211 protein-coding genes, 8 tRNA genes, 3 pseudogenes and 1 riboswitch (1 of these 223 cut by a window edge) are annotated in these 230686 nt (G+C 43.6%); of the genes and pseudogenes, 55 read left to right on the plus strand and 167 right to left on the minus strand.

Translation table 11 applies throughout. The features are described from left to right. The first annotated feature begins 396 nt into the window (after positions 1–396). Positions 397–981: a tyrosine-type recombinase/integrase gene (locus RXV91_RS00005; RefSeq protein WP_316438161.1), complete on the plus strand. Its 585-nt coding sequence runs from the start codon at positions 397–399 to the stop codon at positions 979–981. A 73-nt stretch (positions 982–1054) separates the two neighbouring features. Here RXV91_RS00005 and rfbB read toward each other — a convergent pair whose 3' ends face one another. Further along, entirely contained in the window at positions 1055–2059 is a 1005-nt protein-coding gene (gene rfbB, locus RXV91_RS00010; protein WP_316438163.1) for a dTDP-glucose 4,6-dehydratase, read from the minus strand. A 182-nt stretch (positions 2060–2241) separates the two neighbouring features. On the opposite strand from rfbB, the pseudogene RXV91_RS00015 reads away from it, so the two are divergent. Continuing rightward, positions 2242–3497 (plus strand): annotated as a pseudogene (locus RXV91_RS00015) (ISL3 family transposase). Positions 3498–3544: 47 nt separating this feature from the next. On the opposite strand, the pseudogene RXV91_RS00020 reads toward RXV91_RS00015, so the two are convergent. From RXV91_RS00020 to RXV91_RS00040, 5 genes and pseudogenes are all read right to left on the minus strand, one after another. Then, positions 3545–3970: pseudogene (locus RXV91_RS00020) on the minus strand (GDP-mannose 4,6-dehydratase); the annotation flags it as partial. Positions 3971–4121: 151 nt separating this feature from the next. Further along, positions 4122–4514: a glycerol-3-phosphate cytidylyltransferase gene (tagD, locus tag RXV91_RS00025; RefSeq protein ID WP_316438165.1), complete on the minus strand. Its 393-nt coding sequence runs from the start codon at positions 4512–4514 to the stop codon at positions 4122–4124. Positions 4515–4895: 381 nt separating this feature from the next. Continuing rightward, entirely contained in the window at positions 4896–5921 is a 1026-nt protein-coding gene (locus RXV91_RS00030) for an acyltransferase family protein (RefSeq protein WP_316438166.1), read from the minus strand. A 113-nt stretch (positions 5922–6034) separates the two neighbouring features. Beyond that, positions 6035–7234: a glycosyl hydrolase family 28-related protein gene (locus RXV91_RS00035; RefSeq protein WP_316438167.1), complete on the minus strand. Its 1200-nt coding sequence runs from the start codon at positions 7232–7234 to the stop codon at positions 6035–6037. Positions 7235–7559: 325 nt separating this feature from the next. After that, positions 7560–8972: a polysaccharide biosynthesis C-terminal domain-containing protein gene (locus RXV91_RS00040; protein ID WP_316438168.1), complete on the minus strand. Its 1413-nt coding sequence runs from the start codon at positions 8970–8972 to the stop codon at positions 7560–7562. Positions 8973–9703: 731 nt separating this feature from the next. On the opposite strand from RXV91_RS00040, the gene RXV91_RS00045 reads away from it, so the two are divergent. Next, a complete protein-coding gene (locus RXV91_RS00045) occupies positions 9704–10717 on the plus strand; it encodes a glycosyltransferase (protein WP_316438169.1) in 1014 nt (337 codons plus the stop codon). A gap of 348 nt (positions 10718–11065) precedes the next feature. Here the strand turns inward: RXV91_RS00045 and tnpC are convergent. The 16 genes and pseudogenes from tnpC to RXV91_RS00130 all read right to left on the minus strand — a co-directional run bounded on the left by tnpC (position 11066) and on the right by RXV91_RS00130 (position 26296). Next, positions 11066–12601: pseudogene (gene tnpC, locus RXV91_RS00055) on the minus strand (IS66 family transposase). A gap of 71 nt (positions 12602–12672) precedes the next feature. Further along, positions 12673–13020, minus strand: a complete 348-nt coding sequence (gene tnpB, locus RXV91_RS00060; RefSeq protein WP_316438170.1) for an IS66 family insertion sequence element accessory protein TnpB — start codon at positions 13018–13020, stop codon at positions 12673–12675. Further along, the gene (locus tag RXV91_RS00065) at positions 13017–13184 is read right to left on the minus strand and encodes a hypothetical protein (RefSeq protein WP_316438171.1); all 168 of its coding nucleotides are present in this window, start codon (positions 13182–13184) and stop codon (positions 13017–13019) included. The genes tnpB and RXV91_RS00065 overlap by 4 nt, the downstream gene beginning before the upstream one ends. Before the next feature lie 327 nt (positions 13185–13511). After that, positions 13512–14603: a glycosyltransferase gene (locus tag RXV91_RS00070; RefSeq protein ID WP_316438172.1), complete on the minus strand. Its 1092-nt coding sequence runs from the start codon at positions 14601–14603 to the stop codon at positions 13512–13514. Beyond that, the gene (locus tag RXV91_RS00075; protein ID WP_316438173.1) at positions 14530–15666 is read right to left on the minus strand and encodes a CDP-glycerol glycerophosphotransferase family protein; all 1137 of its coding nucleotides are present in this window, start codon (positions 15664–15666) and stop codon (positions 14530–14532) included. The genes RXV91_RS00070 and RXV91_RS00075 overlap by 74 nt, the downstream gene beginning before the upstream one ends. Next, complete coding sequence (locus RXV91_RS00080) at positions 15656–16168, minus strand: glycosyltransferase (protein ID WP_316438174.1); 513 nt, start codon at positions 16166–16168, stop codon at positions 15656–15658. The genes RXV91_RS00075 and RXV91_RS00080 overlap by 11 nt, the downstream gene beginning before the upstream one ends. Continuing rightward, positions 16168–16626 (minus strand): PssD/Cps14F family polysaccharide biosynthesis glycosyltransferase, encoded by a 459-nt coding sequence (pssD, locus tag RXV91_RS00085; protein WP_316438176.1) that lies wholly within the window; start codon positions 16624–16626, stop codon positions 16168–16170. Before pssD ends, RXV91_RS00080 begins: the two co-directional genes overlap by 1 nt. Before the next feature lie 4 nt (positions 16627–16630). Then, positions 16631–17821: a hypothetical protein gene (locus tag RXV91_RS00090; protein WP_316438177.1), complete on the minus strand. Its 1191-nt coding sequence runs from the start codon at positions 17819–17821 to the stop codon at positions 16631–16633. A 3-nt stretch (positions 17822–17824) separates the two neighbouring features. Beyond that, positions 17825–18916, minus strand: a complete 1092-nt coding sequence (locus RXV91_RS00095) for a serine hydrolase domain-containing protein (RefSeq protein WP_316438178.1) — start codon at positions 18914–18916, stop codon at positions 17825–17827. Positions 18917–18952: 36 nt separating this feature from the next. Further along, positions 18953–19486 carry a hypothetical protein gene (locus RXV91_RS00100; protein ID WP_316438179.1) on the minus strand — a complete coding sequence of 178 codons (534 nt, stop codon included), beginning with the start codon at positions 19484–19486 and terminating at the stop codon, positions 18953–18955. Positions 19487–19499: 13 nt separating this feature from the next. Then, positions 19500–20144, minus strand: coding sequence for a hypothetical protein (locus RXV91_RS00105; RefSeq protein ID WP_316438180.1), 645 nt, complete (start codon positions 20142–20144; stop codon positions 19500–19502). Beyond that, positions 20144–21277, minus strand: coding sequence for a UDP-galactopyranose mutase (gene glf, locus RXV91_RS00110; RefSeq protein ID WP_316438182.1), 1134 nt, complete (start codon positions 21275–21277; stop codon positions 20144–20146). The genes RXV91_RS00105 and glf overlap by 1 nt, the downstream gene beginning before the upstream one ends. A 148-nt stretch (positions 21278–21425) precedes the next feature. Continuing rightward, positions 21426–22142, minus strand: a complete 717-nt coding sequence (gene larD / locus RXV91_RS00115; RefSeq protein ID WP_021730627.1) for a D/L-lactic acid transporter LarD — start codon at positions 22140–22142, stop codon at positions 21426–21428. Between the two features lie 209 nt (positions 22143–22351). After that, positions 22352–23281, minus strand: coding sequence for a YihY/virulence factor BrkB family protein (locus RXV91_RS00120; RefSeq protein WP_316438184.1), 930 nt, complete (start codon positions 23279–23281; stop codon positions 22352–22354). 402 nt (positions 23282–23683) lie between these two features. Continuing rightward, complete coding sequence (gene wecB, locus RXV91_RS00125) at positions 23684–24802, minus strand: non-hydrolyzing UDP-N-acetylglucosamine 2-epimerase (RefSeq protein WP_316438185.1); 1119 nt, start codon at positions 24800–24802, stop codon at positions 23684–23686. 315 nt (positions 24803–25117) lie between these two features. Continuing rightward, on the minus strand, positions 25118–26296 hold the full coding sequence (locus RXV91_RS00130) for a serine hydrolase domain-containing protein (RefSeq protein WP_316438186.1): 1179 nt from the start codon (positions 26294–26296) through the stop codon (positions 25118–25120). A gap of 263 nt (positions 26297–26559) precedes the next feature. Here RXV91_RS00130 and gdhA point away from each other — a divergent pair, with 263 nt between their 5' ends. After that, the gene (gdhA, locus tag RXV91_RS00135) at positions 26560–27915 is read left to right on the plus strand and encodes an NADP-specific glutamate dehydrogenase (protein WP_316438187.1); all 1356 of its coding nucleotides are present in this window, start codon (positions 26560–26562) and stop codon (positions 27913–27915) included. Positions 27916–28032: 117 nt separating this feature from the next. Here gdhA and RXV91_RS00140 read toward each other — a convergent pair whose 3' ends face one another. Beyond that, entirely contained in the window at positions 28033–28596 is a 564-nt protein-coding gene (locus tag RXV91_RS00140) for a hypothetical protein (protein WP_053267088.1), read from the minus strand. 431 nt (positions 28597–29027) lie between these two features. Continuing rightward, a complete protein-coding gene (locus RXV91_RS00145) occupies positions 29028–29468 on the minus strand; it encodes a hypothetical protein (protein ID WP_033611449.1) in 441 nt (146 codons plus the stop codon). Positions 29469–29657: 189 nt separating this feature from the next. On the opposite strand from RXV91_RS00145, the gene RXV91_RS00150 reads away from it, so the two are divergent. Then, positions 29658–29858, plus strand: coding sequence for a hypothetical protein (locus RXV91_RS00150; protein WP_316438188.1), 201 nt, complete (start codon positions 29658–29660; stop codon positions 29856–29858). Positions 29859–30189: 331 nt separating this feature from the next. Here RXV91_RS00150 and RXV91_RS00155 read toward each other — a convergent pair whose 3' ends face one another. After that, the gene (locus RXV91_RS00155; RefSeq protein WP_021730634.1) at positions 30190–31056 is read right to left on the minus strand and encodes an alpha/beta hydrolase; all 867 of its coding nucleotides are present in this window, start codon (positions 31054–31056) and stop codon (positions 30190–30192) included. Then, positions 31049–32356: a PTS transporter subunit EIIC gene (locus RXV91_RS00160; protein ID WP_316438189.1), complete on the minus strand. Its 1308-nt coding sequence runs from the start codon at positions 32354–32356 to the stop codon at positions 31049–31051. The genes RXV91_RS00155 and RXV91_RS00160 overlap by 8 nt, the downstream gene beginning before the upstream one ends. A gap of 132 nt (positions 32357–32488) precedes the next feature. Here RXV91_RS00160 and RXV91_RS00165 point away from each other — a divergent pair, with 132 nt between their 5' ends. Continuing rightward, on the plus strand, positions 32489–32929 hold the full coding sequence (locus tag RXV91_RS00165; protein ID WP_003643301.1) for a universal stress protein: 441 nt from the start codon (positions 32489–32491) through the stop codon (positions 32927–32929). 156 nt (positions 32930–33085) lie between these two features. On the opposite strand, the gene RXV91_RS00170 is transcribed toward RXV91_RS00165, so the two are convergent. From RXV91_RS00170 to RXV91_RS00185, 4 genes are all read right to left on the minus strand, one after another. Further along, positions 33086–33158: transfer RNA gene (locus RXV91_RS00170), tRNA-Arg, on the minus strand. A gap of 47 nt (positions 33159–33205) precedes the next feature. Further along, entirely contained in the window at positions 33206–34540 is a 1335-nt protein-coding gene (locus tag RXV91_RS00175) for a DEAD/DEAH box helicase (protein WP_316438190.1), read from the minus strand. A gap of 12 nt (positions 34541–34552) precedes the next feature. Beyond that, positions 34553–35560 (minus strand): Gfo/Idh/MocA family oxidoreductase, encoded by a 1008-nt coding sequence (locus RXV91_RS00180; protein ID WP_316438191.1) that lies wholly within the window; start codon positions 35558–35560, stop codon positions 34553–34555. Between the two features lie 188 nt (positions 35561–35748). Then, a complete protein-coding gene (locus RXV91_RS00185; protein ID WP_003638174.1) occupies positions 35749–35949 on the minus strand; it encodes a cold-shock protein in 201 nt (66 codons plus the stop codon). A gap of 345 nt (positions 35950–36294) precedes the next feature. Between RXV91_RS00185 and RXV91_RS00190 the strand changes: the two genes are divergently transcribed. Next, the gene (locus tag RXV91_RS00190) at positions 36295–36663 is read left to right on the plus strand and encodes a DUF4828 domain-containing protein (protein WP_316438192.1); all 369 of its coding nucleotides are present in this window, start codon (positions 36295–36297) and stop codon (positions 36661–36663) included. A 228-nt stretch (positions 36664–36891) separates the two neighbouring features. On the opposite strand, the gene RXV91_RS00195 is transcribed toward RXV91_RS00190, so the two are convergent. From RXV91_RS00195 to RXV91_RS00230, 8 genes are all read right to left on the minus strand, one after another. Next, the gene (locus RXV91_RS00195) at positions 36892–37668 is read right to left on the minus strand and encodes a GH25 family lysozyme (protein ID WP_316438193.1); all 777 of its coding nucleotides are present in this window, start codon (positions 37666–37668) and stop codon (positions 36892–36894) included. Between the two features lie 24 nt (positions 37669–37692). Continuing rightward, on the minus strand, positions 37693–38571 hold the full coding sequence (locus RXV91_RS00200) for a MurR/RpiR family transcriptional regulator (protein ID WP_021730644.1): 879 nt from the start codon (positions 38569–38571) through the stop codon (positions 37693–37695). A 124-nt stretch (positions 38572–38695) separates the two neighbouring features. Then, a complete protein-coding gene (locus tag RXV91_RS00205; RefSeq protein WP_316438194.1) occupies positions 38696–39580 on the minus strand; it encodes an alpha/beta hydrolase in 885 nt (294 codons plus the stop codon). Beyond that, complete coding sequence (locus tag RXV91_RS00210; RefSeq protein ID WP_316438195.1) at positions 39573–40889, minus strand: PTS transporter subunit EIIC; 1317 nt, start codon at positions 40887–40889, stop codon at positions 39573–39575. Before RXV91_RS00210 ends, RXV91_RS00205 begins: the two co-directional genes overlap by 8 nt. Before the next feature lie 333 nt (positions 40890–41222). Beyond that, the gene (locus RXV91_RS00215; protein ID WP_316438196.1) at positions 41223–42536 is read right to left on the minus strand and encodes a DUF4097 family beta strand repeat-containing protein; all 1314 of its coding nucleotides are present in this window, start codon (positions 42534–42536) and stop codon (positions 41223–41225) included. After that, the gene (locus RXV91_RS00220; protein WP_021730648.1) at positions 42520–42879 is read right to left on the minus strand and encodes a PadR family transcriptional regulator; all 360 of its coding nucleotides are present in this window, start codon (positions 42877–42879) and stop codon (positions 42520–42522) included. The genes RXV91_RS00215 and RXV91_RS00220 overlap by 17 nt, the downstream gene beginning before the upstream one ends. 371 nt (positions 42880–43250) lie before the next feature. Continuing rightward, on the minus strand, positions 43251–45590 hold the full coding sequence (locus RXV91_RS00225; protein ID WP_316438197.1) for a cation-translocating P-type ATPase: 2340 nt from the start codon (positions 45588–45590) through the stop codon (positions 43251–43253). Positions 45591–45917: 327 nt separating this feature from the next. Next, positions 45918–46493 (minus strand): TetR/AcrR family transcriptional regulator, encoded by a 576-nt coding sequence (locus RXV91_RS00230; protein ID WP_316438198.1) that lies wholly within the window; start codon positions 46491–46493, stop codon positions 45918–45920. A 582-nt stretch (positions 46494–47075) separates the two neighbouring features. Between RXV91_RS00230 and RXV91_RS00235 the strand changes: the two genes are divergently transcribed. Next, positions 47076–47906 carry an N-acyl homoserine lactonase family protein gene (locus RXV91_RS00235; protein ID WP_316438199.1) on the plus strand — a complete coding sequence of 277 codons (831 nt, stop codon included), beginning with the start codon at positions 47076–47078 and terminating at the stop codon, positions 47904–47906. Here RXV91_RS00235 and RXV91_RS00240 read toward each other — a convergent pair. The 13 genes from RXV91_RS00240 to RXV91_RS00300 form a co-directional block, all read right to left on the minus strand. Beyond that, on the minus strand, positions 47895–48245 hold the full coding sequence (locus RXV91_RS00240) for a hypothetical protein (RefSeq protein WP_316438200.1): 351 nt from the start codon (positions 48243–48245) through the stop codon (positions 47895–47897). The genes RXV91_RS00235 and RXV91_RS00240 overlap by 12 nt on opposite strands. An 814-nt stretch (positions 48246–49059) precedes the next feature. Then, positions 49060–50433 carry a 23S rRNA (uracil(1939)-C(5))-methyltransferase RlmD gene (rlmD, locus tag RXV91_RS00245; protein ID WP_316438201.1) on the minus strand — a complete coding sequence of 458 codons (1374 nt, stop codon included), beginning with the start codon at positions 50431–50433 and terminating at the stop codon, positions 49060–49062. A 341-nt stretch (positions 50434–50774) separates the two neighbouring features. After that, on the minus strand, positions 50775–51785 hold the full coding sequence (locus RXV91_RS00250) for a diacylglycerol kinase (protein ID WP_316438202.1): 1011 nt from the start codon (positions 51783–51785) through the stop codon (positions 50775–50777). Between the two features lie 108 nt (positions 51786–51893). After that, positions 51894–53318, minus strand: coding sequence for an Asp-tRNA(Asn)/Glu-tRNA(Gln) amidotransferase subunit GatB (gene gatB, locus RXV91_RS00255; protein WP_316438203.1), 1425 nt, complete (start codon positions 53316–53318; stop codon positions 51894–51896). Then, on the minus strand, positions 53318–54781 hold the full coding sequence (gatA, locus tag RXV91_RS00260) for an Asp-tRNA(Asn)/Glu-tRNA(Gln) amidotransferase subunit GatA (protein WP_316438204.1): 1464 nt from the start codon (positions 54779–54781) through the stop codon (positions 53318–53320). The genes gatB and gatA overlap by 1 nt, the downstream gene beginning before the upstream one ends. Further along, positions 54781–55101 carry an Asp-tRNA(Asn)/Glu-tRNA(Gln) amidotransferase subunit GatC gene (gene gatC, locus RXV91_RS00265; protein ID WP_003641341.1) on the minus strand — a complete coding sequence of 107 codons (321 nt, stop codon included), beginning with the start codon at positions 55099–55101 and terminating at the stop codon, positions 54781–54783. The genes gatA and gatC overlap by 1 nt, the downstream gene beginning before the upstream one ends. Positions 55102–55142: 41 nt before the next feature. Then, on the minus strand, positions 55143–56318 hold the full coding sequence (locus RXV91_RS00270) for a CamS family sex pheromone protein (protein WP_316438205.1): 1176 nt from the start codon (positions 56316–56318) through the stop codon (positions 55143–55145). After that, positions 56315–58354, minus strand: a complete 2040-nt coding sequence (gene ligA / locus RXV91_RS00275) for an NAD-dependent DNA ligase LigA (RefSeq protein ID WP_316438206.1) — start codon at positions 58352–58354, stop codon at positions 56315–56317. The genes RXV91_RS00270 and ligA overlap by 4 nt, the downstream gene beginning before the upstream one ends. Positions 58355–58370: 16 nt before the next feature. Continuing rightward, a complete protein-coding gene (pcrA, locus tag RXV91_RS00280; protein ID WP_316438207.1) occupies positions 58371–60638 on the minus strand; it encodes a DNA helicase PcrA in 2268 nt (755 codons plus the stop codon). Between the two features lie 440 nt (positions 60639–61078). Next, on the minus strand, positions 61079–62248 hold the full coding sequence (locus tag RXV91_RS00285) for an ATP-grasp domain-containing protein (protein WP_316438208.1): 1170 nt from the start codon (positions 62246–62248) through the stop codon (positions 61079–61081). A 113-nt stretch (positions 62249–62361) separates the two neighbouring features. Beyond that, positions 62362–62910 (minus strand): DUF2179 domain-containing protein, encoded by a 549-nt coding sequence (locus RXV91_RS00290; protein ID WP_316438209.1) that lies wholly within the window; start codon positions 62908–62910, stop codon positions 62362–62364. 27 nt (positions 62911–62937) lie between these two features. Next, positions 62938–63516 carry a xanthine phosphoribosyltransferase gene (locus RXV91_RS00295; RefSeq protein WP_316438210.1) on the minus strand — a complete coding sequence of 193 codons (579 nt, stop codon included), beginning with the start codon at positions 63514–63516 and terminating at the stop codon, positions 62938–62940. 50 nt (positions 63517–63566) lie between these two features. Beyond that, complete coding sequence (locus RXV91_RS00300) at positions 63567–64196, minus strand: glycoside hydrolase family 73 protein (protein WP_316438211.1); 630 nt, start codon at positions 64194–64196, stop codon at positions 63567–63569. A 211-nt stretch (positions 64197–64407) separates the two neighbouring features. Here RXV91_RS00300 and RXV91_RS00305 point away from each other — a divergent pair, with 211 nt between their 5' ends. Further along, positions 64408–65382, plus strand: a complete 975-nt coding sequence (locus RXV91_RS00305; RefSeq protein ID WP_316438212.1) for a Gfo/Idh/MocA family oxidoreductase — start codon at positions 64408–64410, stop codon at positions 65380–65382. A 147-nt stretch (positions 65383–65529) separates the two neighbouring features. Here the strand turns inward: RXV91_RS00305 and RXV91_RS00310 are convergent, their stop codons facing one another. Further along, on the minus strand, positions 65530–66444 hold the full coding sequence (locus tag RXV91_RS00310; RefSeq protein WP_316438213.1) for a prenyltransferase: 915 nt from the start codon (positions 66442–66444) through the stop codon (positions 65530–65532). Positions 66445–66584: 140 nt separating this feature from the next. On the opposite strand from RXV91_RS00310, the gene RXV91_RS00315 reads away from it, so the two are divergent. After that, positions 66585–67562: a polyprenyl synthetase family protein gene (locus tag RXV91_RS00315; protein ID WP_316438214.1), complete on the plus strand. Its 978-nt coding sequence runs from the start codon at positions 66585–66587 to the stop codon at positions 67560–67562. Between the two features lie 175 nt (positions 67563–67737). Then, positions 67738–68712: a L,D-transpeptidase family protein gene (locus RXV91_RS00320; protein WP_316438215.1), complete on the plus strand. Its 975-nt coding sequence runs from the start codon at positions 67738–67740 to the stop codon at positions 68710–68712. Between the two features lie 246 nt (positions 68713–68958). On the opposite strand, the gene cydC is transcribed toward RXV91_RS00320, so the two are convergent. The 4 genes from cydC to RXV91_RS00340 all read right to left on the minus strand — a co-directional run bounded on the left by cydC (position 68959) and on the right by RXV91_RS00340 (position 74999). Beyond that, positions 68959–70710, minus strand: a complete 1752-nt coding sequence (cydC, locus tag RXV91_RS00325; protein ID WP_316438216.1) for a thiol reductant ABC exporter subunit CydC — start codon at positions 70708–70710, stop codon at positions 68959–68961. Then, entirely contained in the window at positions 70710–72443 is a 1734-nt protein-coding gene (cydD, locus tag RXV91_RS00330) for a thiol reductant ABC exporter subunit CydD (protein WP_316438217.1), read from the minus strand. Before cydD ends, cydC begins: the two co-directional genes overlap by 1 nt. Positions 72444–72571: 128 nt before the next feature. Continuing rightward, positions 72572–73567, minus strand: coding sequence for a cytochrome d ubiquinol oxidase subunit II (cydB, locus tag RXV91_RS00335; protein ID WP_316438218.1), 996 nt, complete (start codon positions 73565–73567; stop codon positions 72572–72574). Continuing rightward, positions 73560–74999 carry a cytochrome ubiquinol oxidase subunit I gene (locus RXV91_RS00340; protein WP_316438219.1) on the minus strand — a complete coding sequence of 480 codons (1440 nt, stop codon included), beginning with the start codon at positions 74997–74999 and terminating at the stop codon, positions 73560–73562. The genes cydB and RXV91_RS00340 overlap by 8 nt, the downstream gene beginning before the upstream one ends. A 423-nt stretch (positions 75000–75422) precedes the next feature. Between RXV91_RS00340 and RXV91_RS00345 the strand changes: the two genes are divergently transcribed. Together RXV91_RS00345 and RXV91_RS00350 are read left to right on the plus strand one after the other, a co-directional pair. Further along, entirely contained in the window at positions 75423–78140 is a 2718-nt protein-coding gene (locus tag RXV91_RS00345; protein WP_316438220.1) for a serine aminopeptidase domain-containing protein, read from the plus strand. A gap of 71 nt (positions 78141–78211) precedes the next feature. Further along, positions 78212–78388, plus strand: coding sequence for a hypothetical protein (locus tag RXV91_RS00350; RefSeq protein ID WP_316438221.1), 177 nt, complete (start codon positions 78212–78214; stop codon positions 78386–78388). A gap of 107 nt (positions 78389–78495) precedes the next feature. Here RXV91_RS00350 and RXV91_RS00355 read toward each other — a convergent pair whose 3' ends face one another. The 4 genes from RXV91_RS00355 to RXV91_RS00370 form a co-directional block, all read right to left on the minus strand. After that, positions 78496–79077 (minus strand): ECF transporter S component, encoded by a 582-nt coding sequence (locus tag RXV91_RS00355; RefSeq protein ID WP_316438524.1) that lies wholly within the window; start codon positions 79075–79077, stop codon positions 78496–78498. A gap of 209 nt (positions 79078–79286) precedes the next feature. Next, positions 79287–80714: an amino acid permease gene (locus RXV91_RS00360; RefSeq protein WP_316438222.1), complete on the minus strand. Its 1428-nt coding sequence runs from the start codon at positions 80712–80714 to the stop codon at positions 79287–79289. A gap of 506 nt (positions 80715–81220) precedes the next feature. Further along, a complete protein-coding gene (locus RXV91_RS00365; protein WP_021730680.1) occupies positions 81221–82192 on the minus strand; it encodes an AEC family transporter in 972 nt (323 codons plus the stop codon). Between the two features lie 41 nt (positions 82193–82233). Beyond that, the gene (locus RXV91_RS00370) at positions 82234–83877 is read right to left on the minus strand and encodes a malolactic enzyme (protein WP_316438223.1); all 1644 of its coding nucleotides are present in this window, start codon (positions 83875–83877) and stop codon (positions 82234–82236) included. A gap of 173 nt (positions 83878–84050) precedes the next feature. Between RXV91_RS00370 and RXV91_RS00375 the strand changes: the two genes are divergently transcribed. Beyond that, positions 84051–84953 carry a LysR family transcriptional regulator gene (locus RXV91_RS00375; protein WP_316438224.1) on the plus strand — a complete coding sequence of 301 codons (903 nt, stop codon included), beginning with the start codon at positions 84051–84053 and terminating at the stop codon, positions 84951–84953. A 1141-nt stretch (positions 84954–86094) separates the two neighbouring features. On the opposite strand, the gene RXV91_RS00380 is transcribed toward RXV91_RS00375, so the two are convergent. The 9 genes from RXV91_RS00380 to RXV91_RS00420 form a co-directional block, all read right to left on the minus strand. After that, a complete protein-coding gene (locus RXV91_RS00380) occupies positions 86095–86976 on the minus strand; it encodes a LysR family transcriptional regulator (protein WP_316438225.1) in 882 nt (293 codons plus the stop codon). After that, positions 86973–87509 (minus strand): citrate lyase holo-[acyl-carrier protein] synthase, encoded by a 537-nt coding sequence (gene citX / locus RXV91_RS00385; RefSeq protein WP_316438226.1) that lies wholly within the window; start codon positions 87507–87509, stop codon positions 86973–86975. The genes RXV91_RS00380 and citX overlap by 4 nt, the downstream gene beginning before the upstream one ends. Before the next feature lie 165 nt (positions 87510–87674). Continuing rightward, positions 87675–89063 carry a flavocytochrome c gene (locus RXV91_RS00390; protein ID WP_316438227.1) on the minus strand — a complete coding sequence of 463 codons (1389 nt, stop codon included), beginning with the start codon at positions 89061–89063 and terminating at the stop codon, positions 87675–87677. 199 nt (positions 89064–89262) lie between these two features. After that, the gene (locus RXV91_RS00395; RefSeq protein ID WP_316438228.1) at positions 89263–90645 is read right to left on the minus strand and encodes a class II fumarate hydratase; all 1383 of its coding nucleotides are present in this window, start codon (positions 90643–90645) and stop codon (positions 89263–89265) included. 1311 nt (positions 90646–91956) lie between these two features. Beyond that, positions 91957–93495: a citrate lyase subunit alpha gene (citF, locus tag RXV91_RS00400; protein ID WP_316438229.1), complete on the minus strand. Its 1539-nt coding sequence runs from the start codon at positions 93493–93495 to the stop codon at positions 91957–91959. Further along, the gene (citE, locus tag RXV91_RS00405) at positions 93485–94399 is read right to left on the minus strand and encodes a citrate (pro-3S)-lyase subunit beta (protein WP_316438230.1); all 915 of its coding nucleotides are present in this window, start codon (positions 94397–94399) and stop codon (positions 93485–93487) included. Before citE ends, citF (RXV91_RS00400) begins: the two co-directional genes overlap by 11 nt. Continuing rightward, entirely contained in the window at positions 94399–94689 is a 291-nt protein-coding gene (gene citD, locus RXV91_RS00410) for a citrate lyase acyl carrier protein (protein WP_316438231.1), read from the minus strand. The genes citE and citD (RXV91_RS00410) overlap by 1 nt, the downstream gene beginning before the upstream one ends. After that, complete coding sequence (gene citC, locus RXV91_RS00415) at positions 94679–95734, minus strand: [citrate (pro-3S)-lyase] ligase (RefSeq protein WP_316438232.1); 1056 nt, start codon at positions 95732–95734, stop codon at positions 94679–94681. Before citC ends, citD (RXV91_RS00410) begins: the two co-directional genes overlap by 11 nt. A 17-nt stretch (positions 95735–95751) precedes the next feature. Next, positions 95752–96912: a malic enzyme-like NAD(P)-binding protein gene (locus tag RXV91_RS00420; RefSeq protein WP_316438233.1), complete on the minus strand. Its 1161-nt coding sequence runs from the start codon at positions 96910–96912 to the stop codon at positions 95752–95754. Positions 96913–97105: 193 nt separating this feature from the next. On the opposite strand from RXV91_RS00420, the gene RXV91_RS00425 reads away from it, so the two are divergent. Beyond that, positions 97106–98068 carry a sugar-binding domain-containing protein gene (locus RXV91_RS00425; protein ID WP_316438234.1) on the plus strand — a complete coding sequence of 321 codons (963 nt, stop codon included), beginning with the start codon at positions 97106–97108 and terminating at the stop codon, positions 98066–98068. Between the two features lie 76 nt (positions 98069–98144). On the opposite strand, the gene RXV91_RS00430 is transcribed toward RXV91_RS00425, so the two are convergent. After that, positions 98145–99563 carry an anion permease gene (locus RXV91_RS00430; RefSeq protein WP_316438235.1) on the minus strand — a complete coding sequence of 473 codons (1419 nt, stop codon included), beginning with the start codon at positions 99561–99563 and terminating at the stop codon, positions 98145–98147. A gap of 30 nt (positions 99564–99593) precedes the next feature. Next, positions 99594–100523, minus strand: a complete 930-nt coding sequence (locus RXV91_RS00435) for an L-lactate dehydrogenase (protein WP_316438236.1) — start codon at positions 100521–100523, stop codon at positions 99594–99596. Between the two features lie 290 nt (positions 100524–100813). Here RXV91_RS00435 and RXV91_RS00440 point away from each other — a divergent pair, with 290 nt between their 5' ends. Beyond that, positions 100814–101233 carry a hypothetical protein gene (locus RXV91_RS00440; RefSeq protein WP_316438237.1) on the plus strand — a complete coding sequence of 140 codons (420 nt, stop codon included), beginning with the start codon at positions 100814–100816 and terminating at the stop codon, positions 101231–101233. 131 nt (positions 101234–101364) lie between these two features. Here the strand turns inward: RXV91_RS00440 and RXV91_RS00445 are convergent, their stop codons facing one another. From RXV91_RS00445 to citD (RXV91_RS00475), 7 genes are all read right to left on the minus strand, one after another. Further along, positions 101365–102306: a metal ABC transporter solute-binding protein, Zn/Mn family gene (locus tag RXV91_RS00445; RefSeq protein ID WP_316438238.1), complete on the minus strand. Its 942-nt coding sequence runs from the start codon at positions 102304–102306 to the stop codon at positions 101365–101367. Beyond that, a complete protein-coding gene (locus tag RXV91_RS00450) occupies positions 102303–103175 on the minus strand; it encodes a metal ABC transporter permease (RefSeq protein ID WP_316438525.1) in 873 nt (290 codons plus the stop codon). The genes RXV91_RS00445 and RXV91_RS00450 overlap by 4 nt, the downstream gene beginning before the upstream one ends. Beyond that, on the minus strand, positions 103175–103912 hold the full coding sequence (locus RXV91_RS00455) for a metal ABC transporter ATP-binding protein (RefSeq protein WP_316438239.1): 738 nt from the start codon (positions 103910–103912) through the stop codon (positions 103175–103177). The genes RXV91_RS00450 and RXV91_RS00455 overlap by 1 nt, the downstream gene beginning before the upstream one ends. A 304-nt stretch (positions 103913–104216) precedes the next feature. Then, positions 104217–105059, minus strand: a complete 843-nt coding sequence (locus RXV91_RS00460) for a triphosphoribosyl-dephospho-CoA synthase (protein ID WP_316438526.1) — start codon at positions 105057–105059, stop codon at positions 104217–104219. Between the two features lie 116 nt (positions 105060–105175). Continuing rightward, positions 105176–106723 (minus strand): citrate lyase subunit alpha, encoded by a 1548-nt coding sequence (gene citF, locus RXV91_RS00465; protein WP_316438240.1) that lies wholly within the window; start codon positions 106721–106723, stop codon positions 105176–105178. Continuing rightward, positions 106720–107619, minus strand: a complete 900-nt coding sequence (locus tag RXV91_RS00470; RefSeq protein WP_316438241.1) for an aldolase/citrate lyase family protein — start codon at positions 107617–107619, stop codon at positions 106720–106722. Before RXV91_RS00470 ends, citF (RXV91_RS00465) begins: the two co-directional genes overlap by 4 nt. Further along, a complete protein-coding gene (gene citD / locus RXV91_RS00475) occupies positions 107620–107913 on the minus strand; it encodes a citrate lyase acyl carrier protein (RefSeq protein ID WP_316438242.1) in 294 nt (97 codons plus the stop codon). A gap of 216 nt (positions 107914–108129) precedes the next feature. On the opposite strand from citD (RXV91_RS00475), the gene RXV91_RS00480 reads away from it, so the two are divergent. The 6 genes from RXV91_RS00480 (at position 108130) to RXV91_RS00505 (ending at position 113905) form a co-directional block, all read left to right on the plus strand. Beyond that, positions 108130–108978, plus strand: a complete 849-nt coding sequence (locus RXV91_RS00480) for a LysR family transcriptional regulator (protein ID WP_316438243.1) — start codon at positions 108130–108132, stop codon at positions 108976–108978. Between the two features lie 157 nt (positions 108979–109135). Further along, positions 109136–110161, plus strand: a complete 1026-nt coding sequence (locus tag RXV91_RS00485) for an AraC family transcriptional regulator (protein WP_316438244.1) — start codon at positions 109136–109138, stop codon at positions 110159–110161. Positions 110162–110417: 256 nt separating this feature from the next. Beyond that, the gene (ttdA, locus tag RXV91_RS00490; RefSeq protein ID WP_316438245.1) at positions 110418–111350 is read left to right on the plus strand and encodes a L(+)-tartrate dehydratase subunit alpha; all 933 of its coding nucleotides are present in this window, start codon (positions 110418–110420) and stop codon (positions 111348–111350) included. Then, complete coding sequence (gene ttdB, locus RXV91_RS00495; RefSeq protein WP_316438246.1) at positions 111347–111958, plus strand: L(+)-tartrate dehydratase subunit beta; 612 nt, start codon at positions 111347–111349, stop codon at positions 111956–111958. The genes ttdA and ttdB overlap by 4 nt, the downstream gene beginning before the upstream one ends. A 66-nt stretch (positions 111959–112024) precedes the next feature. After that, positions 112025–112351 (plus strand): metal-sulfur cluster assembly factor, encoded by a 327-nt coding sequence (locus RXV91_RS00500; RefSeq protein ID WP_316438247.1) that lies wholly within the window; start codon positions 112025–112027, stop codon positions 112349–112351. Between the two features lie 132 nt (positions 112352–112483). After that, positions 112484–113905: a DASS family sodium-coupled anion symporter gene (locus RXV91_RS00505; protein ID WP_316438248.1), complete on the plus strand. Its 1422-nt coding sequence runs from the start codon at positions 112484–112486 to the stop codon at positions 113903–113905. Between the two features lie 226 nt (positions 113906–114131). Here the strand turns inward: RXV91_RS00505 and aroB are convergent, their stop codons facing one another. The 5 genes from aroB to RXV91_RS00530 all read right to left on the minus strand — a co-directional run bounded on the left by aroB (position 114132) and on the right by RXV91_RS00530 (position 121170). Further along, the gene (aroB, locus tag RXV91_RS00510; protein WP_316438249.1) at positions 114132–115211 is read right to left on the minus strand and encodes a 3-dehydroquinate synthase; all 1080 of its coding nucleotides are present in this window, start codon (positions 115209–115211) and stop codon (positions 114132–114134) included. 6 nt (positions 115212–115217) lie between these two features. After that, a complete protein-coding gene (gene aroF / locus RXV91_RS00515; protein ID WP_316438250.1) occupies positions 115218–116213 on the minus strand; it encodes a 3-deoxy-7-phosphoheptulonate synthase in 996 nt (331 codons plus the stop codon). Between the two features lie 45 nt (positions 116214–116258). Beyond that, a complete protein-coding gene (gene aroE / locus RXV91_RS00520) occupies positions 116259–117152 on the minus strand; it encodes a shikimate dehydrogenase (RefSeq protein WP_316438251.1) in 894 nt (297 codons plus the stop codon). 19 nt (positions 117153–117171) lie between these two features. Next, a complete protein-coding gene (tkt, locus tag RXV91_RS00525) occupies positions 117172–119184 on the minus strand; it encodes a transketolase (RefSeq protein WP_316438252.1) in 2013 nt (670 codons plus the stop codon). A gap of 897 nt (positions 119185–120081) precedes the next feature. Further along, on the minus strand, positions 120082–121170 hold the full coding sequence (locus RXV91_RS00530; protein WP_316438253.1) for an Ldh family oxidoreductase: 1089 nt from the start codon (positions 121168–121170) through the stop codon (positions 120082–120084). Positions 121171–121772: 602 nt separating this feature from the next. On the opposite strand from RXV91_RS00530, the gene RXV91_RS00535 reads away from it, so the two are divergent. Next, entirely contained in the window at positions 121773–122642 is an 870-nt protein-coding gene (locus RXV91_RS00535; RefSeq protein ID WP_316438254.1) for a DegV family protein, read from the plus strand. 296 nt (positions 122643–122938) lie between these two features. Here the strand turns inward: RXV91_RS00535 and rpsI are convergent, their stop codons facing one another. The 8 genes from rpsI to pplA all read right to left on the minus strand — a co-directional run bounded on the left by rpsI (position 122939) and on the right by pplA (position 129605). After that, positions 122939–123331, minus strand: coding sequence for a 30S ribosomal protein S9 (gene rpsI / locus RXV91_RS00540; protein ID WP_003638099.1), 393 nt, complete (start codon positions 123329–123331; stop codon positions 122939–122941). A 13-nt stretch (positions 123332–123344) separates the two neighbouring features. Further along, positions 123345–123788 (minus strand): 50S ribosomal protein L13, encoded by a 444-nt coding sequence (gene rplM / locus RXV91_RS00545; RefSeq protein ID WP_003638098.1) that lies wholly within the window; start codon positions 123786–123788, stop codon positions 123345–123347. Positions 123789–123896: 108 nt separating this feature from the next. Continuing rightward, on the minus strand, positions 123897–124685 hold the full coding sequence (gene truA / locus RXV91_RS00550; RefSeq protein WP_316438255.1) for a tRNA pseudouridine(38-40) synthase TruA: 789 nt from the start codon (positions 124683–124685) through the stop codon (positions 123897–123899). A 65-nt stretch (positions 124686–124750) separates the two neighbouring features. Continuing rightward, complete coding sequence (locus RXV91_RS00555) at positions 124751–125551, minus strand: energy-coupling factor transporter transmembrane protein EcfT (protein ID WP_316438256.1); 801 nt, start codon at positions 125549–125551, stop codon at positions 124751–124753. Beyond that, positions 125541–126428 carry an energy-coupling factor ABC transporter ATP-binding protein gene (locus RXV91_RS00560; RefSeq protein WP_316438257.1) on the minus strand — a complete coding sequence of 296 codons (888 nt, stop codon included), beginning with the start codon at positions 126426–126428 and terminating at the stop codon, positions 125541–125543. The genes RXV91_RS00555 and RXV91_RS00560 overlap by 11 nt, the downstream gene beginning before the upstream one ends. Then, positions 126404–127246: an energy-coupling factor ABC transporter ATP-binding protein gene (locus tag RXV91_RS00565; protein WP_396426710.1), complete on the minus strand. Its 843-nt coding sequence runs from the start codon at positions 127244–127246 to the stop codon at positions 126404–126406. The genes RXV91_RS00560 and RXV91_RS00565 overlap by 25 nt, the downstream gene beginning before the upstream one ends. A gap of 85 nt (positions 127247–127331) precedes the next feature. Next, positions 127332–128444 carry an FAD:protein FMN transferase gene (locus tag RXV91_RS00570; protein ID WP_316438259.1) on the minus strand — a complete coding sequence of 371 codons (1113 nt, stop codon included), beginning with the start codon at positions 128442–128444 and terminating at the stop codon, positions 127332–127334. 246 nt (positions 128445–128690) lie between these two features. Then, the gene (gene pplA, locus RXV91_RS00575; protein ID WP_316438260.1) at positions 128691–129605 is read right to left on the minus strand and encodes an extracellular electron transfer flavoprotein PplA; all 915 of its coding nucleotides are present in this window, start codon (positions 129603–129605) and stop codon (positions 128691–128693) included. 282 nt (positions 129606–129887) lie between these two features. On the opposite strand from pplA, the gene RXV91_RS00580 reads away from it, so the two are divergent. The 4 genes from RXV91_RS00580 to RXV91_RS00595 all read left to right on the plus strand — a co-directional run bounded on the left by RXV91_RS00580 (position 129888) and on the right by RXV91_RS00595 (position 133958). Then, on the plus strand, positions 129888–131798 hold the full coding sequence (locus RXV91_RS00580) for an FAD-dependent oxidoreductase (RefSeq protein ID WP_316438261.1): 1911 nt from the start codon (positions 129888–129890) through the stop codon (positions 131796–131798). Between the two features lie 97 nt (positions 131799–131895). Further along, positions 131896–132387 carry a NusG domain II-containing protein gene (locus RXV91_RS00585; protein ID WP_316438262.1) on the plus strand — a complete coding sequence of 164 codons (492 nt, stop codon included), beginning with the start codon at positions 131896–131898 and terminating at the stop codon, positions 132385–132387. Positions 132388–132390: 3 nt separating this feature from the next. Then, on the plus strand, positions 132391–132960 hold the full coding sequence (locus RXV91_RS00590) for a Gx transporter family protein (protein WP_316438263.1): 570 nt from the start codon (positions 132391–132393) through the stop codon (positions 132958–132960). A gap of 5 nt (positions 132961–132965) precedes the next feature. Further along, positions 132966–133958 carry a polyprenyl synthetase family protein gene (locus RXV91_RS00595; RefSeq protein WP_316438264.1) on the plus strand — a complete coding sequence of 331 codons (993 nt, stop codon included), beginning with the start codon at positions 132966–132968 and terminating at the stop codon, positions 133956–133958. Between the two features lie 354 nt (positions 133959–134312). Here RXV91_RS00595 and rplQ read toward each other — a convergent pair whose 3' ends face one another. The 32 genes from rplQ to rpsL all read right to left on the minus strand — a co-directional run bounded on the left by rplQ (position 134313) and on the right by rpsL (position 152353). Continuing rightward, the gene (gene rplQ, locus RXV91_RS00600) at positions 134313–134696 is read right to left on the minus strand and encodes a 50S ribosomal protein L17 (RefSeq protein WP_316438265.1); all 384 of its coding nucleotides are present in this window, start codon (positions 134694–134696) and stop codon (positions 134313–134315) included. 21 nt (positions 134697–134717) lie between these two features. Continuing rightward, the gene (locus tag RXV91_RS00605) at positions 134718–135662 is read right to left on the minus strand and encodes a DNA-directed RNA polymerase subunit alpha (protein WP_003641267.1); all 945 of its coding nucleotides are present in this window, start codon (positions 135660–135662) and stop codon (positions 134718–134720) included. An 86-nt stretch (positions 135663–135748) separates the two neighbouring features. Beyond that, complete coding sequence (rpsK, locus tag RXV91_RS00610) at positions 135749–136138, minus strand: 30S ribosomal protein S11 (protein ID WP_003641266.1); 390 nt, start codon at positions 136136–136138, stop codon at positions 135749–135751. Between the two features lie 24 nt (positions 136139–136162). Then, positions 136163–136528, minus strand: coding sequence for a 30S ribosomal protein S13 (gene rpsM / locus RXV91_RS00615; protein WP_003641265.1), 366 nt, complete (start codon positions 136526–136528; stop codon positions 136163–136165). Between the two features lie 27 nt (positions 136529–136555). Beyond that, a complete protein-coding gene (gene rpmJ, locus RXV91_RS00620) occupies positions 136556–136675 on the minus strand; it encodes a 50S ribosomal protein L36 (RefSeq protein ID WP_003638083.1) in 120 nt (39 codons plus the stop codon). 36 nt (positions 136676–136711) lie between these two features. After that, the gene (infA, locus tag RXV91_RS00625; RefSeq protein ID WP_003638082.1) at positions 136712–136930 is read right to left on the minus strand and encodes a translation initiation factor IF-1; all 219 of its coding nucleotides are present in this window, start codon (positions 136928–136930) and stop codon (positions 136712–136714) included. A 174-nt stretch (positions 136931–137104) separates the two neighbouring features. Further along, positions 137105–137755 (minus strand): adenylate kinase, encoded by a 651-nt coding sequence (locus tag RXV91_RS00630; protein WP_316438527.1) that lies wholly within the window; start codon positions 137753–137755, stop codon positions 137105–137107. Positions 137756–137818: 63 nt separating this feature from the next. Next, on the minus strand, positions 137819–139114 hold the full coding sequence (secY, locus tag RXV91_RS00635) for a preprotein translocase subunit SecY (RefSeq protein ID WP_003644092.1): 1296 nt from the start codon (positions 139112–139114) through the stop codon (positions 137819–137821). 1 nt (position 139115) lies between these two features. Next, positions 139116–139547: a 50S ribosomal protein L15 gene (gene rplO, locus RXV91_RS00640; RefSeq protein ID WP_003638079.1), complete on the minus strand. Its 432-nt coding sequence runs from the start codon at positions 139545–139547 to the stop codon at positions 139116–139118. A gap of 31 nt (positions 139548–139578) precedes the next feature. Next, a complete protein-coding gene (gene rpmD / locus RXV91_RS00645; RefSeq protein WP_003641261.1) occupies positions 139579–139761 on the minus strand; it encodes a 50S ribosomal protein L30 in 183 nt (60 codons plus the stop codon). A 14-nt stretch (positions 139762–139775) separates the two neighbouring features. Next, positions 139776–140276 carry a 30S ribosomal protein S5 gene (gene rpsE / locus RXV91_RS00650; protein WP_003638077.1) on the minus strand — a complete coding sequence of 167 codons (501 nt, stop codon included), beginning with the start codon at positions 140274–140276 and terminating at the stop codon, positions 139776–139778. A gap of 20 nt (positions 140277–140296) precedes the next feature. Next, positions 140297–140662: a 50S ribosomal protein L18 gene (gene rplR / locus RXV91_RS00655; protein ID WP_003641260.1), complete on the minus strand. Its 366-nt coding sequence runs from the start codon at positions 140660–140662 to the stop codon at positions 140297–140299. 34 nt (positions 140663–140696) lie between these two features. Continuing rightward, positions 140697–141233 (minus strand): 50S ribosomal protein L6, encoded by a 537-nt coding sequence (gene rplF, locus RXV91_RS00660; protein ID WP_003641259.1) that lies wholly within the window; start codon positions 141231–141233, stop codon positions 140697–140699. Between the two features lie 29 nt (positions 141234–141262). Next, a complete protein-coding gene (gene rpsH, locus RXV91_RS00665) occupies positions 141263–141658 on the minus strand; it encodes a 30S ribosomal protein S8 (protein ID WP_003638074.1) in 396 nt (131 codons plus the stop codon). A 33-nt stretch (positions 141659–141691) separates the two neighbouring features. After that, positions 141692–141877 carry a type Z 30S ribosomal protein S14 gene (locus RXV91_RS00670; protein WP_003638073.1) on the minus strand — a complete coding sequence of 62 codons (186 nt, stop codon included), beginning with the start codon at positions 141875–141877 and terminating at the stop codon, positions 141692–141694. A 20-nt stretch (positions 141878–141897) separates the two neighbouring features. Further along, positions 141898–142440, minus strand: coding sequence for a 50S ribosomal protein L5 (gene rplE, locus RXV91_RS00675; RefSeq protein WP_003638072.1), 543 nt, complete (start codon positions 142438–142440; stop codon positions 141898–141900). A gap of 28 nt (positions 142441–142468) precedes the next feature. Further along, positions 142469–142780 carry a 50S ribosomal protein L24 gene (rplX, locus tag RXV91_RS00680; protein WP_003641258.1) on the minus strand — a complete coding sequence of 104 codons (312 nt, stop codon included), beginning with the start codon at positions 142778–142780 and terminating at the stop codon, positions 142469–142471. Positions 142781–142813: 33 nt separating this feature from the next. Then, positions 142814–143182: a 50S ribosomal protein L14 gene (rplN, locus tag RXV91_RS00685; RefSeq protein WP_003641257.1), complete on the minus strand. Its 369-nt coding sequence runs from the start codon at positions 143180–143182 to the stop codon at positions 142814–142816. 42 nt (positions 143183–143224) lie between these two features. Then, on the minus strand, positions 143225–143494 hold the full coding sequence (gene rpsQ, locus RXV91_RS00690; protein WP_003638069.1) for a 30S ribosomal protein S17: 270 nt from the start codon (positions 143492–143494) through the stop codon (positions 143225–143227). A gap of 22 nt (positions 143495–143516) precedes the next feature. Continuing rightward, a complete protein-coding gene (gene rpmC, locus RXV91_RS00695; RefSeq protein ID WP_003638068.1) occupies positions 143517–143711 on the minus strand; it encodes a 50S ribosomal protein L29 in 195 nt (64 codons plus the stop codon). Further along, on the minus strand, positions 143701–144135 hold the full coding sequence (gene rplP, locus RXV91_RS00700) for a 50S ribosomal protein L16 (RefSeq protein ID WP_003641256.1): 435 nt from the start codon (positions 144133–144135) through the stop codon (positions 143701–143703). The genes rpmC and rplP overlap by 11 nt, the downstream gene beginning before the upstream one ends. Positions 144136–144137: 2 nt before the next feature. After that, positions 144138–144791, minus strand: coding sequence for a 30S ribosomal protein S3 (rpsC, locus tag RXV91_RS00705; RefSeq protein WP_003638066.1), 654 nt, complete (start codon positions 144789–144791; stop codon positions 144138–144140). A gap of 12 nt (positions 144792–144803) precedes the next feature. Continuing rightward, a complete protein-coding gene (gene rplV / locus RXV91_RS00710) occupies positions 144804–145151 on the minus strand; it encodes a 50S ribosomal protein L22 (RefSeq protein ID WP_003638065.1) in 348 nt (115 codons plus the stop codon). A 20-nt stretch (positions 145152–145171) separates the two neighbouring features. Beyond that, complete coding sequence (gene rpsS / locus RXV91_RS00715) at positions 145172–145447, minus strand: 30S ribosomal protein S19 (RefSeq protein WP_003638064.1); 276 nt, start codon at positions 145445–145447, stop codon at positions 145172–145174. 42 nt (positions 145448–145489) lie between these two features. Continuing rightward, the gene (rplB, locus tag RXV91_RS00720; RefSeq protein ID WP_021732437.1) at positions 145490–146329 is read right to left on the minus strand and encodes a 50S ribosomal protein L2; all 840 of its coding nucleotides are present in this window, start codon (positions 146327–146329) and stop codon (positions 145490–145492) included. 23 nt (positions 146330–146352) lie between these two features. Further along, a complete protein-coding gene (gene rplW, locus RXV91_RS00725) occupies positions 146353–146646 on the minus strand; it encodes a 50S ribosomal protein L23 (RefSeq protein ID WP_064619160.1) in 294 nt (97 codons plus the stop codon). Beyond that, on the minus strand, positions 146646–147269 hold the full coding sequence (gene rplD, locus RXV91_RS00730; RefSeq protein ID WP_021732436.1) for a 50S ribosomal protein L4: 624 nt from the start codon (positions 147267–147269) through the stop codon (positions 146646–146648). Before rplD ends, rplW begins: the two co-directional genes overlap by 1 nt. 18 nt (positions 147270–147287) lie before the next feature. Continuing rightward, positions 147288–147917, minus strand: coding sequence for a 50S ribosomal protein L3 (gene rplC / locus RXV91_RS00735; protein ID WP_021732435.1), 630 nt, complete (start codon positions 147915–147917; stop codon positions 147288–147290). 37 nt (positions 147918–147954) lie between these two features. Further along, complete coding sequence (rpsJ, locus tag RXV91_RS00740) at positions 147955–148263, minus strand: 30S ribosomal protein S10 (protein ID WP_003638059.1); 309 nt, start codon at positions 148261–148263, stop codon at positions 147955–147957. Positions 148264–149214: 951 nt separating this feature from the next. After that, positions 149215–151311 (minus strand): elongation factor G, encoded by a 2097-nt coding sequence (gene fusA, locus RXV91_RS00745; RefSeq protein ID WP_316438266.1) that lies wholly within the window; start codon positions 151309–151311, stop codon positions 149215–149217. Positions 151312–151452: 141 nt separating this feature from the next. Further along, complete coding sequence (gene rpsG, locus RXV91_RS00750; RefSeq protein WP_021732432.1) at positions 151453–151923, minus strand: 30S ribosomal protein S7; 471 nt, start codon at positions 151921–151923, stop codon at positions 151453–151455. A gap of 16 nt (positions 151924–151939) precedes the next feature. Beyond that, complete coding sequence (gene rpsL, locus RXV91_RS00755) at positions 151940–152353, minus strand: 30S ribosomal protein S12 (protein ID WP_003641249.1); 414 nt, start codon at positions 152351–152353, stop codon at positions 151940–151942. 264 nt (positions 152354–152617) lie between these two features. Here rpsL and RXV91_RS00760 point away from each other — a divergent pair, with 264 nt between their 5' ends. Continuing rightward, complete coding sequence (locus RXV91_RS00760; protein WP_316438267.1) at positions 152618–153298, plus strand: prepilin peptidase; 681 nt, start codon at positions 152618–152620, stop codon at positions 153296–153298. A 278-nt stretch (positions 153299–153576) separates the two neighbouring features. Here RXV91_RS00760 and rpoC read toward each other — a convergent pair whose 3' ends face one another. The 19 genes from rpoC to RXV91_RS00855 all read right to left on the minus strand — a co-directional run bounded on the left by rpoC (position 153577) and on the right by RXV91_RS00855 (position 174825). Beyond that, positions 153577–157218, minus strand: coding sequence for a DNA-directed RNA polymerase subunit beta' (rpoC, locus tag RXV91_RS00765; RefSeq protein ID WP_316438268.1), 3642 nt, complete (start codon positions 157216–157218; stop codon positions 153577–153579). A 17-nt stretch (positions 157219–157235) separates the two neighbouring features. Next, positions 157236–160850, minus strand: coding sequence for a DNA-directed RNA polymerase subunit beta (locus RXV91_RS00770; RefSeq protein WP_316438269.1), 3615 nt, complete (start codon positions 160848–160850; stop codon positions 157236–157238). A gap of 246 nt (positions 160851–161096) precedes the next feature. Next, positions 161097–161699, minus strand: a complete 603-nt coding sequence (locus tag RXV91_RS00775; RefSeq protein ID WP_316438270.1) for a TetR/AcrR family transcriptional regulator — start codon at positions 161697–161699, stop codon at positions 161097–161099. A gap of 161 nt (positions 161700–161860) precedes the next feature. After that, a complete protein-coding gene (locus RXV91_RS00780) occupies positions 161861–164359 on the minus strand; it encodes an ATP-dependent Clp protease ATP-binding subunit (RefSeq protein WP_316438271.1) in 2499 nt (832 codons plus the stop codon). An 18-nt stretch (positions 164360–164377) separates the two neighbouring features. Then, positions 164378–164845, minus strand: coding sequence for a CtsR family transcriptional regulator (locus tag RXV91_RS00785; protein ID WP_003644086.1), 468 nt, complete (start codon positions 164843–164845; stop codon positions 164378–164380). Positions 164846–165353: 508 nt separating this feature from the next. Continuing rightward, a tRNA-Pro gene (locus tag RXV91_RS00790) sits at positions 165354–165427 on the minus strand. A 50-nt stretch (positions 165428–165477) separates the two neighbouring features. Continuing rightward, positions 165478–165551: transfer RNA gene (locus RXV91_RS00795), tRNA-Pro, on the minus strand. 7 nt (positions 165552–165558) lie between these two features. Next, positions 165559–165632, minus strand: a tRNA-Arg gene (locus tag RXV91_RS00800). A gap of 10 nt (positions 165633–165642) precedes the next feature. Then, positions 165643–165728, minus strand: a tRNA-Leu gene (locus RXV91_RS00805). Positions 165729–165736: 8 nt separating this feature from the next. Beyond that, a tRNA-Gly gene (locus RXV91_RS00810) sits at positions 165737–165808 on the minus strand. A gap of 23 nt (positions 165809–165831) precedes the next feature. Further along, positions 165832–165904: transfer RNA gene (locus RXV91_RS00815), tRNA-Thr, on the minus strand. A gap of 3 nt (positions 165905–165907) precedes the next feature. Continuing rightward, positions 165908–165989, minus strand: a tRNA-Leu gene (locus RXV91_RS00820). 424 nt (positions 165990–166413) lie between these two features. Further along, positions 166414–167691, minus strand: a complete 1278-nt coding sequence (serS, locus tag RXV91_RS00825; protein WP_316438272.1) for a serine--tRNA ligase — start codon at positions 167689–167691, stop codon at positions 166414–166416. Positions 167692–167973: 282 nt separating this feature from the next. Then, on the minus strand, positions 167974–168609 hold the full coding sequence (locus RXV91_RS00830; protein ID WP_316438273.1) for a deoxynucleoside kinase: 636 nt from the start codon (positions 168607–168609) through the stop codon (positions 167974–167976). 281 nt (positions 168610–168890) lie between these two features. Continuing rightward, positions 168891–169664 carry a D-alanyl-D-alanine carboxypeptidase family protein gene (locus RXV91_RS00835; protein WP_316438274.1) on the minus strand — a complete coding sequence of 258 codons (774 nt, stop codon included), beginning with the start codon at positions 169662–169664 and terminating at the stop codon, positions 168891–168893. Between the two features lie 376 nt (positions 169665–170040). Continuing rightward, on the minus strand, positions 170041–171492 hold the full coding sequence (locus RXV91_RS00840) for an amino acid permease (protein ID WP_316438275.1): 1452 nt from the start codon (positions 171490–171492) through the stop codon (positions 170041–170043). A gap of 143 nt (positions 171493–171635) precedes the next feature. After that, positions 171636–171817: riboswitch (Lysine riboswitch) on the minus strand. 58 nt (positions 171818–171875) lie between these two features. Further along, positions 171876–173558 (minus strand): acetolactate synthase AlsS, encoded by a 1683-nt coding sequence (alsS, locus tag RXV91_RS00845; protein ID WP_316438276.1) that lies wholly within the window; start codon positions 173556–173558, stop codon positions 171876–171878. Between the two features lie 185 nt (positions 173559–173743). Next, positions 173744–174268: an Rrf2 family transcriptional regulator gene (locus tag RXV91_RS00850; protein WP_316438277.1), complete on the minus strand. Its 525-nt coding sequence runs from the start codon at positions 174266–174268 to the stop codon at positions 173744–173746. 11 nt (positions 174269–174279) lie between these two features. After that, the gene (locus RXV91_RS00855) at positions 174280–174825 is read right to left on the minus strand and encodes a GNAT family N-acetyltransferase (RefSeq protein ID WP_316438278.1); all 546 of its coding nucleotides are present in this window, start codon (positions 174823–174825) and stop codon (positions 174280–174282) included. Positions 174826–174887: 62 nt separating this feature from the next. On the opposite strand from RXV91_RS00855, the gene RXV91_RS00860 reads away from it, so the two are divergent. Beyond that, positions 174888–175682: an alpha/beta hydrolase gene (locus RXV91_RS00860; protein ID WP_316438279.1), complete on the plus strand. Its 795-nt coding sequence runs from the start codon at positions 174888–174890 to the stop codon at positions 175680–175682. Positions 175683–176089: 407 nt separating this feature from the next. Here the strand turns inward: RXV91_RS00860 and RXV91_RS00865 are convergent, their stop codons facing one another. Further along, entirely contained in the window at positions 176090–176752 is a 663-nt protein-coding gene (locus RXV91_RS00865) for a phosphatase PAP2 family protein (protein WP_316438528.1), read from the minus strand. Positions 176753–177013: 261 nt separating this feature from the next. Between RXV91_RS00865 and RXV91_RS00870 the strand changes: the two genes are divergently transcribed. Next, on the plus strand, positions 177014–178051 hold the full coding sequence (locus RXV91_RS00870; protein WP_316438280.1) for an LCP family protein: 1038 nt from the start codon (positions 177014–177016) through the stop codon (positions 178049–178051). 323 nt (positions 178052–178374) lie between these two features. Here the strand turns inward: RXV91_RS00870 and RXV91_RS00875 are convergent, their stop codons facing one another. From RXV91_RS00875 to RXV91_RS00890, 4 genes are all read right to left on the minus strand, one after another. After that, positions 178375–178836 (minus strand): threonine/serine exporter family protein, encoded by a 462-nt coding sequence (locus tag RXV91_RS00875; protein ID WP_316438281.1) that lies wholly within the window; start codon positions 178834–178836, stop codon positions 178375–178377. Between the two features lie 33 nt (positions 178837–178869). Next, the gene (locus RXV91_RS00880) at positions 178870–179619 is read right to left on the minus strand and encodes a threonine/serine exporter family protein (protein ID WP_316438282.1); all 750 of its coding nucleotides are present in this window, start codon (positions 179617–179619) and stop codon (positions 178870–178872) included. Positions 179620–179779: 160 nt separating this feature from the next. Then, on the minus strand, positions 179780–179980 hold the full coding sequence (locus tag RXV91_RS00885; RefSeq protein WP_003641227.1) for a cold-shock protein: 201 nt from the start codon (positions 179978–179980) through the stop codon (positions 179780–179782). A 251-nt stretch (positions 179981–180231) separates the two neighbouring features. Then, complete coding sequence (locus RXV91_RS00890) at positions 180232–180879, minus strand: metal-dependent transcriptional regulator (protein WP_316438283.1); 648 nt, start codon at positions 180877–180879, stop codon at positions 180232–180234. 212 nt (positions 180880–181091) lie between these two features. Between RXV91_RS00890 and RXV91_RS00895 the strand changes: the two genes are divergently transcribed. Continuing rightward, on the plus strand, positions 181092–181436 hold the full coding sequence (locus RXV91_RS00895; protein WP_316438284.1) for a hypothetical protein: 345 nt from the start codon (positions 181092–181094) through the stop codon (positions 181434–181436). Between the two features lie 424 nt (positions 181437–181860). On the opposite strand, the gene RXV91_RS00900 is transcribed toward RXV91_RS00895, so the two are convergent. Beyond that, a complete protein-coding gene (locus RXV91_RS00900; RefSeq protein ID WP_316438285.1) occupies positions 181861–182325 on the minus strand; it encodes a MerR family transcriptional regulator in 465 nt (154 codons plus the stop codon). A 129-nt stretch (positions 182326–182454) separates the two neighbouring features. Between RXV91_RS00900 and RXV91_RS00905 the strand changes: the two genes are divergently transcribed. Next, the gene (locus RXV91_RS00905) at positions 182455–183933 is read left to right on the plus strand and encodes an MDR family MFS transporter (RefSeq protein WP_316438286.1); all 1479 of its coding nucleotides are present in this window, start codon (positions 182455–182457) and stop codon (positions 183931–183933) included. Continuing rightward, the gene (locus RXV91_RS00910) at positions 183933–184655 is read left to right on the plus strand and encodes a DUF4811 domain-containing protein (protein ID WP_316438287.1); all 723 of its coding nucleotides are present in this window, start codon (positions 183933–183935) and stop codon (positions 184653–184655) included. The genes RXV91_RS00905 and RXV91_RS00910 overlap by 1 nt, the downstream gene beginning before the upstream one ends. Positions 184656–184978: 323 nt before the next feature. Here the strand turns inward: RXV91_RS00910 and RXV91_RS00915 are convergent, their stop codons facing one another. Then, on the minus strand, positions 184979–185875 hold the full coding sequence (locus RXV91_RS00915; protein WP_316438288.1) for a hypothetical protein: 897 nt from the start codon (positions 185873–185875) through the stop codon (positions 184979–184981). A gap of 770 nt (positions 185876–186645) precedes the next feature. Next, on the minus strand, positions 186646–186864 hold the full coding sequence (locus tag RXV91_RS00920; RefSeq protein WP_021730237.1) for a MerR family transcriptional regulator: 219 nt from the start codon (positions 186862–186864) through the stop codon (positions 186646–186648). Positions 186865–187187: 323 nt separating this feature from the next. On the opposite strand from RXV91_RS00920, the gene RXV91_RS00925 reads away from it, so the two are divergent. The 10 genes from RXV91_RS00925 (at position 187188) to RXV91_RS00970 (ending at position 198769) form a co-directional block, all read left to right on the plus strand. Next, positions 187188–187889 (plus strand): AzlC family ABC transporter permease, encoded by a 702-nt coding sequence (locus RXV91_RS00925; protein ID WP_316438289.1) that lies wholly within the window; start codon positions 187188–187190, stop codon positions 187887–187889. Next, the gene (locus RXV91_RS00930; RefSeq protein ID WP_316438290.1) at positions 187886–188212 is read left to right on the plus strand and encodes an AzlD domain-containing protein; all 327 of its coding nucleotides are present in this window, start codon (positions 187886–187888) and stop codon (positions 188210–188212) included. Before RXV91_RS00925 ends, RXV91_RS00930 begins: the two co-directional genes overlap by 4 nt. Positions 188213–188457: 245 nt before the next feature. Next, complete coding sequence (locus RXV91_RS00935; RefSeq protein ID WP_316438291.1) at positions 188458–189810, plus strand: MFS transporter; 1353 nt, start codon at positions 188458–188460, stop codon at positions 189808–189810. Positions 189811–189848: 38 nt separating this feature from the next. Continuing rightward, entirely contained in the window at positions 189849–190268 is a 420-nt protein-coding gene (locus tag RXV91_RS00940) for a MarR family transcriptional regulator (RefSeq protein ID WP_316438292.1), read from the plus strand. A gap of 474 nt (positions 190269–190742) precedes the next feature. After that, the gene (gene asnB / locus RXV91_RS00945) at positions 190743–192644 is read left to right on the plus strand and encodes an asparagine synthase (glutamine-hydrolyzing) (RefSeq protein ID WP_316438293.1); all 1902 of its coding nucleotides are present in this window, start codon (positions 190743–190745) and stop codon (positions 192642–192644) included. A gap of 4 nt (positions 192645–192648) precedes the next feature. Beyond that, entirely contained in the window at positions 192649–193851 is a 1203-nt protein-coding gene (gene dapG / locus RXV91_RS00950) for an aspartate kinase (RefSeq protein WP_033611340.1), read from the plus strand. Between the two features lie 203 nt (positions 193852–194054). Further along, positions 194055–195536, plus strand: coding sequence for a UDP-N-acetylmuramoyl-L-alanyl-D-glutamate--2,6-diaminopimelate ligase (locus RXV91_RS00955; RefSeq protein ID WP_316438294.1), 1482 nt, complete (start codon positions 194055–194057; stop codon positions 195534–195536). 355 nt (positions 195537–195891) lie between these two features. Further along, positions 195892–197292 carry an MFS transporter gene (locus RXV91_RS00960; protein WP_316438529.1) on the plus strand — a complete coding sequence of 467 codons (1401 nt, stop codon included), beginning with the start codon at positions 195892–195894 and terminating at the stop codon, positions 197290–197292. After that, positions 197276–198292 (plus strand): alpha/beta hydrolase, encoded by a 1017-nt coding sequence (locus RXV91_RS00965; protein ID WP_316438295.1) that lies wholly within the window; start codon positions 197276–197278, stop codon positions 198290–198292. The genes RXV91_RS00960 and RXV91_RS00965 overlap by 17 nt, the downstream gene beginning before the upstream one ends. Positions 198293–198469: 177 nt before the next feature. After that, a complete protein-coding gene (locus RXV91_RS00970) occupies positions 198470–198769 on the plus strand; it encodes a bacteriocin immunity protein (RefSeq protein ID WP_316438296.1) in 300 nt (99 codons plus the stop codon). A gap of 208 nt (positions 198770–198977) precedes the next feature. On the opposite strand, the gene RXV91_RS00975 is transcribed toward RXV91_RS00970, so the two are convergent. From RXV91_RS00975 to RXV91_RS01000, 6 genes are all read right to left on the minus strand, one after another. Continuing rightward, positions 198978–199646, minus strand: a complete 669-nt coding sequence (locus tag RXV91_RS00975; RefSeq protein WP_316438297.1) for a histidine phosphatase family protein — start codon at positions 199644–199646, stop codon at positions 198978–198980. 131 nt (positions 199647–199777) lie between these two features. Continuing rightward, complete coding sequence (locus RXV91_RS00980) at positions 199778–200347, minus strand: GNAT family N-acetyltransferase (protein ID WP_316438298.1); 570 nt, start codon at positions 200345–200347, stop codon at positions 199778–199780. Between the two features lie 50 nt (positions 200348–200397). Then, positions 200398–201162, minus strand: a complete 765-nt coding sequence (locus RXV91_RS00985) for a YibE/F family protein (RefSeq protein ID WP_316438299.1) — start codon at positions 201160–201162, stop codon at positions 200398–200400. After that, positions 201159–202292 carry a YibE/F family protein gene (locus tag RXV91_RS00990; protein ID WP_316438530.1) on the minus strand — a complete coding sequence of 378 codons (1134 nt, stop codon included), beginning with the start codon at positions 202290–202292 and terminating at the stop codon, positions 201159–201161. Before RXV91_RS00990 ends, RXV91_RS00985 begins: the two co-directional genes overlap by 4 nt. Positions 202293–202372: 80 nt before the next feature. Beyond that, positions 202373–203374 carry a hypothetical protein gene (locus tag RXV91_RS00995; RefSeq protein WP_316438300.1) on the minus strand — a complete coding sequence of 334 codons (1002 nt, stop codon included), beginning with the start codon at positions 203372–203374 and terminating at the stop codon, positions 202373–202375. 291 nt (positions 203375–203665) lie between these two features. Further along, positions 203666–204448, minus strand: coding sequence for a flavodoxin family protein (locus RXV91_RS01000; RefSeq protein ID WP_316438301.1), 783 nt, complete (start codon positions 204446–204448; stop codon positions 203666–203668). Between the two features lie 332 nt (positions 204449–204780). Between RXV91_RS01000 and RXV91_RS01005 the strand changes: the two genes are divergently transcribed. Next, positions 204781–205107, plus strand: coding sequence for a metalloregulator ArsR/SmtB family transcription factor (locus RXV91_RS01005; protein ID WP_316438302.1), 327 nt, complete (start codon positions 204781–204783; stop codon positions 205105–205107). A gap of 160 nt (positions 205108–205267) precedes the next feature. Here RXV91_RS01005 and RXV91_RS01010 read toward each other — a convergent pair whose 3' ends face one another. The 3 genes from RXV91_RS01010 to RXV91_RS01020 form a co-directional block, all read right to left on the minus strand. Further along, positions 205268–206149, minus strand: a complete 882-nt coding sequence (locus RXV91_RS01010; RefSeq protein ID WP_316438303.1) for an RluA family pseudouridine synthase — start codon at positions 206147–206149, stop codon at positions 205268–205270. Between the two features lie 45 nt (positions 206150–206194). Beyond that, entirely contained in the window at positions 206195–208003 is a 1809-nt protein-coding gene (gene recQ / locus RXV91_RS01015; RefSeq protein ID WP_316438304.1) for a DNA helicase RecQ, read from the minus strand. Positions 208004–209075: 1072 nt separating this feature from the next. After that, positions 209076–209273 carry a helix-turn-helix domain-containing protein gene (locus RXV91_RS01020; protein WP_021730218.1) on the minus strand — a complete coding sequence of 66 codons (198 nt, stop codon included), beginning with the start codon at positions 209271–209273 and terminating at the stop codon, positions 209076–209078. Between the two features lie 219 nt (positions 209274–209492). Here RXV91_RS01020 and RXV91_RS01025 point away from each other — a divergent pair, with 219 nt between their 5' ends. From RXV91_RS01025 to RXV91_RS01055, 7 genes are all read left to right on the plus strand, one after another. Next, positions 209493–209759: a hypothetical protein gene (locus tag RXV91_RS01025; RefSeq protein ID WP_021730217.1), complete on the plus strand. Its 267-nt coding sequence runs from the start codon at positions 209493–209495 to the stop codon at positions 209757–209759. Positions 209760–209809: 50 nt separating this feature from the next. Continuing rightward, the gene (locus RXV91_RS01030) at positions 209810–211060 is read left to right on the plus strand and encodes a hypothetical protein (RefSeq protein ID WP_316438305.1); all 1251 of its coding nucleotides are present in this window, start codon (positions 209810–209812) and stop codon (positions 211058–211060) included. Between the two features lie 35 nt (positions 211061–211095). After that, positions 211096–212502 (plus strand): C69 family dipeptidase, encoded by a 1407-nt coding sequence (locus tag RXV91_RS01035; RefSeq protein WP_316438306.1) that lies wholly within the window; start codon positions 211096–211098, stop codon positions 212500–212502. Positions 212503–212953: 451 nt separating this feature from the next. Beyond that, the gene (gene asnA, locus RXV91_RS01040) at positions 212954–213961 is read left to right on the plus strand and encodes an aspartate--ammonia ligase (protein ID WP_316438307.1); all 1008 of its coding nucleotides are present in this window, start codon (positions 212954–212956) and stop codon (positions 213959–213961) included. A gap of 39 nt (positions 213962–214000) precedes the next feature. Further along, positions 214001–215296 carry an asparagine--tRNA ligase gene (asnS, locus tag RXV91_RS01045; RefSeq protein WP_316438308.1) on the plus strand — a complete coding sequence of 432 codons (1296 nt, stop codon included), beginning with the start codon at positions 214001–214003 and terminating at the stop codon, positions 215294–215296. A gap of 172 nt (positions 215297–215468) precedes the next feature. Beyond that, the gene (locus RXV91_RS01050; protein ID WP_316438309.1) at positions 215469–216098 is read left to right on the plus strand and encodes an FMN-dependent NADH-azoreductase; all 630 of its coding nucleotides are present in this window, start codon (positions 215469–215471) and stop codon (positions 216096–216098) included. Positions 216099–216206: 108 nt separating this feature from the next. After that, the gene (locus tag RXV91_RS01055; RefSeq protein ID WP_003641193.1) at positions 216207–216680 is read left to right on the plus strand and encodes a MarR family winged helix-turn-helix transcriptional regulator; all 474 of its coding nucleotides are present in this window, start codon (positions 216207–216209) and stop codon (positions 216678–216680) included. Positions 216681–216960: 280 nt separating this feature from the next. Here the strand turns inward: RXV91_RS01055 and RXV91_RS01060 are convergent, their stop codons facing one another. Continuing rightward, positions 216961–218835, minus strand: coding sequence for an FAD-binding protein (locus RXV91_RS01060; RefSeq protein WP_396426700.1), 1875 nt, complete (start codon positions 218833–218835; stop codon positions 216961–216963). 201 nt (positions 218836–219036) lie between these two features. Between RXV91_RS01060 and RXV91_RS01065 the strand changes: the two genes are divergently transcribed. After that, positions 219037–219963 (plus strand): LysR family transcriptional regulator, encoded by a 927-nt coding sequence (locus tag RXV91_RS01065; protein ID WP_316438311.1) that lies wholly within the window; start codon positions 219037–219039, stop codon positions 219961–219963. A gap of 70 nt (positions 219964–220033) precedes the next feature. On the opposite strand, the gene RXV91_RS01070 is transcribed toward RXV91_RS01065, so the two are convergent. The 5 genes from RXV91_RS01070 to RXV91_RS01090 form a co-directional block, all read right to left on the minus strand. Continuing rightward, positions 220034–220255, minus strand: coding sequence for a bacteriocin immunity protein (locus RXV91_RS01070; protein ID WP_316438531.1), 222 nt, complete (start codon positions 220253–220255; stop codon positions 220034–220036). After that, positions 220248–220520 carry a helix-turn-helix transcriptional regulator gene (locus RXV91_RS01075; RefSeq protein WP_316438312.1) on the minus strand — a complete coding sequence of 91 codons (273 nt, stop codon included), beginning with the start codon at positions 220518–220520 and terminating at the stop codon, positions 220248–220250. The genes RXV91_RS01070 and RXV91_RS01075 overlap by 8 nt, the downstream gene beginning before the upstream one ends. A gap of 165 nt (positions 220521–220685) precedes the next feature. Further along, positions 220686–221438 carry a helix-turn-helix transcriptional regulator gene (locus RXV91_RS01080; RefSeq protein WP_316438313.1) on the minus strand — a complete coding sequence of 251 codons (753 nt, stop codon included), beginning with the start codon at positions 221436–221438 and terminating at the stop codon, positions 220686–220688. Positions 221439–221505: 67 nt separating this feature from the next. Continuing rightward, positions 221506–222000 carry a kinase gene (locus RXV91_RS01085; protein WP_316438314.1) on the minus strand — a complete coding sequence of 165 codons (495 nt, stop codon included), beginning with the start codon at positions 221998–222000 and terminating at the stop codon, positions 221506–221508. Positions 222001–222088: 88 nt separating this feature from the next. Further along, the gene (locus RXV91_RS01090) at positions 222089–222208 is read right to left on the minus strand and encodes a putative metal homeostasis protein (RefSeq protein ID WP_003645748.1); all 120 of its coding nucleotides are present in this window, start codon (positions 222206–222208) and stop codon (positions 222089–222091) included. Between the two features lie 137 nt (positions 222209–222345). Here RXV91_RS01090 and RXV91_RS01095 point away from each other — a divergent pair, with 137 nt between their 5' ends. Together RXV91_RS01095 and RXV91_RS01100 are read left to right on the plus strand one after the other, a co-directional pair. Continuing rightward, complete coding sequence (locus RXV91_RS01095) at positions 222346–222876, plus strand: histidine phosphatase family protein (RefSeq protein WP_316438315.1); 531 nt, start codon at positions 222346–222348, stop codon at positions 222874–222876. 13 nt (positions 222877–222889) lie between these two features. Then, complete coding sequence (locus tag RXV91_RS01100; protein ID WP_316438316.1) at positions 222890–223414, plus strand: histidine phosphatase family protein; 525 nt, start codon at positions 222890–222892, stop codon at positions 223412–223414. Positions 223415–223487: 73 nt separating this feature from the next. Here RXV91_RS01100 and RXV91_RS01105 read toward each other — a convergent pair whose 3' ends face one another. After that, entirely contained in the window at positions 223488–226022 is a 2535-nt protein-coding gene (locus tag RXV91_RS01105; RefSeq protein WP_316438317.1) for a M1 family metallopeptidase, read from the minus strand. Positions 226023–226145: 123 nt separating this feature from the next. After that, positions 226146–228662, minus strand: coding sequence for a BREX-1 system phosphatase PglZ type A (pglZ, locus tag RXV91_RS01110; protein WP_316438318.1), 2517 nt, complete (start codon positions 228660–228662; stop codon positions 226146–226148). 112 nt (positions 228663–228774) lie between these two features. On the opposite strand from pglZ, the gene pglX reads away from it, so the two are divergent. Further along, positions 228775–230686 carry the 5' portion of a BREX-1 system adenine-specific DNA-methyltransferase PglX gene (gene pglX, locus RXV91_RS01115; protein WP_316438532.1) on the plus strand. Its footprint extends 212 nt past the window's final position, so 1912 of the gene's 2124 nt are visible here — the first part of the coding sequence; the start codon lies at positions 228775–228777; its stop codon lies beyond the right edge, outside the window.

Genomic DNA, 230686 nt, shown 5'->3' on the forward strand with positions numbered 1-230686 from the left:
ACTGCTTGATCCATCATTCACTCTCCAAAATTAACTAGACTAAAATAACATTTTATGTAACGTCACTAAAATAAAAAGAATGATTCCTATTACACCAGTAGTTTGAAGTTAATTTCATAAAATTGACGTAAGCTTATATAAAAGACATGAAAAACAATTATTTTGACCAATAAAACCAGCATATTACATTGACAAATATTAACGAGATGTTATATTTGATTACAGATTGTGTATAAACGGCATTATTTTTTTTAAAATAATGCCGTTTACCTATGCATAGCTGCTTTGTACTAGACGCTCTATTATATTTATCAATTAATATAGTCTATGATTGACATTTAATATAGTCTATAATTGACGCTTAATAACTATAATTAGTACGTTCCGCGAAAGAGTGTGATAACAATTTACTACAATGTTGAACCGCTACGCTCCGATGAAGAAATTACTGACTTTGTTGATAAAGCCCGTAATGGTACTCATGGCGAGCGTAACGCGTTATTAATTTTGATTGGCCTGAATACTGGCCTTCGAATGAGTGATATTCTTAATTTAAAGGTTGAACAAATTCGCCACCATGACGTGGTCCACGTTATTGAGAAAAAGACAAAAAAACGGCGTGTGATTTTACTCACACGCCTACGTCCACAAATTGATCACTATATTAAAGATTTACCAGATAATGAATATCTTTTTACTAACCGACAACATCAGCCACTAAGCGTTAACGCTGTCTATAAACTGTTTCAAACGATTGCTCGTAAAATGCACCGAACCGATATCGGTACCCATACACTCCGTAAAACTTTTGGCTACCATTATTATCAGCAAACTCATGATATTGGGACTTTAATGATGATTTTCAATCATTCCAGCGAAGCTATTACGAAACGATATATTGGGCTTAATCAGGATGTCATTTTGAAGCAGATGGCTGGATTTTCATTAGGTTTAGATTCTCATGCAAACATACCCCTCTAGTCAAAAGACTAGTTAAACTATTACCACAGTTTAATCAGTCTTTTTGCACGATATCGTAACGCAAGCACGTTATTTATTGACTTTTGCGAGCATAGCTCGCTTCGACTTTGTTTTTATCTGCTTGCCACCAATCTTGATGATCTGAATACCAATTAATGGTAGCCTGTAACCCTGATTGAAAATCAGTGTACCGTGGTTGCCATCCCAAGTCATCACGTAATTTTGTTGCATCAATCGCATATCGTAAGTCGTGACCAGGGCGATCCTTAACAATATCATAGGCATCTGGTGACTTCCCCATTAACTGTAAAATCATCTCTAGAACAGCCTTATTACTCATTTCACCATCGGCACCAATTAAATACGTTTCGCCAATTCGACCTTTAGTTAAAATATCCCAAATAGCTGCAGCATGATCATTCACATGAATCCAATCGCGGACATTGTTACCACTACCATATAACTTAGGACGCCGCCCACTTAAGATATTAGTAATCTGACGCGGAATGAATTTTTCAATATGCTGATAAGGACCATAGTTATTTGAACAGTTTGAAATTGTCGCCTGCAAGCCAAACGAACGGACCCACGCTTTAACCAACATATCACTACTGGCTTTAGACGCTGAATATGGACTAGAGGGTTGATAAGGACTGGTTGTAGTGAATTTTACATCATTTCCCGGCAAAGGTAGATCACCATAAACCTCATCCGTTGAAATATGATGGAATCGTTTATGATACTTAGTTGCTGCCTGGATCAATGTATAAGTTCCAACAATATTGTTCTGAATAAATGGCCAAGGATTGCTCAAAGAGTTATCATTATGACTCTCAGCAGCAAAATGCACGATCATATCTGTCTGACACACCAATTTGGCAACCAATGGGCCATCACAAATATCTCCCACGACCAATTTAACACGATTTCCCAGCAGGCTAGCAATATTCGCTTGATTACCAGCATAAGTTAGCTTGTCTAGAATAGTAACTTCTACTTCTGAATGATGTTGCAACACATATGTGACAAAGTTGGTTCCAATAAAGCCTACGCCTCCAGTAACAAGCAGTCGTATCATAGTTATAGCACCTCTTTACTATTATTTTTTCTATTATAACAAAGGCCATATCCATCATAAATCCTATAACATTTGATGTCGATGAATAAAATCCACCAACACTATTTTATGTACAACAAAAGGACATATCGTCCTGTGCTACAATCAAGTCGACCAAAACCAATTGAAAGCGAGTGTCAGATATGTCCCAAGACCATTCTACTAAAGTACTGCTCCAAATTAAAGACCCAAACATTACTGATTTAGTTGTTCAAGAAGCTACTAACGGAAGCTTACAAGTGCTTGCGAAGCTAACATATCCGGTTACTGTTTGCGCACGTTGTGGCCCATGGTTAAGAATGGCTTTAAGACCGTTCATATCAGAATTCCTAGAATTAGCGAACGGGTCACCATCCTTAACTTAAAGAAGCAACGATTTATCTGTAAAAATTGTGGTAAAAGTAGTTTAACAACGACTACGCTGGTTAAAAAACATCATCAAATATCTGAAAACAGTCTGCATGCCATTGATCTATCATTAACTGAAGACCAGACGATGGCAAGTATTGCGGCTCAATACAATGTCTCGACCAATACGATTAGTCGCCGAATAAAGTTACTCGGACAAGGTACCCAACCAGCTTTTAACGGACTACCAACGATGCTTTGTATCGACGAGTTTCGTTCAACTGGTAAACAAATGAGTTTTATTGCGGTGGATGCCCAAACCCATGATATCATTACAATTTTACCAGGACGTAGGAATGCCGATATTAAGGACTTCTTTCTCAATCATTATTCTAAACGTCAGCGTGACCGCGTGACTCGGGTTGTAATGGACTTTAATTCTCAATATCAACCCGCTATTCGAACACGCTTTCCACACGCCAAACTGGTCGCGGATAATTTTCATCTTGTTCAAATGGCCTTACGATCTTTGAATCAAACTCGGGTCCAACTCATGAAACGCTTTAACCCTAAGAGTCGTGAATACCGAGTGCTTAAATATTATTGTCGGTTATATTTAAAAAATTATGACAGCCTTGAAAAGCGCAAAACCCAGTGGTTTGCGCATCTTAAAGATCGCATGACACAAGAGCAATTAGTCGTCACCGGTTTAAATCTAAACCAACAGTTTCGACAAACCTATCAAGCCGCACATGCCTTAGTTAAGGCTTTTCAAAAGCGTGATTATCGATCCTTCAAAGCAGCTCTAGGTCATATCAAAAATGTGAGTCCTCAGCTAATGACCAATATTAAAAGCTTTATCAAGAACCAGCAACTCATCAAAAATATGACTACTGGCCGATTATCAAATGGTCCCGTAGAAGGTGTGAACCGCAAAATCAAGCAAATCAAAAGAACCGCATATGGTTACAAGAACTGGCAAAACTTTATTTATCGAATTCAAATTGAATTCAAAATCAAAATCGAAAAAAAGAATCCAATTCGTAAATGAATTGGATTCTAAATATAACTTCATCAACACCGGTTGACAGAGACCCTAAATTTATCTTCAGTGCCATTACCATATTCAGACAAAGGCAAGTCACCGTAGAATTCATCGGTGGACACATGATGGAATCGCTTGTGATATTTGGTTGCTGTTTGTATTAGCGTGTACGTGCCGACAATATTGGTCTGAATAAACGGCCATGGATTGATTAGCGCGTTATCATTATGAATTTCTGCAACAAAATGCACGATTACATCGGCATTAGAGACCAGCCGGTCCACTAGAGGCGCATCGCAGATATCGCCACCTACTAATTCAACCCGGTTACCAAGAATGTCAGTTAAGTTTGCACGATTGCCAGCGTAAGTTGTTTTGTCCAGTACGACTACCCGTATCTTTGAATGCAACTCATAAACATATCTAGCAAAACTGGCACCAATGAATCCGGCGCCACCTGTTACTAATAGATGGTTCATATTTATAACACCCTTCTTAACCGCATTATGAGAACATAAATAAGTTTTTTATTGTCCACTATTATTAAGTTAAGGCCGATTTAAAATTAGTAATTAGAATGCTAATTATGTGTTTCATCAATTCACGATACTTTGAAAGTGTTCTCAAATATTAGTGGTTCATACCCAAATCTCGCTTAATCTTTGTGGAAGAAATTCCTTCCGTACGTGGCAAATATACCACTTGACAATAGTCCATCAAGAAATCGAATTTTCCTTGCCAATCATCTCCCATTACAAAAACATCGATATCATTCTCAACAACATCACTAATTTTTTGATCCCAACTAGTTTCTGGAATTACTTCGTCAACGTAACGAATTGATTCTAAGATATACTTTCTATCCTCAAATGAGGTATATGCTTTTTTACCCTTCAAGGCATTAAACTCATCGGTCGATACACATACTGTCAGATAGTCCCCAAATGTCTTCGCACGCTTTAGTAAACGAATATGCCCCTTATGCAATAAATCGAACGTACCGTACGTAATTACTTTTTTCAAATGATAATTCCTCCTAAATTGTGATTCATCAATTTATAAATGTTTCAGTTCGCTATTTTAAACAGTAAATCATGATTCCTATCTTAAATATATTTGGGACACTGAAGTATTGATAACAAAATAGTGTAGCGAGTAAATAACATAGCCAATCAGCTTCCATGTACTATCCCAAAATGCAATTTAAGTCAGGCATATTACGCGCCCCAGCCTATGTATTTTAGTGTTTACATTAACATGTATTGAGACAAAACCCTTATACCTGTATTGGCACTCTGTTGAAGATAAATACCTACACTAATTCTTACTATAATCTAAACTTGTAAGTCATAGTAATTCACTCTAATTCAAAAGACCCAATTAATATCCACTTATTCGTATATCTTACAACTTTTTCATCAAAATCTTCTTAAAATGTGAATAAAACCAGTAAAATCCCCAGGCCAAAATAAGTGTGACTATTAAACAGGCATATAAAGAGAGAGAATTAGAACTTACAATATCCCTTGAAAAATATTGAATCAGATATATTTCATAAGAAACGATGCCCATGAATTTAAAACCAGCGTTATTAAATAGCGGATAAAAAACACAAGAGAATCGGATCACAACAATTGCTAAAGGTAAAATGGTAAACAACGATAATATATTATTTAGCAGATTTGGCAATGAACTAATAAAATCCAACTTATTTATTAGAACATTCATTCCAATCCCCAAAATCATGATGATCAAAAATAATATAGTCATAATCAGTGAACGACTTGTAAAGAATAAACGTATTTTATCATAATGATCGTAGAATAAAATGCCGAGTGGAAAAGCAAGCATTTGACGTGCAAGTAATGAAGGAGCACTTTCAATGATAAAATAGTATGACACTATTACAAACCAAAGCGAAAAGCAAGCAAATAACAATCCATAAAACACGCCTTGGCTTAATTTGAACTTGAGTACTATCACTTTTAAGAACCAATAAATAACATAGATTATCAAGATATATGGAATATACCAATTTGCTTTAACAAATAATAAAACATTCATTATATTTCTTAGATGGTAATCAGATTTGATTAACACTACTGCAATCAAATATATAATCCAATACGGAACAATGACTGCAATAACCCTCTTTTTCCAATAGTTAGTCAAACCATTTTTGTTAAAGGACGCCTCCAACCCATATCCTGAAGAAATTAAAAAAAGTGTAACCCCAATTCCTGCAATCCACTGGATACTATATATATGGTACGCTAGACCAATATGCCCCCAAAGTACTGTTGAAATTGCAAACCCTTTTAATAAAGTGGTATGTTCCCTAGAGAAAAAGACTAAACGTCCATGCTCAAAAAGAGCACTTACCAATAGTGTAAATATTACAACTAGTGTAAAACACAAAAAAAATCGCACAAAATAATCCTCCACATTATCTTTACCCCATATTGAAGTAATCTAATAATAAATAAAACTAACTAGCTTATTATGAGGCCAATTGCAAATTGGCACCCAATAACCCTACGTTGTTATCTTGCGAGAATATCTAGCACATGGTTCTCTTTTTGGATAACCATCTCATCATTTTTGGTGATGAATTTTGTCATATCGTTTGTCACAACTTCATTATTTTCAATAAACACATTTTTAAAATAGTTGTTTTTCCAAAAAGCCTGCACTAATATATATTGTTTTGTAGGATTCACATCAAAAAAAATATTTTTTTCGATATACACTCCTGACATTTGATTCCTTGGTAAAGGATTATGAATTCGTACGTATGTAGCAGGGCCTGCCACATATTCATTTCTAAAATAGTTATTAAAAATGAAAATATTTGATACTCCTTCAAAGTTAACTATTCCTGTTTGAGCCTGTTGCCTTGGCTTGGGATCGCTGACCAAATTGTTTACAAAGTAAATGTCGTGTATAATGCCATTTTTGCCATTATTATATATCATATGTTGCCCAATTGGATTTGGAGCATAATACTTGATTTTACCTTGTCTTACGATTGGAAGGAAACGGTTGTTACTGACATATATATCGTAAGAAGGTAAATTATCGTACTTGTCATCCTGCAAAATATACGACATGGCCCTTTTATTGGAATAATCAATTTGAATAGCCTCTTTATAATCAGAGGAAGGATTGGCATTGAACCCAAAAAAACTAGAATTTGTTATTCTAATATTATGGCTGCCATCGATATCTAAATCGTGACCATCTGAATATTCTGAATTGTAAAAAACACATCTATCAAATGAGATATTCTGTGCATGATTCATGCTTTGAACAAAACCACTTTGTCCATTAACATCCGTCCCTCGAAATGTTGCATTTACCCATGATATATTACCAATCCCCCCGTCATATCCGGCCTTCACACTTGGATATGAGAAACTTACGAGCTGACCATTATTAATCGTAAATACCGCTCCTGATGCAAACTTGAATGTTATATTTGAATGAAGTACAATGACACCTTTACTAAATGCATAATCACCTTTTGGTACATAGATGATTACTGGCTCACGGCGATGCGTATCAATAATTTTCTGCAAAGCGTTATTATTAGTTACATTCGGGTTGGCTGACATCCCCTCATTTTTCACATTAATAGTAGTATAGGCTGCCCCCACTATATAAAACATAAATAAATAATTAACACAGACCAATAAGCTTATAGCAATAAAACGATAAATTAACCGTCTGCTCATTTTGTCCATTTTAATCCTCCTAATATTTTATACAGACAATACTTTAAATCTTTATCAAGTGTCAACACTTCATACAAATATTAGCCATTCAAAAGAATTTTTTTTACTTGTGGTTTGAAAAGAAACCTATGAGTCATTCACATTTTATTCAGAACCACACATTTAAATGCGTTCTATTTTTATTCAACAAATGCGCCTAAATCTAGTTCACTTCACACTGACCTTGCTAGATAGATTTGTCCAAAATACACTGGCATAGCAGTAATGTAACAATTTGTTTTCGAATGTATCAAATCATATTTGTAAGAGCAAGGTGCTTTTCGATATCTTACTTTTATCGCCGTAACTTTTTAATTCTCTGCAAAATACTTGGTTGCAAAATGCAGATCATGCCAATGTAAATAAGTAAGCCTATTATGATTTGAAAAAACAAACTAATTGCAGATATTTTCATACATATATTTAAAACGTAAACCTGCATAAACATGATAACAGCAGCGAACATATATTTACCTAAATTGGCAAATAATTTACTTAACTTTAACGCGGTTCGTACTTTAATTAATTGGTATGATGTGACAGTTAATTCAGATAATAAAGTAGCAATCATCGCTCCATATACACCATATTTCAATATTAATGGAATATTAATCACAATATTAGTTACTGCACCCAGTACTACTGAAACAGTATAAGTTCTTGTTTGTTTTGTTGGTAATAAATACTGCTGTCCAATTACATTACTCAATCCAATTAAAATAATGACGGGAGCTTCTATCATCAGCAGTTTATTTACCATTGTAAATTCAGATCCAAAAAACCATGGTGCTAATGAAGTTGCAAGTGCAGCGATACCAAAACACATTGGTATTGCAATAAATAATACAAAATCGAAAGAAATATATAAATATTCTTTAACTTGTTTCATTTTTTTTCTGGCATATAAATTTGCAATGTGGGGTAACATAACTGTTCCTGTAGACGTTACAATGGCCAGTACTAATTTGATCAACTTGTCAGAGTAATCATAATATCCCGAAGCCGTAACATTATCTAATTGCCACAACATTGTCTTATTTACGGCAAGGTAAATGGTAATAGCCACTTGTGGAATAAATAGTGATAAAGAGGGCTTCAAATGTTTAAAAATATGCAACGTAGCAATTTTGGGAACTCTTACTATTTTATTAAGGTACGGCCAAAGCGTAACATTGCCGAGTAGCTGGGAAAGTGACAATATTAGAATATATATTCCGACATCATTCTTTGTTTTAACCAATGCAAAAATCGCAAATAGCGAAAGAATTTTTACCAACATGTTTCTTAAAACCGTTTTTTTGAAATCTTCAAGTCCCATAAAGAACCACGAAATATCAAATGCTCCCGCAATAATCAAGAATGACTGATAAAAGAAATACATTTTCAATTGGCTTTGAAAAAACAAAAAAATACAGAATGACAAATATGCTAAACCAATCGTGGTAATTTGCAAAAGCTCTATTTCCCAGAAAACCTGTGACCTTTTTTCAAAATCTTCACGAATAAATGCAATTTCCCTATTTCCATATATAGTTATTCCAACAGTTCCTGCAAGCAAAAAATATGTAATAACAGAGTTGGTAGTTGCATTTATTCCAACTCCTGTTGGTCCTAAAACACGGGAGATGTATGGAACTGTTAACAGTGGTGTTAACAATATCAATATATTATACCCGACATTATATAAATAATTCTTAACAATTTTCATTACTCTCTCCGTTTATAGTTAAAATAAAAAATAACATATGAATAATATTTTATCATACTCTTAAGAAAAAATATATTAAGCCTTTATAACTTCTCAATCACTCGAGTTATTTGGAAATTAATACTAGATTCTCTCACTTTTTTGGTATTCAACTCAATTACAGCGCATTACAAAGTACCTTAAATCCCTATTACAGATAATCATTGGATAATGCTTTGTTAAAAGTTCCTGAATCGCATACAATACTCTTACATTAACAATGCTCTACCACAGTTCCCATTATATATCTTGCTCAATACTGTCATTAAAAATCGTTCCACATGACGATTCTTGATCTATTTATTTTCGATAATTTGTTTTAAAACATTCATGGTTTTTCTTTAGATTTGCAGGAATAAGTTAAGCAATATTGAAATACCAGTTTATAATTGATGGATTTAACCTTCAACTACACTCCCGCATCAATTTTAAAATATACTATATAGCTAATATTTCGCCCTAAAGGAATTCCTGTTAAACTTAACTGTTTTACGACGAATGTCGGTTCTACCAATATACAGAACAAAAAGCATCAGTTTCAAATAACGATACCTGGCCGAGTCATTATTTGAAAATCAGTTATCAAAGTCACGTCATAAAAATAATTACGAATTAACTAAAATATATTAGTCTGCTAGGTCAATTACTCTGCTATAATAATACCAGTAAAAAAAGAGGAGTTTTAATACCATATGACTAAGTATGTTTTGAATATTATTCGAGAAGAAACGTCTAATAACGGATTGAGCAAACCCAAAAGTGACATCAACAAAACCCTTACCAGCATGAATTATAAATTAATTAATGTACCCTTACTAATAGGAAAAAAGCAAAAATTGGTTGGCTCCTTATTATCCGTTAGAAAAATAGTCGCCCAATTGAAACGAGAAGACACACTCGTCATTCAATACCCCACATATATGGGTGCCCTCTTCGATATTAAATTACTAAATGTTCTGCACACTAGGCATATAAAATCAGTTGTATTAATACACGATATCGATGCACTAAGGTTTCAGCAGCCCTTCGGAAAAGGCTTACACTATGAAATATTTTTACTTAACAAAGTAAACCTAATTATTTCACCTAATTCTAAAATGACTAAATTTCTTAAAAAAAACGGTCTCAAATCGAAATGTAGGGAATTGAAAGTATTCGATTACCTTACTAAAGTGGACGTCTCTAACAAAAATATCTTCTACTCCTGTAATGTTTATTTCACCGGCAATTTAAACAAATCCAAATTCATATTTCGTTTACGTAATTCTGAAAATGTACATTACCAGCTATATGGTCCACTTGACCAACATCAAAACAAAGTCGCAGCAATGTATAATGGAAGTTTATCGTCCGATAGTCTTCTATCTGCTGTTGACAACGGATTTGGCCTGATTTGGGATGGAGATAGTGAGCAGATTTCTAACCTTAACAACAGCTCATTTGGAAACTACCTATTGTATAATAACCCATATAAGTTGTCGTTTTACTTAGCTGCTGGAATCCCTGTAATTATTTGGGCAAAGGCAGCTGAAGCGGAATTTGTTCTCTCCAATCATCTAGGTTACACGATTAATTCTATAGATGATATTAATAATTTAATTTCAACAATTACGCCCAATTCCTATCAGGAAATCATTCAAAACGTTCACAGGATACAGTTAAAATTAATACACGGAGATTATACGCGAAATGTTTTTGATGATTAATTAATCCTTATCATCTGCAGGCTACCCCTAATACAAAAAGAGTATTCGCTTCATTTTTGTTTTCCCTGTCAACAGTTGTTGGTAATTTTTTTGAACTAGCCCTTATCAAGTTGACATACGAAATAATATAATTTTATATTTCGCTAAACGGCCTTATTCCGGCATTCTACTGGGGTAAGGTCGTTTCTTGGTAAAAAGTAAATAACTGACCGGATTGCTTCTAACCGATTAAGTGGCAAGCAGTAAATAACTGGCCGGATTGCTTTATATTTTAAGCGTTACCTTTAACGCCAAAAGAGCGTTCCGTTGCTTCTCGATTTTTGAGAAGTACTAGCACGCTCTTTTTGTTTAGGCGGCGAACGTCGTCTGTGACTTATTAACGTCTGTCCGTTGGTCTTTATTTTGATAATTCCATGGCAAATAAGCCGCCAACTCTTCCGGTTTTGGAAATGCTGGTAGGATTGTTGAAGCTTTTAAAAGCGCCGTCAAATATTGTCGCGGATCGATATGATTGGCCTTGGCGCTTTCAATAAACGTCATCCAAATAGCGGTTGACTTGGCACCTTGCGTACTGGTACTAAACAACCAGTTTTTACGCCCAATCACCAGACTCTTCATATTACGCTCAGAAGCATTATTACTCCAATCAATGACGCCATCATTAATAATCCGGTCGAGATAGGGCCGCTGACTTTGAACATAAGTAATCGCCTTTCCGATCCGAGACTGTGGTAATATCTCGGTGCGATCCGCAAGGCGCTAAAAACGCTTGAGAATTTCTCTCAAGCGACTACGACGTCGCCGACGACGTACGCGTGGTGAATAGGCCTGCCATTCCCGTTCTAGAGTGAACATCTCGTCAATCAAACGAAGTGGTGCTTGTGCTTCCTTGATATGCGATTGCGTCGCGTCATAGAACTTACGCCGAACATGGGCCCAACAGCCCATTCGGTGCACACTCGTACCTAGTAGATTGTACCCACTATAGCCGTCACATTGTAGAACGCCCTGATAATCGTCATACACGGATTGGGCAAAGGCGCCCGAACGTGTGGCGCCATAAGCATAATAGACAATCGGATTTGGTTGTTTGATTGGCGTTCGTGCCACCCACATATAAGACTTTGATGTCGCAGTCTTTCCGGGTTCTCTCAGAACTTCAATCGGGGTTTCATCACCTTGCAGGTGATGCACCAAGCACAATTGCTGATGAAGTGCTGCGTAGAGTGGTGATAGCTCTTGCGCGGCTTTGATAACCCAATTAGTTAAGGTTGCTTCCGATGTATGGTAGCCTAAACGGCTAATCTCAGATAACTGCCGATATAGCGGCACACCTAAGACAAACTTATTGTGTATAATTTCCGCTACTAAGGAGACTGAAGCCAAACTATGCGGGAACAAGGCCGGTGGCACTAGTGGCTTGAATAAACCAGACGTCGCCGTATCACGAACACATTGTTCACACTTATAAGTTTGTTCATAGATTTTCTCCAGATATGCACGTGCAGGAATGAAATGTAATTCTTCTCGCACATATCTTTTTCCAATCAGCGTGATGTCTGAATGTCCTGCTGGACATTTACCATCAGTTGGTTCAATGATAGTTACGCGTACTGGTACTTTTGAATCTATTTTTTCTTGGCGCGTCTTTTTCTTCGATTTCGTTGGCTGTACTTGATTTGATGTGGCACTGCTTTGGTCTCCAGTTTGCTCTGGTTCCGGAAAAACACGATCTTCCTCATCAAATAGTGACGTTTGATTGGGATCTACTGTTTCGGACTTACTCGCATATATTTTTCGAGTGAGGTAAGCGAGCTGTTCCTTGAGAGTCGCAATTTCTGCTTCAAGTTCACGGATTCTTTGATCTTTTTCTGTTTCTGCCATCGGTGTCACCTCCTTGATGCGTGATTATTATCATTGAGTTTACCACTCATCGGCCGAACTAGAAAGCACTTTCAATGTCCTGGCGGGCATGCTTTATGAACAGTCGCATCTAACGCCCAACCACTCAACAAGCGAACAAGTTGACGTGGATCCAATCTACGAATGGCTAGTTGATTGGTTGGCCATTGTAAACGGCCATTTTCTAACCGCTTGTACAATAGTAAGAAGCCATCGCCATCCCAATATAGGGCTTTGAATCGGTCTTTGCGTGTACCACAAAAAAGACATAGTGCTTGCGAGTATGGGTCTAAGTCATATTGATCCTGAACAATACCTGCGAGTCCATCGATACCTTTGCACAAATCAGTTTGGCCACAAACCAAGTAGATTTGGTTGAGCTGGCTGGTATCAATGATCATGTGGAAACACCGCCTTCATTAAAACATCGACAAATATAACCGTTGACGGCAATAACTGATTTATTGCCGTCAACTTTGATTTGTAGCGCTTTAACTGCGCCAGAAGCTGGGGTTTCTGGCGTCCGACCAACTTTTACTCGAACGATATCTGGTTGTTTATCCATCAAAAACACCTCACCAATTTATTTGATGAGGTAATCATAATCCATATGATGGCCGCAGGAAATACGGTCGATTATTTACTGCTTACCAACAGATATTATAGAACCAAAAGAATCCAATTCGTAAATGAATTGGATTCTAAATATAACTTCATCAACACCGGTTGACAGAGACCTGAAACAATATAATTTCATCCGATAGCCATGAGGGATCATAACAGAGTATCAGGACAACCATGCTCTTCTTTATTTTTATATTATCATAACAAAGATCAGTCTGAAAAACGATTTCTTCAGATTAAACCTGAATTTCATATTTCAAAACGAGTACTAGCGAATCTTGTATAATATACTTAAGATTAAGAAGCTTAGTATATTGTGTCTTACAACCAAAAACATCTTAACTCGCTTTACGCCCTGATACTTCTTAACGATTTTAGGGGTTGATGTATTAAATTCATTATTTGCATTAGACAACTCAGTATATTGGTCGATTAACGATTTATCACTCTGCTTTCTAAAGATGTTAGTAACAATTCGATCAAGTGTATCAATATTCAAGTCCGAGAGAATTTCAAGCTCTTCAGCCTTAGAATTCGATACATCACTTATAATCCGTTTCATCTGTGCTTTTTGGTTCACAAAGTTAGTCAATCGATCAGGATTATACTTTTGCATTATTGATCCAACAGATTCCAACTCATAAGTGTATAACGATTTATTAATAAAAGATGTCATTGGATTTTTTTCAAGAATATCTAATACAAATTGGAAATCTTCACCCACTGATAATTTTTGAAACAAATTATCACCAATCAATGTGCGTTTGACCACTTTATTATACATAGTTGCCAACAAATTATTATCCAAAAGTAATGTAAACATACTTGCAGTTAATTTTTGAGATTCCATCTCTGGTATCTTATTAACACTAACAACTTTGCCGTTTGAATCAATGTTTTCTTTACCAAAAATAATTAGTTCATCTTGAAAATTCCCATGTTTTGCTTTTTGATAAACAACAGACAATAATTGAGTGCTCACACTATCATCCGCATCCAAAAACAATACATATTGTCCTCGAGCACTTTTCAACCCTGTATTCCTAGCACTACTAACACCCATGTTAACTTGAGAAATACTAGTAATGTTGTCATATTTTTTTGAAAGCCTCGAAATAACCTCTTGAGTATGGTCAGTTGAACCATCATTTATTACTATAATTTCAAAGCTAGAAAACCTTTGCATCTCCAAATTCACAATAAGCGTTCCAATAGTACTCTCCACATTGTAAGCAGGAATTATAACAGAAATAAACAGGCTCTCTCTCATATAATCACAGTTCCTTTCAAATCCCGACAAGCCCCAACATTTCTTTAATTCCAGCAGAACTACCACTATAAAAGGTACTGATTTTTTCACGTCTTAGTTTAGCAAACCCATCTTGATTTTTTGAAAAGTTCGATAACACATATCTAAATTGATCCATATTTTGTACTACCTGTCCTGCAATAAACTGATCTAACGTGTAATTAAAACCACGAGTATTAGCATAAGCTTGCTGATCATTCATCACATAAAAAATAGGTCTGTTCAAAAGCAAGTAATCAATCGACACTGAAGAATAGTCTGTAATCAAGGCATCGGTTTCAGCTAAAAAAGTATATAAATCAGTGTGTTGCTCGAATAACCAAGAATCATCAATAAAAATCATATTCGTTAAATTTTTAGGAATGTTTATCCTATCCTGTAAAGGATGCAGCTTAACAAACATTCTAATGCCGACACTTTTCAGAAACTGATCAAACTTTCTAAAATCATCCAAATTATTGAACAATGGAATAATTTCATCCGATGCTCCATTTTGAGAATCTAGCTTAGACGATTTCCGGTATGTTGGTAACCAAGCAATCACTTTATCTTTTTTACTTACACTACCCGATTGACTGATAAACACTTCATTACGAGGTGCATTGGCAATTATAATTTTATCTTGATTTACGTCAAATGACTCTTTCAGAACTGGTGAAAAAAAATCAGAATAAGAAATTAAATAGTCAAAGTAATTAATATCTCTCAACATACCTGACTCTAACCGTCCAATCTTTTTCATCGGCATTCCATGCCATAAATTGACGACAGTTTGATTTTTAACAGACTTAATTGGAATTCCGCCAAAACAATAAAAAAAATAGTTAGAGGTCAAAAAATACCTTAGCGTATCAATTTTACTTCTCGTGAATACAACATTTCTAGGCACAGTCCTATCTAAATCGTAGAAATCATTAGAGGCACAAACAATTTGATACTTTTCATTGTACGAATTATCGATTAAATAATCATAAAGATATCTGACATTATCTCTGAAACCCCAGTTTGAATATAATACGATTCGTTGCTTTTTAGGTAGTAGATGGTTAACAACTCCTCCTAGCCACTGAAATAATTTAATGAAATATTCATTATGCTTGATCTTACTTAACATTGACTGACCTCATCATTCTAGCCACTATATCTCCTAATTCATTATTAAAAGTAGCGTTGTGCCACTTGACAGAATTGACTAAAGTATGTTTACTAAGCACTCGTTTGACGGTTGTACCTAACGTATCAATGTCATAAACTGGGAATAGTATTCCTGCATACTGGGGTGCCAGACGCTTTAAAAACTCGACTTGATGGTTATTAACATGTTCTTCATACTTAAGCATTCTAGGAACAACAACTACTGGTTTATTCTGCTTTAAAGCTGCCAAAAAACTCGAAGGGCCTCCATGAGTGATAATTAGCTCTGAATCCTGCATGTATTTATCCATTTTCTTTGGGCTAATAAAATCATATTGCTCCGCATATTTGCACTTGTATGTAGAATACCCAGATTGAATAATAACTCGTTCTACAATGTTGTCTCTCTTGTAATTATCCATATACTTCACTAAACGATTAAACTGCTGTTCATGAGTCCCAACTGTTACAAAAATCATCATTAATAAATACTCCCTAAATTTTTTGCTTTAGGATAAACTTTTTTCATTTCATCCCACTGTACAATAAATTCATCGGCAATTGGATAAACTAATTTACCTGTAACCGTCGGCCTATCGATTCTATCAAAAACCTCAATGTATATAATTTTTGCTCCCATCAACTTTCCAATGTAACAGAATGGAACCGCGACTGCGGCACCGGAAGAAATAATCACCCTAGGTTTCTCTTTTAAAAGGAGCTTGAATGCTAATAATGTATTTCTTATTAAATTCCAAACATTCCTATTCGTTGGAAAATAGCAATGATACACTTTTTCATTTATCAACAGATCATTTGCATCTTCCTTATTGAAGGTCACCCAGAAACGATCATATTTTTCCCAAGTTGGCTTCAACTTATACAAGTGTGTAAGGTGTCCACCACTTGAACCAACTAAACAAATTTTATTCTTAAGCATGCTCTTACTCCTCCATAAACCTGACAAATCTTTTACTAGCCAAATTCACTTCACCCATCAAACTGGAATAATCCGTTCCACTCATAATTAAATAAAATACCAAGACATTTGGCGCACATAAAAAAGATTGTTCCCACATAACTTGCGCTGACATAATGACCAAAATAGCCATAACCACATACTTCTTTTTGGTCATTAAAATCACCATCGTTAAAACATACAAAATCATTATTATCAAAAAAAGTAAAAAGCCATATCTAATCAACAGTCGCAAATATGAAGAATCAATATAGAAATAATTAGCAGTCGCAACTTGCGTACCAGCACCATTACCGTTCTCAATAGTTTGTTGTCCAAACCAATTAATCGGATATCTAGAAATTGCCACATTGGATATTCTTAATCTATCAGACAAAATATTATTTATGCTGCTTAAGAATCTGTTAGATGTTGTATAGTTTCTTCCGAGAAGAAAGACAACTAAGCTAAGTAGTGGCATACTAAGTATGCTGAGGTATCTAAAAAATTTTAATTTGCCGTTGGTTTTCCATCGCAATTTATGCACAACCAGAACTAGCACTATTAATAAAATAAACATAGTATCATTTCGAGCATTCAGAAATCTAAAACACACAACAGCAAGCAAAATTAAAATTCCTATCTTAGGACAGGTTATATGTTTATATCGCAAACACGCAATTGCAGCACTGAGTGAAAATAATTGTGCAGATAATACAGTTGGTTGAATCGTGCCAAAAGCATGCCGAGTAATTCCATTTCGAACGAATAACAGATCTTGAATAATACCCAATTGACTTAACATAAACACAATTATAATCATGCTACTCGCGATGATAATGTACTCTTTTAATATTTTCTCCTTATTTACACTTTGAGAAATGAATAATAAGACCCCAACCTCCACAATCACCACATCACGAGATGTATAGTAACTAATCAAAACAGAGACTAGTAATACAACTCCGATCCAGAAAATCTTTTCATCAATATTGAACCCTCTCGCGACATAGATAAACAAAGCCAATATATTGAAAACCGCAATATATTTTGGTAATGCCGGCACTACCTTTGTCAACATTGAATAACTAACAAACCATGCAATCAAGTCAATACCGTAAATCACTTCAAAAAAAAGGGTCTGTTCTGCTCTACTTTTTACGAGTCCTGTATCCATATTTTAATCCTCTGTAATACTGTGATAGAATTCTGCAGTTGCATGCTCTGAATTGTATTTTGCGGGCCTTGAAGTAACATTGTAAACTATACCCATTTTTTTCATATAGTTAAAAATTAAATTTAATTCATATCCATCACTTTTTATGCTCATCGAGTATACACTATTTTCAATCGAGGTATTTCCAAAAACTGCTCTATATGATTTCTTGAAGATATCTGACTGCGAACCTCTTGCAAATTTAGTAATTGAATTATCTATTAACATATACATGTCAGATGAGCTCATACATAGATCATTTATACCAAACAAATAGTTTCCAGTTGGGTATGGTTTAGAATAATCTACCGCATTATCACTACGATGATAAGGGATCGCTAATTGTTTATTGATCTCTCCATCTGAGACAAAGCTTGCATGATTTATGCCACTATTCGTCAAAAAACTATTTTGTGCGTATTCTGTATAATCCTCCTTGCTCATCGATTGAACAATCATTGCAAGCAACACAAAATTACAATTCATATTCTCACTATCAGATACACTTGTAGTGATATTTTTTTTAAAAGTTACAAGTAAATCATAATAGCCTTTATCATGAATATCTTCCGATTTAACATGTATTTTTTTGTTATCCGTTAGAAGATCTTTGACAGTCACATTCTTAAGATTCGTATTTTCCAATTGAGGAATCAAGGTAGCCAATGTATCTTTTAATTTTACTTTATTGTTACGAATCAGCTGTAAAACTAAATCGATAGTTAGCAACTTTTGAAAATCAGCTACTCTAAACTGTGAATATCCAGACCAACTGGCATTTGCCTTGGCACGTCCGTTACCAGTCTGCAACACGACCCTACCGTTCTTAGCCATTAACAAGTATGCATTGATGCGTTTCTTTTTCGCTGACTTCAAAAAATCGGTTTCATCACTTGTGTACTTACCGGTAGCCCCATATAAGTTTGCATTTCTTAGTGTAGTTCTCATAACTACACTCTTGCTAGATGTGCTCTTTTCGACTTGCAGTTCGCCTCGTTTTTTATCGATTGCTACTGCAGAGTAACAAAAAACAATCGTAGCTAGGAGAATACTCAATATATAATACAACCTCTTTTTGATTTAAAATCACTCCTATCTTATCGTAACGTACCCAATTATTTTTCTACAGTCACCAATTATCTTGAGTAAAGCTCTCATTTTTCTTTTATTTCCACCTTGCTTAGCGACTAACAATATATTAGTCGCCTTGGCAATTAGCACCTCAAGATTATAAGCATCTAAATCACTAGAAATATCCACGATGACTTTATCAAAATCTTCGTTGGAGTTTAATATATCTTCAACACTTCTTTCAAAGTTAACTTTATCTACCTTAGCCATGAACAATCGATTCGTTTTCGATCGATACAACAAACTATTTGACTCTTTTACAAATCCAAATGTTTCTGTATAAGTATGATTATCGTTTGTTTCTATCAGTAACACTTTTTCTTGTTTTGTTACCCAATAAGAAATCAGGTTTGCAGTTAAAAGGACACGAATCTTTTCGGACTCAGGAGAACAAACAAATAATTGTTTTGCATTGGCTTGTACTAACTTCAAATTTACTTTTTTAGATACTTTAGTTATATCAGATTTAAAATCACTATTTTTTTTATTCATCATCTCAACCTCATGTTTATCGTGGATCTTTAAGTAGTTTTATACTACCCAAGTTTTCAATGCCAAAAATATCATTCAAATACTGACTTGCCATTTTCTTTCCATAAAGTTCCTTCATAAAAACAATACATAGTGACAATACAAGACCACCCGCACCAAATATAATAACTATCTTACTAATACTTTGTTGCACCATAGTTGGTGTAGATGCAGCCTTTGATATAATTGCCAGATTAGCGGCTCCTTGATACTTTCCCACGAAACTAATCAAATTTTGAGCAACAATAGTCGCCGCATACTTTGAGAATTTAGGATTTCTAGTTGTAACACTCACACTAAATATTGGTGAGTTAACGGATGATGACACTGACATACTTTCAATTGTTGTATCACTAAATACCGAAGAGATTTTTCTTTGTTTCAACTCCGAATTCACTTGTGTTTTAAAACTTTTGAGACTCAAAATTTGATCATAAACAGTAATTTGTGAAGTATCATTATTAGTTTGTAAAAATTGTATTTGCGACTGATATTCAGGTTTTTTAATCAAATAGTTCCAACTAACACCAGCTGCAATTGACAAGCTAATGATACCTATTAACAAAACAATATGTCTTCCAATGATTCTAAGCACATTTTTTAATTTAATTCGTAATTCCATTATTTATCCTCTACATTACTTAACTCTTGCTTCACCGTCACTAATGCCGCATGAATCACCTGATGCATATCATAATAACGATATTGCCCTAAGCGCCCACCAAAAATCACATTGCCTTCTTGCTTTGCAAGTTCAGCATATTGCTTGTACAACGTGTTGTTACGAGTATTGTTTACAGGGTAGTATGGCTCATCCCCACGTTTCCAATTAGCTGGATACTCGCGAGTAATAATCGTCTTGTTTTTATCGCCCTTACCGAATTCAAAGTGTTTGTGTTCAATGATTCGTGTATATGGTATTTCCGCATCCGTATAATTAATAACGGCATTCCCCTGATAGTTGTCAACATCTCGTTCTTCGGTTTCAAATCGTAACGAACGGTATTCCAATTCTCCCAATTGATAATTGAAGTATTGATCAATCATCCCAGTAAATATGATCTTCGGAAAGTTGGCTAAATACTGATTTTTATTGGCAAAGAAATCCACACCGGTCTCAACATCGATTTCAGGATGATCTAACATTTTTTCGATGATTTGAGTGTAACCACCAATTGGAATCCCTTGATAAGTATCATTGAAGTAGTTGTTATCGTATGTGTAGCGTACTGGCAGTCGGCGAATAATAAATGCTGGCAGATCAGTCGCTTTTTGTCCCCATTGCTTTTCGGTATAGCCTTTAATTAGCTTTTCATAAATATCGGTACCAATCAGTGAAATGGCTTGTTCTTCAAGATTCTTAGGTTCACCGCTTAATTGTGCAGCATCTTTTTGTTCCTGAATCTTTGCTTGCGCTTCTGCAGGTGTGCGAACTCCCCAGAGCTCACTAAAAGTATTCATATTGAAAGGTAAGTTATACATATGACCTTTATAGTTTGCAACCGGACTATTCGTGTAACGATTAAATTCAGCAAATTGATTAACATACGCCCAGATTTGCTTATCTGAAGTATGGAAAATATGCGCACCATATTGGTGTACTTGAATTCCATCGACTTCTTTCGTATAAATGTTGCCAGCGATATGGTTCCGTTTTTCAATCACCTTAACACGCTTACCACGCAAAGCTGCCTCATGGGCAAAAACAGCACCAAATAGTCCGGCACCAACAATTAGATAATCATACTTACTCAATTTATTTTCCTCCAAGAATACAAAGTCTCATCATGCCATTATATCAAAAAAATATTAATGTAAAAGGATAATATCAATATTATTGTATAAACAACGTTAAAAAGACGACTATTTTTACAATAGTCGTCTAAAAGCATTATAATATTATCTACCCAATCCCAAAGAACCCATGCATAAACAACGCCGCACAAGCAGCCCCAACGAAAGGTGCAATCCCAGGAACAATGATCCCATATTGCCAGTCGCTGTCAGCCTTATTCTTAATTGGTAAGATGGCGTGGGCGATCCGTGGACCCATGTCCCGTGCAAGGTTCATGGCGAATCCGGTTGGGCCACCTAGCCCCATCCCAATGGCCCAGACTAAGAGCCCAACACCAATCGGCACGATCCCCGGCGTCTTCACTTCAGAAATAGCTAAAATCCCAGAAATAAAAATAAATGTATCGAAGAATTCGACGAAGAAGTTCCGTGGTAAGTTCCGCACAGCGGGTGCGGTTGAGAATAAGTTCCGAATCGTAATTGGGGAAATCTCATCAGCAGAAGCGGCAAAGTGGTCCGCGTACATGATCCAGACGATCACAGCACCAACAACCCCACCCAAAACTTCTGCAACTGAATACGGAATAAACAATGACCACGAGATGTTCCCTAACATACATTGGGCTAACACCATGGCCGGGTTAATGCAGACATTGCCGAAAATGAAGAGGGCAATTGTAATCCCAAAACCCCATGTTGTAATTGCGAAGATATGGCCAGAACCGCGATACTTGGTCCCCTTTAAAACCTCACTACAATGTACACCGACACCAAAAATAATCATCAAGGCGGTTCCCATGAACTCTGCCAAAAGCTGATGAATCACTATCTTTCTCCTCCTGTGGCGTTGTTACGCCTGTTTATTTTGAAATAGACGCCACTTACTTTCAGAAAGCACCGGCACTTTTTTCACACGAACACCATTATACACAAAATCCGAATCGTTTAATATGTAAATCACAAAAAGTTTTGATTTTACAGGATTAAACGTCCGGATTCAATTAAAAAGTTCTGATTATGTTTTTAAAATTCTGATCACTTTTCGTTACTAGGCTTTTTACGTTTGAAAAATTGTCGGCGAATGCGGCGAATCATCCGTGGTGACTTCGGCTCAATCGTGTGCTCAAACCATTCTTGTACCGAGGCGTTGACAACCCCACCAAACATCAACAAGATTCCTGAAAAATTCAGCCAGAACATCAGCACGATCAAACTTCCAATCGTTTGGTAAGTCGTAATCCGTTTAGCAAATAACTCGATGTACACCCGGAACCCTTGCGAGATCACGATCCAACCGACCGTTGTAACTAACGCCCCCGTCCAAATGTAACGTAATTTCACCTTGGCATTCGGTACAAAGTAATACAGCAACATGGCGACAACAAACATTCCAACAAACGTAATCAAGTTTTTATTTTCCAATAATTGGTTGATCCAATTAGGGATGATTGCTCGGGTAAGATTCGTCAAGTTCAAGATGACATCCAGAATCAACTGACTCAGGGTGAAGAAAATCGCCAGCCCCACAATTAAGAGTAATAGCCCCAAGGTCAAGAAGAAGGCGATAACTCGCGTCAGGATAGCATTCTGCGCATCCGTCACACCGTAAGCCTCATTCAGACTCCGACGAATCGCAGCAATAATCTTAGACGCCGACCAGACCGTCACCAAAATCCCAATCGACAAACTGCTGCTGCTACCACTAGATAAGAACGAGACTAAAATCGGCTTGAACGTCTGATAAACATTACTAGGGATGACTTCTTGCGCGTACGCTAAAATCTGCCCCGTCTTCAAATTAAACCGGGCAATGATGTTCCCAGCAATCAAAATAATCGGTGCAATTGACATCAACGCGTAATAAGCCAACACAATCGCATTATTGCTGACGTTCGCCTGACCATATCGCCGAATAATGATCTCCAGGCTTTTCGTAATTTTAGGGTAACGGGCTTTTAAATTCATTCACTTATCCTCAACGCTCACTTATAGTATCTACAATTATACAATGGAATTCAGCAGGAAACACCTTTTACACTAGGATTACTGTTTTCTAACGCGCTAGCGCCCAGCAATCAGGCCATCAAGTGGTGATTGCTACTGACAATTGATTTGCAACAGCGCAGCAACTATACCTCCACCTTTACGCTACCAATCAAGTAGTGGGTACTCAGTGGTATGTAGTGCTAATATCGTCCCATCAGCCGTCCAGATTTCAGCACAAAAAAATAAAATAACCGGCAACGATACCCCCGCGGCATCTATCTCCGGCTACTTCGCTAATTTCACATCTTTACAGGAGAAGTGAAAATTATTATCACTATGTCAGTCAACATATTACACTGTTTATACAAAAATGTAAATGATTTAATGTGTACCAATTTTTTTCATAATCGCTTGCAAGATATACTCCGCAGCATGACCGTCTCCGTATGGGTTCTCAGCATCCGCCATCCGCTGATATGCCGTGGCATCATCTAATAACGTTATCATGGCGGCCGTAATTCGATCACCATTCGTCCCTACTAGTTTCAAAGTCCCGGCCGTAACTCCTTCAGGCCGTTCGGTAGTATCACGCAGAACCAACACTGGTTTATTCAATGACGGGGCTTCTTCCTGCACACCACCAGAATCCGTCATAATAAAGTAACTCCGGGCTGCCATGTTGTGAAAATCAAGCACATCCAGTGGTTCAATCAAGTGAATCCTGTCGGTATTACCTAAAATCCGCTTCGCGACCGTCTGCACTGCCGGACTCAAGTGCACTGGGTAAACCACTTCGACATCAGGATGCTGGGCCACGACTCGTTTGATAGCCATAAAGACAGCTTCCATTGGGGCCCCCTGATTCTCACGCCGATGCATCGTCAGTAAGATCATCCGGTGACCGGGCTGAATCAAATCCAGTGCAGCATGTTGATAATCCGTTGAAACGGTCTGCTGCAAGGCATCAATAGCCGTATTCCCGGTCACAGTGATGGCCGCATCGGGGTGGTTTTCTTTCAACAAGTTCTGGCGACTCAGCTCGGTCGGTGCAAAGTACATATCAGCGAGCACGTCCGTCAACTGCCGATTCATCTCTTCTGGATACGGCGAATACTTTTGCCACGTCCGTAAGCCCGCCTCCACGTGACCAACTGGAATCTGATGATAGAAAGCACTGACACTAGCCGCAAACGTGGTTGTCGTATCGCCATGAACTAATACGATATCTGGCTGTTCAGCAGCCATAATCGCATCCAACTTAGTGAGCACCCGACTTGTGATCCCCGCTAACGTCTGATTGGGCTTCATAATATTCAAATCATAGTCCGGTGTGATGTGGAAAATGGCTAGAACCTGATCCAACATTTCACGATGTTGGGCCGTCACCACCGTTACGGGTTCAAACTGTGCTTGCTGCTGTAATTGCAAGACGATCGGTGCCATCTTGATTGCTTCTGGTCGCGTGCCGAAAATCGTCATTACCTTAATTGGTTTTGTCATTAACTTTCACCTGCATCATTTAGTTTCTAACCTCATCATAGCGTTACTTCAACTTATTCGCCATCTTTTCAGATGAATATTTACTTATTTTAAGAGTTTTCGTCATCTCTCTGAACCGGCACTAGTCATTAGTAGCACCCCTACTGGCGACTTAATCGTCATCGACTAGGGGCAATATGCTAATCACAGCGTTGTCGTAACCCGAAAGGTCCAACCACTTAATTACGTCCATGGTGACCATCAGACTGACCACAAAAACACACCAACCCAATCGCAGCGCAAGTTACCTACAATCTGATTAGTGTGAAAATAAGTCTAAAACGGTGCTGTCTTCAGAAGAATATTACGAATCTTGTAAGCAACCTGATTGTCACCGCCGAAGACCCCCTGATTCTCAAATAAGACCAAGGCGACCTTCGCATTCCGTGACCCCATATAATAAGTGTGAAAATTATTATCATTACCACCAACCCGGATTAATTGACCGGCTTGGTAATAAACACCGGCAGAATATTTGAGCTGAAAATTATCGGCGAGCGACCGCAAACCCGCTGGCCCCAATAACTGACCACTCTGAAGTGCGTACATGAATTTGTAATAATCACCCACATTCATGTACAAACTGCCACAACCAAGTTCACTTGACTGCAATGGCTTAGAAATAATGCCGCCTTGCCCTAGACCATTCGTTAACCGATACGAGGACGGATTCAACACGTTACCCGGAATATCATTATATTCATAAGTATGCTTCAGTCCTAGTGGCCGAATAATATCATCATTGAGCGCCGTTTGATAAGACTTGTGCGTTACTTTACGAATAATTCCCGCGAGAACCGTAAAGTTAGCATTGGAATAAGCATACACATGGTTACCCGTTGACTGCAAATGCCGTAAAGTAAAATTCAACCGCGCCGTTTCGGTTGGCAAGATCGACTTCGGCGTCATCTCGGCCATTCGAATCCCAGAACGGTGATCTAAGAGTTGCCAAACAGTAATCTGATTAGCGTATGGTATTCCCGGATAGAAGTGACTGAGCTTAGTTGTCATGCTTAACTTACCCTGATTGATCAACTTCTGAATAATGGCCCCCGTGACTGCCTTTTGCAGTGACGCCAACGGATAAGCTTCCGCCTTAGTATTGCGTATCCGACCGGCATCATCCGCATAACCGTACGTCCGAATTCGCACCCCCGCTGGCCCATTGGTCGTTAATAGTAACGTCCCCATAATATGATGACTTTCAATTAACTGATCAATCTGCTTAATAGCCTGTGCTTCACTGAGCTGTCCGGACTGTGACTGCCGTTTCCGTGGCACCACCTGTTTCTTAGTAGCCGGTTTAATTTTTGAAGCCGCCTGCTGAACTTTAAGCGTCTTCGGCGTGACTTGCCGTGCTCCTTGACCTAACTGCTGCGATCCCCAAATACCAATACCAATCACCCCCAATAAGATTGGTATTAATCCTAACAACCAACGACGTTTGCGCATCACAATCCCCCCTGTCCCTGGTGAGTGGGCAATTCAATGATTGAACATGACCACTACTTTTTGATGCTTTCAGCATACGCTCCCTCGACCCGTTTTGCATTAAAACGCGAATTATTGTTAGTCCGCCGAACCAAATCAATCCCGTTGATTAGCATTCGCTTTAACCAAAGTCACTAAAATTTTATCCAGATTTAGTTGATTTAACTCGTGCAATTTCCGAACATGACCATTAGAATTAAGATTATAGTTAACTTATTCAAGGAAGGATGATCATATTGAGTCAAGCAACCGAATATGTCCAACACGTCTATCACATCATTGAACACCGTGATCCGAATCAAACTGAATTCTTAGAGGCAATCAACGACGTCTTTAAAACCATCACACCAGTCTTGGAACAGCATCCCGAATACATTGAAGCTAACATCTTAGAACGACTAACCGAACCCGAGCGCGTCATTCAGTTCCGAGTTCCGTGGCTCGACGATGCCGGTCATGCCCAAGTTAATCGTGGTTTTCGGGTCCAATTCAACTCCGCCATCGGCCCTTACAAGGGTGGCTTGCGCTTACACCCATCGGTTAACCTCAGTATCGTTAAGTTCTTAGGCTTTGAGCAGATCTTCAAAAATGCCTTAACCGGTCTCCCCATCGGTGGTGGTAAGGGTGGTTCTGATTTTGATCCGAAAGGCAAGTCTGATAACGAAATCATGCGGTTCTGTCAAAGCTTTATGACTGAACTGAGCAAGTATATCGGCCTCGATACCGACGTTCCAGCTGGTGATATTGGCGTTGGTGGCCGTGAGATTGGCTTCTTATATGGTCAATACAAACGTTTACGTGGTGCTGACCGCGGCGTCTTGACCGGTAAAGGCCTTGATTACGGTGGTTCACTTGCGCGGACCGAAGCCACTGGCTATGGTTTAGCTTATTACACTAACGAGATGTTAAAAGCGAACCAGCTCTCCTTCCCCGGACAACGGGTCGCCATCTCTGGTGCAGGTAACGTTGCTATCTATGCCATTCAAAAAGTCGAAGAACTCGGTGGTAAAGTCATCACTTGCTCAGATTCTAACGGCTATGTGATCGACGAACATGGTATCGACTTCAAGATCGTTAAGCAAATCAAAGAAGTCGAACGTGGTCGTATTAAAGAATACGCGGACCGCGTTGCCAGTGCGACTTACCATGAAGGCAGCGTTTGGGATGCCCAAGTTGCTTATGACATCGCCTTACCATGCGCAACGCAAAATGAAATCAGTGGCGACCAAGCCAAGAACCTGATTGCCAATGGCACTAAAGTTGTTGCTGAGGGTGCTAACATGCCAAGCAGTCCCGAAGCAATTGCAGCTTACCAAGCGGCTGACTTATTATATGGTCCAGCCAAAGCAGCCAATGCTGGTGGGGTCGCCGTTTCCGCACTGGAAATGAGTCAAAATAGCATGCGGTTAAGTTGGACTTTTGAAGAAGTCGACAACCGCCTCAAGCAAATCATGCAAGCTATCTTTGCACATTCAGTTGCTGCCGCCGATGAATATCACGTTAGCGGTGATTATCTCAGTGGTGCCAACATCGCTGGTTTTACTAAAGTGGCCGATGCGATGCTTGCTCAGGGCTTAGTTTAAAGAATTAATTGCACATAAAAACCGGATTGTCCGCAGACAGTCCGGTTTTTTGTATGATTAATAGCCATGATGTGCTGATGACGTTCGATCAACACCCCCCCAACTCCAATCATTAGGCTACACCTTATCCGCCGGGTAGCCCGTGTGCGCGACGAGTTGTGCATACGTCTCATGTAACGTGATCGCCGCAACCCGCCAGCCGACTTTTAATAACGGGATTAATCGTAACGGATCCTCAACTGGAATTTGGTGTTCATAGGCGAATTTAAAAATAGCTGGTAAGACTTCCATATCAGAATTAGCAAAATAATAGTTGCCCGTGTCGGTTAGCACAAATATTGTGGCTCGAAATGCATGCCGGGGATCAAGACCAGCCGTAACGTGACAGCGAATCGCCCCGATTTGAATACGCCGAACATTGCTGAGCGGCATTTCCCCTAGATTGCGGCCTTCTGGCGACCAGAGTACAACTTTAGTCGGTGTCAATTCGACCATTGCGTACTTTTCACTCGACGTCCCTGATAGTCGTCGCAGCCAGTTCCGCTCCGGCTTAGGTTGCGGATATTCCCGTCCCTGAATTTCAAAATGAAACGGGACGACACACTTTTGCGCCCGCTCAATCGCTCGGTAATGTCCGGCAATTTGATGGTTAGTAAAAATAGATGCCATTGGTTTAAACATGACGCTCACCCCTCTCACCGTCAGTATACGCTCTCATGCTGTAAATGACAGTAATTTCACCACGACAGTTTTCATTTTTTGTCGCGGGGACCTGATCAAGCACAACCCAAAATGGTGGCTAGATTACCAAGGTAATTTAGCCACTAGTCGCGCTTACTGGTCAATCCCAAACTATGTGTGTTATCACCATAGACCCCTATGTGTGTTGACCGTTACTGACCAGTCACCCCCGCTTTGAGCTTCCCAGTAAGCTAATCAAAGCAATAATTGCTGAAGTCACCATAAATACCTTTTGACCTCATAATGACAACATCCGTTGCTTGGTCAATCCTGACCAACCTAATTATAGCATCTTTGTTAGCGCTTACACAATGATAATCACTAAACATCATGATACAAAAAAAGCTTGTCAATTGACAAGCTCACTTGCTTTATTCAGCATCATTCGGCTGACTATCATCAAAATCAGCCGGCATGATTGCAAAATTGCTAGCTTCCGTTGATAGTAGTGCTGCATAGGCCCGAACCTTCGCAGACAAGGCAGGAATGATGGCCCCGTTTAAGTTGTTCAACATTGCTTGTTCGTCATCTTCAATCGACTTATTATCAGATTGACGTTCAATAATGCCGACCATCTCACCACTTAAGCGAACAATCGCAAAAACCGTGGCGGAAAGATCAAACATTTCTTCTTTGTAAGTCACTTGTAATTGTGCTTGCACAACGTCATCGCCAAACGTCTTCTTAACATCTGGGTTGGCCGTCGTATAACTGAATTGGCCTTGACCAGGATTCTCATCATCTTCGGAACGATCGTAAACGATTTGGAAATGTAAGTCTTGAATTGCTGAGTTTAAGATTTCAATATTCATTTAGCCAAACTCCCTTTTTTATATTACTCTCACCATAAAGGAAAATGATTCAAAATACAATCAAATTAACGGGCTTTTTGTGAATTATTCGTTAATGTTTCGTAAAGCCAACCACCCCGCCAAGGTTGACGCTGACTGGAATTACTTATAAACTGAATAAGGATTTTTTAGTTAAGGGGGCGATTTATTATGAAAATGCATCACGGGATCTCAGCGTTACTTATATTAGGTATCTGCGGTGGCTTGCTAGCTGCACCAGCAACAAATGCCCAAGCACTCCGAGTTCGGGGAACTCGCGTAACGCTACACGTTAAACACCGAACGAAAACTTCGCACCATCACCGCATTCAGCGATCAGCTCGCACTCACCATATCAAACATCGTCGCTAAGATTAATTAGCACAAATAAACCGAATCGTTAATATTAAGTACCAGCGTTACCTTAAAAACATACTAAGATTAGCTCTGTAAAACCGAATCAGTTTTACAGAGCTTTTCTGTCAATATTGTCGAAACGTGCGCCAAAAGGTTGTTCCTAAAACGGCTGGAACGTGGTAGACACGACTTTAGATCGCCCTCATAGACTGAATTAGTCAGCTACGATGATGGCAATTACCTTCAACTAGCGTTCACGCTCCTTTCATTCGAACAACCGGACCACTCACTGTCTCGCCGAGTTGAACACTGTTAACTAAGTGCCGGCATGAACGACCAGTAACCGCTAATTTTGTACCCGTTGGGCGTTTTGTTGTCGTTCCTTGTTCGGTAACGTTTCAGCCAACAAGTACTGCCGGATCAGGCTAACAATCTGCTTATTTTGCGGGAGGTCCGAGTGCGCCGTATTGGCTCCAGTTACGGTAATTTCCGTAAAATGTTTGACCTGATCTTGGAAGATGTACTTGCCATAATTGACACTATTGTACGGCACGGTCCCATCACTCGTATAATTTTCAGTCCCCGCGATCGAGTAAACCGTCAGCGAGCGTGGCAACCCCGTCCGATAACGATATAACTCCTTAAACATGCTCGTCTTGGCCGTAGTGCTCGTCGATTCCATGTTATATGGCGAAGCAATCGTCATCAACCGGTCAATGTGCACCTTGGGACTTTCTTTTAAGTAGCGTTCTAGGAAAAGGGTCCAGATCAGGCCACCGTTGGAATGCCCCAATGCGTAGAAGTGATTAAAATGATAAGTCTTAACTAGTGCTTTAAATGCTGTATTTAACCAAACTGCCTGCTTATCGATATTGGCCTTACCGTCATGATTATTGGCAAAGCCAATCACGATAAACGGTTCATTGTCATTAGCTGCAATCGAACCACTGTACTTGATTGAACCATCCGTTTGGACCGTTAGTTTCAACACACTGTGCTTTTGCGGTGTTTCCTTCCCCAACTCAGTAATCAAGCTATCAAACCGATTTTGCGATGCGCTTGACCCGGGCACCATAATGACCGGGGCCATCCGGGTGCGACCAGTGTTTTTTAACGTTTTAATATTAGCTTGACTCCAAGTATAAGCTGGCCAGCAGACGGCAATCAACAAGCCTAGCCCGAGTAACCACCGCCACCAATCTCGTTTAAGCATCCGTCTGCGCCCCCTCATCGACTTGATTTGCTAACAACACAAATGGTAAGTAAATCGCAGTTGCGACCGCGATATTGATTAGACTGACTAACAACGCTCGCCAGTCCCCACCAGTTCCTAGCCACCCTGTTAAAAAGCCTGGCATGGTTTTACTAACCGGATAAACAACCGGCGGCATCCATTGTAACTTCAAAGCACACCAAGTAATCACCATGCTGGCAAGCGGTGCTAATAAGAACGGAATGGCTAAGAGTGGACTGTACGCAATTGGTAGCCCAACAAGTAACGGCTGGTTGAGATTAAACAGCACTGGTAACGCGCTAGTTTTCGCGACTAGCCGGTAATTGTGGTTACGTGAACGCCACAAGATTGCAATCAATAGTGCGAGGGTCATCCCCGGACCACCGACATTCGCAAAGGCGTCAAACAACGTATGCAAGGTCACCGGATTAGGCGCGCCCCACGCGGAACCGTGTTGTAACGCATACTCCAAATTTTGAACCGTACTCGTTGCACTATTGCCACTAAAATCAACTGGTCCCATGATACCAATCAACCAATATAAGTTACTGAGTGAAGCGACCCCAATAATTGCCAGTAACGCAGCACCAGGATTACTGAATGGTAAGGTGAAGACTGCGTAAAATAACCCGTTCAACCCACCTTTGCTAACAAAGCTAAGTCCATATCCTAGCAGACTGAAAACAAGTAATGCAACGACCATCGGCACCCAATTATTGCGTGCCCGTGCGAGTAAATGAGACTGTGTCTCTAATTCCTGATGGCTATGCGCGCGCCGGGCTAAGTGGCTAAAAAACCAGCCCGTCAATAAACCAACTAATAATGCTAAAAAAATACCCTGCGTGCCTAAATTATTCTCTAAAAAGCGGCTACCACTAGCCTGCCCATGCGCACTAAAAAAATTATAATTAATATTAAGCATCATGAAACTAATTGCTGCTGTCAAGCCTGCCAGTAAATTATCACGGTGTGCCGATCGAGCCACAAAATTAGCCGCAGCAAAGGCGGCAATTACGGCAATAATGCCGTTAATACTCAGATTGAGCATCGTCGTGTACGTGGTCAACCGCTTAAAACCTGGAAACCAACGACTGATGCCATAAATATGATTCAAAAAACCGTTACGCTGAAAAATTGCTTGATTCAAAAAACTAACGTACGCCCCAATTAAGACAAACGGGAAAAGTAACGTTAACGTATCGCGCAATGCGCGCCAATACCGTTGACGTTCAACAACCCGTTCAAATTTTAATAACGTCTTTTGTACTTGCCTAATCATGCCTGACCCCCAAAGAAATTTACTGTCTATAATATACGCTAGTTCATGAAACTTGCCCACTAGGTGCGTTTAATTTTATTGCCAGCTATTAATCCATTATAATTATAATAAAGATAACTGGAGGTGGTTAAGATGCCAAGCCGTTATACTAATATTCTAGTTCCTGTTGACAGTTCCGACGCTGCCCAAGCTGCCTTTACCGAGGCCGTCAACATTGCACAACGTCACCAAGCAAACCTCACGGCACTGTATGTCGTCGATGACAGTGCTTACCACACCCCTGCGCTTGACCCAGTGCTATCCGAACTATTGGATGCAGAAGCCGCGCACGCAAAGGACGCCATGCGGCAGCGACAACAATTTGTCGCCACCACGTCCGCGCCTAACTTAAAGACTGAAATCAGTTATGGGATTCCAAAACATACCATTGAGGACTACGCCAAGCAGCACCCTGAAATTGACCTGATTGTGCTTGGCGCCACCGGAACCAATTCACCACACCGCGTGGCCGTTGGTTCAACCACGAGTTACGTGGTTGACCACGCACCTTGTAACGTGATTGTGATCCGCTAATACTAATTATAACGCCCGCTGACTAGTCATTTGTGACTGGTGGCGGGCGTTATGCGTGCTGATTTTTTGATTTTATATCATTTATCTATTTCTTAAAAACCGTCCTATATCAACATTCTACGTTGATATAGGACGGTTTTTGAAGAAATATTTAACTGACCCCACCCGGACTCGAACCGGGATCAACCGCTTAGGAGGCGGGTGCCCTATCCAGTTGTGCTATGAGGCCATTAACAATCCGTAAAATATCATCTCACGGATTGTGCATTTTGGCAATTACTGATTGCTAAAGCGGTCACGATTTTTTTTACGCATGCCTTTTTTCTTAGAATGCTTATTATGACCTTTTTTCTTGTTAGGTGTCGTCTTAACAGGCCGCTCGCGGCTCGTCTCAACGTGTTTAACCTTATCCGGGTGTCCAGCAGGCGTAACCCGGTGGCGACTGCTAGCCGCGTTGCCAGCCTTCTCTGGATGGTCAAACGTCAATGGTGGAATCACTTTGTCCGGCTTGGTGTCAACAATATGATAATCAACTAAATATCCTGGCTTGATCTCATAGTTCGTATTAGCCATCATTTTCTTAAAGTCCCGCACATCATGGTCATCCCCAAAAGTCAGGACTAACCCGTCAGCACCCATTCGACCTGTCCGGCCACTCCGGTGAATGTAGGTCGTGACGTCTTTAGGCAATTGATAATTAATTACCGCTGGCAACTCAGGCACATCTAAGCCCCGAGCTGCCAAATCTGTCGTTAACAATAAACCGACCTTGCCTTGCCGGAACAATCGTAGCGCCTTTTCCCGTTCAACTTGCCGCTGATTACTCGTCAAAGCAACGTAGCTCACGTGCTGGTGACGTAATTCCAAGGCTACATGCTGGAGTTCTTGCATCTTATTGAAAAATACTAGTGCCCGCATGTGATCGACACGACTGATACGCTTTAATAGATCGACCCGGTGACGATTACCCACTTGCATCGTCCGGTGACGAACTACCCCCTGTGTCTGATCAATGGCACGCACATCGATCTTTTCAACCTGCTGCCCAAACCACCGAGGAAGCTCGTCTAAGATTTTCGTTTCCGTTGCCGAGAAGAAGCCTAACTGTAACGTTTCAGCAAACGTTGCATCAAGAATCTCGCGAATCTGATCCAAGGTCTCATCCGTCAACAGTTCATCCGCCTCGTCAACGATCAGCATCTTCAAATGCCCCAGCTTGATTTTACCATCCGCAATCAAGTTAGTAATTCGTCCCGGCGTACCGACGATCACTTCAGGATGCTTCTTGAGCTTCTCCATCTGCCGTTTTACGTTCGCCCCACCAGTAATCGCAAGGACTTTGGCATCAATCAGTTGCCCCCATTCACGCACCACGTTGGTTGTTTGCATCGCCAGCTCTTGGGATGGCGCTAAGATGAGTGCCTGAGTCCCTTCGCCTACCCGGAGTGCTTCAAGCATCGGCCACGTAAACGCCAGGGTCTTACCAGAACCTGTGGGCGCAAGTCCTAATACCGATTGACCAGCCGCGAGTGGCTCGGCTACCGCCGTCTGAATCGGTGATAATTCCGTAAAGCCCGCCGCTGAAAATTTAGTTTTAAATACGTCTAACATAGTGCCTCATTTCTATTTATCGGTCTCAGGCGCTTCACCCGTAAAATAAAGGTGCCCTGACTGCCGCAAATTAAATAATAGTTTATTAACATTTCGACTAAGTTGTCGCCAAGCTAAGTATTCCGCCTGATGACTAGTCGGATCATTGATGACAGCCGCAAAATCGCGTGCTTCAGCCAGCATTGGATTGGCATCCGGTTGCACACCTAAGTCATGTGCCTGCCCCGCCTTATCTTGATAAGTGACTTTGCCTAGTTCGGCTGGGTTGTCCATCACGATAGCGTCACGCAGACCGTTAATTTCTGATGGCAAGAACGAGTTACTCGTCTTACCAACGTTCAATGTCACTGTAAAATCCGCATAACGCAAGATTGCAACCCCTTTACCGTCTACACCCGTTCGAGTCAGTGTTGGGTAGTAAGCTACTTCTTCCGGCATCCCGAACCAGCCAACCGCGTCATAGGCTAAGTAGACACCTAAATCTTGAAGCGCTCCACCCGCAAAGTTCAATGAGAAAATATTGGGTTCTTCACCGGCCAGTACAGCATCATAACGTGACGAGTACTTCATGTAAGTTAACGTTGCACCTTGAACTAGAGATAACTTCTTAATCTGATCCTTGACACGCTGGAAATTAACTTCATGTATCTGCCGAGCCGCTTCAAACAGCAACACATCTGGGTGGGCCTTCAAAACAGCATCTAACTGTTCAAATTCTTGCTGATTCGCCACGGCCGGCTTTTCAACAATAACATGTTTCCCGTACGCAATGGCCTGCTTAGCCTGAGCAAAGTGCAGACTATTCGGTGACGCAATGTAGACCGTGTCAAAACTTCCCTGACTGAAAAATGCATCCAAGTCGGTAAAAATTTCATCAGCATGATTCTTGTCAGCAAAGGCCCGCGCAGTTTCCGCGTGCCGGGAATAAACACTCGTCAGCTGCCATTCAGCTGATTCAACCGCGGCATCAATAAACTGTTGCGTAATCCAGTTCGTTCCAATAATTCCTAATTTTAACATTGATTTGACCCCTCTCAACGGCGCTAGTCAACCAGTCGTGATTGGTGGCGCTTACTTATACTGTGATCTTATCTTCTATTTTACCAGTTTTCACCGCTGAGTTGGGCTAGAAGGATTAAAAGTCCGTGGTGCTTTTTAAAGCCATAAAAAAAGAGCCGCCACGCGGGCAGCCCTTTTAAAAGCTAAGCTTATTGAGGAACAACGTTAGCAGCTTGTGGGCCACGATCGCTTGATTCTTCATCAAAGGTAACTTTTTGGCCTTCTTCTAAGGTCTTGAAACCGTCAGTTTGGATAGCTGAGAAGTGAACGAATACATCGTTGCCATCTTCACCAGTAATAAAGCCATAACCCTTATCAGCATTGAACCATTTTACAGTACCATTTTTCATGAACTAAATCCTCCTAGGATATAAAAAAATAAAAGTAACAAAACAACTGTTATTAACACCTATAAAGAATTTACGGTAACACAATTAAATGATACTTTAAAACTTCACATAAATGCCAATCACATTATATAGATTAACACACTCACCCAGTAATTTCCAATCAGAACACCAATTAATTCAAAAAAATAGTTACCGCCCTCACCAAATTTAGAGAAATATTACGTTCATTACTTGCAAGTGACAGCCATATAAAGGCTTTAATAAGAATCCACTTATTACGTGACGTTGACGGCATTTTAGTGGTATATTTTAATTATAGATTTATTCAGAAAGAAGGTTGATCCAGTGAAGCGACGTGGCGCAATTTTATTTGGTTTATCATTACTTGCAGGACTCTCCAGTACATTAGTCCATAAACGACACCCTAGCACAGTCGCTGACGGTGACTTAGCAGTTTTCTACGCGGGAACCTGGACCTATCGTGATGAGGCGCATCACCGGGATCATACCTTAGAGATTGACCCCAATATGATGATTCGCATCGATGGGCGCTCCATGCCAGCAACTGTTGAATCAATCTCACCCAGCGCGCTTGTCTTGCTTGATCAATATGGCTTTCATCTTGAGGTGCGTGCTAACGAGCAACGTCCTGTGACCCTCTTCGATGAAGCTGATGATCGTAGTTACGTTATCCTATCACCGAATGCTTCATAAAATAAGTCGCAAGTTAGGCTATTTGCCTGCACTTGCGACTTATTTTTAACTATTTAAAGTAACCACATGCTGTCAATTTACCGATCATGATTAAAGCGGACTTGCTAATTGGCTTGCCGTTCACGCGCCCTTCTGCGATTGAGTGAACTTTTCAGGCAGCGCTATGGCAGCACACGAACTACCAGCCTACCCAGTTATCGACTCATCAGATCATGCTGGTCACACGTTTCAATTCAGCCCCTGCGCAACAACTTTATTGAACGCCTCAGTACTACCGTTGAATAAAACGCCCGTAAATTCTTGCCGCGTGCCATTTTGTCGGTACACTGCCCGATCAGAATAATGCATGAACATCACACGCTGGCCTTGTTGATGTGTCTTAGCTGTATCAAGCCACAAAGCCGTCTGTTTAAGGGCTGGCTTAACGATCTGCTTAGCAACCGCTGGCGTTGACCAAACCACGCATGAGCGGTCATAGTCCTGCGTCAGTGTCGTAACCAGGGCCTTAAGTTTGGCACGACTCTTTCTGACCGCAATCGTCTTATCCGTGTAGTCACCGTAATATTGCACCTGAATGGCAATCGGTAAATTCCCTACACTGTCACCCACGGTCTTTTCAAAATAGGCCGCTTGAGCCGCAGCCGTCGATGAAAAACTAAAAGTATGAACGACGCCCACTCCAAGACCCGTGCCGACAATGCGTTCATAATTACTAGCAAAGTTATCATCCGTATAACTGGCACCTTGGGTAGCATGTAAATAGACAAATTTAAGACCGTCATTTTGCAAGGCGGCAAAGTCTAAATAACCGTCATTCTGTGAAACAGCGACTCCACGCACATCGAAGCCACTTACAACAGCGTTACTACGCCACCGTAACCAGAGCAAGCCGCCCCAGACGCTTCCAATGACGACTACTAAGACTAATAACCAGCCAATTCGATGGCGCCATCGCGCCCAGCGCGTTTTCGCATATACCGGTCGATAATGTTGTCGCTTTGTCATCTCATCAATCCTTTGCCTACAGCGTTAAAGCTCCGTTCGCGTCTGACTAATAGCCTCACGAACTCGGCCAAGACTTTCTGCCATTTCGATATTGCCATGTACGGCGGTCATCAAGAAAAGGCTATCGATAATACTCATTTGGGCAATTAACGATGTTAGGCCTTCCGAACGATAATTAATTTCTTCAGCTACTGAAATAAACGCGACGGTACTATCCTTAGCCAGTGGTGAATTACCAAAACTGGTCAGTGCAATCACTGGCACCCCTTGTGCATTCAAAGTCGATAGCACTTGTAGCGTTTGTTGATTACGACCCGTATGCGAGATAACTACCGCCACGTCATTGGCGTTCATCTGGGCCGCCTGCATGAGCTGCATATCATAATCACTATTATGCGCACACGGAATGCCGGTACGAACAAACTTATGGTAACCATCTAAGGCCGCCACAGCAGAACCCCCAAGACCATAAAAGCCAATTGAACGCGCGTTTAATAGTAATTCCACCGCTTGCTTAAGATCACTTTCCGTCATGACCTGGCTCGTCTGATCAAGTGAGCTACGAATGCTATTGAACGTTGATTCGGCAATTCCTTTAAAAGTTGTTTGTTTTTCGACATCTTGAAAAGCTTCCGCATTAGTTTGTTCAATCGGTTCAGCCGCAGTTAGTTCACGCGAAAAGTCACGGAAACTACTAAAACTGATTCGCTTGACAAACCGCGAAACCGTGGCCGTTGAAACGCCGACCGCGGCCGCTAAATCTGAGATCGACTGAGCCGCCGTCTTAACAGGGTCGGCAATAATATAGTCGGCAATTTTACGATCGGTCACACTTAAATTCGGATAGTAGGAACGAATTAAGGTCAGGACCCGATTGCGATGTACTGGTGTTTGTGTGGACATTTCAGCCACCTCCATGACCAAATTTTACCACAATTCTTAATAACACCCTAAATTTCCTGATGACCACGGCCATCCCAATCAACCACGTATTGGACTGAATACGTCAATCGGCACAAGTAAGTTGCTATTCGCTCGTATTAGCCGTCACTAAACCCTTGCGATTCTGCTTTGGTTTGTCCAACATATACGTTCGAATCAATGTCACGATTTGCGCATTTTGGGGCAAGTCGGAGTGCTGGGCATCCGTTCCCGTAACCGTAATTTCCGTAAAATGTTTGACTTGGCCTTGATAAATATACTTACCAGCCTCGACACTTCGCGCTGGTACAAGCCCATCCGAATCATAATTTTCCGTACCCGCAACTGAATACATGGTCGCCGTCTTAGGTAACCGGTCCCGATACTTAATAAAGTCAGCTAACATCTGTGTCTTATGGTTCAAATTAGCTTCCGAAAAGTTATATGGCGAGCCAATGGTCATGATCCGTTTGACAGTGATGTCGTCCCGATTGAAATAATGTTCAAAGAAATACGTATAGATCAAGCCACCATTCGAGTGTCCAATCGCCTTAAAATTATTAAATTGATATTTGGCGGCTAATTTTTTAAACGCCAGTGAAAACCACCGCGCCTGTTGCTTAATGTTGTCATAGCCGTCCCGATTATTTTGAAAACCAACCACGATGACTGGTTCATTATCCCGCGCACGCAACGTCCCAGTCATTTTAATCGTATCGTCGGTCATCACGGTCAGCTTAATCAAACTATGCTGGCGATGATCAGCCTTATTAAGCTGCTTGACCAAGGTATCAAACCGATTCTGCGTCGCACTACTGCCAGGAATCATGATGATTGGTGACAATTGTGAATCGTGGCGGCCAGCCATTGCGGCCACGTTCGCCTGGGTCCACTGGTAAGACGGGCGAATCAGAAAGCCCAAAAACAGTAGGCCTAAGATGAGAACTAACAGGCTACGTCGACGGCGTTGCCAATTAGGACGATTACGCATGCTCAACACCTCCCGCCTGCTTTTGGGCCGCCTGCACGATAACTTCAGCTAGCCGCATGAATGGCAAATAAATCGCCACTGACAAGGCTAAGTCAATAATTCCCAGTAACAGTGCCACCACATTGCCGTTAGTTCCAATAAAGGCAATTAACGGTCCCGGTGTCCCCACAGGAACCGGATAAACCACCGGTGGAATCCAGTGCCAGCCAATTGCCAGTGCTGCCACGCCCATATTAACTAAGGGAGCTAAAATAAACGGAATTAGATAAATCGGATTATACAGAACTGGTAATCCCGTTAGTAACGGGCCGTTACTATTAAAGAGTGCGGGCAATAGACTCCAGCGTGCGACCACGTGATAATTATGATTATTGCTCCCAATATAAATCGCAATAACTAGCGCTAATAACATCCCGGTCCCACCAAAGGTTCCAAAAGCGTGATACAACGTATTAGCCGTATACGGATATGGCACATGATACGCAGAGTGATGTGTTAAGGCGTAATTTAAGTTAGCCGTCATGGTTGCACTATTAGTCACTAGTCGTTCTTGATAAGGGCCAGCCAGTCCTAGAATTTCTAGCAGTAAGGTTAAGGCAGCCATACCAAAAGTCAGCCACAAACTATGGCTGGTCGTCGCAAATTTTTGAAACGCCGACCAACTTTCTGCTGAATACGTGACGATCATCAGCCAGTTCAAAGCGAGGCTCACAGCCAAAGCAATGACTAACATCAACGCCATCGGTAACAACGAACCAAACGTTCGTGCCAGAATATCCGTGGTATGCGGACTACTCTGTTCGGGCACCGGTTTGCTGAACCATTTAAAGAATAAACCAGTCAAGCCACCGACAATCAAGGCCCCCGTTAACCCATTCGTTCCAATTAATAACATATTAAAAATACCGACCTGATTTTGATTCGTATACTGATATGCCATAATCAGTAATACGATTGCCGCGGTCAGTCCCGCTAATTGGTCATCACGTTGATTCAACTTGGCATGGTACTTGGCCGCCCCAAACGCGGCTACCACAGCCACGCCGTTTAATGTCAACGCAGTTAAACTATCAAACGGGTAGTGCAAGTAACGATAATATGGGACCCATTTTGATAAGTGAAAAATACTAGCTATAAAACCTGTTTTCGTCAAAACAGTCAGCTGAATAATCTGGCTAAACGTCCCGATTAAAATAAACGGGAACGTTAACATCAAGGTTCGCTGAATGATTCGATAGAAGTTAGTTTGTCGTACCCTTAGCAGTCGTGGTACTAATCGCTGAATTAATTGTTGCTCATTAATTCGCACTAACAACGCCCCCATTCCGGTAATCTACTGGTCTTCATTATAAGCTGTTTTGATCACATCTGCCTACGAAAATCTGTTATAAATTCTAGATATACTCATCTTGGCTCGTTCTAATGTGGATTTAGCGTCCCTAACTATCAGTGTACTAATCAACGAATCCGCGATGTTCTTAGAGAAATTCCCAGTTCACATAACTCAAACTAAGCGGCCGTTTAACTGATCAATCATCGTTAAACGGCCGCTTGTAAATTTCACAATTATCAAATTAATCATGGACGCACTAGCAACAATCTAGCTAATGGTTATCCCAAACGAAATAATTAGCAGTCAGCCCTAACTTAAATGAATCGTGCCAGACCGGGCTCGGCCATGAATCAAGTAAGTTCCTGTTTGACCAACTCGTCCCGTTTGATACCCATCCGCCTGATGTTCGACCGTCGCGTGTTTCGGTGCGAGTACCCGGCCACTTTGCGACTCCAACTCGTAGCGATAACTACTATCCACGGGCGTCGTTACCTTGATTGAACCACTGTTGGCCGTTAAGTCAATATCACCAGCAATGGTGTCAAACCCTAACTTGATACTCCCGGACTTAGCTGTCCATCGACCACCACCACGTAACTGCTGACCGGTAACACTACCACTCGTTGCACTGACCGCATATGCGCCTGCAGTCACGCTGCTCAAGCGAATGCGCCCACTCTTAACTGCTAACTCGAGTTGTTCAGTAACTTGAACATCATCAATTATCAAACCACCAGATGTCAGATCACCAATCATTGATGTCGCTGCCATGGCAGTCACTTGAGCACTACCACTAATGACTTGCAGGTTAACTGCCATCAATTGTTTTAAACCACCTACTAAAACATTACCTGAACGGCTATTCAAAGCCAGCTTACCACTAAACTGTACTGGAATCAGGATTTGAACGTGTACGCGTAACGGAATTAGAAATGGAACCTTTCCCTGAACAATTTGGACATCAGTGCCCTGCTGAGTAACTTGTCCTTGATAAGCAGGATTCTTGTAATTCATGTATTCGCGCACAATTACTTCATCCGCGGTTTCACGCGTTGGCAGCACCTTCACTGTGGCAGACCGGTAACTAATGGTCACGCTTGCTAAGCCAGCCACAGCGACACGTTGTTCGTTGACTAGTGGTAGCCGTTCCACGTACTCACCAGCCAAATTAACCGGCATGGAACTGGACGCTGTAGTATTGGCGGGTTCTTGTTCATTGATTCCATCAGCATCCAAAGTCCAACGGCCAACTTTTAAGCCATTCGCATCAGCTTTAATGACTCCATTATTAATGGAGATACCCTCAGCATCAATCTTTAAAGCCTCACCATTATCAATGGCAATGCCGTCTTCATCCACCGTTATCTGGTGTCTACGAACCTTGTCTGTATCGCCATTCTCAGTATTTACTTGCTGAATCAGATCATTAATATCCCCAAAATCACTAAATGCTTCCGCCACGGCTGCTTCAGGATCTAAGCCGCCACGTTCTTTATCGTTGGCCGCTTCATTCAAATCAGTTGCTAATTCTGTTTTTAGTTCCGTTAAGGCGGGGGTCACTGGTTGCTGCTTAAAATAAGTATTTAACCGCATCGCCACAAGTTGTTCAATCTTTGCTGACATTGTCGTCAAGCCTCCCTAAAATCAAGTCGTCAATAACCTGCTTTGCAAAATTCCATTCATCAATATTGTGTCGTAGTGTGGTCCGTCCTTGCGTTGTAATTTGATAATACTTTCGCCGACCACCTTGCGTCTCATTTCCCCAATAACTACTGATATCGCCATGCTTCTCTAAACGCCGAAACACCGTGTATAACGTTGCTTCATTGATAACATAGGCGGCATGACTCAATTGCTTGATGGTCTTAGCAATCGCATAACCGTAACTGTCACCCTGATTCAAAATATTGAGCACGATGGTCGTTGTATGCCCACGAATCGTGTCCTTAGATATTTCCGGTTTCACTGTCAGCACCTCTTCTTAACTACTTTGTAACACATAGTAATTTGATGAACATAATATACCACCGATTACTATGTGTGTCAAAGTAATTTGTCTGGCAATAATATCCTCAATTTTTTAAATCGTCTTGTATCTCATCATTACCATTGCTAGGGGCCCTTTAACTAACCAAACCATCATTGCATAATCCGGCCACAGCGCTATCAAGGTTCAACACTTTTTTCAAATCCACGTTCCATTCCATGATGCAAAAAACGTGACCCAAAAGGTGCTCTGCAAGCAACCTTTCGGGTCACGTTCCGACCATATCGATAGAAAAAACATACTAAGATCGGCTTGGTCCAAAACTATTTTGATTTCTAGGTATGACTGCTTTACCGCCAATTAATCTTACTTAAAATTCGTTTTCCCAACCCATTTTGCAAGATAATGAAGACCGGATACGCGCTAATCATCAGTGGCAAGTAAATCACCGCCAACGACCAATCAAGCAAATTAACCAGAGAAAAAATCCGACCAGCAAATAAAAAGACAAGCACGAACAAAGCTGCCATTAGGACGACCAGACCGATTTTAAATCGATTCAACGGGCGTGCCGCAATCAGTAACGCATTCAAACTAAAGATTCCTGTCATCAGCACACTCAGCGTTGCGGTGGTTTCAAAGTCAAGTTGGAACTTGTTACCCAGTATCATAATCACCATGATATAACCGACCACGCAAATCGCCGCGGGAACCGCAATCTCCATGACTTGCTTCATAAACCGGCCAGTAATGCGGGTATAATCCGGTTGCAAAGCTAAGAAAAATGTTGGAATACCAACCATCAACGACGAAATCGGTGTTAACTGGATGGGTTCAAATGGATAGCTATGACTCATAAAAATAAAAATCAGTGTCAGTGCCACGGAATACATCGTTTTGATTAAGTATAGCGCAGCGACTCGTTCGATATTATTAATAACGCGCCGTCCCTCATTCAACACCTGGACCATCGCGTCAAAGTTCGAATCAATCAAGACAAAGTCAGCCAGACTCTTAGTCGCTTCGCTCCCACTTGCCATGGCGATACTACAATCCGCTTGTTTTAATGCCAACAAATCATTAACACCATCCCCAGTCATCGCTACCGTATGACCACCCCGCTGATAAGCTTTGATTAGTTGTTCTTTTTGTTGCGGCGTCACCCGGCCAAACACCGTATAATCCGCAACTAGTTGATCATAATCCGGTTTAACTCCAACCTGACTCATATCGACTAGTTGATCCGCGTTCTTGATTTCTGCACGCTGGGCAATACTAGCAACCGTCACTGGATTATCTCCTGAGATTACTTTTAATGCCACATCCTGATTAGCAAAAAAACCAAACGTAGTTTTCGCATGCGGTCGCAATTCATCTGTAATTAGAATTAGCCCTAACGTCGTCGGCTGCGTTGGTTTTGGCGTTGTTAACACCGTAACTGCTGCTAGCACTAATACCCGGTAACCTTGTTGTGCGAGGGCCTTAATTCGCGCCTGCAACTCAACAGGTACCGTTTCAAAAATGAACTCCGGCGCCCCCATGACGTAGGTTCGTCCGTCAAAGGTCGCACCACTCCACTTCCGGCTTGAAGAAAACGGTAATACTTCCGTTGGCTGCACGTGCGGCTGGCCAAAAGCAGTTTTAATTGCCTGTGCGGTCTCATTATCATCGTCAATAGCTGTAACTAATGCGGCCAGTCGTTGTTCCACCGCTTTTAGACCATGCTGGCCCCACGGCTCGACCCGCTCAAAAACTAATTTACCGCTTGTAATCGTTCCTGTTTTGTCCAGACACAATGTATCCACGCGCGCGAGTGCTTCAATCGCCGGCAATTCACGTACTAAGACTTGATGCCGACCTAAGGTAAACGCCCCAGCCGCTAGCGCAACCGAAGTCAACAAGACGAGCCCTTCTGGAATCATGCCAACCATTGCAGCTACCGTGCCTAAAATTGCCCGGTTTTGGCTTTCACCCCGCATTATCGTCGAAACGAACAGTCCGGCTCCTAGTGGAATAATCGTGAACGTCAAAATCTTAATAATTCGATTAATAATCGTTAACAGTTGACTGGGGGTCCGACGTTTTTGTTTTGCCGCCCGCGCCATCTGCTTAATAAAACTGCCGTGACCAACTTGAGTCGCTTGAACGACCCCATGGCCACCTAAAATGACACTCCCCGAAACCAGTTCATCACCCGGCCCTTTAATGACCGGATCGGCCTCGCCGGTAATTTGAGATTCATCCACTTCTAACCCGGTTGTCTCACGAACGAGCCCATCTACAGGTAATTGTTCACCACGGGTCACTAACAACAAATCATCCTGCACGATTTCGTCCTGACCAATGGCCACTGTCTGTCCATCACGACGGACTTGAACTTTGGTTGCGGACAACAGCGAAAGCTTATCGACCTGTCGTTTGGCTCGTATCTCTTGAAAAATTCCAATCGCTGTATTGACAATCACGACGAACAAAAACAACATATTCTTATAACTACCTGTCAACAGAACTAATCCTGCTAACAGTACATTGATACAATTAAAAAGCGTCAGTACATTATCGCGAAAAATCTGTTTGACAGAACGTGTCAAAGGCGGTAACGGTTCATTCTTCAGGCCCGCTGTCAGGCGCTGGTCAACTTCCTCAGTCGTTAACCCGTGTTCAATTGTTGATAAATAACGTTCTGACATGGCGCGCCTCCTAAAATTAGCTTTAACGCATTGTGCTAATTATTGTTTAGTCTAAATCATGATTAACAAGCACAATCCTTAGTTTTAATCTTATTGTAAACGATTTTTCAAGTCTAAGGCTAAAATAACGCCCTAATTTGGTGCTTACCGTGCAGAATTAAGTTTTTCATTATGATTAGCCACAATAACTACAGTACTCACGCCCATCATCTAATCGTCACCAACATCTTTACTTCAGCTCAGCTCCCCCTGATTCCCATTTTTGAACAAACACCACTAAATAAAAAGGCGGCCATCCGTTGAGATGGTCGCTACTTACATTATTAATTATTTTTTTGCATCATCGGCTGGCAAATGGGTCTGATCAATCGCCAACTGCATAACCTTCGTGAACCGTTCATCAAGTTCAGCACCTTGCATCTTAAAGAAGCCACCAATCTCTTGGATAATGAACCCAAATAGCGTGGAACGATATAGGGTATTCTCTACTCGAGCCGAATCATCCAACTGTAAGGGCTTAAACATATCTTGATATAACTGAACAATTGCCTTACGAGAACGTGGAATTCTTAGATTGTCATTTAAGTCTAGTAATAACGGTGCCAAACCACGATGATGCACACAAGCTGCCCGGAATTCCTGAGCAAAGGCCATCAACGCTTCATCACCGTCAATACCCGTGATTTTTTCCGTTAACCGATCCGCAACATTTTGTACAAATTGGAGGCCAACCTGATCCAATAAATCACTCAAGCTATCAACATAATTATAAATCGATTGTGGCCGCACATCCAAAACTAACGCTAGATCCCGAATCGTTAACCCGTTAATTCCTTTACTCTCAATTAACTGATTAGCTGTTGCTAATACTTTCGCCTGTGTCAGTGTTCTTCTCTTTACCATTATGCTCCCCCATTTATCGGTTTATTTCGTTTATCATTATAACCCAAACCAATCAAAAACCGGGATGAAATACATACTTTTATCGAAATTAATACAATTGATGGGTTTTGCGGGTTTTTTTTGACCAATAAATACAATTATTTAATTAAGGACAACAATTATGATCAGAATAACGGTAGGAAATTAGTTTACACTGATTACGATCTAGTATTTATTAAATTATTTAAATCGATAATTATAATTATTTATCAGCTGTTTTATTAGTTGAGACTAAATATTTGCACATTCACAATAGACCACAAAAGACGAAGCCACTCATGATTTCGTCACAATACTGGCCGATGCCACTCATTTATTTAACTATTACAACTAAGACAGCGCTTAACATTAAATTCATATAATTCCGAGTAGCTAGCAATTAAAACTAGTTGCTCTAGCTACTGACCAAACAATTTCCACGTTTATGAGACATTCTGAGGACTACCTGTCTCATATTGGTCAACACTGCTTTCCTTTGATTCTAGGAATCTAATCCTAACCACTCTATAATGACCATATTCAAACTAAAGCGAGGGAATATAAATGACAACGCAACAAATCAAAATTCACATACTTCATACTGGTCTTGTCAAAGTGGACAAGGCTTTGCCATTCCACGGGCAGTATCGCAACCCACTGGCCTTCACCGGTCTATTTCGAAGTGAGCGCAATCAAATAACGCTCCCCGTCTCCAGTTACCTCATTGAGCATCCTAAAGGGTTATTACTCATCGATACCGGTTGGCATAAGACGGTTCGCAAGAGTAATTGGCAAGAGCTTGGTCCACAAGTCCAAATCAACACTGGTTATTTACCAGCCGGTTGGGCCATCGATGAACGCTTAGCAGCCCTTGGATACACTCCAGAAGATTTAGACTACGTGCTTCTCAGTCACCTACATTGTGACCATGTTAGCGGTTTAAAGCATGTGCAAACTGCCAAACACATTCTTGTATCTCAGCCAGAATGGCAAATCGCAAATCGCTTACCACTCGTCTACTTACCGCACGAATGGCATGGTGTTAAGGTTCAAACCTACGACTTTTCTCAAACCGGTATCGGACCTATTGGCGAAAGCTACGATGTATTTGGTGACGGCAGTGTCTTACAAGTGCATACCCCTGGTCACGCTAACGGGATGGCTGCGACATTGATTCGCGGAGCAGATGGGCATTTTATCTTGCTTGCGGCCGATACCGGTTACGCTAGTATTTCTTGGGAGAAGATGTTGACACCGGGAATTTGTACAAGCCGTAAAGCCGCCATTACCTCACTCGGATGGATACGGGAGCAAGCCCACCGTCAAAATTGTATTGCAGCACTAGCTAACCATGATCCTCAAACTAATCAACAAGTCTTGTCATTACCGTATTAGCATATTTTTTACAAGTCGATTCATAAAAGTCGCAATATTAGTCGCATCACCATGCGCTAGCGCCCAAGTTATCGCGGTTAAAGCACTACTGGCATAAAGTCGTAAGACAAAGTCACGTGGTACTTCCAGCTCAAGATCTGGTAGCAGTGGATTTAAATAGTGTTGTAGGCTAATTAAATAGCGCTGACTCAAATCCGCATGCTCAGTATGAATCATTAATAGTACGTTAAGCAATGCTTCATCCGCAACCAATGCCTGATATAAAGCAATTAATCCCGCATCATTCGTTAATACGGTCATTCGTTGCCCCAATAGTTGTTCAAATTTAGTCGCTTGCATTGTGACTAAGTGTTCCAGTAGTGCGTATTTATCTTGATAGTGATGGTAAAACGTACTGCGTCCCACTAACCCCGCTTTACAAATATCGTTAACCGGGACCTAGAAGCAGGGTTTCATTCGACAAGCTTGAATAAACCCTGCTTCTAGGTCCCGGTTTGTTTTGATGGTACGTAAATCTTGCGCTGCCATTAAGCTGCATTCCTTTCGTTAATAAATAACATATTTAATTCGGCAATTATTGTTACTAATTAAGGTCTCTAATAGCTTGCTCTATAAACCAAACTTTTCAAGCACCCAATCTTAAAAAGTTTGGTTTATTCTTCAGCCACATCATGCCATCACACCAAACAACGGCTATATTCTGATAGGCTTGTTCTTCAAACTGGTACCATTGATCTAGTCAATCAAATCGTCACTTAATGACCGCAACCGACGAAAAGCACCCCGACTACTAATTGCTCGCTCTAGCGTTTCAGCTTGCCTCCCCACGGACAATTGGGCAATGCAGACTTCCATAATTTGATAATCATTAATGTCGAATTTAGCAGATCATTTAATTTCATTAGAACGACTCCGCCAAGTTAACTTCCGAACTATAAGTCTACTGTATCGCATTTGTACTAAAACTACTACTACTGGCCATTTTCCTTATATTACGTTGAACGCTAAAATCATTAGTGCCTTATTGGTGTCACAACTTAATCTCACGAACTGGAAATAACAAAATGACTCAAAAAGTGTGTGGGTCGTCTAACGAACATTAGACGACCCACACACTTTTTTATAAGCTTATTAATCCAACAATTTTAAAATCTTACTGTTCCCGTTCCAACACCGTCACCGATTCAATATGCGGCGTTTGTGGGAATTGGTCCACGGGTTGGACCGGGGCACTAATATGGTACCCATATTCCGCAAACCGTTGAACGTCCCGAACTAAGGTCGATGGATTACAACTAATGTAAACCACCCGTTTAGGGGCCATTTCACCGGCACTCTTGATAAAGTCAGCATCCAAGCCTTTGCGTGGTGGATCGACCACAATCACGTCAGGCTTAATCCCATCTTCCTGCCATTTTGCCATGGCCTTTTCAGCACTATCTAAGACAAACTTAGCATTAGTAATACCATTCTTATCCGCGTTTTGCCGCGCGTTATCAATCGCTGCCGGTACAATTTCAACACCGTAAACTTGCTTCGCATGTTGGGCCATCGTTAATGAAATCGTTCCGATACCGGAATAAGCATCGATCACCGTTTCGTTACCAGTCAAACCAGCCTGATCAATGGCTAATTGATAAAGCTTTTCAGTTTGTTGTGGGTTCACTTGATAGAAAGATTGGGCTGAAATGGCGAATGTCAAGCCCAATAACTGATCATTGATAGTGGCCTTACCAGCTAACACGTTGTTAACTGGCCCTAAGATCACGTTAGTCTTCTTGGAATTAACGTTTTGGATCACACTAACGACTTCTGGTAACGCCGCCTGAATCTCTTGTGTGACCACGTCAGCCATTGGTAAGTGTTTCGTCCGCGTCACAATCACAACCATCATCTCATGGCTGTAATACCCACGACGCACCATGATCGTCCGAATCGTCCCACTATGATGGAATTCATCATAAGCGGCTTCATGATACTTCCGCAAAATATCGCGGACCACCACAATGGCCTTATCAATTTCGGGATCTTGAATATAATAATCTTCAATCGGCATCAATTGATGGCTATTTTTCTTATAAAATCCAGTCGTTAATTGCCCCTGAACTTGACGTACTGGTACTTGCGCCTTGTTCCGATACTGGGTCGGGTTGGCCATCCCGATCGTTGGTAAAACTTCAACGTCATCCATGTGAACTTTTGCAAATAGTTCAGCTACCTGGTGTTGCTTGAACTTCAATTGCTCACTGTATTCCAAGTGTTGCAGGGGCGCAATCCCCGTTTGCCGATAAACGCGGCCTTTCGGATTGACCCGGTGTGGGCTCACTTGATTGATTTTTTCAACGTCACCAAACGCAAAGTTCTTCGTTGTCTTTGTGACCTTGACCGTGATTTTTTCTTCTGGCAACGCATTTTCAATAAAAATTGGGTAGTTATCGACTTTGGCAACCCCCATGCCCTGATAGGTTAAATCCATGATAGTGACGTCTAAGACTTCACCCTTATGCACTGGTAAATTAACTTTCATTTGTTTCCTCTTGCTTTCTTTGTTAGTGACCTTATTATTTTTAACTGCTGACTAGTAGCCACTGCTCCAGTCAACTAGTGGTATCTCAACTTGTTGATGCGGTACTTCACAGCGTATTTTATAAAACCAGGTTCATCAAACTTACCGCTCGCACTGCTATTCTAACTGCCAAGACGTGCAAACTCAGCCGTGCATGCCACCGGTTATGCCAGTAAATTATTGCCAAAATCGTAATTCATTTACTTACTAGATAAACCTTCAGCACACACGATGAAAGCCACGCTCTTAAAAAAATTACCGTCCACCATTGTATCGGTAAACGGTAATTTAAGCAAGTTATTCTATTTTTCGTCGTCCTCAGTTGCAGCTGGCAACTGATCAACGGCTGAGACAAAATGTCGCTCAGCATCTTCCAACTCTGGATCAGTAATCGCCTCATCTGGAATCCGATCCGTATCTGCAAACATTTCAATGTGTTGCTTCAAATTACGGAACGTCATCGGTGCATCCCCACCGTATTCACCATCTAAATTGATCATCAACCGATCCTGATCTACTGGCTTAGCAACGACCTTGTTTGTCTTCACATAAATAATGCTGGGATCGTTGATATGCTTACCACCGTTGAGCACTAATGTCATCAGGTGTAGCATCTTCGCCAGATTACTCGTCTTCACAATGATCATCGTGAATTTACCATCATCTAACGATGCGTCCGGCACCAACTGTTCAAAACCACCCACCGAATTAGTCAGTGCTAAGAAAAACATCGATGCCTTGCCTTGGTAATGGCCACCATCATACTTCAAATCCATCTCAACCGGTTTTACCCGGGGTAGCAACTCAGCACCTTTGGCTAAATAAGCCGCATACCCAAAAATTGATTTTAATTGTGAAGGTACATCATAGGTCAACTCCGTTAGCATACCACCCGCCGCGATATTAATGAAGTACTGTTCGCCAGCTTGACCAATGTCCATCTTGACTGTCTGATCTTTCAAAACCACCTTGGCCGCCGCAACCGGATCATTACGTGGAATCCGTAGCGCCCGGGCATAATCGTTAGTTGTACCCGCCGGAATAATCGCCATCTTAGGCCGCCGCTTCAACCCAGCTAACCCGTTTACTACTTGATTGATGGTTCCATCACCACCAGCTGCTACAATCAGTTCAAACCCGTCCTTGGCACAGCGCCGCGCTTCATCGGCCGCCGAATTGGGAGCCGGTGTCGTGGCGAACGCGCTAGTCTCATAACCAGCTTGTTCAAAAATACCAAGAATTTCAACTAAATCGTGGGCCAACGCCTCACGTCCAGAAGTCGGGTTGTAAATAAGTCGTGCCCGTTTACGCATGTTTCCTATTCCTCCGCTCACACGGTCGGGTGTTCAGTGGTTGGCGTTGACCAACTACTAGTCATGGAATCATCATCTAGATTCAACACTCCAACGACCTACTCGAATTTACCGTGCTTTTAATGATGTCATTAATAATTGATTGACGACTTTCGGGTTCGCCTGACCACGCGTCTTCTTCATGATTTGCCCCACGAGGAAGCCCACGGCCCGATCTTTCCCGTTCTTGAAGTCATCAATCGATTGTTGATTATTATCCAACACATCGTCAACAATTGGTTGTAACTTCGCCGGATCAGACAATTGAACTAAGCCCTTGTCATTGACCCATTGAACCGGTTCTGAGCCTGCCATGATGGCCTTGAAGACCTTCTTGGCAATTTTACTTGAAATGGTCTCATCCGAAATCATCTTAATCATCCCGGCTAAGTGAGCCGGTGTTAAATCAGTCGCTAACAAATCAACCTTATGCTCGTTCAAGTACGCGTTAACGTCCCCTTGCAAATAGTTTGAAGCCAATTTAGGATCCGCACCCTGAGCAACCGTTGCATCAAAGAAGTCAGACATTTCCTTAGTCTGGGTTAACACACCCGCATCATAGGGCGTCAAACCAAATTCATTGATGTAACGTTCACGCCGCGAACCAGGCATTTCTGGAATGGTCTTCTTAACGGTCGCAATCCAGTCATCATCGATATCGACTGCTGGAATATCAGGTTCTGGGAAGTAACGGTAATCATCGCTACCTTCCTTGACCCGCATCAAAATCGTTTGGCCCGTTGTTTCATCAAAACGCCGCGTTTCTTGTTGGATCTTGCCACCAGCCATGAGAACTTGTTGTTGGCGTTGTTCTTCATATTCCAGTGACTTGCGAACATAGTTGAAGGAGTTCAAGTTCTTCATTTCGGTCTTGACGCCGTACTTATCAGAACCCGCTGGTCGAATCGAAATATTAACGTCAACCCGCATTGACCCTTCTTCCATCTTAACATCCGAAACACCCGTAAATTGAATTCGTTGCCGTAATGCTTCACAGTAAGCATAAGCTTCTTCTGGCGAGGCAATATCTGGCTTGGACACAATTTCAATCAACGGCGTCCCTTGCCTGTTCAAATCGACATAGGAATAATCATTTTCATGGGTGTTCTTCCCGGCATCTTCTTCGATATGCATCTCTTCGATACCGATTTTTTTCTTCTTACCATCAACTTCGATTTCAATCCACCCATCATGGGCAATCGGTTTTTCATGTTGTGTAATTTGGTAAGCTTTTGGGTTATCCGGATAGAAGTAGTTCTTCCGGTCAAAGTACGTATGGTGCTCAATATTCGCGTGCAAAGCTGTCGCTGCTTTGATTCCAGCTTCGACCACACCCTTATTAGGCGTTGGTAATACCCCGGGATATCCCCAGTCGATCACGTTCGTGTTGGCATTTGGTTCCGAACCAAATTGCACGGGTGAAGGACTAAAGATCTTGGAGTTGGTCTTTAACTCAACGTGGACTTCCAAACCAATCGTGGTTACAAAATTCATTAGTTAGCACCTCCAACTTTCGGGGTTTGCTTGTAAACTTGCGTTGCTTGTTCAAAGGCATAGCCCGCTTGATACATCGTACTTTCGTCAAACGCCTTACCAATTAATTGCAAGCCAACTGGTAACCCATCTGCAAACCCAGCTGGTACCGACATCCCTGGCAAGCCAGCTAAGTTGACTGGAATCGTCAAGACGTCGTTCATATACATTGTGATTGGGTCAGATAATTCGTCACCTAACTTAAAAGCTGGGGTTGGCGCAACTGGTCCCATAATTAAGTCATAATCTTCAAAGACCTTATTAAAGTCATTAATGATCATCGTCCGAACTTGGCCCGCTTTGTGGAAGTAAGCATCATAATAGCCAGCTGAGAGGGAGAACGTCCCTAACATGATCCGGCGCTTAACTTCGTCACCAAAACCTTCTGAACGACTACGAACATAGACGTCTTCCAAGTTCTTGACATCGTCCGCCCGGAAGCCGTAACGAATCCCATCAAACCGTTGTAAGTTTGAGGAAGCTTCTGAAGAAGCAATGATATAGTAAGCAGCCACACCATAGCGACTATTTGGTAGGGAGACTTCTTCAACCGTGGCACCCAAGTCTTTAAACTGCTTGACTGCTTGTTGAATGACTTCACGAACCTTAGGATCGATGCCATCGCCCATATATTCTTTTGGTAACCCGATCTTCATACCCTTGATATCACCCGTCAAACCGGCCGTAAAGTCTGGCACAGCTTGCTTGGATGACGTGGTATCATGCACATCGTTGCCCGCAATCATATTCAAAGCGGCCGCGTTATCCTTGACCGTCCGTGTCATCGGCCCAATTTGATCCAATGAGGACCCAAAGGCAATGAGCCCCCAGCGTGAAACCCGACCATACGTTGGTTTCATCCCAACAATACCATTGAATGAAGAAGGTTGCCGAATTGAACCACCCGTATCAGAGCCAAACGCAACCGGCACTTGACCAGAAGCCACCGCAACCGCAGAACCACCCGAAGAACCGCCAGGCACCCGGCTGATGTCCCAAGGATTACGTGTTACGTGGAATGCCGACGTTTCAGTCGAACCGCCCATCGCAAACTCATCCATGTTAGTCTTACCAACAATCAACGCATTGCTGTTCAATAGCTTGTCAACAACCGTTGCGTTATAGACCGGCACGAAGTTTGCTAGCATCTTAGAAGCCGCCGTCGTCGTGAGATCCTTCGTCACAATATTATCCTTGACTGCCACTGGAATCCCAGCAAAGAGGTTGCTAGCGTCGATGCCGTTTTGATCCAAAACAGTAGCCTGTTGTAAGGCTTGCGCTTCATTTAAATTCAAGAACGCCCCTAGCTTAGGGTCAACCTGATTCATATTAGCAAAAGTGGCCTTCGCTAGTTCCGTGGCACTGATCTTCTTGGCTACCAAGTCAGCGTGTAGACTAGTTAGATCTTGGTCGAAATAAGTCATTATTCACCGTCCCCACTTTCATCAATAATTGCTGGCACTTTAATCAAGCCATTGGCTGTTTCTGGGGCATTCTTCAGCAATGCTTCCCGGAGTGCTTCATCACTCTTAACCGCCACGTCCTCACGTAGCGTATTCGTATGATCACTCATCCGTGACGTTACGGGTACGCCCGTCGTATCAACCGTGCTTAATTCTTCGAACATGCCGATAATTTTTTCTAGTTGCGGTGTGAACATCGCTAATTGGTCTGGTGTAAACTCCAACTTAGCCAAGCTCGCAACGTGTTGGACTTGTTCGGCATTAATTCGTTCTTCAGCCATCAGATTTCCTTCTTTCTCAAATCTTACTAAATATAATTTAATTAATCGTCGCCCTGGTCACTAAAGACATGGGTGTAATAAGAACTGCCCTTCGCTGTTCTGGCCAAAAAGCTTTGAATATTACCATTGGCACTCTTAACCGTAATTTCAACCGGTACACCGGATGGTAAATAACGTTTAGCAGCCGTGGCTAAGTACTGCGTAAAACTAATAATTTCCGTTTCACTATAGAACTTAGTCGTGATGTTAACACTTAATTTACTCAACGACTTGTCCTTGTAATGAGCATTCGCTGTTACGCCAGACAAGTTCGGGAAGAAGTTTTGAACATGGGACTTAAACTGACTAAAGTCCGACTCATCATTACTATTAGCACCCGAGTTCTTCGATTCAGAGGTCGCTGGGAAGACATAATTCTTCCAGTTCAACGACGTCCAGTTCGAAATCGAAGTTGAACCGTTCTTGGAGACGGCATAAGCAATCATGTCACCACCAACTAAGCTATCATTCGAAGACTGCTTATAAAGTGCCAGCACGATTGGCACGTTCTTCAAAGCTGAGCGTTGACGTAGGCGTTGCAGGACAGTATTGGCCATCTTCTTACCTTGTGCCGTTAACTCGGTCGTTGAAATGTTGGTTTCATAAGTGGCGCCATACTCAACCTTCGTATAATAATCGACCGAGTTCATTCCCAAGCCAATTGTTACACCACCAAGTGACAGCTTACTGCCATTTTGAACCATGTAATCTTGTTCTTCAAGTTGTTGTAAGTAAATTGGATTCCGGGTATTCGGATCCTTCTTACCATTATTCTCCGGGTTCAATCCTTCTGAATTACTGCTTGATTTACGTCCAAGCCAATTTTCCACCGTCGATGAGCTTAAATATTGACCTTCTTGGAAGACGTATTTACTCGTTGGAAAGACTTTTTTAGACACGTCCAATAAGCCACTTTCAAAACTCTTCAAGTTCATGACGTTATCGTTTTGTGAGACGACGACACCTCGGGACTTACTCGTCCGATAACGGCCATTTTTGATCACCCCTTGATAGAACTCGCTATCAGCAGTTCCAGTGGTGGTCGTTGTTTTCGTTCCAGTCGTTGTCGTACTACTACTAGTCGACCCAAAGGACGAATTCTTTAAATTACCGCAGGCGGCTAGAACAATGGCAGCCACTGCTACTAGACCCATCGTGCGTATGCGTTTGACATTCACGCTTGTGTATCCTCCCTCATTGTTTCGCTGAACCGGGCTTCATCCCATACGGTAATGTCCAGCTGCTGTGCTTTTTGCAACTTACTTCCGGCATCGCTACCTGCAATCACGAGGTCCGTCTTCTTCGAGACACTCCCCGTTACCGTGGCGCCGTGGGCTTGTAGCCACTGAGTCGCATCTGGCCGGGTAAAGCTTTCCAGCTTACCCGTTAAGACGACCCGCTTACCTGCAAACCAACTATTACTATCGGCTGCCACGGTGGCACTAGGGCCCTGATACGTGGTATTCACATTGACCGCTTGCAATTCACTGATTAACGTATGCACTTCGTCGCTTTCAAAGTACTGTACCACGGCGTTAGCAATCACGTCACCCATTGAATCAATCGCCGCAATTTCTTCCTGACTAGCCACCATCAACGCTTCGATCGTGCCAAAATGTTGCGCAATTAAGCGCGCCACTTTAGCACCGACGTGCCGAATACCAAGACCGAACAATAACCGTTCAAGTGAATTATCACGGCTACGGTCAATTGATGTCAAGAGCTTTTCAGCAGATTTATCTTTTATTTTATCTAATGTTAAGAGTTGTTCCTTAGTTAACCGATATAGACCGGCAACATCACTGACTAACTGATTGGCGTACAGTTGCGCAATAATCCGCGGGCCGAGACCATCAATATTCATCGCATTGCGGGAAGCAAAGTGCACCAATCCTTCTTGGACTTGAGCAGGACACTTCGGGTTAATACACCGCAAAGCCACTTCGTCCTCCAAATGAACCAGTGGTGCGTCACAGGACGGACAATTCGTTGGAATAACTAACGGTTGGGCATCCTTAGGTCGTTTAGTTAGATCAACCGATGAGATTTCGGGAATGATATCACCCGCTTTATGCAGTAAGACAGTATCCCCGATACGTACATCCTTCGCCGCCACGTAATCGGGGTTGTGTAAGGAAGCTCGGGCAACGGTCGTCCCAGCCAATTGAACAGGTTCCATCACAGCAGTAGGTGTAACAACGCCCGTCCGTCCAATGGTCCATTCAACGTCGATTAACTGGGTTGGTTGTTCATCAGGTGGAAACTTATAAGCAATGGCCCAGCGTGGGACCTTAACCGTCGCACCCAGCGAGCGTTGTAACGGTAACGGATTAGCTTTAATCACGATGCCGTCAATACCGTAAGCCAATTCTGGTCGCTCATTTTGATAATGGTCAATGTAACTAAAGACGTCAGCCATCGAATGGGCCACCTTAAAATCTGGATTGATTGCAAAACCTAAATCAGCAAATTCTGTCAGCATCTCGCTCTGAGTCCGCGCTGTCAATGGTTCATAATCCGCAACGTTATACATAAATGTACTCAATTGGCGTTCCGCCACAACTCGTGAATCCAACTGTCTTAGGGTTCCAGCCGCCGCATTCCGCGGATTGGCAAAGACCGGCTCGCCCGCCGCTTCCCGCCGTTCGTTTAAGGCAGCAAACGCCGCTTTCGGCATGTAACACTCGCCACGTACCTCAATGGTCAGTGGTCGCGTCAAGCGCTGGGGAATTGACTTGATTGTCTTAATATTAGTCGTAATATCTTCGCCAACCGTACCGTTACCACGCGTTGATCCTTGAACGAGCACGCCATCTTCGTAACGTAATGAGAGTGCTAATCCATCAATCTTCAACTCGCAATTATAATCGACTGGATGACCGACATTTTGTTCCAAACGATCTACAAATTCTTGCAATTCAGCTTGTGAAAAGACGTCACCCAGTGACAACATTGGAATCTCGTGAGTTACTTTATCAAAGCCTGATTTAACCGTGCCACCGACTAACTGGGTCGGCGAATCCGGTGTAACTAGTTGTGGAAAGGTTTGCTCAAGTTCCACTAACCGTTCATACTTTTGATCATAGACATTGTCTTCCACGTTCGGCGCATCTTCGTCATAGTACTGCCGACGCCATTCATTTAACGTTTGCCGTAAAGCGGCCGCTTCATCAGCTGCTCGCTCAACGGTCATTGTGTTGGGGTTGTCCGCCATCAGCTAGTCCTCCTAACTAATCCTGTACTTTTTGGATTGGTGCAAATGCTGCTAATAACCGCTTAATTCCTTCAGACTTAAAGGCAATATCCAATTCAGCATCCTCACCGGCACCCGTTACTTTTACAACTGTTCCAGTGCCCCACTTACGATGCTTGACCTTGTCACCAATCGACCAACTATTCTTATCAGCCCCCGTACCACTCGCCTTTTTAACTGTGGCCCGCGTACCAACAGGATTCTTCTTATACGATGGTGTAAAGGCGCGGCGTTCACGATCCGCACCAAATGGGACTTTGGGGCCAGTGCTACTAGCGCCATCCAACGTATTTTCATTCTTAAGTAACTCTGGTTCAATTTCTTCAACGAATCGGGAAGCCGCATTGTTCTGACGCCGCCCATATAACATCCGTGAGTACGCGTTAGTCAAGTACAGCTTTTTCTCAGCCCGCGTAATCCCAACATATGCTAATCGTCGTTCTTCTTCTAACTCGTCTTCGTCCATCATCGCCCGTGATAATGGAAAGATGCCTTCTTCCATCCCAATCAAGAAGACAACCGGAAATTCTAGCCCCTTAGCCGCATGTAACGTCATCAACGTCACTGCTTGAGGTTCTTCTTCAACGTTATCAACGTCCGAAACCAGTGCCAAATCTGCTAAGAAATCAACAAACTTATCACTGTCTTCATCTTCTGGTTGATAACTATCATCGAATTGCTTCGTCACAGACAAGAATTCTTCGATGTTTTCAATCCGCGCTTGCGCTTCTAATGATTTCGTTGCTTTGGCATCCTTCAAGGCCTTCATATAGCCCGTACGGTCAAGGATTTCTTGCGTCAAGTCCGTCACAGACAAGTATTCCCGCATGGCGCGCAATTCATTCATTGTCGCTGCAAACTTCGCCAACGCACCTTTAGCACGCGCCGAAATACCGTTAGCCATATCGACATTGCTAGCTGCTTCCAACATAGAATAACCTGCTTCGTCCGCAAATAACCGTAACTTTTCAACACTCGTCTGACCAATACCCCGCTTAGGCTCGTTAACGACCCGTTCAAAATTCATCGAATCCTGGTCGTTCACAGCCAAGGTCAAGTAGGATAAGACATCCCGAATTTCTTTACGGTCATAGAACTTATTGCCACCAACCATCGTGTACGGAATATTGGCCTTAACAAGTGATTCTTCCATAACCCGTGACTGTGCGTTTGTCCGATAAAGAATCGCAAAGTCACCATAATCAAGCTTATCCGCCTGCATGCTTTCTTGAATCTTCGCAATCACAAAGTGCGTTTCGTCGCTTTCACTCTGGCCACGATAATAGGAAATCTTGTTGCCCGGTTCATTCTCAGTCCATAATTTCTTCGGCCGCCGCGTTGAATTATTGTTAATAACTGCATTCGCCGCCGACAAAATGGTCTTGGTCGAACGATAATTTTGTTCCAACATGACCGTGTCAGCCTGCGGGTAATCCTTCTCAAAGTCAAGAATATTTTCCATGTTGGCACCCCGCCAACCATAGATTGATTGGTCGGCATCCCCAACTACACACAAATTCTTATACTTGTCAGCTAACATGTTGACCAACGTATATTGCGCATTGTTCGTATCTTGATATTCGTCCACATGAATATAATGGAACTTATTTTGATACCACGCCAGCGTTTCAGGATTCTGTTTAAATAGCTGAATCGTCAACATGATCAAGTCGTCAAAATCAACTGCTTGATCAGCTGCCAACTCGCGCTGATATTGCAAATAAACATCCGCCACAACACTCTCAAAAGGACTTGCAGCCGACTCTTTGTACATTTCTGGCGTCTGCAAATCATTTTTAGCATTTGAAATTGCGGATAAAATCGAACGTGGATCAAATTTTTTCGAATCGATATTTTGTTCCGTCAGGATTCGTTTAACTAGTGTCCGTTGTTCACTGGTCCCCGCAATCGTAAAGGCCCGGTTATATCCAATCTGTTCAATATCGCGTCGTAAGATTCGGACACACAGGGCATGGAATGTCGAAACCCATACGTCCTGCGCCGATTCACCTAGCAACTTACCGACCCGTTCACGCATTTCACGAGCGGCCTTATTCGTAAAGGTAATTGCTAAAACGTTCCAAGGGTTGACCCCTTGTTCTTCAATTAAATAAGCTACCCGATGCGTCAGTACCCGGGTCTTTCCTGAGCCCGCACCGGCCATAATTAGTAGCGGTCCTTCTGTGTCTAAAACGGCTTCCTGTTGCTTGTCATTCATTCCTGCCAATAGGCTTTCTTTCGACACGCTGTTCGCCACCCTTTCTAAAAATCAGTCACCAAACATTATAGCAAATTTTGGCCGTGATTGCTGTACTTTAAGGTCAGCATCTCACACAAAAATCGCGGTTTTTCCATTGTCAGTGACACCTATGTTAATTTTACAACTTCTACTATTCACGGGAAACGAATTGACGGCAATATTGCGTAACTTTAAGCAATTTTGAGACTTACTCAATTTTTAGCCAAAATGCCCGCCGCACCATTCTCAACGCCACCTACTCCGATAATTGCCCTTTCGTCATTTGGAAGACATGTCCCCAAACGTTAAAAAATCCAATTCACAAGATGAATTGGATTACGAACTTTATTTATTCGCGACTGTTGCCCATAATGGCTGGTCGTCGGTCGCGAACAGTACGATTGAATTAACGGTAATGATCCGTGAGACTAGGCTCTAATCATTCATTACTCAGCTTCAGTTTCATTATCAGCCGGCGTTGTTTTGCCAAACTGCCAAATACTGGTATCTTCGATCTGTTCGAGCGCTTCTTTAACACTCGGTGCCTCCACTAACACATGGCCGGCAACCGGCGCCCGGTGCGCTTGCAACAGCGTCCGGTGATAGAAATTAAAGAACCAGTTAGTCTTAATCTGCCACTGCGTCCGAATGCCACTTTCCTGAGCCGGTGTAAAGTAAGCAGCAACCACAGGCATCAACTGCTTGACAGGCATTAATGGCAGTCCCGCAATTGCCCGCAGGTGTTGTTCCGCCATACTAATGTTCGTTGCACGTTCGAAGACATACCCTGCCTGATGCATCGCAGGGACGATCCGCTTCACGTATAAGTTACCGCCCTTCGTTAAGAAGAAGGCGACTTCAAAAACACCCGTATAACTCAAGTTATCACTAATTTCTTTCGTGATCCGCAGCATTTCATCATTCACCGCCGCATCGATTTGCGCCGGAACGATTGAGGCAACCAGCTCATGATTGCGATACCGGTTCTCAACCGTTGGGAAGAACGCCGTCGTATCTCCGCTCTTAGCACCAAATACGGAAAGTTCCTTGTCATATGGAATCAGTGACTCTAACAAATAAGTGCCCCAATCCAACAGATCAGCCGCCTTGACAATATCCGTCTGCGTCTTAATGACGAGCTGGCGATTCTGACCTAAGCCCTTTTGAATCGGCTTCAAAATACTTGGGTAACCAATTGAGCCAATTGATTGGTAGACATCATCCAGACTCACGATCGTGGCTGACGGTGCCACGTTCAAATTAAGCTGGCTAAAAAATGCCCGTTCTAAGGAGCGGTCTTGCGTAATTTCTAGCGCATCAGCCCCTTGTGGTACCCGGGTGTGCGCCGCCAAAAACTTAATGACCGACGCATCAATGGTTTCCGACTCGTAAGTCACCATATCGCAACGTTCCGCAAAATTTTGTAACTGTTGTTGGTCATTGAGGGCCCCGACAACGCGAAAATCTGCCAGTTCCATGGTCTCAGTATTTTCGTTATCGCCGTATACCCCGACATTGATGCCAGCATTACGCGCGGCAATTACTAATCCAACACCATTAGTACTACTTCCAATAATGCCAAGCGTACCACCTGGGTTTAAAATCGAGTTGTCCACTTCAGTCCCTACTTTCCTATACTTTAAATAATTATAATCTGATTATTGAATCACTTTTAGCGTGCATTATCCTGTAACAATCATACTTGCTGACGCGCACGGTTGCAAGTTTATCACTGCTTTTTTCGGCGTTCGTTCCGTCGCTTGACTCGCTTGAGCCAAAAGCCACCGGAAATATAACGCGGTTCATACGCAATCACAAACGCATTGGGTGCCGCGTCTTTGATCAGGCCATACAGCCGGCGCTCATTCTTCCGCGGCGCCAATATTTCTAGCTCTAACCGCTCACCTTCTAGGCCGTAAGCGGCATGTTGTGTAACCCCGAAACCATTTTCGCGAAGCACCCCAGGTAATGACGACTTAGGGTCAGGTAAAATAACTGAAATCATCGTGTAACCTAATGCCAAATGGTCTTCAATCACCATCCCAACATATACCCCGACACCGTAGCCTAACGCATATACAACTAAGTTAATCGGATTATGCAGCCGATCCAGGACAAGCGACAATCCTAAGACGTAAATTGTAATCTCAATCACACTCGCAAATGCTGCAAAATACCGATAGCCACGCATCACGAGTAGAAAACGGACAGTATTTAACGTAATGTAAGCAAAGTTGATAACAAAAATAAGGACGAGCATCCCAATGTCAACGTGCATCACAATCCCCGCTTTCTTAGCTTAATCCTAGTCCTCCGAAGCAAAGTGCACCCGATCACCATCAAATGATGTAATCTGTGCTAATGATTCTAATCGGACACCTCGGTCAGCAATCAATTGATGACCAGTTTGGAAGACCTTTTCAATCACGATCCCGACCCCAGCGATTTTGACGTGGGCCTTATCACAAATCTCAAACATTCCTTGAACAGCTTGACCATTGGCTAAGAAGTCATCAATTAACAAGACTTGATCATCCGCCTGTAAGAACTTTTTCGCAATCGAGATATGGTTAGACGTCTTCTTGGTGTAAGAATACACTTCAGCAGTATACAAATCATCAATTAACGTCACCGACTTGTGCTTACGTGCAAACACGACGGGCACGTGCAGCGCTAACCCAGCCATGACTGCCGGCGCAATTCCTGATGATTCCACCGTCAAGATTTTAGTTACACCTGCATCTTGAAATAAATGGGCAAATTCTGTTCCCATGGCAAACATTAAGTCAGGATCAACTTGATGATTCAAAAAGCCATCCACTTTCAATACTTCACCGGGAAGCACCCGACCATCTTTCAAAATACGTTCTTCAAGTTCTCGCATAGTACCCTCCTAGAATTATAACCGACATTAAAATATTGCAATTAGTTTGATTACTTTCTATCATACCGTTGTAAGTCATATTTTTGAATAATATTAATTAATTTTTGTGCATAACTTGGGTCAGTGGCATAGCCAGCCGTCTGTAATGCTTGGGCCGCCGTCTGATAATCAGTGGCTTTAATAACTGCGGCGTAGTGCTGAGAATCCCAAGTCGTTCCGTAGGCTAATTTTTTGGCATGATCCACAAGCGACGCGTGCCAACTGTCGTAAACGGCAAAGCGGCGTTTAACTGTGTGATAGGCACCATCATAATATTCTTGCGTCGTCATCAAGCGACCCGATGCGGACTTAACACCAAACAAATTATTATTTTCAGTCGCATTGGTGCTTTGACCCCAATCTGACTCTAAGATGGCTTGACTCAGTGTGATGCTCGCCAAGACATGATATTGTTGGTCGAGTTGTTGGGCAGCCGGAACTAATTTCTTAATAAACGCAGTATGCGTCGTTGTTGGTGCTGTCGTCACTTGTGATTTAGCCGCCCAATTCTGTTGAATATACCAGACCATACCAACCATTGCCGTAATGACTAATAAGATATTGACCCATTGGAGGCGCCCTTTTTTAACAAATAATTGTGACCGCTGCTTTCGACGCGGTCGCCGACGCTTAACTGCCATGTTACGCCCCCCTTCCCGGTCATCACCTGACACCTTGTGTTTGTTAATCGGTGTCATGAATCATATACTAAATAATCACTGGCACATTACTGATCACACTCTATTCTACCGACTTCTGAATTAATTTTACATGATTATCCAGCGCCAATTCTTTATTTTTTTGCTAAAATGTAAGTGTTCACATTCGATTAATTCTAGGAGGAATCTTTTAATGTCGAAAACTTATCGCTGGGCCATCGTCGGCCTTGGTAACATCGCACACAGTTTCGTTAAATATTTCAATCAGCCTGATGGAGAAATCTACGCTGTTTGTTCGCGTTCACAGGAAAAGGCGAGTGCCTTTGCAGCCGAGCACAATATTTCTAAGGCCTATGGCAATTTAGCCGATTTACTGGCTGACGAGCAAGTTGACATCGTTTACGTTGCAACACCTCATAACTATCACATCGACACGATTCTGCCCGCCTTACGCGCTGGTAAACACGTGCTCAGCGAAAAGGCGATCACCATGTCTAGTAACCAACTCGCCATTGCCAAAGAAGTCGCCGCTAGCAACCATCTAATTCTAGCAGAAGCCATGACGCTCTATCATATGCCACTGTATGAGAAACTCCATGATTTTGCTGCCGAACGTCATCTAGGTGATTTAAAGATGATCCAAGCTAGTTTTGGAAGCTTCAAAGAGCCTGACCCCACCAATCGCTTCTTTAATCCCGACTTGGCCGGTGGTGCTCTGCTGGACATCGGCGTTTACGCCCTTGCCTTCGTTGAAGAATTCTTGACTGCTAAGCCATACATTACTGGGACGACCATGCACCGATTCAGTAGTGGCGTCGACGAGTCCTCAACAATCACGTTACGGAATGCCAACGATGAACTGGCAACCATCGCCTTAACTTTCCGAGCCAAGATGCCTAAGCGAGGAATTGTAGCGTACGAAAATGGCTACTTTACCGTTGATACTTACCCACGTGCTGACAGTGCCACTTTCACGGATAATGCGGGACACACTGAGACCATTACGGCTGGTGACAGCACTAACGCCATGAATTATGAAATTGCTGATATGCAAAAAATGGTTGCTGGCAAACTTCACAATACAAGTCTTGCCAAAACAACCGACGTCATGGATGTCATGACCGCCGCTCGCGCGCAGTGGGATTACCGCTATCCCTTTGAAGACTAGTCCCTAACTTTATTTAAAAGCAGCCTGAATACCGTGCGATGCCACGATTTTCAGGCTGCTTTTTGCAGTGTTTTAGGATTGCTAGTACGCAATATTGTTAAGACTAATATTGCAACTACTTTAAATTAAAACGCACTCACCAAGAAATTAATTAAAAATCAAGCCCAAGCCCATAAAGACAATAAAAGAAAGACAGATCAACGTTGCATTTTTGATTGAAATCGTGAAGGTCTCGCGTTTGACTTGCCTGTGCATGAAAACCCGCGTATTTTTCCAGACCGGAATGATACTGATTAACGTCAATAGACTCAGTTTGGGGAGTACCCCCATGAAAACAGCCATCACCAAACAAGCGTATCCAGCCACGTAGCTCCAGGCAAACACTTGGAGCATTACTGGTTTACCAAGATAATACAAAATCGTATGCCGGCCCAGCGCAATGTCTTCATCCATATCACAAATATTATTAGCTAACATAATGTTGGAAATTGCAAAAATCGCCAAGCCTGAAGCAATCAAAACAGCAAGTGTTGACTGCCACGTGATAGCAGCTGTGTCATAAGTATTAATAAAAACGGCAATCCAAAAAATCATGAAACCCATCGTAAAACCAGAGAAGAACTCACCGAATGGGCCTTGTGAAATCGGCTTGGGACCGCCGGCGTAAAAGTAACCAACCGCATATGAATACAAGCCCATCCATAATAATGGCAACCCTGTTTGGGTCACTAACCATAGCCCGATAATCAGGGAAATTCCTGCTAACCCAAATGTAATCGTTCGTGCCTGGCTAATCGAGATTTGATTGACACCGACCACGTTAGTTTCCTGCAAAAACTCTTGGTTGTCGTCATTACGAGGCGCGTGTAGAAAATCTTGATAATTATCATTCGCATTAGTCGCCATGTGGAAAAGTGACGAGGCAATAAAAAATAGCAATAAATACCCAAGATGCAACTGATGATAATTATAATAAGCGTACATACTCCCCAAAACGAACGGTAACACGCTCGCAATCAATGATTTAATTTCAACAAATTCAAGAAACACTTTTGGCTTCAATGATTTACACCATCCTTTTGTTTGACAACCTTACTAGTTATTTGTACCTTTAATGTAGATTGTATTTTAGAATGTGACTGGCTGCAAGTGTTGGCGTCAAAACGCCCCGGAGCCATCTCAAAAAAACGGGGGATCTCATCATGATGCAAACCATTTGGCAACCAGAAAGCCTTATCGCACAAGAATTAGCAGCTTTAAAGCCATACCTAGCTACCAACGTAAAAATTAATAATGCGGCCATTAACGACCGGGTTCACGACTTACTCGCAGCGGGTGGCAAGTTTTTGCGTCCTGGCTTCTTTTACTTATTTAGTCAGTTTGGACCGGACCATGACACGACTCGTTTACGAGCCGGTGCTGCAGCTATGGAGTTACTGCATGTGGCTACCTTGATTCACGATGATGTGATTGATGAGTCACCCGAACGGCGCCACGTCACGACAATTCACCAAGATTATGGTCAACGCAACGCCATCTATGCTGGTGACTTGCTATTCACTTGCTATTTCGATCAGGTTTTAATTGCTGCTAAAAGTGCTGACGACGTCAAGGTTAATACCGCCGCCATGCGGTCAATCCTCCAAGGTGAGCTTGACCAGATGGCACATAACTTCGATCCAACAACGACGGTTGATGACTACTTAACGATTGCTCGTGGTAAAACGGCCCGTTTATTCAGCCTGAGCTGTGAACAAGGGGCGCACTTTGCCGGGGCCCCCGCAAACGTTGTTAAATTAGCACAACAAATTGGCGAACGCATGGGACTAGCCTATCAAATGCTTGACGACGTCCTCGATTATGCCGGTGATGAGGCCTTAACTCAAAAACCAGTCCTTAATGATCTCCGTGACGGTGTTTATTCATTGCCCCTGATCTATGCCCTAACAGTGGAGCCCCAATTAGCGGAACAATTGCCGCAACTGGGAGACCATATCAACAATGAGCAGTTACTAACAATTCGCGATCAAGTCATTGCGTTAGGTGGCGTTACTCAGGCTCAACAGTTGGCTACCCATTATACGAAAACTGCGCTCAACTTAATTGACCAACTTCCGACTGGCGAAACGCAACAAACTTTACGCCGGTTAGTCACCGAATTACTAGTTCGCAATCATTAATCAACCAACAAACTCGATCAGCTCGCTAAGGTCATCAGGTTACTTTGACGAGCTGATTTTTTAGCATGGTTACAAGCATATTAAAAAGTTAGCCATTTCACCAAAATAAATTGTATTATAGTATTTGTATAAATGTTGTAATAACAGGGGATATTTTTTATTTAGGAGGACATTCATGAAAAGAATTGCTAAGCGCTTGCTGGGGAGCGTACTAATGATTGCATCAATCACGATGCTAAGCGCTGTCTCTGCGCACGCCAGTACTTACTATCATCGTACACCAACTCGGGCAACCGCTAAAAGGGCCTATTATACAACGGACACCAAATCGCATACGTTTAGGGCCAATGGTAATTATAATCGGTGGACATTCAAGTCCAATCATGACTTGAAGAATTATCGCAACACCGTCTGGACGACGACTCAGCAAACTGACATTATTATGCACGGCAAAAAAGTGCGTTACTACTGGGTTCATAACAGTAAGAATGGGGCTACCGGTTGGATTTGGAGTGGCTACTTAAAGCCAGTCAAGTCTAAAGCCACCCCATCTGAAGCAACACTAGTCTCCAGAATGAAAGTCGCTAAAAAAGCTCAGCAGATCGTCACGGTGATTCAAAATGGCTCGTCCACAGCTACTCTTAGACTCTGGCAAAAAACCAATCGTGGTTGGAAAAACACACTAACTTCAGCAAGTCGTATCGGGGCTGCCGGGATTGGCAATTCCCATGAAGGCAGCAGTACCACTCCCAAAGGCGTCTATCATTTAAGCTTTGCATTTGGTAAAGCCGCCAGTGCCAAAACTAGTGGCATGGCTTATCGGCAAATCAAACAAAATTCATACTGGATTGAAGATCTGAACGACCATCAATATAACACCTGGCAGAATCGCAAATGGGCCAACAATAAAAACGAGCATCTGATTAACTATACTAAGGCTGCGCCCCATAATCAGTATCAGTTAGCGATTGTGATGGACAATCACGGTCAACGTAATGGCTCTGGCTTCTTTATTCATGTCAAGAACCAATGGGCGACAGCCGGTTGCGTCTCAATCAATTATAGTGATGTCCGGACTTTACTCAGCCGCTTAGGCACGAAGGCTTACGTGGTCGACGTTCAAAATTCGGCTCAATTAAAATATTACTAACTCGTCGAACCAAAAATAACGATTAGTACACGCTAAAAAGGACTAGGTCCATGAAGCCCCTATAAGTATTAGATTAATTGAATCTAATACTTATAGGGACCCTTCAGCAAAGACCTAGTCCTTTTTAGTGTCTAAAATCAGCTATTTTAATAGCAATGAGCACAAGCTAGACCACACAATGATACAAATCAACTTTCACAATCAAAATAAGCACTTGAGCACACTTGCCAACTACTTGACCAGTTATTAATCAGCATCATCACGTCCTTGATCTAAATCATAAAGGCGTTTAAATCGTGGCGCACTCGCATACAACTCGCTCGGCGTGCCGGCCATATCAAACTTGCCGTCTTCCAGGAAGCGCACCTGATCAACATGGTTAACACCTGCCAAATGATGTGTGACCCACAGAATCGTCTTATCGTGCAATACTCGGAACACCGTTGTGAGCAGATGAGCCTCAGTAATCGGATCAAGACTAACAGTCGGCTCATCCAAAATAATAATGGGTGCATCTTGCAATAAGATCCGGGCTAACGCTAACCGTTGACGTTCACCGCCAGAGAAACGCGCGCCGCCTTCTTCCACGACTGTCTCGTAGCCATCCGATAATGTTGCGATCAACGGTTCCAATTCAACTGCTCTCAGCGCAGCTTTAACTTGTTCATCCGTTGCCTGTAAATTGCCCATGCGCACATTATTCATAATCGTGGTATTGAATAAGTATGGCTGTTGATCTAAGACACCAAACAACTGAGCCCGCTGATTTTGTAACCGTGCAACCGGGACATCGTTCAATTGAACCGTTCCGACATCCGGTGTCAAATCACCTAAAATTAATTTAAGCAAAGTACTCTTACCTGTTCCGGAAGGACCTAACAATGCTAACTTCTCACCAGCTTTTAAGGTCAGATTCAGGCCATCAAAAATTGAGTGGCCCCCTTCCGTGTATTTAAAGTCAAGGTCAGCAATCCGCAAAACTTGAAACGGTTCCGTTAAGACCGTCTGATCATGAGCATCTTCAGGTGCCGTATCTAACGCATTCACCCGTTTGATTGACCGTTGATAGCTTGGCCATTCACTAACACCCTGACTGACAGACTGCATTGCATCAACTAACGGAAAGACGGAAAGTACAAAAGCCGCGATCCAATTAGAACTAGCTGCATTCGTCGTCCAGTAAAAACTACTCCAAACCAGTAATGCTAAACAGATCACCCCAAAGATGATTTGAATCGTAAAGTCACGCCACCATTGGAAGCGGTGATCCTGCTTGCGTAATGCTGCAATGGCTTCGATTGGTTTAGTCTGCCGTTCATAAAAATCAGTTTGCCGGCCTGCTATCAACCAATCACCCAGTCCCATGACTGAATCTGTCAACTGGGTATAAAAGCCCTGTTGAATTTGGCGACTATGCGATTCACGCGCCCCGTTCAATAAGACTGACCACAGTGGCATCACCACAACGACCAACCCTAACATTAATAACATCAGTAACCCGAACCACCAACTGAAATAACCGAGGCCAATCACAATAATTACCGTCATGAGCCACGCAATTACCGTTGGAAAAACAGTTCGTAAATACAAGTTCTCAATATGGTCAATGTCATCCGCTAAAATACTGAGAACATCGCCAGTCTGGAAGTTCTGACGAATCGCTACCGCATGCTTGGCAACTGCTTGATACAATTTCTTTCGAAAATCCGACACGATCCGTAATACCCAATTGTGACTAGTAATTCGTTCCGCGTAACGAAACGCGGGCCGCCCAATCCCAAACGCCCTTGTCAGAACGATTGGAACGTAGATCATCAGAATATTATACGGGTGTCGTGCGGCCTTACTGATTAAATAACCAGAGTTGAACATCAACGCTGAACCACAGAAAAATGTCATGAGGCCCAGGAACAAGGTCAACACCAGTAATTTTTTGTACTTTCGCAAATACGGCATGACCCAAGTATCATTTTTAAAGGTTGCTAAAAAATTTTTCATTAGATCGCACCTACCATTTCATCACGTAACCGAACATAAGCCCCGTCATGAGCGGCTAATTCTGCCGGCGTGCCTTGTTCAACAATTTGACCATGGTCCATCACCAACACGTAATCCATCTGATTGATCCAGTGTAATCGGTGCGTCGCAAAGAAGACTAAGTGGTCATTGAGGACGGGTAAAATCGTTGTTTTCAACTCTGCCTCGGTCTCAATATCTAAGTGAGCCGTGGGTTCATCGAATAATAAAACACGCCGTGAGTCATCAAGGAAGGCCCGAGCTAAAGCAATGCGCTGCGCCTGACCACCACTCACGCCACGTGAGCCCTCGCCAATCGGTGTATCTAAGCCAGCCGGTAACGTCGCAATCCACGCGCTCAAGCCCGCTTTTTCAGCAGCTTGCTCAATCGCTACACGCGATGCAGCTGGTTGGTAAAAGGCTAAATTTTCAGCCAAAGTCGCGTGAAATAAATAAGGATTCTGTGGAATATAGAAGAAACTCTGCTGCCAAGCCTCCTGACTTAAATGGGCAATTGTTTGACCATTTACTTGAATCTGTCCCTGCTCAGCAACTGGCGTTAGGAAACCACCTAACAAGTTGATTAACGTTGACTTACCAGACCCCGAAGCACCAATAATCCCAATCCGTTGATAACCATGTACATCAATATTAATGTGTTGCAAGGCCAGCTGCTTATCATCATAACTAAAATCAACATCGTGTAGACTTAACGTACTATCTGCGTGCCATTCAACCGCCTTAGTTCCTAGTTGCTGACGCTCAGTTGGAACTGGCAATGCCAACATTCTTTGGACATCGGCGAATGCATTCTTACCATTTAACGTCGCGTGATAATCGTTGGCAAATGTCCGCAATGGTAAGAAATAGTCCGGAGACAAGACTAAAATAACTAGTGCTGGTAGTAACGTAATTGTGCCGTTGATGAGACCAAATCCTAGGAATACAGCCACCACTGCAATCGATAACGTCGTAAAGAAATCCAAGGCAAAAGTTGATAGCATCGCGATTTTAATAACCGCCATCGTTTGCTTACGGTAACCTTCACTGACCTGATAAACGTTGTCAGCATACCGTTTGCTCAGCCCTAACTGCTTTAAGGTTGGTAAACCGCGCAGCGTATCAACAAAGTGGTTTGACATGCGCTGATAACCAACATATTGTTTATCAGCCTTTGCTTGGGCGGCGTAGCCTAAAATAATCATGAATAGAATAATTAACGGAAAAATGGCTAATAGAAAAAGGGCCTCGCGCCAACGTAACCACGCAATATAAATCAAAATAATCCACGGAATAATCATCATATCAATGACTTTGATAACAACTAGCATCAAGTACGTCTGAACTTTATCGATACCTTCAAGGGCGGTTGTGACCACATTGCCAGTCCCAGTCTTAGCCACGTAACTGGGACCTAGTCGGTATAACTTCTGCATCACTTGGCGCCGTAAATCCCCGGTTGTCCGTTCAACTAACGGATACATGACTCGATTTTTAACAACAACCAATAATTGGCGTCCTATCCAGGCCAATGCAAACCATAGCATGGGCTGACTGATCGATGCCAGTGAATGTAAATGCCATAAGCCAACAATGGCCACTGATAAATAATAGGCTTGAAAGACAATACAGACACCTTCAATGATTGCCAGTAAAGCTAGAACGGTGGCTGCTCGGCGCATTCCTGGTAGTTTAAATAACGCTGGATCAAACAAATCCGATCCCTCCCTGCTTAAAATGAACGGGGTCGCACCTTGGCACTTGGCCAAGGTCGCGACCCCGTTGGTGCTGTTGAGTTAATTGTACCACCGCACCTATAATGCTGTCGTCATCAGCATTTAAATTACGATGCCAATCGTTTGTAGAAGACCCAATAACTCCAAATAAAGTAAATCAACATAATCGGTAATACCGACAATGAGATGACTGTCATCAGGTGTAATGTGTACGGCGAGTTAGACGCATCTTTAATGAGAATACTGTAAGCCGAATTATTGGCAACCATTACTCGTGGGAATAATCCATTGAACAAGAGGACTACCACGTCAATTAATGACAACCCACTACTAATAAATGACAACCACTCATGGTTACCATAGACACCCCAAGTTGCTAATACCGTTAAGGCTACTAAGGCTATCACTAAAATCGTCGTTGAGATTGGCTTTTTGGTAAAGAAATCAGTATTGAAGAACAAGAGAATCGCAAAGACCACTTCACCAGCAAATAAGACCCAGTACAATGGTTTGGCCCATTGAAGTGCCCGTTCACGCAGCGTGCCAGTTGTCTTCAAGCGAATAAAGTTCAAGCCGTGCAAGTAGCACAGTAACGTCACTGCAACCCCACCGACGATTGAGAATAGGTTCACATAATCGGTAAAATGTGCGGTCATATCGCCGTTGGCATTGATTGGCATTCCCTTAACTAGCGCAGTGAACATCATGCCAAACAGGAAGGCGGCAAAGAAACTGCCTAAAGCGGCGGCCCATTCCCAGAAATTACGACCAGCGTCACTTTCCATCCGACTTCGGAATTCAAATGACACGCCCCGCATAATAAGCGCAACTAAAATCAATAACAAAATGAGATAGAATCCTGAGAATAAGGAAGCATACCACATTGGAAACGACGCAAACATTGCCCCACCAGCAGTAATCAACCACACTTCATTGGCATCCCAATGAGGGCCAATCGTATGAATCACAACATCGCGCTCAGCGCGCGTCTGGGCTAAACTCTTAATGGTCATGCCGACCCCAAAGTCAAAACCTTCAAGGAAGAAGAAACCACTGAACAAAACGCCCACCAGAATAAACCATAAGAATTGTAGATTACTCATGACTGAACGCCTCCTTACCATAAGGATCATACGGTGCGTCATCACTAGCTTGTAGTAAATCATCAGGGCCTTGATGTAAGGCACGCCGTGATAACACGATCATCACAATGCCTAAACCACTGAACAAGCAGAAGTACACGATATTAGAAATTAATAACGAGGCCACACTAACATTTGGTGAGACGGCATCCGCAATTGTCAACAGACCATAAACAACCCATGGATAACGACCTAATTCGGTAATTAACCACCCAGCCGTGTTGGCAGCGAATGGTAAGAACGTACAGATACCGAGAATCCACAGGAACCAACGCTGCCGTTCAATCAGTGTTGACTTAGCACGATTGCAGTACAAGCCAATAATGGCGATGAGGGCAAAGAGTCCACCGGCCACGGTCATCACCCGAAAACTCCAGAAGAGTGTCTTGGTTGGGACATAGTAGTTCATATCCTTGCCAAATTTCTTATCATACTTGGCATGTAATTCTTTATTAAGGGTATTTTGACCCTTAACGTTACCAGACAATTTATGATAGCTTAAAATATCTAACACATACGGGATTTCAATCGACCAGTTGGCCTTATGGTTCTTGGTATCCATCCCTTCAATAACTGCCCACGAAGCTGGCGAACCAGAATCCTTGTATAAACCTTCAGTCGCAGCAAACTTCATTGGTTGTTCCTTAATGATATAGCGGGTTTGTAAATCCCCCATCCCAATTACACCGATGGACGCAATCAACCCAACGATCAAACTAACTTTGATCGACTTGCGGAAAAAGGTGACGTTTTTCTTCCTGAGTAATGCAAACGCCGCCATTCCAGCAACCACAAATGAACCGGTCACAAAGGCACCGAATAACACGTGCGGTAATTCATACCAAAGCTGTTCGTTCTTAATAACTGCCGCAAAGCTGGTCATTTGTGCCCGACCAGTCTTGGCATTGATCATAAAACCAACTGGATTTTGCATGAAACTGTTCGCGGCTAAGATCCACATTGCGGAAATCATTGTCCCAATTGACGTTAACCAGATAAACGCACAGTGCAACTTGGCATTAAAACGATCCCAACCAAACATCCATAACCCAATAAACGTGGATTCCATAAAGAAGGCAACTAACGCTTCAATCGCTAGTGGCGCCCCAAAAATGTCACCCATAAACCGTGAATAATCAGACCAGTTCATCCCAAATTGGAATTCTTGTATAATCCCCGTCACGACACCAACGGCAAAACTAAGTAAGAAAATTCGGCCCCAAAATTGTGCCATGTGCTTGTACATGATGTCTTTTTTGACAACATACACCGTTTCCATGATAGCAACAACCAAGGCTAAGCCGATTGATAATGGCACAAAGAAGAAATGAAACACCGTGGTCATCGCGAACTGAAAGCGCGCCAAGGATAAAATACTTAATCCGAGATTCATAATGGTCCCCCCTTTATTAATTTATTCCCTACGAAAGCGGAAACACTTTATTCACCTTTCATAATAGCAAGTGATAAGTGAAATTTCAATCAATCTCAACTTTTATTCCCAAAATAGTCAAAGCCGCTAATTTTCAAGGCCACTATTAGTACAATCACTCGTTTGTAAGTTCACATTTTACTAATTAATTATCGGAGAAAAAAACGAGATGAAGCCCTACCATCACCCATTTTCAAGGGGCAGTAAAAATAATAATTGTGGTTAACCAACTCGAAAATATGTTCATAATATAAACAAATGATGGCGTTATTAAAAAACGATCTGTTTTGAAAAGTTTCGTCTACGAAAACGCAAACAAGGATGCGATGCCGTGCTATATTTTTAAACGTGCAATAGAATAAAACGTTACGAGGAGTATATATCATGAAAAGGAATTCACAACAAACGACCACCGTTGATCATTATAAAATGTTCAAAGATGGCAAACATTGGGTTTACGCGGGAATTACCATTGCGGGGCTCGGCAGTACCTTAATGCTGACCACTAACGCGCTAGCAGCAACGACTACCCCAGTAAGTGCCACAACCACTTCTGCTACCAATGCTCCCGCGAGTGTTGCTAGACTCAGTCAAGCCGCCGGGGCAACGGTGGCTGATTCAAACACAACACTCACCACTTCTGCCAGCCACGTCGACAAGGCAACGACCGATTCCAATAGCAATACGATACCGGGCAGTACTGAGAATCAAGTCAGCACCAGCGCTGCTGATGCTAGTGATACTACCAAGTTAGCTGCTGACCAGGCCACTGTCGGTGATACGATTAGTAGCACAGCAACTAATCGTATCACCGACAGTACTAGTTCGACGGCTACCAGTACCGTTAGTCATGATGAGCAAGCCGCTAGCTCAGCCACTAGTAACGGCAATCAATCCAGTAGTACAACTGCAACCAGGACCGAATCAACCGCTGATACTACCACCACTAAAATGACCACTACGACAAGTGCTAACCCTGATTCGGCCACTACGACGACACCAACTAGTGTTGCGGCCACAAGTGCCGCCAGTGCTGTCACAAGTGACAGTGGTCACGGCTTAATCTATGAAACCAACGACACGACTGGCAACCAAAAAAGTACGGTCACGATTACACAAAGTGGCCCTTACAGTGTGACTTGGAAAAAAGTGACCACCTCTGATAAGACGGACACTACGACGGTCACGTTAGATGCGAGTGACATCGTCGCCGTTGTTAATACGATCAAGGACTTAGCAAATCAAGCCGCAACGCCAGCCGGTCAAGAAAAATTGGCAGCGGCTAAGGCCAAGTTAGCGACAATTCTAACCGAGCTCAAGGAACTTCCAACTGATATTGCCAGTACGATTGTGGGCAATGTGCTTTATCCGATCGTCTTCACTGGAACTGGCTCAGAAGCCCTTTCTAATTTACGAACCGAAATGAACGAACACCGTTATGACATTTCTAACACGTGGGAAGGTCTTGATCCAGTCGCTTACGCTACTGATCGTGCTGCAGCTGAGGAATATTATCCGACGACCGTGACTTGGTGGGACAATGTCACTAAAGAGACTTGGACCCTGCCTGAATATAATGATCCGACTCAAAACGTTCGCGCCTACTACATCCAAAATGGTGACTCCACCAAAACTGTCATCATCGGTCAAGGTTGGACGGAACACGTTGATTGGATCGGCTATGTTTCTAAAATCTGGTATGACATGGGCTATAATGTCTTAATGCCAAGTCAACGGGGCCAGTTCCTAAGTGATGGCGACAATTTGACTTTTGGTTATCAAGACAAGTATGACTGGTTGAACTGGGTCAAGCTGGTCGACGAACGAAACGGTGCCAACAGTCAAGTTGTCTTCTATGGACAATCCTTAGGTGCCGACACCGTGTTAGAAGCAGCCTCAGTTCCTGGCCTTTCAAAATCTGTAAAAGCTGTCGTCGCGGATGCCGGGTACGCCACCTTACCAGAACTGGGTAGTTCGTTGTACACGAAAGCCATCAGCGCCGTTTCTAACGCGCTTCAATCCGTTGGTTTACCAGCCATTACGAGCTTGCCATTTTTATCCTATGATAAAATCGTGGCGGCAATGAACGCACGCTTGATCAAGGAACAAGGCTTTAGTGTCGATGACTTATCAGCAACGGACGCGGCTAGCAAAATTACCGTGCCACTACTTTTAATTCATACACAAGATGATGCTTTTATTCCATATACCCAATCATTAGAATTAGCTGCCGCCAATCATTCGGCTGACCAAGAAGTTTGGATCTTACCAGGAACGGTCGGTGGACACGCTGCGGCCAATAATGCGATTCTCCAATACCGTCAACATTTGTTAGCTTTCTTAACACCACTGTTATCCGTAACAGATGCTGAGGATAAAGCTGTCGATGTTGATCAAGTGCCGGATAACACTAATCAGAACACGACTGACAACCAGACAACTACTGATTCTAAGACACAGGGCAATGGTCTTGCCAGCGGCGCTGATGCCGATGCGAGCGATTCTCAAACGACCACGACCGATGACGCGACGCCTAATAAGGCAACTAGTAATCATCAAGCCAGCGTCGATAACACCACAACTAACGATAATGTAGCTGACACAACCGACAAGACTAAGACCAGTAACGATTCAACGACTGGATATGTTGATTTGACCGACATGGACAATGCAGTGGATAGTGATCCAGAAACAAGCGTGAACGCAACACATTCGACGACCACTAATGCCCAGACACATCCTATCGATCAGAACAGCGTTATCAAAGCCCAGGCCAACGATTCAACTATCAGCGTTGCAAATGCTACGACCAACACTGACTGGTTAGTTAACCACGATGACAGCGGTTCGGCAGTCACGGCTAGTCTGCGTCAAGATTTCAGTGACCATGAAATAAGTGTTTCGACCCCTACAACGGTCACTGCCGCGACAACTGAGACCAGCAATACTGATCTGGTCTCCGTCTCTTCACCGGCTACCAAAGCCACGGCCAGTCTCCCACAAACAAGCGAGACAACTCAGTCATGGCTAGGTGCGCTAGGTGCCGGTCTCCTAGCCATAATAACTGGCCTTTGGGCCCACATTCGGCGACGTTTTAATTAGTCAACTTTTACCAGCACAATTTGTCAATGTGGTATCCTTAATAAAACTATTGTGAGAAAAGAGGAATCACCATGGACATTGGTACACAAGTGACATTCGTCTTGGAAGGTCAAACTTATACGGGAACAATTACGAAAAGTTACACTAATTCGTATCTAATTGCTTTTACAAGTCCTGATCCCGTCATCGTTGATAAGTATCACAACAAAGTAATTATTAGTCAGAAAAAAGTTCAGCTTGTTAAATAGCAGTTATCAAACAGCCACCGCCAGAAATATCAATTTCCGGCGGTGGCTGTTTGATCTTTTAAATTGCTCAACTCACAAATCATTGAACTTAACGAGAGTCCTAACAATCATTTTTTAAAGCGTAGTAACGGTGTCCCAATTAGTGGTGTTAAGATTCCAGCCAAAATTGCTTCCGGAATCCCATTAGAGGCAACGATAGTTAACAAATATGGCATTAGCTTACTCAAATTAACTTGATAAAAACCAGCAGCTTGGTGACTATACAATAATCCAATCAAACCTAAGACTAGAATCGTATTGACTAACGCACCTGCCACACCTGCCAAGGTCAACCCCAGCACTTTTTGATGCCGCTTTTGAAACCAAATAAAAATCCAACCAGCAACTAACCCAACTAGAATCCGTGGAATGACTGAAATCAACGGATTAGTAAATACAATTGGTGCTAACGGACTGGTCGGCGCCACAAACGCTCGAATCCATGCGATTAGCCCCCATGCTCCCCCAATAATAGCGCCATCTCGTGGCCCTAAAACAACGGCCGCAATAATGACCGTCACGTGAATCGTCGTAATACTCAATCCTGGTAATGGAATATAGCCAAAAAATGGAACAATATTTTGAATGATCACAATGGCCATTAGTACCGCTAATACACTGATATGATAGGCGTTTGAACGTCTTTGCATCATCAGCCACCTCAATTCTCTTTACCTTATAAATTACGCGCTTAATTATAGCATACCCCCACGATAAACGTAGGGGCAAAAAAGCTGGACAAAACTAATCATGCTCAGTTCACTTAAGCATCCGAGCATAGTTTTTCTATCAAAATTATCGAAACGTACGCCCAAAGGTTGCTTGCAAGCAGACTACCTTTGGGCGCACGTTCAATTAATTATGATTTCTCTTCTTTATTACGCAGACCCGCGCGAATTCGGGAATGCCGATAACTATAAGCGAAGTAAATTACGATACCAATCGCTAGCCAAACACCAAACATGTGCCACGTGAATGCTTGTAAATTCAACATGAGATAAATGCACGCCAGAAATGAGACGATTGGCAGTACTGGATAAAATGGCACTTTAAACGAACTGTCAATTTGCTGTAGCGTTTCGTGACGGCGCAGGAAGACAACGCCAATCGAGACCATAGCGAATGCAAATAGCGTTCCAATATTAACTAATTCGGCAATTTTATCCAACGGAATCACCGCTGCAAAAATACTGGCAATTATTCCAAAGATCCATGTACTTTTAACCGGAACTTTGGTATGCGGACTGACCGTCCGAAACACTTTTGGCAATAACCCATCACGACTAATCGCAAACAGCAGCCGCGTTCCACCATATAACATCACGATCAAGACGGTCGTCATCCCGACAACGGCACCGAGCGAAACGATGCCCGCCGCCCAGTTTTGATGAATAACAGCTAACGCGTAAGCGACTGGGTCACCAACGTTCAGCTTACTATAATGTACGACACCGACCAAAACAGCCGCCATGGCTACGTACAAAATTGAGGCCACTACCAACGAGCCAACAATCCCAATGGGCATATTACGTTTAGGATTCTTAACTTCTTCTGAGGCTGTCGACACGGCGTCAAACCCAATGTACGCGTAGAAAGCCAACGATGCCCCCTTCACTAGGCCATTAACTCCATGGGGCATAAACGGATGATAATTAGCTGGTTTAACAAAGAAAATTGCCACACCGATAAATAGCATAATGACAAGAATCTTAATAATCACCATGATTGAATTGACGCGGGTCGACTCTTGCAGGCCACCCACTAATAATAGTGAAACCGCTAAGACCACCACAAAGGCAATCAAGTTGAACCCAGCGCCACTAGTACCAGCGGTCCCCGCTGCAGCCGACAAGAATGCGGGAAGCTTCAGTCCAAAGCCACTCATTAAATTCTGAAAATAAGATGACCAACTAACGGCTACTGATGAGACTGCAAACAAATACTCGGAGATTAGCGACCAACCTAAGATCCATGCCAGGAATTCACCAAATACCGTATAAACATAAGTATAGGCACTCCCTGCAAGTGGGATAGTCGAAGAAAATTCAGCGTAACATAATGCTGCCAATGAACAAACGACCGCAGCAATTACAAACGAGAGCATCGCTGCTGGTCCGGCATACTTAGCCGCAATAATTCCTGGTGTAATAAAGATCCCGGAACCAACGATCGCCCCGACACCCATCATCGTTAAACTAAACGCACTTAGCGTTTTGGCGAGGCCACCCTTATTAAAATTAGCTGGATTGACTGGTTTCTTAACCAACAATCGTTGTGATGCTTTCATATGGTACGCCTCCTAATCAAAATCTTAATAATACAACGTTGTTAATTCTATTAATTTTTGTGCGATTAGTCAAGTAAATCTAATGATTTCAATTGAATCCTAATCGAATCGTTGCAGGATAGCGTTTTACATCGTTGGTTATTTTAAACAAATTTATTAGCAATTCATAAGATTTACTAATTTTAATTTAACCACATTGTTATTAGAACTCCGATCAATAATCGAGCATGCCGCTAATACACTGTCTTCACATTGGCTAGTTGGTTTGGCACGAATCTTATGATCAAAGACATGCTAGTCCTTTAACCAGCTTAGACTCGTAGCTTTAGGAAGCGGGCTAGGACGCGCATATACTGACACCTTGCAATCTAGCTAACTGGCTCGTTTTAATCATCGTTTATCTTAATCATAACTAGTTAGGTTACCCGCTTGTAATAGTCATACTCACGACTTGTGGTCAAAAAAAGCATTCCGTCTCTCTCAATCGGAATGCTTCTAACAAGTTTTTAGATATATTGAATTAACGTCATTAAGATTGGAACAACTACGATGAACAACACGGTACTCGTTGTCACAATATTCGTTGCGTATTCCACATCACCATGCGCCTCATTAGCCAAAATTGGTAAGACGGCCAACATTGGCGTCGCTGATTGAACGATCAACGTTTGCGATGCTAGTGTTGGGAAGCTGGCGCCTAAGTTACCAGCAACCATCAAGACAAGGATCATGATGATTGGTGACAAGATGAAACGACCAATTAAAGCAACAATCGTATCACGGTCGAACCGAATACTCTTCAGACCAGCATCAGCTAACACGATACCAATATAAATCAATGAAAGTGGTGTGACCAAGTTACCAACGTAAGTTAACGTCGAACTAACGAAGGAAACCTTCATAATTGGAATATTCAACAGTAAGAAAATTAACGCCACTAAGAAACCGACTAACGGCATTGGAATAACTTTCTTCCAGTCAATCTTGTTATGCGTCTTTTCCTTGGATTTCGTTGGGTCATCGTTCGAGATTAAGAAGACCCCGAATGCCCATGTCGAAACAGTGTTGACGATATAGTAAACTAGGAAATACGTCATACTCTTTTCACCAAACAACGCAATGTTCAAAGGTAACCCGATGAAGATCGTGTTGGCGTTAACGACCGCATTAATAAAAATCCCTTTACGGCCTGGACGGACCCGCATGATTTTAACTAATGCAAAGGCAATCAAATAGCCAATAATCACTGCCAAAAATGCGTAAGCTAAGTAACCCGCAAATGAACCTAACTGACCTCGAGTTAACCGGCTCAACACAGAAACAAAAATCGATGCTGGCAAAGCGATATTTTTGATAAATTTAGAAATGGTACCAGCAAACTTATCATCAAACCAACCTGCTCGTCGTAGGACGAAACCTAATATCATAATCAAAACGACAACTAAGACGCTTTGAATTGAATTCCATAAAACTCCCATGTCCTCTTATACCCTCTTACAATTCTCTTATTTTACTAACACTATTTGCTGATGGCCCGGTATTCTGGAACCCACTTCATATCAGCAACTGCTTGCTTAGCATCTGCAATTGGTTCTTTGTTGAGCTTCTGATCAATCACACTTTGAGCCACGACTTCAGCTAATGTTTGTGAAAATTCAGTAATCTTCGCAACGGGTGGCAAGACTGCTGCGCCCGGCTTCGATGTGTCAACGATGCCACCTAATGCGTGGCAGGCTGCTGACAAGGTTTCAGCGTTCAGTACCTTGGCTGTTGAAGCAATCAAACCAAATCCTAAACCAGGGTACATCAAGGCGTTGTTTCCTTGTCCGATTTGGTAAGTGACACCTTTGTATTCAACATCATCAGCTGGAATCCCAGTCGCAACTAAGGCCCGGCCGTCAGTCCATTTGATTAAGTCTTCCGCTTTAGCTTCCGCTAACTTGGTTGGGTTAGAAAGTGGGAAGATGATTGGCCGTTCCGTGTGCGCCGCCATTTCCTTAATGATGCTTTCAGTAAAGGTACCAGGTTGAGTCGATGTCCCAATCATAACGGTTGGGTGGACGGCTTTAACAACGGCTTCCAAGTTGGTTAATTCGTCAGCGTTGCTAAATTCACTCCGTTTGCGCGTGAAGGCCTTTTGGGCTGGGGTTAAGCCTTCCGTGTCGTCAAATAGTAAACCTTGCTTATCAACAGCGTAGAAGTGTTGTTTAGCTTCTGCTTCTGTTAAACCAGCTTGCATCAATTCATCCAAGATTTGGTTGGCAATTCCCATGCCGGCCGTTCCGGCACCAAATGATAAGATTTTTTGGTCCTTGATGCTTTCCTTTGAAATGTTCAATGCGCCTAGGATACCAGCTAAAACAACCATCCCGGTTCCTTGAATATCATCGTTAAAGGTTGCGATTTGATCCTTGTACTTGTCCAAGATTACTTGCGCATTGTCGCGACCGAAATCTTCAAAGTGTAACAATGAATCTGGGAATAATTGTTGTTCAGCAGCAACGAACTTGTCGATCACATCATAGTATTGTTCGCCGGAAACACGCTTGTGACGGTTACCAAGATACAACGGATCGTCTAATAATTTCTGGTTGTTCGTTCCAGAATCGATGCTAACTGGCAGTACTTGTGATGGGTCAATGCCGGCAGCGGCGGTGTAAACCATTAATTTACCAATGGCAATATCAACACCGTTAACCCCCCAGTCACCCATACCAAGAATACCTTCAGCATCCGTAACAACGACTAACCGAATATCACGGCCGTCCGCTGCATTCTTCAAAGTTGCTTCAATATCTTCAGGCGCATCTACGGAAACAAAGGCCGCATTTTGTGGGTCCAAGAACAATTCATTATATTGTTCAATGGAATCAGCAACGACGGGATCATAAACGATTGGCATAAATTCAACCACGTGCTCATCCATCAAATGGAAGAATAGTGTCCGGTTTTCGTTAAAGAGATTCATTAAGAAAATCCGTTGTTCCAAACGACTTGGTTTGCTCTTGAATTGGGCATAAGCTTGGGTCGCTTGGTCATCAATCGTTTGTACCTTACTTGGTAGCGTTCCAGTCAAGCCAAGTGCTTGACGTTCCTCTTTGGTAAAGGCAGTGCCTTTATTTAAGAATGGATTATTTAAAATTTCACTTGCAGTTTTTGTCATTACTGCGGCCTCCTAATAATTAGCATTTTCATCAATTTTCATTGGTAAGAAAAACGTCTTATCAATTTACAAATAATACTGTAACGCCCGTAAAGTGTTATAGTCAAAACTATGCTATGATATAAATATATTAAATAATGCCGCTAGAAATACTGATATAGAAAGGAATAAAAATGAACACAAAAGACTTAGCTTATTTTGATGAATTAATTTCTCAAAAAAACTTTTCAAAAGTTGCGAAAACGTTTGGCGTCAGCCAGCCAACCATCACGACTGCAATTAAAAGACTAGAGGCTGAATTTGGCGCCCCACTAGTCATTCGTGATCGGGTCCAGAATACCTTGCACGTCACTGATAGCGGTGCACAACTCGCCGAACATGCCAAAATTGTATTACATGAATTACGGCTGGCCCATCAAGAAATTGACAATTTATCACAGAAACGTTTAATTTTAGGCTTACCACCAATTATTGAAAATCACTATTTTCCAAAGATTGGCACCCGGTTAGCCGCTGAAAACCTACTTGCTGGCCTTGAAACCGTGGAAGGCGGTTCCATCTGGTTGCGTAATGCGGTCCGAGATGGCCGCGTTGACATGACCCTCCTCGGATCGATAGAACCCCTCTCTTATCAAACCCTGATTGCTGAAGAATTTGACCGTCAGCCCTTTTGCATCTATGTATCCAAACAACATCCCTTGGCACAACGTAAGCGAGTTTACTTTAATGAACTCCGCCGTGAAAGATTCGTTTTTTTCAATAGCAATTTCATTCACAACACGGCTTTCAATAAACTCACTCGGCGAAATCATTTCCGACCCAATATCGTCTTCCGGTCCAATGACACCCACGTCCTGATGAAGTTAATCGGAGAAAATATCGGGATCGGCTTCTTTACCAAAATCGTTGATCATTATCGAACTGACGTGGTCCGCCTCGACTTAATGGACATTGAACCACCTGAATTCATTACCAGCATCGTCTATCGGACAACCCACATTTTGACACCAGTACAACAACAATTACTCACCATTTTGCATGAGACGCTAGCTACCCATGACGAGCAATCGAAATGAGTTACTGGCAAACAAAAATAGCACCACCATCACAGTCAAAATAATTTGTGATGGTGGTGCTATTAAATTAAGTATCAGTATACGCCTTGTGCTAGTTATTTAATTTAGTACTAATCATGATTAATACGTGCCAATTGGTTAAAGTCAAACCCAACCAGCTTAGGCCCGCTGGAAACAAGTTCGAGTTAGTGTAGACCTGCCTGGTTGGTGCGTCCTCGCCGACCTCCAGGCATTTCTGCCAATTGCTGGAACGCGATGGACACAGATTTAAGCCGAAACCCACGTCTTAAATACTGGTCTTCCACTAACCAAGCAAAAACCGCTTGCTAAGTGGAATTTCATCGCTGAGCATTGGCAGAAACGCCTTCCGGTCGGGACAGTATTCGAATGGCGGACATAGATGTACCCAACTTTTGATGGATTGATCGTTATTTTTCTCAAACGATAATCTTGTCATCAAACTGTTAGACTGACAATACTATTGTGACAATACACCGATGTCCAAATTGCCATATTTAGTATTGGAATAGCTAAAATGGACAAAGATAACTCAACGTTTAATTGAAGTGCCAGTATCAAAATACTCAACGACTATTTGTACTAAGTTAAGTGGCTGTTCATCAGCCATTCGAGCGGCTTCCCGACTGGAGGGGCTGGGTGACAATGCTCAGTAGCCAAATTATTCTTAGCTGGAAGTGATTTCCTTCCGGCTTAGAATAAGACTCGTATTTGAGATTGCGCAGTGGGGTGCTGCGTGAGCTCAAATCGACGTCGGCTACGTTCCAGCAATTGTCACCCAGCCTCGGAGGTCGGACTAGGACGCATCCGTGCTGATGAACAGCAATTCAGCCTAAATGGCACGTATTAATCATGATTCATGACAAAATAACTAGCACAACGCGTATCAGTATTATAATTATGATTGGCCATGAATCATAGTCGCTTAACAGACCCAATGCGTTAAATACTTATTAAGTCTAACATTCAGTCATCATTAGTCAGGGTCAACCTTACGCAACTTGTTAAATTCAAAGGTATCAGTTTAACTCCGTCCAAAAGTCAACCTAGCTGTATGAACACCAACAGATTGGCGACATTTCAATGATTGCTTTGAGCTGCAAGCCACTAGGCACAACGGTCCTTAAATTTTCATTTTAAGTAACTGATCAATAAAGCGCTGCTCATCTGCTGTTGGTAAGTAACCAGCCCGCGTAACGACCGAGATATTAAAACTGACTGGTAACTGATCGTTAATGGTCAGACTTACGACACCATCGTCTGCTTTGACGACATCGCGAACTAATAAACTAATGCCTAAATTAGCTTTAACCAGCGCTTTGACCCAAGAGATATCCGGTGTGCGATAAATCACTTCTGGATGGACTCCAGCAAAATCACAATATGCTTGAAATGCCTGGGGATGCACGAACTTACCATCCAAACCAATGAACTCAGCTCGCTCTAAGTCTTTAAAACTGACTGCTGTTTGTTTCGCCAAACTATTTTCGGGACTCACAATAATACTAAATGGCCGCGCGCCTAATCGAACCGCGTGCACCGCTGGTAAGTCAAACGGTAAGTACGACCCCAATAAGGCAATGTTGATTTCACCATGTACTAATTTACGCAATAGTTCATCCGATCCCGTTTCGGTTATTTTCAACTGCTGGAGTAACCCGTTTTGTAACAATTCACCGGCAATTTGTGGAAAATATAAGGTACCAATGATTGGCGGCAGTCCAAAACGAATCTCAACTTGTTGGGCACTTTTAATTTCCCGATGGGCCAGTTTTAAACTAGCTTGAATTTGTTGTGCGTTTTTGTACAGTAACTGTCCCGCCCGCGTAATATTGGTTTGCTGATGCCGCCGATCTTGAATCACCAACTTAACTGCAAATTCCTTTTCTAGGCGATGAATCGCCTGCGTTACCGCGGGCTGTGAAACGGCAAATTGCTTCGCCACCATTGTGTAATTCTGACAATCGACCAACGCACGAAAGTAATCTAAATCCCGAGTATTCATGCGCGATCACCAAATTCCGTGATGTACATCGTCATAATCTTTTGCTGGAGTTCAACAACCGAGTGTCGTCGCGAACGTGCACAATCCTTGGCTTCACGGCGACATAATAGGCACCGCCGCTTCGGTAGTCCTAGATCAGTCCGTGATAGCGCTCGCTGCGAGCCCGCTTGTAAGATATCAATATCATATAAACGCCCCAACGGATCTTGTTCTTCAAATGCCACAGCCATCCGCTTACTAGTCGCAAAGTCAGTCGTCAAGATTAAGAAACGCTCATTACCGGCCGGATGGTTCCAATCAGCAGCCATCGTGTATGTCGACAACCCGGCTTCGAAACGCTGCACTCCCGCTAAGAACAAACGTCGCAGTGCGACGTTATTCTTAATTGGTCCCGGAATATTCAATTTAATTGCCGCAATCGTGGCCTGAGGATTAGTTGCCATCAACTGTTGTTGGTATGCTACTCGTTGATCCCGGGCCGCCAGCATATCTGTAATCGTTTGGGGCGTTCCCGCTGTAAAAATAGTCGCCATCGCTGTCACTTTCTTCCTATAATGTATGCTTATATCTTCAGCTTAACTGAAAAAAGCCGATTTTTAAACTAATTATGCTCGCTTTAACACGTTATCGCTCATAAAAATCGACCACGTCACCAATATCAATGACGTAGTCGATTAATTTCGAACATTTAAACGAACTTATTGTAAGTATTTAAACATTTGTTGCCCGGCTTGACGCCCAAAAATCACCGTTTCAGCAATCGAGTTACCACCAATGCGGTTATTACCGTGTAAGCCGCCAACGACTTCACCGGCTGCAAACAAACCAGCAATTGGCTGTTCCTGCTGATTCAAGACTTGAGTTGCCGGATTAATGGCAATACCACCCATTGTGTAGTGAACGGCCGGTGCAATATGAATCGAATAGAATGGTCCCGTTGCAATATCACGATCCATCCCAGTTGTCCGGTCAAAGGCCGCATCGTTGTGACTAGCAACTGCTTGATTCCAGTCAGTAACGGCCTGTTCAAGCGTCGCCCCATCTAACCCAGTCTCAGTTGCTAAAGTGGTCAAATCGGCCCCAGTCTTCACTAGCCCAATGTGGTCATAGAACTCAACCGCTTTGACCCGGTCACGAATGCCCCGGTCAAAAATCAGGTAGGCCCCGGTGCCGCCTAATTGATCAATGGCAGCCGTCACATTTTTACGAGTATCCAACTCATTGACAAAACGTGCGCCCTGTTGGTTGACTAAAATGGCGCCCTCACCCCGGACAGCCTCGCCAATCAAGTAAGCATGGTCGGTATCTTGTTGAACCGTTGGATGAACTTGGACTTGGTCCATATCAACAACTTTCGCACCAACGGCTTCCGCTAACAAGATGCCGTCGCCAGTCGCACCTGGTTGATTAGTCGTCTGATAGTTTTTGAGATCATCACGATACTTACCGAGTAATGCCTTGTTCGCACCAAAGCCCCCAGTTGCTAGCAACACAGCGCCAGCTGTAATCGTGACAGCACCATCAGCAGTTGTTGCCTTCACACCACTGATTTTGTCAGCATTGACAATCAGGTCATCGACCTTAATGTCCGTTAACAATGGCAATTGGGCGGCCGCCACCTGTTTTAATAATTCGGTGACTAAGAAACCACCAATTGGTGCCATTGAGCTTGGACGATGGGTCCGCATCACGCTCATGCCACCCGTAATTGTCAAATCGTCTAGCTTAATACCGTGGTCCGCTAACCAGTCAATTGCTAACGCACTGTGCTCTGTGAAGAACTTCAATAGGTCTTGGTTATTCATGCCGCCCCCACCCTTGAGGGTTTCGCCGTAGAAATCACCAAAACTATCGACAATGTGGTGATGAAGTTGCACGTTAGTTTCAGCCGCATTCATTCCTGATGAAGCTCGGGTGGTGTTCCCACCAATCTTAGGCATTTTTTCTAGAATAACGGGTTTCAATCCCAATTCATGTGCTTGAATGGCAGCTGTTAGGCCAGCACCACCTGATCCAATAATAATCACGTCATAGTTTGGTTTTAAATCCGCTAATGCGGTTGGTGTAAATGTAAATTTATCAGCCATTGAATACCACTACTCCCTTCAATTCGTCCAGACCAGCAAATGGGCCTAGCAATCGAGTCCAATTTTATTAGTCCAACAGTTAACAAGCAGATTATTACGGTTAACTCGACACGGGCCATCATTCCAAATCTAGGAATAACGGCCCGTGCCACGTTAAGATACGTCAGCTAACCGACGCTTGACCTTTGCTCATTTTACCTTAATCATCAATGTTCGTCATATCAATCGGAACCATCCATTCATCGAATTGTTCCGCCGTTACTTTACCCGACTTGATCGCTGCTTCACGTAAAGTCGTTCCAGCTTTTTCAGCAGCTTGAGTAATGACAGCACTATCATGGTAACCGATGTGTGGTGATAATGCCGTAACGGTCATTAAAGAACTGTCCACTAATTCTGCCATCCGATCTTGGTTAACAGTCAAGCCAGCAATCATCCGGTCAGCGAAACCAGTAATCGTTCCGGCTAATAATTCAGCGGATTCCAAGAAGGCATCAATCAAGACCGTCTTGTAGACGTTCATTTCAAAGTTACCTTGACTAGAAGCTAAATCGACGACCACGTCATTTCCCATGACCCGTACAGCGGCCATCGTGATGGCTTCAGCTTGAGTTGGGTTAACTTTCCCAGGCATAATTGATGAGCCGGGTTCGTTAGCCGGAATGTTCAATTCATCATATCCCGCCCGGGGACCACTTGCTAAGAAGCGAACGTCATTGGCAATCTTCATTAAATCAGCAGCCAACGTCTTGATGGCCCCGTGGACCACGTTCAAACCAGAGTGATGTGCCAAGCCATAGAACTTGTTGGAATCGGCTGTAAATTCAATGCCATATAGTTTACTCATGGCATCGGCAATATTTTCAGCAAAATGTGGTGCAGCGTTTAGACCGGTCCCAACAGCGGTCCCCCCCATTGCGAGTTCGCCTAAGGTTGGGTTCAATTGCTTCAAGTAAGCAATGTCATGTTCAATAGCACTCGCCCAGCCACTCACTTCTTGGCCAAAGGTTAATGGCGTGGCATCTTGAAGATGGGTCCGACCAATCTTAACAACCCGCCAGTACTTCTTTTGTTTGATTTTCAGTTCTGCCAACAAGTGTTCCGCGGCAGCAATCAGCTTGTCCACAGCAACCGCGGCCGTAATATTCATTGCGGTTGGGAAAATATCATTAGAACTTTGACCATGGTTCACATCATCGTTTGGTAAGATTTCAATGTCGGGATTGAGCTTGCCAGCCATGTGTGCCACCACTTCGTTAACATTCATATTTGTTTGCGTTCCAGAACCAGTTTGATAAACTACCAGTGGAAAGTCCTTACGCAACGCTTCGTCATCTAGCGCTAATAGTTTATCAATGGCAGTCACGATTAAATCAGCTTTTTCGGCAGTCATTGCTTCAACTTCCTTATTTGCAATCGCGGCGGCCCGCTTGATTTGAAGTAGTGCTCGAATCATTTCTAACGGCATCTTGGTACCAGTTGGGAAATTATGGCGACTTCGTTCCGTCTGGGCTCCCCATAATGCGGTTGCAGGAATTTTAACTTCGCCTAAAGTATCTGATTCAACTCGATATTCTGTCATGTTGATAACCTCCAATTAATGTGTTAGTAAGCGCTTACTAAGTGTGTGAAAAAAATAACATTTAGTTTATAAACTAATTTTACCGTCCAAATACCGGTATAGTCAAACTGTATTTTAGTTATAATTATTAATTATGAGGTTGATATATCAGCTTTTAGGAGCTCTCAAAAAGGAAATTACAGCCTTTGAATAAAAATGTTTATTTTTTCACATGGTATGATTTATTCTTAGTTATAAATTCTATTCAATTACAGCTGATTACGACCACTATTTATCGACAAACAAGTTAAAATTTGGCTGTTTATCCATCCTTCATTCACCCCAATGCCCTGATATTTTTTAGCGTATAACTGAACACGTGTTTCTTAATCAACCTACTTGATTCACCAAACTAATTAAGCTGTCATTAATCATGATAAAAACGTGCCGATTGATTAAAGTCAAAACCAACCAGATTAAGTCCGCTGGGAAAAGTTCAAACTAGTGTAAACCTGCTTGATTTGCGCGCCCTACGCCGACTTCCAGGCATTTCTGCCAATTGCTGGAACGTGGTGGGCACAGATTTGAGCCGAAGCCCACGTCTCAAATACTGGCCTTCCACTAACCAAGCAAAGAACGCTTGCTAAGTGGAATTTCACCACTTAGCATTGTCAGAAACGCCTTCCAGCCGGGACAGTGTTCGAATGACAGTTATGGATGTACCCAATTTTTGATGGATTGATCGTTATTCTTCTCAACCGATAATCTTGTTATTTGTCTGTGAGACAAGAAATGCGATTATGCCAGCTCAACTGTGTCTAAATCATGATGCTTAGTATTGGAATGGCTAAAATGATCGACGTCAACTTAACGCTTAATTGAAGCTCCAGTTTCAAAATAACCAACAACCAATTGTACCAAGTTAAGTGGCCGTTCATCAGCCATACGAGCGGCTTACCGGACCGGAGGGGCTGGGTGACAATGCTCAGTAGCCAAATTATTCTTAGCTGGAAGTGGGTTGCTTCCGGCTTAGAATAAGACTCGTATTTGAGATGACGCGGGTTGTGCGTTAGCTCAAATCGACGTCGGCTTACGTTCCAGCAATTGTCACCCAGCCCCGGAGGTCGGAATAGGACGCACACACGCTGACGAACAGCATCCAAATCAATCGGCACGTTTTTATCATGATTCACACTAATTAATAAGCTATCTCATATTGTATGATTGTTCTATTTTGTTACTACCTTGCGTTTCACTTACCGAATTGTCCAAATAAAAATGACCTAGCCAACAAAATTTGCCAAGCAAGGTCATTTTTGTAATCAATATCTTTTAGTCCTTAACTGCTTTGATTGTATCAATAATCGTTCCATCGCGGTATTCGATCAAGGCGACAGTCCGATCAGTAAATTCAAGTGGTTGTGGTTGGCCAACTTTCTTTTCAGCCAACTGTTGTAATTCTTCAATCGTGTAGACAGGGACGCCTGGCACATGGCTTAGTGCTTTGACCAAGTCCTCGCGCCGTGGATTAATGGCAATCCCGTATTCCGTCACTACAACGTCAATTGAATCACCGGGAGTGACGACCGTCGTTACGTCAGGAACAATCGTTGCTAACCGGCCCCGAACAAGCGGTGCGGAAATAATGGTTAGTTTGGCCGTAGCCGCGTCTTGGTGACCACCAATGGCGCCCCGGATCACGCCATCCGAACCGGACATGACGTTAACGTTGAAGTGCGTATCAATTTCCAAGGCACTCAGAATGGCAACATCTAATTGGTCAACCATCGCCCCCTTGTTATCAGGGTCAGCGTACCATGATGCGTCAATTTCTTGTTGGTTAGGGTTAGCATGCATCGAAGCTGCCGCCCCTTTGTCGAAGTCTTGAACATCCATGACTTTGTCGACTAAGCCTTCTTCCAGTAGATCAGTGGTTGGCTTTGTAATTCCACCAAGGGCAAATGACGCTTTGATTTGATTATCAAGCATGGCTTGCCGTAAGTAACGCGTCACGGCCAACGCAGCACCACCAGAACCAGTCTGGAATGAGAACCCATTTTTAAAGTACGGTGAGTTCACAATCACATCATTAACAGTTTGGGCGATTTTTAATTCCTTCGGGTCCTTGGTAAAACGAGTTGCACCTGACCCAATCTTATCTGGATCACCAACTTGGTCAACCTGCACAACGTAATCAACTTGCGTTTGTTTGATTGAGGCCGGCGTATTTGGATAAGCCACAATGTTATCAGTCAATAACACGACCTGGTTGGCGTATTGCGCATCCATCAGTGCGTAACCCAGCGAGCCAAAGACCGCTTTACCGGCCATCCCATTCGCATTTCCTAGTCGGTCAGCATTCGGTACCCCTAAAAAGGCTACATCGATTTTAATATCACCATGTTCAATGGCCCGGGCCCGATTACCGTGAGAACGGAAAATCACGGGATTCTTTAAGCCGCCGTGTGAAACGAAATCGCCCAGGGAACCACGCATCCCAGAACTAGTAATGTTCGTAATCGTACCAGCCTTGATGGCTTCAATCACCATGTCATTCATCACGCCGGTTAAGGAAGATGGTGCCAACGTTAAGTCTTTAATGCCGGCGTCAATGATTGCCCGCATTACTTGATTAAAGACAAAGTCGCCATTACGAAAATGATGGTGAAATGAAATGGTCATCCCATCTTTGACGGTCGCCTTTACCACGTCGGCAACGGAATCAACGACCTTGCCGTTCCCCGTTGAAACGTGCACTTTGGGTGCCACCCGTTGAATTTCTGGATGACCAATTTCGGTCGATTCAAAACCCTGGTAATTTAATTTTGCCATTAATTCCGCTGGTAATTCGCGGTCTACACTATTTTTCAATGTAATTGTCCTCCTCATCAAGTAAGTTGGAAACTTTGGCCAACTGCATCACACGTTGAGCCCGTAAGACAACTGGCCGGTCAACCATTTGACCGTTCATGGAGATGACGCCAGAACCCTTAATCCGAGCTTCTTCAATCGCGGCAATGACTTTTTGGGCCTTAATAACTTCGTCCTTGGTCGGTTCATAGACCGAGTTGACCATCGCAATCTGCCGTGGGTTGACCAATGACTTACCGTCAAATCCTAATTGATGAATATGCCGGGTTTCACGGTAAAAACCATCTGGGTCAGCCATATTAGTGAAGACCGTATCAAACGCAGCGATACCGGCTGCCCGGGCAGCATGAAGTACCATGTTACGAGCAAATTCAAGCTCGGCACCATCGGGATACCGGTGCGTTTTCATATCCGTCGTATAATCTTCAGCCGATAAGGCGATCCCAATCATGCGGTTTGACGCAGCCGCAATCGCTGGGGCATTCAAGACACCCTTAGCACTTTCAATCGCCGCCATCAGATGAGTGGTTCCAACTGGAATGCCAAATTCAGCTTCCGCAGCCGCAACGTCTTTTTCTAACGTTTGAATCATGTCAGCAGATTCGACTTTCGGCAAACGAATAACATCAATCCCTGCCTTGACCATCGCTTTAACATCATCAGCATAGTACGTCGTATCCAGACCATTGATCCGGACGACCAATTCAGCGTTGCCATAATCTTGGGTTTTCAGCGCTTCATAAACCAGTACCCGGGCCGCATCCTTTTCAGCCATCGAGACCGCATCTTCCAAGTCAAACATAATCGAGTCAGCGCCATAAATCCCAGCATCCTTGACCATGGCCGGATTGTTGCCGGGCACAAACATCATGGTTCGCCGTAAGCGTTCTTCTTTTTCAGCCATTATAATACCTCCCATGCTGGTGTCATGGTTTCTAATGCTCGTTGAGCTGCCGTGATGGTCCGCGCCTTAATGACACAGTCCAACGCCCCTTTATCGACAGCACGAACCTTGACATTATCAATATTTAACTGCTGTAGCGTGGTCGTAATGACATGTTTGATTTGCGTGCCAAATTGTTTGAGCACATCTGATTCAAGATCAATTTGAATGCCGTTATCTCCCGCCATTAACATGATTTGAATATCAGATGATTCCAAGGTCCCGGCGACTGCCGTTGTCTTAATTTCCATCAATTTTCATTCCTTTCTGAATTCGCGTTTGTAATGTTGTTAAATGATCTTTTATAAACTGGCCCGTTGTTGGCGGTACTAGTTGGTTTAACTCAGTTAAATGACCACTTTGAATCTGTTGTCGTACGGTTCGCGCCGATATCGGCTGCTTTGCGACCGTCGTCCGCGGTACGACTTGCACCGCCACTGTCGGTGGTAATTCACGCTGCAAGACCTGATTATAAATCGCGGTCGTTCTGGATGTCGGTTCACTGCCAACAAACCGCGTCGTGATATTTAAGGCCGGCGCCAGCTGATTTTTGAAGATCCGCGCATCCAAAGTCGTCTGTGCTTCGATCGCGCTAGCCGCGGAGTCTAAGAAGTAAGCCGGAAAAGTCGCCGCACTCACAAGATAATCACCACCACTGACGACCCGGACATTGGCTAAGTCGCCTGTGCCCTGTCGAACAAGTTCAACGCGCTCGGCTGTGCGAAACAGGCTGGCATCGGTGGCAACCACGAAAACGTAAACTAAATCGCTGACGGCTGCAGCTTGCTCGACTAAGTAACGGTGCCCCCGAGTAAACGGATTGGCATTCATCACGATGGCACTCACACGCTGTTGCGCTTGATTTTGAATCGTTGGTAACTGGCGGACAAAATCCGCAACGTCTGGCGTACCGTTTTCTAAAACCGCTGCTTCATCCGAATGCGCTAATTCTTTAAAACCAACGTGTTGAAAGCTCAATGAATACTTGGCCTTCGTAAATACCATCATATGAAAGATCTGGTCTTGAAATAATCGATTAACTAGCGCACTCACGATTTGATTAAACCGGGTTCCCGGCTGACTATCCTTGTTACAGACACCCACATATTTAAGCACGTTACCTGCAAGTGACCCCGTCCCAACAAGTTGGTCATTTTCAATCAAGCCCAAAGTAACATCAATGTGTTCAACCTCCTGGGCACTAAAATTAGTAATTCCTAGCGACGTTAAAAACTTTTGCCACTGAGTGTGCTCGTGCGGGTTATTTAACTGCATTTCAACAATTTGCGCTACCATCAGCTAACCTCCTATGATTAATGCCGTACTTGAGCGTATGTTGTAACTGCGGCCGTGACGTTAGGTACCACTTGCGGGTCAAAGACGCTTGGCACAATCTTGGTGGCTGTCGGATTTGTCACTGTTTTAGCCAATGCCTGAGCAACCTGAACTTGTAAAGCATCATCCACTTGCTTGACCCCATTTGCAAGCAAACCCTTGAACAGTCCTGGGAAAGCTAAAATATTATTGACCTGGTTTGGATACTGACTAGAACCTGTGGCAATCACTGTAGCACCAGCATTGGCCGCCGCTGCCGGATCAATTTCAGGTACCGGATTGGCCAATGCAAAGACAATCGGGTCATGATTCATCAAGTGAACATCACTGGCTGACAGGACGTTGGCATCTGATAAGCCAACGAAGGCATCCTGATTGGCCATGACCTTGGCTAGTGGCTGCCCCTTAAGTTGTGCTGGCGTCTGTAACTGCTTGGCGAGGTTGCGTTGATACTGGTTATACCGTTGATCATCCGACGTAATCACCCCATAAACATCAACTAACGTCAGTTGTTTGACGCCGACCGCTGCTAGTAGTCGCGCGGTGGCCAAACCCGACGCCCCAACGCCATTAACCACGATCCGCATCTGCTGCAAAGTCTTACCAACCACATGAGCGGCATTAATTAGTCCAGCTAGCACCACAATCGCGGTACCTTCTTGGTCGTCATGATAAACTGGAATATTTAGTTCATCTTTCAACGCCGCTTCAAGTTCAAAACATTTCGGCGCTGTAATGTCTTCCAAGTGGATCCCAGCAAATGACAGTGAGAGATTTTTAATCGTCGCCACCATCGCTGGTACACTAACCTGATTTAGGGCAAGTGGAATTGCATTAATACCGGCCAGATTCTTGTACAAGAGCGCTTTTCCTTCAACAACCGGTAAACCACCGGCCGGACCAATATTACCCAAGCCTAACACTGCGGAGCCATCGGTAATCAAGGCCACCAACTTACCACTCATCGTGTATTTTGCCTTTAATTCAGGATGTGCGGCAATCAACTTGGAAATCACCGCCACACCAGGCGTATAGGCTTTACCTAGCTCAGCCTTATCGGTCACTGCCAAATCCGAGTGAATATCTAAAACCCCCGTATGAGCGGCGTGTAACTTTAAAATTTCATCTTGTTCTACCATCGATATCTGCCTTCTCTTCTCAAAATAATACCATTCACTTTGTTACTTTCAGTGTACGACCGTTTTTTAAAAATATCAAATATTGATTACATTTTTTAAATTTTTAAAATACGATTTTCTGGTATAATGAACTTAAAATATTAAAAACAAGTTTTAAAATTTTAAATTTTATTTTGATAAAGAGGTCATCAATATGGACGATATGAATCATCGCCGCCTGTTAATTGGCATTGCACATGATTATTACTTATCTAAAATCAACATTGCTGAGATTTCAAAGAAGTACCAAGTTAGTCGTTATCTAATTTCCAAATACTTAGATGAAGCTATGGCGACCGGACTGGTTAAAATCAATATTAATACGCCAATTGAACGTAATAGCGAACTAGAAGCCAAATTTAAGAAGCGTTTTCCAATTCAACACATTTATATCATTAAAGACGCGGACACCACCAGTGACGATGAACGGCACGTCATCGAATTTGCCGCCGAAACCATTCAACGCCAAATCCTACAGAGTCAAATCATCGGGGTTGCGTGGGGGGGCACCGTCCTAAGTGTCATTGATAATTTTCAAACTAGTACCCGTGATGATTTGTTATTTACCCAGTTTATGGGTGACAACTTGAAAACAAACGCGGCAAATGGTTCAACGCCGTTGGTTCAAAAAGCAGCGGCCAAGTTCAGTGCCCGGTATGTCACCATTCCAGCACCACTCTACTTGTTCAATGACCAAGCGCACCAGGCACTGGCCCAAGAACCAGCCATCACACCGGCCATCAGTAACTTTGATCGGATGGACATGCTCTTCGCCGGTATCGGAACGCTTGCGTCCATTGATTCAATTCCCGTCTGGCAGCAACATCGGCAAGCCATTCTGGGTGGTGCTGATCCGCATGCCGTTGCCGGCTTCTTATACGGACGGCCATACGACATTAATGGTCAGATTCTTAATGGCGACCACGACAAACTCTTTGGTGCTAAAATCCCAGCTATTCTTGAAGTGCCTCGGCGCTTTGGTATCATCAAGAGTAAATTCAAAAGTAAGGCTTTACTGGGCGCACTTCGGGGGCAACTTCTGACCGACATCATCATTGATGAAGCCGTCGCGAACCGTGTCCTCCAAGAAGATCAAGCAGCGCCTCGCACCCATTAATTCATTTTTCGAAAACAGGTACCAATGCTGACCGTTGATGGCAGCTTGGTACCTGTTTTAATTTATTAAAATCAGACTACCAAATACCGATAACTTTCATCCAAAGGGCACCAACACCACCCCAAACAACTAGGTAGAAGAGACCTAAAACAAAGTTTAACTGCCACCATTTACCTTGAGTAACATAACCGGAACCGAAGAGAACACTCGCAGGGCCATTCGCATAATGCGTCGTCGAAGCAAAGATTGAACCGGTAAAGCCAAGCATTAAAGCAGCAAAGGTTGCTGGCGCTCCTGCTGAAACAGCGACCCCCAGCAAGGCACCGTACATCGCCGAAACATGGGCAGTCCCACTAGCAAATAGATAGTGACTGTAGAAGTAGAATAAAACTAGTGCAGCCAGGACAATACCCCAACTGAAGCCTTTCAAAGCACCACCGATCGCACCAGATAACCATGGAATAAAGCCGAGACTGTTCAATTCATTGGCCATGAAAATCAAAATTGAGAACCACACCAAGGTATTCCAAGCACCGGTTTCGTGCAGGACATCATCAACTGATAAGACACCCGCAATTAAAAGCAAAGATACGGCCATAAAGGCAACTAATGATGCTTCTAGGCCAATGAAGCTGGATAACATCCATAAAACTAAGGCTAATAAGAAGACACCACCCATAATTTTTTCTGGTAGACTCATCTTACCCATTTTAGCTAATTCATCATCGGCCCATTGCTTTGCGTTGGGCGTATCTTTAATTTCTGGTGGATACATTTTATAAATTAAATATGGCACAGCCAATAAACAAATAAGTCCTGGGACGATCCCAGCTAAGAACCATTGCATCCAAGATAACGTGATGTGCAAACTCTTGGCTAACGTGACGGCAACCAAGTTTGGTGCCATTGCCGTCATAAACATTGTACTCGTGATTAAGTCACCATGAAATTCAGCAAATACTAAGAAAGAGCCGATCTTACTTTGCGTTCCATCCTTAGGATCAGAGCCGAACGTTTCAGCTAACGACTGAATGATTGGGTAAACAATCCCACCGGCACGGGCTGTATTACTTGGCGTTGCGGGCGCTGTTACCAGATCGACCCCAATCAGCGCGTAGGCCAAACCTAACGTTCGCTTTCCGAACAGTCGCACAAACACCAACGCAACGCGTCGACCTAGACCAGTATTGATAAAGCCGCGTGACATGAAATAAGCCATCGCAATCATCCATACCGTACTGCTACCAAATCCAGCAACCGCCGTGTCCATAGGGACGATGCCTAATAATACTGTTAGCGTCAACCCAATGATGGCAACTCCCGCGATTGGCAAAGGCCGCGTAATACAACCAATAATCGTTGCGACAAAAATTGCAAAAATATGCCAAGCGTTCATTGAAACGCTAGCGGGCTTGATGGGACTACTCAACCAAATAATTAAGCCCACCAATAACGGTGCAATAAAATCGCGGTACTTGACTTTATTTAGTGTCATCTCAATTCCTCCTACCTATTTATTCATTTTTTATGAAGCCACATTCATCATGGCGAGCATTTTAGCTGCAAAGTGTTGCATCCGTGTCCGCTCATCTTCTGATAGATCAGCTTCGATCACCTTTTGAAGACCGTTACGATTAATGATCGCGGGTGACCCTAAATACAAATCATTGATCCCGTATTGACCAGACAAAGCAGCTGAGACAATTAACTCAGCATTTTCATCATTTAAAATTGCCCGACAGATCTGCATTAAGCTAATTGCGACTCCATAGAATGTCGCGCCTTTTTGGCTAATGATTTGACCACCTTTACCGCGTACCGCCTGTTCAATCTCAGTTTTGAACTGTTCATCAACGGTTGTCACCGTTGTAAGTGGTTGCTCATTAACTGTAATTTCATCAAAGTTGACAATTGAACTATCGCCATGTTCACCAAGTACCGCGGCATCAACCGCAGTGGTGGCAACATTCAACTTCTGAGCCAAAGCGACTCGCAACCGCGCCGTATCCAGGGAAGTCCCGGTACCAATGACCCGATTCCGCGGAAATCCAGATAAACGTTGTGTCATTGAAGTCAAAATGTCGACTGGATTACTTGAAATAACGAAGCAACCATTGAAGCCACTCGCAACTACTGGTTTGACAATGGATTCCAAAATTTTCGTATTACGGTTGATCAAATCTAACCGGCTCTCACCAGGCTTACGAGGCACACCAGCTGTAATAACAACGATGTCAGCATCGTGAGCGTCCGCATACTCACCTGTGTGAATGTTGGTCGCATTCGTGAAGGCGGCAACATCTTCCAAATCCTTAACGTCCCCCTCTGCGTGCACTTTAACCAAATCGACGATAACGAGTTCATCTAGGGCGCAATTTTGAACTAGTGAAAAGGCAAATGATGAGCCCACCGAGCCATCACCAACAATTACGACTTTGCGTTGCTTCTTATCCATGTCAATATCCTTCTTTCATCAAAAAAATGTACGTTGCAAATGCAGTTCAACAACTTAGTTACTTAACTCACAAGTATTATAACGCAAATGCTTACATTTTTGCTATTTTTTTAAAAATAAATTATTTTTTTGAAAATTTTAAATATAATTATTGACTGAAACGCTTTTAAAACGGTATTTTTAATTATTTTGATTGTGAACCATTTCTAAAGTATCGGTTTGTGAAAATATTTTCGTAAGCGATTACAATTAAACGCTTGAATTTATTTACCAATGTCAATTCAGGATCCATGGGACAAGTCACCACACTTTTTACCGTTCAACCGGTCTTGAACCAGTTAAAATCTGGCTGGCGTGGTATATTAGAAGTACAACTCAACCGAGAGAGGACTAACACATTGGATAACGAAACTTTAAAAGACTATCTCGCAAATAACTCACAAGTTATTACCATTTTTATGGAAAAGGCAACTGACTTTCTGAATCGTCAAAATGAAGATCGGGCACCGGCACGCCGTTACAACGATGCCGAAATTGCCCGTCAAGCTGATAAGATGCTCGATGATGTAATTGCTAATATTCATGATAAAATCGTCCCCCACACCCGGGAACAGACGCCCGCCGCGTGGGACCAATTTTTGAGTGAAAACGATGTACTAGAAGATCTTGAGTTATCGATGACGGAATTGTCATTCGAATCAGAAGACTAAGCGCAACCCTAACACCTCAAGGCCAAAAATGGACTGCCGAAGAGTTAACTTCGACAGTCCATTTTTAAGTGACCAATCAACCTCAGCATTAGCTGAAACGCTATGCCTTAGCTAATAAGCTATAATAATCGCTATGACTGTGTCAAACCAGCATATATTTTATCCAGATTCCACTTCAACATTGAGTAGTAAGTATCACCCGGTTTGCCCTTGGCTGCCAGCGAATCGGTAAAAATCGTGCTAGCAATGGGAATTCCAGTCTCCTGTGACAGTTTATTCATTGACTTGGGCGATACCGACGATTCGACGAACAAGCTCCGAACCGGCGTCCCATCAATTTTCTTCAACGCCGTCCGCATCTGAGCTGGTGTCCCTTGTGACTCCGTATTAACTTCCCAAATATAAGCAGCCGGCACCTGGTAAGCCGCCGAGAAATACTTAAAAGCGCCTTCCGATGTCACTAATAATCGTTGATTCATCGGAATTTGTTTAAATCTAGTTTGCGCTGTCTGATGCAATTTGGTTAATTTAGCCACATAGCGATCCGTATTTTTTTGGTACGCAGCCGCATGACGAGGATCCTTAGCTTGCAGAGTCCGATTGATATTTTTGACGTATTGAATCCCATTGGCAAGATCCAACCAAGCATGCGGATCCGGCTCATTCACGTTCGTGGTTAAATACTTGACCTTAATGCCCTTACTGACCGCAAAAACATCCTGGTTAAAACTCTTTTTGGAAGCCGTCACTAATTTTTTAAACCAGCCATTGCCGCCAGTCTCAAGATTCAAGCCATTATAAAAAATGACATCAGCTTCAGCCGTCGCCGCAATATCAGTTGGCCGTGGTTCATATTCGTGGGGATCGGTGCCACGCTTTACGATACTGTAATGTTGGACGTACTGCCCGCCAACATTTTTCACCATATCATCCAAAATCGAGTTCGTACTAACAACCCGTAATTTGGCACTCGTTGTAGTTGCTTCGGCACTTTGTTGACGTCGATTCAAAAATACTGCCATCCCCGCAACCATCGCGATAACCCCGACTAGTGCAATTAACTTTGTTTTCATGCTGTCACCCGTCGCGCTCTCGCTGCCCCGTGCCAAAGCGTTGGTAGTAAAGCCTGCTTAGGTGAAATAATAAACGAAATACCGAAGAACATAGCTGCCACTAACACGATTGCCGGACCTGACGCCCAGTTTAACGTATAACTAAGATACAAGCCTACCACCGAGGATAGCACCCCAATCAAAGCTGATAGCCCTAACATAACAGCCAGCCGTTCCGTCCACAGAAAGGCTGTTGCCGCCGGTGTAATCAACATTGCCACCACTAAAATAATACCAACCGTTTGTAAAGCTGACACAGTTACTAATGTCAAAACTAGCATTAACGCGTAATGTAACAGTTGAACCTTTAGACCGTACGTCTTGGCAAAGGTCGGATCAAATGATGTGATCAGTAATTCCTTGTAGAAGAAAACCACAAATAAAATCACCAGCCCCAACACTACCGTCGTTGTCATCATATCAGTATCACTAACAGCGAGAATGTTACCGAATAAGATGTGGTGCAAGTTAGTTGAGCTTTCAGCTAATGAAATTAAGATAAAACCAAGTGCGTAAAAGGCACTAAAAACAATCCCAATTGAGGTATCCGTCTTAATCTTACTGCGACTGGCCACCAAACCAATCAGACCAGCTGCCAGAATGCCAAAGACCGAGGCCCCAATTAACACGTTGATACCAAGCATATAAGCCACCGCAACGCCTGGTAATACAGCATGTGAGATGGCATCGCCCATCATCGACATGCCCCGTAAAATAATAAAACTACCAATAATTCCTGACATGACCCCGACCATAATGGCCGTAATTAGGGCACTTTGTAAAAAGTCATACTTCCCCAAAGCGGTAATAAAGGTCGTAATTGATTGCATCATTGCGTCGCCTCCTTCGTAAACAGGACAGCCGAAAGATCAGCACTAAACGTCCGTTCAATGTTTGCGGGTGTGTAGACCGCGTCCACGGGACCATAATCAACAATCCCATGGTTTAAAATCACGAGGTCATCAAAATAACGTGAGACCTTATTCAAATCATGATGCACGGCAATAATCATTTTGCCAGCATCGCGCCACTGACGCAAAATCGTCATGATAGTCGTCTCACTCTGTAAATCAATGCCAACAAAGGGTTCATCAAGAATAATGATATCGGCTTCTTGAACTAGTGCTCGGGCCACAAAAACCCGTTGTAATTGACCACCAGACAGCTGACTAATCTGGCGCTGTGTTAAATCAGCTAAATCCAATTGCTCCAGTGCAGCTTGACACCGTTGCCGATCAGCTTTAGTTGGTTCTCGAAAGAGTCCGAGCTTGCCATAGGTCCCGGTCAAAACGACGTCAAAAACATTGATTGGAAACGTTAAATCGAGATCCTTGCGTTGCTCGACGTAAGCAATCTGTTTTTGAAATTGTTTTAGCGCACGACCTTCATATTCGACGGTCCCCGTTTGGAACTTAATGAGACCAAGCATTGCCTTGATCATCGTTGATTTTCCCGCACCGTTGGGACCAATGATTCCAGTAATTTTGCCGGCGTTAAAGTTAACGGCAACATCAGTAAAGACTGGTGTGTCACTGTATGCCACGGTGAGGTTTTGTACTTTTAACATCACATTTCCTCCGTTCATCGCGGTAGTCGGTTTTCTATATCGTCATAAGCATAACTGATAATTAACACTAATGCAAATAATTGTTAGGCACAGTTAACTTTTTTATAATCGATATTAATTTTTAAATACTGCTTGTCATACTATGATTGTAACAACCAAAGCAAATTTTCGTATTATCAGCATTAACGCTATCATCACAATACCCGACACTCTTGATTAACCATCACGGCAAGACTATCAACCACTAACAAGCTTATATATCTTGTATAAAAAAGTGTCGTGGTGAATACCACGACACCTATTATCAATTTAACAATTGCATCTCTAACCCCATAAAAATCGTTAAAATTAGTAAATCTGCAGAGCCACCCAAACTATAGTTATGAGTAACAAAGATTTGATTCAACTCGCGTAAAAACAACATGCCCGCTTCAGTTTGACTACCACCTAGTTTAAAATACTGCTGTGCTTGAGCGTGCACCCAGTCAACTACGTGCTTATTTTTTGCGCGCTTAACTAAGTTAGTATCCACAGTAGCTTGTACAATGGCCATCAGTGTATCTAGCAATCGCTGATTGATTGTTCCTTGACTACGCCGTAAAGCTGGCAGGGCCACAGACATTACCGTTGGGTAGCCTGCCTCGGCTTCCCCTCGGATACCTTTGATTCCATAAGTTAAGTATTCACGCTCCCCAGCAGTTAATATGGCGGGATCCTTACTAGCCAGATCACTAAAATCATTCGCCGTCAGTCCCACAAGCATCGTCTGCACAATTGTCGTTAATGGTTGCATCGCGTGCTGCTTCTGATATGCAGTTGCGGCTACTAGGATTCCTAGCGAAAACACTGCCCCTTTATGCGTATTAACACCATTAGTCGTTGCAAACATCGTTTTTTCGGCTTGAAGGCCAGCTTCCCGTAGTTGTTGAAACAAACCTGTCAAATCAGCAGCCGTATAAGTTGCTCCCACGGATGCACAAGTCTTAAAATAAGGTTCTAAGCTGAGTGCACTGTCAATAAACATGAATGCATTCATGTCTGGGTGTGGTCCCGGCGATAACGGATCTACCAGTCCTGGCTTCGGATTAACTGTCACTTCATAAAGGAGTGCTTGTAATGCATGCTTGACAATTGCTGCGGTTCCCATCTTCAATCATTTCTCCTCCATTTACCCTGCCTACATTTAGTAGGGCAGTTCTATTATTCTAAACTCAGCACCTTTCACTTTTATCATATTAACGATTTTATAAAATAATTACCAGCTCAGCTTAACGACTTGGGCTTTCTAATGACGTCTATAATAGTTCCATCACGATACTCAACTAACGCAACAACTTGCTTTTCAAAGGCAACTGGTTGCGGCTTTCCAGCATATTGATAGGCTAAATCACGTAATTCACTAATTGTTTTCAATTTCATACCCGCATTGGTCAATGACTTAATTAAATCCGGCCGTAATGGATTAACAGCAATCCCATAATCAGTCACCACAATATCAATGCTCTCCCCAGGTGTCGTAACTGAAGTTACCCGATCACGAATCGTAGGCATGCGACTTCGAATGAGTGGAGCCACAATAATCGATACAGAGGAACCAGCAGCCGTGTCTGGATGACCACCAGGTGCACCTCGTAAGATACCATTCGAACCCTGCACAACGTTCACATTGAAATCAGTATCAACTTCTAATGCGCCTAAGATTACAAAACTCAGCTGATTGACAAAAGCACCTTTATTGAATGGATTAGCATACTGTGATGCTGATATTTCAAAGTGATTCCCGGTATGTGCGGATGCAACCGCCGCTAAATCGAAGGACTGATCATCCAATATTTGCTTAATGTAACCTGCTTCGTACAAATCAACAATTGGTTTCGTCACCCCACCCATGGCCCAGCCACACTTGATATGGTCCTGATCCATGTACTGTTTCAAAAAGGTCGTTGTTGCCAGTGAAGGTCCGCCTGCACCAGTTTGAAAACTAAAGCCATCTTTAAAGTAACCTGAATAATACATACATTTGGCCACTTCTCGAGCCATATTTAATTCACGCGTATCTTTAGTTAATCGCAAAGCACCTGATGCAATCTTATTAGGATCGCCAATCGAATCAACTGATACAACATAATCAACATCGACCCCTTGAATACTAGCAGGAAAGTTCGGACCAGCTACCAGGTCATCCGTAATAACGACAACCTTATCAGCATACTTAGCATCGCCATCTGCATATGACAACACCCCAGTGTCAGACTGGCCCCCTTTGCCACTTGCATTACCATAAGCATCACTTGTTGCAGCCGCAATAAAAGCCACATCAATTTTAATTGTCCCATCTTCAATGGCACGAGCGCGACCACCATGTGAACGAATGACTGCCGGACGCTTTAATTTTCCAGCCGAAACTGTCTCACCGATTTCATCGCGAATACCACTCGTTGAAATTCCGGTAACTGTCCCATCCTCAATACATGGAACTAGAAAATGATGAGCATGTCCTAGGCTGCTTGCACAGACCGTCAAGCCTTTAATGCCTAAGTCATGAATAACCTTCATCACCATATTAACGACCTGATCACCATCTCGTAAATGGTGATGAAAAGAAACCGTCATCCCATCTGATAACCCTGTGGCAACGATGGCATCCCGGATTGTCGCCATAACTTTATCTCCGGTGCCCCTTCCCGCTGCACGCACATGTGGTGCGGCTTTCCGATACTCGTAGCCATCCCGGTAACTAACCCCTTGAAACGGCTCAATACCATGTTGTAAATATTCATCTGGAATTTCACGTCCAATTTTATTAATCATACTAACGCCCCCTGATAAATTCCGGCTGCTTTGGCTAGGCGCAATGTACGCTGTGCGCCTTCCACCCAAGCAATATCAACCATTTTGCCATCAACCGTTAACACACCAACGCCTTGATTCTTACTACTTTTGACTGCTGCTAGAACATGCTCTGCATGCTGTATCTCGGTCTCATTCGGGTTAAATATCGTATGGGTTATGCTGATTTGTTTCGGATTGATACACGATTTTCCATCAAACCCCATAGTCTTAATAAGTCGTATTTCTTCACGAAAACCCGCTTCATTGTCAGTATCCGTGTATACTGTGTCAAATGCCATTACCCCAGCAGCCCGAGCCGCAATCAACAATTGTGACCGAGCGCCAAACAGTTCTGTTCCGGCTACCGTACGCTGTGCATGCATCGTTCGAGTATAATCGCCTGCACTAAGAGCAATCCCCATCATGCGATTGCTAGCCGTTGCAATCTGATAAGCATTAATCACACCCAGTGGTGATTCCACCGCCGCCATCAACATAGTTGTACCAATTGGTCGATGGAAGTCTTTTTCAGCAGCAGTAACTACTGCGTCAGCTTTCTGAACCTCCTTGGCAGTCTCAGTCTTAGGTAGTCTGATTCCTTCAGCACCACCTGCAACTGCTGCTCGAATATCCTCTTCAAATAATTCTGTTCCAATTGCGTTGACCCGAACCCAACGCTCTACCCCTTGATAATCGATTTGTTTCAAAGTCTGGTACAGTTGAAAACGAGCTGAATCCTTTTCTCCTGCTGCAACAGCATCCTCCAAATCAAAAATGACACAATCTGGACGATAGACAAAGGCATCTTTGACCAAGGCCGCTCGTTGGGTATTCAAAAAAATCATCGACCGCCGAATTCGTTGTGCTACTACCATCTAGAGCACCTCCCATGGAAATTGCGTGAATTGCTTAGTTGCACGATAAAAGGCAGTCTCAATACGAGCCTTAATCGTACAGTCCAACGCACCCTTATCAATAATTTGAAGCGTTGCATTTTCTAATCCCAACATTGTCGCTGTCTGCTTCGCCAATGCGATAATATGAGTACCATATTGTTCATAAACTGCACTGTCTAGCTTAATTTCTAAACCATTCGTATTAGGTATAATCATCACTTGAGCATCACTTGATTCAACTGTTCCAGCTATTGCTTTTGTCTTTATCTTCATACTTATCACCTTTCTATAATTGACAATTCTAGTATAAAAGCGCTATCAGTAACTGTAAAAGGTCGATTAAGCATTGCTGAAATGCACAAAAAGCATGGACAACATTTCTTTACGTTTTCAAAAGTGAATTCTTATTTATCAAATTATTCACGACTATTTAACAATTTTTAAGAACTACGCTGGGGTGTATAATGAATTTTACAGGGGGGAATTACTATGGACGAACGTGATATCGAAATGCTTTTAGCGCTCAAAAAGACTCGGAACATTACGCAAGCTGCAGGACAACTCTTTATTAATCAATCCTCTTTGTCTAAGCGCTTACACAATTTAGAACAACGGCTTCAAACCCAACTTGTCATTCGAAGTCAACATGGTATCCAACTGACATCAGCGGGTGAAGCGGCGTGGGAAACTGCCCGCAAAACTGATCAACTCAACCATCAGCTGCAAACAACCTTGATGCGTGAAAGTCAAGTTGTTTGTGGATCACTTAACTTGGGTTGTTCTATCAACTACGCTCAGTATGCGTTGCCGGCAATCCTAGTTACGTTCCAACATCAATACCCCGCAGTTCGACTGAACATTACCATTGATTACAGCCGTAACATTTATCAACAATTGCTCAGTGGCACACATTTAGACGTGGGCATCGTCCGTGGAGAATTTAACGGACCACTCCAGCAAACAATGATTAAAAACGAAACAATTAATTTGATTTGTCCAACCGCCGCCGACCGCTCACACCTCGACAAACTCCCATTCATTCAACGTCAAACAGATAGTCACTTTCAAGATGAAATGACGACATGGCTTGCAAGTAATCAGCACTCAGCATTTAATCATCAGACCATCACGGTTAATAATCTAACGTCCTGCGTTGCTTTCGTTGATCACGGACTTGGCTGGGCCCTAGTCCCCGAAATTGCCTTGGATCATTTTAAGGGTTACCGTGAACCACTCCTACTTAATGGTCAGCCGTTCTGTCGACAAACCTATTTCATGGCACCCACTAATCTATTAAGTGCACCCGTAGTTGAGGCATTCAAGAATACATTGATATAGCCTGAACAAACGGTTGTAATATTAGTCGCAGAATTTAACTTAAACTGAATACCAGTATTTTAAAAGTCGAACATATTTGGCAATAAACAGCCAAAATAATTTTTCTTATATTTGATGATAGTTCAATCTTTACCAAATCAATCAAGGAGGCTCATCCATGACAACTAGTCAGCATTTTCAATCAACCCCAACTGTTCAATTTGATTTATTAACATACGTAATTGGCAGTTACCATTACAACTGGCATCCGCAAATTGAACTCTTGTGGTTACTACAAGGTACCGTTGAAGTTAACGTTGACGGGACACGCTATCAATTACACGCTAACGATCTCATCTTGATCAACGCCAATCGTGGCCACGCCACCTTTGCCTTGACCCCCGAATGTCTTGCGCTCCGCTTACATATCATGCCAGATTTCTACACTAGTCAGGGTATCGATCTCAGTGCAGGTGCCTTTCTACTCAACAGTGTCACGACCCCACAACACCAGGATTATCAGACAATTCGTCAGATTCTGGCACAACTCTATCTAGGTTTACATCAACAGGACTGGCCGACTTTTGACTTAAATGCCCTGTACTTTCAGTTAACTAACCTGCTTCATCATGATTTCTTTGACACTCAGGTTACGATTACTTACCCCCAGCCCAAGACTAAAAGTTCACTGACCCGGGTCATTAATTATATTAACCAGGATTACGATCAGCCGATCACCTTAAACGAGGCCGCGAAGATAAGCCACTATTCACCGGCCTACCTCTCACGAATCTTCAAAGCAGAACTCGGCCTCAATTTTTACGAGTACCTGACTCGTTGCCGACTACAACACGCCATCTATGACCTAGAAGATCCAACTACTAAGGTCGCTGATTTGGCACTGGCTAACGGATTTCAGGAGGTCAAATCTTTCAATCTAATGTTTAAAAAACATTTTGGTCAGACCCCCTCAAGTTATCGCCAACACTTATCACACGGCCAGCGTCTTGAATATGACCAGTTTAAGCAGCCACTCACACCCGTGCAACGAACCGTTGTCCATCAGCAGCTCACTCATTGGGCTCAACTCATAAGTACCGACCAGCTTAGCGCTTGTGAAAGTTGCATATACAAACAACATTTTCAAGAATATCAAGCGCTCAAACGAAAAATCACTCAATTGAAAATTCTCCTCAATCAATAATGAATGGCATAACAATTTTTGTGATAACGAGCAACTGAACTTACCGTTATTTTTATTAATTATCGGTTAATACCAAGATATGACAACATCACTTGTCAACGTATCTTGGTATTTTTTTGTCACTTTAAAGCGATAATTACCGACCTTATCACTATTTTCACAATCAACACCACGCTTTAATCTGTTTAGTAGCGGTTAGTTTTCTACGCCCAGCTCACCTACAATAAACCTGTAAATTGATAGGAGGAACCCAGTTATGGATACAATGACTTACGACTATACCGAACCCATTTTATCAACTAAGGGCCAGCGCATGCGCGACATTCTGGCTAACTACATTGCGCTCATTAGCCACCGCTTGCCAGATGATGTGACCGCTAAACTTGAAGAACTCAGCAAGATTGAAGTTGACCCCTTACAAAAACTAGTCTATGACACGATGATGGAAAATCAGCTGCTCGCTAATAAATTGCAACGCCCAAGTTGTCAAGATACGGGGGCGCTACAATTCTTCATCAAGTGCGGTGCCCAGTTTCCATTATTAGGTGAATTGAATCAAATCTTAAAAGATGCCGTGTATCGCGGTACTAAAAAAGCACCCCTGCGGCATAACGCCGTCCAGACCTTTGATGAATACAACACCGGTATGAATATTGGGGATGGGATTCCATCCATCTTCCTACAAGTTGATGGTAACGGTACCGATATTTCAATGTACGTCTATATGGCCGGTGGTGGCTGTACCCTCCCCGGTGCGGCCAAGGTATTGATGCCCGGTGAAGGCTACGAAGGCGTTGTCCGTTTCGTCATGGATCGAATGACGAGTTACGGGATCAATGCTTGCCCACCATTACTCGTGGGTGTTGGAGTCGCAACATCCGTTGAAACCGCCGCCCTCAACTCCAAGTTAGCCTTAATGCGGCGTGTCGATAGCGAAAATCCCAATGCTAATGCTGCCAAACTTGAACACCTATTGGAAGACGGCATTAACCATATTGGCTTGGGCCCCCAAGGCTTCGGTGGTCAAAAGTCCGTCATGGGCGTTAACGTTGAAAACACGGCGCGGCACCCCTCAACAATCGGAGTCGCCGTTAGCACCGGCTGCTGGTCACACCGCCGTGGACTCATTAACTTTGACGAGGATCTGAACTATGACTTACCACTGAACAAAGGAGTCGAATTATCATGAAAACTTATCATTTAACTACCCCGATTTCGGATGATGACATCAAGGATATTCGCATCGGTGACATCGTTTATTTGAACGGCTCACTAACAACTTGCCGTGACGTGGCCCATCGTCGACTCGTCGAGGAACACCGGCCGTTGCCGGTTAACGTGACTGACCGTGCTATTCTTCATGCCGGGCCAATTATTAAAGATTTGGGCAATGGCCAGTACGAAATGGTCGCAGTCGGACCAACCACCAGTATGCGGATGGAAAAGTTCGAAGAAGAATTTGTTAAGCAAACCCATGTCAAACTCATCGTCGGTAAGGGTGGCATGGGTCCCGGCACCGAACGCGCCTGCAAAAAGTATCATGCCCTGCACCTCGTCTATCCAGCCGGTAACGCCGTTTACGCAGCCCTGCACGTTGAAAAGATCGTTGATGCCCAGTGGAAGGATCTCGGCATGCCAGAAACGCTTTGGGCTTGTGAAGTTAAAGACTTTGGCCCTCTCATCGTCTCGATAGATACGACTGGCGACAACTTGTTTGAAAAAAATAAAATTATTTTTAACGAGCGCAAGGAAGCTGAAATTAAGAAAATCAACGAACAAGTCAAATTCATCAAATAACGAATCGTTAACGACCTAAGCGGATGCCAACTGCTTAGGTCGTCCGTCTAAAAGGAGCACGACTTCATGATTAATCTAAACACTAACGCAACCTTTAAAGCACAAGCACTAGACGCGCTCACCACCGTAATTGACCCCGAACTTGGCGTCGACATTGTCAACCTAGGCCTTATTTACAACGTCACGCGCGACCCTGACTTGAACCTCTGCTCCGTCACGATGACGTTGACAATTATGGGCTGTCCACTAACCGGTTACTTGAACACGCATATCGAGCAAGCCTTGTTAGCCCTAGATGGTGTTGACCAGGTCCTCATCAACTTAGTCTGGGAACCAGCGTGGTCAATCGACAAAATGTCACGAGCAGCCAAGATGACGCTCGGTCTACACTAATCCTTATGTCAACAGCCCAGTGGTCAAGCGAATTGTGATGGCCACTACTAATTCAACAAAACTTGCGGGCACCACAAGTCTGTTCCACCTAGTAACGCTGCCACAAGTTGATTAGAAAGGTGGTCATTTCTGATGACCCAATTACGACCCGTAAAATATAAGCACTTAATTTGGCCCCTAGTCATCGGCGTACTACTTTGGCTAAGTGCTCCGTTCCGTCCCGCAGGTCTCAACTTGTTAGCTTGGCGAATGCTCGCAATATTTGTCGGGACCATTATCGGCTGCATCACCCAACCGTTGCCGATTGCCGGGGTGGCCCTAATTGGGCTCACGCTCGGTGTCCTGCTCAACGTTACACCGATGAGCGATGCCATGGCCGGTTTCGGCAATAATACCGTCTGGATGATTGCCATGGCGTACTTTTTATCACGCGGCTTTGTCAAGACTGGTCTTGGTCGCCGGATTGCATTGATTTTTGTTAAACGCTTTGGTCGCAAAACACTGGGACTGGCCTACGCATTGATCGGGGTAGATCTAGTGACTAGTCCCGCTACGCCTAGCAATACCGCTCGTGCTGGTGGAATCGTCTTTCCCATCATCGAATCACTAGCCAAGACATATGGCTCTGATCCAGAAAACGGCACCCAGCGTAAAATTGGCGCATTTCTCATTATGTCATCCTTTCATGGCAATATTGCCACCAGCGGTTTATTTATGACCGCCATGGCCCCCAACCTCGTCGCGGTCGCCCTAGCTCAAGCAATGGGTATCCAAATAACGTGGATGGGTTGGTTGCTTGCCGCACTCGTACCTGGTTTGATTTGCTTGATTGGCGTCCCCGCCATTATTTATCGACTCTACCCACCAGAAATCAAAAACACACCAAATGCGCGTACCTGGGCTGAAGATGAGTTACATCAGTTAGGCCAAATGACCACGGCTGAAAAGCGCATGGCCGCGATTTTTATTTTCGCCCTCGTATTATGGATATTAGCAAGCTTCATCGACTTAGACGCGACGCTGGTTGCTTTCATGGCCGTGGGACTCCTATTACTGACTGGGGTACTGTCCGTCGATGACTTATTACATGAGACCGGTGCTTGGAACACACTCATTTGGTTTTCAATTCTGATTTTTATGGCTGGTAAGCTGAACAGCTTAGGATTTATTCCATGGCTCTCACAAATGATTGGTCACGCGCTACATAGTATCAGTTGGCTGTGGGTACTAGCGGCCTTAATGATCGTGTACTTTTACAGCCACTACCTGTTTGCCGGTGCCACTGCCCATGTTTCTGCCATGTACGGTGCCTTCCTTGGCGTGGCCGTCTCAGCGGGAGCTCCGACACTTCTAGCCGCATTGTTATTAGGCTTCGATGGGGCCATTTTCAGTTCAACGACCCACTACGCCAATGGTCCAGCCTCCATCATGTTCGGACCCGGTTACGTCACGCAGTCGGAATGGTGGCGCTTGAATTTGATTCTCGGTAGTTTTTATTTGCTCATATGGGGTGTTGGTGGCACACTTTGGATGAAAGTTTTAGGTTATTGGTAAGTCTGGCAAGAGTTGATTCCCGTCAAGTCAAAAAATTTATCTAGCTACGACAAAATGTCAATAAGATCGCTAATAAGTAAAAGACTAGCGATCCTATTGACATTTTGTTTCTTCCATACTGAAACCTGGATAAAAATCATTTAGTGCTGCTTAAATTGCGCCGCCTATTTTCATATCAGCACTGCACCGTAAGTCCATCACTGATCTTAATCACACTTTAGATCAATTATGCTGCTGACCACAGCTTAGCCAGCCAATCTGTCAAATCTTTTACCGCCACAGGAAATAACTGTGGCTGACCGATAGCCGTCAAGTAAACCCACGTCAGCGCAGCACCATGCACTTTTTTATCATGTTGCATCGCTGCCACAACAGCTTGCTGTGATACGGCTGGCAACTCAGTCGGCAACCCAACAGCCATTAAGCGAGACTTAATCGTGGTCACCAGACTAGCAGGTGCTAAGTCATGGGCTGCGAACAGTCGGCACACTTGCACCAGACCAATCGCAACTGCCTCACCATGCATCAGTTGGCCGTTAGCCAGCAATTCAACCGCATGACCAATCGTATGCCCCAAATTCAATAGTTGACGCTGCCCCTGCTCCTGTTCATCCGCCATAACGATCCGGGCTTTAAAGGCCACACTCGCCGCAATCAACGCTGGTGCAGCTGGTAAAATTGCCGCAATTCCTGAAATTGGCTGTAATGCTTGCCAAAAATCACCGCCAACTAACGCGGCACACTTAACGACTTCACCGTAGCCTTCTGCCAATATTCGTGGTGGGAGTGTCGTCAACGTGGTCGGATCAATAATAACTAAATCTGGCTGGTAAAAGCTACCCACTAAGTTTTTGCCAGTTGGTAGGTCAATCGCAGTCTTACCACCCACCGAGCTATCAACTTGTGCCAATAACGAGGTGGGCACTTGAATCAGGCTGATACCACGCATATAAATGGCGGCGACAAAGCCGGCCAAATCACCAACCACACCGCCACCGAGTGCTAGGACACCGTCACTTCGACTAAAATGAGCGGCGCTTAATTGATCAATTAACAGCTGCACTTGTTGCCAACTTTTGCTAGACTCACCAGCCGGAACCGTTAAGGCGAGTACCTTAAAACCAGCCGCTATCAATTCATCAGTTACTAGCTGGGCGTAGTGCGGACCAACATTGGAATCCGTTACTACCGCAACTTGGCGAGGTTGCCATACTGCTGTCACCAACGATCCTAACTGATGTAAGCCATCCGCGACAATCTTGATTTGATACTGTTTAACCGGGGTCTTCACTTCAATAATTGTCATGACGCCCTACGCCCAAGTCTGCATCAGGTCATGTAACTGGAAAGCCTGTTGCGCCATTTTTAAGTATGTCGCGGGTTTTAACGCTTGCGGCCCATCGGATAAAGCTTGTGTCGGCTGGTCATGAATTTCAACGATCATCCCACTGGCACCAGCCGCCACGCCTGCCATCGCCATTGGGGTCACGAGCTCCCAAGTACCGACCGCGTGACTCGGATCAACGATAACTGGGTAATGGGTCAATGATTGTAAAACCGGCACCGCTCCTAAGTCAAAGGTATTGCGCGTGTATTTATTATCAAACGTCCGAATCCCCCGTTCTAAGATCATGATCTGATGATTACCACCAGCCGCAATGTATTCAGCCGCGTTGAGCACGTCATCGATTGTGGCCGACATACCGCGTTTTAACGCCACTGGAATCTGCGTTTGACCAACCGCTTTAAGTAACGAGAAGTTTTGCATATTGCGGGCACCAATTTGAAAAATGTCCGTGTATTTCGCCACCATCGCCACATGTTCGTCATCCATCACTTCGGTAATCATATCAAGGCCATGCTTATCAGCCGCCGCCCGTAAGTATTGGAGCCCCATCTCCCCGAGGCCTTGGAAACTGTAGGGTGACGTCCGTGGTTTGAAGGCCCCGCCACGAACGATCGTCGCGCCACCCTGCTTGGCAACCGCGGCCATCTGATCAACATGTTCGGCACTTTCGACCGAACACGGCCCGGCCATCATGACGAATTGATCACCACCAATCACACTATGTGGGGTTGTAATGATCGTATCTTCCGGATGAAACAACCGGCTACTTTGGACCGCCGCAGGAACGTCTGTAAGCACCGTTTCACTAGCCGCCTGAACATCCGCGGGAATTGCTTGGGGACGTAGCCCTTGAATTGCAATCCGGTTACCGTGTGTAAAGATTTCGTGGTCCGCACCAAAGCGACTCATTAACTTCGCTTGCATCGCAGTGGCCATTGCTGGTTTTAAAATAATAATCATGATAAATTCCTCCTAAAATATAAATCAATTCTCATAAGTTAAGCACTATGCCTGGGCCGCAATCGGCGGTAACGCTTGAATGCTGGCTAACATGTCTTGGCGAACCTGTTGAATTGGCATCTGCTTACCGGTCCAAAATTCAAAGGCTAAGGCCCCTTGCCAAATCAACATACCGAGGCCGTTATGTGTCGCACACCCTTGTTGCCGTGCTAATCGTAAGAAGGTCGTTTCTAATGGTTGATAAATTACATCATATACAGTCTGTCGTGGCCGTAATTGACGAATAATCGCTAATGGTAAGGGCGTTCCTGCCGTAGTCATCCCAATATTAGTCGCATTAATGATCAAATCACTGGTACGTGCAATTTGTTGAATCCGCTGTTGATCTTCATACGCACATAACTTAAGTGGCACTGTTGTAGTAGTCCTAAGCTGATCTAACCACTGCTGAACACCGGCATACCGCTCATTATGCCGTTTAAAGACCGTTACACTCGCCACATTGTAATCTAACGCAGCCGCAATAATTGCCTTACCAGCGCCACCAGCCCCCAAAACCATGATGTGCTGATTAGTCAAGCTCATTCCCTGGTGTTGGAGGTCTTGAAAAACACCGGCCCCGTCAGTACTGTCCCCGATTAACTTCCCCGCCTCATTCTTAATCGTATTAACGGCTTGAATCCGTTGGGCCCGCGCTGTCAGTCCATCTAACAGGGGCACCACGGTTTGCTTGAACGGCATTGAAAGGTTCACCCCCGCAATCCCCATGCTACGAATTCCGGCAAGCGTACCGGTCAATCCATCCGGTGCCACATCAAACGCTAAGTAGCGCGCATTTATCCCCCAGTAGTCAAAACTCAAATTATGCATCCGCGGTGAACGACTATGCCGAGCAGGATGCGCAATAAATCCAAAGAGTGCCGTTTGTCCATCAATCATGATTTAACTAACTTCCTTTCTAAATGACCCGCAATTGTTGACCAAGCCCCACATGCGTTTGTTGGTACGTCCGCACTAGGTCGGTGACCGTAAACTGGTTGGCGGCTAATACCTGGTCGGCGGCCCCACTGGCGCCAAAATGATCAAGGCCTAATACCGCACCATCTAATCCCACGTAACGTTCCCAACCTAATGTTGTTCCCATCTCAACAGCAACCCGCCGCCGAATATGCGGTGGCAATACTTGAGCTTGATAGGTCAGCGACTGCCGAGCAAAGTTTTCCATCGAAGGCATTGAAACGACACTGACATCTTCACCTAACGTAGCTAATTTCGCCTGGGCCTGAAGAGCTAAAGCAACTTCTGACCCGCTTGCAATCAAGATTCCCATTGGCTGGCGGCCACGCTGCGGTGAGAGAACATAACCGCCACGAGCCACACCAGTCATGGCCTTAGTCTTAGATCCGGATAGCACTGCCAAATTCTGACGGGTCAAGACGAGCACGGTTGGATGATCCGTCGCGTTGATGGCTTGCCACCAAGCTGCGACCGTTTCATTCGGGTCAGCGGGCCGGATCACCGTTAGATTCGGAATCAATCGTAAACTCATTAGCTGTTCAATTGGCTGATGAGTCGGACCGTCCTCGCCGACTGCAATCGAGTCATGTGTGAAAATGTAAGTGACTGGTAACTTCATCATCGCCGCCAATCGAATTGCCGCCCGCGTGTAATCGGAAAAGACAAGGAAGGTGCCACCAAAGACCCGCAAGCCACCGTATAAAGTCATCCCATTCAAAATGGTGCCCATACCAAACTCCCGGACACCAAAGGCAAGGTTGCGCTGATCCGGGGTCACCGGAGTCGACAATTGATCCTGCTCAATGGTCGTCTTATTCGAACTGGCTAAATCAGCCGCGCCCCCGACTAATCCTGGTAACTGAGCGGCTAGCTTCTGAATGACGGTATGACTCGTGATCCGCGAAGCTTGGGCGCCTTCATCGAAAGTTGGCAAATTGGCTGCTAAGTCAACAGGTAACCCCATGGTAAGTTGCTGTTCAAATCGTTGCCGAACTGCCTGGGGCAATGTGGCTTGCTGCGTTTGCCACTGTTGATGTGCATTCTGGCCACGTTGTAATATCAACTGTTGCGCTCGTTGGGTAACTGCCGGCATTACCGTAAATGGCGTAGCATCCCAGCCTAAGTGTTGTCGTAAACTGGTTAGTCCCGCTGTCCCCAACGGATTGCCATGAACCGCATTAGTACCAGCTTGTGGAGCACCAAATCCAATAGTGGTTTTAACGGCAATCAGGCTGGGGTGCTTGCTATGTTGGGCCCGTTCAATGGCCGTATTGATAGCAGTCATATCATTCCCATCGGTAACCGTCTGCGTATCCCAACCGTAACTATCAAAGCGTTGACAGACATTCGTCCGGAATGAACGGCTCGTGGGACCATCGAGTGAAACCTGGTTATCGTCGTACAACACGATTAACTTCTGCAATTGCTGGTTACCAGCAAAACTAGCTACTTCATGGGAAACACCTTCCATCAAGTCGCCATCACCGACTAACGCGTAAGTGTAGTGATCAACTAACTGGGGTGTGTTTGAAAACTGGGCCGCTAGTTGACGCTCGGCAAGGGCCATCCCCACTGCCATACCTAATCCTTGTCCCAGTGGTCCGGTTGTGGCTTCCACGCCGTCCACGATTCCCAATTCTGGATGGCCCGGCGTATGACTGCCAAACTGACGGAAGTGCTGTAGATCAGCCATTGTCACGTTGAAGCCACTCACATGTAGCAGACTGTACAACAACGCCGACCCGTGTCCGGCTGATAAGACAAATCTGTCTCGATTGGCCCATTGAGGCTGCTGCGGGTCGATTCGTAACTGCCGGCTCCATAACGCCCACATCATGGGGGCTGCGCCTAACGGTAAACCCGGATGACCGGAACCAGCCCGTTCAATCATTTCAGCACTTAGTACTCGTAAGTTATTCACCGCTAATTCATCAATTTCATCAAATGCTTGCATTAATCTCGCTCCCTCTCATTTCATACCAACAAAAAAGGCTCACAGTTTCGCCAACTGTGAGCCCTTTAAATGCTTCACTGGATGCCCCAAAAAGACACCACAACTAGGAAGCCGAAAAGTCACACAGTGGTTATTCACAACACTGATATGACTTTTCCATAAATTTTAATCATTCCAAAATTTACTGGTCACATCCGTTGCGAGGGCGTGCCTCGCAGTGGATGCCAAGGCACTAAGTAAACCAGTAATAATAATACGAATTCAATTGTAAATTGGTATTAATCGTCATGATTAAAATCTCCTTAATTTCTAATGTGTATTTGATGATTTAAAATATACGGCTAATCAATAGAATTGTCAAATGGTTTTACAGATTTTTTCTATCAATCATCAAAAATGACGTCTATAGCAACCAATTTAATTGACGATCTTGATCAATCACTAACACTAACAAACACTGACAAACCAACATTTGTGAAGCCGATAATCATGGGGCTATCCTTGAAATTACCGTTAATAATTCTTTTGAAATGAATTTTAGACCAGCGTTTATTTATACTCACACGCCAACTTGTTAGGACCTGTTCATTAGTCAACGTCAAAACGGCCCGTTTGAACGCGAAAATCATTATCAAACGGGCCATTCCACCAAACAGCCCGCTAGTTTCAGCTGTTCATTTTAAGCAAATTACCTGCAAGGGCAATTGCTCAAATAACTCAGCATCATTCCTATACAACGCAACCAGCACTACTAATCTTATTGCTACCAGTATCAACGCTAACCAACCATGGTACACAAAAAGCGTCGCTAGAATCAACGTTCAATTCTAACCACACTACCGTAATCTTGCCATTTATAGAATTCTGTCAACTCACACTAATCTAGCCGATTTCAAATTACGCCTTCAAGGCACCCGGTACTGGTACCCCAAATTCAACACCAATTTGCTGCATTTCCGTCAATGTCTGCGGATCAATACTGACACCCTGCACTAGATTTTCATCATAGTGCCGGTATTCGCGATCGCCAGGAATCATAATCTTCGTCCCTGGTAAATGTTTTAAATGGCGAATGCGGTCAAACATCGTCGTCACGTTGGCCTTTAACACGTCTGGATCACCAAATAACGCTGGATTGATCGTCATAAAGAATTGGCTAAAGTCGTGCTTACCAGTATTCGTATCAGCTGACAACGATCCTTGCGCTAAAATTCCCGTTAGTAATTCAATAATCAACGAGTTGCCAAATCCTTTGTAATTCGAGTTGACCTCATCAGGACCACCCAATGTCAGGACCCCGCCACCAGGACGATCCTCAGAAAACGCAATTTTAGCCAAGTTATCCTCCACCGTCTGCGCATTATGCAAGACTTGCCGATGTTCATCAACCGCCCAATCACCCGGAATCTGTGCCCCTTTTTTGGCCAGCACTTGAATCTTTCCGCTCGAAACCACCGCAGTTGCGCCATCAAAAACGAAAGGATGCGGGTCAGCTGGAAAAGTAAAGGCCAGCGCATTGGAACCTAAAAAAGCTTCCGTCGCATTGGTTGGCACCACTAATGGCCGCGTATTGGTCGTTGAAATTCCAATTAGTCCTGCTTTACAGGCCATCCGTGAATAGTACCCTGCCGTACCAAAGTGGTTCGAATTGCGGATAACCGCTAACGAAACACCGAGTTGTTTCGTCTTTTCAATCAACTTATTCATGGTGAATGCCGATGCAATCTGGCCCATGCTCTGATTTGCATCAACTAGTAGGCTCGTAGGCGTCTCATTTAATATCTTCGGTTGATTGGCCGGTTCCAATGTATGGTCTTTAATCATCCGGGTATACCAAGCTAGTCGTTGAACCCCATGTGATGAAATGCCACGTAAATCTGCATCGACTAATGTATCAGCCAATAATGCACCGTCATTTGCGTTAAAATGTTGCGCTTTAAAAACTGCCTCCAAAAATTGTCGTTCCGCTGCCGCACTAATTCGCATTTCGATAATATCCTCCGTTATTGACACTATGAGCAACCATCGTTGCCAATACTTATGTCATTATTATTTAAATCATAAAAGCTTTAATATCGCCTATTATCCAATTAAAAATAATAAAATTCAAGCACTTTATTGCAAATTGGTTAAAATATAATGTGATCGTTTTTATTGTCATGATTGCCCGTTTCCCCATTATTGACCTAACTTCCACGGCTCATTGTCAATGCCTAGCGTACCAAACACGCGATGATCATCGCTTTAATCCTGACAAACCACTAACAGTTAGCGGTTATTTGCCAACGAGATACTACTGAATTGCCAACAGCCCACTCAACCCAGTCGTAAACATTAGTCATTAGAACCGTATCTCACAAATTAGCATTTAAGAAGTAATCTCTTACTACCTCGACGCGACCACCCACTTTTTGCAGTCAGCACGTCCAGCAGCCCGCTAAGATTTGAACGCTAATCATTAGCAACAGGTCCGTTGATTAGTTAACATGAACTTACGCTCGCCAACTTAAAACACTAAAGTATTAATTGTCCATGGACACCCAAATAAGCGTACAATGTAACAGTAAGTACAATTAAGGGAGAAAGTTATGTATCAGCTATTAACAGATTCAACCGTTGATTTACCTTATCAACTACTTAAAGACAAGCATGTCGACTTTGTTTCAATGAACGTCACGATTGACGATCAGGAATACGCGGACGATTTGGGTCACCATTTTGACTTGACTGATTTTTATCATCGGATTGGTAACGGTGTGATGCCTTCTACCGCTCAGATTAATATCGGCCAGTTTATTGAATTTTTCAAGCCGTACGTTCAGGCACATACGCCAATCCTATACCTCGGCTTTTCATCAGGCTTAAGTGGGACCTTCAATAATGCGCAACAGGCCAAGGCCATGCTTTTACAAGACCAGCCAGACGCCGAGATTTACCTCGTAGATTCTTTGGCAGCCTGCTGCGGTGAAGGTCTGATGCTACTAGATGCCATTGACAAGCGCGATGCTGGTATGCCGATTGCCCAATTGGCAGATTGGCTGACTGAAAACCGCCTCTATTATCACCAATGGTTCACCGTTGATGACTTAAATTACCTTTATCACGGCGGCCGGGTCTCACGGGCCTCCGCGACGGTTGGATCACTCTTACAGATTAAGCCAGTCATGGACGTCGACCCACTCGGCCACTTGCGTCCAGTACAAAAGGTGCGCTCACGGCGCCGGTCACTGACCACACTAGTTAACAACACTCTAGCCGATTTACGTGATCAGACCAAGCCACGCATTATCATTGCCACTAGCGACGCTCAGGAAGCCGCCCAAACCGTTCGTGACCAGATTTTAGCCAAGGTCCCTGATGCTGAAATTTTGCTCGAACACATTGGGCCGACTATCACTAGCCATACCGGCCTCGGTTGCGTCGCCGTCTTCTCCTCTGGCAAAACTAAACGTCAGTAATTAAAATGGATTGAGCCGTCAATGGCCCAATCCATTTTTAAGTAACCGAGCGTTACTTGCTTAGTTGGTTTCAAGCCGTGCTAACTGCATAAGTCGCTCAACCCGGAAGTCGTACTAACGAACCCGTTATGCCAGACAGGAAGCTAACAAAGCAGCCTATTTTATATCATGAGCCCTACCATGTTTTAGTTTTGTGTTATTTTTTCTGTTCAAACGCAAAAAAAAGCACCCGTCCATAGACAGGTGCTTTCTCATATAGCCAGAAAATGTTGATAAAACAACGTTTTTGGATAATATTAACGTTTTGAGAATTGTGAAGCTTTCCGGGCTTTCTTCAAACCTGGCTTCTTACGTTCCTTCATACGAGCATCACGAGTTAAGAGACCCGCGCGCTTCAAAGGAGTACGGAAATCTGGGTCAACTTCGAGCAATGCCCGAGCGATCCCATGACGAGTTGCGCCGGCTTGACCATGGAAGCCACCACCATTAACGTTAACCAAAACATCATATTGATCAGTTGTTTCAGTTACTTCGAATGGTTGTAACAATTCCTTGCGAATATCTGCAAATGGAATGTAATCTTCAACAGATTTGTCATTCATAACAATTTTACCAGTACCTGGTACTAAGCGTACGCGGGCTACTGAATCTTTACGACGGCCTGTGCCGCGATATTGTACTTGAGCCAATGTAGTTTCCTCCTTAGATTAAGTTAGTGATGTCCAAAACTTCAGGCTTTTGTGCTTGTTGCGTATGTTCTGCACCAGCATAAACATGCAACTTCAAGCCCATCTTGTGGCCTAAAGAGTTGTGAGGAAGCATACCCTTAACTGAAGTTTCAATCAATTTAGTAGGTTCCTTTGCCAAAAAGTCACCGGCAGTCCGTTCCTTTAAACCACCAGCATAAGCAGTATGATGATAATAAATCTTCCGTTCTGCTTTCTTCCCAGTTAAAGCGACCTTGCTTGCATTAATAACGATAACGTTATCACCAGTATCCACGTTAGGGGTAAAGGTAGGTTTGTTCTTACCACGCAAGATTGATGCGACGACAGTTGAAAGACGACCCAAAGGTACATCGGTTGCATCAACTACATACCATTTACGATCAATTTCACCTGGTTTAGCCATATATGTTGTACGCACGTTGTGTTCCTCCATTTTCTGTGTTTGTTTGACACTCAATAAGATTTCCGGGGCTTATCGTGGGGCAAACAATACCAACGACTAGTCTACCCAACTTTGCCTCAGAAGTCAATACTTTATCAAATCAGCTTGTAATTCATTTTGTTCATAATACACTTTTTTCATATAAAGTCCAGCTGCAGGGGCCGTTCCCCGTGCTTGCTCACGGTCTTTAGTCGCTAGTAACGCTGGAATACAGTCAACTGCGCGCCGGCCCTGACCAATTTCCATCAAAACAGCCACCATGATTCGAACCTGGTTATATAAAAAACCACTACCGCAAAATTCAAACTGAATTTCGCTTTCATCCGGCAAGGCCCACGCTTTAGCTGAATAGATCTCACGAACATGGTCATGTGCTTGCGAACCGGACGCAACGAAGGTCGAGAAATCGTGCCGCCCTTCTAAGTCACCAATGGCCTGCTGAATTCGGTCGATATCCGCGGTGAACTTAAAATGCCCCGTATAGTGCCGTTTAAATGGATCCACAAACTCATTCTGATAGGCCCGATACCAGTACCGCTTACCAACCGTATCATAACGCGCGTGAAAATCATTCGGCACAATGGAAACGGCCTTTACGATTGTATCCATCGGTAACATGCTGTTCAGGCCGCGCCGGACCCCCTCTGGATTAATTTCGTACGGCAAGTCAAAATGCAACGTCTGTCCAAACGCATGCACACCAGCATCCGTTCGGCCCGCACCGTAGATCACAATCGGCTTAACGGGATCTTTCGCCATCTTATTAACCGCCTTAGTGACGACCTGCTCAACAGTTCGCTGGTGTGGCTGGCGTTGAAAGCCCGCAAAATTGGTGCCGTCATATGCTAAAACTACTTTATATCGCGTGCTCACAATATCCCTCCAGTTAAAAACGTGGGTCGCCATCAGTGCGACGCCCACGTTAATTAATAGTCATTCTATGCGCGTAAGAAGATCAAAGCAACGGTTAAGGCCGCGAAACATCCGGTAGTCCAAGTATCACGTTGGTGCCACTTAAGAATCCGATACTTACTGCGACCCTCACCGCCTTGATAGCCACGTGCTTCCATTGCCGTTGCCAAATCCTCAGCTCGGTTGAATGAGCTGACAAACAGCGGAATCAGCAGTGGGACTACGGCACGCATTTGTTGAAAGATATTGCCTTCACCAAAGTCAACACCACGGGCGCGTTGCGCGTTCATGATTTTTTCCGTTTCATCCATCAACGTTGGCACAAAACGTAAGGCAATCGACAACATCAGCGCCACTTCATAGACTGGAAAACGGACCGCTTTGAGCGGCATCAAGATATACTCGATGGCATCCGACAATTCCAGTGGCGGCGTTGTTAGAGTTAACAGCGTTGACATAAAAATAATCAGCACGAACCGGCAAAAAATATAGACCCCGTTGATCAATCCAAGTTGGCTGATTGTAATGATGCCCCATTGAAAGTAAACGTGCCCGCCACTCGCACTAAACAACACTTGCAGGATGACGGTGAATAAAATCAACCAAATCAGCGGTTTGACCCCGTTGATGAAGAACGACCATTTCACGCCAGATAGGTAGATGGCAGCCAATGTAAAGGCAAATAACAAGGCGTAGGTTGCCCAGTTATTGGCAATAAAAATGATCCCAATAAAATAAAAACTCAGTAACAGCTTCGCCCGGGGATCCATATGGTGAACCACGGAGTCTCCCGGAATATAGCGGCCAAAGATCAATTTATTCATCATGAGCGGCCACCTCCCCCATCGCGTTCGGTGGCAACTGTTGGACGATGGCTGCTGCTAATTCGTCCTCGGTCAGTGGCCAGCTATCAAATTGCCAACCTTGCTTTTGTAACGTATGTGCAAAGGCCGTCGTTTTCGGCAAACCCAGTTGATGGGCAGTCAGCCACTCAGGATCCTTGAAGATCTCACGAGGCGTCCCTGTTTTAACGATTTGCCCGCGATCCATCACAATGACATTATCCGCATAATTGGCCACATCATCCATCTGATGAGTAACTAACACCACTGTTAAATCGCGTTCACGGCGTAAGCGAGCAAACATTTCCATCATGTCTAAGCGGCCTTGCGGATCCAGTCCGGCAGTGGGTTCATCTAGGACGAGCACCTGGGGCTGCATCGCGAGTACACCCGCAATCGCCACGCGCCGCATCTGCCCACCCGAGAGGTCAAATGGTGAACGCGTCAGTAATGACTCATCTAACCCAACTAAGGTCAACATTTCAGCCGCCGTTTTCAGAGCATCCGCTTCGCTAGTCCCAAAGTTCTGGGGCCCGAATGCAATATCTTTGGCCACCGTTTCTTCAAACAACTGACTTTCTGGAAACTGAAAGACGATACCCACGTGTTGCCGCAATCGCTTCAAATCCTTATTACTCGTCGTTGGTGTAATGACCCGTTCACCAATCGTGACCGTTCCACTAGTTGGTTTGAGTAAGGCGTTCAAATGTTGTAAAAGCGTGGACTTGCCACTCCCAGTATGACCAATCAAAGCCGTATAAGAGCCGGTGGGAATCGTGACGTTAATATCAGTTAACGCCTTAGTTTCGAACGGCGTACCCGGTTGGTAAGTAAAATCTACTTGTTTGAACGTAATTGCCATAACCAGCCCGCCATTCCTTTCTCTGTTAAATACTGCGCTGGCACTTGAACACCCTGCCGCTTTAGCGCTGCTTTTAAGCGCTCGGCATACGGCATGTCCAATCCCATCTTAATTAAGGCTTCTCCATGCTGAAAAATTTCCGCGGGGGTCCCCTCTTCCTTAACCTCACCGTCATTGATCACTAAGACCCGATTAGCACTGGCAGCTTCGTCAATATCATGCGTAATCGACAAGACCGTTAACGCTGAATTAGCCTTCATGTCGCGAATCGTCGTCAACACTTCCTGTCGACCGCGGGGATCCAACATGGACGTTGCTTCGTCTAGAATTAAAATCTGGGGCCGCGCGGCGATCATACCAGCCAGCGCCACCCGTTGTTTTTGACCACCTGACAAGCGTGCTGGTTCGCGCGTTGCAAAATCCTGCATGTTGACTTGTTCCAGAGCCGCTTGTACCCGCGTTAACATTTCAGAACGAGGAATGCCTTGATTTTCAAGGCTAAACGCAACGTCGTCTTCAACGGTTGCTCCAACAAACTGATTATCTGGATTTTGAAAGACCATCCCAATCTTGTGCCGTATATCCCAGACGGTCTCTTCAGACAACACTTGACCATCAACCGTAATCATTCCGGCCGCTGGTGCCAATAATCCGTTCAAATTCTTGGCCAAAGTTGACTTACCAGAACCGTTATGGCCGACAATGGCGACCCATTCACCCGGCATGACCGTAAATGAAATATCGCGTAACGTTAACTGATCCGCCGACTGTTGCGGATAACGATAATCTAAATGTTCAACGTTAATAATCGGACTCACCATTGTCCCTCATTTCCTTAAAATTCATGGTTATTATCATAACATATCTAGCGGAACTTGTATTAGACTAACTTTCACATTTAACCTACTTTAAATCAGTAGTAGGCCCGTATTTGTAGCCCTCGTCACCAAACAACGTGAATTGTTTCTTCAGATTGTTAGAAACGTAGACTTTTTTATCCTTGGTAATAAAAATGGCCCCAATACCTTGATCTGCTTTGGCATTAATATACTTCATCCCGTCTTTTAAACCTTTGTCGAACGTTGCTGTCGATAACGCGTCACCGTCCACCGACTTCTTCGAAATAATTGAAACGCCCATCAAATTATTTTGATAGGGAGCCCCTGTTTGTGGGTCCATTAAATGGCTATAAACTTTACCATTCTTTTTCAAATAACGTTCATAAATACCAGACGTAACGATCGATTTATTCTTAGCCGGTAATGAACCAATCGCAGTTCCGCGTGAGGCTTTCGGATCTTGAATACCGACCGTCCAGTTACCGGACTTAGTGCCCTTAGGACTGTCACCTAAAACATAAATATTACCTCCAAGGTCAATAATTGCGGTTGAGACCCCGTGATTTAACAAGTACGTCTTGACTTGATCAGTCATATAACCTTTAGCGATGCCACCAAGGTCAAGTTGCATGCCTTTTTCTTCCAAGTAAACCGTCCGCTTTTTGTCATTTAATTTAACTTTCTTATAATCGACCAGCTTGACATTTTTATCAATTTCTTGCTGTGTCGGCACCTTTGCATCTGAAAATCCGATATGCCACAGTGACGTGATCGGTCCAATGGCCAAATCAAAGGACTCATCGGAATTTTTACTATAATAATAAGCTGCCTTGATCATCGGATAAATATCCTTACTGACAACGACTGGCTTTTTACCAGCAGCATTATTGATTTTATCAATCTCAGACCCTTTTTGATTGACCGTAATTTCTTTTGCCTCAGCCTTCAACAATTTAAAGGCACCGGCTAATGCTTTATCCTTGCCTTTGTTATAAATCCGTAGTGTGACCACTGTTCCCATCATAAACTGGGTATCTTCAATTGGTGTCTTAACAACTTTAGTCGGTTTAGGCCGACTACTAGCAGCGCCTTTATTACTGGTATTAGCTCCACATGCCGTCAATGGCACCATCATTGCAACAATTAGTCCAATTTGAACCCATTTTTTTAGCTTCATTCCCAATACTTCCCCTATTTATAATTTCAATCGTCATTATACCAAAGTTTTGTTTCATCCGGTGATACCAATTGACTGCTCAACTCATTTTAATAACAAGCACCTCACCTTCATTCGATGCCAATCGTTTATTTGAGTTGATAAAATTACCGTAGCATTTAGCCTACCTATTATGTTCATTACTAGTAAAAACAAAAGGCCTTCAGCATGCGCCTCGGGCCTCAAAAAAATTATTGATTAAATTGCTTATTCAGAGAAAATCATGTTGTCAACAGTGATTGTGTTCGTATCACCTTTTTGTGCGGCATTTTGTAATTGTTCCGCATACATGATGAAGGTGTTAGAGGATTCAGTCGCACCAGTTACAACATCAACTTTAGTTGGATCACTGCTTTTAACTAATGACTTGTTCAAAGCTGGTTGATAAGTCTTCGGATTAGTCTTAGCAACTTTCTTCATTTGCTTGTTGTAAGCAGCATCGTCAACCTTGGACTTACCATTCTTGTTCACTTGGTTGTATTCAGACTTCGTAATCTTGTTGTCCTTAACCGTAATCGCGAAGGTAACTTTATACCCATGTGAATAGTTCTTTTCGTTTAACTTGTAGGTGCCGTCTTTCATCTTGGCACCGTTGTCAATCTTAATCGTTGACTTGTTACCCGCTTGAGCTGCTTGAACTAATTGTTGGGTGTAGTTTTGGAACGTCTTCGATGATTCAGTCGCACCAGTCACAACGTCGATCGAGCCAACGTTACCAGTTGCAGCAGAGCCTGTCAAAGTCTTGTTTAACTTAGGCATGTAAGTCTTAGGATTAGTTCCTGCGACTTTCTTCATTTGTTTGTTGTATGAAGAATCGTTAGCCTTAGACTTACCATTCTTGTTCACTTGGTCATAACTGGACTTAGTGATTTTGCCGTTGTTATTAACCGTGATACTCATCTTGGTCCGATAACCATGTGAATAATTTTCTTCTTCAAGGTTATAAGTACCCGCTTTCATTTTGCTACCAGCAGTTAATTTAGCAACCTTAGTTGTCTTAGCTGATGAGCTTGAAGATGAACTCTTCTTTGAAGAACTTGAAGAACTACTACCACAACCTGCCAAAGCTAAAGCCGAAATAGCCACAACCGAAGCACCTGTAATAACTGATTTGAATTTCATTGTATCCCACTCCTAACCTTTTTGTATGAAAATTCACATTAATCTTAACGTTTAACGTCACAATAGTCAATCCTAATTCATTAAAAAAATAATATTTCACCCTAACAATGGCGCTATTGGCAACGCTTCACGTTTAAACCATACTCCCACTGTTTACGTGGTCCATATAATGTGATAGTTTATGCATTCTTCACAACAATCCATAGACAACCGCTTACATTATCGTTATAATTGTTAGTGGAATTATCTTTTTATACTATTATTCAAGGGAGTTGTTACGCAATGGCAAAGAAAAATATTGTCGTTGTCGGTGCGGGTTTTGCTGGCGTTTACGCAACCAAAAAACTGTCTAAGCATTTCAAGAAGAATGCGGACGTTGAGATTACGCTAATTGATCGGCATTCATACTTCACGTATATGACTGAATTACATGAAGTTGCTACCGAACGAGTAGATCCTGAGCATATTCAATATGATTTGCAACGGTTGTTCGCACGACGAAAGAATGTGCGTCTCGTTACGGATACTGTAACGGACATCGACAAAAAGTCACAAACAGTTACAACTGAACACGGGAGTTATCAATATGATCAACTCCTCATTAGCTTGGGTGGCGAATCTAACGATTTCGGCACGCCCGGTGTTAAGGAACACGGCTTTGAATTGTGGTCCTTCGAACAAGCCATGGCCTTACGAGCTCATTTATCTGCAATTATTCGACGAGGAGCCGCTGAGCTCGACCCTGCCAAACGCAAGGCGATGTTAACTTTCACCGTCTGCGGTTCTGGTTTTACTGGTTCTGAACTGATTGGTGAATTAATTGAATATCGTGACGTCTTGGCGCGGGATAACAAACTCGATCCTAGCGAAATCACATTACAATTAGTGGAAGCCGCACCAACTATCATTAACATGCTCAACCGGACGCAAGCTGGTAAGGCTGCCAAGTACATGGAAAAGCATGGTGTCAAAATCATGACGAACTCCATGATTACCGAAGTCTTTGAAGACCACGTTAACTTAAAAGGTAAGGATCCAATCCCAACCTACACGTTAATCTGGACAGCCGGTGTTCGAGCTAATAGTATCGTTAAAAAGTTTGGTATCGAAACAAACCCCCGCGGCGGCCGTTTGATGGCCAATGAATTCATGCAGGCTAAGGACTGCAACAATATCTTCTTAGCCGGTGATTCAACCAGTTATCAAGAACCTGATCAACCACGGCCAGTCCCACAAATTGTTCAAGGGGCTGAAGAAACTGCTGCTAAAGCGGTTGAAGGCATTATTAAGAACGTTGATCAGACAGACGTCACAATTAAGCCTTTTAAGGGCGCTTATCAAGCATCTGTCGACTCAATTGGTTCCAAGTATGCCGTTGCGCAAGTCTTAGAGAAATGGAATGTCTCTGGTTTTATTGCCGTGCTTTTAAAACACGCTATCAACTGGATGTACTACGTTCAGATTTTCTCAGGTTACTACCTATTCCAATACTTCATGCATGAATTCTTCCGGACCCGCAACAACCGGAACGTTTTCCGCGGCTGGGTCTCACGGGCCGGTAACGTGCTCTGGAGTGTGCCACTGAGATTCTTCTACGGTGCCATGTGGTTATGGGATTGTTGGACAAAAGTTCAGGGATCTGAATCCTGGTTTACAGATAAGTTACGTTTACCATTTGATTGGATTACCGTCGCCGCAACTAGTGGTGCTTCCCAAGCAACCAAGGCCGCTGCAACTAGCGGTGCTTCTGAAGCGGCCACGTCAACTGCTAAGGCCGCTAAAGGCGTCTTCAGTCTTTCATACATGTACGGTAAAGAACCATTGATGGTCTTTGACAAAATGCCGCACTGGTTCGAATCAATTACCAAATTCTTTGTACCGAATATGCAAATGGCCCTCTTCTTCCAGAAGTTCATGACTTGTGTTGAAATCATCATTGCGCTATGTATCTTCTTCGGACTCTTTACTTGGTTTGCTAACGCGGTCACCATTGGGTTAGTCGTCGTCTTCTGCTTATCTGGTATGTTCTACTGGGTCAATATTTGGATGATCTTTGTGGCTTTAGCCTTGATGAACGGTTCTGGTCGGACATTTGGGTTAGATTACTGGGTCGTTCCGTGGATGCAAAAACACCTTGGACACTGGTGGTATGGCAACGTTCGTTCTCATTACGATGCTGTTAAAACCCGCTAGATGCGTTATAATTAATTAAATCCTTTCCCGATGGTTCAAGGGTTGTTTTTCTCCCCCTTGAACCATTTTTTATTTCATTTGAATTGGAGGGTCAACGATGCATAAATTACGGACAATGATCCGGACATTCAAACGTTATGGGGATATGATCAAACCGTTTGATATTATTATTATTGTTGCGCTAATTATTTTATCGTTCACCCCACTAGCGATTTTTTCATATCAACAAAAAAAACAAGCGGAACACGCCGCCCTAGTGGCAAAACGACAAGCCACGACAAGTGAAACCACGTATAATGCCGTGGTCTCACACAATGGGACAGTCCTAAAGCGTGTTAATATCACAACTCTGAAGACTACTAAACACTTCACCTATCGCGATAATCATGGTCACTACAACACGATTACGTTTGAGCCTAAACGGGTGTCTATCACCAAGGCTAATTGTTCCGACCAAGTGTGTGTTCGGCGGGGTTGGATTAATAAACCAGGACAAACAATTGTTTGTTTGCCCCACAAACTCTTAGTCGAAATTAAGGCAAGCAATGGTCAAGTCAAATCTGGCGGTAACGGTTTAGTTACGGAGTAAAACATGAATAATTCATTCGAACGATCTAACAAAACTCATCGTAATATTTATATTGCTCTGCTCGTGGCACAGGGCGTTATTATTGGAATTTTGGAACGTATGATTCCGTTCCCGTTTGCTTTTGCACCAGGGGCCAAGCTTGGTTTAGCTAACTTGATTACCATTGTTGCTATCTATACGCTATCGTTAACTGATGTGATCACACTAACTTGGTTACGTTTAATTTTAACAGCCCTCCTTGGTGGAACACTATCTACCTTTCTGTATAGTTTTGGGGGTGCCTTTCTTAGCCTGTTTGCCATGATACTTGTTAAACAGCTTGGACCTAAACGCGTTAGTATTATTGGGATTTCAGCAACCGGGGGCGTCATGCATAACGTGGGCCAATTACTTGTGGCAAGCTTAATTGCCCAAACGTGGACCGTCATGTTATACTTGCCAGTCCTTTCAATTATTGGACTAGCAGCAGGAAGCGCTCTTGGAATTGCCGCTAATTATTTGTTCACCCATGTCACGATTTTGCGTTATCTTAAATTCAATCGGGAACACCATCCAGATCAAACAAAGGAGTAATTCTTATGCAATCGGCAACACAATTACACCCAATTTGGCGTGATTATCCGGCATTACAACCGGAGCTACAACAAGTCATGCAGCTGATGACGGCTAACATCAATATCCAAGACGCCGCAATCAATAACGCCATCTTAGAAATGATTCATGGTGGTGGTAAGCTCTTACGTCCCGCATACTGCCTCCTCTTCTCACAATTTATTGCCACTGATCGCCAACGGATGGTGGCCTTAGCAGCGTCATTAGAAACGCTCCATACTGCAACACTGATCCATGATGACATTATCGATGATGCCGCTTTACGTCGGCATCACGTTACCATTCAGGAACGTTTCGGTAAGGATACTGCCGTTTATGCTGGTGATTATTTATTCGTTGTCGTATTCAAAATTCTCGCGCACTATTCAAGCAGTTTCAAGAGCATCCAGATGAACTCCGAAAACATGGAGAAGATCCTAGTTGGCGAGGTCCAGCAAAAAGACCGCCACTATCATCTGGACATTACCATGACGGAATACTTGGAACAAATTCAAGGCAAAACAGCCGAATTATTCGCACTGAGTTGTTTCCTCGGTGCATATGAATCCGGACAAAGTAGACATTTCGCACAGCAAGCACGTAAAGCTGGTCTCAAAATCGGGTTGGCCTTTCAAATTCTGGATGATATCTTAGATTATCAAGAAGCCAGCCAGGAAACTGGCAAACCAATTCTTGAAGACATTGCTGAAGGTGTTTATACGTCCCCACTGATCTTTGCCCTCCAGACAGACGCTAAACATGATTTATTACCACTAATGCGATTACAGGGAGCAATTTCAGCATCTCAGCGACAAGAAGTCCAACAGCTAGTCATTAACGCTGGTGGGGTTGCACAAGCACAATTACTCGCTGCTAAGTACACTCAAGACGCACTAGCCATTTTAAATAAACTACCTGACCAACCTGCTAAGACTGACTTGATTAGCTTGACACAACGGCTATTAACCCGTCATAACTAAATCATTACTGCATTTATAGGTACCGAACAATTCGTTTGGTACCTTTTTTATTTCCCAACTTTTAGCTAATTGTGTCCCCCTGCAAGTATATCTGAGCGGTTGTAGCAAAATTCGGATATCTTTCCTATGTTAATATCACTTCGTTGCTATATAAAAAACCGCTGACTTAGGGAAGTAAATCCCTCAAGTCAGCGGCCTCGTAGCTAGCACCAAAAAAATCACTTAGAACTGCGATATGCCATCTATGTCTAACCATAAATAACTTCCGAACTAGACTTAGTTACTATTTTGCTAGTAACCACCATCATAGCGCCCGTCAATCATCAGTCCCAGTGATCCGTAAAACAATTTTAACTAGTCAACGAGTTCCAAGACAACCATTTGTGCACCGTCGCCACGACGAGGCATAGTCTTGTAAATTCGTGTGTAACCACCATTGCGGTCAGCATATTGAGGACCTAAGTCACTGAATAGCTTTTGCAATGCAGTTTGTACAGCCACGTTGTCGCCATCTTCTTTGACATCAGCAACGACGTCCCGCATGAATGCGGCAGCCTTACGACGGGCACTTAAATCACCCTTCTTAGCCAAAGAAATCATTTTGTCGGCAGTTGAACGAACTTCCTTAGCACGGGCTTCGGTCGTTTCGATCTTGCCATTAACGAGCAATGACGTTGTCAAATCACGTAATAATGCACGACGCTGTGAACTTGTACGTTGTAATTTACGGTAACTCATGAACGGATATCCTCCCTTGTATTAGTCTTCTTTGCGTAATGATAACCCAAGGTCAGCTAATTTTGCTTTAACTTCCTCAAGTGACTTGCGTCCAAGGTTGCGAACCTTCATCATATCAGCTTCAGTTTTGTTAGTTAATTCTTGGACCGTGTTGATACCAGCACGCTTCAAGCAATTGTATGAACGGACGGAGAGATCTAACTCTTCAATCGTCATTTCTAACATCTTTTCCTTATGCGTTTCTTCCTTCTCGACCATCACATCAGTGTTTTTAGCTTCATCAGTGAGATTTACGAAGATTGAAAGGTGATCAGTCAGGATTTTGGCTGATAGACTAATGGCTTCACTTGGAGTGATTGAACCATTTGTCCAAACGTCTAAGGTTAACTTATCGAAGTCATCACGTTGACCAACCCGCGTGTTTTCAACTTGGTAGTTGACACGTTCGATTGGAGAATACAATGAATCAACAGCTAAAACGCCAATTGGCATGTCATCTTCACGATGTTTGTTATCCTCAGCGGAAACATAACCACGACCAGTATTTGCGGTCATACGCATATGGAAGTGTGCCCCGTCTGCTACCGTACAAATTGGCAAGTCTGGATTCAAAACTTCTACGTCCGCATCGCCAATGATATCACCGGCAGTAACGTTCGCAGGCCCCTTAACGTCGATTTCCAACGTCTTAGTTTCGTCTGATTCCAATTTAAGTGCTATCTTCTTCACATTCAAGATAATTGCCGTAACATCTTCCGTTACGCCCTCAATCGTTGAAAATTCATGAAGCACACCATCAATTTGAATACTAGTAACAGCAGCGCCAGGTAAAGAAGAAAGAAGAATCCGACGAAGTGAATTCCCTAAAGTTGTACCATAACCGCGTTCGAGCGGTTCTACAACAAACTTACCATAGTTGTCGTTTTCATCAATTTTATGAATGTTAGGTTTTTCAAATTCAATCATTCTTATCTTTTACCCCTTTCAAAACGCGTGGTGTTTAGTAGTTGTGCGTACAAAATGAAGTTTGCCCTCAAAATGAACGTCACAGATTAAACACGACGACGCTTTGGAGGACGAGAACCATTGTGAGGCACTGGCGTAACATCACGAATTGCGCTAACTTCCAAACCAGTAGCTTGTAAAGCACGGATAGCGGCTTCACGACCTGAACCAGGACCCTTAACAGCGACTTCAACAGTCTTCATGCCATGTTCCATTGATGCCTTAGCAGCAGCTTCTGCAGCCATTTGAGCAGCAAAAGGTGTTGACTTACGACTACCTTTGAAACCTAATGAACCAGCTGATGACCATGCAATGGCGTTCCCTTGCATATCAGTGATCATAACAAGTGTGTTGTTGAACGTTGAATGGATGTGAGCCACACCAGATTCAATGTTCTTCTTTACCCGACGACGACGGGTTGTCTTTCTAGTTGCCATAAAATTCGAAAACCTCCTTTATAATTATTTTTTACGTCCAGCGATGCTGACCTTTTTACCCTTACGAGTACGAGCATTGTTCTTCGTGTGTTGACCACGAACTGGTAACCCACGACGATGACGCATGCCACGGTATGAACCGATTTCTTGCAATAACTTGATGTTTAAGCTGACTTCACGACGTAAGTCACCTTCAGTTTTGTAGCCATCGACAACGGCACGGATTTTATCTTCCTGATCAGGAGTTAAATCACGTACACGAACGTCTTCTGAAACACCGGCTTCAGCAAGGATCTTCTGTGCAGAAGTATTACCGATACCGTAGATATAAGTCAAACCAATGACAATACGCTTGTCACGTGGTAAGTCAATCCCTTCAATACGAGCCATTAATATTTCACCTCCAACTTAGTTAAATTATTTACCTTGGCGTTGCTTATGCTTTGGATTAGCAGAGCAGATAATCATCACGCGGCCTTTACGACGAATAACTTTGCAGTGTTCGCACATCGGCTTTACAGATGGTCTTACTTTCATGAGTTTTTTACCTCCTATAAGGTACGTAGACCGAACCTACTTGAAACGGTAGGTAATGCGGCCCTTAGTTAAATCATAAGGTGACATTTCAACTGTAACCTTGTCACCAGGTAAAATTCGAATGTAATGCATCCGAATTTTACCTGACACGTGTGCCAAGATTTCAGCGCCGTTTTCAAGTTCAACCTTAAACATTGCATTCGGCAATGTTTCTTTAATGGTGCCTTGAATTTCGATGACGTCTTCCTTTGCCAAGTACTGTCCCTCCTTATTATCAGATTCCGTGCTACCACGTTTTGGTCCGTTAATGAACCAGTCATTGTCTAATCATAACATTAAGAAAATATTAAATCAGTCAACGGCTAAACCTGAATAAGTTTATCACAACGGCATTTGAAAAGCAAACGCCGGCGTTCAAGGAACCCCGTTTTAAAGGTTATCAAGAATCTTCTTGATATCTTTGTAGACATCATCAATGTCGCGATCACCGTCAACATTGTAGAGTAATTTTTCTTGACCGTAATAATCAATTAATGGAGTGTTCAACTTAATGTTCACGTCCAACCGATTCTTAACGGTCTCAGGCTTGTCATCATCCCGTTGATAGAAATCATGACCGCCACATACATCACAGGTTCCTTCTACCTTAGGCTTGTTGTACAACTTATGGTAAGTTGCCCCACAAGTCCGGCAAATAAACCGACCGGAAAGCCGTTCAACTAACACCGCTGGTTCAACATGAATGTTGATAACCCCATCGAGTGGTTTGTTGAGTCCTTCACCGATTTGTTTCAAAGCATGAGCTTGATCGATGTTACGTGGGTAACCATCTAATAGGAAACCATTTTTAGTATCCGCTTCAGCTAACCGATCACGAACGATGCCGTTAGTGACTTCGTCCGGTACTAAGTTACCTGCATCAATATACTTCTTGGCTTCCAAGCCCATCTTCGTTTCGTTCTTAATGGCTGCACGGAAGATATCCCCGGTCGAGATATGTGGAATATCAAAATCTTCGAGAATCTTCTGTGCTTGAGTACCCTTACCGGCACCCGGTAATCCCATTAAAATCAGGTTCATTGTTGACATGTTTTTTCCTCCTGAATGCACAAATGTGTTGAGTCTCCCCAACACATTCGCTGATTAACGAATAAAACCGACATAGTCACGTTTCATCATCAATCCTTTAATTTGACGAATTGTTTCAAGGGCAACCCCAACAACGATTAGTAAACTCGTCCCACCTAAACCGATTGATTCATCGAGACCCCAAATATCAGAAGCTAATAATGGAATCAAGGAAATCAACCCAAGGTAGAGGGCACCGACCGTACTTAGTCGCATTAACAATTTTGAAACCCAATCTTGAGTATCCTTACCTGGCCAAACACCAGGAATATAGCTGCCTTGCTTTTGTAAGTTCTTGGAGAGCTTTTCAGGATTGACCTGAACAAACGCATAGAAGAACGTGAAGAGCACGATTAGAATGGTGTAAAGAATCGCACCAGTCGTCGACTGCATATTGAAGATATTACTCAAAACGGTATACCAAGTTTCGTCACCATGACTGGATTGGAACCCTAGCAAAATCGTTTGGGGCGTTGCAATGAAGGAACTCGCGAAAATAACAGGAATAACCCCGGCAACGTTCACCTTTAATGGTAGGTAACTACTGTCAGGTGCACCAGCTGCACGACGAGTGTATTGAATTGGAATCCGGTCATTAGCTTGTTCAACCCACGTTACAAACATAACGATGATCAACACAAGCAAGGCTAACCCAACAACAAACAAGCCACTCTTCCACCAGTCGCTCTGTGAAACATTAACGAACTGTTCTTGATAAATTTGATAAATCGATGTTGGCATCCGAGCAATGATCCCGGCGAAGATAATAATGGAAACCCCATTACCAATCCCACGATCCGTAATCATATCGCCCATCCAAGTCGTTAACATCGCCCCGCCAGTGAGGATCACCCCGATGGTCAGGTAAGTCGAAATACTTGGATTATTAACGAGCTTGAGTTGACTCAAAGAGTTAAACCCAGCCGTAATCCCAATCGATTGAACAAAGGCCAAGACGATCGTTAACCAACGGGTCGCTTGATTAAGCTTGCGTCGACCAACTTCACCTTGTTTACCCCATTCAACAAACTTTGGAACAATGTCCATTTGTAACAATTGAACGATGATTTGTGCAGTAATGTAAGGGGATACCCCCATAGCAAGGATGGAATAATTTGTTAAACCGCCACCACTGAATGTATTCAACATACTTATCAGCCCTGAAGATGCCACCGACTGAAGCGCCTGTGCATTAACTCCAGGAACTGTGATATAAGAGCCAAGACGAAATACAATCAAAACGCCCAACGTGAACAGAAGTTTATTCCTAATATCCTTTACTTTGAGAGCGTTCTTCATGGTAGTCAGCAAATTAGATCACCTCAGTTTTACCGCCAGCAGCTTCAATAGCTGCAACCGCCGTTGCAGAGAACTTGCTTGCCTTAACTGTTAACTTTTTGTTGAGTTTACCATTACCAAGAACTTTAACAGCAGAACTCTTCTTAACTAAGCCAGCTTCCTTTAATGATTCTGGTGTAACTTCGGCACCATCATCAAAACGGTTTAAGCCGTCAAGGTTAACAACCGCATATTCTTTACGGTTAATGTTAGTAAATCCACGTTTAGGAATCCGACGGTACAATGGCATTTGGCCACCTTCGAAACCAACACGAACTTTACCACGCGCCTTTTGACCTTTTTGGCCACGACCAGAAGTCTTACCTTGGCCACTTGAGTCACCACGACCAATACGACGACGTGAAAAACGTGAACCTTCACTAGGTGTTAATTCATGTAACTTCATTTAGTAGGCACCTCCTCTTTGAAAATTTGAATTACTTGATGATTTCGACATCGACTAAGTGTGCGATGTGGAAAATTTGACCGCGAGTAGCTGCGTCATCAGGTTTAACAACGGAACTATTAATCCGACCCAAACCTAATTCCTTAACGATTTTACGTTGCTTAGGAAGACGGTGAGCAGCACTGCGTACTAAAGTGATCTTTAATTGAGCCATGTTGTTTGTCCTCCCTATTCAGCTAAATGTTCGGCTGAAACGCCACGTAAAGCAGCGACTTGTTCAGCAGTCTTTAAGCTCTTTAAGCCTTCAAACGTTGCACGAACAACGTTAACTGGCGTGTTTGAGCCTAATCGTTTACTAGTAACATCATCCACACCGGCTAATTCCATGACGGCACGAACGGCGCCACCAGCGGCAACACCAGAACCTTCAACGGCAGGCTTAAGCATGATGCGGCCACCACCGTAAACACCAAGTGCTTCATGAGGAATGGTGGTACCAACCATTGGTACAGTGATCAAGTTCTTTTTAGCAGCTTCGGAAGCTTTCCGAATTGCTTCTGGAACTTCTTGAGCCTTACCAGTACCGAAACCAACGTGTCCCTTGTGGTCCCCAACGATTACTAATGCAGCAAAACGTAGGCGACGACCACCTTTAACAACTTTGGTAATCCGGTTAATGGCAACAACATTATCGTCAAGATCTAATTTTGATGGATCAATGAAAGTCATATGGTATTATTCCTCCTTTGTTAGAATTTAAGTCCGTTTTCACGAGCGGCTTCAGCCAAAGCTTGAACCCGACCATGATATAAGTAACCGCCACGATCGAAAACGACGTCAACGATTTTCTTTTCAGCAGCGCGCTTAGCAACAACTTCACCGACAGATGCAGCCTTTTCAGTTTTGTTGTTACCTTTAACTTCGCTATCTAAAGTTGAGGCACTTGCGAGCGTTACACCCTCTACATCATCAATAACTTGAGCGTAGATGTTTTTGTTTGAACGATAAACATTTAAGCGTGGGCGCTCAGCAGTCCCAGAAATCTTACCGCGAACACGTGCGTGACGACGTTGACGTGTTTTGTTTTTATCTGGTTTGGAAATCACAATAGTCACCTCTATATATTAGTATGGACAGCTTTACGCTGCATTATTTACCAGTCTTACCTTCCTTACGACGAACATATTCATCGACGTAACGAATCCCTTTACCTTTGTAAGGTTCAGGTGAACGAACGGCCCGAACTTCGGCAGCAAAGTCACCAACAGCTTGCTTACCAATACCAGAAATATTGATATGCGTGTTATCAGGAACTTCAACAGTCAAGTTTTCAGGCGTTGCGAATTCAACAGGGTGTGAGTAACCAACGCTTAATACTAACTTCTTGCCTTGCAATTGGGCACGGTAACCAACACCGACCAATTGAAGGTTCTTAGTAAAGCCTTTAGTAACCCCTTCAACCATGTTGTTAACATTTGCACGGGTAGTACCGTGTAATGCCTTCATCTTGTAGTCATCAGATGGACGAGTGAATTTAACTTCGTTGCCTTCAACCGTCATCGTAATATCACTGGCGATGTTCCGCGTTAAAGTACCCTTAGGACCCTTAACCGTAACGACTTCACCAGCTTGTGATACTTCTACCCCAGCAGGTAGTTCAATTACTTTATAACCAATACGACTCACTTACTTGCACCTCCCGTCTTAATTAATGATTACCAAACGTAAGCTAATACTTCGCCGCCAAGCTTCTTGGCGCGAGCTTCTTTATCAGTAATGACACCTTCTGAAGTTGAGATGATAGCAATTCCTAAGCCATTTAAAACCTTAGGAACAGCATCAGCTTTGACATATGAACGTAAACCTGGCTTTGAAATACGCTTCAAGCCACTGATTACACGTTCGTTGTCCTTACCATACTTCAAGAAGACGCGGATGATGCCCTGTTTGTCATCATCGATGTATTCAACGTCGCGAACAAAACCTTCATTCTTTAAAATTTCAGCAATGTTGCGTTTGATTTTTGATGCAGGAACTTCTAGTGAATCGTGGCGTACCATGTTAGCGTTACGGATACGAGTCAAGAAATCTGCGATTGGATCAGTCATCATGAAAGTTTAACCTCCTTTAACTTGGGTTTGTTTTTACCAGCTGGCCTTTTTCATACCAGGGATTTGACCTTTGTGGGCCAGGTCGCGTAAGCAGATACGGCACAAGTGGAATTTACGGTAAACTGAATGTGGACGACCACAACGTTCACAACGGGTGTAGTTTTGTACGTTAAACTTAGCACCGCGCTTTTGTTTAGCAATTTGTGATTTTTTAGCCAACTTCGATTAACCCCCTTCGGTTATTTAGCAAATGGCATGCCAAATTGAGTTAACAACTCACGTGATTCTTCATCACTATCAGCTGTCGTAACGATTACAATGTCTAAACCGCGAACACGGTTAACATTATCATAGTTGATTTCTGGGAAGATCAATTGTTCACGGACACCCAATGTGTAGTTACCGCGACCATCAAATGAACGAGTACTTACACCATGGAAGTCACGAACACGTGGTAATGAAACATTGATCAACTTGTCCAAGAAGTCATACATACGTTCGCCACGTAAGTCAACCTTGGCACCAATTGCCATACCTTCACGAAGACGGAACCCAGCGATAGACTTCTTTGCCCGGGTAACCAATGGTTTTTGACCGGAGATCAAAGTTAATTCTTCAACTGCTTCGTCTAAGTTTTTAGCGTTGGTAACTGCATCACCAACACCCATGTTCAAAACGATCTTAGCCAGCTTAGGCACTTGCATTACTGAAGTGTAATTGAACTTGTCAACTAATGCTGGAACGATTTCTTTTTCATATTGAGCTTTTAAACGGTTTTCCATGAAACTTGCTTCCTCCTTTCAGTCAGTCTTAGTTTTCTAAGTCTTTACCAGACTTTTTAGCGTAACGGACACGCTTGCCATCTTCACGACGAACACCTAAACGTGTAGGTTCGTTGGTTGATGGGTCAAGGTACATAACGTTAGAAGCATCGATTGGTGCTTCGATGTCCACGATACCGCCTTGTGGGTTAACGTTCGTAGGTTTTTGGTGTTTCTTGATCTTGTTAACACCTTCAACAACGATCCGGTTCTTGGCAGAGATAACCTTTTTGACAGTACCTTCTTGACCACGATCCTTACCGCTGATTACTCGAACTTTATCACCAGTTTTAATCAACATTAGGTTGCGCACCTCCTTATTTACGGTGTGTGACTAGAGTACTTCTGGCGCTAATGAAACAATACGCATGAAGTCTTTATCACGTAATTCACGAGCGACTGGGCCAAAGATACGAGTACCTTGTGGCGTTTTGTCATCACGAATAATAACTGCAGCATTTTCATCAAACTTGATGTATGAACCGTCAGCACGGTGAACACCAGACTTAGTCCGGACGATCACAGCTTTAACGACATCATGAGCTTTGACAACACCACCGGGTGTTGCTTGTTTAACCGTAGCAACAATGACATCACCAATGTTAGCAGTTTTACGACCAGAGCCACCTAATACCTTAATAGTAAGGATTTCACGGGCACCGGAGTTGTCAGCAACTTTTAAACGACTTTCTTGTTGGATCACAGTAAGTGTCCTCCCTTCATGTAATTTTATTCAGCTAATAATCTAGATAATAACAGCTTTTTGAACAACTTCAATTAAGCGGAAACGCTTAGTAGCTGATAGAGGACGAGTTTCCATGATCTTGACGATATCGCCAGTTTTGGCTTCATTCTTTTCATCATGAGCCTTGAATTTCTTTGAATAACGAACACGTTTGCCGTATACCGGATGGTTCTTGTAAGTTTCGACAATAACAACGATGGTTTTGTCCATCTTGTCAGAAACAACGCGTCCTTGGATAACCTTACGGCTATTACGAGTATCTTCACTCATTCGTGATTGCCTCCTTTATACTCTACTTGTTTAACTCTTGTTCACGCAACGCAGTTTTAATACGCGCAATGTTCTTACGAACTTGTTTTAAACGAGCGGTGTTTTCAAGCTGACCAGTGGCCAATTGAAAACGCAAGTTGAAAAGTTCGTCTTTGTAAGACTTTTCTTTTTCGAGCATTTCAGTAGTGGACAATGCTTTAATTTCCTTAGCCTTCATCTGATTCGCCACCTACTTCCTCACGCTTAACAATCTTAGTTTTAACAGGTAATTTAGTTCCAGCCAAGCGTAAAGCTTCGCGTGCAACTTCTTCAGGAACACCAGCAACTTCAAACATAATCTTGTTACGTTTAACTGGTGCTACCCAACCTGCAGGAGTACCTTTCCCATTACCCATCCGGACACCAACACCTTTTTCAGTGTAGGACTTGTGAGGGAAAATCTTAATCCATACCTTACCGCCACGCTTCATGTAACGGTTCATAGCAACACGGGCAGCTTCAATCTGCCGGTTGCTGATCCAGTGTGATTCGAGGGTTTGTAAACCGTAATCACCAAAAGCAACTGTTTTACCGCCTTTAGCTTCACCGCGCATTTTACCACGATGAACACGACGATACTTAACCCGTTTAGGTACCAGCATGTTTAGTTTCCTCCTTTAGCAGATTTCTTTTCTGGCAAGATTTCGCCACGATAAATCCAGGTCTTAACACCTAACTTACCGTAAGTTGTCCGTGCTTCGACCCATGAATAGTCGATATCAGCACGAAGCGTATGCAATGGAACCGTACCATCTGAGTATGCTTCAACACGAGACATGTCGGCACCGTTTAAACGGCCAGCAACTTGTGTCTTAATACCCTTAGCACCGGAACGCATTGTACGTTGCATAGCACCACGCATCGCACGACGGAAAGCAACCCGGCCTTCCAATTGACGCGCAATACTTTCACCAACTAATTTAGCATCTAAATCAGGTTTCTTGATTTCGATGATGTTGATGTGTACTCGCTTACCAGTTAAATTGTTTAATTCTTTACGAAGAGCTTCAACTTCAGAACCACCCTTACCAATAACCATCCCTGGTTTTGCGGTATGGATTGAAATATTCACGCGATTTGCAGCGCGTTCGATTTCAACGGTGGAGACGGAAGCGTCGGCAAGTCGTTGTTCGATATACTTACGGATGCGTAAATCTTCGTTCAAGTAGGCAGCAAAATCTTTTTCAGCGTACCATTTTGCTTCCCAGTCGCGAATGATTCCTACACGTAATCCGGTTGGATTTACTTTTTGACCCACGCGTTATCCCTCCTATTTTTCAGTAACTGTAATCGTGATGTGGCTAGTCCGCTTGTTGATTGGTGAAGCAGAACCCTTTGCCCGTGGACGGAACCGTTTTAAGGTTGGTCCTTCGTTAACAAAAGCTTCGCTTACGACCAAATCTTCGCGATCTAAGTCAAAGTTATTTTCAGCGTTAGCAACAGCAGAAAGTAAAACCTTTTCTACTACTGGAGAAGCACCCCGTGGAGTGAACTTCAGGATTGCTAAAGCTTCGGCAACACTTTTACCTCTGATAAGATCGACAACTAGGCGGACCTTACGAGCGGCAATACGAACAGTTTTTGCAGTTGCACGTGCAGATGTTACTTGTTCAGCCATTCTTTATATCCTCCTAACTATTACTTCGTTTTCTTATCGTCAGTTCCATGACCATGGAACGTCCGTGTTGGTACAAATTCACCTAACTTATGACCGACCATGTCGTCTTGGATGTAAACTGGGACATGCTTGCGACCATCATAAACAGCGATTGTGTACCCAATGAAACTTGGGAAAATTGTTGAACGACGTGACCACGTCTTGATGACAGATTTCTTGTCAGAATCAGATTGTGCATCGATTTTCTTTAATAAATGCGCATCTGCGAAAGGTCCCTTCTTTAAACTACGACCCATCGTGTGACCTCCTCTCGATAACTACAGTAAATTCAAATTTTATTAGTGTTTGCCTGGACGGCGACCACGAACGATAAGCTTGTTTGAACGAGCCTTCTTGTTCCGAGTCTTCTTACCAAGCGTCTTCTTACCCCATGGAGACATTGGAGATGGATGACCGATTGGTGCTTTACCTTCACCACCACCATGAGGGTGATCGTTAGGGTTCATTACAGAACCACGAACAGTTGGGCGCTTACCTTGCCAACGTGAACGACCGGCTTTACCTGAATTGATCAATTCATGTTGTTCATTACCAACAGTACCGATAGTAGCACGGCTAGTTAATAGAACTAAACGAACTTCACCAGAAGCCAAACGAATAATTGCATATTTGCCTTCCTTACCAAGTAATTGTGCTGAAGCACCAGCGGAACGAGCGATTTGACCACCCTTACCTGGCTTCAATTCAATGTTATGAATAACAGTACCAACTGGAATGTTCGTTAATGGTAATGCGTTCCCAACCTTGATATCGGCTTCGACACCTGATTGAACTTGCATCCCAACTTCCAAACCTTTTGGTGCTAAGATATATGATTTCACACCGTCAGCGTAAACTAATAATGCAATGTTAGCTGTCCGGTTAGGATCATATTCGATTGCTTTAACGGTTGCTGGTACTTCATCCTTAATCCGCTTAAAGTCAACCAAACGGTATTGTTGCTTATGACCGCCGCCACGATGACGAACAGTAATATGACCATAACTGTTACGACCGGCAGTGTGACTTTGTGAGTCTAATAATGACTTTTCAGGCTTCGTTTTAGTGATTTCAGAGAAATCTGAAGCAGTCATATTACGACGGCCGTTAGTGGTTGGTTTATACTTCTTAATACCCACTAGAGTTACCTCCTAAATTAGATTTATTGTTGATCGTCGTTGAACAACTTAATTTCGTTAGAATCAGAACTCAAGGTAACAATGGCCTTACGACGCTTCTTAGTGTAGCCGGCGTAACGACCTTGGCGCTTGAGCTTGCCTTTAACGTTCATAATGTTAACTTTAACGACCTTAACATCGAAGATTTCTTCGATTGCTTTTTTAACTTGTGTTTTCGTTGCCTGTACGTTGACATCAAATGTGTAGCGCTTGTCGTCCAAGTCAGCCATTGATGATTCAGTAACTACAGGACGTAAAATTACATCGCGTGCTTCCATTATGCGAGCGCCTCCTCTAATTGATCGAGGGCTTTTTGGGTAACGACTAATTTGTCACTATTAGCGACATCTAAGACGTTAACACCTTTGGCTTTTAGGATCTTAACATTTGGTAAGTTACGACCTGCCAAAGCAGCCTTTTCATTGTCCTCTTCAACCAAAACAAGAGTCTTGGTATCGACGTTGAGGTTATTTAATACATTTACAAATTCCTTAGTCTTTGGTGCGTCGAAAGCTAAGCTATCAACTGCAACTAAGCTGTTGTCTAAGACCTTTTGTGAAAGGACAGACTTCAAAGCTAAGCGCATAACCTTCTTAGGTAACTTGTAACTGTATGAACGAGGGGTTGGTCCGAAGACAATCCCACCTTTACGCCATTGTGGTGAACGGATAGAACCTTGACGCGCACGACCAGTACCCTTTTGACGCCATGGTTTACGACCACCACCGCGACGAGCACTACGGTTCTTAACTGCGTGAGTTCCTTGACGCATTGATGCACGTTGCATCAAGATGGCATCAAAAACCACGTTTTCGTTTGGTTCAATACCAAACACAGCGTCGTTCAAAGTAACGTCACCATTTTGCGTACCGTCTTGTTTAAATAATGCTACGCTAGTCATGTATTATGTCCTCCTTCCTTATTTACTCTTAACAGATGTTTTAACTGTTACAAATGACTTGTTGGCGCCAGGGACATTCCCTTTAATTAATAAAACGTTGTTTTCAACGTCGGCACGAACAATTTGTAAGTTTTGCATCGTCCGTTGGTGATTACCCATCCGGCCTGGTAATTTCTTACCTTTGAATACCCGGTTGATGATGGCACCCATTGAACCAGGACGACGATGGTAACGAGAACCGTGAGCCATTGGTCCACGACTTTGGCCGTCCTTATGGATATTACCTTGGTAACCATGACCTTTAGTGATACCCGTAACGTCTACGGCGTCGCCAGCTGCGAAAATATCCGCTTTGACTTCGTCACCTACTGTGTAATCTCCAAGCTCAACATTACGAATTTCACGAATGAAGCGCTTAGGAGTCGTTTTTGCTTTTGCTGCATGACCTTGAGCAGGTTTGTTCGTCAATACTTCGCGTTTGTCGTCAACACCTAATTGGATTGCTTCGTAACCGTCGTTTTCAACGGTCTTAACTTGCAACACAACGTTAGGTTGAACTTCAACAACTGTAACGGGAACTAATTCGCCGTTTTCAGTGAAGACTTGCGTCATTCCTACCTTTTTCCCTAAGATTCCTTTAGTGGTCATGAGTACACCTCCAATTAATTGATTTTAGTTTAGTAAATTAAAGCTTGATTTCAATATCTACACCGCTAGGCAAGTCTAACTTCATTAATGAGTCGACCGTCTTAGGCGTTGGGTTAACGATATCGATTAACCGCTTGTGAGTCCGCATTTCGAATTGTTCACGTGAGTCCTTAAACTTATGTGGTGAACGTAGAACGGTATAAATAGTCCGTTCAGTAGGCAATGGAATAGGACCTGAAATAGTAGCACCAGTTCTCTTTGCCGTTTCGACAATCTTGTCAGCTGACTGATCAAGAATGCGGTGTTCGTATGCCTTTAAGCGAATACGAATTTTTTGCTTTGCCATTGTTGTGACCTCCTTCGTCTATTTTGAAAATAAGACTAGCTCCGTGAAAATTACCGCCACGTCCCATGACAATGTGGCCGGGCGTGTCGCAACCTTTCACATCAAAGCTAACTACGACTACTTGATGATGGGGATATAGTTATCCCCTTCTAAATACCAAGCACAATCTATAATAAATGAAAAGCTCTGTAATAGCAAGTGTTTTCGCACTTTTTTTATAACCATCGTTGTAAACCGTGTTACCTTTTTTGAACCAGCTCAATTAATGTAACACAAAATCCACTTGATTAATAGCGTTTGCGCCTAATTTCTTTTTGGGGAGCGCTTTACATTTCTCACTACCGACCGGCCACAATCATGTGGACACCTACTAGATTGCATTAACACTTTCTCAGGAACAAGACTCGCGTTCAGCGTCATACATTTTTGTCTGGAGTCATTTAATCGGACCTCAACACGCTTAATTCAACCGCTCCTACATCTGACGGCGCCGTCACACTGACCCACGTTCTTGTTCATCTACCTTCTATTATATTGTCATCTGCTTACCACCGACCGTCAGCACATTGGCCGTGGCCACTGACAACCGTCAACTCAAGTGGTCATCTCCGATACAAAAAATGCGATGTTGTCCGCGTTCTCCTTATTATGCTATGAGTCTCGCACCCTTAATATTATGGCTGCCAGTTTTATGGTCGCAGCGGCTAGTAACTTAACTAGTGCGACCCTTGTTGCGCGGTTGTACCCTTGCGCGATGACATAGGCCTGAGCAGCACTGTGCTTGTCACAGCCGTACCCAATGCTATTGACGGTCAAACTATCCCAAGCCGCTTCAATTGATGTGCCACACCATCTTACGACGAGTACCAATCACATTTAGTTCGACCAGAAATTTATGTAAAAAAAGAACGTCCAGCCGAAGCTGAACGTCCTTTTTATTATCAATCAAGCTTATTTGGCAGGAGTGCCGCCATTCTTCTTGATGATATCTTCTTGAACTGACTTTGGTACCTTTTCGTAATGATCAAAGGTCATTGTGAAAGTCCCACGACCTTGAGTAGCTGAACGTAATGTGGTTGCATAACCAAACATTTCAGCCAAAGGAACGTATGCATGAACTTCTTGGGCATTCCCACGTTCTTCCATACCTTCGATATTACCACGACGAGCAGTAACGTGACCCATAACATCACCTAAGTAATCTTCTGGGGCAACGATATCAACCTTCATGATAGGTTCAAGGATAACCGGGCCAGCAGTCTTAACAGCATTCCGCAATGCTAATGATGCGGCAATCTTGAAGGCTGCTTCACTAGAATCGACATCATGGTAAGACCCATCATAGAGCTTAGCCTTAACGTCAACCAAAGGATAACCAGCTAACACACCGTTAGCCATAGCTTCCTTCAAACCTTGTTCAACTGAAGGAATGTATTCACGAGGAACAACCCCACCGACGATGGCATCTTCGAATTCGAAGCCTTTACCTTCTTCGTTAGGTGTAAATTCAACCCAAACATCCCCATATTGACCTTTACCACCAGATTGGTGAACGAACTTACCTTGAACTTGAGTGCTCTTAGTAAAGGTTTCACGGTATGAAACTTGAGGCGCACCAACAGTGGCTTCAACGTTAAATTCACGCCGCATCCGGTCAACGATGATATCCAAATGCAATTCACCCATCCCGGCAATTAAAGTTTCACCAGTTTCAGGGTTAGTTTCAGCCTTGAAAGTAGGATCTTCTTCAGAAAGCTTTTGTAAGGCAACGTTCATCTTATCTTGGTCAGCCTTAGTCTTAGGTTCAACGGCAACCTGGATAACTGGGTCAGGGAATTCCATTGATTCCAAGTGATATGGATGTTCAATCGAAGTCAATGAGTCACCAGTCGTCGTGTTCTTCAAACCAATTGCAGCGGCGATATCGCCAGAGAAGACTTCTGGGATTTCTTTCCGTTGGTTAGAATGCATTTGAAGTAAACGACCAACCCGTTCACGTTTGTCCTTAGTAGCGTTCAAGACATATGAACCAGATTCCAAAGTACCTTGGTATACCCGGATGAAAGTCAAACGACCAACGAATGGGTCAGTAGCAACCTTAAATGCTAAGGCAGCGAATGGCTTGTCATCACCGGCAATCAAGTCAACTTCTTCTTCAGTTTCAGGATCAGTAGCCTTGTATGGCTTAACATCAAGTGGTGATGGTAAGTAGTCCACAACGGCATCCATTAACATTTGAACACCCTTGTTCTTGAAGGCTGAACCAGCTAATACTGGGAAGAATTCAAGTGCTAACGTACCCTTACGGATAGCAGCTTTGATTTCATCCTTGCTGATTTCTTCACCGCCAAGGTACTTTTCCATGATGCCGTCATCGATGTCTGCTAAGGCTTCGATTAAGTCATCACGAGCAGCTTGGGCTTCTTCTTTGTATTCATCAGGAACGTCAACCGTATCCCATTCAGTACCAAGTTGATCTTCATCATAAAGGTCAGCCTTCATTTCGATTAAGTCAATGACCCCTTCGAAATTGTCTTCGGCACCAATTGGTAATTGGATAGCGTGGGCGTTAGCTTGTAAACGATCATGGATCGTGCTTACAGAGTACTTGAAGTCCGCGCCAATCTTGTCCATCTTGTTAACGAAAACGATCCGGGGAACGTTATACGTTGATGCTTGACGCCAAACCGTTTCAGTTTGAGGTTCAACACCAGATTGTGCATCCAAAACGGCGATGGCACCATCTAAAACCCGAAGTGAACGTTCAACTTCAACAGTGAAGTCAACGTGTCCTGGGGTATCAATGATGTTGATCCGGTGGTTCTTCCACTGTGCCGTAGTGGCAGCAGAAGTAATCGTAATCCCACGTTCTTGTTCTTGGGCCATCCAGTCCATTTGTGAAGCACCATCATGGGTTTCACCAATTTTGTGAATTTTACCAGTATAGTACAAGATCCGTTCAGTTGTCGTGGTCTTACCAGCATCGATATGGGCCATAATACCAATATTACGGGTCTTATCGAGTGAGAATTCTCGTGTATTAGCCATTAGAAAATGTGTTACTCCTCTCAATTTAAATGGAATTAACAGTATAAAGCTTGTTTCAAAAAATGACTACTATATGCGCACATATAATAGTCACCTTTTTGTGATTAGTTAAAGGCGACCTTTAACCATTTCACGGAAATATTACCAACGATAATGAGCGAAGGCACGGTTGGCTTCAGCCATCTTATGCGTATCTTCACGCTTCTTAACAGAAGCACCAGTATTGTTAGCAGCATCCATGATTTCACGAGCTAACCGGTCGGACATGGTATGTTCGCCACGTGAGCGAGCATATTGAACAATCCAACGAAGGCCAAGAGTCGTCTTACGATCTGGGCGAACTTCGATTGGAACTTGGTAGTTAGAACCACCAACACGGCGGGCCTTAACTTCAAGTACTGGCATAACGTTCTTCATTGCTTCTTCGAAGACTTCCAAAGGATCGTTACCAGTTTGTTCTTTAATTTGATCAAAAGCATCATATAAAATAGTTGATGCGGTACCGCGTTTACCATCTAACATTAAGTGGTTAATTAAACGCGTTACTAATTTAGAGTTATACATTGGATCTGCTAAAACTTCGCGTTTTGCAGGTGCACCTTTTCTTGGCATTTAACTTACCTCCTTATTATTTCTTTGGCTTCTTGGTACCATACTTGGAACGGCTTTGGCGACGATCTTCGACACCAGCAGTATCCAAAGCACCACGGATAACATGGTAACGAACACCAGGTAAATCCTTAACACGACCACCACGAATTAAGACAACACTATGTTCTTGGAGGTTATGACCAATACCAGGAATGTAAGCTGTAACTTCGATTAAGTTAGATAAACGTACACGGGCATACTTCCGTAAAGCCGAGTTAGGCTTCTTAGGAGTCATGGTACCGACACGAGTAGCAACCCCACGCTTTTGTGGTGCTGGGTTGTTAGTGGCAACCTTCTTGTAACTGTTATACCCAAAGTTTAATGCTGGGGCATTTGATTTTGATACTTTAGACTTACGGCCTTTGCGAATTAATTGATTAATTGTTGGCATGTTCTAAAGTGTCCTCCTTCCAAATATCTGTTTTTTAAGTCCACACATCCAGGTGGTTCTTTTTTTAGTAAAAAAGAAAGCCTGAATCGTGGTAATTGTGCGCTTAGCCGACCAGTCAGCATGTCTGTATTCCTGATACAGGAATCTGTCTGCAAAAAGCACCTTTACTAGACTATCATGACATGCCGAAGTTGTCAATAAATGTTATGCAAAAATAGCCTCGCTTTACATTGCGTAACTAATGGATGAAAGGTGGTCCTCAACATGTTAACCAGTACGCTTTTTATTACCGGCCTCTGTCTGGGCTCATTCATGACCTGTATGGCAGAACGTATCAGCAGTGGACACGCACTTACTAGCCGTCAGCGGTCACAGTGTCCGCACTGCCAACATCAATTACGATTCTGGCAGTTGATACCATTACTCGGTATTTTACTTCAACGGGGACGTTGCCATGATTGTCGCGCCCGAATCAGCATTCGTTCTAGTTTGATCGAATTGCTCTGTGGCGGCTTACTGGCTTTTAGCAGTATGTCGTTTCCACTGACACTACCACTCCTGATTGGCTACTTGGTACTAATCTTCAATAGTCTTACCGATTATCTTACTTTTGAAGTCTATCCACTAACGTTGTTTCTCCCTGCCGGAATTGGCTTATGGCAACAACGGCCACCCCTGACGATCAGTCTCTTTCTCGTACTTGCCCTACTAGCAGGACTATATTTGCTGGCCCGGTTAACTGCCACCTTTGGTCTCGGTGATGTTGACATACTCCTCATGCTCGTCTTCATCATTCCAGCCGATACACTGTTGACTTGCCTTGCCATTGCGGCCATTGCCGCACTAGTTGGCTTTATCATTAGCCCTCCTCGACATCGCTTGCCATTCGTGCCCTTCATCAGCTGGAGTGTCATCATGGTCACCCAACTCACGGGCCTCGCATAGCGAACTATGATTGCAACGTTCTAGTAAGCTTTAATTATTGCTTGTCAGTCAGTGCGTGTCCTATACCGACCTTCAGGGCTGAGTGACGATTGCTAGAGGTCGGTGCAGGACGCACTAGCCAGGCAAGTTTACACAAACTTGAACTTTCCCAGTGGGGCTCAGCTGGCATTCTCCCCTGTAGATTAACCTTCATCGACAGACGACCCGGGCGACCTACCTGCAATAGCGCACACAAAAAGGACGACCATCATGGCCGCCCTTTTTTGGTTACCTAGCAATTACTTGCTAGCATCTTGTTCTTGCATTTGTTTTTCAAGGTCGCTGATTGAGTAAACCCCATCAGCCACGTTACCAACTTCCTTTGGTTTGATATGACGGTAAACCGGCATACCAGTCCCAGCAGGAATGATCTTACCAATGATAACATTTTCCTTAAGCCCGATCAGTGGATCGTTCTTACCACGAATAGCAGCATCGGTTAAGACCCGAGTCGTTTCCTGGAATGAAGCAGCTGACAAGAAACTATTCGTTTCAAGAGCGGCTTTAGTAATCCCAAGAATGACCGGCCGCGACGTTGCAGGAATACCACCAGCAATCAAGGTCTTGTAGTTCTCGTCCTTGAAGTCCGCAATATCCATTAACGTCCCAGGCAAGACGTCGGTATCACCCGGATCCATGACCCGCACTTTACGCAACATTTGCCGAATCATGATCTCAACGTGCTTATCGCCAATTTCAACCCCTTGCATCCGATAAACCTTTTGAACTTCGCGGAGCAAGTAGTTTTCAGTTGATAAGACGTCCCGCACTTGAATCAATTGCTTAGGATCGATCGACCCAATGTTCAACGCAGCACCACGGTGAATAAAGTCGCCTTCACTAACCGCCATCCGTGCTGTTAACGGCAACGTGTAAGTCCGGGTATCAGTTTCACCCTTAACCGTAACTTCCTTCGTCCGTTCCGCTGGATTTTCTTCAATTAATTCAACCGTACCAGTAACTTCGGTAATTTCGGCACGCCCTTTAGGATTCCGTGATTCCACAATTTCTTGCACACGAGGTAACCCTTGGGTAATATCGTCCCCGGCAACACCACCGGTATGGAAGTTCCGCATGGTTAACTGGGTACCAGGTTCACCGATAGACTGTGCGGCAACGGTCCCAACAGCTTCACCAACTTCAACTTCATCACCAGTCGCCATGTTACGGCCGTAGCAATGTTCACAAACCCCATGCTTAGTGTTGCAAGTAAATGCAGAACGGATCGTAACTTCCGTTACACCAGCATCAACGATTTTATGAGCTAAGTCTTCATCGATCAAGACGTTGTTACCAACAATTTCATCATGCGTTTCAGGATCAAAGACAGTCTTCATCGTGTAACGACCTAAGATCCGGTCATACAACGGTTCGATGACTTCGTTACCTTCCATGATTGCGTGAATCCGCAACCCACGGTCAGTCCCACAATCCTTTTCACGAACGATAACATCTTGAGCCACATCAACCAGACGCCGAGTCAAGTAACCTGAGTTGGCAGTCTTAAGCGCCGTATCGGTCATCCCTTTACGAGCACCATGGGTTGAAATAAACATTTCCAAGACAGACAAACCTTCACGGAAGTTTGAAAGGATTGGTAATTCCATGATCTTACCGTTAGGGGCAGCCATCAAACCACGCATCCCAGCTAACTGAGTAAAGTTTGAAATGTTACCACGCGCACCAGAATCACTCATCATAAAGATTGGGTTATCTGCGTTGAAACTTTCAATCAGTTTTTGTTGGATTTGGTCCTTAGCGTCGTTCCAGACACCAATGACCCGTTCATAACGTTCGTCATCAGTAATTAAACCACGACGGAACTGTTTTGAAATCGTATTAACTTGTTTATGAGCTTCGGCGATAATTGCTGGTTTTTCTTTCAAACCAGTAATATCGGCAACCCCAACCGTCAAACCAGACTTAGTTGAAATGTTGTAACCTAAGTCCTTCATCCGGTCAAGCAAGAGTGACGTTGCTGTCACGTGATATTGCTTGTAAACTTCAGCGATAATGTCGGCCAAGAAGCCCTTCTTGAATGGTGGAATGATTTCCTGGGCATCCAAGAATTGATGAATATCTTCACCAGGCTTCAAGAAATACTTGTCCGGTGTGCCAGCAATCAAGTTATCGTTAGTTGGTTCGTTCAAGTAAGGGAACTTGCCAGGCAAAATGTTGTTGAAGATTGCCTTACCAACCGTCGTAACTAAGACTGCTTGCTTCTGATCGTCCGTGAATGGCTTGTCAGGCATTGATGAGACCTGAATGCCGACCCGGCTATGCAAATGTACATAACCTGATTGGTAAGCCTTTTGAGCTTCATTCAAGTCCTTGAAGATCATCCCTTCGCCTTCACGACCGATTTCTTCAGTCGTCAAGTAGTAGTTACCAATAACCATATCTTGAGATGGCGTAACAACGGGTTTCCCGTCCTTAGGCGCCAAAATATGGTGGGCAGCTAACATTAAGAGCCGTGCTTCAGCTTGGGCTTCATCTGAAAGTGGGACGTGAATAGCCATTTGGTCCCCATCGAAATCGGCGTTGTAAGCTTCACAAGCCAATGGATGGAGCCGCATCGCTTTACCACTAACCAAGACGGGTTCGAAAGCTTGAATCCCTAAACGGTGAAGCGTAGGGGCGCGGTTCAAGAGAACAGGATGTTCCTTGATGACGTCTTCCAACACACCCCAGACATCGTCATCGGCATGTTCGATCTTTCGCTTAGCATTCTTGATGTTAGAAGCTAATTCACGTTTAACCAATTCCTTCATGATAAACGGTTTGAACAATTCCAACGCCATTTGACGTGGTAAGCCCATTTGGTTCATCTTCAAGAAAGGCCCAACATCGATAACCGAACGACCAGAATAGTCAACCCGCTTACCAAGTAAGTTTTGACGGAACCGCCCTTGCTTCCCTTTCAACATGTGTGAAAGAGACTTCAATGGCCGGTTACCAGGACCAGCAACGGGACGGCCACGACGACCATTATCGATCAACGCATCAACGGCTTCTTGCAACATCCGTTTTTCGTTTTGCACGATAATCCCAGGTGCATTTAAGTCCAACAAGCGTTTCAACCGGTTATTACGGTTGATAACCCGCCGGTACAAGTCGTTCAAGTCAGAGGTGGCAAAACGACCACCTTCCAATTGAACCATTGGCCGTAAGTCCGGGGGAATAACCGGAATTGCGTCCATGACCATCCAAGCAGGTTCGTTACCAGATGTCACGAAAGCTTCAATGATATCAAGCCGCCGAACGGCCCGAGTCCGCTTCTGACCAGAGGCATCCTTCAGAGTTTCCTTTAAATCACGGGCTTCTTTTTCAAGATCCACGTTATTCAATAACCGTTTGATGGCTTCGGCACCCATGGCAGCTTCAAATTCGTTACCATATTGAGCCTTCTTCTCACGGTATTCACGTTCAGAAAGTAATTGCTTCTTTTCAAGTGGCGTGTTACCAGATTCGATAACGACGTATGAAGCGAAGTAAATGATTTCTTCAAGTGCCCGAGGACTCATGTCTAAGACTAAGCCCATTCGGCTAGGAATTCCCTTAAAGTACCAGATGTGAGTAACTGGTGCGGCAAGTTCGATATGACCCATCCGTTCACGACGGACTTTACTACGAGTCACTTCGACCCCACAACGGTCACAGACAATACCCTTATAACGAATCCGTTTGTATTTACCACAAGCGCATTCCCAATCCTTAGTAGGACCAAAAATCCGTTCGTCAAACAGACCGTCTTTTTCAGGTTTCAATGTCCGGTAGTTAATGGTTTCTGGCTTTTTGACTTCGCCATATGACCAGCTGCGAATCTTGTCTGGGGATGCCAGACCGATTTGCATGCTTTCAAACTTGTTGACATCGATCAAAGGACCGACCTCCCTTTTTATTGATTATCTTGCTGAGCGTTGGTTGTTTCAGAAGGCTTCGCGGCGTCAGCTTTTGCGGCTTTATCAGCAGCCTTCTCATCTTGTTGTTGTTTAAACTTGCTGAGTGCATCGACATTGACAACTTCATCGTCATCATCATCCATGTCTCGCAATTCAATTTCTTTATCTTCAGAATCCAAGACTTTCATGTCAAGGCCAAGTGCTTGCAATTCCTTAACCAACACGCGGAATGATTCCGGTACGCCTGGCTTAGGAATTGGTTCGCCCTTAACGATGGCTTCATAGGTCTTAACCCGACCAACAACGTCATCAGACTTGTAAGTCAAGATTTCTTGCAAGGTGTAAGCCGCACCATAAGCTTCCAAGGCCCAAACTTCCATTTCACCGAAACGTTGGCCCCCAAATTGCGCTTTCCCACCAAGTGGTTGTTGCGTAACCAAAGAGTAAGGTCCGATTGAACGAGCATGGATCTTATCGTCAACCATGTGACTAAGCTTCATGTAGTGCATGACCCCAACAGCGACCCGCTTATCGAACGGCTCACCAGTCCGACCATCATAGACGATTGACTTGGCATCAGAATCAACACCGGCTTCACGAATGGCTTCCCAGATATCTTCATCTTGCGCACCATCAAAGACAGGCGTTGCCATGTGAATCCCTAACTTACGAGCAGCCATCCCTAAATGCAATTCGAGCACTTGCCCGATATTCATACGAGAAGGCACACCCATTGGGCTTAACATGATATCGATTGGCGTCCCATCTGGCATGTACGGCATGTCTTCTTCAGGAACCACGATTGATACCGTCCCTTTGTTACCATGCCGGCCGGCCATCTTGTCACCAACTTGGATCTTCCGCTTTTGCGCGATATAGACCCGAACCATCATGTTAACGCCAGGAGATAATTCATCACCGTTTTCACGAGTGAAGATCTTAACGTCCTGGATGATACCGCCGCCACCATGAGGAACCCGGAGTGACGTATCCCGAACTTCACGCGCCTTTTCGCCAAAGATCGCATGGAGCAGTCGTTCTTCAGCTGATAATTCCGTAACCCCTTTAGGCGTTACCTTACCAACTAAGATGTCGCCATCTTTAACTTCGGCCCCGATCCGGATAATCCCGTCTTCGTCAAGGTTCTTCAATGCATCTTCCCCGACGTTAGGAATTTCACGAGTCATTTCTTCAGGTCCAAGCTTGGTATCACGTGCTTCTGATTCATATTCTTCAATATGAATTGACGTGTAGACGTCTTCACGGACTAAACGTTCATTAATAATGATGGCATCTTCGAAGTTATAACCATTCCAAGTCATGAAGGCAACTAATGGGTTTTGCCCCAGGGCTAATTCCCCACCTTCCATTGCTGGACCATCGGCTAAGACTTCGTCATTATCAACATGATCGCCGACTTTAACGATTGGCCGTTGGTTATAGTTCTTACCACCATTAGAACGACGGAATTTCATTAACTTGTAAGTGTCTAATGAACCATCATCGCGACGAACGCGAACTTCGCGAGCATCAACGTATTCAACCGTTCCTTCATGACGACAAATCAAGGCAATCCCTGAGTCATGGGCGGCTTTGTATTCAATCCCAGTCCCAATTAATGGCGCATGCGGGTCAAGTAACGGCACCGCTTGTCGTTGCATGTTGGCACCCATCAAAGCACGGTTAGAGTCATCGTTTTCCAAGAAAGGAATACATGCCGTTGCGACGGCAACCACTTGTTTAGGCGAAACGTCCATGTAATCGACATTTTCGATTGGCGTTTCCAAGTTTTCTTCCTTGTTACGAGCTAAAACAGTGTCTTCAACGAAAGAACCATCATCATTCAATGGGGAGTTAGCTTGTGCAATCACGAATTGGTCTTCTTCATCGGCTGCTAAGTAGTCGATCTTATCAGTAACTTTATGCGTCGTCCAATCAACCCGCCGATATGGCGTTTCGATGAACCCGTAACGGTTAACCTTTGCATAAGAAGACAAACTGTTGATCAAACCAATGTTAGGACCTTCAGGCGTTTCGATTGGGCACATCCGACCGTAGTGGGTATAGTGCACGTCACGAACTTCATATCCGGCCCGATCACGAGTCAAACCACCAGGTCCTAAGGCCGATAAACGCCGCTTATGCGTTAATTCACCTAAGGGGTTGGTTTGGTCCATGAATTGTGACAATTGTGATGACCCAAAGAATTCCTTAATTGAAGCAACCACTGGGCGAATGTTAATCAATTGTTGTGGCGTTACCGTCGCAGCATCTTGAATTGACATCCGTTCACGCACGACCCGTTCCATCCGGGATAACCCGATCCGGAATTGGTTTTGCAATAATTCACCCACGGAACGAATCCGCCGGTTACCCAAGTGATCAATATCATCAGTTGAACCAAGACCTTCTTGCAAGTTGAAGAAGTAATTGATGGAAGCAATGATATCAGCAGGCACAATGTGCTTGAACTTCAAATCAATGTTGCCATTACCAATCACATTCACAACCTTTTCAGGGTCGTTTTGTGAATAAACCTTAACAACTTGTAAGACCATTGGATTCGTCACAACAGCTTCGTCAGATGGTGTGTAAGTAACCGTCTTAAAGTCGTCACGTTCCAAGTATGGTGCTAATTTAGCCATGACATTCTTGTCGACGACCGTATCCTTTTGTGCAATTACTTCACCAGTATCAGGATCAGCTAATGTCTCAGCTAACGTTTGGTCCATTAAGCGCGTCTTCATGCTTAACTTCTTGTTGACCTTGTAACGACCAACTGGTGCGAAGTCATACCGTTTTGGATCGAAGAACCGGGCAGTCAATAGACTCCGCGAACTGTCAGCCGTCTTAGGTTCACCAGGACGTAGTCGTTCATAGATATCTTTTAAGGATTCTTCAACCCGTGAGTCGTCGGTGTTCTTATGAACGTCCTTTTCCAACGTCAACATCAAACTGTCAGTTTCACCCAACATGTCAATAATGTCATCGTCAGAACCATAGCCTAAGGCCCGGACTAATTCCGTCAATGGAATCTTCCGCGTGCGGTCGATCCGTACGTATGAGACATTCTTGGCGTCAGTTTCAAGTTCTAACCAAGCACCCCGGTTAGGAATAACCGTTGTGCCGTAGCTAGGACGCCCATTTTTATCTAATTCTTCATTGAAGTAAACGCCGGGTGAACGAACCAATTGTGAAACAATGACCCGTTCGGCACCGTTGATAATAAACGTCCCTTGTTCAGTCATTAATGGAAAATCACCGAAGAATACGTCTTGCGACTTAATTTCACCAGTTTCGTGGTTAGTTAAACGTAGGGTAACGTGCAATGGTGCTGAGTAGTTGGCATCATGTTCACGAGCTTCTTCGACGGTGTACTTTGGTTCTAATAATTGATAGTCGACAAATTCAAGTGAAAGTTTTCCTGCGAAATCGTCGATCGGCATAATATCTTCAAACATTTCCCGGAGACCTTCATCCAAGAACCATTGGTAAGAATCGGTCTGGATTTCGATCAAGTTAGGCAGATCAAGGACTTCCTTGATACGTGCATAACTTCTACGGGTACGGTGTTTACCGTATTTTACTAAATGTCCGGCCAAGTTGTTCACCCCTTCTTATTATTCCGGAACCCGCCACCTCCGGCCAAATATTACATTTGTGTTACAAATGTGTTTTTGACCGAATTTTAGGCATAAAAAAACCAAAAATAGTCGCTTAAGTTGACTATTTTTGGATTTATATTAACGAGCCGCACAGACAATAGATTGCGCGTTCGCTCGAGTTCACGGTTACAGACAAGTTATAATATACATCGAATAACTATCGTTGTCAACCAGTAGACTTATATATGACAATTAATTTTTTGCTTCACTGGCAACCCCGTATAAAATCATCTTTAACAAGGTCTGTACACGGGTCCGTTCATCAGCATGTGGATCACCAATACGATGGAAGTTATTAAACAGTGGGCTTAGACTGGTAATATAAAAATTCGTCGCCATTTGTGGTGTCACCCCAACCTGTAAGTTCATCGCCGGTTGTTCAAAGACAGTTTGAATCGGTTGTACATAATCAGTGGCAAATATTCCGGCTAACTCGCGAATATGTTCATGGGTGAGTGCTTTAAAGCTTGAGTGAATCAATGTGAAGACATCAGCCGGATGTTTATGCGTCAACAATAATGAAACTTCCGTTAATTGTTCTAACGGTGACCAATCCGTTCGAGCCCGAATTGCTTCAATTCCAGCTCTGATTTCCGCGCCAACCGTTGTAATCACGGCTAAGAAAATCACTTCTTTATCTTTAAAATGGTGATAAAGTGCTGGCTGCGTAATACCGATCACATTGGCAATATCACGGGTACTCGTTGCATCATAGCCATTTTCCAAAAACAACGTTCTTGCCGTATCTAAAATTGCTTGGTGCGTTTTCGCCATCTGCTCGGCACGTGTCGTCATATTATCATCTTCTTCCTTGACTTTATTTCCTATTATAATTTACACCAATCAGCATCGAACCACCAGTCTTGGACCTTACAGTTAACTTTAATGATCACTTAGCCTAAAAATGACGCTAGAAGTAAGACTTACTTCTAGCGTCACCATGTTGCTACTCTAACCTATTTCGATGAAACGGTCGAACGACCATCCGGCTTAGGTTGATTTTTAATATTAATAGTAATCGCACCTTTGCTGGCACCAATTGTTACTCGATCATCGACTTTAATCGCACCAGTCAATAATTCTTCGCTTAACCGGTCTTCGATTTCAGTCTGTAATGCCCGCCGAATTGGCCGTGCACCGTACTCAGGATCAAACCCTGCCTTAGCGACCACGTCAATGGCCGCTGGCGTGATTTTAATCTTGATTCCTTGTTGGGCCACCCGATCAACGATTTCTTGTGACATCAGCTTAACGATTTCGTGTAATTCTTCCTTATTCAATGAATGGAAGACAATCGTCTCATCAATCCGGTTCAAGAATTCTGGCCGGAAAGCCTGCTTCAACGAGGCCCGGATTGTCGCTGCAACTGCATTGTAGTCATTGGCCTTATCAGTAGCACCAAAACCAACTGATTTTTCATCACGGAGCGTCGTTGCACCAAGATTCGACGTCATAATCAGGATGGTGTTTCTAAAGTCTACTTTACGTCCCTTAGAGTCCGTCAAGTAACCATCATCTAAGACTTGCAATAAAATATTAAAAACGTCCGGATGAGCCTTTTCAACTTCATCAAAAAGTACAACTGAGTATGGCTTCTGGCGAACTTTTTCCGTCAACTGACCACCTTCGTCATAACCAACATAACCCGGTGCCGAACCAATCAAACGGCTGGTTGAATAACGTTCCATGTATTCAGACATGTCGATCCGAATCATATTATCCTCAGACCCAAACATCGCTGCAGCTAACGCTTTAGCAAGTTCTGTCTTACCAACCCCAGTCGGCCCTAGGAACATGAAGGAACCAATCGGTCGACTTGGGTCTTTCAAACCACTACGAGCCCGTCGAATCGCACGAGCCACCGCAGATACGGCTTCTGGTTGACCAACAACTCGTTCATGTAAAATCTTTTCCAAGTTGACTAAGCGTTCACTTTCAGTTTTTTGCAACTGTGTTAACGGTACGCCGGTCCATTCGGCAACCACTTGGGCAATATCTTCACCAGTCACTTGTAAATCATAATGTGGCGTTGTCCCTTCAGTGACTTGTGCTTCCTGATCCGCTTCAATACGATCAAGACGCTGTTTAAGTTGCATTTCTCGCTTACGAATATCAGCAGCTTGTTCAAAGTCCTGTGCTTCGATCGCAGTCTCTTTATCTTCACGTAGCTGAGCTAGCTTATCTTGATTCTTAGATAACTTCGTCGGCTGATCCATCTGATCAATTCGGACCTTAGCCGCTGCTTCATCCATCAAATCAATCGCTTTATCAGGTAAGAACCGGTCACTGATGTAACGACTAGATAATTTAACTGCCTGTTCAACAGCTTCATCCGTAATCGTAACCCGGTGATGTTCTTCATAGCGTGGCCGTAATCCGTTTAAAATTTCAACGGCTTCATCCTCAGTTGGTTCATTGACCATCACGGTTGCAAAACGACGTTCCAAAGCTGCATCAGATTCAATGTACTTTTGATATTCATTTAAAGTCGTGGCACCAATCGTCTGAAGTTCGCCCCGTGCAAGTGCGGGCTTCAAAATGTTAGAAGCATCAATTGCCCCCTCAGCACCACCGGCACCAATCAAGGTATGCAATTCATCGATGAATAAAATAACGTGACCATCGTTGTAAATTTCGTCAATTACTTTCTTTAAACGGTCTTCAAATTCACCCCGATACTTAGTACCAGCCACTAGCGACCCCATATCGAGCATCATCAACCGCTTATCGGCCATATCAGTTGGGACATCACCCGCAATAATCTTTTGGGCAAGGCCTTCCGCAATCGCCGTTTTACCGACTCCAGGTTCACCGATTAATACCGGATTATTCTTTGTCCGCCGAGACAGAATCTGAATCACCCGTTTAACTTCCTTAGAACGACCAACCACTGGGTCCATCTCTTGTTCACTAGCTAGTTGGGTTAAATCCCGTGCTAATGAATCCAGCGTTGGGGTTCCTTCAGCCTTTTTACCACCGCGATTGGCCGTATTGCGCTTGCTCATGGCGTCACTGACACCTAGCTTACGAAGGACTACCTTACGCGTCTGACCAAGATCTAAATTCAAGTTCATCAAGATCCGCGAGGAAAGGATACTTTCATCAGAAAGCATCGCTAACAATAAATGCTCAGTTCCAATCTTGTTAGCACCGAGCCGTTTTGCTTCATCACCGGCAACGGACAAAATCTCTTTGGCCTTTGGTGAATATGGCAAGTAGGTTTCCTTGCCAACATTACTTAACGTCCCATAGCCAGTGAACCGTTCAATTTCTTCACGAATGTCATCTTCACTAACGGCATATTGTTGCAACACCTTATTCGCAATCCCATTTTTCTCAATCGCCAAGGCTAGTAACAAATGCTCCGTACCAACTGCCTGATGCTTAAAATATTTGGCCTGTTCCTGTGCCAGTACTAACACACTCTTAGCACTAGGTGTAAATAAGTTATCCATTGCGATTCCTCGCTTTCTTTAGCTTTCGTAACGCAAGTGGTTCAGGATTCCGATAATTATCCGAGCCCGCAAACTATTTTCTAAGTCCCGATCAGTTAATCCTAACGTCTCGTGATCGATGGCCACTAAAATCAACTGTGCTTCCCTACGGTTTAAGACATCATCCTCATATAAGCTCTGAACGACTGCGTAGGCATCTCGTTGTGTGATAGAATCGCCAATCACTTGAATGAGGGCATCTAACACATCAGCATCATCGACCAAATTAACCTTTTCAATGCGAATATAACCACCACCGCCACGTTTACTTTCTACTAAGTAACCATTTTGGATCGTAAAACGGGTTTTAATCACATAATTAATCTGTGAGGGTACCACGTTGAAAAGGTCGGCAATTTCTGACCGTCGAATTTCAACATGCTCCGAGTCCGCCAAAATACTTTTTAAATACTTTTCAATAATATCCGAGATATTTTGACTTTGCATGTGCTTCACCCTTTTCATTATCTTTGACTAATATTGACTATTATTATACGAGGATAATAAAAAAAAGCAAAGAATTTCACCCTAACCGCGGACCAGTATGTCCTTAACGGTTGTTACAGCATAGCACGCTGACCGTTTGCTTTCAATTGATTGGACCATTTAGCACGCACTAATGATTAAATTTATGAGATCCTCGTATTCATTGAACTACCTATTTAAAATATGTCAAGTTACGCCACTTATCATGTGTGCTATCTTAATAGTGACGCACCACTGATCGCCAACAACTAATTTGTCCGGTATTTGCACTCATTAAGCTCAAAAGTCGACTGCTTAGGCCCACTAGACAAGTGCTAGTTAATTTCTAGCTTGGTGCCTGCACTAACCGCCGCTTGTAAGGCATTGCTGCTAACGGGACGCGGCTAGTAATGCGCTTAGACACGATCAGGGGTAAAAAAGGCCATAAAAAAAGCCAGTCAATTGACTGGTTTAGTTGGTTTAACCGTAATCGGGAAAACAGGATTTGAACCTGCGACCCCTACGTCCCGAACGTAGTGCTCTACCAAGCTGAGCTACTTCCCGAGAATATTAAATAAAAAGCCTTAGTACGTAACTAAGACTGTGTTAAACGATCGGGAAAACAGGATTCGAACCTGCGACCCCCTGGTCCCAAACCAGGTGCTCTACCAAGCTGAGCTATTTCCCGATACTAATGCACCCAGTAGGAGTCGAACCTACAACCTTCTGATTCGTAGTCAGACACTCTATCCAATTGCGCTATGGGTGCTTATTTAAAATGCCGAGGACCGGGATCGAACCGGTACGGTTATCACTAACCGCAGGATTTTAAGTCCTGTGCGTCTGCCAATTCCGCCACCCCGGCAAATTAAAAGCGGAAGACGGGATTCGAACCCGCGACCCCCACCATGGCAAGGTGATGTTCTACCACTGAACTACTTCCGCATAATAAATTATTAAATTGTAAATGCCGACTAGAGGATTCGAACCTCCGACCTCCTCATTACTAGTGAGATGCTCTGCCAACTGAGCTAAGTCGGCATGTGCGGGTGAAGGGACTCGAACCCCCACGTCGTAAGACACTAGAACCTAAATCTAGCGCGTCTGCCAGTTCCGCCACACCCGCATGATATTAAATCATGCCTTGTTGCCGGTCTAAACAGTTCTTACTGGTACGCCTTGACAACTATTTAACTTTATCATCATGTTGAATACTTGTCAACAACTTTTTTAACATAAATGGATAAATATACTTTTTATTGGATAAACAAGTTATATTTTTCCGACAAGAAATATTATAGCACGGTAGCCGAAAATAGCAAACCCTATTTTCAAAAAAAGGATAACAAATTTCATTAGGTCTAGTTTTAGCGCCCTTTATCACCGAGAATCATTGACTTGTGTCGCTGCTCTCACCATCTTTATTGAACTAATTTGCAGTATTTAGCCTTCCTTTACGCCTTCATCTTGAAACAAACACCCCCTTTAATACTCATTAATTATGCAAAAAGCGGGCTCACACAACTGTGAGTCCGCTTGGTCTATTCTAATTAACCTTGTTTTTCGATCTTGGTTTTGCCGTGCATATAAGGAACTAACACGTCAGGAATCGTGACCGTTCCATCTTCATTTTGATAATTTTCCAAAATTGCAGCAACGGTCCGACCAACCGCTAAGCCACTCCCGTTCAACGTATGAACGAATTGTAACTTACCATCGTCATCTCGATATTGAATGTGTGCACGTCGAGCTTGAAAATCAGTACAGTTTGAACAACTTGAGATTTCCCGGTATTTATCTTGTTCTGGGAACCAAACTTCCAAATCATGGGTCATTGCGGCCGTAAAACTCATGTCACCAGTCGTCAACGTAATCACGTGATAAGGTAACCCAAGCTTCTTCAACAATGATTCCGCATTGTTAGTCAGCTTTTCCAATTCATCCCATGAATCTTCTGGTTTAGTAAACTTAACCATTTCAACTTTATTAAATTGATGTAACCGGATCAAACCTTTAGTATCACGGCCAGCACTCCCCGCCTCTTCACGGAAAGCTGGTGATAAGGCCGTAAAGTAAACTGGTAATTTTTCGGCTGGGATGACTTCATCACGATAATAGTTGACTAACGGTACTTCCGCCGTTGGAATCAACGTTAAATCTTGCGTTGTAATTCGGAAAGCATCTTCCTTGAATTTTGGAAATTGGCCAGTACCATACATAGATTCATCAGTAACCATGTATGGCGGTAATACTTCCGTATACCCTTCAGCTTCATGTTGATCTAAGAAGAAATTGTAAACGGCCCGTTCCAACTTGGCACCATCGCCAACATAGTACAAGAAACGGCTGCCTGAAACCTTCGCACCACGTTCGAAGTCCAAAATTCCTAAGTCCTCACCGATATCCCAATGCGCCTTAGGTGTAAAGTCAAAGTGTCGTGGCGTACCAATTCGACGTAATTCAACGGCGTCTTCCTCTTTCAAGCTTACTGGTACATCTGGATGTGGCATGTTAGGTAAATGTGCAGCCATATCCTGAACTTGGGCATCAACTGTCCGGCGTTGTTCATCTAAAGCCTTAACATCCGCACTAACCTTTTGCATTTCTGCAATTTCCGCACTGGCATCTTCTTTATTACGCTTCTTCTGTGAAATTTCACCCGAAACTTGATTCCGAGTTGACTTCAATTGTTCACTTTTGGCAATCAGCTCACGACGTTGTTCATCGGCAGCTAACAAATCATCGATATCACTAGCGGCAACACCCCGATGACCAAGTTGTTCCTTCACAAAATCTGGATTTTGACGAATCATCTTAACATCTAACATAACGACGTCTCCTTCACACTATTTTATCGTAAATAAAAACAGTCTCTCCTCCCAATTGGGACGAAGAGACTGCGATTCGCGGTACCACCCAAGTTCAGGATCATCATTAATCCCACCCTTAAACGGATAACGGCCGTGCCGTGCAGTATTACCTGCCCACATTGTCGCGCCGGAGTTTCGACTACCGGTTCACACCACCCACCGGTTCTCTGAACGTCTACTTAAAACGCGCCGTGTTTAATATTCACTGTCTACTATAGAACATTGGCCCCAAAAAGGCAACTAGCCTAAACTAGCAACTTTATCGTCAATCAATCGAATAACTTCTTGACGAGCGTCCGCATCAGCCACGAAATCAAGTTGATCACCATCGATCTGCATCTTCGGGCTGTGGTCATAGTTAGCATACCAATTCGTGTAGCGTTCATTTAAAGTCTGATAATATTTATACAAATCTGGATCTTGATCGATTTGTTCGTAAGAACGGCCCCGCTTTTGGATTCGCTTGAGCATCGTATCAAAAGAAATATTAATATGAATCAATAAATCTGGACTCTTTTGGTGCGACGCTTCTGGTAATTCCTGCATCATGTTATCTAGCAATGAATCATAAATGTCAACTTCGGTATTCGTTGCCCGACCCAGATCACCATTTAAATGGAACAATAGTGAGTCTTCAAAGATCGAACGATCCAAGACGTCCAAATCGTTAGCAAAAGCTGATTTAATACTATCCAACCGTTTATTCAAAAAATAGATTTGCAATAAGAACGCGTACTTCTTAGGGTCCTTATAAAATAACGGCAAAATGGGATTATCATCAACTGACTCGTAAAACGCTTTAGAACCAAAATGGTTGGCCACTAACTGCGTTAAACTCGTCTTGCCGGCACCGATTGTTCCTGACATTACAAGCATGGGGCGTCTCTCCTTTTAATCACGTCAAAATTTTGATTATCTCTAAAAGCAACACTACATATTGTACGCACCCCCGTCTCAAAATGCAATATCTGGTGAGTCAATTCATCAAAAAACTTCTAGGCTTATTCAAACGGGAATAACATGGCCCAGTAACTAAGCTCACTGATTGCCACGTTGCAACCACCGTTTGTGACAGGCCAGTATGAACATAAAAGCACGTTAGTTAGTTCCTAACGTACTTCCATGGTATTCTGCTGATTTAGCTATCGCATTGCATTTTACTTAGCGGCTTTTTCTTTAGCCTGTAACAAACTAACGTATTGTTCTAGCGTTAAGTTGTGCTTGGTCATAAATTGAGCACTGGCTTTACCGACATAACGAAAATGCCAAGATTCATAATCGATTCCCGTCGACTGCTGACCTTCCTTGGTAAATCGCAATACAAAACCATAATCCGCTGCGTGATTGATCAACCATTGTTGCCCCTTATCCTTATCTGAAGAAGATAGCAACTGATTGCCGTGCGTGCTATACCAATGTGTATTCATGATGTCGGCAGCTAAGCCCGTCTCATGCTCACTACCACTAGGAACGGCTACGTATTCTTTCGTCAGCTTCAACGCTTCTTTAGCCGTCTTACCTTGATTTTCATAAGTTTGAATCGATTGATTCCAAACTTCTTTTTGGTACGCCACGGACCGATAACCTGAGACCAAAGTTGCGGGATAACCAGCTTTCTTAGCACCTGCTAAGAAAGCTTCTAACGGTTTGACAATTGAACTACGAACTTCAATACCGTCAACACTTGACTTGCCAAACGTCATTTCAGAACGCTTATGCCACTTATTAACGACTACTAAGTCGCTATCCGTTGACTTAACGCCCTTCGGCAACGCCCTAATCAACCGTTGCCGCTTCGTTTGCGTTTTGGTAGTCCTGGCACTAGTACTGCTACTGGCGCGCTTAGCTGTCGACTGATTCGTACCACAACCACCCAACACTCCTACCAATGACACTAACGCTAATCCTGTTACCAAATTTCTCTTTAACATCTCTCTCGCTGCCTTTCTCAATTCAGCTTAGCATAGTCATATCGGACTAGCTCATTCTTAAGGTCATGTTTGCGAATTTTTAATGATTCCACTGTCTTTTTCCTTTATCAAATTACCATAAATATCAATTAATCGCATCTTAAATCTGGTGGCCAATTAAAATTTCAATAGCACTAGTCTCAAATATGACCTTAGATTTTGAGCACCTTTATAAAACGTCCCCCACAACGATACGCGATCAGCGTCCCAGGTCACTTAGACCATCTCAAAAGTTGTCGTCAATCAAGCCCAAATCATGAAAGATTCCATAAAAAAATGCGCTTGACCATTAAACAGGCCAACGCACTTTTGCAATCAACAAAGCTTAATTAGTTCATTATTTTTTATGATGATGCTTGCGGGTTAAATCAACCTTATCCAACGGAATCATCTTCGTGTGATAGCGAAGTTTGTAATAGACATACAAAATGATAAACAGTGGGATGCTCATATAGGTGACCCCAATGGCTTGCCAATCAAGGGTGGCAAACGAATGTAAGTCTTGACCGATAATAACCACTAAGCACAAGATAAAAGCAAACCACGGTCCAAATGGGAACCACTTCGCATGATACCGTAACTCACTCAGTTGATGGCCCTGTTTGACAAAGGCCTTCCGGAAACGCAAGTGTGAAACGGCAATGCCTAACCAAGCGATAAACCCAGTTAACCCACTAGCTGAGACAAGGAAAATATAAATCCGTGCGCCAAACAAACTTGACAAGAACGTTAGTAAGCCAATTACCGTCGTTCCCAGTAAAGCCATTACTGGAATCCCCCGACGATTGACCCGGCCGAACGTTTTGGGCGCATAACCTTGTAATGACAATGAGTATAACATTCGGGTTGACGCGTACATCCCTGAATTAGCGGCTGATAGCACTGATGTTAAGATAACCGCATTCATTACGCTAGCCGCAGCTGCCAACCCAGCCCGTTTGAAGACTAACGTAAACGGACTGATGGCAATATCACTCGCCGATGACCCTAATAAATCTTTCGACGTATACGGAATGATTGCGGCAATCACAAAGATGGCTAAAATGTAAAATAATAAAATCCGCCAAAAAACTTGTTTAATGGCTGCGGGAATGCTCTTCTCAGGCGTCGCCGATTCACCAGCCGTAATCCCAATTAATTCAGTACCTTGGAATGAAAAGCCAGCAACAACAAACACGCTTAGAATAGTTGGAATACCACCGACAAACGGCGCCTTTTTATAAGTAAAATTACTCAAACCGGTAGCATGACCGCCCATGATACCTACAATCGTTAAAACACCGATGACTAAGAACACTAACACGGTCACTACTTTAATCAGGGAGAGCCAGTATTCAGTTTCTCCAAACGAACGTACCGATAATGCATTGATTGTAAAGATCAGTACCAGCGCAATTAGACTAAAGACCCATCCCGGAACGGACGGTAACCAAAATTGCATAACGATGGCTGCTGTACTAATGTCGACCGCTAACGTAATGGCCCAGTTAAACCAATAATTCCAACCCATTGCAAACCCGAGGGCCGGATCAACGAATTTAGTCGCATAAGTAGAAAACGAACCTGAAACCGGCAAATACGTCGCCATCTCACCCAAACTAGTCATTAAAAAATAAACCATAATCCCAATACCGACATAGGCTAGTAACGCACCACCTGGGCCGGCCGTTGAAATTGCGGAACCAGATGCCACAAACAAGCCGGTCCCAATACTACCACCTAGTGCAATCATGGATAAATGCCGCGTCTGTAAGGACCGGTGCACTTCCTGATGTTGTTTTTCTGCCATTGCAGAACCTCCAAAAATCGATTTATATCTAAAAGTGTTCACACCGATTCAGTTAAGCACAACCAAAATAAAAAGCCTCTCTGCCTCACGATAACGTGCGCAAAAAGACTTTAATCAGATTGATTGACATAATTGCTGATTTCATCGTCGATAGCGCCCCGCAACTATTCTAGCTGCGACAGTCCTTGATTTATTCAACCAAAGCCCAACGGATGAATCGGTCACTGATTCATCGATTTCGGCGGTTGCCCCGTTCACTGGCCTTCATTAGTGGTGACCCACTTCTAGTCAGTTACTATTGTTAACCGCGTCCTCTTCTTTCGATATACTCAACTATTATATCCGACCCATCATCTTTTGACAACCGGCCATCAAGTTTAATTTTAATAAAATTGGTCTGGTAACATTGTCTTGCCTAGGGCTTTGTTATCAGAATAATCAATTGGAATATCCACCACGACCGGCCCAGCTGTTGCAAAGGCCTGATCAAGTACCTTGTCCAAGTCAGCCGGTTGGTCCACTCGCAAGCCAGTCGCCCCAAAGCTCTCGGCATACTTCACAAAGTCCACTGGGCCAAAGTGAACCGCAGCATCCTCACCATACTTCATTTCTTCTTGGAACTTAACCATATCATAAGTCCCATCATTCCAAATCAAATGTACGATATTTTGCTTCAACCGGACAGCCGTTTCTAACTCTTGAGCAGAAAATAAGAAACCACCATCACCAGAAACCGAGACGATCTGCGTCTCAGGACGAACTAAAGCTGCTGCAATCGCCCATGGTAAAGCAACGCCTAACGTTTGCATCCCATTACTGAAAAGTAAATGGCGGGGTTCATAACTGCGAAAATGACGTGCCATCCAAATATAGTGGCTCCCCACATCAACGGTGACTGTCATGTCATCCCTGACTCGCTGTTGCAATGCCGCAATTACTGACAACGGGTGACTTAATTTAGAATGCTTATCAATATTAGGAACAAAGTCACGGGTTTGAAGACGTTCTTGTAGTTCACTCAAGTATGTTTGAGCACTGTCACTAATACTGTAGCCTTTCATGTATGGCAATAAGAAATCTAAGGTCTGGGCAATATCACCGATCAATTCGGTTTCCGGTTGAAAGTTATGATCGATTTCTGCACGCATAGCATCGATAACCACGATCCGGGCCTTACCTTCCGCATTCCAGTTGCGGGGTTCATATTCGATTGGATCATAACCAACGGCAATGACCAAGTCCGATTTCTTCAACAGCATATCGCCCGGTTGATTACGGAATAAACCGACCCGACCGAAGAAATGGTTAGCTTCCAAGTCGCGCGAAATTACACCGGCCGCCTGGAAAGTCTCGACAACGGGTAAATTAGCGGCAGCCACCAAATTTCGAATTGCTTTCGTCACTTCTGGCGAAGAAGCTCGCATCCCAACTAACAAGACAGGTAATTTAGCGGCCTTGATTTTTTGGGCTAATAACGTGGCTTCAACCGGACTAGCAGGCCCTAACTTTGGCGCCTGAATTGGCGTAATAACGGGCGCCCGAACAACTGAATCCGTCACATCCTGGGGAACACTGACAAAACTGGCCCCTTGCTTAGCTGCCGTTGCTTCTTGATATGCATTCGCTAAAACTTCAGAAATGTTTTCCGGTTCCTGAACTTCGGCGCTGTACTTAGTGATTGGCTTAAAAAGAGCGGCGTTATTCATGCTCTGGTGAGTTAAACGTAACAAGTCCGCACGTTGAACTTGACCAGAAATAGCCAGGACGGGATCGCCTTCAGCCGTCGCCGTCACTAACCCAGTTGCCAGATTACTAGCACCCGGACCAGAAGTCGTCATCACAACACCTGGTTTGCCAGTGATGCGGCCAATGCCAGCTGCAATAAACGCCGCGTTCTGTTCATGCCGTGTCACAATTAGCTGCGGACTTTTTGGATTAACGGGGTGTTCTAACCGTTCAAAAACGCGATCAATTTTAGCTCCGGGAATCCCAAATACGTACTTAACATCGTGGTTTACAAGGCTATCAACAATTGCGTCAGCCCCATAGTATTTCTTATCTGCCATGTTGTTCTCCTTTATCTTGTGAAATTCATTGTTAGAATACCATAAAAAAAGCTTTAATAACAGCATTTTCAGCCTTGTGAAGTAAAGCGTATCATTTTAAAAATGATCCCGAATTAGTAAAAGCGCGCCAATATTGGTTTACTGAGCGAAACCGCTAACACTTTTTATTAAGTTTGTACGACGTCTCACTTACTAGTTCGCATTCGACTGAGTAAGTGGTTTAATTGCGCCATCTTATCATCAGAATAGTTCGTCCAATCCAATACCGGAATCTGCTTTACTGCTAACAATTCTTTGATCAAAGTGGCTAACTTTTGCTGATCTAAGAAATCCAGCCATAATTGATCGGCTCGTGAAAAAATCCCGTTGACCACCTTAGTTCCCTCGTGGGCCACCGGTTCAACATCCTTGAAGACTTGATCAAAATAGCCATAGTTTGGAAAAGTCTGTAAGGTACCCTCAATGGCCGCAACCACATCAGTAATTGAAATATCTTCTGGTGCGCGGGCTAAGTGGACCCCACCATTGTTACCACTAGTAGACGTCACTAGTCCCGCCACCACTAACTTGCGAATGATTTTGCGAATATACGTGGCTGAACCACCAATTCGCTCGTGCAAGACATCCGCCGTTAACGGAATCTCAGGCTGCTGGGTGGCTAATAACACCAGCACGCAAGCGGCCTGCTCAAATGATTTTGCGAGTTGCATTAACTCATCTCCTAAGGGTTTAATTCCACACAGTCATAAAATAGTTCTGTTTGACCAGCTCCAAACGGCGCATAGTCTGGATGGCGTACAGCATCGTATTGCTGAAAATTAGCATGTACTAAGATTTGTTGGGAAGCTGGATTACTTGCCAAACAACTGGCCGTGATTCGCCGTAAATGAAGTGTCTTAAATCCATACTGTAAAATACGAGCGACTGCTGCTGTCATAATTCCCCGGTGCCAATACCGTGTATTCAGCATATAACCTAGATCCATCTCCAGTGTTGCCGGCTCACCCGTATTCGTCATTCGTTCGTATAAACCAACGCTGCCAATTGCACGGTGGCAGGCCACCAGTTCAATCGCAAAAATCTGTGGAAGTTTAGCTTGTTGTTTTAACAAAAATTCGGCTTCCGTTAAGCTGTGCGCTGGCGTAAAACCAGCCGATGCTGCAATCGCCGGATCACGAACTAAATCGTAATAATCCGTGGTATCCGCCAACGTAAAAGGCCGTAACTCGAGTTGCTCGCCGCGAGCTGTAACCGTAACCATGCCCATATCTGTTCCACCTGACTTGCGTTATAATAGTTATGTTAACCATATCAAATTGAGGTGATTGCATGCAAGTTATTAACCAAAAATTAACAGATACAGGCGCGCAATTGACCGGTTATTTGCATCAACCGGATACTAACGCACACCAAACAACTCTACCAGCGATCATTATCGTTCCAGGTGGCTCGTATACGCATATTCCAGTGGCACAGGCTGAAAGTCTCGCGATGGCTTTTGCTGGTCACGGTTATCAAGCCTTTTACTTGGAATACACGCTACTTAGTGACCAACAACCACTCGAACTAGCCCCGGTACTAGACCTGGGGCGTGCCGTCAGCTTACTACGTCAACATGCAGCTGAATGGCACATCGACAGTCAGCAGATTATCCCTGCTGGCTTTAGCGTCGGCGGTCATATTGTCGCGCTATATAACGATTACTGGGCAACCAGCGTCGCAACCACACTGCAAACAGTTCCGGCTACTTTAAAACCGAACAACGTGCTACTAGGCTATCCAGTGATCAGTCCACTACTCGGTTTTCCTAAAGATGCGGCAACCTTGGCCACTTGGTCACAGACACCAACTGAATTAGCCGCTGAACAGCATGTTAACGCTAATAATCAGCCAACTTTTATTTGGACCACCGCTGACGATCCAATCGTGCCGGCAACCAACACACTAGCTTATGTCAGTGCATTGGCGACTGCTCAAATACCTTATGAATTGCACGTGTTTAAGCACGGGCCCCATGGATTAGCCTTAGCTAACTCACAAACGGCCTGGAAACCAGACGCTGACCAGCCTCATGTTGCACACTGGTTAACGTTAGCGTTAGAATGGCTTGCTGATAATCGTTAAACTCACAAGCTAGCAAATCATTGTCGCGCATTCGTCATGGCTCATTGCTAATATTTAGGTGTCGTTTCTCGTTTATCGGCAAGCGGTCGACTTCTAGAATTAAGTGCCAATGCCTAGAAATTAGTATGGGTCAAACTAATTCAGTCATATTCACGCTACGTTGCACCATTTTCAATTGGGTCTAGACGGACTGTTTCTGATTTTAAAGATTGGACACGTTTTAACAATTTTCACCGTCGACAGCATCATTGACTATGAACAAAAAATCGTTTGACTTAATCTACAGGCTGATTGCCAAGTACGGATTAAGTCAAACGATTTTTATCACGTTCACTTCAAATTTACTATTCAAATGTCAGATGGCCTGCCGAATCGAATAATAATCAAATTAAGTTCGTTAATTAACCTTATAAATACGAACGATAAAACAGTGGCCACTTCAATAATCCCGGTGCCCAGAAAACGTAAATCCACTGCATGATCTGGCTCCAAGTCCAAGCTAATAACACAGCTCCCAACGTATCAGTCGGATAATGGGCATTAAGATAAATTCTGGAAAAGATAACTAAGACTAACCAAACCACACTCGCCCATTTAACAATCATCGCCATCCGATAACTTGGTAATTCTGGAACTACCAGCATGACAATCACACTAACTAGCACGAAGGTTCCTAAAACATGTCCGCTGGGATAACTATACCCGGTGTCTTGCGCCAAATGACCGATTGGCCGTGCTCGGCCGACTACGTGCTTAGTAATGAAGCCTAACACCATCGCACCGACCATGTAAGTTAGTGACCAAAACGCTTGAATCTTATACTTGAACCCATACATAAAAAACGCCAGAATAATGATCCATAGAACATCCATTCCGGGCGAAGCCAGCCAAGCAATTACCTTGTAAAAAGCAACCCAAATACCACTGTTGCTAACTTGAACCAGTGATGTTAAGGCCACGTCTAACAAATCAATACCAACCGCGCCGTCACTAATAAAATAGCTTAAATAGGCAAATAGAATTACCCCAACGACAAACTTGACCGGCCGACTACGCGACTTATCGATCATCAAAACAAGAACCCCCATTTAATATATAAATTACCAAAATTATAACATAGTCTATTAATCGACTGAACGAATCCTTAATATCTCTCAGGGAACCTTAAAAAAAAACAAAGAAATCTTATTTTAGTCACGTTTTATTAACAAAAAGGTTATGCTTATTCTGACAGTCATCGATTAACGAACTAAATCTTACGTGGATTCAGTTCCCGCTGGCTCAAAAAAATGCTAAACTATGAATAACTATTACCATTGGAGGAAGAGTTCATGGAAGACATGCCAAGTCGCTCAGAAATGCATCGTGAAAAATCACAGGGAAACAATTCACAGGGGAATGGTAACGGGCCTAAGAAAAAGCATCCCGTTCGTAATACCATTTTGATTATTATTGCCGTGCTATTAGTTGGGACCGGTGCGTTTGCTGCACGGACTTACTTTAATGCCAAAAATGCGGCCGACACGGTCTTCAAGAGTAGTGGCATCAAGAAGTCACGAAATACCAGTGCCGTTTTAAATGGTAAAAAGCCCGTCTCAATTCTATTACTTGGGACTGATACGGGGGCTCTTGGTCGTAATTACAAAGGCCGAACCGATACGATTATTCTAGCCACTATTAATCCAAAGACTAAAACAACGACCCTGATGAGTTTGCCACGTGATTCTGAAGTGGCGGTCTCCGGTTTTGAACAAGATTTTCCAACTAAGTTAAACGCCGCCTACGCTTATGGCAGTGCCGGCACGACCATTAAAACTGTTCAAAAATGGTTGAATGTCCCGATTGACTACTACGCTTTAATCAACATGGGTGGTATGAAAAAGGTCGTCAACGAAATTGGTGGGGTCGACATTACCCCAATTCGAACATTTACTTATGAAGGTTACACTTTCACTAAGGGTCAAAAGGAACACATGAATGGGGCTAAAGCTTTAGCATATTCCCGGATGCGTTATGATGATCCCCTCGGCGACTACGGTCGGCAACAACGGCAGCGGCAATTGATCACTGCTATTCTGGGTGAAAGCACTAGTGCTTCTAACTTGCTAAAACAAGATTTCTTAAATTCACTTGCTAAACAAACGCGGACTGACTTAACATTTGGTAACCTAACTAGCATCGTTACTAATTACCGAAGCGCTACCAAGAATATTGTTTCTGACCACGCTCAAGGTACAGGTAAGATGATTGATGGGCAATCCTTCGAAGTTGTGTCACAATCCGAAAAGCAACGGGTTACTAACGTATTGCGTCAGTCCCTTGACTTAAAGGCTGCAACAACTGGTGAAAAATTCGCCAATCAAAATTAAGCGGCTGACATTATTAAGCAACTAACGACTATTTGTCGCGAGCTGCAATTGAAAAAGTCCCACCGAGACTTCTCTTATTGTGAGGAAGTTCAGTGGGACTTTTTGATGCTCAATTAATCTGTCATGAATCATGTTTTAAATGTGCCAATTAGATGGATTTCTGTTCGTCAGCAATCCGCGTTCTATTCCGACTAACCCCTGCGTTAGGACAGAACTGGCTGTTTGAAACATTTAATACTAGCAAAACAACCGAAAAACAGTTGAAGTATTGCAGTTACTATCTTCAACAGATCCAGACTAGCTATTATTGTCTTCAGTTTCAATCACGATTCTAATCGATGTAGGCGCCACTGACGAATGCAAAATGCAATTAACCGATTAAGTAACTCAGCCAGTAAAAAGCCTAATGCGATTGCTCCGGTAATCATAATCACTTGTAACGTGAATGATACGGCCTCACGATAATTACCAAGTGCGAAATTACGAACCATCTGATAAGCCTGACTACCAGGCACAAACGAGACTAGGCTTGGAATGTTAAAAATAATGGCGGGCATCTTCTTGTAGCGGGCGGCTAAACTACTGAGCACCCCAATACCAACTGAGCCAATTAAACTACCTAAGACGACCCCGCCATCAAAAGCCTGCACGATCAAATACCCACCCCATGTCAGGGTACCAATCCAGCCTGCGACATTTAACGCTTGATGTGGAATATTAATAATCAGGCCAAAACCCAGCACTGCAATGTAAGCCAGTACTAATTGTCCAATCGTGCTCATCATGATCCCTCCGAATGCTCGGGCTAGTCCCCGTGCTTAAAATAATGTAATAACAACGGCAATCCCAAAGCCCAGCGCCGCCGCACTCAACATTGCTTCCACCCCACGTGCGGGTCCACTGACAAAATTTCCAGCCAAGGTATCCCGTACCGCGTTTGTTAATGGCACTCCCGGGACCAGCGGCATTAATGCCCCAATAATAATATCGTTAACATTGGTTCCCCAACCAATCTGACACACCCATTCCGCACTGAATCCAATTAAAAGTGCTGCTGTCAACTCACTTAAAAATTTGATTTTGAGGTACCGGTTAAGCAAGTAGAAGACTAAATAACCCAATGTTCCAATAATGATAGTTGGCCACGTATTGATAGTTTCCTGACGAAACATGATCATCAGGGGGCCGCTAACTAGTGCGGCTCCAATTAGTTGAAGCCACAACGGAAATGACCGGGAAGCTGCATCCAACTGATTGAGTCGCTGGTATAACGTTGGTAAATCAATCGTGGACGCTGCAAACTCCCGGGATAACTGATTAACTTGCGCCACCTTTTCAAGGTCAATTGTTCGCTGATTGACAGCAGCAATCTGAGTAGCATTACGCCCTTGAATCGACATCATAACTCCAGTAATCGTTACGTAGGTATTGGCCGCAACCACCCCGGCATTCTGGGCAATCCGCATCATCGTATCATCCACTCGCGAAATCTCCGAGCCATTTTCGACCATGATTTTCCCCGCCTTCAAGCAAGTCGCAATAATCATTTCATCAGTCGTCACGGTCATCCCTCCTCGTGCTTAAGTAATTGCTTTCTCTAATTATCCTTACTTTAAGGTCGTTAGTAAAGCTTTATTTGTCATCATTAGTCAGCATAAATATGGTCACTAAAAAAACCGATCACAGGAAGTAATTCCCGTAACCGGTTTAAGCCATTTAAGCTGTTAATTATGCTTTAGTAACGTTAACTGCTTGTGGGCCACGATCGCTTTCTTCAACGTCGAAGTTTACAGCTTGGCCTTCATCAAGACTCTTGAAGCCGTCTTCTTGGATAGCTGAGAAATGTACAAAGACATCGCTACCGTTTTCGCGAGTGATAAAACCAAAACCCTTATCAGCGTTGAACCATTTAACTGTTCCGTGTTCCATAATAAAAAATCCTCCTAGTGCATTTTGCACGTATAAAATAATGTAAATCATGATTCGGTACAAATGGGGATAGTTTATTGAAACGATCTGACCAAAATTACCTAACCAAGCTACAAGAGTAATTGTAGCATATTGTTTCTAAAAAGGGTAGCTAAACACTATGATTTCCATGAAATGTTTATGTGATGATAAATGAAACAGAATAACTAACTAATAATAAGTTAGTTTGTTCGGTACGTCCTTAACATTCCCTACTTAACAAAGACGTTATGCGCTGCCTTAAAACTAATGGGGATTTCTTCACCAGTCGCTTGGATCACCACAGTCACCGGTCCTTCGAATGGATCGTGTTTCAAAACCGTAACTTGTTGCCCAATTTTGAGCAACGTATCATGTAAGTAAACTAACAAATCATGGTTATCAATAAAACGCTCAATCGTAACTGTCGTGCCATCTGGCGTATCCGCCAAACTTGTATGACTATCTTCCTGGTAATGCCCGTCCTTATCTGGAATAGCACCACCATGTGGACAATGCGTGGGATGACCTAAAAAGGCCTCTAAAGAATCCACTAACCGTTCGCTCGTCACGTGCTCCAGCACTTCAGCTTCTGTATGCACATCCGGCAAATCGTAATCAAGCTTATCGACTAAAAAGTCTTCCCAGATACGGTGCTTACGAACTAACGTCTCAGCGTAGCGAATCCCCTTTTTTGTCAACGAAATACCGGCATAAGGGGTATGCTTTGCCAAACCTTCCTGAACTAACTTACCGACCATTTCCGTTACAGAACCAGCCGCGATGTCTAGGCTTAAAGCAATCTGCTTATTGGACACCTTTTTTTTCGTACCACCAAGCTCGAAAATAATTTTTAAGTAATCTTCCTTCATGGGGGTCATGAATATTCTTCACCTCAACTAATTAGTTACTTCTGACTCTCTCTAAATGTAATTCTACCATCTTACTACAATTAAGACACCAGTTCTAGTCTTTAATGACCACAAAGTTTTGAATTAATTGTCTAATCGTGACATAATTAATTGTAGCGCAAATAACCCAATTTGGTTACTAATTTATAAGCGTGCTTGTTCGACTAAGGAGGAACCGCATCGTGAATAATGATGCTCAATTATCAATTACGCAATTAGATCGTTCTTTGCAACATAAGGCGGTTGAAGACTTTGCAGCCTTTTACTTACAGCTTTTTGACGCTAACAACCTGGAAGTGATGTCCAACTATGACGTTGCCACTTATATGACCGACATCAATGAACACCTTACTTATGGCCGCTACATGACCAAGGCACAGCGTTTGAATGATACCGTTAACTTTTCATTTACGGCCTATATCAATTTGATTGATCGGCTCGATCAAAAATATTTTACTAGTGGTAATTCCGCGCTATCATGGAATGAATGGTTAGCCGCCCAGTTTGCCCAAATCGCAACTTCTTAACAATTCTACAATTTATGATTAATTTTTAGAGATTGAGTTCAAGCTCAATCTCTTTTTTGTGCGTATCACGCAATAGTCGTGGTGTTACATGTTAACAAGACAAAAAAGCCCCAAGCTTTCCCGCAGCACTTGGGGCCTCTGGCAAATATCATCACCGGGCGATTGAAGACTACTACTAGTTTCAATTACACGTTGTTTTTATGCACGATTACTACCTAGCCGAGCTAGGCATCTCTCAGCGCTTATTCGCGCTCCGTTGTAAATCCTTTTGCAAAGTTAAACTTCAAAACACGACCAACATGACGACGGTCAACCCAGCCATAAGATCGGTTGACGAACGGGAAACTTAAATGCCCAAGTGACTTACCGATACTTACCAACTTAAATTTAACATTAATCAATCAGTTACACAAGCTGAAGGTTGCTAGCCTTCTGACTTGACCGGATAAAGTCGATAGTGTGGTTGTTCATCTTGGATGTAGCAATACAGCCGTTGCGTCTTTGCTTCATCAAAGTAGCCCAATTTGACCATATGATGCCCATCACGTTCTTCAATTCCTTGAAAAGCCGTCATCATAAAGATACGCATCATCTCCATTTGATTATTATAACCATTGGCCCGTTCAACAGCTGACGCTAGTGTAAAACCTTCATCTAGCATCATCTTAACAAAATGAACACGCATCAACGTGCCATACGAATAGCGGTGTGTCGTATTCTTCTCAGTTGCTTTCAGACTATGAATATACTTTTTTTGTTCCCAGTAGCGTAGTTGTGTCTGGGAAACACCGGTCATTTTCGCCAAATCACTGATGCCAATCGTAAATTGGTGTTTATGAATTTGTTCTTTGAATTTTTTAAAAAATACGCCATCTTCTCGATTATCCACAGGTTAGCCCCTTTTCTAACAATTTCAATATTCAGTATATTATTTTTGATATTAATGTCAAGTTTGTTGACAAAGCTGGTAAATCCGATTATATTAGACAACGTACTTTTTTAGAGAGAAGGGATTTACTTGTCAACTCCTGTTGATACGCATGGGAAGCCCTATAACCGTGGCTTACTCATTGCAGTTTTATTAATTGGTACCTTTTGTACCGTTCTTAATCAAACGATTTTAACCACTGCTTTCCCAACGTTGATGAAAGATTTTGATATCACAACGTCGACCGTTCAATGGTTAACAACCGGATTCATGTTAGTCAACGGGATTATGATTCCCGTCAGTGCATGGCTAAGTTCACGAATTTCCACTAAATGGTTGTACCTGACCGCAATGGCTATTTTTGAAATAGGGACCATTATTTGCTGGACAGCCCCTAACTTCGGCTTCCTACTGGCTGGACGTTTGATTCAAGCCGTTGGGGTCGGCGTAACCATGCCACTACTTCAAACGATTATGCTATCAATCTTCCCCGCTGACAAGCGTGGGGCTGCCATGGGAACTGCCGGAATCGTTATCGGTTTAGCCCCAGCCATCGGTCCAACGTTATCTGGGTGGGTTATTGACAACTTATCATGGCGTGATTTATTTGGTTTGATTGTTCCAATCGTTGCAATTGTTCTAATCGCCGGCTTCTTCTTCATGGCTAACGTTTTGGAAACATCTAAGCCCAAACTAGACTTTGCATCGCTAGTACTTTCAACCATTGGTTTTGGGAGCTTGCTATATGGCTTTTCATCCGTTGGTGACAATGGCTGGACTTCTGCCGTCGTCCTCTCAACTTTGATTATTGGTGTTATCTTCATCATTGGCTTCATCTGGCGTCAATTAACGATGGAAAATCCATTCTTACAATTACGGGTCTTCAAACACGCCGAGTTTACAATTGCTGCTATTCTGAGTTCAGTTGCAAACATGGCTATGGTTGGTGCTGAAATGGTTATTCCACTCTACTTGCAAATCATTCATGGCTTCTCCGCCTTTGAATCCGGACTATCATTATTAGCCGGAGCATTAATGATGGGGGTCATGAGCCCAATTACTGGTCGGGCCTTTGACCGTTTTGGTGCCAAACGCTTGGCTATTTTAGGGATGTTCTTACTGACCATTGGAACGATTCCATTTGCGTTTATTACTCGTAATACCGCAACCGTCTACATCGTGGTGCTCTATGCTGTTCGGATGTTCGGGATTGCTATGGTCATGATGCCCGCAACGACTGCTGGGATGAACGCCCTCCCCGTTGAATTAATGGGGCATGGGACAGCCGTTAACAACACGACGCGTCAAATCGCTAGTTCCATCGGGACGGCCATCTTAACCTCCGTCTTATCAAACGTTACGGATGCCACTAAGCCAGCTCACAGCCTGATTAAGAGCAATCCACTCGGCTACCAAAACGGCTATTTCAACGCAACCTTAAATGGTTACCATGCGGCTTTCTGGGTGGCCGTGGGCTTCTCAGTTGTCGGACTCGTTGTGGCCTTCTTTATGAAGGGCAAGCAACATTCTATTAAGCCAGCGATGAAAACTAAGGAGGTGAACGACTAATGATTCTGGTATTACTCGTTGTTAGTGCAATCGCACTCTTCTTATCATTTATCTACGTTCACCAAAACACGTTGCGGATCTGCTTATCCGTTATCTTTGCGGCCCTCTTAGTGACCTCGATCGTCTTCGTCTCAAAGAACGATGGTCAACATTACGGTATGGTCAAAACGACCACGACCACCACGCAATCACTAAAGTCCGCTGGTAGTAGCAAACAACTTGATTTATTGCTCTATCAAAGTGTGGGTACCGCTGATAAACATCGGGTCTATATTTATAAGAAGACCACTAATCAGAAAAAAGTTAGCCATACGACAGCCAGTGTCAAAACGGCTAACCAAGTTAAGACCACGACCGCAACGCCTAAGCTAGTCACTAAGACGACTCGCTGGACTTATAAGAGTAATGCGATGAAGTTCTGGTTTGGTCTAGCTAATAATGATAAACAATTGATCAAACGAACCAACTACTTCTATATCAACAAGAATTGGGTCGTCCTTAGCACTACGCAGGCAAAACAATTCAGCAAGTTGATGAAACAACAACAAGCGACATTAAAAGCACGTGCTAAAGTTTACGTTACTAATCAGGTCAAGGCCGCAATGGTTAAAAATCCAACGATGAGCAAAGCACAACTCGCACAAGTTCAAAAAGCCGCGGCCGCTCAATATCAAGCTAATGCTATTCAAAGCATGCTTAAAACAGTTAAGGCTAGCAAATAGCTTGAACTAACAATTAAAACAAGCCCACAGCCTACTGGTATATTAGGGAATATGGTCTTAATTATCATCAGATTTTCCACAATCAGCACGATTCGCGCTAGCATCAAGCATAGACCTTAATCAGCATCAAGCTGCAGACTTGTTAAATAAACAGCCGTCGCTTAGACTAGCTTGGTAGTGAATCCATCATGTAAAAAACAAACGTCCGCCGTTGATCGATTTAGATCAGCGCGGACGTTTGTTTTTATATCATACATAATTCCATTATTGAAACTGTCAGACGATTACTTTGCAACTTTAACGTTCAACAACTAATAAATAACCTATGCAAACAATCGATCGACCACTGACGGCTGGCTGGGAACCAAGTCGAGTAGGCTCTCGGCATCATCGTAATCGGCATCATCGTCATATTGATCATCAGTATCATAATCACCACCGTCATCGTCGTCAGACTCACTATCAGTATCTGCGCCGTCATCGCTATCGGACTGATTTTCGCTATCATCATCATAGTCACTATTCGAATCTTCATCATCTTCTGAGAAATCCGAAGCACTATCGGCATCACTATTATTATCGGAATCATCATTCGAGTCCGTATCTTGATCATTCCAATCGTTATCAGCCGAATCCTCGTCAGTGTCGTTCGTGTCATCACTCGAATCAATCGTTTGATCATCACCCCTCGAATAATCATCACTTTCGCCGGTCTGATCATCGTATTCCTCATCTAATCTTTCGGCAACATCGTCAACATCGCTATCGTCTGCAAAGAGTGCCAAAATAAACCAGTCGGGAACCTCAGCTAACGTGTCCATATCCCACTTATTTTTAGCGGCAGCGATACTTCGGCGTAATGCCGCTGCCCGTTTGGCGTCAGCCGCACTGACTTTCATTTTGGTTTTGGCCTTTTTAGCCGCAAGCAATAACTGCTTGACCTTAGGTTTCAACGGTTTCAAATACGGCTTTTTATCCCAGTTAATAGCTGCGCAGCGTTTGAGTACGTCTGCTGAATAATTGCCGTCCTTCACCTTTAACTGCGCTTTAACATCGTCCGACAATTGCTGATATTCCTGATAATCACTGGCTACAGTGACTTTCAATTGTTTCAACTTATTCGTCAAGCTTGTTGCTCCGTTCGCGATTTTGACCCCCTTATCAACTGTCGTCAACGCTTTTTTAACCTCACCAGACTTCAACTTAGCTGTCGTCGTCAAGTAAGCCTGCGTTTGATCTCGGTACGCCTGTGCCTTTTCGTCCTTAGGCTTTTGTGTTAAAGCGTTATCAAAATATGTCAGTGCTTTTTGGTACTTACTCTCAGCAACCGCATTTAACCCCTTCTCGATTGACCGTTAATAATCCTTATTATGACAACCAGCTAAGCCGACCACCATCAAACATAACAATATCAATAATGACACCCGTTGTTTCCCCGATTTCATCCCTGCTTCACTATCCTTTTTGGTTGGTGTTTATACTTCAATAAGTATACCGTTAGCTCGCCAATCCTGCCAGCCTATATAAATTCATTTATATTTCGATTGACCGTGCGGAAAACAGTGATCTCGCCAAAACACAAATACACGCTAATTAGGACTAATCATGCTTAAAATGTGCCGATTAGGTTGGCTTGTTACTCGTCAGCACGTGTTCATCCTACTCCGACCTCCGGGGCTGGGTGCCAATTGTTGGAACGCAGCCGACATCGATTTGAACTTACGCAGAAAAACACTGCGCAATCTCAAATACGAATCTTATTCTAAGTCGGAAGAACCCCATTTCCGACTAAGAATAATTTGGCTACTGAGCATTGTCACCCAGCCCCTCTGGTCGGCAAGCCGTTGAATGGCAGATTAACAATCACCGCTATTTTCCACCTAGCCAGCATTGCCGATTTTAGTTTTCATATTTAGCTACTAAGTGAACAATCGTGTAAAAAAACAATCGCACCAATTCTAGCAGAATCGGTACGATTGTTTTAACTTGTTTATTGAGCTGCACACTGTTCGCAAAGTGGCATTAAATCTTTCAAATCCTCAACGGATGAGCCATTTTCTAAGAAGCAATTGACCATATCTAGCCAATATTCATCATCGGCACTAAAATGCGCGTTAATATCTTTACAAGGTAATAAACCAGCATTGGTATAGGCGACGATTTTATCAGCAGCGACCCCGCTATGGGCTGCTAATTGTTCCAGAGTCATTTTCTCCCACCATTTGTCCTTTCAAAAAATCAATGTGATTATGTTACGCCCACAGTACTTGAAATGCAAGCGACAATTTCGTAACGTCACGATTAAAAATCAATGATAATTTTCTTCATTATTTTCACCGAAAGTAGTAAACTATCTTTTAACACGCATTTAACTAACTAGCCATTAGTCTCGTTGGAACATCGCCCTTATATATTAGTTATCATCGCGAACCCTAAGCTAACTGACATAATTAACCGCATTGATGCATCGTGGCGGTTACTCAAGTTTAGTGCTGGTTAGTTCATGCTTATTAAATCGGAGGTCATACATTTATGGATTCTACCTTAACTTTTCGCGCGGGCATCAAAGACGTCATTCCCACCGTCTTTGGATACATTGGCGTTGGCCTAGCCATGGGCATCGTCGCTAACACTAGTCACCTATCAGTCTGGGCCGTATTGCTTATGTCGTTAATCGTCTATGCTGGTTCCGCTCAGTTTATTATCGTCAGTATGCTCCTAGTTGGTAGTCCTATTTCGGCGATCATTTTATCCACTTTCTTGATCAATTCACGTATGATTTTAATGAGTATGTCGGTTGCCCAGTACTTTAAAAAAGATTCTTTATTGCAAAATATCGGTTTGGGATCATTACTGACTGATGAAACCTTCGCACTCAGCATGAACAAGCTGAATCAAACCAATCAGCAACTAAAAGCAAGTTGGTTACACGCCGCTAACATTGTCGCCTACTTAGTTTGGGCGACAGCAACAGTGATTGGCTGCCTTCTAGGTAACCTCATCACTGACCCTAACCAGTTTGGTCTGGACTTCGCCGTTGTTGGTATGTTCATTGGCCTACTTTATTTACAGATTATCACGGATCGTAGTAAATCATTGCCAACACAATTATGGGTCGTGCTTTTCGTCGCCCTCGCGATGTATTTTCTCATGCGCTGGGTTCCTGGCAACTTGGCTTTGATTTTTGCAACTTTACTTGGCTGCGGTTTTGGAATGGTGGTGAGTCCGAAATGAGTGCTTACATTTTAGTGACTATCTTACTTTGTGGCCTCGTGACTTGGTTATCACGGATCGTCCCTTTTGCCATCATTAAAAATTTAACCGTTCCCCATTGGCTGATCAATTTTTTATCATTTGTCCCAGTTGCCATTATGACCGCGATTTTTGTTGAAAGTCTCCTAACTTACCATGCTGGGCATTGGCCGGGGCTCAATCTTCCCAACATCTACGCCTCAATACCCGCAATCCTTGCTGGTATTCTGACTAAGAGTCTACTGGCCGTCGTTATCACGGGAATTATTGCCATGGCCGTCCTGCGTCTTGTTGGTTGGGCATAATAGACTCTAAGGCATTATCCGTGCGACCTTATCCCAACTTCATCACAATAAAAAACTGAGCTGCCAGTACGAAAATTCTGGTAGCTCAGTTTTTTATTTCAGTTATTACCATCATTAAATGGCAGACTTTATTCGCAACACTTACGCCAATAAGGTCTAAAAAATAGATGCTTGAATTATGGTGCATTTGCACATATAATAATCATCATTCTAATTAGTGCATTTGCACATAGTGGAGGAAATTTATGACAACATCTAAACGTCGGCTATTAACCAGCACACTGTTAATCGCCGTTTTTACAGCCTTATTGAACCAAACCTTAATGATTACAGCCTTGCCAGTAATGATGAAAACTTTTCAAGCTAGTCTGAGTCTAGTTCAATGGCTAACTACAGGTTACGTTCTAGTACTCGGAATCATCACTCCCGTAGCCGCAACCTTATATGAACGATTTAGTACGCGACGCTTATTCTTGATCCTAATCGGTGGTTTCAGCATTGCTTCAGCGCTTGGAATGGTAGCACCTAATTTTTACATTCTATTGGCGGCCCGACTCATTCAGGCCATGATGGGCGGTGTCCTGATGACTTTTGCACAAATCGCGTTATTAGCAATGTTCCCAGATAATCAGCGAGGCACCATTCTCGGCTTATTTTCAATGGTAGTTTCAGCCGGTCCGGCCGTGGGACCAACTTTCGCTGGGATTTTGTTAGCACGCTTCAGCTGGCATAGTCTTTTCATGGTCGTATTCGTAGTCATGCTATTAGTTGGATTAATCGGATTTATCACCTTGCCGAACTTAAAACCTGCTAAAATCATTAAAATCGATTGGTGGTCCATGTTACTATCCTTCTTCGGAATGGGAATCCTCTTGATCGGTATCTCCGCTCTACAAGACCAAACATTAATAGGCACTATTGAAATACTGGGCGGTGTCAGCTTAATTGCTATTTTTGCCCGGCGCCAACTGAGTGCCACAGCACCACTACTCAACCTAAAATTATTACGCCAAGGTACATTTCTACGAATGACTATCGTTGTAATGTTAAATTTTGCCATCATGATGGGAACCGAAACGATCTTGCCGGTACTTTTAGAAACGCATCGTGGTTACTCTAGTATGACCACAGGACTGATTATGTTGCCCGGCGCGTTAGCAAATTTAATTTTGGCACCCATTGTTGGTCGTTTGTACGACCACTATGGGCTAAAATGGTTATTGATCAGTGGACTCATTTTACAAATCATTGCGTTCATCCCGTTGTGGGTTGCGGCCACTGACACCAGTCTAGCCTGGATAATCATTGGTTATACCTTGCGAATGGCAAGTTGTGCCCTCATTACCTCGGTGACGATTACTGAATCACTAGCAAGCTTTACGGGAACTTCCCTAAGTCATGGGACAACGCTAAGCAATACTGGCCGCCAAGTTGCTGGGTCGCTGGGCAACACTTTATTAGTATGGGCACTTAACATGATGCCACAAATCACCTGGGGCTTCAGAGCTGCGATGTTATTGACCATGATCGGTTTCTTCTTCATGGTGATCCTATGTTGGCAAGAATTAGACATTGCGTCTAAGCGTGTTAGCCATTAAACTTAAACCAACATCTTTTTATAAATCAGGTGATGAATGTGCATTATGAAAAAAATTTTTCAATTATTAATCGCGCTATCCGGCAACGTATCACACAGCAATTACAGTCCTATGATTTAAATGAAAGTAACTTCATGCTAGTACTCATAATTTGTGAGCAACCCGGAATTAGTCAAGAAGCCTTGAATCGACAAATTTATCGCGAACATAGTATTATCACTAAAGCTGTCAAACGCCTTGCGGAGCATGATTGGGTCACTATTACTGCGGATCAACAAGACCGGCGTAAAAGCTGTTTGTTTCCAACTGCAAAGGCCAAGGCTAATTACGATGACTTAGCTGCCATCCCGCTTGCTGTTGATCACTGGTTAGCAACTACACTTAGTGATAACGAACAGCAAGCTTTAGAAACTTTATTAACAAAACTAGCCAATTTTGTCGTCCCGCCAAATTGTTAGCCATCACATTCACCGATACAACTGCTAATGCCTGTTAGCAAAACAAGCTAACTATATGCCCCTATCCGCATAGTCATTTCAAGAATTAGCACACATTCTTGAAATGACTATTTTGCTATAACTTCACCAGATTTTTTATCATCCTTGACTGATTACAAGACGACCTTCTGTTCAACCTAATTGACAATACTTAATAGCTTAAACATCTGTTAATTAGTAGTCGAGACTAAAATTATTAATGAAAGCGTTCCATCTACGCTCTCCGCTTTATCTTATGAATTAAAGCAAGTATAATAGTGGAGGTGTACGCCAGCGAACTGTCCAGAACAATTATGACTGGCATTGGTAAGAAATCGTTATAATTATCCAGATTGCTTTACATCCGTAAATGAAACGGGTAAATTAACAACGAACCATTTGTACACAATGTAGATAAGAACTGTCTAAACTTTAAAGATTGAGAGATGAACAGACATGTGCGGTTTTGCTGGTTGCTTAACTGATCGGACTAAGTCGGATAACGCCGCTTACGATCAGACCATCCACGAAATGACTAAAATGATTGTCCATCGGGGACCCGATGATGACGGTTATTTTGCTGATGACAACATTACCATGGGTTTTCGGCGCTTAAGTATCATTGATTTAGCCGGTGGTCACCAACCATTATCTTATGATAATGAACGTTATTGGATGACATTTAACGGCGAGATTTATAACTATGTTGAATTGCGTGAACAACTCAAACAAGAAGGTTATAAATTCAAGACAAGCTCCGATTCTGAAGTGATTCTTGCGATGTACGCAAAGTACCACGCGGACGCCACGAAGTACTTACGGGGAATGTTTGCTTTCGTCATCTGGGATAAACAAGAAAAAACGTTATTTGCCGCGCGCGATCAGTTCGGGATTAAGCCGTTCTATTACGCCATCAGTGGTGATGACTTCTATTACGCTTCTGAAAGCAAGGCTATTTATAAGATCTTAAAGGATAAAACCTTCGATAAAAATGCCTTACAAGATTACATGACGTTCCAATTTGTTCCCGAACCAGAGACACTTACGAAAGAAATTAAAATGCTCGCCCCTGGTTGCTCCTTGACTAAAAAGTTGGGGGCTGCGCCACGGATTGATCGCTATTATCACCGAGAATTTCATCCGGTCCAACGTTCCGAGGACGAATATGCCCAAAAAATCAAAGATGCTTTAATCGACTCCGTTAAGATTCACATGCGCTCTGATGTACCAGTTGGTTCCTTCCTTTCAGGCGGAATTGACTCATCAATCATCGTCGCAATTGCGAAAAACTTCAACCCCAACCTTGAAACGATCTCGGTTGGCTTTGAACGTGAAGGGTATAGTGAGCTTGACGTTGCTCAAGAGACCGCTGAAAAACTTGGTGTTAAGAATTACAGCATGACGATTACGCCTGAAGCCTTCATGAAGGCCTTCCCTCACTTTGTGTGGAGCATGGATGATCCGTTGGCTGACCCGGCCGCTGTGCCGCAGTACTTCTTAGCCAAAGAAGCGGTCAAACACGTTAAGGTTTGTTTGACTGGTGAAGGCGCTGACGAACTCTTCGGTGGCTACACCATCTATCATGAACCAGAATCATTGAAACCGTTCCGCTACACGAAACCGATTAATGGTGCCTTGAAGCGCATCGCACTCATGATGCCAGAGGGAATGCGTGGTCGGTCATTCTTACTCCGAGGAACGACCCCATTAGAAAATCGCTACGTTGGGAACGCCTTTATCTTCGGTGAACAAGAAAAACAAAACTTCTTTAAAAATTACAATCAGAACCACCCGTTCCAGTCCATCACACAACCACTCTATGATGAATCCGTCGACTATGATCCAATCAGTCGAATGCAATTCATCGATATGCACACGTGGTTAAACGGTGACTTGTTGCATAACGCTGACCGGACAACCATGGCCCACAGTTTGGAACTGCGGACACCATTTGTTGATCGTGAGGTCTATAACTTAGCCGCTGAAATTCCAGCTGATCTTCGAATCAGTCACGGGACGACCAAGTACATTCTTCGTAAAGCAGTCGAAGACATCGTGCCAGCGCACGTACTGCACCGCAAGAAGCTTGGTTTTCCAGTACCAATTCGATTCTGGCTCAAAGATGAAATGTACGATTGGGCTAAGCAGATCATTAACGATTCGCAAACTGACCAATACTTCAACAAAGACTACTTCTTGAAACTCTTAGATGACCATAAAGCCGGCGTTCGGGATAATTCGCGGAAACTCTGGACAGTGCTCACCTTCATGATGTGGCATAAACTCTATGTCGAGTCTGACCACTTGATGGATAGCCCCGAAGCAAACGCCGTTGCCGAAAAAGTCGAGGAGTTTTAAATCAATGGAAATTATTGTTCAAAAATTCGGGGGGACATCAGTTAAAGATGAAGCTGCCCGTATTCAGGCCTTAAAACACGTTCAATACGCCGTTGATCAGGGCGACAAAGTTATCGTGGTCGTCTCAGCAATTGGGCGTAAGGGCGCTCCCTACGCAACTGACTCATTACTCGGCTTAGTTGGTGCTGAACATTCGCGCCTAACGAACCGAGAACTCGATATGTTGGTCTCAGTTGGTGAAACCATCTCGACTGCTGTCTTTACAGAGCTAGCTCGCAAACAAGGGCTGAACGTCACGGCCATGACCGGCCATGATGCCGGCATCGTTACTAACGACGATTTCCAAAACGCTAAGATTCTTCGCGTTGATCCAAAACCGATCACGGATGCCTTTATTGATGCTGACGTGGTTGTCGTAACTGGTTTTCAAGGTGCCACTGAGAGCGGCCATATTACTACGATTGGTCGTGGTGGCTCCGATACATCAGCAGCCATCCTCGGTGCCGCTTTAAAAGCCAAACGGGTTGATATTTTTACCGATGTTAACGGCATGATGACTGCTGATCCGCGACTGGTCACCCACGCCCGTTTTATTAAGGCTATCAGCTATGAAGAACTGGCTAATATGGCTCATGAAGGTGCTAAAGTCATTCATCCGCGCGCGGTTGAAATTGCGGAACAAGCCCACGTCCCAATGCGAATTCGGTCAACCTATCAAGAACCAGATGAACTGGGAACTTTGGTCACTGACCGCACAACGACGCAAATCGAGCATTATCGCACGGTAACGGGGATTGCGCACCAAACAAACTTGACGCAATTCACTGTGCCTACCGATACGTTAAGTTCAAGTGCCATCTTCCAATTGATGGCACAGCACGGTTTGAGCGTTGACTTTATTAACATCACACCACACCAAGTCGTCTTTAACCTCGTTAATGGTGATGCAGCCGTCGCTAAGCAACTCTTAACTGACGCCCACGTCCACTGTCACGCGATTGCGGACTGTGCGAAGGTTTCCGTTGTTGGGGCTGGTATTACCGGGACTCCCGGCGTAACTGCCCGCATCGTCACGGCGTTATCGGCACAGCACATCGACATTTTACAATCGACCGATAGTTATACGACCATCTGGGTACTCGTCAAGGAAGCTGATTTAAAAGCTGCCATGAACGCCTTACATGATGAATTTTTAGGAATCGAATAATCATCACCAACAAGCTCGGCTTAACGCCGGGCTTGTTTGCATCCAGTACTTAAGTTTTGGCTCTGTTTTAGGCCATTTTTTTCGCCAAAAGCCTGTCCAGTTGTTACGGCACGCGTCTAATTTCAGACCTCATTTAGGGTGACAATTCCCCCGTTTGCATGTATTCTAGAAACAGTAACTTTATTGAAAAGGACGCTAATATTATGCAAGCAAGTCAATTAATTAATAGTTTAAAATTTAAGCAGGTACGGCCCGCATTGACCACGGATTTCGACGTCACGATGTTAACACAGGATACTCGTGAAGTTCAGCCCGGGGCGATGTTTATCGCTGTTATTGGTTATCACGTTGATGGTCACGATCTCGTTGATCAGGCCATCGAAAAAGGCGCCAAGATCATCGTGGCTTCTAAACCCTTGGACGTCAAAGTACCCGTTATCTATGTTGAAAACACTGAACGCGCAATGGCGATTCTCGCCGACGTTTTCTATGGCGCCCCTAGTCAAAAGATGCGGATGATTGGCGTAACTGGTACCAATGGGAAAACGACTGTCACCCACCTGATCGAACAGATCTATCGTGATCAACAGCAAGCAACGGGCATCATCGGGACGATGTATCGTAAGATCAAAGATGAAAAGCTACCAACGGCCAACACCACCCCCGACGCCATCACAACGCAACGGACCCTAGCTACCATGCGGGATGCCGGTGTTGAAACTGTCGCCATGGAAGTTTCTTCAATCGCCCTGGTACTCGGACGGGTCTGGGGGATTGATTACGACATCGCCGTTTTCACGAACTTGACGCAAGATCATTTGGACTTCCATAAAACAATGGCTAAGTACACGGAAGCTAAGGCCATGCTCTTTGCGCAACTCGGCAATAAGTACAACGCTGATGGAACTAATAAGGTCGCCGTTCTTAATACCGATGATCCCGTTGGTCGTGAATTTGAACAATATACGGCTGCGCACGTGCTGACATTTGGACTCAAACCAGACGCCATGATCAATGCCCAAAATGTCGAGATTAAGAGCCACGGAACTGAATTTGATCTCTCCGTCTTCGGCCACGTGACCCACGTGACAATGCAACTGATTGGCCAGTTCAACGTTTATAATATGCTGGCGGCCTTTGCAGCGGCTTACGCCAGTGGTATTCCTGAGGACCAAATTATTAAGTCCCTTGAAAAAGTGACGGGCGTTAAAGGACGTTTTCAATCCGTACCATCTCACACGGGTGTTAGTGTCATCGTCGATTACTCCCACACTCCCGACGGCTTATTGAATGCCTTAGAAACCATTCAAGATTTCGCCACTAAGGATATTTATTGCGTCGTTGGCTGTGGCGGTGATCGTGACAAAACGAAGCGACCTAAGATGGCCAAAATCGCCGTTGAGCATAGCACCAAACCAATCTTTACTTCAGACAATCCACGGACGGAAGATCCAACGATGATTCTAAACGACATGGTTGCTGGGGTTCCCGACGCTAATGTCCCTGTCTATGAAGACCGGCACGTTGCCATCGCCAAAGCCATTGAAGCCGCGCAACCCGGCGATGTTGTCTTAATCGCTGGTAAGGGCCATGAGGATTACCAAATCATTGGTCGGACAAAGCATCACTTCGATGACAGTGAAGAAGCTGCCAAAGCATTAGCTATGAAACCAACTATTGATTAATTAGCGTAAGCACCTGTTGACAAGCTTAAACTTTGGCTTATTTCAACAATTTTTAGAATTAACACTAATTAGCACATACGAATGAGCCAGCACTAACACCCCCGGACATGACTGATAATGCAGTCGATCCAGGGGTGTTTTTAGTGATGCTAGTATGGTACCCTTCGCGTCTAGCCAGCACTAAAAATATACACCAGTTATGATTGTACGAATGATTAGACCACGCTTCGATTATTAACCAGCCAAACTATCGCCTATCTTTGATAATTAGCCTAATTTGGAAATATAATTATGTTGATAAAAGGGGCTAACTATTATTGTTAGTTTAAGCTTAAATAGTTTGGGGGGATTTATGATGTCGATTTTTCAAACTTGGAAACGCCGAATTGCATATGGTTCCACTGATATGGCTGGTAATATTATTTGGCAGATGGTCAGCACTTACTTACTATTCTATTACACAACAGTTGCGGGAATCTCGGCCGCCTTTGCAGGAATGCTGTTCTTCGTTGTTCGCTTCGTTGATGCTTTCGATGCCTTAATTTATGGTTATTTGATCGATCATACCCACACTAAATATGGACAATCGCGTCCATACTTCGTCTGGTTTGGTATTCCGCTAGGTCTCTTAGCCATGTCACTATTTATGATTCCATCATTTGGTGGACACACAACAATGCGGCTCGTCTACATTTCTATCACTTACACCTTCTTCAGTCTAATTTATTCAGGTGCCAACACGCCAATTACTTCGATTTTACCTAGCTTGACCGATGACAGTGTTGAACGGACCAAGTTAGCGAGTGCTCGGATGGTTATGACCACCATTGGGACCAGTGCAGTGGCTGCCATTACTTTACCAATGGTTAAACTACTCGGCAAGGACAATCAGTCGAAAGGTTTTACCCTCTGGGCCATTATTTTAGGTCTCGTTATCATGGCACTTTTCATCTTTGCCTTTTTCAATCTCAAGGAAACCAATGGTGCACAAAATCCAGACGGTACCACTGAGTCAGCCGAATCACTCTCAATCTGGCAAAGCTTGAAGGGTGCGGCTAGCAACAAACCATGGCTACTATTAGCCTGCTCCTTCATTCTGCTACAAACCTTCTGGATGCTACGGGGAAATTCAGCGATCTTCTTCATCAAATACGTCTATGGTCGGCCTGAATTAGCGCCAATTTTCCTGGGGATTGGCTTTGTTTCCGTCATTGGGAACCTGTCCGTACCATTCCTATCACAACGCTTTAAGAACCGTAACGTTTTGCAGTTTTCACTCGTACTGGGCGTTATCGGCCAACTACTGCTGCCAATCGCTGAGAAGATGCGTAGTGTGAGTCTGCTAATTGCTGGCTCCGTCATTTTCTTGATTGCGATGGGGATCACGTTCACAATTGTCTTCGCGATGCTATCAGATACCGTTGACTACTCAACGAAAGTACTGGGCCTAAATGAAACCGGATTCTTATCTGCGGTACCAATGATTGGCGCCAAATTAGGAATGGGAATTGGCGGTTTTCTAGCCGGCCAATTTCTCGCATGGGGACAATTCAATGCCAAGGCAGCTGTACAGTCCGGACGAACCATTACATTTATTAACCTCGCCTTTATTTGGATGCCGATTATTTTATTAGCCGCCATGATTTTCATGATGCAATTCTATCGGTTAGACGAAAAAGAATTACAAGCCAACAAGCCCGACGCAGCGGCTAAAGTTGAACCTAAGGAGGATGTTGAATATGATGCCAACAATTAATTCGATTAAAACAACCGTCAACGGCGTCGTCAAAATCGTTAAACCATTTAGCAACGACATCGCCGGTGAACAATTTGACCCGCACGTCCTTCAAACACTAGCGGCCTTCAAACAACCAGCCATCCTTGAAAATGATCTAGCGGCGCTCCGCAGTGGTGGTTTAACTCCTGCCATCGCGGACCCTGTTGGTGATGCGGTTACAGTTCAAAGTCGAAATATTACGGCTCTGAATCGCACGGTCAGCGTTGAATGGCTGACACCACAAAATGTTATTAGTCACAAAGTACTCGTCTACTTCCACGGCGGCGCCTTTTACGGCGGTGTTCCCGGCAATAATACGGTCCTTTTAAAGCTGGTCGCAGCTAAAAGTCACTGCGAGATTCTTAATGTCGATTACAGCTTAGCGCCAGAAGCACCAGCACCCGCTGGTATTTTAGACGGGCTCGCGATTTTCCAATATTTGGAACAACGTGACGCTGAAACAATGATTACTGTTGCTGGCGATTCGGCTGGCGCTAACGTCATCATGGCCGCAACAAATCTGAATCAACAACTCGGTAGCAATCGTATTAATCAACAACTGCTGTTGTACCCAGTTACTGCCCCAAATGCTGACCACGCCGGTCCACTCTGGGATTTGGCCGCCTTTCCGATTATTGACTCACAGCGTGCAATTCTCACCAACTATCACGACCTCTTTCGGCAACTTGACAGCATCATGACGGATTATTATGTTCCGGAGAACTTTGATTCACATTCGCCACTCATCTCACCGCTGCATCAGGAAGACTTCACAATGACACCACCAACCACGATCATGGTCGGCGAGTTTGATCCCTTCCGACCACAAGCTTGGGCTTATGCACAACGCCTGGCCGCTGCTGATACTGCGACCACGTTTATTCAGTATCAGGGCTTGAACCACGCTTTTGCACCATTAGTGGATCAGTATTGGCAAAGCCAAGATGTGGCCCAAGTGATGGCGGCCGCGTTGATTTAGCGACCAAGGCATATCCAAAATTACCGGTAACGTTGCAGAAATCATATGTAAAAAACAAGCGGACTTATAAAAATCACCCTTCATTTCACGATTCGAAATGTGGGGTGATTTCGCGTTAAACTAACATTTAATTAAGTCTGAGACTTGTGCTATACTCTTGCCATAGGGGGGATTACTGTGAATAAAAATGATAAGGCCAAGCGTTTAATGCAACAAATCGACGCTGCCTATAATGATCCTGAAGTTAAACAAGACGCACAAGTTCGTGCTGACTTACTTCGCTATGCTATGGAACTTGACAAGAACGGCAACTATTTATTAATTGCCACTAAAGTTAACGGCATGGCGATGCGCATCATGCGTGATCATATGCACCAACCGCTCCAAGCAATTAACACGCTCTATACCCAAACCGCCCGCACCTCCGAATATTATTGGGGCGTGGCGGCAGCTAGTATTTTTAATGGGTTGTGGTAAAGCACTATCACGTGCGAGCGCTCACTACAAATCATATTAACAACAGTTTTGAACCGGAACACAGACAAATAACTTGAATCAACCGTTAATTTCAAAGGGACGCTCCTGACAAACCATGCCAGAAGCGTCCCTTTACTAACCACTTAAAATTTTATCAATCAGAGTCAAGTTAACAGCTAAAGTAAGGCGTTGTACTTGGCTCAGCCATTTACTTCAAGTACCCGGTTTCATTCCAAGTCGTCAGTTCAAAATGCTGATTATCCGTCGTCGATAACACCGTCAGGCTATCATTATCCACGATACCGTGGCCGACTGTCTTCATAACTTGCCCATCGACCACAAAAGGTGCTCGTAATTCTGCTACGGGGACACCCATTAACGCCTTAACAGTCATCGTCGTCACTAGGCCGTGCGATACGATTAATAGTGGTTGCGTGCTAGCTACCCCAACTTGATCAATCAAACGATGCAGCGTCGAAGTCGTTCGGGTGACAAAATCCGCATAACTTTCGCCACCGCCAGCTAGTTCCGGTCGGTATTCGGCGGGTTTAGTAAAAATAACTTGGGCGTAGGACTGCGGCTGTACTTCCGCTTCCTGTTTGCCGTCCCAATCGCCAAAATCAAACTCACGCAAACCATCATCGATTTGAATCAGCGGTTGCCACTGATTGGCAGCCACAATGTACTTCGCCGTATCCAGCGCTCGTTGCTGCGGACTGCTATATACTGCTGAAAATTGGGTGGTGCTTAAGTAATCACCGGCGGCCTTAGCCCCCTCAATCCCACTAGCAACCAGTGGCGAATCCGCTCGCCTACCTTGAAACCGATGTTCCAAATTATATTGTGTTCGACCGTGACGAATGAAATAAATCTGCATGGCACGTTCACCTTCCTAATCCGTTCAATAGTTTAATTCTAACTGTGTCGCACTCAATAAAAAAGTCTTCCGTTCCATCAACACACAAAAAAATATCGTGGTCTAAAAGACATACCACGATATTTTAAGCACTACGATAGCGGTTTAATCAAGTGCTGGTACGGATGAGTCCCAATCATGAGCTGACCATCCGGGACAAAACCATGTCGGTGGTATAATTTAGCCGCTCGCGGATTACCATCATCAACATTCAAACTCAGCTTGGTTGCCCCTAGCTGTCCGACTAGTCCCGGTAAGGCTTCCAATAAAGCACTACCAACCCCGTGACCTTGAGCTTGCGGGTCAACTGCCAGCATACTTAAATACCATTCATCCGGTCGGGTCTCACCACCTAATTCCAAGGGTGCTTCAAACCCCGCATGCTGCCCAGAGGTCGTCCGTAATAAATCATTAACAGCGACTTCATTCTTCGCCAAGTGTCCAAACGCGACCCCCACGACCTTGTGATCCATGATAGCAACGAAGGTCTGCGCTAATCCATCTAAATTGGCCGGTCGCTGATACAGCTCAGTCAACATCGCTAACAAGTCAGCCTCGCTAACATTTTTTAAGACTGGCATTTCCATATCCCGGTAAATCATCGCAATCAACGGTGCAATCTGCGCACTGTCTTGCGGTTGTGCCGTTCGAATTTCCATCATCTCAACGCTCCCAACTGTTTTCTCAACCGTAGCAAATCCATTGATTGTCGTCAATCGTTGTGCTTAATTTGTTGCCGGTGCTGAATCGTCATCACCCACGTCGTGACGGGTACTACTAGGATAACGCCAATTAGCGAGAACAATACCATTAATACTTCCGCGACAAATATTTTATTATTGATAACACTCCCGAAGGAATAATGTAAGCCCGCAAACCAGATAAACAGCGCCAAGAAGCCACCAAAAAAGCCGAAAAACAAGGTATTAAAAGTCGTCCCGATAATCTGCTTACCAATACTGATACCATCGATATAGAGTCGCTTAGTTGGCAACTGCGGATGCTGCGCCAGAATTTCACTCAGACCAGCCGCAATCGCAATAGCAGCTTCCGCAATGGCCCCTAGTGTACTTAAAATTGCTTCAGTTACCGCTACGCCAATAAAGGAGACCCCAATGGCTAACGACATACCTTCCAGATCTTCACTATCTTCTAAACTAAAGCCCTGCGCCATGATCCAATTTTCAACGGGAAAAATAATTAGCACTAAAATGACCATAACAATCAATGCTGCAATATAAGCTGGCTTGGCCGCCACTTCGTTGTCCTCCCCAAAGAAAATCGTGAAGGCCAAGATGATCGTCCCAATGATCAACGACACCCCCATTGCTGGAAAGCCCCATGAAATCAAAACAACGGCTAAAAACAACAACCCAAAGTTAAATAACAAACTCAAAAAGGCCGTTGCCCCAGTCTTACCACCAATTAATGTCATCAATCCTAGTAAGATCAGACCTAAAACAGTAATCGTATTCATGCGACCACCTCCTTAGGCATCAAGCGACTCGCTAGCCAACTCGCTACCGGAATCGCTAGGACGATTCCAATGCCGGAAATTAAGCTTTGGACCATGCCCAGTGACATATTCATTGTAAAGGTGTAGCCCCAATTATTACCGTTGCGGAAATACAGTAAGGTCATCGCAAAAGTATCGGCCATAAAAATTAAGAATAACACGTTGATTAAAGGCCCCATAATTGACCGACCAATTTGAATACCGGACTTAAATACTTGACGTGGCGCAATATCAGGACGCTCCGTTTTTAATTGAAATAGTGAAGCGACAATATCCGTTGATTCATCCATGACCGCCCCTAAGGAACCTAAAATCGTTTCCACTAAAAATAACGGTCGAGGAATCTGGGTGACGTATTGCATTGATTCATATGTCACCCCACGTTCATGAGTCACGGCAAAGACAATCAAACTGATAATCACGGCCAAACCCGTGCCCGCCACGGTAGCTCCTAACGTCACTAACATCTGACGACTAAACCCAAGTACTAATAGCAACGTCAGGACCGCAAAGATAACGGCCAATACGCCGAAAAGTAAGTAGATATGGCCGCCATTAGTTGCCAAGTCAATTTGAATAGCCGCATAAAATAACGCGGCGTTGAGAGCCACGCTTAAAAGGGCCATCAAACCACTGAAACGCATAATTAATAAAAGTAATGCTAAGGCTAACCAGGCGACAAACGCCAACGCAGTATCTCGTTTTAAGCCCTGAATCGTCACCGCACTATTATGGTCGCTAGGAATTCGTAGGAAGACTTGATTGCCTGCTCGATATGGTTGATCCATGGCGCCTGAACTCGTATACGTATTCTTAATACGATAAGTTCGACCACGATGTGCCTTATTGAGAACTCGGACCGTCACAAGCTGTGTCATTGTAACATCCTTGTTTTCAAATTCATCCGTCGTCGTACTCCGACTTTTGATCTGCACGTGGGTCACCTGTGCCACCGTCTGCTGATAAAGCCCAGCATTGACCCGGGTCAAGCCAACCCCAATCAATCCTAGCACAATCACTAACAGTGTTAGCCACAACCCCCACCATTGCTTGATTCGCTGTTTCACATCTTCACCTTTTTTCGTTTCAATGGTCACCAGTGTACCACGCACGTCCCCATACGAGCGCCATTACTGACAATCTTTACCAGAATCTAAGCTTCTACACCGATCTAGGCGGCTACTTGAACACGGAGCGCTTTAAGCCAAGCAATTTCTTCTTCCTCATGGAGTCGTTGGGCAAGCTTCAAGCCTTTTTCAATCAATGCGAGGGCCTGCTCAGGCTGCTGATGAACCCGCCATTCATAAACTGCGGTTAGTTTGTAATGAGCCAAGGGTTGGTAGCGGCGTAATAATTGTTGGACGCCATCGTCTTGGTACCAAGCCAAGATCTGTGGATCGCGATGATTCGTAATTAAGTTCCAGTACAACGTTGCGTCTAAATACTTGGCTAGATCGACGGGTGGCAACGTATTAAAACTTGGTTCCAAACGGCTCAAACCCGCTAACAGCTCCGAGGTATCCAGACCATGCTGGAGTCCCCATTCCAGAATCAACCAGGCTTGGCGCACGACCAAATAATTCCGATTACCGCCATCGCGTGGCATAACGATCATGCTAGCATCAAGGTCACGGACACTGCCGGTTTGAACCTTGATTGCCGCAGCGCACGCCGTCACGTATGCCGCTGTCATAGCTGCTGTTGATTCCCGGGCCTGCCGAAACTCCTGTCCAGCCGTGGGGTAGCCGTGTAAGTTCATTGGTAATAATTGCGCGGCTTTTAACGTATTGACCCAGATCCAAATAATGAGTGCAAACAGCCATAGGTCAAAACTAAACTTAAACTGGTTTAAAGTAATCAAGCTGAGCATCACCGTCAGTAAGTTGAACAAGCCGCCACCAAAACAATATATGGCGTGATTAAAACGATGGGCATCCGTGGGTGGCGCTGCCACTAAGTGCGGGTGCCGGGTCAACGGCCGTTCTAATTTCCAATGACCATGTACCTTACTTAATTGCAGTCGGAATCCGGTAATCCGGACAATCCGAGCACCTATTAATCGAAAACTGACCCACTGACCGAGCCAGTGAATCAGCGTCGCACCAAGTTCACTAGCAACTAGGGCCAGACCTAGCCAACCGACTGTTGCAATAAATTGTCCGAAAACTTGCATATAATTCCTCCTCGTCCTTTGATAAATGCATTTTTTAGTAAAATCCCTAATTTCAAAATTAATTTAGGTCGCAAATTTGCTAACTTGATAATTGGTACACTGCCTACTCAATTTCTAAATTGGCTATATTATCTTAATTATACGCGCGACGGTCAAAACAATCGCTAGAACTTCTGTAAATGCTCTTATTATAGCAAAACAAGCTGATTTCCAGCGATTAAGACGCCCAAAACCAACCTGTTGATTAATGTTTAAATCCCGTTATTTTATACGTTCACGCGCCGATGACGCTCAACGACGCCGGTGTTTGACAACGGTGAAAAAATGTAAAATCAGTGCTAAAAGCACGTAAAAAACCACCACAAACACGCCATAATAGGCCCAAAAATTATTCAGCGGAATTAGTTGTTGAATACCCGCTTCGATACCCATTGTTAGTAGTGCCATCACTGCAATCATAAAGAATAATTGAATATACCGTTTCACCGTACTGTCATCCCTTTCCTTTTTATGCGCGGCCCGCGCACCAACCCGCTCACATTCTGCTTGTTTAGCAGCTGTAAGCGTCTGCATGCCCCACGTCTTAGTCACGACAATCTCTCGTAATTTAATAAGACCGCCCATGGTCAAAAATTTATCTAAAGTTTTAAATGTCGCGTCAGTTACACCCGTCAAGTAATTCTCAATTCCTCCAGCATAACAATCCGTGATCGTGACGTAGTGCTTGTTCTTAAACCGATCTGGCACCGCCTCACCGATCGAATTAAAACGTGCAATGCGGCCCCGAAAACAGTCACAGAAATTCTTCATTACACCTGACAAGCTACCTAAATAAGTCGGTGCGGCCAGTATCCAGACATCCGCCGCCAATAGTTTGGCTTCCAATATATCTAAATCATTATTCGGTTGCCCATCGTAATCTGGCCGCAACTTATAATCGTTGAGGTCAACCAACTCCGTTTCCGCACTAGTTGCGGCACCCTTTAAAACGTTTTGTAATAACTGCGCCGTTACACCGTCCGCTCGGTGCGCCCCTAATATTCCTAAGACTTTCACATTTGCCACTCCTGTCATCTAAAGTCTAATTCTATTTTAACGCATTTCAACAGAAAAATATGGTTATTAAACGAACGATAATCGTTAAACACGCTAATAGTCCTTACTTTTAACAAAAACGTTTGACAATCGATTAGCGTCTTGCTTTAATTATATATAAGTACGATCGTTCCAACAATACCTAGTCTAACCGACAGCTTGTAGACTTCAGACTGCCTTGAATTCGATTATGAATCTCGCGCACTTGCTTATTAAAGCTGTCACACAACACTCAACAGCTAGTTTGGCGTACTACCGATGGGGGAAACTAGCCCTTAAGTGTAAATAGAACTTGAAAGGACGCAGTCACCATGGCTAATTTTCAACAATCCGAAACAGCACTTATTGAAAGTGCCACACTCATTAATATCTTTGCCGAAAAGATTCGGCGTCAAATTATCATTGCGCTGGGGAACAGTGATAATGGTCTCAACGTTACTGATATTACCGCACTGGTAAATATTTCACGGCCCGCCGTTTCACACCATCTACGATTGATGCGTGAAGCAGGCGTTATCAATATGCGCAGTAATGGTGTTGAACATATCTACTTTCTTACGCTAGCCATGCCATTACAGCAACTGCAAACGACCTTTGCAACTTTAACTGCTGATAACGCGACGCTTAGTCAGTCCTAAGTACAAACGCCAATTTTCATAGTTAAACCACTGCCAGTGTCATCTTGCCTCACTTTTGGCATCCATGACACTGCCTTAAACGGCGCTTCAAGAATGAGTTAGCATTCTTGAAGCGCCGTTTTTTACAACTTTTAAGTAGCGGATTGTACTTACGTCGCACCTACCGCCGATTTAAAGCTTGCAAATCAGCTGGTAAAGCCGCTTCAAAGTGCAAGATTTTTTCCGTAAAGGGATCAAAGAACTGTAAGGTCGCCGCATGTAAAGCTTGCCGCTGAATCCAATCCTGATTGCCACCGTATAACGTGTCACCTAATAATGGATGGCCCAATGCCGTTAAATGGACCCGAATTTGATGGGTCCGACCGGTCACTAATTCTAACCGTAACCGACTCACACCATGTTGCAAATCAGTCACTTCAACCTGATATTTCGTAATCGCCGGTTGTCCAGTCGCTGTAACCGCACGACGCGGACTATCCGACACACGGCCTATGGGTTGATCAATCGTCCCCCCAGCAGGAATAAGGGTGCCTTCAATCCAAGCCTGATAAGTCTTAACCAATTGAGCCGCAATTCGAGGCTCCGTTAACATCCCCTGGGCCACTCGGTGTTTAGCAACCAACACTAGCCCACTCGTATCCCGGTCCAAACGTGTGATTAGATGCGGTCGCTGATTAGCAGCTTGCGTAGCGATTAAATGACCTTTGATTCGGTTAACTAAGGTATCGGTGCGATTGCTGGGACCAGGAACACTAGTCACCCCGGCCGGTTTATTGATGACTAACCAATTTGCATCTTCATATTCAACTTGCACCGGTCGTGCACTGCTTGCAACCGCCGTATCAGGGGCTTCATCCGGCAGCTGTACACCCGCAATATCCCCATCATAAATTGTAATCACGCCCGTCTGAACTTGACCATTAACAATAAACGCACCGGTCCCATGTTTGATTGTCTTGATAGTCCGCATACTAATGGCATGCGTCGTCAAAAAACGTTTCATCGCTATCGGTTGCCCTTGATATTGCCACGTAAATTGCATCCCTGTTACTCCATTTCATCTCATAGTTTAACAACCATAATTTTATTATTCAGTATCGTCGTCAGCACTAATTGTGTCTTCCGCGTGTGCTGCTGCTCGAATCGTTGCCATAAAGGTCTCACCATACTTTTCAAGCTTGCTAGCTCCGACTCCTTTCACCTTCAAGAAGGTCGCGTCATCTTCTGGCATCAGGTCACACATCGAATGCAACGTCTTATCGGAAAAGATGACGAATGGTGGCACGCCTTGCTCTTCGGCCAATTGACGTCGAAGCGTCCGTAACTGTTCAAAGAGCGCACTATTTTCAGGAACCGTTTGTTGCACTTTTTGGGCCGTCTTGCGGTGCACCGTAGTCGTTCCCTTAAGTACGGCTACTCCGCTGGCCGTTACCGTGAGTGTTGGGTATTGTCCCCCTACAGATTGCAAATAACCGCTCGCAGTCAAAAAATCAATCAATTCTACCACGCTCTTTTGGCGCTGACCGGACATTAACCCGTACGTTGATAAGGTATTCAGATTTGATTCACGAACCCGCTGATTATTAGCCCCCGTCAAGACCTGGGCCACTACTCCCTTACCAAACCGGGAATGCAGTCGCACAACACACGACAGTACTTGCTGTGCCGCCGTGGTAATATCCTGCGATTCCCGTTGATCAGTACAATTACTACACCGACCACACGGCGCAGATGCTTCACCAAAGTATTTCAAAATAAACTGTTGCAAACAGCCTTGCGTATTCGCATACCGCGTCATCACTTGTAACTTTTGATACGCTAAGTGCCGATGTTCCGTATCCATCTCAGACTCATCAATAAAGAAATGTTGGAGCTGAATATCACTGGGCCGAAAAATCAAAATCGCTTCACTCGGCAACCCATCCCGGCCAGCCCGACCGGCTTCCTGGTAGTATGCTTCTAAGGTACCTGGGACCTGCGCATGAATTACAAACCGCACGTTGCTCTTATCAATTCCCATCCCAAAGGCGTTAGTTGCCACCATCACATCGACCCGATCATACAAAAAGTCCTCTTGATTTTGACGACGAACCATGTCATCAAGTCCGGCATGATATGGCGTTGCCTTAATATCATGCTTTTGCAGCAGGCTGGTCAAACGCATCACTTCTTTACGGGTGCTCGCATAAATAATCCCCGCCTCGCCATGATTGACCCTCAAATAATCTAAAATATATCGGTCCGTATCTTGGTCCTTAACCACCGTCAAGTCTAAGTTATCCCGCGCAAAGCCAGTATTGACTTCATGCTGTGGATCAATTGCTAGCCGACCACAAATATCTTCAGCAACTTGTTCAGTCGCCGTAGCGGTCAAGGCTAAGACTTGCGGATGAGTCGGCAATTGCTCAATCGCCGTACTCAACGCCAAATAACTAGGCCGAAAATCATGTCCCCACTGCGAAATACAGTGGGCTTCATCAATCGCTAACAGTTGAATTGGTAACCGTCCCAATGCTTGGATGAAGTAATCCGAATCTAACCGTTCTGGTGCTACGTATAGTAAGGTGTAATCGCCCGCTCGTAGTTCTTGGAGTCGTTCATTAATTGCTTGAAAATCCAATGAACTATTAATAAAGGTCGCTGCAATCCCATTATCATTTAACGCGTCCACTTGATCTTTCATCAAAGAAATCAGTGGTGAGACAACGACGGTCAGTCCCTGAAAAAGTAACGCTGGAATTTGATAACATAATGATTTACCACCACCAGTAGGCATGATTGCCAGGGTGTTTTCACCGGCTAACACTTGCTCGATCACTGCTTTTTGCCCCGGTCGGAACTCATCATATCCAAACGTGGTTTTTAATACTTGCTGTGCCGCCGCTAAGTCAATCATCACACGTAAACTCCTTTTTTGAATTAATACTCTATGTATTGTGCTAGTTATTATTTGGGATGAATCATGATTAAAAATGGCTATTTCTAAGTTTAAAAGCTATCAGCTGAGTCCCACTGAAAAGCGGGCAATTTGGAAGAAAATTATTTAATTAGTGCGTTCTACACCGGCTTCCAGGCATTCCTGCCAATTTGGACACAGATTTGAGCCGAAGTCCACGTCTCAAATACTGGTCTTTCACGCCCTAATGACATATTGACGAAACGTGTTCGGGTCAGACTGACACTTCCGGTTAGGGACGCTATGACGCCAAGCGGAAGCCCGCCGCTTAACGCCCTAGCTAGGCTAATCCTCAGTCCCACCCGTCTGAACCGCACACTCTTGAATCACTGAGCATTGTCAGAAATACCTTCCAGCCGGAATTGTATTTGAATGGCAGTTATTGATGGGATAAACTTTAGTTAAATTAGTCGTTGTTTCATAGCACAGCAGCTTAAAATGCAATTATTTGGATTGGCAGTAACTGCAATCATCTCTACCGAAACGTGCTCGGTTTCAACCCGTGGCCCCTCACAGGCTTTCAGACTGGAGGGGCTGGGTGACAATGCTCAGTAGCCAAATTATTCTTAGTCGGAAGTGGTCTGCTTCCGGCTTAGAATAAGACTCGTATTTGAGATGACGCGGGTTGGGCGTTAGCTCAAATCGACGTCGGCTACGTTCCAGCAATTGGCACCCAGCCCCGGAGGTCGGCCTAGGACGCGCATATACTGACGAATAGTAATCCAACTAATTGGCACATTTTAATCATGATTCATAACAAATTGACTAGCACAATGCGTAATACTCTCATTCTACCGAGAATACTGGCCCGTGACAAGAACGCACTCCGGTATTTAAAAGATACGTTAAGTAGCGTCTCATTAATTAAAAACATTAAACTACTAAAAAAGTGTCCGTTCCTACCGACTTCACAGGAAAAGACACTTCAAAAACTGACCTATTAATTATCATGACCAATTGTTCGTGACTATTAGGACAGCCAGCCTACTCAGTTTATATGTACAGTGCTGGCTTAGTCTTGCTTAGGTCGGCCACGGTGATCAACCAAACCTTCCATACCACGTTGCCGATATTTTCGTACCCACGTATAGACTTGAGGATATGAAACGTTAAAATGCTTGGCGGCTTCCCGATAATCATTGCAATGGTCCAACGTGTATTTGACGATCGCAATTCGTTCTTCCAGCGTCGCGCGACGTCCTCGATCCATGACACGGCCTCCTCTCATTCATTCTTATTCATCATACCAAGAGTTGTCAACTTTTTGTAGCTTTTTCCCCATGACTTTACTGATTCCTTGCGATTTTTAACAAAATATTTCCAGTCAACCACTACCGTCAGGGTTCAGCTTAAAATAAATTGGTCCCCGCGATTATTTTGCTTGCATTTTAGAACGTATGTTCGTATACTCGTTATTGAGGTGAAGCTCATGCAATCAGAAAATTTAACTGTCAAATATCTGAATAAAAGTAAAATTATTAAATTAGATCCTTTCATGTTGTACTTACAGGTCACGCCATTAAAGTCAGCTGAAGCCGTGACAATTAACTGTATCATCGTCAAGCACGCGCTGACTTTGTTTTATCAACTCAAACCAGATACCCAGTTAGCCCTTTATGGTCACTATAACGCCCGGCACCAGTTCGTGATTACCAAATTCATGGTGCGTGCCGCAGTGCAAACACTGGCCAGTTAATGTACAAAGCCGCTAAAATGTAAGTACTTAGATCAGAGGAGTTGTTGTCGATGATGTCCACAAATCTAACCTTACTTGAGCGCAAAATTTCAAATAATCTAAATTGTTTATACTTTGTTAACCATCCCGTCTACCGCATCCAAAAAGACCACCAATTAGTTTTAGCTCCAGAGTACGGCTTGGCCGGTAACGTTACTGAAATCATTTGCGATGCACAGCAGCGTTACCATATTTCATTCATGGCTCGCAAAGAAATAGTCTTAACTGAGAAAAAGGTCGCCAAAGTAACCAACAATCAACTCGGCCAAAATACCGCTCAATTTTTAGCGACCCTAGGTTACCAGTTACCCACCGTTCAGCCATTGGATGATTTAACTCGGCCTACCATGCCCGCCCTCTTACCATCACTAGATGATCTAACTGAATTTCCAACTGATTACACGATCATCGATTGCGAATTTGGGGCGCTTTTTCAACGCAGTGATACTGCCAAAAGCGTCAATTGGCACATCATCGAGTCACCCGGACTGCGGGCAAGTATTTTCCAACTCAGTGCCATCGGCTTCTCGCACCATACCCAGACGGCCCCCTTTTTTAATCGTTACTTTGATAATCCCAACTTCTTACCGGACAAAAAATTGGCCGGCTTAACTGAAACTGTCCTGACAACCACCGCCTATGAAGCTCAAGGAGCGCCATTAACAATTCTTAAAGCGTTTATCAGACAAGTCTTACAACCACAGCTCCCCCTCGTCTTTTGGGACCAAACTCAGGATATGAAGCATATTCACTTATTATTGACCCACTACTATCACCAATTGACCGCCACCGAACAGCAAATCGTTAGTCGTCCAGTCAAAATCTTTGACGCTCAAGCTTATACGAATATTCTCATCAACCGTGGCAATCACAAAACCGGCAGTCACGACCTACCCTTGAATGGCCTAGCTGCCCTCTTTAATATCAGCAATCCGCACCAACATAACGCTATTTGGGATGTTCAGACAACTGAATTAGTCATGATTAAGCTTGCTGAACTCACACATCAAGCTCCCGTCATCACAAGCATTCCCCAAGCCATCACACTGCCAAATAATGTCGTATCAGCTGAAGCACGCACTGAACACGTTCGAACTTCCAGCCCAACGTCGCAACGTGCTAGCTATGCTCAGGTTCATCAGTTGCGAGAACGCGGTAAGACTTATCGTGAAATTGCAGCTGCCACTGGTTTTAGCATTAGTGGGGTTAATTACATTCTCAAAAAAGCTCGTTCTATCGTGACTCATTCAGAAAGCGTATAATGATATTAATAGCTTAAAAGGAGTGTTTTAATATCATGGAAAAACGTATTAAAGGTTCATGTACCACGATTCTAGTTGGAAAAAAAGCCTCAATCGATGGTTCAACCATCATTTCACGGAACGATGATGGTCATGAAGCCTTAGATCCTGAACGATTAGTTGTGGTTAATCCTGAAGATCAGCCACGGCATTACCAATCAGTTATTAGTAAGGTTCAAGTCGACTTACCCGACAATCCCTTACGGTATACTTCAATTCCAAACTCAATCTTGACCAATGGGACCTGGCCAGCAGCAGGGATCAATAGCGAGAACATCGCCATGTCCGCAACCGAAACCATCACCACGAACTCGCGTATCTTGGGAATCGATCCTTTGGTTGCCGGCGGAATTGGTGAAGAAGACCTTTGCACCCTAGTATTGCCATACATTCACAGCGCCAAGGAAGGCGTTACCCGTCTAGGTGGCCTGCTTGAACAATACGGAACTTACGAACCAAACGGCATCGCCTTTTCTGATCAAGACGAAATCTGGTGGTTAGAAACTATTGGTGGCCATCATTGGGCTGCTAAGCGTATTCCTGACGACGCTTACGTAGTTGCACCCAACCGGATGAATATCGACGATTTTGACTTTGCTGCCGATGACACCTTGGCTTCAGCCGACCTTGAACAACTGATTGAAGAACATCACTTGAATCCCGACTTTGACCGTGTCAACTTGCGGCACATCTTTGGGAGTGCTTCAATCAAAGATACGGTTTACAACAACCCCCGGGCTTGGTTCGGTCAAAAGTACTTTACGCCGGACGTTGAACAGGATCCAATGGAACAAGACTTACCATTCATCTGTCATGCCAACCGTAAGATTTCTATCGAAGACGTCAAGTTCGTTTTGAGTTCTCACTTTGAAAACACGAAATACGATGTTTACGGGAGTGGCTCTGAAGCTGACAAGACCCTTTTCCGGCCAATCGGGATCAACCGCAACCACGATGTGCACATCTTACAGATTCGCAACAACGTCCCCGCTGCGGTTGCCGGTATTCACTGGTTAGCCTTTGGTGCCAATACCTTTAACACGGTCGTACCATTCTATGCCAATGTCAATGACACGCCAGCTAGCTATAAAGATGCGGACGGCACCTTTAATCTTAACCACATGTACTGGCTAAGTTGTACGACCGCCCTTTTAGGGGATACCGACTACGATTTCTACGTGGACATGCGGAATAGTTACGAACTCGAAGCCATGAGTGCTTACCGTAAAATCGAAAATGATACCGACGCTGACTTGGCTAACCATCAAGACGTCACGGCCTATCTCGAAGCGGCTAACCAGCAATTGGCCGATACCGCGATGAAGTTACAAACCAAATTACTCGGTGATATGGTCATTGCCGGTTCTGAAAAAATGAAATTACGTTATAATTTGAACGATTAATTAAGCCCGGTAGCTTGCGGTTTTAGCTGAGATTTTCATGGTGAATTCATGAGACTAAACTAATTTATTTTTAATTTAGTGGTTTACAAATATCAGAATCGTGCTAATATAAATGTCACAAGATAAAAAACGGAGGAAAGAGGAGTACGATTAGTCAACCTGCCAGTGAATCGGGAGTGAGTGGAAACCCGACCAGAACTTGACTAGTCCGAAAAACACTTTCTTAGTTGCTAACTGAAATAACCTCGTTAAAGTAGGATTAGCCGTTAACCGGTACGTTACCATCGGTGGTGTATGTTTGTACACTATTTTAAAGCTGGTTTACTGTATGTAAACAACTTGGGTGGTACCGCGAAAGAGTCTTTCGTCCCTTGATAATTCAAGGGATGGAAGGCTCTTTTCTTTTATCCTGTAACTAAAATCTGAACTTATTTTAAAGGAGACCACGCATATGCATTTAATTATTCCAAAGGATTACGATCCTAAATTATCCGTTAAAGAAACTCAACAGGCCATTCGTTACATTCGTGAAACATTCCAAGATGAATTTGGAAAGCAACTAAACCTATCTCGGCTTTCAGCACCAATGTTCGTTGAAAAGAAAACTGGCCTGAACGATAACTTAAACGGTGTCGAAAAACCGGTCTCCTTCACCATGCAAGACATGGGTGATGAACAAATCGAAATCGTTCACTCACTTGCCAAGTGGAAGCGGGTCGCCTTAAAGCGCTACGGTTTTGACATGCATGAAGGTCTCTACACGAACATGAACGCTATTCGTAAGGATGAAGACTTAGATAACTATCACTCCGCCTACGTTGATCAATGGGACTGGGAAAAAGTGATCAGTAAGGAAGAACGCACCGTTGAAACTTTGAAAGCCACGGTACGTCAAATCTTTAAAGTGATCAAGCACATGGAACACGAAGTTTGGTACAAGTTCCCACAAGCCGTTCACCATTTACCAGACGAAATTCACTTCTTAACGACACAAGAACTCGAAGATATGTACCCTGACATGACGCCGCGTGAACGTGAAAACGCCATCTGTAAGAAACTCGGCTGTGTCTTCTTAATGCAAATTGGCTGGAAGCTTGATTCCGGCGAACGTCACGATGGCCGCGCCCCCGACTACGATGACTGGAAATTAAACGGCGATATTCTCTTCTGGTATGAACCATTAGATCAAGCTATTGAAATCTCTAGCATGGGAATCCGGGTTGATGCCGAATCAATGCAGAAGCAACTCAAGGACGTGGACGCCGAAGATCGGCTTAGCCTGCCATACCACCAAATGATTTTGAACGCGGACGTCCCTTACACGATCGGTGGTGGGATCGGCCAATCACGGCTCTGCATGTTATTACTTGGCAAAGCCCATGTCGGCGAAGTCCAAGCTGCTTTATGGCCACAAACCATGATCGACCAATGTGCCGAACATAATATCCATTTACTTTAATCTGATTTAAAATCCAACAAAAGGGAGTTGATCAATATCATGGAAACCATTAGTATTATCAACGCTGCTGACCATGTCGATGAACAAGTTAAGATTGGGGTGTGGCTCAGTAATAAGCGTTCCAGCGGCAAAATTGCCTTTCTTCAATTACGCGATGGCACAGCAACTTTTCAAGGGGTAGCTCTCAAAAACGAGCTCGGTGAAACGGCTTTTGTACAACTGACCGACCTCGCGCAAGAAACTAGCCTATGGGTCACCGGCACGATTCATGCCGATTCCCGTTCGCCCTTTGGCTACGAACTTGCCATCTCACAATTTGAAGTAGTCGGCACCAGCCACGACTACCCGATTACGCCCAAGGACCATGGTATTGATTTTCTGTTGGATCATCGCCATCTCTGGCTACGGTCATCGCGTCCTAACGCAATTATGCGAATTCGCAACGAGGTCATTCGAGCCGTTTATGAGTTCTTTAACGACCGCGGCTTCATTAAGATTGACGCGCCGATTTTGACGGGTTCTGCTCCAGAAGGCACGACCGAATTATTCAAAACTGATTACTTTGGTCAGGACGCCTACTTATCACAATCCGGCCAGTTATATGGTGAAGCGGCCGCCATGGCGTTCGGCAAAATCTTCACGTTTGGACCGACTTTTCGGGCCGAAAAATCCAAGACTCGTCGCCACTTAACAGAATTTTGGCAACTTGAACCTGAAATGGCTTGGATGCATCAAGATGAAAGTCTGGAAGTCCAAGAACAATTGGTGGCCTACCTCGTTCAAGCCGTGATTGACCATTGCCCCCACAAACTGGCCGTTTTGGACCGCGATGTTGCGGCGTTGCAAAAGTACACCAAGCTCCCATTTCCACGAATTTCGTACGACGATGCCATTACGCTACTTCAAGCGAACGGCTTTGACGTCGACTGGGGTGTCGACTTTGGCTCACCGGAAGAAACATTTTTGGCAGAACACTTTGATCAACCAGTCTTTGTCTTGAACTATCCCAAAGCAATCAAAGCCTTCTACATGCAAGCCCACCCTACTCGCGATGATGTCGTCATTGCTGCTGACCTGTTAGCACCTGAAGGGTATGGCGAAATCATCGGCGGTTCCGAACGTTCGACGGATTATGCTTACTTGAAGGAACGGTTACTAGCCAGCGGTCAAGACTTGCAGGATTACGAGTGGTATCTCGATTTACGCAAATATGGTTCAGTGCCGCACTCCGGTTTCGGCATGGGTCTGGAACGCTTTCTGGCTTGGATCACCTTGCAAGATCACGTTCGCGAAACTATTCCGTTTCCACGTATGTTGCACCGCATTTACCCGTAGAGCCGTGACAACTTTGTGCTAGTGGCACTGGTTAATCAAAATTAATCGTGCATCCTTTAAGTTCCCCACGCATTTTCGAATGTGTGGGGAGCTTTTTTCGCCTATTTTGTTGACAAGCAACAACATCCGATTTACAATGTTGCTTGTCAACAAAATTAAGGAGCTGTTTAAAATGACAAAATTATTAATGATTAATGCTCATCCACACACGACCGTCCCCAGTGCCTCACTGACCGTTGCAGCGAGCTTTAAAGCTGCGTATCAGCTAGCCCATCCGAACGATGAGATTACGACGCGCGATCTTTATCAGGACGGCGTGCCAGCTTTGAATGACGTCACCTTCGAAGCTTGGCGCAAACAAAAATACGGTGAAGACCTTACGTCAAAGGAGGCTGAACTACTTAGCCGTCACGCCGCCTGGCTAGCTGAATTTCTAGCAGCCGACAAGATCGTCTTCGTTAATCCAATGTACAATCACTTTCTTCCAGCCGAACTCAAACAATACTTAGACTTAACCGCAGTCGCCCGTAAAACTTTTAAGTACACGGTCAACGGCCCGGTTGGCTTATTACCCGACAAACACGTCTTACACATTCAGGCTGCGGGTGGCTACTATCACCAACCTGATCAGCACAACCAGGTTGAAGCAGGCGACCCCTACCTCCGTGGCATGATGCAACTGTATGGGATTCAGGATTACCGAACCATCTTCATTGAAGGATTGGACCAATTTCCAGAACAGCGAGAACAGGCCATCACTGCCGCACAGGTAGTAGCAGAAAAACTCGCCGGTGAATTTTAAAACCGGTATAATAATAGTAATAAAAGCTAATGATTAATTGATAATTGCGCGCTAACCACCACGAGAACCAGTCGCCATGACGCACAACTATCTAAGGGGGATCAATCGATGTCAATATCCACGGAACAGACAATTCTAACGCAACTCAAAACGATTCGAACCAAGCGTGCTTCCACTACTGGTGAACAGAAATGGTTACAGCAGCATATCACCGAAGCCAATCTACGCCGCCTGTTGCCGGATATTTCCATCGTTGGCCTGCATTTATTATCTGAACTAGAGGCCGGTCCACAAACGGGCATCGACTTAGCTACTAACCTCGGCGTCACTCGAGGTGGTGTGACCCGGGCAGCCAAACGACTCGTAACGCAGGGCTTAATTGGCTCATTCCAGCAACCCGATGATCACAAAAAGATCTTTTACCGCTTAACGCCGAGTGGTCGTAAGCTGGCCCGCTATCATGATAAGATGCATGCAACCCGCAACCACCAAGCAATCACGCTCCTCCATGAGCATTACTCACCAGCAGAACTTGCGGTGATTCAACGCTTCTTGGCCGATTTGACGGATTATGAAGCTTAATAATGTCCAACCAAAAACACCGCTACGACTAATGCGTTCGTTAGTCACAGCAGTGTTTTTGAATTTCTAATGATTAGTGATTTTGTAACCGATACTTGCGAATTGCCATAATCAATGACAACGTGTTAAGGATCAATGACAAACTACTGAGGATCAGACTCGTTTTTGTAATACGCATGAGCGGCCTCCATTGATTGAATTTGTTAATTCTAGTTTACCGGTATTACGCACTAAAAGATACTAAAAGCACTAGGTGATTCGTGGGTTGTGCGATCAGTGATTAATCATTTGACACGGTCTGTTCGGCCTGGGATAGCGCGTCCTTGACTGCGGCCTTGACGGCACGACTCGATACAGAAGCACCGGAAACTGCATCCACATCATAAGTGTTAGCAGCCACCATTTTTGCCGGTAATTCGGCAACAGCCTGACCACCAACCTCACCAGTCTCATGTTGTTCAACTACTTCAACATGAGTTAATTGTTGGTCAATATACGTGATACGAACCACAACTTGCCCACCAATGCCATCATCTGAGCGCCCTAAGTATTGGTGTTCACCAACTGTGATGTCTGGTGATGCTTCGGCTACCAAATCATTAGTACTAGTCTGATGCACCGAAGCACTAGTATTCGCATCCGGCTTAGCCACTGCTTTTTCATCGACCAATTGTGTCGTTTCTTCCTTAGGTTTAGCTGCATTTTCACCAGCGATTTTTCCAAAAATCAGGCATTCAGCTAAATTACCGCCACCTTGATACTGATTTGCACAAATACCGCCCAACTCACCTGCACCATACAAGTGCGGAATAGGTTGCTGATTTGCATCTAAAATCTCTGCCCGGTCATTACGACGTGGTCCCCCTTGGGTATTAAGTATGTTGTTTGTTAACTTAAGCGCATAATACGGTCCATCATCAAATGCCCGCATCGTATCAACCTGCCGATTAAACGCGTAGTCAGTACCAGACTCGACAAAATAATTGAAATCATGAACGGTCTTGGTAAGTACCGTACCATCAACTTCCATAACTCGTGCTAAGTCGTTTAGAGTAGTGGCCTTCACAACTAAATCGGTGAGATTATTAATTGGTGTATATTGACTAGCTAACATTTGACGGTACTGAGTTTCATCAAAAACCAAGTATGGATGCACGTTTGTTCGTGGGACGCGCCACATTCCATGATCATAAATGTGACCGTGCCGGTTGGCTTCACTCTCATCAAAATACCGACTACCGTCATCAGCCACCGTGATAACGCTACCATGGTTCACTTCCGGCCAGCCTAAAATCAAGCGACCACGTTCACCTTGTGGTACGGCAATCGAAAGACCATGTAAAAATCCGAGTGATTCATAATTTTGCATGTGCCAAAAGTCCGCGCCAACTTCTTGGGCCATCTTAATACCAGCACCCTTATTAAACAGCGTGCCCAATGGTGCCAAGTGCTCAGCACCAAGGTAGTCCTGGATGGCTTGTTGATTATTTTCAAAACCACCACATGCTAGGACTACACCATTGGTAGCTCGAACATTAACTAAACGATGCTGACGTTCGATTTGGACACCGATAATTGTATTCGTAGCGGGATCTTGAATCAGATGTTGTGCCGGCGCACTAAGCCAGACATCAATCTGTTGCTGCCGATCTAACACTTTTTGTCGCAAGATTTTCCACAAAGCTGCATCAAAAATGCCATGATGGACGGTTGTAAAGTCATAGGATTGGACTCCATCAAATTCAGGAAACTCATGAACTGCACTGTCTAATGAAATTGGAGAATCAGCAGCTGTAAAATCATTTTCGACACTCACCGGGTCAACATTGAGATATTTTTGAACATAGTCGCGCATATTCGCCATGCCCGCTACGAAAGTATCAACCATACTATCGTCTAATTGCATGGGTGCCGTTAAGTTTTGATAATATTTTTTACCCTCATCGAAACTATCTACCGTTCCTAAGAGTTGGGCAGAATAACGGGTATTGCCTCCTTCATGACCATTCGGCGCTGCATCCGTGAGCAACACCTTCGCATGTGCATCCGCCGCAAACCGCGCTGCTGTCGCCCCGGCACCACCAAAGCCAATAACTACCGTATCATATTGATAATCCCAAGTAATTTGATCCAATTTTTTTAGCATGCTGCTCATCCTTTCAAAATCCGTTTAACAAATTTTAAGATGCAATATCAATTGCTATTTAAATCACAAGCAGAATCATTTTTTGATTACACTTATATTATATAACCGCTTTCATTTTTATAGAAATAACAATCTGATTATCTGTTATTACAAATGAGTAATGGGTTATACTTGATTTTAATAAGATTAAGCATTAAAGGTGGCGATTTCATGGAAAATAAATTGTTAGTATTTTTAGAAGCTATTCAACAGCACAATAGTATGACGAAAGCTGCACAAAGTTTATTCATCAGTCAGCCGTACATTAGCCGCACAATTAAAAGTGCGGAAACTCATTTTGGGATCCCCTTAATCGACCGCGGCCATCGTCCACTTGAATTAACTTATGCTGGAGAAAGATTACTGACTTATTTGCAAAGTGACGCTCGTCTCCATCAGCGAATGAACACTGAGCTTAAAGAAATCAGTCAAAATAAGTATCAAAGTATGACGATTGGGATTACACCACCAATGGCTAATGCTTGGTTTAGTCAAACACTACCTGCTTTTTATCAACGTTTTCCGAACATTCGCACTAAAATACTAGAAATCACAACATCAAAAGCAGAAACGTTGCTGGCTAGTCATCAGCTAGACTTTTTTATTGGCAAAACAATTCATCAAACTAACGTCAAAACCATCCCTTTGCAGACAATTTCTTTGTCTTTAGTCATTCCAAAAACAGCCGGAATATATCAGTCCAATCAATTTTGGCGACCGTTCACCCCCACCATTCTTACAGGAATGACTGGTGAGCCTGTCATCCGTGCAGTCGGTGAAGCTCGCTTTCAAGAACTGGTTGACCATTACTTTGCCGATAAAGGCATTCAAACGATTCCACTCATTGAAGTCGATAACTCGCGCTTTGCACTAAGCTTGACACTTCAAGGACTTGGTAGCATTGTTCTAGCCACTGCAATGTTGGCAAGACTAGCCACTGAACCAGCCAAGTACCCTATCAATGCGTTCAAATTACCAACAAGCGAGCTCAGCCTTGATTTTAGTATTGCCTACTTACCAAGTCACGTGCTAGCTAAACCGATTGCTTATCTAGTCGAACAAGCTTGTCAAACCTTCAACCCTGCGATTGATTTTTAGCATAAAACGCAAACTGTCAGCATCTATTAAGCTAGATGATTGACAGTTTGCGTTTTATTTTCAAAATCAATCACCGGTAGTGAATCATGTTCAACCCCACCAGCTGTTGCATTAGTTGCTCATTTTCTGGTGATAGTTTGATTTGTTGCTGCTGCAAACATTTAGAGATGTCTAAGTTCATACTGTCGAATACTCCCAGTACTGAACCAGTTCGCTGTTCCAATAGTTCCTGATAATAAGTTGCCAGCAGCTGTCGTAACGGTTGCTCGTTCGTGGTATTTAGATTAGCAATCTAAATCACTAATTATGCCCACAGCAACACGTGCCCGATCCTGCCCCCCGCTGTACCATTTCACCGTCATATCTGTTCGACTCCTTTTACGCAATAACAACTGCCACCATGGTCGCTGAACAGGTCTTCTGCTCAAACCTAATAACTCATCCGTCGAGACAGCAAATAGTTTGCTCAGTGCTACCAACAACTCTAAATCTGGATAACTTTTTCCTAACTCCCACTTGGAAATAGTTTGCCGTGAGACGTGTAACCGCTCCGCCACCGTCTGCTGGAACCATTAATGCTGTTGTCGTTGCTCTTTTATTTTACTGCCAATCACAATTTTCATCCTACCCGCTCCTCTATTACAATACTAGACTATTGGGTGCACCAATTCATTGCAACACACTTAAGCGCTACCGCAACGGTTGGTTGCAACTGTTCAAGATCAAGTCTCGGTATGAAAATGCTGATACAACGACTTTCCTGAAACTAACAATTCCACAACTTGTTGAGGATCATCAACAAGCACACCTTGTCGTTGCAAATAACTGACAAATTGCGGTAAATAGTCGCTGGCCTTCAACGCACATTCCAGCTGATAAGTTTGGGCATTAGTCTTTAAAATCAATTGAAAATAATCCGGATTAAAATCAAATGGTGAAAATCGTTTGCGACACCGATAACTGATGGTAACCCGCTGCAGATCTGTATAGTGGATTAGTTGGCGCTGTGGACAATTGAAGACAATTTGGCGAAACTTAGTCAATGTCGATGCAGCATACGTATGCAACTCAATGGTAGCAGGCTGAATCACCCAGTAACTATTGATTCCCACTGGAACGACCACAATCAATCCAACAATATAAAGTGATAAAAAGAGCCACCACGGCTGATAACCAAAACCAGTAAACAATAAACAAACAAATAGCCAAAATAATCCGAGACCCAGAAGTCGACCAAAGCTTAGTCGTCGACCAACAATATATGGCTTTGGAAAGAAAGCACTACCACGAACTAATTCATCCAAGGATAGATTATACAGATCCGACAGTGCCAGTAAATTATCGATTGATGGAATCGCCTTTCCGCGTTCCCACTTAGACACTGCCTGAGTCGTAACAAATAACTTGGACGCTAGTTGTGCCTGTGTCAATCCATACTGACAACGACGCGTTTTCAATAATGCTGCGAGTAACATTGGCTCGCCCTCTTTATGATTTCAGCTTAATCCTCAACCACGATCAAACCAATCAACTCGTGGTTGTTTAGTCACAATCATGCATAGCAGTCATAATTTGTTGAACTTCCGTGGTTAAATCTTGTTGCTCGTCAATTAAGACTTCATTAGCAATGCCCAACGTGTCATGTGGAAGCCACCACCGACGCATGTCTTCCACACCAAAATCACGATGACGCTTTTGATGACGCGCCAAGGTAGTGGCAAAACTCACTTCAAAATAATAAGTGAGGACGCGTGGAAACGATTGACTAAGCCGCGCCAACATTTTTCCATACCGATCACGTGCTAAGATGCCTTCCACAATGACTACAGGCACACGTCCCAGTCCATAACGCGCAATTTGTTCAATCAGACCAATTGAAATATTTCCCGGGTAATCATGACTCATCAGCATGTCGCGACGAACGACATCTTGGGACACTAGCAACGTATGATGGCCCACGCGTCGTTGCAACGCCTGCGCTAGCGCCGTCTTACCACTCCCAGAATTCCCCCGAATAATCACCAAAGTTGTTTCCATCCACATGTCCTCCACTCATTCCTGTATCTTAATCATACCGCACAGCTAACAAAAAAACGTTAACCAAATTGGCTAACGTTCGCTGACACTATTTGGCTTTACTGGCGTTACGTCGGGCATCATGTAAAATCTTCAATGCGCGTTTCCGCGATTTTAAGTTGGTCCCCCGTAGACGCCTGCGCGCACTTGCTAAATCTTGTTTTTCCATCATGGGTGCCTCCTTTTAAATAGTAATAATTACCATTTAAATTATATCAGCTATTCGATAATTGGCAATAATAAAGTTCCTCAATCAGGCCCCAGCCAGTATAATATAAGTAAAACAACATAACCGAGGCCTTTTTAATGCGAGTCTATCTCATTCGTCACTCCGAACCAACTTATCAACAGATCACCGCAGCTGGACTAACTGGTTTTGGTCGCGAACTCGGCGGCTTAACCGACCGTGGTATTATGCTAGCACAACAATGCGCCCAGCAGCCGTTGTTTGCACAAGTCCAATTAATTCTGTCATCCCCCTACACGCGCGCCTTGCAGACGGCACTGGAAATTGTGCGTTTTAATGATATTCCACTAAAGGTCGAACTTGGATTACACGAGTGGCTGCCCGATAACACGGGTAGTCGGACTGATACCGATGAACAAGCGGCCACGGCCTACAAGCTCTATCGACAACACGCCGGTAAGCACACCACCGCTAGTCCCCGCCCCTACGAATCGGCAGCTGAAATGAAGGCCCGAGTTTTGGCAACTTTGAATAAGTATGCCACATCTTACAATTGCATCGCCTGCGTCACACATGGCGAGGTCATGCGGCAGTTTGGCGATCAGAAAGACGTGGACTATTGTGGTGTGCGTGTTATTACGGTTGATTAGGAGGTCGGTGGTTATGAAAATCTACTTGATTCGGCATGGTGAACCGGATTATGGCCCCGTCACCAATGCTGGATATACCGGGTTTGGACGCGATTTAAGTCCACTCACTAAGCAAGGTGTTTTGCAGGCCCAACATTGCGCTGAACAACCAATTTTTAATGAGGTCCAGCTCATCTTAGCCTCGCCCTATACCCGAGCACTACAAACCGCAACGGAAATCATCCGACGGCATAACCGACCATTACAAGTCGAGTTGGGCCTTCATGAATGGTATCCAGATAAATCAGGCTGGCAAATAAAAAGCGGTCATCAAGCAATGGCCGCCTACGATGAATATACTGCCAACCATGGTCAAGCTAATGAAACTCAAACCTGGGACTACGAAACTAGTGCTGACATCCGCCACCGTGTCCAAGCGGTTTTTGATAAGTATCAGCATTACCAGTGTGTCGCCTGTGTCACTCACAGTGAGGTCATGCGCCAATTTGGGGACTGGCGACAGATTGGGTATTGCGAAGTAAAAATGATTCAGCAATGAATAGTAGCCATCAATAAAAGAAGCTAAGCCTGATTGACATCATCAACCGAACTTAGCTTCTTTATTAATTAGATTACTTTACAACTTCCGCGACCGCCGCATTCACCGCGTCACGTTCATCTTCAACTAAGGCAACGCGACTGGCGATGACCTTCGTATCCATCATAATTTCACGCGTTAAACCAGGCGTATTGATTTTTGGTTCAAAGAACGCCTTGAATTCTGCTAAACGTTCAGCCGTATGGAAGACCCGTGAAATGACGGTGATGTAAGTGGTAAATTCCATGTCACCACCAACCGTGGCTTCCAACCATGACCATTCGTCGCGAATCCAATCCCAAGCTGCTTGTTCACCAGTTGGATTAGCCAAGACGCCGCGGAACCAGGCCCGCAAGTCTTGTGGCTTAATCGTATCCGCATCTTCAAACTTCACAACTAACTGTTTGATTAATTCGGGGTCCGTAGTTGCGGTCAATGCGTCACAAATGTCAGCCTTGTAACTAGCATCGGCTGTCTGCCGTGACGCCGTCAATAAACTATCGAATAAGTCCTTACTACCAAAGTTCTTGACTTCATTCCGTAAAATGAAGACCCGCACATCGGCTGGTAAGGTCGCTAACTTATCACGGTTACCTTCGAATAATTCATGGGCAGCCAATACGGCCGCACTATTCTTGGCGTACAAAGCCGCACTCAAAACGTATGGCCGCGTCAACTGATCATTGTTAGATTCACCAGCTTGTGGCAACCACCCTAACCGTTTAACCTGAGCGGCACTCAATTGGTCAAATAACGTTTGTAAATGCTTTTCTTCATCAGAATCTGGCGTAACAAACTTACGTAAGTTACCCGCAACTTGGTACAACGCTGCGTTAACGACCGTTGAATGGCTGGCTGCAAACCGACTTAATAATGGCACAACGGCTGCGTATGAGATTTGACGACCTTCCGCTAATAAGCGTAAGTCTTGTAACAACTGTAACTGGTCAATAGCCGTTAAGTCATCAACATGCGCTAGAATATCATCCAATAACGTTTGGTCATACTTGACGATGAAGTGGGAGTTATTCCCAACGTTCAAGCGGAATGGTTGCCCACTCGCATCACGTAATTTGGCATAATCGCCGACCGTCACAGCTTGGTCCTTCATAATCGCTGGTGCCGCCTCATAGTTGCTATTCAACGGAATCTGCCATTGACGACCGACTTCTTCACCTTCACCGATGAAGAACTGTTGTTGTGACAAGGTCAACTGACCGTCAACAACCGCTGCCGTGACCACTGGATAGCCAGGTTGTTCCAGCCATGAATGCATGATGTCCCCAACTTGCATCCCAGAAGCATCTGCTAAGGCGTTCCACAAGTCATCACCCTTGGCATTACCATATTTATGATTGATAAAGTACTGCTTCAAACCTGCTCGTAAGGCATCATCACCAACTAAGGCCCGCGCCATTACTAACATCCGCGCACCCTTAGCGTAGACAATCGCACCGTCAAAAATCGAGTCGATTTCGGCCGGATCTTCCACCTGAACATGGACTGACTGAACCCCATCCGTGGCATCCCGTTGAAGCGCCATTGATGCTTCGGACGTTTGGAAAGTTTCCCAAATATGCCAGTCCGGTTCTAAGGCGTCCGTCGCCACATATTCCATCATGTTGGCGAAACTTTCATTTAACCAGAGGTCATCCCACCACTTCATCGTAACCAAATCACCGAACCATTGATGGGCAAGTTCATGGGCAATCACCGTGGCGACCCGTTGTTTCGTTTCGAGGGCCGTGTTGTCAGGATCTAATAGTAAGTAGGCTTCCCGATAAGTAACTAAGCCCCAGTTTTCCATCGCACCAGCTGAGAAGTCTGGTAAGGCCAATTGCCATGAGTGTGGCAATGGATATGGCGTCTGATAAAAATCTTCATAAAATTCGATTGAGCGCTTGGCAATGTCCAAAGCAAAGTCGAGCTCGTTAGCCTTGTGGGCCTTAGTACCGAAAACACCGATGGTCACGCCACTCTTGGTCTTCGTCTGCTTGCCTTGTAATTCACCAAAGGCAAACGCAATCAAGTAAGTCGACATCCGCACCGTGGTTTCAAAGTAATGCACCCCATCGGCTTCATGATCTTCGGGCATGTTGCTTAAGATCGTTTCACCATCATGTTCATCGTACTTGATGGCAAGATCAAAAGTCGCTTTAGCTTCTGGTTCATCGACACACGGGAAGGCTTGCCGGGCCGCGGTCGTTTCAAACTGCGTCCCGATTAGTTCTTTCTTCACACCGTTGACTTCGTAATATGATGGGTAGATACCCATCATCGTATCCGTCAATTTGGCACTGTACGTAATCGTCAAAGTTGTTTGACCGGCCTTGGCAAGTTCAATTCGAATTCCTTGGATCGCATTATCCACAGTAAAGGGCACATCCGCACCATCGGCTTGGACACCAGCAATGGTCAAACCATTCTGATGAATCAGCACTTCCTGCGCCTTAGCATCCCCGGTAATCGTTGATTTCCCCGAAATCAGCTTATCCGCCCGGTTAATATTGATATAAAGATCGTAATGTTCTGGTTGAAATGTTTCGTAAAAATGAGTTGTGGTTGCCATATTATTCTCCTCGTTTTTTAAGAATATATTCATTATACGACAATTGTCACTTTAATGCCGTATTCACGTTACCAAGACTAATAAAAAAGGTGTTGGTTCTTACCAACACCTTTCATGAAGCACTTAGCCCCGATCGTCTACAATATCAATTCGATAGTGAACTCGATTTTGTGCACCACTTTCGATATTTTCAATAACTAAGTCATACACTTGATTGCGATCATACGGCTGATCAACTAAAGTAAGATTAGCTCGCCGTATTCTCTTTTCAACCTGTGTATCTTTACTATTTGCATTAATCAGGATTTGCCCTGAAATTTGATGATTATTTTTATCAACAAAATATAATTTAAAGGCAGCTGGTGTTACTTTAGAACTAATTGGTTCGGTTTGCATAATACTTAACGGTACCTCTAATGAGGTTACTCTCAAATTAGAATTATTAATCTGTAAGGTTACCTCATGTGCCGTCGATTTTTTACTGGTTGTACGTACTTCCAGTAACGGGACCACCATTTCTTCCAATGATGATCCTCCATGTGCATAATTATCACCACCATTGGCCTTAAATACGTTAGCCGTAGTCGGATAATAAACATACCGTGAATCCTGGTTTTCTAAAATATCGGCTAGGGCTTGGCGTTCAACACCTGGAACCTTGATGTCGCGCTCAGAAACTAAGTAACGTGGTGACTTCCAATCTTCCGCAACCGTTTTAACTTCAATTTTGTCAATATCCGCAATTTTTTCATCACGATATTGATACCCGTGATCCGCAGTAATATAAACATGATTAATGCTATTAGTTCGTAATCGCCAGATTAATTCTTGCAATTCGTTAATCGCATTTTTAGCTGCAGTGGCAGTTTCATCTTCGGTTCCTTTATTCTCTGCCGTAGTATCAATCTGATTGTGATAAATATAGATTACTTCTTGATTGACAAACATGGATCGAAGTTCATCACGTGACTTACCTTGCAAATCCTTAAAACGATATGCCGTACTTTTAGGGTTTGCTTGGCGCAATATTGCCTGGCGTTGTTCAATATTACTTGCGGGCTGACCATCAACGGTTACCCGGCGCTCTTCAGCCTGTAATGCTAAGTTTTGATGCGGTAATAAGGCTGGCATACCCATATAGGTGACGGATGGCAAACCACTAATTAGAAAATGCATCTGCATATCCGTAACTTGGTCTTCTTGCTTTAACTTATTCTGTAATTCCTTTCCAACTTCAAAACGAAATGAATCAGAGATAATAACTACAATTCGATTCTGTTCGTTACGAATATACTGATTATAAAAATTTCGTTGCAGAAGTTGTGGCGCAATTTGCTGGTAATTTAAACTCTGATTCCAGCCGATATTAAACTTGGATAACAAATCAACATAAAGCTGCTCTACCAATCGTTTCAACCGCATATAATGATCTGGATAACCAGCAATATGATATTCATAAACAAAGTGCCGATAATTCATATCAATATAATAACCACCATTAGTATACTCATCAACCATTGCGTTGAACCCATTTGCGGGCCGATTATGACGAGCTTGGATAACTTGCCATGCACTTCTGACCATCAAGTACAAATGATTGGTATTATGTGAGCGGCCATAGTGCATTTCTCGACGTTTCTTAGTCAATTTGCCAATACTTAAACCGTCAACTAGAACTTCATCATTTTCCAGCAACAATTGCTCTTGAATCCAGTTCAAAATTCTCCGATCAAATTCCGGGAAAACATCGCTATTTGCAAGATCATCAATATCAAGTTGATCAAAAAATTTATTTACTTTAATATTCTCCCAAACATGCCGTGCAATCTGATCATAATCATCACGATGCTGATTATAGGCTTCAGCGCTAAATTGTTGCATAAACGTTTGGACATTGGCCGCCCGAGTACTCAAATTGTAACGATTATCAGCTGCCGTCGGGAGTCCCATTTGTTGAAAGGCCATCGTGACATACATTCCAGACGCCAGTGTTAATAAATCTGGCTGATCAGACTGAAATCTAAATTGATCACTGATTAGTCTCCAAAAATCATTGATGACGTGATATTTTTCAAATTCATTTAAATACTTGTTATCCATCAATCCAGCCTTAAGAATCAGTCTTAATATCGCAAAAAAATCTACTAAGGGCTGATCCAGCCGAACGATCGCCGCCATAATTGCAACTGTTGGTTCTGACTGATAACTGTGTAAGTCATACTTCATGAACCGTGCACGGCGTTCCTTACTTCCAAAAAATGCTGTATATCTTTTTACAAATGAATACATATTCTCCGGCAGTTGCAGTTCTTTGCGCAAAATTTCTGGTGCATCCGCTCTGAATATCTCGGAGTACAGCACCATATCGCGTAAATGGTTTTCATCTAATGGCGGTTGTGGTTGCGGCGAGTAAATTAAAAACTTTTCGCTCGTGCCCGCCCCTAATAACCGCAACTTTGTTTTTAATTGGTATCCCATCTTTAACTCAACTACAGTGGCGACACCCGCTAGTGCTCCAGTTAAGTCGCGGACACTATCCTCAAATTCGCCCTGGTCGTCATACCAAAAAATGAATTGATGGCCCGCCTTAAATTTACTTTTTAACGTTGTCACAACTTGATCAATATTTACGTCAGCCATAATTACTCCTCGTTTCAAAAAATTCACCACCCTTATCATACCGTATTCCCCGCTAAAACTCACATTATAATAAATTTAATAATCGTTCACTCCAAACTATCATGACGGCGTTATTCAGCATCTAATTAACGATATTGATGAAGCCGATTTTGACGTTACTCGTGGTGGTCAGGTTGAAATTATTGGGTGGCTGTATCAGTACTATAATACTGAACCAAAAGAAGTAGCAATCAGTCAACCTAAGTCTCACAAATTTAGAAATAATGAAATTGCGTCTGCTACACAAATTTTTACACCCGACTGGATTGTTAAGTACATGGTACAAAATTCGCTCGGAAAGCTTTGGATTCGACATATAGTTGCAAAAAATGGCAGTTTGTCTGAAAAACAATTAGCAGAGCAATTTCAGTGGCAATATTACATGGAAGATGGTCCTCAGCCTAAAGAAGCCATAGTAGAGATAACTAGTACTGAAAATTCACTTGAGGATCTTAATATACAAGATATTAAATTTATTGATCCTGCTATGGGCTCAGGACATATTCTTGTATATGCGTTTGATGTCTTAATGGACATTTATGTATCAGAAGGATTTTCTAAACGTGAAGCTACTGAATTAATTATAACTAATAATTTAAGTGGCCTAGATATTGACATGAGAGCTTTCCAGCTCTCCTACTTTTCAGTCATGATGAAAGCAAGACAATATAATCGACGAATATTATCGGCTAATCACTCAATAAATGTGTTTAGTATTCCAGACACGAGCGATCTAGCTATCGAGAGTTTTAATGTTCTATTCGAACAATTGACGGAGAAAACAGTTGCTATACTAAAAGCGCTGCTAGCTGTTTTTGTGCATGGAAGCGAGTTTGGTTCTCTACTTAAGGTAGAACAGTATAATTTTGAAATGATCTTGTCTGAATTGGATGGCCTAAATGAACACCAACTGTCATTTGAACTAATACCATTGATTGAGAAGGCAAAAGAAATTATTAAAGCAGCAAAATTATTGGCCCAGCCCTATCATGTAGTTATTACTAATCCGCCGTATATGGGGTCTTCTAGAATGTCGCCAGCGTTGGCTAAGTTTGCAAAAGAAGTATATCCAAATTCTAAATCAGATTTATTCTCAATGTTTATGGAACGCTGGGGCCGTGCAACTCTGTCAGGTGGATATAGCTGTATGGTTACTATGCAATCATGGATGTTCTTATCAAGTTTTGAAAAGATGAGAAAAAATATATTAACTAAATACACGATTTCGAATCTAATGCATATGGAAAATAATGTAATGGGAATTGCCTTTGGCACTGCTGTTACGATTTTACGTAATATATTATTGCCTGATTTTAGTGGTACCTATCACCAGATTAAAACTACTGATGTTACGAAAGGAATACCAGCAGTTGTTCCAATTACTGGAAATCGATTTAATCGAACTAATCAAGCGAAATTTAAAGAAATTCCTGGATATAAAATTTCCTATTGGGCGTCTTCAGAAATTCTTTCAGCTTTTAAATATCCGCTTATACGTAAGTACGGGAACGTTAAGTCCGGAATAATGGTAAAATCGGATTTTACAAAAGAATGGTATGAGGTTAGTAATGAAGATATTCTCTTTAATGCAACTAATATTTCTCAGATGTCTGGGTTCAAATGGTTTCCGCTTAATAGCGGCGGTGGTTTTAATAAATGGTTTGGAAACAATACTACCGTTATTGATCTTGAAAATAACGCTGAAAACATCAAAAATTCCAAATCAAATTATCGGTTGAGAGATTCTAACTATTACTTTAAAACAGGAATTACGTGGGGACGGATTACCTCGTCTGATACTTCCTTTCGGTTATCCAGACAAGGAAGCTTATTTGGAGATGCTGGTCCAATGATGTTTATGGATAAAAGTATCTTTTTTATACTTGGTTTTGTCAATTCTAAAGTAATGCCCACAATAGTTAAAATTTTAAATCCAACATTAAATTTCCAAGTGGCTGACATGAAAGATGTTCCCGTTATTAATG

The sequence above is a fragment of the Lactiplantibacillus sp. DA1 genome (assembly GCF_032681335.1).
GTDB lineage: Bacteria > Bacillota > Bacilli > Lactobacillales > Lactobacillaceae > Lactiplantibacillus.

Bases quoted from the DNA above. Each gene is read 5' to 3' on its own strand.
- RXV91_RS00340 (WP_316438219.1), bottom strand. From the start codon at position 74,999: ATGAATCTCGGATTAAGTATTTTATCCTTGGCGCGCTTTCAGTTCGCG.
- RXV91_RS00875 (WP_316438281.1), bottom strand. From the start codon at position 178,836: ATGATGAGCACGATTGGACAATTAGTACTGGCTTACATTGCAGTGCTG.
- gatA (WP_316438204.1), bottom strand. From the start codon at position 54,781: ATGACTTATTTCGACCAAGATCTAACTAGTCTACACGCTGACTTGGTA.
- RXV91_RS00065 (WP_316438171.1), bottom strand. From the start codon at position 13,184: ATGGATAAACAACCAGATATCGTTCGAGTAAAAGTTGGTCGGACGCCA.
- rplE (WP_003638072.1), bottom strand. From the start codon at position 142,440: ATGGAAAACCGTTTAAAAGCTCAATATGAAAAAGAAATCGTTCCAGCA.
- RXV91_RS00395 (WP_316438228.1), bottom strand. From the start codon at position 90,645: ATGACAGAATATCGAGTTGAATCAGATACTTTAGGCGAAGTTAAAATT.
- gatC (WP_003641341.1), bottom strand. From the start codon at position 55,101: ATGGCTGAAGAACGAATTAATGCCGAACAAGTCCAACACGTTGCGAGC.
- RXV91_RS00860 (WP_316438279.1), top strand. From the start codon at position 174,888: ATGCAAGTTATTAACCAAAAATTAACAGATACAGGCGCGCAATTGACC.
- rplD (WP_021732436.1), bottom strand. From the start codon at position 147,269: ATGACTAGCGTAGCATTATTTAAACAAGACGGTACGCAAAATGGTGAC.
- RXV91_RS00300 (WP_316438211.1), bottom strand. From the start codon at position 64,196: ATGGCAGTTAAGCGTCGGCGACCGCGTCGAAAGCAGCGGTCACAATTA.
- RXV91_RS00840 (WP_316438275.1), bottom strand. From the start codon at position 171,492: ATGGCAGAAAAACAACATCAGGAAGTGCACCGGTCCTTACAGACGCGG.
- ttdA (WP_316438245.1), top strand. From the start codon at position 110,418: ATGGATACAATGACTTACGACTATACCGAACCCATTTTATCAACTAAG.
- RXV91_RS00925 (WP_316438289.1), top strand. From the start codon at position 187,188: ATGGATTCTACCTTAACTTTTCGCGCGGGCATCAAAGACGTCATTCCC.
- rpsS (WP_003638064.1), bottom strand. From the start codon at position 145,447: ATGGGTCGTAGTTTAAAGAAGGGACCTTTCGCAGATGCGCATTTATTA.
- RXV91_RS00150 (WP_316438188.1), top strand. From the start codon at position 29,658: ATGAAAATGCATCACGGGATCTCAGCGTTACTTATATTAGGTATCTGC.
- aroE (WP_316438251.1), bottom strand. From the start codon at position 117,152: ATGATTGATGGACAAACGGCACTCTTTGGATTTATTGCGCATCCTGCT.
- citE (WP_316438230.1), bottom strand. From the start codon at position 94,399: ATGGCTGAAAAAGAAGAACGCTTACGGCGAACCATGATGTTTGTGCCC.
- asnS (WP_316438308.1), top strand. From the start codon at position 214,001: ATGGAAACCATTAGTATTATCAACGCTGCTGACCATGTCGATGAACAA.
- RXV91_RS00935 (WP_316438291.1), top strand. From the start codon at position 188,458: ATGACAACATCTAAACGTCGGCTATTAACCAGCACACTGTTAATCGCC.
- citF (WP_316438240.1), bottom strand. From the start codon at position 106,723: ATGATTAATAAAATTGGACGTGAAATTCCAGATGAATATTTACAACAT.
- wecB (WP_316438185.1), bottom strand. From the start codon at position 24,802: ATGACAAAACCAATTAAGGTAATGACGATTTTCGGCACGCGACCAGAA.
- rplW (WP_064619160.1), bottom strand. From the start codon at position 146,646: ATGGAAGCACGCGATGTAATTTTACGTCCTGTAGTTACTGAATCATCA.
- fusA (WP_316438266.1), bottom strand. From the start codon at position 151,311: ATGGCTAATACACGAGAATTCTCACTCGATAAGACCCGTAATATTGGT.
- rlmD (WP_316438201.1), bottom strand. From the start codon at position 50,433: ATGAAAGTTAATTTACCAGTGCATAAGGGTGAAGTCTTAGACGTCACT.
- RXV91_RS01080 (WP_316438313.1), bottom strand. From the start codon at position 221,438: ATGTTACTCGCAGCATTATTGAAAACGCGTCGTTGTCAGTATGGATTG.
- RXV91_RS00215 (WP_316438196.1), bottom strand. From the start codon at position 42,536: ATGTCAGCAAAGATTGAACAACTTGTGGCGATGCGGTTAAATACTTAT.
- RXV91_RS00560 (WP_316438257.1), bottom strand. From the start codon at position 126,428: ATGGCAATTACGTTCAAACAAGTAGATTTTACTTACCAACCGGGTACG.
- RXV91_RS00480 (WP_316438243.1), top strand. From the start codon at position 108,130: ATGGACGAACGTGATATCGAAATGCTTTTAGCGCTCAAAAAGACTCGG.
- RXV91_RS01030 (WP_316438305.1), top strand. From the start codon at position 209,810: ATGATGTCCACAAATCTAACCTTACTTGAGCGCAAAATTTCAAATAAT.
- rplC (WP_021732435.1), bottom strand. From the start codon at position 147,917: ATGACCACTAAAGGAATCTTAGGGAAAAAGGTAGGAATGACGCAAGTC.
- pglZ (WP_316438318.1), bottom strand. From the start codon at position 228,662: ATGGCTGACGTAAATATTGATCAAGTTGTGACAACGTTAAAAAGTAAA.
- RXV91_RS00535 (WP_316438254.1), top strand. From the start codon at position 121,773: ATGTATCAGCTATTAACAGATTCAACCGTTGATTTACCTTATCAACTA.
- RXV91_RS00360 (WP_316438222.1), bottom strand. From the start codon at position 80,714: ATGAAAGCATCACAACGATTGTTGGTTAAGAAACCAGTCAATCCAGCT.
- RXV91_RS00460 (WP_316438526.1), bottom strand. From the start codon at position 105,059: ATGGGAACCGCAGCAATTGTCAAGCATGCATTACAAGCACTCCTTTAT.
- RXV91_RS01035 (WP_316438306.1), top strand. From the start codon at position 211,096: ATGGAAAAACGTATTAAAGGTTCATGTACCACGATTCTAGTTGGAAAA.
- RXV91_RS00995 (WP_316438300.1), bottom strand. From the start codon at position 203,374: ATGCAAGTTTTCGGACAATTTATTGCAACAGTCGGTTGGCTAGGTCTG.
- rpsG (WP_021732432.1), bottom strand. From the start codon at position 151,923: ATGCCAAGAAAAGGTGCACCTGCAAAACGCGAAGTTTTAGCAGATCCA.
- rpsM (WP_003641265.1), bottom strand. From the start codon at position 136,528: ATGGCTCGTATTGAAGGGATTGACTTACCACGTGACAAGCGTATTGTC.
- RXV91_RS00505 (WP_316438248.1), top strand. From the start codon at position 112,484: ATGACCCAATTACGACCCGTAAAATATAAGCACTTAATTTGGCCCCTA.
- RXV91_RS01105 (WP_316438317.1), bottom strand. From the start codon at position 226,022: ATGGCAACCACAACTCATTTTTACGAAACATTTCAACCAGAACATTAC.
- RXV91_RS00780 (WP_316438271.1), bottom strand. From the start codon at position 164,359: ATGGATAACTTATTTACACCTAGTGCTAAGAGTGTGTTAGTACTGGCA.
- RXV91_RS00955 (WP_316438294.1), top strand. From the start codon at position 194,055: ATGCAAGCAAGTCAATTAATTAATAGTTTAAAATTTAAGCAGGTACGG.
- RXV91_RS01085 (WP_316438314.1), bottom strand. From the start codon at position 222,000: ATGGAAACAACTTTGGTGATTATTCGGGGGAATTCTGGGAGTGGTAAG.
- asnB (WP_316438293.1), top strand. From the start codon at position 190,743: ATGTGCGGTTTTGCTGGTTGCTTAACTGATCGGACTAAGTCGGATAAC.
- pssD (WP_316438176.1), bottom strand. From the start codon at position 16,626: ATGCTTAAGAATAAAATTTGTTTAGTTGGTTCAAGTGGTGGACACCTT.
- RXV91_RS00240 (WP_316438200.1), bottom strand. From the start codon at position 48,245: ATGCAAGCGACTAAATTTGAACAACTATTGGGGCAACGAATGACCGTA.
- RXV91_RS00320 (WP_316438215.1), top strand. From the start codon at position 67,738: ATGAAAAGAATTGCTAAGCGCTTGCTGGGGAGCGTACTAATGATTGCA.
- cydC (WP_316438216.1), bottom strand. From the start codon at position 70,710: ATGAAAAATTTTTTAGCAACCTTTAAAAATGATACTTGGGTCATGCCG.
- RXV91_RS00195 (WP_316438193.1), bottom strand. From the start codon at position 37,668: ATGACAAAGCGACAACATTATCGACCGGTATATGCGAAAACGCGCTGG.
- RXV91_RS00440 (WP_316438237.1), top strand. From the start codon at position 100,814: ATGGGACAAGTCACCACACTTTTTACCGTTCAACCGGTCTTGAACCAG.
- rpsQ (WP_003638069.1), bottom strand. From the start codon at position 143,494: ATGAGTGAAGATACTCGTAATAGCCGTAAGGTTATCCAAGGACGCGTT.
- RXV91_RS00155 (WP_021730634.1), bottom strand. From the start codon at position 31,056: ATGCTTAAACGAGATTGGTGGCGGTGGTTACTCGGGCTAGGCTTGTTG.
- RXV91_RS00295 (WP_316438210.1), bottom strand. From the start codon at position 63,516: ATGCGAGAACTTGAAGAACGTATTTTGAAAGATGGTCGGGTGCTTCCC.
- cydB (WP_316438218.1), bottom strand. From the start codon at position 73,567: ATGAGTAATCTACAATTCTTATGGTTTATTCTGGTGGGCGTTTTGTTC.
- RXV91_RS00035 (WP_316438167.1), bottom strand. From the start codon at position 7,234: ATGGACAAAATGAGCAGACGGTTAATTTATCGTTTTATTGCTATAAGC.
- RXV91_RS01100 (WP_316438316.1), top strand. From the start codon at position 222,890: ATGAAAATCTACTTGATTCGGCATGGTGAACCGGATTATGGCCCCGTC.
- rpmC (WP_003638068.1), bottom strand. From the start codon at position 143,711: ATGAAGGCTAAGGAAATTAAAGCATTGTCCACTACTGAAATGCTCGAA.
- dapG (WP_033611340.1), top strand. From the start codon at position 192,649: ATGGAAATTATTGTTCAAAAATTCGGGGGGACATCAGTTAAAGATGAA.
- RXV91_RS01065 (WP_316438311.1), top strand. From the start codon at position 219,037: ATGGAAAATAAATTGTTAGTATTTTTAGAAGCTATTCAACAGCACAAT.
- RXV91_RS01095 (WP_316438315.1), top strand. From the start codon at position 222,346: ATGCGAGTCTATCTCATTCGTCACTCCGAACCAACTTATCAACAGATC.
- rplP (WP_003641256.1), bottom strand. From the start codon at position 144,135: ATGCTGGTACCTAAACGGGTTAAGTATCGTCGTGTTCATCGTGGTAAA.
- RXV91_RS00570 (WP_316438259.1), bottom strand. From the start codon at position 128,444: ATGAAGCTAAAAAAATGGGTTCAAATTGGACTAATTGTTGCAATGATG.
- RXV91_RS00445 (WP_316438238.1), bottom strand. From the start codon at position 102,306: ATGAAAACAAAGTTAATTGCACTAGTCGGGGTTATCGCGATGGTTGCG.
- RXV91_RS00075 (WP_316438173.1), bottom strand. From the start codon at position 15,666: ATGTTAAGTAAGATCAAGCATAATGAATATTTCATTAAATTATTTCAG.
- tnpB (WP_316438170.1), bottom strand. From the start codon at position 13,020: ATGATCATTGATACCAGCCAGCTCAACCAAATCTACTTGGTTTGTGGC.
- RXV91_RS00870 (WP_316438280.1), top strand. From the start codon at position 177,014: ATGGAAGACATGCCAAGTCGCTCAGAAATGCATCGTGAAAAATCACAG.
- RXV91_RS00200 (WP_021730644.1), bottom strand. From the start codon at position 38,571: ATGTCCACACAAACACCAGTACATCGCAATCGGGTCCTGACCTTAATT.
- recQ (WP_316438304.1), bottom strand. From the start codon at position 208,003: ATGATTGACTTAGCGGCGGCACAGCAAGTATTAAAAACCACGTTTGGA.
- RXV91_RS00100 (WP_316438179.1), bottom strand. From the start codon at position 19,486: ATGATGAATAAAAAAAATAGTGATTTTAAATCTGATATAACTAAAGTA.
- RXV91_RS00350 (WP_316438221.1), top strand. From the start codon at position 78,212: ATGGACATTGGTACACAAGTGACATTCGTCTTGGAAGGTCAAACTTAT.
- pplA (WP_316438260.1), bottom strand. From the start codon at position 129,605: ATGAAATTCAAATCAGTTATTACAGGTGCTTCGGTTGTGGCTATTTCG.
- RXV91_RS00235 (WP_316438199.1), top strand. From the start codon at position 47,076: ATGACAACGCAACAAATCAAAATTCACATACTTCATACTGGTCTTGTC.
- RXV91_RS00090 (WP_316438177.1), bottom strand. From the start codon at position 17,821: ATGGATACAGGACTCGTAAAAAGTAGAGCAGAACAGACCCTTTTTTTT.
- RXV91_RS00985 (WP_316438299.1), bottom strand. From the start codon at position 201,162: ATGAATACGATTACTGTTTTAGGTCTGATCTTACTAGGATTGATGACA.
- RXV91_RS00250 (WP_316438202.1), bottom strand. From the start codon at position 51,785: ATGCGTAAACGGGCACGACTTATTTACAACCCGACTTCTGGACGTGAG.
- RXV91_RS00830 (WP_316438273.1), bottom strand. From the start codon at position 168,609: ATGCTTGTAATGTCAGGAACAATCGGTGCCGGCAAGACGAGTTTAACG.
- RXV91_RS00180 (WP_316438191.1), bottom strand. From the start codon at position 35,560: ATGTTAAAATTAGGAATTATTGGAACGAACTGGATTACGCAACAGTTT.
- ligA (WP_316438206.1), bottom strand. From the start codon at position 58,354: ATGGCGGACAACCCCAACACAATGACCGTTGAGCGAGCAGCTGATGAA.
- RXV91_RS00530 (WP_316438253.1), bottom strand. From the start codon at position 121,170: ATGCGAATTAGTGCGGCAGCGGAACGACAATTTTTGGAGGCAGTTTTT.
- RXV91_RS01000 (WP_316438301.1), bottom strand. From the start codon at position 204,448: ATGACAGGAGTGGCAAATGTGAAAGTCTTAGGAATATTAGGGGCGCAC.
- RXV91_RS01060 (WP_396426700.1), bottom strand. From the start codon at position 218,835: ATGAGCAGCATGCTAAAAAAATTGGATCAAATTACTTGGGATTATCAA.
- rpsH (WP_003638074.1), bottom strand. From the start codon at position 141,658: ATGATGACTGATCCAATCGCAGATTTCTTGACTCGTATCCGTAACGCT.
- RXV91_RS00865 (WP_316438528.1), bottom strand. From the start codon at position 176,752: ATGATCGATAAGTCGCGTAGTCGGCCGGTCAAGTTTGTCGTTGGGGTA.
- rpmD (WP_003641261.1), bottom strand. From the start codon at position 139,761: ATGGCTCAATTAAAGATCACTTTAGTACGCAGTGCTGCTCACCGTCTT.
- RXV91_RS00140 (WP_053267088.1), bottom strand. From the start codon at position 28,596: ATGTTTAAACCAATGGCATCTATTTTTACTAACCATCAAATTGCCGGA.
- RXV91_RS00230 (WP_316438198.1), bottom strand. From the start codon at position 46,493: ATGGTAAAGAGAAGAACACTGACACAGGCGAAAGTATTAGCAACAGCT.
- rplV (WP_003638065.1), bottom strand. From the start codon at position 145,151: ATGGCTGAACAAGTAACATCTGCACGTGCAACTGCAAAAACTGTTCGT.
- RXV91_RS00455 (WP_316438239.1), bottom strand. From the start codon at position 103,912: ATGTTAAAAGTACAAAACCTCACCGTGGCATACAGTGACACACCAGTC.
- RXV91_RS00555 (WP_316438256.1), bottom strand. From the start codon at position 125,551: ATGATGAATAAATTGATCTTTGGCCGCTATATTCCGGGAGACTCCGTG.
- rpmJ (WP_003638083.1), bottom strand. From the start codon at position 136,675: ATGAAAGTAAGACCATCTGTAAAGCCGATGTGCGAACACTGCAAAGTT.
- RXV91_RS00365 (WP_021730680.1), bottom strand. From the start codon at position 82,192: ATGGGAGTTTTATGGAATTCAATTCAAAGCGTCTTAGTTGTCGTTTTG.
- RXV91_RS00835 (WP_316438274.1), bottom strand. From the start codon at position 169,664: ATGTTAAAGAGAAATTTGGTAACAGGATTAGCGTTAGTGTCATTGGTA.
- RXV91_RS00910 (WP_316438287.1), top strand. From the start codon at position 183,933: ATGATTCTGGTATTACTCGTTGTTAGTGCAATCGCACTCTTCTTATCA.
- rpsK (WP_003641266.1), bottom strand. From the start codon at position 136,138: ATGGCAACTAGAAAGACAACCCGTCGTCGTCGGGTAAAGAAGAACATT.
- rfbB (WP_316438163.1), bottom strand. From the start codon at position 2,059: ATGATACGACTGCTTGTTACTGGAGGCGTAGGCTTTATTGGAACCAAC.
- RXV91_RS00225 (WP_316438197.1), bottom strand. From the start codon at position 45,590: ATGTCAGAACGTTATTTATCAACAATTGAACACGGGTTAACGACTGAG.
- RXV91_RS00850 (WP_316438277.1), bottom strand. From the start codon at position 174,268: ATGCAACTCGCAAAATCATTTGAGCAGGCCGCTTGCGTGCTGGTGTTA.
- RXV91_RS00880 (WP_316438282.1), bottom strand. From the start codon at position 179,619: ATGACCGTGACGACTGATGAAATGATTATTGCGACTTGCTTGAAGGCG.
- rpsJ (WP_003638059.1), bottom strand. From the start codon at position 148,263: ATGGCAAAGCAAAAAATTCGTATTCGCTTAAAGGCATACGAACACCGC.
- rplO (WP_003638079.1), bottom strand. From the start codon at position 139,547: ATGAAGTTACATGAATTAACACCTAGTGAAGGTTCACGTTTTTCACGT.
- RXV91_RS00450 (WP_316438525.1), bottom strand. From the start codon at position 103,175: ATGCAATCAATTACGACCTTTATTACCGCTTTGGGGAAGTATGACTTT.
- RXV91_RS00380 (WP_316438225.1), bottom strand. From the start codon at position 86,976: ATGAATACTCGGGATTTAGATTACTTTCGTGCGTTGGTCGATTGTCAG.
- RXV91_RS00470 (WP_316438241.1), bottom strand. From the start codon at position 107,619: ATGGTAGTAGCACAACGAATTCGGCGGTCGATGATTTTTTTGAATACC.
- alsS (WP_316438276.1), bottom strand. From the start codon at position 173,558: ATGGCAGATAAGAAATACTATGGGGCTGACGCAATTGTTGATAGCCTT.
- RXV91_RS00585 (WP_316438262.1), top strand. From the start codon at position 131,896: ATGCATAAATTACGGACAATGATCCGGACATTCAAACGTTATGGGGAT.
- RXV91_RS00855 (WP_316438278.1), bottom strand. From the start codon at position 174,825: ATGGGCATGGTTACGGTTACAGCTCGCGGCGAGCAACTCGAGTTACGG.
- RXV91_RS00205 (WP_316438194.1), bottom strand. From the start codon at position 39,580: ATGCGTAATCGTCCTAATTGGCAACGCCGTCGACGTAGCCTGTTAGTT.
- RXV91_RS00920 (WP_021730237.1), bottom strand. From the start codon at position 186,864: ATGACTCTGGAACAATTAGCAGCCCATAGCGGGGTCGCTGCTGATAAA.
- RXV91_RS00185 (WP_003638174.1), bottom strand. From the start codon at position 35,949: ATGAAAAATGGTACTGTAAAATGGTTCAATGCTGATAAGGGTTATGGC.
- RXV91_RS01005 (WP_316438302.1), top strand. From the start codon at position 204,781: ATGGCTAATTTTCAACAATCCGAAACAGCACTTATTGAAAGTGCCACA.
- RXV91_RS00580 (WP_316438261.1), top strand. From the start codon at position 129,888: ATGGCAAAGAAAAATATTGTCGTTGTCGGTGCGGGTTTTGCTGGCGTT.
- RXV91_RS00965 (WP_316438295.1), top strand. From the start codon at position 197,276: ATGATGCCAACAATTAATTCGATTAAAACAACCGTCAACGGCGTCGTC.
- RXV91_RS00080 (WP_316438174.1), bottom strand. From the start codon at position 16,168: ATGATGATTTTTGTAACAGTTGGGACTCATGAACAGCAGTTTAATCGT.
- RXV91_RS00500 (WP_316438247.1), top strand. From the start codon at position 112,025: ATGATTAATCTAAACACTAACGCAACCTTTAAAGCACAAGCACTAGAC.
- RXV91_RS00045 (WP_316438169.1), top strand. From the start codon at position 9,704: ATGACTAAGTATGTTTTGAATATTATTCGAGAAGAAACGTCTAATAAC.
- RXV91_RS00345 (WP_316438220.1), top strand. From the start codon at position 75,423: ATGAAAAGGAATTCACAACAAACGACCACCGTTGATCATTATAAAATG.
- RXV91_RS00590 (WP_316438263.1), top strand. From the start codon at position 132,391: ATGAATAATTCATTCGAACGATCTAACAAAACTCATCGTAATATTTAT.
- RXV91_RS00120 (WP_316438184.1), bottom strand. From the start codon at position 23,281: ATGAATTTAAAAGCCCGTTACCCTAAAATTACGAAAAGCCTGGAGATC.
- citD (WP_316438231.1), bottom strand. From the start codon at position 94,689: ATGGAAATTAAGACAACGGCAGTCGCCGGGACCTTGGAATCATCTGAT.
- RXV91_RS00785 (WP_003644086.1), bottom strand. From the start codon at position 164,845: ATGCAAAGTCAAAATATCTCGGATATTATTGAAAAGTATTTAAAAAGT.
- RXV91_RS00390 (WP_316438227.1), bottom strand. From the start codon at position 89,063: ATGGCTGATAAATTTACATTTACACCAACCGCATTAGCGGATTTAAAA.
- RXV91_RS00370 (WP_316438223.1), bottom strand. From the start codon at position 83,877: ATGACAAAAACTGCAAGTGAAATTTTAAATAATCCATTCTTAAATAAA.
- rplX (WP_003641258.1), bottom strand. From the start codon at position 142,780: ATGTTGATTAAAACTGGTGATAAAGTTCGAGTAATCAGCGGTAAGGAT.
- RXV91_RS00175 (WP_316438190.1), bottom strand. From the start codon at position 34,540: ATGTTAGACGTATTTAAAACTAAATTTTCAGCGGCGGGCTTTACGGAA.
- asnA (WP_316438307.1), top strand. From the start codon at position 212,954: ATGCATTTAATTATTCCAAAGGATTACGATCCTAAATTATCCGTTAAA.
- RXV91_RS00890 (WP_316438283.1), bottom strand. From the start codon at position 180,879: ATGACCCCCATGAAGGAAGATTACTTAAAAATTATTTTCGAGCTTGGT.
- RXV91_RS00595 (WP_316438264.1), top strand. From the start codon at position 132,966: ATGCAATCGGCAACACAATTACACCCAATTTGGCGTGATTATCCGGCA.
- rpsE (WP_003638077.1), bottom strand. From the start codon at position 140,276: ATGACTTTCATTGATCCATCAAAATTAGATCTTGACGATAATGTTGTT.
- RXV91_RS01050 (WP_316438309.1), top strand. From the start codon at position 215,469: ATGACAAAATTATTAATGATTAATGCTCATCCACACACGACCGTCCCC.
- rplQ (WP_316438265.1), bottom strand. From the start codon at position 134,696: ATGAGTTACCGTAAATTACAACGTACAAGTTCACAGCGTCGTGCATTA.
- RXV91_RS00975 (WP_316438297.1), bottom strand. From the start codon at position 199,646: ATGCAGATTTATTTCATTCGTCACGGTCGAACACAATATAATTTGGAA.
- RXV91_RS00775 (WP_316438270.1), bottom strand. From the start codon at position 161,699: ATGACGACACGTGCCGAGCAGATGGCGAAAACGCACCAAGCAATTTTA.
- RXV91_RS00105 (WP_316438180.1), bottom strand. From the start codon at position 20,144: ATGGAATTACGAATTAAATTAAAAAATGTGCTTAGAATCATTGGAAGA.
- RXV91_RS00315 (WP_316438214.1), top strand. From the start codon at position 66,585: ATGATGCAAACCATTTGGCAACCAGAAAGCCTTATCGCACAAGAATTA.
- RXV91_RS00425 (WP_316438234.1), top strand. From the start codon at position 97,106: ATGGACGATATGAATCATCGCCGCCTGTTAATTGGCATTGCACATGAT.
- RXV91_RS01055 (WP_003641193.1), top strand. From the start codon at position 216,207: ATGTCAATATCCACGGAACAGACAATTCTAACGCAACTCAAAACGATT.
- RXV91_RS01010 (WP_316438303.1), bottom strand. From the start codon at position 206,149: ATGCAATTTACGTGGCAATATCAAGGGCAACCGATAGCGATGAAACGT.
- RXV91_RS00930 (WP_316438290.1), top strand. From the start codon at position 187,886: ATGAGTGCTTACATTTTAGTGACTATCTTACTTTGTGGCCTCGTGACT.
- RXV91_RS01020 (WP_021730218.1), bottom strand. From the start codon at position 209,273: ATGGATCGAGGACGTCGCGCGACGCTGGAAGAACGAATTGCGATCGTC.
- RXV91_RS00305 (WP_316438212.1), top strand. From the start codon at position 64,408: ATGTCGAAAACTTATCGCTGGGCCATCGTCGGCCTTGGTAACATCGCA.
- RXV91_RS00420 (WP_316438233.1), bottom strand. From the start codon at position 96,912: ATGGTAGAACAAGATGAAATTTTAAAGTTACACGCCGCTCATACGGGG.
- RXV91_RS00430 (WP_316438235.1), bottom strand. From the start codon at position 99,563: ATGACACTAAATAAAGTCAAGTACCGCGATTTTATTGCACCGTTATTG.
- aroB (WP_316438249.1), bottom strand. From the start codon at position 115,211: ATGACAATTATTGAAGTGAAGACCCCGGTTAAACAGTATCAAATCAAG.
- citC (WP_316438232.1), bottom strand. From the start codon at position 95,734: ATGGTAGCGCAAATTGTTGAAATGCAGTTAAATAACCCGCACGAGCAC.
- RXV91_RS00290 (WP_316438209.1), bottom strand. From the start codon at position 62,910: ATGCACGTTGACATTGGGATGCTCGTCCTTATTTTTGTTATCAACTTT.
- rpsL (WP_003641249.1), bottom strand. From the start codon at position 152,353: ATGCCAACAATTAATCAATTAATTCGCAAAGGCCGTAAGTCTAAAGTA.
- tkt (WP_316438252.1), bottom strand. From the start codon at position 119,184: ATGCAAGCATTTGATGAAATTGATGAATTAGCGGTGAATAACTTACGA.
- RXV91_RS00040 (WP_316438168.1), bottom strand. From the start codon at position 8,972: ATGAAAATTGTTAAGAATTATTTATATAATGTCGGGTATAATATATTG.
- aroF (WP_316438250.1), bottom strand. From the start codon at position 116,213: ATGATTATTATTTTAAAACCAGCAATGGCCACTGCGATGCAAGCGAAG.
- RXV91_RS01090 (WP_003645748.1), bottom strand. From the start codon at position 222,208: ATGGAAAAACAAGATTTAGCAAGTGCGCGCAGGCGTCTACGGGGGACC.
- RXV91_RS00375 (WP_316438224.1), top strand. From the start codon at position 84,051: ATGAACACAAAAGACTTAGCTTATTTTGATGAATTAATTTCTCAAAAA.
- RXV91_RS00485 (WP_316438244.1), top strand. From the start codon at position 109,136: ATGACAACTAGTCAGCATTTTCAATCAACCCCAACTGTTCAATTTGAT.
- serS (WP_316438272.1), bottom strand. From the start codon at position 167,691: ATGTTAGATGTTAAGATGATTCGTCAAAATCCAGATTTTGTGAAGGAA.
- RXV91_RS00145 (WP_033611449.1), bottom strand. From the start codon at position 29,468: ATGAATATTGAAATCTTAAACTCAGCAATTCAAGACTTACATTTCCAA.
- RXV91_RS00960 (WP_316438529.1), top strand. From the start codon at position 195,892: ATGTCGATTTTTCAAACTTGGAAACGCCGAATTGCATATGGTTCCACT.
- gdhA (WP_316438187.1), top strand. From the start codon at position 26,560: ATGATCATATTGAGTCAAGCAACCGAATATGTCCAACACGTCTATCAC.
- RXV91_RS00605 (WP_003641267.1), bottom strand. From the start codon at position 135,662: ATGATTGAATTTGAAAAACCTAACATTCATAAAATTGATGAAAACGAC.
- RXV91_RS00980 (WP_316438298.1), bottom strand. From the start codon at position 200,347: ATGATGGAAATTCGAACGGCACAACCGCAAGACAGTGCGCAGATTGCA.
- RXV91_RS00760 (WP_316438267.1), top strand. From the start codon at position 152,618: ATGTTAACCAGTACGCTTTTTATTACCGGCCTCTGTCTGGGCTCATTC.
- ttdB (WP_316438246.1), top strand. From the start codon at position 111,347: ATGAAAACTTATCATTTAACTACCCCGATTTCGGATGATGACATCAAG.
- RXV91_RS00165 (WP_003643301.1), top strand. From the start codon at position 32,489: ATGCCAAGCCGTTATACTAATATTCTAGTTCCTGTTGACAGTTCCGAC.
- RXV91_RS00160 (WP_316438189.1), bottom strand. From the start codon at position 32,356: ATGATTAGGCAAGTACAAAAGACGTTATTAAAATTTGAACGGGTTGTT.
- RXV91_RS01025 (WP_021730217.1), top strand. From the start codon at position 209,493: ATGCAATCAGAAAATTTAACTGTCAAATATCTGAATAAAAGTAAAATT.
- RXV91_RS00355 (WP_316438524.1), bottom strand. From the start codon at position 79,077: ATGCAAAGACGTTCAAACGCCTATCATATCAGTGTATTAGCGGTACTA.
- citX (WP_316438226.1), bottom strand. From the start codon at position 87,509: ATGGCGACTATTTTTACAGCGGGAACGCCCCAAACGATTACAGATATG.
- RXV91_RS00435 (WP_316438236.1), bottom strand. From the start codon at position 100,523: ATGGATAAGAAGCAACGCAAAGTCGTAATTGTTGGTGATGGCTCGGTG.
- RXV91_RS00630 (WP_316438527.1), bottom strand. From the start codon at position 137,755: ATGAACCTGATTTTAATGGGATTACCGGGTGCCGGTAAGGGTACTCAA.
- RXV91_RS00885 (WP_003641227.1), bottom strand. From the start codon at position 179,980: ATGGAACACGGAACAGTTAAATGGTTCAACGCTGATAAGGGTTTTGGT.
- gatB (WP_316438203.1), bottom strand. From the start codon at position 53,318: ATGAATTTTGTAACCACGATTGGTTTGGAAGTCCACGTTGAGTTAAAG.
- citD (WP_316438242.1), bottom strand. From the start codon at position 107,913: ATGAAGATAAAGACAAAAGCAATAGCTGGAACAGTTGAATCAAGTGAT.